The sequence below is a fragment of the Cytobacillus depressus genome (assembly GCF_008923245.1).
GTDB classification, from domain to species: domain Bacteria; phylum Bacillota; class Bacilli; order Bacillales; family Cytobacillaceae; genus Cytobacillus; species Cytobacillus depressus.
Genome location: NZ_WBOS01000002.1, coordinates 403,701 through 634,386, shown reverse-complemented (window position 1 = coordinate 634,386; position 230,686 = coordinate 403,701). Strand labels below are relative to the sequence as shown.

At 37.8% G+C, this 230,686-nt stretch carries 216 protein-coding genes, 3 pseudogenes, 1 riboswitch and 1 other annotated feature (2 of these 221 only partly in view); of the genes and pseudogenes, 12 read left to right on the top strand and 207 right to left on the bottom strand.

Annotated features, from left to right (window positions below; genetic code table 11):
- A protein-coding gene (locus F7731_RS08385) for a YneB family resolvase-like protein (RefSeq protein WP_151534307.1) crosses the window boundary here: on the bottom strand, positions 1-121 show its start. It extends 536 nt beyond the left edge of the window; the window shows 121 of its 657 coding nt (coding positions 1-121); the start codon lies at positions 119-121; its stop codon lies off the left edge, out of view.
- Between the two features lie 26 nt (positions 122-147).
- Positions 148-471, bottom strand: coding sequence for a cell division suppressor protein YneA (gene yneA / locus F7731_RS08380; protein ID WP_246197155.1), 324 nt, complete (start codon positions 469-471; stop codon positions 148-150).
- A gap of 155 nt (positions 472-626) precedes the next feature.
- Between yneA and lexA the strand changes: the two genes are divergently transcribed.
- Together lexA and F7731_RS08370 are read left to right on the top strand one after the other, a co-directional pair.
- Entirely contained in the window at positions 627-1,250 is a 624-nt protein-coding gene (gene lexA, locus F7731_RS08375; protein WP_151534305.1) for a transcriptional repressor LexA, read from the top strand.
- 223 nt (positions 1,251-1,473) lie between these two features.
- Complete coding sequence (locus tag F7731_RS08370) at positions 1,474-1,761, top strand: DUF4257 domain-containing protein (protein ID WP_151534304.1); 288 nt, start codon at positions 1,474-1,476, stop codon at positions 1,759-1,761.
- Positions 1,762-2,390: 629 nt separating this feature from the next.
- On the opposite strand, the gene F7731_RS08365 is transcribed toward F7731_RS08370, so the two are convergent.
- The gene (locus tag F7731_RS08365) at positions 2,391-2,573 is read right to left on the bottom strand and encodes a hypothetical protein (RefSeq protein ID WP_151534303.1); all 183 of its coding nucleotides are present in this window, start codon (positions 2,571-2,573) and stop codon (positions 2,391-2,393) included.
- Between the two features lie 63 nt (positions 2,574-2,636).
- On the opposite strand from F7731_RS08365, the gene F7731_RS26395 reads away from it, so the two are divergent.
- Both F7731_RS26395 and F7731_RS27050 read left to right on the top strand, forming a co-directional pair.
- A complete protein-coding gene (locus F7731_RS26395) occupies positions 2,637-2,807 on the top strand; it encodes a hypothetical protein (RefSeq protein ID WP_170289654.1) in 171 nt (56 codons plus the stop codon).
- A 128-nt stretch (positions 2,808-2,935) separates the two neighbouring features.
- Positions 2,936-3,025: riboswitch (cyclic di-GMP riboswitch) on the top strand.
- 833 nt (positions 3,026-3,858) lie between these two features.
- A complete protein-coding gene (locus F7731_RS27050; protein WP_281352236.1) occupies positions 3,859-3,993 on the top strand; it encodes a hypothetical protein in 135 nt (44 codons plus the stop codon).
- A gap of 116 nt (positions 3,994-4,109) precedes the next feature.
- Here F7731_RS27050 and glnA read toward each other — a convergent pair whose 3' ends face one another.
- From glnA to miaA, 7 genes are all read right to left on the bottom strand, one after another.
- Positions 4,110-5,444: a type I glutamate--ammonia ligase gene (glnA, locus tag F7731_RS08355; RefSeq protein ID WP_151534302.1), complete on the bottom strand. Its 1,335-nt coding sequence runs from the start codon at positions 5,442-5,444 to the stop codon at positions 4,110-4,112.
- Positions 5,445-5,475: 31 nt separating this feature from the next.
- Positions 5,476-5,874, bottom strand: a complete 399-nt coding sequence (locus F7731_RS08350) for a MerR family transcriptional regulator (RefSeq protein WP_151534301.1) — start codon at positions 5,872-5,874, stop codon at positions 5,476-5,478.
- Between the two features lie 137 nt (positions 5,875-6,011).
- Positions 6,012-7,280, bottom strand: coding sequence for a methionine gamma-lyase family protein (locus tag F7731_RS08345; protein ID WP_151534300.1), 1,269 nt, complete (start codon positions 7,278-7,280; stop codon positions 6,012-6,014).
- 13 nt (positions 7,281-7,293) lie between these two features.
- On the bottom strand, positions 7,294-8,550 hold the full coding sequence (gene hflX / locus F7731_RS08340) for a GTPase HflX (RefSeq protein WP_151534299.1): 1,257 nt from the start codon (positions 8,548-8,550) through the stop codon (positions 7,294-7,296).
- A gap of 145 nt (positions 8,551-8,695) precedes the next feature.
- Positions 8,696-9,643, bottom strand: a complete 948-nt coding sequence (gene spoVK / locus F7731_RS08335) for a stage V sporulation protein K (RefSeq protein ID WP_151534298.1) — start codon at positions 9,641-9,643, stop codon at positions 8,696-8,698.
- A 478-nt stretch (positions 9,644-10,121) separates the two neighbouring features.
- Positions 10,122-10,352, bottom strand: coding sequence for an RNA chaperone Hfq (gene hfq / locus F7731_RS08330; protein ID WP_151534297.1), 231 nt, complete (start codon positions 10,350-10,352; stop codon positions 10,122-10,124).
- 28 nt (positions 10,353-10,380) lie between these two features.
- Positions 10,381-11,340 carry a tRNA (adenosine(37)-N6)-dimethylallyltransferase MiaA gene (gene miaA / locus F7731_RS08325; RefSeq protein WP_151534296.1) on the bottom strand — a complete coding sequence of 320 codons (960 nt, stop codon included), beginning with the start codon at positions 11,338-11,340 and terminating at the stop codon, positions 10,381-10,383.
- 340 nt (positions 11,341-11,680) lie between these two features.
- Here miaA and mreBH point away from each other — a divergent pair, with 340 nt between their 5' ends.
- Both mreBH and F7731_RS26815 read left to right on the top strand, forming a co-directional pair.
- Positions 11,681-12,688: a rod-share determining protein MreBH gene (gene mreBH / locus F7731_RS08320; RefSeq protein ID WP_151534295.1), complete on the top strand. Its 1,008-nt coding sequence runs from the start codon at positions 11,681-11,683 to the stop codon at positions 12,686-12,688.
- 274 nt (positions 12,689-12,962) lie between these two features.
- Positions 12,963-13,058: pseudogene (locus F7731_RS26815) on the top strand (hypothetical protein); the annotation flags it as partial.
- A gap of 51 nt (positions 13,059-13,109) precedes the next feature.
- On the opposite strand, the gene F7731_RS26390 reads toward F7731_RS26815, so the two are convergent.
- Complete coding sequence (locus tag F7731_RS26390) at positions 13,110-13,250, bottom strand: hypothetical protein (protein ID WP_170289653.1); 141 nt, start codon at positions 13,248-13,250, stop codon at positions 13,110-13,112.
- A gap of 372 nt (positions 13,251-13,622) precedes the next feature.
- Here F7731_RS26390 and sda point away from each other — a divergent pair, with 372 nt between their 5' ends.
- Complete coding sequence (sda, locus tag F7731_RS27250) at positions 13,623-13,769, top strand: sporulation histidine kinase inhibitor Sda (RefSeq protein WP_425481986.1); 147 nt, start codon at positions 13,623-13,625, stop codon at positions 13,767-13,769.
- Positions 13,770-14,167: 398 nt separating this feature from the next.
- Here the strand turns inward: sda and mutL are convergent, their stop codons facing one another.
- Positions 14,168-16,027: a DNA mismatch repair endonuclease MutL gene (gene mutL, locus F7731_RS08310; protein ID WP_151534294.1), complete on the bottom strand. Its 1,860-nt coding sequence runs from the start codon at positions 16,025-16,027 to the stop codon at positions 14,168-14,170.
- Between the two features lie 24 nt (positions 16,028-16,051).
- The gene (gene mutS, locus F7731_RS08305) at positions 16,052-18,655 is read right to left on the bottom strand and encodes a DNA mismatch repair protein MutS (protein ID WP_212031156.1); all 2,604 of its coding nucleotides are present in this window, start codon (positions 18,653-18,655) and stop codon (positions 16,052-16,054) included.
- A gap of 343 nt (positions 18,656-18,998) precedes the next feature.
- On the opposite strand from mutS, the gene serS reads away from it, so the two are divergent.
- Positions 18,999-20,279, top strand: a complete 1,281-nt coding sequence (serS, locus tag F7731_RS08300) for a serine--tRNA ligase (protein WP_151534293.1) — start codon at positions 18,999-19,001, stop codon at positions 20,277-20,279.
- A gap of 141 nt (positions 20,280-20,420) precedes the next feature.
- A complete protein-coding gene (locus F7731_RS08295; protein WP_151534292.1) occupies positions 20,421-20,963 on the top strand; it encodes a helix-turn-helix domain-containing protein in 543 nt (180 codons plus the stop codon).
- 102 nt (positions 20,964-21,065) lie between these two features.
- Here the strand turns inward: F7731_RS08295 and folD are convergent, their stop codons facing one another.
- The 139 genes and pseudogenes from folD to F7731_RS07600 all read right to left on the bottom strand — a co-directional run bounded on the left by folD (position 21,066) and on the right by F7731_RS07600 (position 170,674).
- Positions 21,066-21,929, bottom strand: a complete 864-nt coding sequence (gene folD / locus F7731_RS08290; RefSeq protein ID WP_151534291.1) for a bifunctional methylenetetrahydrofolate dehydrogenase/methenyltetrahydrofolate cyclohydrolase FolD — start codon at positions 21,927-21,929, stop codon at positions 21,066-21,068.
- A 114-nt stretch (positions 21,930-22,043) separates the two neighbouring features.
- Positions 22,044-23,306 (bottom strand): serine hydroxymethyltransferase, encoded by a 1,263-nt coding sequence (locus F7731_RS08285; protein WP_151534290.1) that lies wholly within the window; start codon positions 23,304-23,306, stop codon positions 22,044-22,046.
- 61 nt (positions 23,307-23,367) lie between these two features.
- Positions 23,368-24,273, bottom strand: coding sequence for a formyltetrahydrofolate deformylase (purU, locus tag F7731_RS08280; RefSeq protein WP_151534289.1), 906 nt, complete (start codon positions 24,271-24,273; stop codon positions 23,368-23,370).
- A 56-nt stretch (positions 24,274-24,329) separates the two neighbouring features.
- Positions 24,330-25,690: pseudogene (gene dsdA / locus F7731_RS08275) on the bottom strand (D-serine ammonia-lyase).
- A gap of 330 nt (positions 25,691-26,020) precedes the next feature.
- The gene (locus F7731_RS08270; protein WP_151534288.1) at positions 26,021-26,824 is read right to left on the bottom strand and encodes an alpha/beta hydrolase family protein; all 804 of its coding nucleotides are present in this window, start codon (positions 26,822-26,824) and stop codon (positions 26,021-26,023) included.
- 105 nt (positions 26,825-26,929) lie between these two features.
- A complete protein-coding gene (locus F7731_RS08265; protein WP_151534287.1) occupies positions 26,930-27,763 on the bottom strand; it encodes a serine O-acetyltransferase in 834 nt (277 codons plus the stop codon).
- 143 nt (positions 27,764-27,906) lie between these two features.
- On the bottom strand, positions 27,907-29,358 hold the full coding sequence (locus F7731_RS08260; protein WP_151534286.1) for an alanine/glycine:cation symporter family protein: 1,452 nt from the start codon (positions 29,356-29,358) through the stop codon (positions 27,907-27,909).
- A 657-nt stretch (positions 29,359-30,015) separates the two neighbouring features.
- Positions 30,016-30,645, bottom strand: a complete 630-nt coding sequence (locus F7731_RS08255; RefSeq protein WP_246197154.1) for a LysE family translocator — start codon at positions 30,643-30,645, stop codon at positions 30,016-30,018.
- Between the two features lie 116 nt (positions 30,646-30,761).
- Positions 30,762-31,313, bottom strand: a complete 552-nt coding sequence (locus F7731_RS08250; protein ID WP_151534285.1) for an outer spore coat protein CotE — start codon at positions 31,311-31,313, stop codon at positions 30,762-30,764.
- Between the two features lie 230 nt (positions 31,314-31,543).
- Complete coding sequence (locus tag F7731_RS08245) at positions 31,544-31,972, bottom strand: YlbF/YmcA family competence regulator (protein WP_151534284.1); 429 nt, start codon at positions 31,970-31,972, stop codon at positions 31,544-31,546.
- A gap of 1 nt (position 31,973) precedes the next feature.
- Complete coding sequence (miaB, locus tag F7731_RS08240) at positions 31,974-33,518, bottom strand: tRNA (N6-isopentenyl adenosine(37)-C2)-methylthiotransferase MiaB (protein WP_151534283.1); 1,545 nt, start codon at positions 33,516-33,518, stop codon at positions 31,974-31,976.
- A 296-nt stretch (positions 33,519-33,814) separates the two neighbouring features.
- The gene (locus F7731_RS08235; protein WP_151534282.1) at positions 33,815-34,681 is read right to left on the bottom strand and encodes a 2-oxoacid:ferredoxin oxidoreductase subunit beta; all 867 of its coding nucleotides are present in this window, start codon (positions 34,679-34,681) and stop codon (positions 33,815-33,817) included.
- Positions 34,682-36,418: a 2-oxoacid:acceptor oxidoreductase subunit alpha gene (locus F7731_RS08230; RefSeq protein WP_151534281.1), complete on the bottom strand. Its 1,737-nt coding sequence runs from the start codon at positions 36,416-36,418 to the stop codon at positions 34,682-34,684.
- A 415-nt stretch (positions 36,419-36,833) separates the two neighbouring features.
- Positions 36,834-37,094: a stage V sporulation protein SpoVS gene (gene spoVS, locus F7731_RS08225; RefSeq protein ID WP_009791522.1), complete on the bottom strand. Its 261-nt coding sequence runs from the start codon at positions 37,092-37,094 to the stop codon at positions 36,834-36,836.
- A 228-nt stretch (positions 37,095-37,322) separates the two neighbouring features.
- Positions 37,323-38,120 (bottom strand): TIGR00282 family metallophosphoesterase, encoded by a 798-nt coding sequence (locus F7731_RS08220; RefSeq protein WP_151534280.1) that lies wholly within the window; start codon positions 38,118-38,120, stop codon positions 37,323-37,325.
- Positions 38,121-38,261: 141 nt separating this feature from the next.
- Positions 38,262-39,827: a ribonuclease Y gene (rny, locus tag F7731_RS08215; protein ID WP_151534279.1), complete on the bottom strand. Its 1,566-nt coding sequence runs from the start codon at positions 39,825-39,827 to the stop codon at positions 38,262-38,264.
- Positions 39,828-40,141: 314 nt separating this feature from the next.
- Positions 40,142-41,179 (bottom strand): recombinase RecA, encoded by a 1,038-nt coding sequence (recA, locus tag F7731_RS08210; protein WP_151534278.1) that lies wholly within the window; start codon positions 41,177-41,179, stop codon positions 40,142-40,144.
- A gap of 242 nt (positions 41,180-41,421) precedes the next feature.
- Positions 41,422-42,675, bottom strand: a complete 1,254-nt coding sequence (locus F7731_RS08205) for a competence/damage-inducible protein A (RefSeq protein WP_151534277.1) — start codon at positions 42,673-42,675, stop codon at positions 41,422-41,424.
- A gap of 40 nt (positions 42,676-42,715) precedes the next feature.
- A complete protein-coding gene (pgsA, locus tag F7731_RS08200) occupies positions 42,716-43,294 on the bottom strand; it encodes a CDP-diacylglycerol--glycerol-3-phosphate 3-phosphatidyltransferase (protein ID WP_151534276.1) in 579 nt (192 codons plus the stop codon).
- Positions 43,295-43,501: 207 nt separating this feature from the next.
- Positions 43,502-44,404: a helix-turn-helix domain-containing protein gene (locus F7731_RS08195; RefSeq protein ID WP_151534275.1), complete on the bottom strand. Its 903-nt coding sequence runs from the start codon at positions 44,402-44,404 to the stop codon at positions 43,502-43,504.
- Between the two features lie 21 nt (positions 44,405-44,425).
- Positions 44,426-45,217, bottom strand: coding sequence for a DUF3388 domain-containing protein (locus F7731_RS08190; RefSeq protein WP_151534274.1), 792 nt, complete (start codon positions 45,215-45,217; stop codon positions 44,426-44,428).
- 186 nt (positions 45,218-45,403) lie between these two features.
- Positions 45,404-45,664: a DUF3243 domain-containing protein gene (locus F7731_RS08185; RefSeq protein ID WP_151534273.1), complete on the bottom strand. Its 261-nt coding sequence runs from the start codon at positions 45,662-45,664 to the stop codon at positions 45,404-45,406.
- A gap of 104 nt (positions 45,665-45,768) precedes the next feature.
- Positions 45,769-46,491: an elongation factor P 5-aminopentanone reductase gene (gene ymfI, locus F7731_RS08180; RefSeq protein ID WP_151534272.1), complete on the bottom strand. Its 723-nt coding sequence runs from the start codon at positions 46,489-46,491 to the stop codon at positions 45,769-45,771.
- 78 nt (positions 46,492-46,569) lie between these two features.
- Entirely contained in the window at positions 46,570-47,859 is a 1,290-nt protein-coding gene (yfmH, locus tag F7731_RS08175) for an EF-P 5-aminopentanol modification-associated protein YfmH (protein WP_151534271.1), read from the bottom strand.
- Positions 47,859-49,139 carry an EF-P 5-aminopentanol modification-associated protein YfmF gene (yfmF, locus tag F7731_RS08170; protein ID WP_151534270.1) on the bottom strand — a complete coding sequence of 427 codons (1,281 nt, stop codon included), beginning with the start codon at positions 49,137-49,139 and terminating at the stop codon, positions 47,859-47,861. The genes yfmH and yfmF overlap by 1 nt, the downstream gene beginning before the upstream one ends.
- A 372-nt stretch (positions 49,140-49,511) precedes the next feature.
- Complete coding sequence (locus F7731_RS08165; RefSeq protein ID WP_151534269.1) at positions 49,512-50,471, bottom strand: ABC transporter permease; 960 nt, start codon at positions 50,469-50,471, stop codon at positions 49,512-49,514.
- Positions 50,472-51,518 (bottom strand): ABC transporter permease, encoded by a 1,047-nt coding sequence (locus F7731_RS08160; protein ID WP_151534268.1) that lies wholly within the window; start codon positions 51,516-51,518, stop codon positions 50,472-50,474.
- Complete coding sequence (locus tag F7731_RS08155; RefSeq protein WP_151534267.1) at positions 51,511-53,046, bottom strand: ABC transporter ATP-binding protein; 1,536 nt, start codon at positions 53,044-53,046, stop codon at positions 51,511-51,513. The genes F7731_RS08160 and F7731_RS08155 overlap by 8 nt, the downstream gene beginning before the upstream one ends.
- Positions 53,047-53,330: 284 nt before the next feature.
- A complete protein-coding gene (locus F7731_RS08150) occupies positions 53,331-54,440 on the bottom strand; it encodes a BMP family lipoprotein (protein WP_151534266.1) in 1,110 nt (369 codons plus the stop codon).
- A gap of 81 nt (positions 54,441-54,521) precedes the next feature.
- Positions 54,522-55,247: a GntR family transcriptional regulator gene (locus F7731_RS08145; protein WP_151534265.1), complete on the bottom strand. Its 726-nt coding sequence runs from the start codon at positions 55,245-55,247 to the stop codon at positions 54,522-54,524.
- Between the two features lie 252 nt (positions 55,248-55,499).
- Positions 55,500-57,833: a DNA translocase FtsK gene (locus F7731_RS08140; protein ID WP_151534264.1), complete on the bottom strand. Its 2,334-nt coding sequence runs from the start codon at positions 57,831-57,833 to the stop codon at positions 55,500-55,502.
- Positions 57,834-57,985: 152 nt separating this feature from the next.
- Entirely contained in the window at positions 57,986-58,198 is a 213-nt protein-coding gene (locus tag F7731_RS08135) for a YlzJ-like family protein (protein WP_151534263.1), read from the bottom strand.
- Entirely contained in the window at positions 58,195-58,944 is a 750-nt protein-coding gene (locus tag F7731_RS08130; protein ID WP_151534262.1) for a ClpP family protease, read from the bottom strand. The genes F7731_RS08135 and F7731_RS08130 overlap by 4 nt, the downstream gene beginning before the upstream one ends.
- Positions 58,945-59,095: 151 nt before the next feature.
- A complete protein-coding gene (locus F7731_RS08125; RefSeq protein ID WP_151534261.1) occupies positions 59,096-60,763 on the bottom strand; it encodes a ribonuclease J in 1,668 nt (555 codons plus the stop codon).
- A 124-nt stretch (positions 60,764-60,887) separates the two neighbouring features.
- Positions 60,888-61,754: a 4-hydroxy-tetrahydrodipicolinate synthase gene (gene dapA / locus F7731_RS08120; RefSeq protein WP_151534260.1), complete on the bottom strand. Its 867-nt coding sequence runs from the start codon at positions 61,752-61,754 to the stop codon at positions 60,888-60,890.
- A 2-nt stretch (positions 61,755-61,756) separates the two neighbouring features.
- Positions 61,757-63,019 (bottom strand): aspartate kinase, encoded by a 1,263-nt coding sequence (gene dapG / locus F7731_RS08115; RefSeq protein WP_151534259.1) that lies wholly within the window; start codon positions 63,017-63,019, stop codon positions 61,757-61,759.
- Between the two features lie 231 nt (positions 63,020-63,250).
- On the bottom strand, positions 63,251-64,300 hold the full coding sequence (gene asd / locus F7731_RS08110; RefSeq protein ID WP_151534258.1) for an aspartate-semialdehyde dehydrogenase: 1,050 nt from the start codon (positions 64,298-64,300) through the stop codon (positions 63,251-63,253).
- A gap of 159 nt (positions 64,301-64,459) precedes the next feature.
- Positions 64,460-65,059 (bottom strand): dipicolinate synthase subunit B, encoded by a 600-nt coding sequence (dpaB, locus tag F7731_RS08105; RefSeq protein WP_151534257.1) that lies wholly within the window; start codon positions 65,057-65,059, stop codon positions 64,460-64,462.
- Position 65,060: 1 nt separating this feature from the next.
- Positions 65,061-65,960, bottom strand: a complete 900-nt coding sequence (dpaA, locus tag F7731_RS08100; RefSeq protein ID WP_151534256.1) for a dipicolinic acid synthetase subunit A — start codon at positions 65,958-65,960, stop codon at positions 65,061-65,063.
- A 142-nt stretch (positions 65,961-66,102) separates the two neighbouring features.
- A complete protein-coding gene (locus tag F7731_RS08095; RefSeq protein WP_151534255.1) occupies positions 66,103-66,354 on the bottom strand; it encodes a YlmC/YmxH family sporulation protein in 252 nt (83 codons plus the stop codon).
- 106 nt (positions 66,355-66,460) lie between these two features.
- On the bottom strand, positions 66,461-67,696 hold the full coding sequence (locus tag F7731_RS08090) for a M16 family metallopeptidase (protein ID WP_151534254.1): 1,236 nt from the start codon (positions 67,694-67,696) through the stop codon (positions 66,461-66,463).
- A gap of 38 nt (positions 67,697-67,734) precedes the next feature.
- Complete coding sequence (locus F7731_RS08085; RefSeq protein WP_151534253.1) at positions 67,735-68,709, bottom strand: polysaccharide deacetylase family protein; 975 nt, start codon at positions 68,707-68,709, stop codon at positions 67,735-67,737.
- A gap of 259 nt (positions 68,710-68,968) precedes the next feature.
- Complete coding sequence (pnp, locus tag F7731_RS08080) at positions 68,969-71,089, bottom strand: polyribonucleotide nucleotidyltransferase (RefSeq protein WP_151534252.1); 2,121 nt, start codon at positions 71,087-71,089, stop codon at positions 68,969-68,971.
- 228 nt (positions 71,090-71,317) lie between these two features.
- Positions 71,318-71,587, bottom strand: a complete 270-nt coding sequence (gene rpsO, locus F7731_RS08075) for a 30S ribosomal protein S15 (RefSeq protein ID WP_151534251.1) — start codon at positions 71,585-71,587, stop codon at positions 71,318-71,320.
- A 119-nt stretch (positions 71,588-71,706) separates the two neighbouring features.
- Positions 71,707-72,657, bottom strand: coding sequence for a bifunctional riboflavin kinase/FAD synthetase (gene ribF / locus F7731_RS08070; RefSeq protein WP_151534250.1), 951 nt, complete (start codon positions 72,655-72,657; stop codon positions 71,707-71,709).
- Between the two features lie 37 nt (positions 72,658-72,694).
- Entirely contained in the window at positions 72,695-73,612 is a 918-nt protein-coding gene (truB, locus tag F7731_RS08065; protein WP_151534249.1) for a tRNA pseudouridine(55) synthase TruB, read from the bottom strand.
- Between the two features lie 59 nt (positions 73,613-73,671).
- Positions 73,672-74,037 (bottom strand): 30S ribosome-binding factor RbfA, encoded by a 366-nt coding sequence (gene rbfA / locus F7731_RS08060; protein ID WP_151534248.1) that lies wholly within the window; start codon positions 74,035-74,037, stop codon positions 73,672-73,674.
- A 16-nt stretch (positions 74,038-74,053) separates the two neighbouring features.
- Positions 74,054-74,335 (bottom strand): DUF503 domain-containing protein, encoded by a 282-nt coding sequence (locus F7731_RS08055; RefSeq protein ID WP_151534247.1) that lies wholly within the window; start codon positions 74,333-74,335, stop codon positions 74,054-74,056.
- Positions 74,332-76,563, bottom strand: coding sequence for a translation initiation factor IF-2 (infB, locus tag F7731_RS08050; protein WP_151534246.1), 2,232 nt, complete (start codon positions 76,561-76,563; stop codon positions 74,332-74,334). The genes F7731_RS08055 and infB overlap by 4 nt, the downstream gene beginning before the upstream one ends.
- 19 nt (positions 76,564-76,582) lie before the next feature.
- A complete protein-coding gene (locus F7731_RS08045; RefSeq protein ID WP_151534245.1) occupies positions 76,583-76,885 on the bottom strand; it encodes a YlxQ family RNA-binding protein in 303 nt (100 codons plus the stop codon).
- The gene (gene rnpM / locus F7731_RS08040; protein WP_151534244.1) at positions 76,882-77,166 is read right to left on the bottom strand and encodes an RNase P modulator RnpM; all 285 of its coding nucleotides are present in this window, start codon (positions 77,164-77,166) and stop codon (positions 76,882-76,884) included. Before rnpM ends, F7731_RS08045 begins: the two co-directional genes overlap by 4 nt.
- A 15-nt stretch (positions 77,167-77,181) precedes the next feature.
- Complete coding sequence (gene nusA, locus F7731_RS08035; protein ID WP_151534243.1) at positions 77,182-78,312, bottom strand: transcription termination factor NusA; 1,131 nt, start codon at positions 78,310-78,312, stop codon at positions 77,182-77,184.
- A gap of 36 nt (positions 78,313-78,348) precedes the next feature.
- Positions 78,349-78,819 carry a ribosome maturation factor RimP gene (gene rimP / locus F7731_RS08030; protein ID WP_151534242.1) on the bottom strand — a complete coding sequence of 157 codons (471 nt, stop codon included), beginning with the start codon at positions 78,817-78,819 and terminating at the stop codon, positions 78,349-78,351.
- Between the two features lie 238 nt (positions 78,820-79,057).
- Complete coding sequence (locus tag F7731_RS08025; protein WP_151534241.1) at positions 79,058-83,377, bottom strand: PolC-type DNA polymerase III; 4,320 nt, start codon at positions 83,375-83,377, stop codon at positions 79,058-79,060.
- A 345-nt stretch (positions 83,378-83,722) separates the two neighbouring features.
- Complete coding sequence (locus tag F7731_RS08020) at positions 83,723-85,426, bottom strand: proline--tRNA ligase (protein ID WP_151534240.1); 1,704 nt, start codon at positions 85,424-85,426, stop codon at positions 83,723-83,725.
- 125 nt (positions 85,427-85,551) lie between these two features.
- On the bottom strand, positions 85,552-86,814 hold the full coding sequence (gene rseP / locus F7731_RS08015; protein ID WP_151534239.1) for an RIP metalloprotease RseP: 1,263 nt from the start codon (positions 86,812-86,814) through the stop codon (positions 85,552-85,554).
- Positions 86,815-86,892: 78 nt separating this feature from the next.
- Positions 86,893-88,050, bottom strand: a complete 1,158-nt coding sequence (locus F7731_RS08010) for a 1-deoxy-D-xylulose-5-phosphate reductoisomerase (protein ID WP_151534238.1) — start codon at positions 88,048-88,050, stop codon at positions 86,893-86,895.
- A gap of 62 nt (positions 88,051-88,112) precedes the next feature.
- Positions 88,113-88,901, bottom strand: coding sequence for a phosphatidate cytidylyltransferase (locus tag F7731_RS08005; protein ID WP_151534237.1), 789 nt, complete (start codon positions 88,899-88,901; stop codon positions 88,113-88,115).
- Positions 88,902-88,921: 20 nt separating this feature from the next.
- Complete coding sequence (uppS, locus tag F7731_RS08000; protein ID WP_151534236.1) at positions 88,922-89,698, bottom strand: undecaprenyl pyrophosphate synthase; 777 nt, start codon at positions 89,696-89,698, stop codon at positions 88,922-88,924.
- 287 nt (positions 89,699-89,985) lie between these two features.
- Positions 89,986-90,543 (bottom strand): ribosome recycling factor, encoded by a 558-nt coding sequence (gene frr / locus F7731_RS07995; protein WP_151534235.1) that lies wholly within the window; start codon positions 90,541-90,543, stop codon positions 89,986-89,988.
- Positions 90,543-91,268: a UMP kinase gene (pyrH, locus tag F7731_RS07990; RefSeq protein ID WP_151534234.1), complete on the bottom strand. Its 726-nt coding sequence runs from the start codon at positions 91,266-91,268 to the stop codon at positions 90,543-90,545. The genes frr and pyrH overlap by 1 nt, the downstream gene beginning before the upstream one ends.
- A 163-nt stretch (positions 91,269-91,431) precedes the next feature.
- Entirely contained in the window at positions 91,432-92,313 is an 882-nt protein-coding gene (tsf, locus tag F7731_RS07985) for a translation elongation factor Ts (RefSeq protein WP_151534233.1), read from the bottom strand.
- 136 nt (positions 92,314-92,449) lie between these two features.
- The gene (gene rpsB, locus F7731_RS07980) at positions 92,450-93,151 is read right to left on the bottom strand and encodes a 30S ribosomal protein S2 (RefSeq protein ID WP_151534232.1); all 702 of its coding nucleotides are present in this window, start codon (positions 93,149-93,151) and stop codon (positions 92,450-92,452) included.
- A 145-nt stretch (positions 93,152-93,296) separates the two neighbouring features.
- Positions 93,297-93,875 (bottom strand): hypothetical protein, encoded by a 579-nt coding sequence (locus F7731_RS07975; protein ID WP_151534231.1) that lies wholly within the window; start codon positions 93,873-93,875, stop codon positions 93,297-93,299.
- 9 nt (positions 93,876-93,884) lie between these two features.
- Positions 93,885-94,199: a hypothetical protein gene (locus F7731_RS07970; protein WP_151534230.1), complete on the bottom strand. Its 315-nt coding sequence runs from the start codon at positions 94,197-94,199 to the stop codon at positions 93,885-93,887.
- A 43-nt stretch (positions 94,200-94,242) separates the two neighbouring features.
- Positions 94,243-95,598 carry a flagellar assembly protein A gene (locus F7731_RS07965; protein WP_151534229.1) on the bottom strand — a complete coding sequence of 452 codons (1,356 nt, stop codon included), beginning with the start codon at positions 95,596-95,598 and terminating at the stop codon, positions 94,243-94,245.
- Between the two features lie 14 nt (positions 95,599-95,612).
- Complete coding sequence (locus F7731_RS07960; RefSeq protein ID WP_151534228.1) at positions 95,613-96,371, bottom strand: FliA/WhiG family RNA polymerase sigma factor; 759 nt, start codon at positions 96,369-96,371, stop codon at positions 95,613-95,615.
- Positions 96,372-96,648: 277 nt separating this feature from the next.
- Entirely contained in the window at positions 96,649-97,146 is a 498-nt protein-coding gene (locus F7731_RS07955) for a chemotaxis protein CheD (protein ID WP_151534227.1), read from the bottom strand.
- Complete coding sequence (locus F7731_RS07950) at positions 97,139-97,777, bottom strand: chemotaxis protein CheC (RefSeq protein ID WP_151534226.1); 639 nt, start codon at positions 97,775-97,777, stop codon at positions 97,139-97,141. Before F7731_RS07950 ends, F7731_RS07955 begins: the two co-directional genes overlap by 8 nt.
- Positions 97,778-97,780: 3 nt before the next feature.
- Positions 97,781-98,251 carry a chemotaxis protein CheW gene (locus tag F7731_RS07945; RefSeq protein WP_151534225.1) on the bottom strand — a complete coding sequence of 157 codons (471 nt, stop codon included), beginning with the start codon at positions 98,249-98,251 and terminating at the stop codon, positions 97,781-97,783.
- A 40-nt stretch (positions 98,252-98,291) separates the two neighbouring features.
- Positions 98,292-100,349: a chemotaxis protein CheA gene (locus F7731_RS07940; protein WP_151534224.1), complete on the bottom strand. Its 2,058-nt coding sequence runs from the start codon at positions 100,347-100,349 to the stop codon at positions 98,292-98,294.
- Positions 100,350-100,547: 198 nt separating this feature from the next.
- Entirely contained in the window at positions 100,548-101,639 is a 1,092-nt protein-coding gene (locus F7731_RS07935; RefSeq protein ID WP_151534223.1) for a protein-glutamate methylesterase/protein-glutamine glutaminase, read from the bottom strand.
- On the bottom strand, positions 101,626-102,516 hold the full coding sequence (locus F7731_RS07930) for a MinD/ParA family protein (protein ID WP_151534222.1): 891 nt from the start codon (positions 102,514-102,516) through the stop codon (positions 101,626-101,628). Before F7731_RS07930 ends, F7731_RS07935 begins: the two co-directional genes overlap by 14 nt.
- A gap of 1 nt (position 102,517) precedes the next feature.
- Entirely contained in the window at positions 102,518-103,678 is a 1,161-nt protein-coding gene (gene flhF / locus F7731_RS07925) for a flagellar biosynthesis GTPase FlhF (RefSeq protein ID WP_151534221.1), read from the bottom strand.
- Positions 103,675-105,711 (bottom strand): flagellar biosynthesis protein FlhA, encoded by a 2,037-nt coding sequence (flhA, locus tag F7731_RS07920; protein ID WP_151534220.1) that lies wholly within the window; start codon positions 105,709-105,711, stop codon positions 103,675-103,677. The genes flhF and flhA overlap by 4 nt, the downstream gene beginning before the upstream one ends.
- Before the next feature lie 269 nt (positions 105,712-105,980).
- The gene (flhB, locus tag F7731_RS07915) at positions 105,981-107,066 is read right to left on the bottom strand and encodes a flagellar biosynthesis protein FlhB (RefSeq protein WP_151534219.1); all 1,086 of its coding nucleotides are present in this window, start codon (positions 107,064-107,066) and stop codon (positions 105,981-105,983) included.
- A gap of 3 nt (positions 107,067-107,069) precedes the next feature.
- Complete coding sequence (gene fliR, locus F7731_RS07910; protein ID WP_151534218.1) at positions 107,070-107,846, bottom strand: flagellar biosynthetic protein FliR; 777 nt, start codon at positions 107,844-107,846, stop codon at positions 107,070-107,072.
- A gap of 4 nt (positions 107,847-107,850) precedes the next feature.
- Positions 107,851-108,120 carry a flagellar biosynthesis protein FliQ gene (gene fliQ, locus F7731_RS07905; protein ID WP_151534217.1) on the bottom strand — a complete coding sequence of 90 codons (270 nt, stop codon included), beginning with the start codon at positions 108,118-108,120 and terminating at the stop codon, positions 107,851-107,853.
- Positions 108,121-108,419: 299 nt separating this feature from the next.
- Positions 108,420-109,085 (bottom strand): flagellar type III secretion system pore protein FliP, encoded by a 666-nt coding sequence (gene fliP, locus F7731_RS07900; RefSeq protein ID WP_151534216.1) that lies wholly within the window; start codon positions 109,083-109,085, stop codon positions 108,420-108,422.
- On the bottom strand, positions 109,082-109,744 hold the full coding sequence (locus F7731_RS07895; protein WP_151534215.1) for a flagellar biosynthetic protein FliO: 663 nt from the start codon (positions 109,742-109,744) through the stop codon (positions 109,082-109,084). Before F7731_RS07895 ends, fliP begins: the two co-directional genes overlap by 4 nt.
- Positions 109,745-109,771: 27 nt before the next feature.
- Positions 109,772-110,134 carry a chemotaxis protein CheY gene (gene cheY / locus F7731_RS07890; protein WP_151534214.1) on the bottom strand — a complete coding sequence of 121 codons (363 nt, stop codon included), beginning with the start codon at positions 110,132-110,134 and terminating at the stop codon, positions 109,772-109,774.
- A gap of 19 nt (positions 110,135-110,153) precedes the next feature.
- Positions 110,154-111,413, bottom strand: a complete 1,260-nt coding sequence (gene fliY, locus F7731_RS07885; RefSeq protein ID WP_151534213.1) for a flagellar motor switch phosphatase FliY — start codon at positions 111,411-111,413, stop codon at positions 110,154-110,156.
- Positions 111,400-112,401, bottom strand: coding sequence for a flagellar motor switch protein FliM (fliM, locus tag F7731_RS07880; RefSeq protein ID WP_151534212.1), 1,002 nt, complete (start codon positions 112,399-112,401; stop codon positions 111,400-111,402). The genes fliY and fliM overlap by 14 nt, the downstream gene beginning before the upstream one ends.
- A 45-nt stretch (positions 112,402-112,446) precedes the next feature.
- Positions 112,447-112,875, bottom strand: coding sequence for a flagellar basal body-associated protein FliL (gene fliL, locus F7731_RS07875; RefSeq protein ID WP_151534211.1), 429 nt, complete (start codon positions 112,873-112,875; stop codon positions 112,447-112,449).
- Positions 112,865-113,086, bottom strand: a complete 222-nt coding sequence (locus F7731_RS07870; RefSeq protein ID WP_151534210.1) for a flagellar FlbD family protein — start codon at positions 113,084-113,086, stop codon at positions 112,865-112,867. Before F7731_RS07870 ends, fliL begins: the two co-directional genes overlap by 11 nt.
- A 52-nt stretch (positions 113,087-113,138) precedes the next feature.
- Positions 113,139-114,329, bottom strand: a complete 1,191-nt coding sequence (locus F7731_RS07865; protein ID WP_151534209.1) for a flagellar hook protein FlgE — start codon at positions 114,327-114,329, stop codon at positions 113,139-113,141.
- 76 nt (positions 114,330-114,405) lie between these two features.
- Complete coding sequence (locus F7731_RS07860; RefSeq protein WP_151534208.1) at positions 114,406-114,795, bottom strand: TIGR02530 family flagellar biosynthesis protein; 390 nt, start codon at positions 114,793-114,795, stop codon at positions 114,406-114,408.
- Between the two features lie 15 nt (positions 114,796-114,810).
- Positions 114,811-115,446 (bottom strand): flagellar hook assembly protein FlgD, encoded by a 636-nt coding sequence (flgD, locus tag F7731_RS07855; RefSeq protein ID WP_151534207.1) that lies wholly within the window; start codon positions 115,444-115,446, stop codon positions 114,811-114,813.
- A gap of 12 nt (positions 115,447-115,458) precedes the next feature.
- Positions 115,459-116,712 carry a flagellar hook-length control protein FliK gene (locus F7731_RS07850; RefSeq protein WP_151534206.1) on the bottom strand — a complete coding sequence of 418 codons (1,254 nt, stop codon included), beginning with the start codon at positions 116,710-116,712 and terminating at the stop codon, positions 115,459-115,461.
- A 45-nt stretch (positions 116,713-116,757) separates the two neighbouring features.
- Positions 116,758-117,360, bottom strand: a complete 603-nt coding sequence (locus F7731_RS07845; protein WP_151534205.1) for a MotE family protein — start codon at positions 117,358-117,360, stop codon at positions 116,758-116,760.
- 8 nt (positions 117,361-117,368) lie between these two features.
- Positions 117,369-117,812 carry a flagellar export protein FliJ gene (gene fliJ / locus F7731_RS07840; protein WP_151534204.1) on the bottom strand — a complete coding sequence of 148 codons (444 nt, stop codon included), beginning with the start codon at positions 117,810-117,812 and terminating at the stop codon, positions 117,369-117,371.
- Between the two features lie 5 nt (positions 117,813-117,817).
- A complete protein-coding gene (gene fliI / locus F7731_RS07835) occupies positions 117,818-119,137 on the bottom strand; it encodes a flagellar protein export ATPase FliI (RefSeq protein WP_151534203.1) in 1,320 nt (439 codons plus the stop codon).
- Positions 119,134-119,919 carry a flagellar assembly protein FliH gene (gene fliH, locus F7731_RS07830; protein ID WP_151534202.1) on the bottom strand — a complete coding sequence of 262 codons (786 nt, stop codon included), beginning with the start codon at positions 119,917-119,919 and terminating at the stop codon, positions 119,134-119,136. Before fliH ends, fliI begins: the two co-directional genes overlap by 4 nt.
- Entirely contained in the window at positions 119,903-120,919 is a 1,017-nt protein-coding gene (gene fliG, locus F7731_RS07825) for a flagellar motor switch protein FliG (protein ID WP_151534201.1), read from the bottom strand. Before fliG ends, fliH begins: the two co-directional genes overlap by 17 nt.
- A gap of 12 nt (positions 120,920-120,931) precedes the next feature.
- Positions 120,932-122,524 (bottom strand): flagellar basal-body MS-ring/collar protein FliF, encoded by a 1,593-nt coding sequence (gene fliF, locus F7731_RS07820; RefSeq protein WP_151534200.1) that lies wholly within the window; start codon positions 122,522-122,524, stop codon positions 120,932-120,934.
- 84 nt (positions 122,525-122,608) lie between these two features.
- Positions 122,609-122,917: a flagellar hook-basal body complex protein FliE gene (fliE, locus tag F7731_RS07815; RefSeq protein ID WP_151534199.1), complete on the bottom strand. Its 309-nt coding sequence runs from the start codon at positions 122,915-122,917 to the stop codon at positions 122,609-122,611.
- 16 nt (positions 122,918-122,933) lie between these two features.
- The gene (flgC, locus tag F7731_RS07810; protein WP_151534198.1) at positions 122,934-123,392 is read right to left on the bottom strand and encodes a flagellar basal body rod protein FlgC; all 459 of its coding nucleotides are present in this window, start codon (positions 123,390-123,392) and stop codon (positions 122,934-122,936) included.
- Positions 123,393-123,394: 2 nt separating this feature from the next.
- On the bottom strand, positions 123,395-123,790 hold the full coding sequence (gene flgB / locus F7731_RS07805) for a flagellar basal body rod protein FlgB (RefSeq protein ID WP_151534197.1): 396 nt from the start codon (positions 123,788-123,790) through the stop codon (positions 123,395-123,397).
- Between the two features lie 385 nt (positions 123,791-124,175).
- Positions 124,176-124,952 carry a GTP-sensing pleiotropic transcriptional regulator CodY gene (gene codY / locus F7731_RS07800; RefSeq protein WP_151534196.1) on the bottom strand — a complete coding sequence of 259 codons (777 nt, stop codon included), beginning with the start codon at positions 124,950-124,952 and terminating at the stop codon, positions 124,176-124,178.
- Between the two features lie 105 nt (positions 124,953-125,057).
- The gene (gene hslU / locus F7731_RS07795) at positions 125,058-126,464 is read right to left on the bottom strand and encodes an ATP-dependent protease ATPase subunit HslU (protein WP_151534195.1); all 1,407 of its coding nucleotides are present in this window, start codon (positions 126,462-126,464) and stop codon (positions 125,058-125,060) included.
- An 18-nt stretch (positions 126,465-126,482) separates the two neighbouring features.
- A complete protein-coding gene (gene hslV, locus F7731_RS07790) occupies positions 126,483-127,025 on the bottom strand; it encodes an ATP-dependent protease subunit HslV (protein WP_151534194.1) in 543 nt (180 codons plus the stop codon).
- 215 nt (positions 127,026-127,240) lie between these two features.
- On the bottom strand, positions 127,241-128,143 hold the full coding sequence (gene xerC / locus F7731_RS07785) for a tyrosine recombinase XerC (protein ID WP_151534193.1): 903 nt from the start codon (positions 128,141-128,143) through the stop codon (positions 127,241-127,243).
- A 55-nt stretch (positions 128,144-128,198) separates the two neighbouring features.
- Positions 128,199-129,512, bottom strand: a complete 1,314-nt coding sequence (trmFO, locus tag F7731_RS07780; protein ID WP_151534192.1) for an FADH(2)-oxidizing methylenetetrahydrofolate--tRNA-(uracil(54)-C(5))-methyltransferase TrmFO — start codon at positions 129,510-129,512, stop codon at positions 128,199-128,201.
- Positions 129,513-129,653: 141 nt separating this feature from the next.
- Positions 129,654-131,729, bottom strand: a complete 2,076-nt coding sequence (gene topA, locus F7731_RS07775; protein ID WP_151534191.1) for a type I DNA topoisomerase — start codon at positions 131,727-131,729, stop codon at positions 129,654-129,656.
- Positions 131,730-132,024: 295 nt separating this feature from the next.
- Positions 132,025-132,894 (bottom strand): DNA-processing protein DprA, encoded by an 870-nt coding sequence (gene dprA / locus F7731_RS07770; RefSeq protein ID WP_151534190.1) that lies wholly within the window; start codon positions 132,892-132,894, stop codon positions 132,025-132,027.
- Between the two features lie 81 nt (positions 132,895-132,975).
- Positions 132,976-133,878 (bottom strand): succinate--CoA ligase subunit alpha, encoded by a 903-nt coding sequence (gene sucD / locus F7731_RS07765; RefSeq protein WP_151534189.1) that lies wholly within the window; start codon positions 133,876-133,878, stop codon positions 132,976-132,978.
- Positions 133,879-133,954: 76 nt separating this feature from the next.
- Complete coding sequence (gene sucC / locus F7731_RS07760; protein WP_151534188.1) at positions 133,955-135,115, bottom strand: ADP-forming succinate--CoA ligase subunit beta; 1,161 nt, start codon at positions 135,113-135,115, stop codon at positions 133,955-133,957.
- 97 nt (positions 135,116-135,212) lie between these two features.
- Positions 135,213-135,506, bottom strand: a complete 294-nt coding sequence (locus F7731_RS07755; RefSeq protein ID WP_151534187.1) for an EscU/YscU/HrcU family type III secretion system export apparatus switch protein — start codon at positions 135,504-135,506, stop codon at positions 135,213-135,215.
- The gene (locus F7731_RS07750; RefSeq protein ID WP_151534186.1) at positions 135,503-136,843 is read right to left on the bottom strand and encodes a hypothetical protein; all 1,341 of its coding nucleotides are present in this window, start codon (positions 136,841-136,843) and stop codon (positions 135,503-135,505) included. Before F7731_RS07750 ends, F7731_RS07755 begins: the two co-directional genes overlap by 4 nt.
- Before the next feature lie 12 nt (positions 136,844-136,855).
- The gene (locus tag F7731_RS07745) at positions 136,856-137,629 is read right to left on the bottom strand and encodes a ribonuclease HII (RefSeq protein WP_151534185.1); all 774 of its coding nucleotides are present in this window, start codon (positions 137,627-137,629) and stop codon (positions 136,856-136,858) included.
- Between the two features lie 96 nt (positions 137,630-137,725).
- Complete coding sequence (gene ylqF, locus F7731_RS07740) at positions 137,726-138,601, bottom strand: ribosome biogenesis GTPase YlqF (RefSeq protein ID WP_151534184.1); 876 nt, start codon at positions 138,599-138,601, stop codon at positions 137,726-137,728.
- A gap of 157 nt (positions 138,602-138,758) precedes the next feature.
- Positions 138,759-139,310 carry a signal peptidase I gene (gene lepB / locus F7731_RS07735; protein WP_151534183.1) on the bottom strand — a complete coding sequence of 184 codons (552 nt, stop codon included), beginning with the start codon at positions 139,308-139,310 and terminating at the stop codon, positions 138,759-138,761.
- Between the two features lie 269 nt (positions 139,311-139,579).
- Positions 139,580-139,924, bottom strand: coding sequence for a 50S ribosomal protein L19 (gene rplS / locus F7731_RS07730; protein ID WP_151534429.1), 345 nt, complete (start codon positions 139,922-139,924; stop codon positions 139,580-139,582).
- 140 nt (positions 139,925-140,064) lie between these two features.
- The gene (gene trmD / locus F7731_RS07725; RefSeq protein WP_151534182.1) at positions 140,065-140,805 is read right to left on the bottom strand and encodes a tRNA (guanosine(37)-N1)-methyltransferase TrmD; all 741 of its coding nucleotides are present in this window, start codon (positions 140,803-140,805) and stop codon (positions 140,065-140,067) included.
- Positions 140,802-141,320: a ribosome maturation factor RimM gene (gene rimM / locus F7731_RS07720; protein WP_151534181.1), complete on the bottom strand. Its 519-nt coding sequence runs from the start codon at positions 141,318-141,320 to the stop codon at positions 140,802-140,804. The genes trmD and rimM overlap by 4 nt, the downstream gene beginning before the upstream one ends.
- 12 nt (positions 141,321-141,332) lie before the next feature.
- Entirely contained in the window at positions 141,333-141,719 is a 387-nt protein-coding gene (locus F7731_RS07715; RefSeq protein ID WP_151534180.1) for a YlqD family protein, read from the bottom strand.
- 210 nt (positions 141,720-141,929) lie between these two features.
- Positions 141,930-142,160, bottom strand: a complete 231-nt coding sequence (locus F7731_RS07710) for a KH domain-containing protein (protein ID WP_151534179.1) — start codon at positions 142,158-142,160, stop codon at positions 141,930-141,932.
- A gap of 11 nt (positions 142,161-142,171) precedes the next feature.
- Positions 142,172-142,444, bottom strand: coding sequence for a 30S ribosomal protein S16 (gene rpsP, locus F7731_RS07705; RefSeq protein WP_151534178.1), 273 nt, complete (start codon positions 142,442-142,444; stop codon positions 142,172-142,174).
- A gap of 109 nt (positions 142,445-142,553) precedes the next feature.
- Positions 142,554-143,906: a signal recognition particle protein gene (ffh, locus tag F7731_RS07700; protein ID WP_151534177.1), complete on the bottom strand. Its 1,353-nt coding sequence runs from the start codon at positions 143,904-143,906 to the stop codon at positions 142,554-142,556.
- Between the two features lie 11 nt (positions 143,907-143,917).
- Entirely contained in the window at positions 143,918-144,250 is a 333-nt protein-coding gene (locus tag F7731_RS07695) for a putative DNA-binding protein (RefSeq protein WP_151534176.1), read from the bottom strand.
- Positions 144,251-144,426: 176 nt separating this feature from the next.
- Positions 144,427-147,213, bottom strand: coding sequence for a VWA domain-containing protein (locus F7731_RS07690; protein ID WP_151534175.1), 2,787 nt, complete (start codon positions 147,211-147,213; stop codon positions 144,427-144,429).
- Positions 147,204-148,970, bottom strand: coding sequence for a vWA domain-containing protein (locus tag F7731_RS07685; protein ID WP_151534174.1), 1,767 nt, complete (start codon positions 148,968-148,970; stop codon positions 147,204-147,206). Before F7731_RS07685 ends, F7731_RS07690 begins: the two co-directional genes overlap by 10 nt.
- Before the next feature lie 9 nt (positions 148,971-148,979).
- Positions 148,980-149,846 carry a DUF58 domain-containing protein gene (locus F7731_RS07680; protein WP_151534173.1) on the bottom strand — a complete coding sequence of 289 codons (867 nt, stop codon included), beginning with the start codon at positions 149,844-149,846 and terminating at the stop codon, positions 148,980-148,982.
- Entirely contained in the window at positions 149,846-150,850 is a 1,005-nt protein-coding gene (locus F7731_RS07675) for an AAA family ATPase (RefSeq protein ID WP_151534172.1), read from the bottom strand. Before F7731_RS07675 ends, F7731_RS07680 begins: the two co-directional genes overlap by 1 nt.
- A 4-nt stretch (positions 150,851-150,854) precedes the next feature.
- The gene (locus tag F7731_RS07670) at positions 150,855-152,405 is read right to left on the bottom strand and encodes a hypothetical protein (protein ID WP_151534171.1); all 1,551 of its coding nucleotides are present in this window, start codon (positions 152,403-152,405) and stop codon (positions 150,855-150,857) included.
- Positions 152,406-152,415: 10 nt separating this feature from the next.
- The gene (locus F7731_RS07665) at positions 152,416-153,261 is read right to left on the bottom strand and encodes an ABC transporter permease (protein WP_151534170.1); all 846 of its coding nucleotides are present in this window, start codon (positions 153,259-153,261) and stop codon (positions 152,416-152,418) included.
- Positions 153,258-154,193 carry an ABC transporter ATP-binding protein gene (locus F7731_RS07660; protein WP_151534169.1) on the bottom strand — a complete coding sequence of 312 codons (936 nt, stop codon included), beginning with the start codon at positions 154,191-154,193 and terminating at the stop codon, positions 153,258-153,260. Before F7731_RS07660 ends, F7731_RS07665 begins: the two co-directional genes overlap by 4 nt.
- Positions 154,190-156,571 (bottom strand): hypothetical protein, encoded by a 2,382-nt coding sequence (locus F7731_RS07655; RefSeq protein ID WP_151534168.1) that lies wholly within the window; start codon positions 156,569-156,571, stop codon positions 154,190-154,192. Before F7731_RS07655 ends, F7731_RS07660 begins: the two co-directional genes overlap by 4 nt.
- 188 nt (positions 156,572-156,759) lie before the next feature.
- The gene (gene ftsY / locus F7731_RS07650) at positions 156,760-157,752 is read right to left on the bottom strand and encodes a signal recognition particle-docking protein FtsY (RefSeq protein ID WP_151534167.1); all 993 of its coding nucleotides are present in this window, start codon (positions 157,750-157,752) and stop codon (positions 156,760-156,762) included.
- Positions 157,753-158,060: 308 nt separating this feature from the next.
- Positions 158,061-161,627 (bottom strand): chromosome segregation protein SMC, encoded by a 3,567-nt coding sequence (gene smc / locus F7731_RS07645; protein WP_151534166.1) that lies wholly within the window; start codon positions 161,625-161,627, stop codon positions 158,061-158,063.
- Positions 161,628-161,672: 45 nt separating this feature from the next.
- Positions 161,673-162,416 (bottom strand): ribonuclease III, encoded by a 744-nt coding sequence (gene rnc, locus F7731_RS07640; RefSeq protein WP_151534165.1) that lies wholly within the window; start codon positions 162,414-162,416, stop codon positions 161,673-161,675.
- A gap of 260 nt (positions 162,417-162,676) precedes the next feature.
- A complete protein-coding gene (locus F7731_RS07635; RefSeq protein ID WP_151534164.1) occupies positions 162,677-162,910 on the bottom strand; it encodes an acyl carrier protein in 234 nt (77 codons plus the stop codon).
- 106 nt (positions 162,911-163,016) lie between these two features.
- The gene (gene fabG, locus F7731_RS07630) at positions 163,017-163,760 is read right to left on the bottom strand and encodes a 3-oxoacyl-[acyl-carrier-protein] reductase (RefSeq protein WP_151534163.1); all 744 of its coding nucleotides are present in this window, start codon (positions 163,758-163,760) and stop codon (positions 163,017-163,019) included.
- Positions 163,757-164,704, bottom strand: coding sequence for an ACP S-malonyltransferase (gene fabD, locus F7731_RS07625; protein WP_151534162.1), 948 nt, complete (start codon positions 164,702-164,704; stop codon positions 163,757-163,759). The genes fabG and fabD overlap by 4 nt, the downstream gene beginning before the upstream one ends.
- 21 nt (positions 164,705-164,725) lie before the next feature.
- Complete coding sequence (gene plsX / locus F7731_RS07620; RefSeq protein WP_151534161.1) at positions 164,726-165,724, bottom strand: phosphate acyltransferase PlsX; 999 nt, start codon at positions 165,722-165,724, stop codon at positions 164,726-164,728.
- 15 nt (positions 165,725-165,739) lie between these two features.
- A complete protein-coding gene (gene fapR, locus F7731_RS07615; RefSeq protein ID WP_151534160.1) occupies positions 165,740-166,309 on the bottom strand; it encodes a transcription factor FapR in 570 nt (189 codons plus the stop codon).
- Between the two features lie 138 nt (positions 166,310-166,447).
- Complete coding sequence (recG, locus tag F7731_RS07610) at positions 166,448-168,499, bottom strand: ATP-dependent DNA helicase RecG (protein WP_151534428.1); 2,052 nt, start codon at positions 168,497-168,499, stop codon at positions 166,448-166,450.
- Between the two features lie 126 nt (positions 168,500-168,625).
- Complete coding sequence (locus F7731_RS07605; RefSeq protein WP_151534159.1) at positions 168,626-170,296, bottom strand: DAK2 domain-containing protein; 1,671 nt, start codon at positions 170,294-170,296, stop codon at positions 168,626-168,628.
- A gap of 15 nt (positions 170,297-170,311) precedes the next feature.
- Positions 170,312-170,674, bottom strand: coding sequence for an Asp23/Gls24 family envelope stress response protein (locus tag F7731_RS07600; RefSeq protein ID WP_151534158.1), 363 nt, complete (start codon positions 170,672-170,674; stop codon positions 170,312-170,314).
- A gap of 287 nt (positions 170,675-170,961) precedes the next feature.
- Here F7731_RS07600 and rpmB point away from each other — a divergent pair, with 287 nt between their 5' ends.
- Positions 170,962-171,150, top strand: a complete 189-nt coding sequence (gene rpmB / locus F7731_RS07595; RefSeq protein ID WP_151534157.1) for a 50S ribosomal protein L28 — start codon at positions 170,962-170,964, stop codon at positions 171,148-171,150.
- Between the two features lie 141 nt (positions 171,151-171,291).
- Here rpmB and spoVM read toward each other — a convergent pair whose 3' ends face one another.
- The 17 genes from spoVM to F7731_RS07510 form a co-directional block, all read right to left on the bottom strand.
- A complete protein-coding gene (spoVM, locus tag F7731_RS07590) occupies positions 171,292-171,372 on the bottom strand; it encodes a stage V sporulation protein SpoVM (protein ID WP_151534427.1) in 81 nt (26 codons plus the stop codon).
- 97 nt (positions 171,373-171,469) lie between these two features.
- On the bottom strand, positions 171,470-172,117 hold the full coding sequence (locus F7731_RS07585) for a thiamine diphosphokinase (protein ID WP_151534156.1): 648 nt from the start codon (positions 172,115-172,117) through the stop codon (positions 171,470-171,472).
- Positions 172,118-172,303: 186 nt separating this feature from the next.
- Entirely contained in the window at positions 172,304-172,954 is a 651-nt protein-coding gene (rpe, locus tag F7731_RS07580) for a ribulose-phosphate 3-epimerase (RefSeq protein ID WP_151534155.1), read from the bottom strand.
- Positions 172,955-172,956: 2 nt separating this feature from the next.
- Positions 172,957-173,838, bottom strand: coding sequence for a ribosome small subunit-dependent GTPase A (gene rsgA / locus F7731_RS07575; protein WP_151534154.1), 882 nt, complete (start codon positions 173,836-173,838; stop codon positions 172,957-172,959).
- Positions 173,839-173,889: 51 nt separating this feature from the next.
- On the bottom strand, positions 173,890-175,881 hold the full coding sequence (gene pknB, locus F7731_RS07570; RefSeq protein WP_151534153.1) for a Stk1 family PASTA domain-containing Ser/Thr kinase: 1,992 nt from the start codon (positions 175,879-175,881) through the stop codon (positions 173,890-173,892).
- Positions 175,878-176,633, bottom strand: coding sequence for a Stp1/IreP family PP2C-type Ser/Thr phosphatase (locus F7731_RS07565; protein WP_151534152.1), 756 nt, complete (start codon positions 176,631-176,633; stop codon positions 175,878-175,880). The genes pknB and F7731_RS07565 overlap by 4 nt, the downstream gene beginning before the upstream one ends.
- Positions 176,634-176,637: 4 nt before the next feature.
- Positions 176,638-177,723 carry a dual-specificity RNA methyltransferase RlmN gene (gene rlmN / locus F7731_RS07560; protein ID WP_151534151.1) on the bottom strand — a complete coding sequence of 362 codons (1,086 nt, stop codon included), beginning with the start codon at positions 177,721-177,723 and terminating at the stop codon, positions 176,638-176,640.
- A 4-nt stretch (positions 177,724-177,727) separates the two neighbouring features.
- On the bottom strand, positions 177,728-179,080 hold the full coding sequence (gene rsmB / locus F7731_RS07555; RefSeq protein WP_151534150.1) for a 16S rRNA (cytosine(967)-C(5))-methyltransferase RsmB: 1,353 nt from the start codon (positions 179,078-179,080) through the stop codon (positions 177,728-177,730).
- Positions 179,077-180,027: a methionyl-tRNA formyltransferase gene (fmt, locus tag F7731_RS07550; RefSeq protein ID WP_151534149.1), complete on the bottom strand. Its 951-nt coding sequence runs from the start codon at positions 180,025-180,027 to the stop codon at positions 179,077-179,079. Before fmt ends, rsmB begins: the two co-directional genes overlap by 4 nt.
- A complete protein-coding gene (gene def, locus F7731_RS07545) occupies positions 180,024-180,509 on the bottom strand; it encodes a peptide deformylase (protein WP_151534148.1) in 486 nt (161 codons plus the stop codon). The genes fmt and def overlap by 4 nt, the downstream gene beginning before the upstream one ends.
- A 212-nt stretch (positions 180,510-180,721) precedes the next feature.
- Positions 180,722-183,139 carry a primosomal protein N' gene (gene priA / locus F7731_RS07540; protein WP_151534147.1) on the bottom strand — a complete coding sequence of 806 codons (2,418 nt, stop codon included), beginning with the start codon at positions 183,137-183,139 and terminating at the stop codon, positions 180,722-180,724.
- On the bottom strand, positions 183,136-184,347 hold the full coding sequence (coaBC, locus tag F7731_RS07535; protein WP_151534146.1) for a bifunctional phosphopantothenoylcysteine decarboxylase/phosphopantothenate--cysteine ligase CoaBC: 1,212 nt from the start codon (positions 184,345-184,347) through the stop codon (positions 183,136-183,138). The genes priA and coaBC overlap by 4 nt, the downstream gene beginning before the upstream one ends.
- Positions 184,348-184,491: 144 nt before the next feature.
- Positions 184,492-184,713 carry a DNA-directed RNA polymerase subunit omega gene (gene rpoZ / locus F7731_RS07530; protein ID WP_151534145.1) on the bottom strand — a complete coding sequence of 74 codons (222 nt, stop codon included), beginning with the start codon at positions 184,711-184,713 and terminating at the stop codon, positions 184,492-184,494.
- A complete protein-coding gene (gene gmk, locus F7731_RS07525) occupies positions 184,714-185,328 on the bottom strand; it encodes a guanylate kinase (RefSeq protein ID WP_151534144.1) in 615 nt (204 codons plus the stop codon).
- Between the two features lie 9 nt (positions 185,329-185,337).
- Entirely contained in the window at positions 185,338-185,601 is a 264-nt protein-coding gene (gene remA, locus F7731_RS07520; RefSeq protein WP_151534143.1) for an extracellular matrix/biofilm regulator RemA, read from the bottom strand.
- A 107-nt stretch (positions 185,602-185,708) separates the two neighbouring features.
- The gene (locus F7731_RS07515; RefSeq protein WP_151534142.1) at positions 185,709-186,581 is read right to left on the bottom strand and encodes a YicC/YloC family endoribonuclease; all 873 of its coding nucleotides are present in this window, start codon (positions 186,579-186,581) and stop codon (positions 185,709-185,711) included.
- Positions 186,582-186,692: 111 nt separating this feature from the next.
- Positions 186,693-189,371: a cation-translocating P-type ATPase gene (locus tag F7731_RS07510; protein ID WP_151534141.1), complete on the bottom strand. Its 2,679-nt coding sequence runs from the start codon at positions 189,369-189,371 to the stop codon at positions 186,693-186,695.
- Positions 189,372-189,745: 374 nt separating this feature from the next.
- Here F7731_RS07510 and F7731_RS07505 point away from each other — a divergent pair, with 374 nt between their 5' ends.
- Positions 189,746-191,455: an Rqc2 family fibronectin-binding protein gene (locus F7731_RS07505; RefSeq protein ID WP_151534140.1), complete on the top strand. Its 1,710-nt coding sequence runs from the start codon at positions 189,746-189,748 to the stop codon at positions 191,453-191,455.
- A gap of 41 nt (positions 191,456-191,496) precedes the next feature.
- Here F7731_RS07505 and pyrE read toward each other — a convergent pair whose 3' ends face one another.
- The 22 genes from pyrE to spoIIGA all read right to left on the bottom strand — a co-directional run bounded on the left by pyrE (position 191,497) and on the right by spoIIGA (position 211,732).
- Positions 191,497-192,141 (bottom strand): orotate phosphoribosyltransferase, encoded by a 645-nt coding sequence (pyrE, locus tag F7731_RS07500; protein ID WP_151534139.1) that lies wholly within the window; start codon positions 192,139-192,141, stop codon positions 191,497-191,499.
- On the bottom strand, positions 192,138-192,854 hold the full coding sequence (pyrF, locus tag F7731_RS07495; protein WP_151534138.1) for an orotidine-5'-phosphate decarboxylase: 717 nt from the start codon (positions 192,852-192,854) through the stop codon (positions 192,138-192,140). The genes pyrE and pyrF overlap by 4 nt, the downstream gene beginning before the upstream one ends.
- Positions 192,847-193,767 (bottom strand): dihydroorotate dehydrogenase, encoded by a 921-nt coding sequence (locus F7731_RS07490; protein WP_151534137.1) that lies wholly within the window; start codon positions 193,765-193,767, stop codon positions 192,847-192,849. Before F7731_RS07490 ends, pyrF begins: the two co-directional genes overlap by 8 nt.
- The gene (locus F7731_RS07485) at positions 193,764-194,543 is read right to left on the bottom strand and encodes a dihydroorotate dehydrogenase electron transfer subunit (protein WP_151534136.1); all 780 of its coding nucleotides are present in this window, start codon (positions 194,541-194,543) and stop codon (positions 193,764-193,766) included. Before F7731_RS07485 ends, F7731_RS07490 begins: the two co-directional genes overlap by 4 nt.
- 40 nt (positions 194,544-194,583) lie before the next feature.
- The gene (locus F7731_RS07480; protein WP_151534135.1) at positions 194,584-195,870 is read right to left on the bottom strand and encodes a dihydroorotase; all 1,287 of its coding nucleotides are present in this window, start codon (positions 195,868-195,870) and stop codon (positions 194,584-194,586) included.
- Positions 195,833-196,774 (bottom strand): aspartate carbamoyltransferase catalytic subunit, encoded by a 942-nt coding sequence (locus tag F7731_RS07475; RefSeq protein ID WP_151534134.1) that lies wholly within the window; start codon positions 196,772-196,774, stop codon positions 195,833-195,835. The genes F7731_RS07480 and F7731_RS07475 overlap by 38 nt, the downstream gene beginning before the upstream one ends.
- Positions 196,775-196,935: 161 nt before the next feature.
- Positions 196,936-198,216: a solute carrier family 23 protein gene (locus tag F7731_RS07470; RefSeq protein ID WP_151534133.1), complete on the bottom strand. Its 1,281-nt coding sequence runs from the start codon at positions 198,214-198,216 to the stop codon at positions 196,936-196,938.
- A 185-nt stretch (positions 198,217-198,401) separates the two neighbouring features.
- A complete protein-coding gene (pyrR, locus tag F7731_RS07465; protein ID WP_151534426.1) occupies positions 198,402-198,944 on the bottom strand; it encodes a bifunctional pyr operon transcriptional regulator/uracil phosphoribosyltransferase PyrR in 543 nt (180 codons plus the stop codon).
- A gap of 197 nt (positions 198,945-199,141) precedes the next feature.
- Positions 199,142-200,047: an RluA family pseudouridine synthase gene (locus F7731_RS07460; RefSeq protein ID WP_151534132.1), complete on the bottom strand. Its 906-nt coding sequence runs from the start codon at positions 200,045-200,047 to the stop codon at positions 199,142-199,144.
- On the bottom strand, positions 200,019-200,513 hold the full coding sequence (gene lspA, locus F7731_RS07455) for a signal peptidase II (protein WP_151534131.1): 495 nt from the start codon (positions 200,511-200,513) through the stop codon (positions 200,019-200,021). The genes F7731_RS07460 and lspA overlap by 29 nt, the downstream gene beginning before the upstream one ends.
- Positions 200,514-200,590: 77 nt before the next feature.
- The gene (locus F7731_RS07450; RefSeq protein WP_151534130.1) at positions 200,591-200,878 is read right to left on the bottom strand and encodes a hypothetical protein; all 288 of its coding nucleotides are present in this window, start codon (positions 200,876-200,878) and stop codon (positions 200,591-200,593) included.
- 146 nt (positions 200,879-201,024) lie between these two features.
- Complete coding sequence (ileS, locus tag F7731_RS07445) at positions 201,025-203,796, bottom strand: isoleucine--tRNA ligase (protein WP_151534129.1); 2,772 nt, start codon at positions 203,794-203,796, stop codon at positions 201,025-201,027.
- 383 nt (positions 203,797-204,179) lie between these two features.
- Positions 204,180-204,440: a binding site (T-box leader), on the bottom strand.
- Between the two features lie 51 nt (positions 204,441-204,491).
- Positions 204,492-205,007, bottom strand: coding sequence for a DivIVA domain-containing protein (locus F7731_RS07435; RefSeq protein WP_151534127.1), 516 nt, complete (start codon positions 205,005-205,007; stop codon positions 204,492-204,494).
- Between the two features lie 107 nt (positions 205,008-205,114).
- Positions 205,115-205,888, bottom strand: a complete 774-nt coding sequence (locus F7731_RS07430) for a YlmH family RNA-binding protein (protein ID WP_151534126.1) — start codon at positions 205,886-205,888, stop codon at positions 205,115-205,117.
- A 91-nt stretch (positions 205,889-205,979) separates the two neighbouring features.
- The gene (locus F7731_RS07425) at positions 205,980-206,243 is read right to left on the bottom strand and encodes a YggT family protein (RefSeq protein WP_151534125.1); all 264 of its coding nucleotides are present in this window, start codon (positions 206,241-206,243) and stop codon (positions 205,980-205,982) included.
- 6 nt (positions 206,244-206,249) lie between these two features.
- Positions 206,250-206,696: a cell division protein SepF gene (locus F7731_RS07420; protein ID WP_151534124.1), complete on the bottom strand. Its 447-nt coding sequence runs from the start codon at positions 206,694-206,696 to the stop codon at positions 206,250-206,252.
- Between the two features lie 11 nt (positions 206,697-206,707).
- Entirely contained in the window at positions 206,708-207,385 is a 678-nt protein-coding gene (locus tag F7731_RS07415) for a YggS family pyridoxal phosphate-dependent enzyme (RefSeq protein ID WP_151534123.1), read from the bottom strand.
- Positions 207,386-207,391: 6 nt separating this feature from the next.
- Positions 207,392-208,213: a peptidoglycan editing factor PgeF gene (gene pgeF, locus F7731_RS07410; protein ID WP_151534122.1), complete on the bottom strand. Its 822-nt coding sequence runs from the start codon at positions 208,211-208,213 to the stop codon at positions 207,392-207,394.
- A 114-nt stretch (positions 208,214-208,327) separates the two neighbouring features.
- Positions 208,328-208,594, bottom strand: a complete 267-nt coding sequence (locus tag F7731_RS07405) for a YlmC/YmxH family sporulation protein (RefSeq protein WP_151534121.1) — start codon at positions 208,592-208,594, stop codon at positions 208,328-208,330.
- Positions 208,595-208,852: 258 nt separating this feature from the next.
- Entirely contained in the window at positions 208,853-209,632 is a 780-nt protein-coding gene (gene sigG / locus F7731_RS07400; RefSeq protein WP_151534120.1) for an RNA polymerase sporulation sigma factor SigG, read from the bottom strand.
- Positions 209,633-209,991: 359 nt separating this feature from the next.
- Entirely contained in the window at positions 209,992-210,711 is a 720-nt protein-coding gene (gene sigE / locus F7731_RS07395) for an RNA polymerase sporulation sigma factor SigE (protein WP_151534119.1), read from the bottom strand.
- A 76-nt stretch (positions 210,712-210,787) separates the two neighbouring features.
- Positions 210,788-211,732, bottom strand: a complete 945-nt coding sequence (spoIIGA, locus tag F7731_RS07390) for a sigma-E processing peptidase SpoIIGA (RefSeq protein WP_151534118.1) — start codon at positions 211,730-211,732, stop codon at positions 210,788-210,790.
- Between the two features lie 258 nt (positions 211,733-211,990).
- Here spoIIGA and F7731_RS07385 point away from each other — a divergent pair.
- Positions 211,991-212,355, top strand: a pseudogene (locus F7731_RS07385) (globin domain-containing protein); the annotation flags it as partial.
- A gap of 266 nt (positions 212,356-212,621) precedes the next feature.
- Here the strand turns inward: F7731_RS07385 and ftsZ are convergent.
- From ftsZ to ftsL, 16 genes are all read right to left on the bottom strand, one after another.
- On the bottom strand, positions 212,622-213,779 hold the full coding sequence (ftsZ, locus tag F7731_RS07380) for a cell division protein FtsZ (RefSeq protein WP_151534117.1): 1,158 nt from the start codon (positions 213,777-213,779) through the stop codon (positions 212,622-212,624).
- 66 nt (positions 213,780-213,845) lie between these two features.
- On the bottom strand, positions 213,846-215,138 hold the full coding sequence (ftsA, locus tag F7731_RS07375; RefSeq protein ID WP_151534116.1) for a cell division protein FtsA: 1,293 nt from the start codon (positions 215,136-215,138) through the stop codon (positions 213,846-213,848).
- Positions 215,139-215,356: 218 nt separating this feature from the next.
- Positions 215,357-215,719, bottom strand: a complete 363-nt coding sequence (locus F7731_RS07370) for a small basic family protein (protein WP_151534115.1) — start codon at positions 215,717-215,719, stop codon at positions 215,357-215,359.
- The gene (locus tag F7731_RS07365) at positions 215,719-216,453 is read right to left on the bottom strand and encodes a DUF881 domain-containing protein (RefSeq protein ID WP_151534114.1); all 735 of its coding nucleotides are present in this window, start codon (positions 216,451-216,453) and stop codon (positions 215,719-215,721) included. The genes F7731_RS07370 and F7731_RS07365 overlap by 1 nt, the downstream gene beginning before the upstream one ends.
- Before the next feature lie 65 nt (positions 216,454-216,518).
- The gene (locus F7731_RS07360) at positions 216,519-217,250 is read right to left on the bottom strand and encodes a DUF881 domain-containing protein (protein WP_151534425.1); all 732 of its coding nucleotides are present in this window, start codon (positions 217,248-217,250) and stop codon (positions 216,519-216,521) included.
- Positions 217,198-217,989 carry a cell division protein FtsQ/DivIB gene (locus tag F7731_RS07355; RefSeq protein ID WP_151534113.1) on the bottom strand — a complete coding sequence of 264 codons (792 nt, stop codon included), beginning with the start codon at positions 217,987-217,989 and terminating at the stop codon, positions 217,198-217,200. Before F7731_RS07355 ends, F7731_RS07360 begins: the two co-directional genes overlap by 53 nt.
- Before the next feature lie 300 nt (positions 217,990-218,289).
- Positions 218,290-219,198, bottom strand: coding sequence for a UDP-N-acetylmuramate dehydrogenase (gene murB, locus F7731_RS07350; RefSeq protein WP_151534112.1), 909 nt, complete (start codon positions 219,196-219,198; stop codon positions 218,290-218,292).
- A 67-nt stretch (positions 219,199-219,265) separates the two neighbouring features.
- Complete coding sequence (murG, locus tag F7731_RS07345; protein ID WP_151534111.1) at positions 219,266-220,372, bottom strand: undecaprenyldiphospho-muramoylpentapeptide beta-N-acetylglucosaminyltransferase; 1,107 nt, start codon at positions 220,370-220,372, stop codon at positions 219,266-219,268.
- Between the two features lie 299 nt (positions 220,373-220,671).
- Complete coding sequence (gene spoVE, locus F7731_RS07340; protein ID WP_151534110.1) at positions 220,672-221,775, bottom strand: stage V sporulation protein E; 1,104 nt, start codon at positions 221,773-221,775, stop codon at positions 220,672-220,674.
- 106 nt (positions 221,776-221,881) lie between these two features.
- On the bottom strand, positions 221,882-223,234 hold the full coding sequence (gene murD, locus F7731_RS07335; RefSeq protein ID WP_151534109.1) for a UDP-N-acetylmuramoyl-L-alanine--D-glutamate ligase: 1,353 nt from the start codon (positions 223,232-223,234) through the stop codon (positions 221,882-221,884).
- Positions 223,235-224,209: a phospho-N-acetylmuramoyl-pentapeptide-transferase gene (gene mraY, locus F7731_RS07330; protein WP_151534108.1), complete on the bottom strand. Its 975-nt coding sequence runs from the start codon at positions 224,207-224,209 to the stop codon at positions 223,235-223,237.
- Positions 224,206-224,664, bottom strand: a complete 459-nt coding sequence (locus F7731_RS07325; RefSeq protein ID WP_151534107.1) for a hypothetical protein — start codon at positions 224,662-224,664, stop codon at positions 224,206-224,208. Before F7731_RS07325 ends, mraY begins: the two co-directional genes overlap by 4 nt.
- Before the next feature lie 6 nt (positions 224,665-224,670).
- The gene (locus tag F7731_RS07320; RefSeq protein WP_151534106.1) at positions 224,671-226,131 is read right to left on the bottom strand and encodes a UDP-N-acetylmuramoyl-L-alanyl-D-glutamate--2,6-diaminopimelate ligase; all 1,461 of its coding nucleotides are present in this window, start codon (positions 226,129-226,131) and stop codon (positions 224,671-224,673) included.
- Positions 226,132-226,370: 239 nt separating this feature from the next.
- Positions 226,371-228,290: a stage V sporulation protein D gene (locus F7731_RS07315; RefSeq protein ID WP_151534105.1), complete on the bottom strand. Its 1,920-nt coding sequence runs from the start codon at positions 228,288-228,290 to the stop codon at positions 226,371-226,373.
- Positions 228,291-228,387: 97 nt separating this feature from the next.
- Positions 228,388-230,640: a penicillin-binding protein gene (locus F7731_RS07310; protein ID WP_151534104.1), complete on the bottom strand. Its 2,253-nt coding sequence runs from the start codon at positions 230,638-230,640 to the stop codon at positions 228,388-228,390.
- Positions 230,640-230,686: the 3' end of a cell division protein FtsL gene (gene ftsL / locus F7731_RS07305; RefSeq protein WP_151534103.1), read on the bottom strand. It continues 319 nt past the right edge of the window; only the last 47 of its 366 coding nucleotides appear in the window; its start codon lies off the right edge, out of view; it ends in the stop codon at positions 230,640-230,642. Before ftsL ends, F7731_RS07310 begins: the two co-directional genes overlap by 1 nt.

Here is a 230,686-nt window from a genome sequence, read left to right as displayed (position 1 = left end):
CCTTTATTATTTCAAAGCCGTTTTTATTAGCTAGCTCTCTTAATTCTTCTTCTTGTCTTGTAAGAGACGTTTCTTGTGCCTCTTTTGTCGTACTAACACGGCAATAAATAATTGCTTTCATATAAAATTCCCTTCTATATCATTTTACTACTGGGAACTCGCTAATTCCTTTTGACTAGTGTTCACACTATTATTTATTACAGGTATAACGAGTTCATCACCAGGAAAGATTCTTTCACCAGCTATCCCGTTATTGCTTTCCACCCATTTAATAAATTCAATTGGTGATAACTTATGCTCAGCTGAAAAGTCTTCAGCAATTTGCCACAGCGTATCACCATCATTGATTGTAATCTTCAAATACTTTTCACTTTCAGCATCTCCAAGTTGATTCATTATGATAAATACAGTAAATATACTTAAAACGAATAGAATAATAGCATATGAATGTTGTTTCCACAATTTTTTCATCATAAAACACCTCATTGAGAATATATGTTCGCTTTGATATTTTTATTATAATACGAACATTCGTTTTGTGTCAACAAATATTCGAACTTATGTTTGTACTATATTGGAAAAGGTGCTATAATTAAGGAAAGAAAATCATAAGAGGTGTAATTATGATGGCTAAATTATCAAAAAGGCAACAGGATATATTAAACTTTATAAAAGATGAAGTCAGACAAAAAGGATATCCTCCATCAGTTAGAGAAATTGGAGAAGCAGTCGGATTGGCCTCTAGCTCTACTGTACACGGCCATCTTGCTAGATTAGAAAGTAAAGGATTAATTCGCAGAGATCCTACTAAACCACGCGCGATAGAAATTTTAGAATTAGAAGGCTCTATGCAAACTCCTGATTACAAAATTATTAATGTCCCAATTGTCGGAAAAGTAACAGCAGGTCAGCCAATTACAGCGATTGAGAATGTTGAGGAATATTTCCCGCTTCCCGAGCGGCTTGTTCCAGCTGATGTACAAGTTTTTATGCTAGAGATCATGGGTGAAAGTATGATTGAAGCGGGTATTTTAGATGGAGATTATGTTATTGTTAAACAACAAAAAACAGCTAATAATGGCGATATTATCGTTGCAATGACCGAAGACGATGAGGCTACTGTCAAAAGATTTTTCAAAGAGAAGGATTATATAAAACTTCAGCCTGAAAACTCTACTATGGAACCAATTATTCTTCGTAATGTTTCAATTTTAGGAAAAGTGATCGGTGTTTATCGTCATATTCAATAATGAGTAAAAGCAAGCAGCAATAAGCTTGCTTTTTCCTTTTTTACACCTAAAAACTTAAAAAACATCATTTCTTACAAAAAATGTGAATTCTTTACTATTGAATTTTCTGAAAATTGGATATTTATACACATTCTATTATTCTCAAATTTATATAAAATGGTATTACACCCAGAATCAACCTAAGGTCGCATTAAAAATTTCGACTTTAGGAGGTGAAGTCCAAATGTATTTGAACATTTTCTTCGCTGTTTTGATTGGTGGACTTGTCGGTGTAGCTGGCCATATTAAAAAAGAAGGCAGAATTATTAAACCTAGAAAAACTAAAAAGTTTATTTACTTAGGCTTTTTGGAAGAGGTTATTTTAGGAGGACTTACTGCTGCATGTTTGGTCATATTTTCAGCACCTGATTCAGCATTAAAAGTAATTGCCCTTTCCATCATTGCCGGTTTTGGCGGTGACAGTTTGCTTAGATTTCTCGAATTGGTAAAAACCCGTCAAAAAGATGAGTAATAAAAGGATTAATTCAATACTTTTCTTCGCTTAAGAATAGCGGGGATTTTTTTTGGTTACAAGTAAATTTCATAGCATGTATTTTATCATAATAGGTTATTTTGCCTGGAATAAAAAGACTACTAGAGCATCACTCTCCTATAGACATTTATAGTCCTCCTTAGTTAACTCCTGCTTACTTTACTTCGCTTATAGCTTTGCCGATTTCTTCCCAACGTTCTTGTTATTCTTCGGTTAATTCATCCCATGTTTTGACCATGTTTTGACCCATCTTTTCATTGAATTTTCTCCTTTAGAAGTTTGTTATTTTGTTCAGCTCGTTCTGAAACTGAAGTATCACTCAATGCCTTGTCTGTGCATTCGGCACACATTCCATCAAATGAATTCCTATCAACTGTTGATTTATCTTTCAACAACAACTACATATCGCCATTTTAAATCCCCCTAAATAACTGGATGACTCTTTTGTTTAATACTTGCTATTTAGGGATATTAACAGGTATGTCAGCATAACTTTTAGATAAAACCCAAAGAAGGAGGTCATTAAGTAATGACACAACTTGAACTTTTTGTATGGACATTATCAGTAATCTTAGCAATTAGCTTTATTATTTCTTTAGTAGTAGTTTCTAGAAAACCTCGGAGTCTTCATAAAAAGAAACATAAAAATCTCTAACGCCTTGCATCGCAATGGCAGCTGGATCATGATTAATTGCTATTTCTTCAATTCCCGTACTGGCTCCGCCGCCACCAGCAAAATTATCTACAATGATTTCCCGGAATAAATCGATTTGCATCGTAATTCGAATCATAAACTATGAAAAGTCATAAACATGTTATAATCAGGAAATCATATAAAAAGGTGGTCATGTTTTATGAATATGGGATTTTTTGCAATTATACCCTTATTAATTTATTTAGCTATTATAGGCTTCTCTATTTGGTTTTGTATTAGCCTAATCAAAGCACAGAGAGAAAGAAATCAAGTGCTAAGAGAAATATCAACTAAATTAGATTATTTAAATTTTGGGAAAAAGGAAGAGTGAACGACTCTTTCTTTTTTATTAGTAAACTTAATAATTCCTTAGTTTCAAAACCTATTCATTACTTTAATTTGTAAATTTTTCATTAATGTTTTCGACATATACCACCCTTTTATAACAAAATATGCTAAATTTAATAAGGGCAAATTTTACGAAAGTAAAAGACGCAAAGCCACGGGCCTAAAACATCATTTGATTGTCATGGTAGCCGGGTTGCCAAGAATTTTTCTTGTATTTCTATCTGATATTGGATCTCTTTCTAATTTGCCTAATTCTTTATTAAGAGGGAGAAAAATGATATTTTATCCAACATTTTTTTGTAACAATACAAAAGTAAGACATGCAGTAAAAGACAAAAACCACTGTGAGTGCGGAAAAAAATATAACCCATTTGCCACATTCACCCGATATGATCTAAAAAATATAAAATTCAAACAATCTAAGGAGATTAACTGCCCTGCATGCAGATCCATCATTAAATAATTTGATGGATCTATTTATTAATCTTCAGGAAACATAATTCAAAAATAGCGTCATAAATGGTAATTCAGTAATTACTAACCTTTGTTACCATAAAACAATAATCGACAAATTACGACAAATAAAATACAATTTATTTATAATAAGAATTAGGATTGGTTAGCCATAATTCTTATTCCTTCCGCACCGACCATAATCGGTGCTTTTTTTTATCTCCAATATTGGTTGCCCTTCCTTCACAGCTCTAAAGCTTTAGATTTTAAAGAAAGCAGAGCAAATAATCCCGAAGAAATTATAGGAGATACGAAAACGTATCGTTCCAAGCGAATTATCACTATAAGTCAATCTCTTTCGAACGATGCGCACTTCCATAAGAAATACCAAAATCAAAATAAAATAGTATTGAATGATTCGATTTAAACCTAGTGCTTTGCCGCAATGATGGTAATTACATGCCGAAGTCTATCCTATTCAATTCCTTTTCAAGAATTTTTTAAAAAGCAGGATTTCCCTTTTCCCCATTCACTCATTAAGGGATACTCACGCAGTTCTACAAATAGAAGCTGGTGCGGATATGAAATACATTCAGGAGCGTTTAGGCTATGGAAGTATGCAAACTACTGCTATTGTTTATTCGCACATAAGCAAAAAGATTGAAATAGACAGAATGGATAAATTCGAGGAATACATGAAGAATGTTCTCGAATAATTTTTAAGAAATAAAATCCGGGCATTTCTCGGGCAGTTAGATTTCTTCCAACAATTTTATAAAAATGTCCGAAAAAGAAAAACCCTCAATACCAATGGTATCAAGGGTTCTACGGATTAATACATCGTCATATACTGCTCTCGCTCCCACGGATGGACTTGAGTACGGAACATTTCCCATTCAATTTCCTTTGCTTCACAAAAATGTTCAAAAATATGTCCGCCTAAAGCTGAGACAATGACTTCATTTGCTTTTAATTTATTTAATGCTTCTGATAGTGTAGATGGAAGATCATCAATTCCTTCCGCTATCCTTTCTTCTTTGCTCATCACATAAATATTGCGATCAACTGAAGCCGGCGGGACAAGTCTATCTTTGATGCCATCAAGACCTGCTTTTAATAATACGGCCATGGCAAGGTATGGGTTTGCTGCGGGATCGACACTGCGCACCTCTACACGTGTGCTCACACCTCTTGATGACGGAATTCGGACAAGTGGTGAACGATTCTGTGCAGACCAAGCAACATAGCATGGTGCTTCATAGCCTGGTACTAATCGTTTGTAAGAGTTCACAGTCGGATTTGTCACCGCTGTAAAGCCAGTTGAATGTTTAAGAATACCTGCAATAAATTGACGCGCTGTTTCACTTAGCTGCAAATCACCTATTTCATCGAAAAAGGCATTTTTCCCTTCTTTAAAAAGCGATACATTGCAATGCATCCCTGAGCCCGCCACACCAAAAAGAGGCTTTGGCATAAATGTAGCATGGAGACCATGTTTACGGGCAATCGTTTTTACTACAAGTTTAAAGGTTTGAATTTGGTCACAGGCAGTAAGGGCATCTGCATATTTGAAATCAATCTCATGCTGACCTGGAGCTACCTCATGGTGAGACGCTTCAATCTCAAAGCCCATCTCCTCTAGCTCAAGTACGATATCCCGTCGGCAATTTTCACCAAGATCTGTCGGAGCAAGGTCAAAGTATCCGCCATTATCATTTAGTTCAAGTGATGGATCTCCATTTTGATCTAATTTAAATAAGAAAAATTCCGGCTCAGGCCCAAGATTAAAATCTGTAAAGCCCATTTCTTCCATTTCTTTCAATACACGCTTTAAGTTATTTCTTGGATCGCCTTGAAATGGTGTACCATCCGCATTATGAATATCACAAATTAGGCGAGCAACCTTTCCCTTTTCCGCCGTCCAAGGAAAAACAACCCATGTATTCAGATCAGGAAATAAATACATGTCTGACTCCTCAATTCGAACAAAGCCCTCAATGGAAGAACCATCAAACATCATTTTATTGTCTAGCGCTTTTTCTAATTGACTTATTGGAATTTCAACGTTTTTAATCGTTCCTAAAATATCTGTAAATTGGAGACGAATAAATTTTACGTTTTGTTCTTCAGAAATTCTTCTAATGTCTTCTTTAGTGAATTTTGCCATTTTGGTTCCTCCTTAGTTGTTAAACTAACCGTTAATGAAAAAAGCGGTTCATATTTACTTGATTCATAGATGGTAAGTTAAATCTTCCTGCCTGCACGATTTCCTTGCGTAAATGCCTTCTAATTTCATCATTTGATAGCCTTCGTTCTGTTTTCTTATTTTTTGATAAAGTTTCAGGTCCTTGATTACTAATGGAAAAAAGCTGTTTGATCCCTGCAATATTTACGCCTTGATCAATTAAATCTTTAATTTCAAGAAGTTTATCAATATCATTTAACGAAAACATTCTGCGATTGCCATCAGTTCTAGCTGGAGAAATCAATTGGTGTTCTTCATAATACCGAATTTGTCGTGCAGTCAAATCGGTAAGCTGCATGACAGGCCCAATTGGAAAAAGCGGCATGGAACGGCGAATCTTGCTTCCAGTCACTTATTTCTCCTCCTTTTCTTATTTTCTAAAATAAATATAACCGAATGTTAGATTTCTTGTCAATATGATGTTAGGTTTCCTCACATGGATTTTCAAAAAAAAAAAAATGCAGCAAATAAGCTGCACTTTTTTGTGAATTATATTTGTATTAATCCTTTATCAATCAATCCATTTATTGCAGTACAAACTGCGATCTTTACATGGGAATAAGTCAATCCCCCCTGAACGTATGCCACATATGGCGGTCTAATTGGTCCGTCAGCGGAAAGCTCAATGCTCGCGCCCTGTACGAAAGCTCCAGCTGCCATTATGACTTCATCCTCATACCCTGGCATTGCACTTGGATAAGGGGTTACATGTGAGTTTATCGGAGCAGCATACTGAATGGCCTGACAGAAAGCGATCATTTTTTCCCGATCATCAAATTGAACAGATTGAATTAAATCTGTTCTGACCGCATTCCATTTCGGCGAGGAATTCATTCCGAGACGCTCAAGCATTGCTGCAGTAAATACAGCGCCCTTTAGCGCTTGTCCAACAATATGCGGCGCTAGAAAAAAACCTTGATACATTTCTTGCAGGCTGTATAGTGATGCACCTGCTTCTGCACCTATTCCAGGGGAAGTCATTCGATAGGAACATGCCTCTACCCATTTCTCCTTGCCCACGATATATCCCCCAGTTTTAGCAAGTCCTCCGCCGGGATTTTTAATAAGCGAGCCCGCCATTAAATCTGCCCCCACATGACAAGGTTCCTTTTCTTCAACAAACTCACCATAGCAATTGTCAACAAACACGACGACATCTGATTTAATTTCTTTAACAAATTTGATCATTTCTTTAATTTGGGCAATGGTAAAGGATGGCCTTGTTGCATAACCTTTTGACCGCTGAATGCCAATCATTTTTGTATTGGGCTTAATCGCTTTAGCTACAGCAGCAAAATCCACACTCCCATTAGACATTAAGTCGACAGTATTATATGTAATGCCGAATTCCTTTAAAGAACCAACACCATTTCCCCTAAGACCAACGATTTCTTCTAACGTGTCGTACGGTCTCCCTGTAATATAAAGTAATTCATCGCCAGGACGAAGCACTCCAAATAAGGCGATTGAAATGGCATGTGTTCCTGAAATAATTTGAGGACGGACAACGGCCGCTTCCCCACCAAATACTTCAGCATATATTTTTTCAAGCGTATCTCTGCCCATATCATCATACCCATACCCCGTTGTTGGGATAAAATGAGCGTCACTTACTCTATTATTTTGAAAGCTTTTTAAAACGCGAAATTGATTTTCATCGATTCTATTATCGATTTTCTTTAATACATCAGCAATTTGCTGCTCAATTTCATTTACAATTGGCTGCAGCATTTCCCCATTTGATAACTGTTGAAACATGATGTTCTCCTATCTATATTCTAAATTTATGCAACTGTCCTGCAATATGGTGGTTCTCTAGATAATAACCTTTACAAACATAGATTTGCTTTTCTTCATGGAAAAATAATTCCCTTAAAATCGTTTCATTTTTTAACTGTGAGAGCAGTTTTCCTTCAGAGGAAGGAATTTCAACATGATAAAAACTCATCATGTCAAGCACCATTTCTTCTATCGTACATTTTAAATGGTGGCGATCCTGTTCATCAAAGGCACTAATTTGAATAGACTTCGTGTTTGCAACGGGAACGAAATCTGGATGTTTGACATCTTTTTTATTATATACTGTAAGTTGCGGAATTTGTTCGTTTTCTAAATCCTTTAATAGATGATTTACTGTCTGTTCATGCTGATAATAATCTGGACTTGAACTATCAACAACATGAAGAATAAGATCCGCCTCATTTACTTCTTCGAGCGTTGAGCGAAAAGCAGCAATTAATGTTGTTGGCAAGTCTTGTATAAACCCGACTGTATCTGTTAGAAGTGTCGTAAAGCCGCTTGGCAAAATATGCTTTCTAGTCATCGGATCGAGCGTTGCGAATAATTGATTCTCCTCGTAAGACTCTGCCTCTGTTAATCTGTTGAATAGCGTCGACTTGCCTGCGTTCGTATAGCCAACGATCGCAATTTGAAAAGCTTTATTCTTTTTTCTTCTCTCACGATAGCGTTCGCGATGCTGGACAATTACGGAAAGCTGATTTTTAATTTCATTTATACGATTCCTAATATGCCGTCGATCTGATTCTAGCTTTGTCTCACCAGGACCTCGAGTACCGATCCCGCCTCCAAGCCTTGATAACTGTATCCCTTGCCCTGTTAAACGGGGTAATAAGTATTGCAGCTGGGCTAATTCTACTTGCAGTTTCCCCTCTTTAGAACGTGCCCTCCCGGCAAAAATATCTAAAATTAATTGTGTACGGTCAATAATTTTTGCATTTACCTCTGCAGCAAGATTGCGTACTTGACTTGGTGATAATTCATCATTAAAAATAATTAAATCCGCTTCTAATTCCTCTTGCAATGCAGTTAATTCAGACACTTTGCCTTTCCCTATATATGTAGCTGAGTGAATGCGATCACGCTTTTGTGTTAAAGTTGCTACAGCCATTCCTTTAGCAGTTTCGGTCAAAGATTCCAGCTCGTCCATCGAATAGCCAAACTGTTGATCTTTTTCATTCGTTTGACATCCAACGAGGATCACTTTCTCAAACTCACTTTTATGTACCAATCAATTTCCTACTTTCCATTAAGTACTGTTAATACACACGAAAACCACTATATCCTATCATAACAAAAATGATTATGTAACTCTAATTATGACGTGAAGTTCGACCAAAATATTAAAAGGATTCCTAAATGGGAATCCCTTCAAACTAATCTTCTTCAAAAACAAGATCATTGCTTCTTAATGTGACTAATTCATGCCGTTCATAGCTATTCTGCATTAATAATCTCATCGCTTGTGCCCTGATTGACTTTTCAATTACATTTCGTATATATCTTCCGTTTGAGAAGCTTAATGGATTTAAATGGATTTTTATCCATTGCAAATGATCACGGAGCTTTTTCTCAGCTTCATGGCTTAATGAATATTCCCGCTCCTTTAACATTCTGTCGCCAATTTCTAAAAGCTGGGTTATGGAGTAGTCTGGGAAATCAATCACGAGCGGAAAGCGTGAATGCAAACCAGGATTCAACGTAAGAAAATATTCCATTTCACGCGAGTATCCAGCTAGGATCAGAATGAATTCATGCTGACGATCTTCCATATGTTTTACAAGCGTATCAATCGCTTCCTTGCCGAAGTCTTTTTCCCCGCCCCTTCCAAGTGAATAAGCTTCGTCAATAAATAAAATCCCGCCGATTGCTTTTTTGATTAAATCTCGCGTTTTCTGTGCAGTATGGCCAATATATTCACCTACAAGGTCTGCCCTCTCAGCCTCGATTAAATGACCTTTTGATAAAACATTCATTTTTTGAAAAAGCTTGCCGATTAATCTTGCTACCGTTGTCTTACCAGTGCCAGGGTTTCCCTTAAACATCATATGAAGCGCTTGTTTTCCCGCCTTCAAGCCCACATCTTCTCTTTTTTTATTCACATATATCCAAGCGTAAATTTCTTTAATCATTCTTTTCATTTCTTCCATTCCGACAAGTGCATTTAATTCCTCTTCTATATCTTTTAAAGCTGTATGCTCTGGCGGAATCACCTTTGGGATAATTTGAGATTCAGGTGGATCTTTCGTCAAAGTTTCACGTTTTTGCGAATTTAGGACAATACTAATCTGCCCGTTGTTCTTCATTCGAATTGGCTGGTCCAAAAGCTTTCACCTCACGTTCTCAAAAACAGTATACGCCTAGAAGTTCAGATTGTGACAAAAGCCCATTTTCATTGCAAACTTTTATCGCAGATCAACGGGCTGTAAGACTCCCACACCAAGAAGATGAGAAAAAATTTCTAAACGGGAGATCCAATAGCCCGTAAAGACCCGACGATGGACAGGATGTCCGAGTCACGCGAAAACCGCAGGACAAGGAACACTACGGCAACTCTACATCGCACGACCAAAAGCAGAGCTTTTGGGAGGACGTGGCGTTTTTAAGCGTGATATGTTCAACTAACATTCTGTGGGGGATGAAGCCCCCACTGAATGAGGTTGAGCTTTATGTTGAATATATGTCTAACCTATATGTATTCAATTAATTGTAAAAGCATTCATGACGTAAAACTATCTTACAAAGCAAAAATAAAAGGGTCCTGCTTCGTTAGAAGCGGAACCCCTTGAAAACTTTTCTTTCTTATTGGTTATCCATATCAATTTGAACATTTCGCTGAGGCGCGAAAGTGGAAATAGCATGTTTATAAACAAGCTGCTGCTTTCCTTCAGACTCAAATAGGACTGTGAAGTTATCAAAGCCTTTAATTTGACCTCTTATTTGGAAACCGTTTAATAAAAACACCGTTACATTAGTATTGTCCTTACGAAGCTGATTTAAAAATTGGTCCTGAATATTAATAGATGTTTTCATCCTGTATCCTCCTCTTTTATCTCTAATACTATGTATTCGATTTTATTTGCAGCTTTCCTTCAATATGTGTTGAAATTTCCGTAAGTTTTTTTTCAAACGTACTTTGGCTGTTAACATCCGACATATCGAACCAATCCACATTCATCTTATTGCGGAACCATGTCAGTTGCCTTTTCGCATAACGCCTTGAATTTTGCTTTAATAGAGTAATTGCTTCATCTAAGGAAAGCTTGCTGTTAAAATAATCATAAAGTTCTTTATAGCCGATCGCTTGTATAGACTGGCAATCCCATACTCCTTGTTTATATAAGTTCTCCACTTCGGAAAGCAGTCCTTCTTTAATCATTAAATCGACTCGAAGATTGATTCGATGATATAATTTTTCCCTTTCCATTGTTAACCCAATTACGGCTGAATTATACATTAGCTCCGGAACTTGATGTTCTTGTATCTCATTGATTGTTTTGCCAGTACAATGATATACCTCCAACGCTCTTATTACCCGCCGGACATTATTGGGGTGAATCCTCTCCGCACTTTCAGGATCAACCTTACTTAATTCTAGATGCAAATTTTCGTTGCCTTCTTCAGCGGCCCTTTTTTCAAGCATTTGCCGAAAGTCACTATCTGAAGGGGCATCGGAAAATTGATAATCATAAATAACGGATTGTATATATAAACCGGTACCGCCAACAATCATCGGGAGTTTTCCTCTTAAGGTGATTTCAGTAATTTTCTCCCTGACAAGCTCTTGAAATTCTGCTGCAGAAAAAGGCTCTTCCGGATCCTTAATATCAATTAAATGATGAGGAATTCCCTCCATTTCAGCCTCTTTGATTTTTGCAGTACCTATATCCATCCCCTTATAAATCTGCATCGAATCGCCGCTAATGATTTCTCCATTCAAACTTTTGGCAAGCTCAATACTTAATTTTGTTTTTCCTACTGCTGTTGGACCGATTAGAATAACAAGCTTTTCTTTCTCCATCAAACTTTTCACACTGCCTTTATTCGGACTACATGTCATTGCCCTATCGTTTACTGGACTATGTTCCCTTATCGTACCATAAACCTTCAATACTTTCAGTGATTAGGCTTTATAGAATATGTGCGAATTTCAATATTTACCCATTATTCACCAACTATTCTCATCTTATTCATTATAACAGGAAAAATATACTATCAAAATTGGTGATATTTTCATCAAAGATTACAATTTCATAACGATTTTATAACAATGAATTTGTTACCCCCTAAGCCATGATAATTTAGGAGAAGAATATTTATAGATATAAATTATAGTAAAAGATTAGGTGGGAGTTATATATATGATTACATCTTCTGAATTAGGCATTGATTTAGGAACTGCCAATATTTTAGTTTATTGTAAAAATAAAGGAGTTACATTTAACGAACCTTCTGTCGTCGCCATCGATACGGACACGAAGAAAGTCTTGGCCGTAGGAAAAGAAGCAAAAGAAATGATTGGGAAAACACCAGGGAGAATTGTGGCCATTCGTCCATTAAAGGACGGTGTGATTGCCGATTATGATACGACTACTGAAATGCTGCGTTATGTAATGGCTAAAGCTAATAAAAAAGCAGGGTTTTCGTTAAGAAAGCCAAATGTAGTCATTTGTACCCCATCCGGCTCTACAAGTGTTGAAAGAAGAGCGATTCATGATGCCGTACGTCATGCTGGGGCAAAAAATGTTCATTTAATAGAAGAACCTGTTGCAGCTGCTATTGGAGCTGGCTTGCCTGTAGATGAACCGGTTGCCAATGTAGTTGTTGATATTGGCGGGGGCTCAACTGAGGTAGCCATTATTTCCTATGGAGGCGTAGTGGCATGTCACTCTATACGGGTAGGCGGAGATCGTTTGGATGATGATATTATTCAATATGTTCGTAAGGAATTCAATATGTTAATTGGAGAAAGAACAGCAGAGCAAGTAAAAATGGAGATTGGCTATGCACTAATTGACCATGATGAGATAAAAATGGAAATCCGTGGACGTGACCTTGTAACAGGATTGCCAAAAACTATTACATTATCCTCCTATAAAATTAGAGAGGCGATGAAAGAATCATTGCTTCATATACTTGAAGCTATACGTGCAACATTAGAAGAAAGTCCAGCTGAATTAAGCGGCGATATTGTAGACAGAGGGGTTATTTTATCAGGGGGCGGAGCCTTAATTAACGGCTTACAAGAATGGTTAGCAAAAGAAATCTATGTCCCAGTCCATCTAGCTCCGAATCCTCTTGAATCAGTTGCTATCGGGACTGGAAAAGCACTGAAATATATCAATAAACTGCAAACAGCTGTTAAATAACACTTTGAAATTTGCTAACAACAAAAAACCTAGCGCAAACATTAGTAATCATTTGCACTAGGTTTTTTTGTTTACATAATATAATTATCTAAAATAATGGTTGTCACATTACGAGTTCAAAAAGCAACTTTCGTACAATTTCACGAACATTTGTTTCTGTAGATTTATTACAAGTTTTATATTTTACCAATATTATTTTTCCGTATAATTTCTCATCCTAATGGAGCATTGGTGGTCATTTGTGTGGTCATCTAATGTCATGTGTTCATTTTCCTATGATACTCATATGGATTCAACATTTTCATTATTAGAAGAGTTGGTTATAGATTTAGGATTAGATGACCATATTAATTGTGTTACTTCACCAATGTAGCTACACTTCCCAAACAGTAGCAAAATCTCTTCAAAGGTATGTTTTCCTTCATAATTTTAGTCCTAGTTTCTTCTTTATCGGGATACTGTAGCAGTCATCGCATACCCCACTATTATCTAGGTACTCACGTTCATCTGTAATCTCTATGCTGCAATTCGAGCAAATCCATTTTTCAATAACCCGCTCCATTGCCTCATCTCCTTTTTTCATACATTATTCGGGAGATTTTAGCAAATTCCTGCAACACTTTGTTAATTTCTCCTAATCGCACCTCTTATTCGTCGTTAAGTAGTCCTATTAGTCCCCATCAACTCAGCAAGGTCACGATCCGATAGCTTTTGATTTGATTTATTACTGGTGGTTTTATCTTTATTCTTGATGTTTTTCATTTGCTGTTAATCTTTAGAAGAAAGATGATCAATAAATTTCATATCATTTGTGCCATTCATTCCATTATTTTCTGCCAATCTTTCAATCAACTTTTCCTCCTAATCAAATTTTTAATTAATAGTTTAGTATCATTAACAAAGGGTAATTTATAATAAATCTTTTAATAAAGGGGTGGTACTTTTGGTTTCAATAGAAATATTGTCTAATAATGATCTCTTAAATGCTTACCATCTAGCGTGTGATTTGAAGCTTTCATCATCATTCATTAGACAAATAGAAGATGAACTAATTGAAAGAAACCTATATATTTGGATATAGCTATTTATAAAATTTTATTTTTTGCTTCTCAAGAAGCTTTTTTTTTGCCTATTAATTGAACAGAACTATCAATTTGTTTAAAACTCTTCATATTTAGGATTTTTAATAAAATGTAAAAACACATTTTTCTTGTATATTTTCTCCAACATAACCTTCACAATTATTTATATATGTAAACGCTACTTTCACTGGATTCCGCATCTGCAATGCATAGAAATACAACAAGTCAAATTCATCGAACAAAATACCCTCCGACACTTCTTTGAGTTTAGGAAAATGAAAATCTGACATTTTTCGATCATATCCAACTTCTAAACCAATAGAGGGGTTTAATGTGGTCAAAATACAAAAAACCATTGAAGAATCTTATAATACCAAGGATTCTTCAATGGTTAAAATTACATCACACGCTTGAACATCTTTTCTAACTCGTAAGTAGTGTATTGGATGATAATTGGCCGGCCGTGTGGACAAGTAAAGGGGTCCGTAGTCTGTCGCAATTCATCAAGCAGGGCCCGGATCTCATCATTTCTTAAATGATGATTTGCTTTAATTGACGCTTTACAGCTCATCATAATCGCCGCTTCTTCTCTTAACTTCTTAATGTCAACCTTTTTCATCGATAGAAGCTGTTCGATCATATCCTCGATAATCTCTTGTTCTTCCCCTTTAGGGAACCATTGTGGATGCGAACGGACAATGAAGCTATTATGACCAAATGGTTCAAGGAATACACCGACTTTTTCTAATTCTTCTTTGTATTCATTAATTTTAATACAATCATCAGTAGAATAATCAAATGTCAGCGGCAGGAGTAAATCCTGTAGTTCAGCGGCTACCTGGCCTACCTTTTCTTTAAAAAACTCATATTTTATTCGTTCTTGTGCTGCATGCTGATCAATGATATACAGACCTTTTTCATTTTGGGCAAAAATATACGTTCCATGCATTTGTCCGATTGGATAAAAGGGAGGTATCCGAGAGCCTTCCTTCTGTTCTATTTGTGAATGAATAGGAGGTTCATCCATTTCCATATTTTCATTGAAAGACCATTCCTCTTCCACCTGTACGGACTTATTTTCAAAGATTTGTGTTGGCTGTACCGTAATTGCTTCAGTAGTATCTCGACTTTCCCGAACATAAGTTGGGAACTTTGGCATTTCAGACCGTTCTTCCTCAAAATTGCTTTTTGCGGGTAGATGATCTAGCTTTAAATAAGTCTGCTCCGGCTTTGGTTGACTTGCTTTTGGTTGCGTATAGCCAGCTGGAATTAACTCTTGTTCTTTAAAAGCCGCTTTAATCGTGCCGCTCATAAGCTCATATAACTCTTGCTCTTTGCTTAATCGTACTTCCATTTTAGAAGGATGGACGTTTACATCGACAAGGATTGGATCCATATCAATATTGATTAGCACAATTGGGTAGCGGCCAATTGGTAAAAGTGTATGGTACCCTTCTTGAATGGCTTTTGCTAAAGCGTAATTTTTAATGAACCTGCCATTGATCATCGTCGAAATATAATTTCTAGAGGCCCTAGTTACTTCTGGAAGAGCTGCAAATCCGCTTATTCTGAAATCAAGTGAGCTTGCTTGAATGGGAATCATTTTTTTCGCGATGTTCATCCCGTAAATAGCCGCTAAAACTTGACGGACATCACCGCTTCCATTCGTATGAAGCAGCTTGCGCTCATTATGAGTAAGACGAACAGATACTTCAGGATGTGCCAATGCTAGACGGTTGACAACATCCGTAATATTTCCAAGCTCAGTGTTGATCGTTTTCATATACTTTAAGCGTGCCGGTGTGTTAAAGAAAAGATCAGAGACAGTTAAGTCTGTCCCTTTTCTTCCCGGTGCTTTTTCTATCGTCTCGACTTTGCCTCCTTCAACAACGAGCCGAGTTCCAATTTCTCCAGTGGAGGTTTTAATTTCCACTCTAGATACAGAGGCAATACTCGGCAATGCTTCCCCGCGAAACCCGAGCGTACGGATGCGAAATAAATCATTTTCGTCCTTAATTTTACTTGTAGCGTGACGCTGAAAGGCGGTTAATACATCTTCTTCTTCGATCCCATCGCCATTGTCAATGATGCGGATTTTAGCTAAACCAGCTTCCTCTGTCTCAATTTCAATAATTGTACTTCCGGCATCAATTGAATTTTCTACTAGTTCCTTCACGACAGATGCAGGTCTCTCGACAACCTCACCAGCGGCTATTTTATTTGAAAGTGCATCATCAAGCTGGATGATTTTCCCCATAGTATCACCTCCATTATTGAAACTTTAATTTGCTCTCAGCTTTTTATGAAGCTCATAAAGTGTATTCAATGCTTGCATTGGCGTCATATCTAAAATATCAAGTGATTTCACCTTATCTAAAACATGTTTTTCTTTAAAGTTGGACGTTTTTTCTTTTACCGTCATTGGTTCATCAAAGAAGGAAAGCTGTGCATCAGAATCCACTTGCTTTTGCGGTTCCTTATTCGTTGGACTCGAAATGTGAACAGACTCTTTTTGCTCAAAGCTTGTTAAAATCTCATTTGCCCGGCTGATTAACTCTTCAGGTAGTTCGGCAAGCTCGGCAACGTGAATCCCATAGCTCTTATCAGCTGCACCTTCCTTAATCTTATGAAGAAATACAACTTTTCCATTTTGTTCAATCGCACTTACGTGAATGTTTTTTAATTTCAACAAGCTTTCTTCTAATACTGTCAATTCATGATAATGAGTCGAAAATAAAGTTTTTGCCCCAATTCGGTTATGAATATATTCAATCATTGCTTGTGCTAATGCCATTCCATCATAGGTAGAAGTCCCCCGGCCAATTTCATCAAAAAGAATAAGGCTATTTTGCGTGGCATGGACAATCGCATTTTTAGCCTCGAGCATTTCGACCATAAATGTGCTTTGGCCGGATATTAAATCATCCGCCGCCCCAATTCTTGTAAAAACTTGATCAAAAATCGGGAGATCGGCTTCTGAAGCCGGGACGTAACAGCCAATTTGCGCAAGGATGGCCGTTAAGGCAATTTGGCGCATATACGTACTTTTCCCTGACATATTCGGTCCAGTAATAAGGAACATTTCTCGGTCAACATCCATAAAACAGTCGTTCGGGACATACTCCTGAGCATTCATCACTTTTTCAACGACTGGATGACGGCCATCTTTAATAACCATTTTGCGCTCTTTCGAAAATGTTGGCTTCACATAATGCCTCGCTTCACTCACTGTTGCAAAGCATTGCAGCACGTCCAATTCACTAATGGATTTAGCTAATGCTTGCAGTCTTGGAATGAACTCCTTCACATGCTCCCGAAGAGTTGTAAATAGCTCATATTCAAGCTCTATACTCTTCTCTTCGGCTTGAAGAATAAGGGCTTCCTTCTCTTTCAAGTCTGGAGTAATGAATCTCTCGGCATTTGTTAATGTCTGTTTTCTCTCATATTGTCCATCACGTAAAAGGTGAAGATTTGCTTTAGTTACTTCAATATAATAGCCAAACACACGATTGTAGCCAATTTTAAGGGATTTGATCCCAGTCTTCTCCCGCTCCTGTTTCTCAAGCTGAGCAATCCAAGTCTTTCCATTTCGTGTGGCATCACGGAATTGATCCAATTCAGTGTGATAGCCATCCTTAATGATATTTCCATCTTTAATAGATAATGGGGGATTTTCGATAACTGCGCTATCTAATAGATCAACAATTTCTCCGCAAGTATCAAGGCGATCTGAAAGTGTCATTGCCTCTTCACTTGAAAGCTTTGTCAGTAAATCCTTTATATAAGGAATCTGCATTAAAGAACGTTTAAGCTGGATTAAATCGCGAGCATTAACATTCCCGAAGGCTACCCTCCCCGCAAGGCGCTCGAGATCATAAACCTCTTTCAGCTTTTCCCTAAGTTCCTCGCGTTCAAAGTAGGCCGTTATTAAAGTTTCTACTAGACTTTGCCGATCGATAATTTCTTGCTCATTAACTAAAGGTCGATCTACCCATTGTTTTAATAGTCTTCCACCCATTGCCGTCTGTGTTTCATCAAGCAGCCAGAGCAGCGATCCTTTTTTCCCTTTTGAGCGAATCGTTTCTGTTAGCTCTAGGTTCCGCTTGGAAAAATAATCAATTTTCATATAGTGATGGGTTTGATAAGTGGAAACCTTCTGTAGATGGTCAAGGCTCCTCTTCTGCGTCCGGTATAGATAGTTAAATAGTCTTGATATTGTTTCGCAAAATTTATCCTGATTAATGTCCTCAAGTAGATGATGATATTCACTCTTCCCGGTATTATCATCCTCAAATGAAAAAGCCATAATAGACCGCTCTTTCATTCTTTGCTGCCATTCTTCCTTAAAAGTAGAAGGAATAACCATTTCCTTTGCACCTAATAAAGAAACTTCATTTAACACTTCGTCAAAACCGGAACTAAACATCGTTACCTTCGTTTCACCTGTTGAAAGATCGCTATAAGCAAATCCAAATGTGCCATCATCAAAATCTGTAATTGATGCGATATAGTTATTTTCCTTTTCGTGAAGACCCTTACCTTCCATCATTGTTCCAGGTGTAATCAGCTGGACGACTTCTCTTCTTACAACACCCTTTGCTTGTTTCGGATCTTCTGTTTGCTCACAAATAGCTACTTTGTATCCACGCTCTATTAATTGTTCAATATATTGGGGAGCGGAATGATATGGTATACCACACATCGGAATGCGATCCTCCGATCCGCCTTCCCTGCTCGTTAAGGTAATTTCAAGCTCTTTTGAAGCCTTTATCGCGTCTTCAAAAAACATCTCATAAAAGTCACCAAGACGAAAAAATAAAAAGGCATCCATATAATCTGCCTTTACACTTAAATATTGCTGTATCATAGGCGTATAACCTGCCATAATATCCTCCAAAAATTCATTTATATCTATTGGTTCAAAACAAAAAACCTACGTTTCATTATAACATAAATTGAATCTCTCATATTCATGCCAGAAATACAAAATTTCAATATTAATGTATGAAAAACAACTTCCATTTCACTTACAAACGCTCTCAATGACGAGGTTGAATATTCCAAATTTTATTGTATAATAAATTATAGTGAACAAAAAGTTTTTATAGTGAATTACTAGAGCTTATTTTAATAAGACTCTCTTTAGTAGCACATATATAGAACTTTTTTCAGTTGTAATCTCTTATACAAGCATTTCTTTTTCAACTATATAATTAGGAGTGGATATAATGTTAGACATAAAAAGGTTAAGAAATGATTTAGATAGTGTGAAAACTGCTTTAGCTAATCGAGGAGAAAAATTAAACGAAATTGATAAATTTATTGAATTAGATGAAAAAAGAAGATCTCTAATTTTTAAGAGTGAAAATCTAAAAGAAACACGAAATAAAGTTTCAGAAAATATCGCCATTTTGAATCGAGAAAAACAAGATACTGCCGAATTAATTTCTGAAATGAAAATTGTCTCAAATCAGATTAAAGAATACGATCAAGAAATTCGAAAAGTTGAATCACAGTTAGAAACTATTATGTACTCTATACCAAACATTCCACATGAAAGTGTGCCTACAGGACTAACTGAAGAAGATAATGTACCTGTTCGTCACGTAGGAACCCTTAATAAGTTCTCGTTCGAACCTAAACCACACTGGGATATTGCCAAAGAACTCGGAATTTTAGATTTCGAATCTGCTGCTAAAGTAACAGGGAGCAGATTTGTCTTTTATAGAGGCTTAGGGGCTAAATTAGAAAGAGCATTAATTAACTTTATGATCGATTTACATATTGAGGAACATGGCTATGAAGAAGTCATTCCTCCTTATATTGTTAATCGGGAAAGTCTAATTGCTGCTGGACAGCTGCCAAAATTTGAAGAGGATTTATTTAAATTAGACGAAAAAGATTATTTCCTTATTCCGACTTCAGAGGTCCCACTAATTAATATCCATCGTGATGATATTTTATCTCTGGAGCAACTTCCAATTTATTATGTCGGACAAAGCTCTTGTTTCCGTTCAGAGGCTGGTTCAGCAGGAAGAGATACTAGAGGCTTAATAAGACAGCATCAATTTAATAAGGTTGAGTTAGTAAAGATCACTAGGCCTGAAGAATCTTATCATGAATTAGAAAAACTTACGCTTGAGGCTGAAAAAGTACTTCAGCTACTAAACTTACCTTACCGAGTACTTAATATGTGCATGGGTGACCTTGGTTTCACTGCTGCAAAAAAATATGATATAGAAGTCTGGCTGCCTAGCTATAATACCTATCGAGAAATTTCCTCATGCAGTAATTTGGAAGATTTTCAAGCTCGACGCGCAAATATCCGTTTTCGTAGAGAATTAGATGGAAAAACGGAGTTTGCCCATACACTTAACGGTTCTGGATTGGCCGTTGGACGAACTGTAGCAGCAATTTTAGAGAATTATCAGCAAGAAGACGGTAGCGTCATCATTCCAGAAATTCTACGACCATATATGAATGGACTAGAACGAATTACTAAGCAATAACCCCATTTTAGAGACGTGTTTTATTCAGCAAACTTGCTTATTCAGCTGAATCGCCCTGTAAATTATTAATTTTCTTGACTCCGCATAAATTTTTTCAATACAATTGGAGTGGTAAATACTCTCTGAAAGGGCCATGTAACGATGAATATCGGAGAAAAGTTAAAAGAAATTAGAAAAAAGCAAAAATTAACAATCGCTGATTTAGCTCAAAAAACAGGATTATCTAACGGATATTTAAGCAATGTCGAACGTAATCTAAATAGCCCAACAATTGAATCTTTGCGAAAAATTGTAGATGCTCTATCCATTTCACTTGTTGAATTGTTCCAAGATGAACATGATGGAACGGGTGTCGTGCGTAAGGATGAAAGAGTGACTATTATTAAATCAAAAGATAATTCAATTGTATATGAACTTCTTTCCCCATCACAGAATAAATCAATGGAAGCAATGCTGGTAACACTAAAACCTGGTGCTAACTCAGGAGAATTTCCTCATAGCCATGTAGGAGAAGATTTCGGCTATATAATAAAAGGGAAAATATTCTACAAGATCGGGGAAAATTCATATGTATTAGAAGAGGGTGATTCTATTTATTTTGACTCCTCGATCCCTCATTATTATAAAAATATTGGAAACGAAGATTGTATTAGTCTATGGGTAGTTACTCCACCTTCCTTTTAAAATAAATGGTAAAAAGTAAAAAACTGATTTCCTTTTAGAGGAAGTCAGTTTTTACTTTTTTGCCATCTCATAAATTCTGTCTAGTAGATAATAGTATAACTCTTAATGTATGCTTATTGCTTTTGCTCGCTGTGCAGAACGAACTGTATTGTGTAAAAGCATTGTAATCGTCATTGGTCCTACTCCTTTCGGCACGGGAGTAATATAGCTAGCCACTTTTAATGCATCCTCGAAATCTACGTCTCCGCATAACTTGCCTGTATCCAAACGATTTACACCAACATCGATTACTACTGCTCCTTCTTTTATGTAATCGGCTGTAATAAGCTTTGCTCTTCCAACTGCAACAACCAAAATGTCAGCAAGCTTTGTTAAATCCTTTAAGTTGGTTGTTCTTGAATGACAGTAAGTGACTGTAGCATTTTCGTTTAGGAATAACTGCCCTACCGGTTTCCCAACAATGTTGCTGCGTCCGATAACTACTACGTGTTTCCCATTCATATCGATTTGCTTTTCTTTAATAAGCTCAATAATTCCATGTGGAGTACATGGAAGAAATGTATCCTGCCCTGTCATCATTCGGCCAATGCTTATAGGATGAAATCCATCTATATCTTTTTCAGGAGAAATCCTCTCGATTACAAACTCTTCATGGATATGCTTTGGTAAAGGAAGTTGCACTAGAAGACCATGAATGTTTTCGTCCTGATTTATTCGGTTGATTTCCTGCAAAAGACGCTCCTCTGTAATGTTTTCGGGAAACTCAATCAATTCGAAGTGAATACCTGCTTCATTGCTTGCTTTGCCTTTTCCTGTCACATAAGAACGGGAAGCGGGATCGTTTCCAACTAGAATCACCGCTAAACCAGGCGTAATACCTTGTTCCTTTAATTTAATTACCTTTTCTTTTATTTCCTTTCGTTTTTTTTCAGCAATTTCGAATCCTTTAATGAGCTCTGCCGTCATAATTAGATCATCCTCCATAGAATGTGTCATTCTTTTGGCTTTATTTTTTTTGAACATATGGAAGGCAGCTTAGACTCTGAATCTAACCTGCCTTCTAGATTTCTATCATTTTTTTTAAATGCTTACTACATCAAATTTTTCTTTATACAATGGAAATTTACTAATTAATTCAATTGCTTCGATCTTGCAAGCTTCCAAAACCTCAACATTATGAATATTTTGAGCCACTCTGTTCATAATATCTGCAATTTGCTTAACTTCATTTTCTTTTAATCCTCTTTGAGAGATAGCTGTTGTACCAATTCGTACGCCACTCGTAATAGACGGTTTCTCTGTATCAAAAGGGATCATGTTCTTATTAACTGTAATTCCGACATAATCCAATGCATCCTGAAAATCTTTTCCCGTTATTCCTTTAGGTCGAAGATCAACCATAACAAGATGATTGTCTGTTCCTCCACTTACAATTCGGAATCCATGCTTTTCTAAGCATGTTGCTAAATGTTGAGCATTTTTAACAGTTTGAATCATCGTTTGTTTAAATTCTTCAGTAGCTGCGCGCTTTAACACAAAAGTTTTAGCAGCCATAACTTGTAAATGCATAGAGCCAATAGTTCGAGGAAATACCCCTCTATCCAGTGCTTTTGCGTGCTCTGCTTTACATAAAACCATTCCTCCACGCGGTCCACATAGTGTCTTAGTTGTTGAAGAACTTACAAAGTCTGTACACGGAACCGGACTCGGGATAATACCTGCTGCCACTAATCCAGAGACATGGGCAATATCAGCCATCGAGTAAGCGCCCACGCTTTTGGCAATGTTTCCAATTCGTTCATAATCAATTAATCGTGGATAAGAGCTGCCACCAGATACGATTAGCTTTGGTTTATGCTCTATCGCTAGTGCTTCTAATTCTTCATAATTAATTTGCTCTGTATCCTTATGAACTCCATATGAAACAAAATTATAAAATTTACTCGTTGTGCTTGCAGGGCTTCCATGTGTTAAATGTCCACCCTGGTCTAAGCGCATTGCTAGCACAGTATCTCCTGGCTTCAAGATTGCAGCATATACACTATAATTTGCTGTTGACCCTGATATTGGCTGAATATTAGCATGTTCTGCTTGGTAAAGAGCCTTACATCTTTCAACACCTAATATTTCCATTTGATCAGCAAATCCCGCTCCTGACTGAAAACGTGCTCCCGGATAGCCTTCAAGGGTTTTATTTGTAAAAACAGAACCAGATAGCTCTAACGCTTCAATTGGAGCAGTACTTTCTGATGCAATCATTTCGATATTATTCTCTTGGCGTTTAAGCTCGCCTGCGACAATATGATATAATTCTTCATCTGCTAATTTAGTTGCTTCTAACATTGCAATCACCCCAGTTAATTTTTTGTATAATAAATAAATTAATATCTTTTAGAAAATTCAATCAAAAAATAATAGTCTTATTTTCATGAACGATAACTCTATCATCAGCGTGCAAGGTAACAGCTTGAGCAAGTACACTTTTTTCCACATGACTGCCAATCACCTTTAGATCTTTTGCTCTATGACGATGACTAACACGATGCACATCCTGATGAATAATCGGTCCTGCATCAAGATCACTTGTCACGTAGTGTGCAGTTGCCCCTATGAATTTAACACCACGCTCATATGCTCTGTCATATGGTCTAGCCCCAATAAATGCTGGCAATAATGAATGATGGATATTAATTATGCGATTTTCATATTTTAAAATAAAATATGGACTTAAAATTTGCATATATCTTGAAAGGACAATAAAATCAACTTCTGCTTCTGCTAAAAGCTGAAGCTCTTTAAATTCTGCTTCCGCTTTTGTTTCAGGAGTTATTGGAATATGATAGTAAGGAATACCATAATATTCTACAGTTTCTTTCAAATCTGGATGGTTACTAATTACCAATGCGATTTCAACTGGAATTTCTTTTGTTTGTGCCCTTAATATTAGTTCCAATAAATGCTGATCCATTTTGGAAACAAAAACAGCCATACGCTTAATCTCAGTATCGGTTTTCAATTTCCAATTCATGTTGTATTTAATCGCTAGTTCTTGTAAATCAATTTTTAGTTGATTTACTGCTTTTTCGTTTGGATCCAGTTCTATTTCAAAACGAATAAAAAGCATTCCTTCGTAAGGATCAGTTGTATGTTGGTCCAACTGTGAAATGGATGCTTTATTATATACTAGGCAATTAGAAACAGCTGAAATAACGTCTAGATCCTCAGGACAAGTAATTAATAGGACTGCACGATTCTTTAATTTACTAACCCTTCTTTCTTCTAGAACTACACTGCTTCTTGCTGTGTTCATATTTCTTTCCTCCAATCACAAAATTCCAAAAATATTTAAGTGATTATTTAATAGTTTTAATTCGAAATAGATGAAATACCTAGTTCTTTGTATTTGTACAATCCTTTTTTGTAATATGAAACCCAGACATCCTCAGGCACCATGTTCCCTCCAGTGCTCCAAGCAATATGAGTAGCATTTTTTACTGATGTTTCTAAATTATGTTTTGTGATATACTGAGTTTGATATTTGAATAGCTTTACAGGTCCTAATACTCCTGACAGAGCAGAGGGCTCAAGTTTTATTTTTTCACTGTCAGCTAAAGTACTAAGTAAGACAAATAAACAATCATCTGAAACGGTATAAACACCGCTGATCAATTCATTTAGAAGTCTACCTACAAATCCTGAAGGCCTGCCTACCGCTAATCCGTCCGCTTCTGTTCGATTATCTAGCCCAAAATCCTGAACAGAAACATTATTATGCTCCTTTGTTATTAATCCTAGAAGCATACAAGGAGAATGAGTGGGTTCAGCAAAGAAGCAATGAACATTGTCCCCAAAAACAATTTTTAACCCGAATGCAATTCCCCCGGGACCGCCGCCCACACCGCATGGTAAATAGACAAATAGCGGATTACTTTCATCAATATTAATACCTTTTTCTATTAATTGCTTTTTTAACCTTAATGCTGCTACCGCATATCCTAAAAAAAGCGCTTCAGAATTTTCATCATCTATAAAATAACTTTTTGGATCAGCTAGTGATTGCTTTCTTCCTTCTTCAACGGCCATGCTATAATCATTAGCGTGCTCTACAATAACAGCACCTTTACTTCTGAGCATTTCCTTTTTCCACTGTTTAGCATCTTCTGACATATGAATTGTTACATTAAAACCTAATATTGTACTTACTATTCCTATACTCAATCCTAGATTCCCGGTTACCCACAAACAATCGAATAGTTTGAGAAAAACTCTTTAAATTCAGAATCAGCCAATTTACTGTAATCATCTTCAAGCTGCATTAACCCAGCAGTTAGGGCTAGTTCTTCAGCTATTTTCAAAACTTCATAGATTCCACCTCTGGCTTTCACTGAACCAGAAACAGCCAGAAGATTATCCTGTTTTAGTAACAAGGAGCCTTCTATACAAGTCCCATACATTCTCTCTAGCTCCATTTTCATAAAAGGAATTTCTTCCAACGGAGATTCAATAATGCCATTACTTACAGCCGTTTTGGGAAAAACTTTTGCAATAAATGGGGCAAACCTCTTTAATCTTGCTTCTGCTTCAAATATATCTTTTTCACCCAGATGCAGTTTCTGGAGAGCATATTTTGTTTCTTCATAGGCATCATTGTTCCAAAAGACCTCTTTATAACGCATTATATCTTGGATAATAGGGTATTCTTTTTTCCAATCTTCAATTAATTTCATAGCCATTACGTCACCCCTTTCACTAAAATGGAAATCACTCATTTTCTTTAAGTGGTTGTTTTATTCATTATAATGAATTAATTATTATTATAGTGGCGTTTTTAGTATTTGTCAATTCAAAAAATTCATTATAATGATATTTTTAAGTGGAATGTGCTTATTTGGAGGAATCATTTGAAGATAATAAATGTATAAAACGCAAGGGAAGCGATCTTTAAGTATTTATATTAAGAATTTTATAGTAAATAAAAAGTACCGATCTAAAATAGACCGGTACCCCAACAAATAGAATTATTTCTCCTATTATTGATTTGTTCAGTATGAAATGAACTATTGTAATGCGATAGTCTGGCTTTCATTTATGTGAAAAATATTTTTAAACCAGTCTAGTGTCTGGCTTATTAAATCATTTTCACTTTCACGTGTACCAAACAGATGACCAGCTGATCTATGAATAATCACTTGGCTTGAAGAATGCTGAAAAACTTGCTGATAAACTAAACTATTTATTAATAAAACATCTTTGTCATCTTCACCATGAATAATTAGAATCGGATTATTGTAATGATTAATACTAACAATTGGGTCAATGCTAAGTAGCTCTTTAATAAATTGAGAACCGATCTGCTCTCCTTCAAATTCGATAGGTTGCCCATTTAAACCTTTATTTACTCTCTCCTCACCAAGGATGTGAACAAAATTCCAAAAAGGATTAGAAACTGGTGCCCACATGACAATACTTGAAATCGGAGTAGGAGAATTAGATAAGGCTAGGGAGGCAATACATCCCCCTAAGCTATACCCAATTAGTCCAACATTGGTAACGCAATAATGTTCTAAATTGGTAACAAAATTTAATACATCTCCTAGATCGGCTACTTCACTGGAAATAGTAGCATCCACAAATTCACCTTCTGAATCTCCGCTTCCAAAGTAGTCAAACCGTAAAGATGCAATTCCATGATTTGCTAACTGTCTAGCCATTTTAATAAATATTCGGTGTGGTGCAGATTTAATACCTAAAAACCCATGTGCAAATACGACCATTGGTCCTGAAGAATTAGACTCAGGGACATGAAGCATCCCTACTAATGTTTTATTATTTCTATTTCTAATCACAATAGGTGTTTCCATTAAATCCCCCTTGAAATTTAGACTATAAAATCTTTAAGCTGCAAATAAGGCTGATTTAATAATTTTCAATCGTTTACTTGCCAGATGAAAAAATTAAATGCATTATTAAATAATTCGATTTTGAATTTCTGATACCACTTTACTACCTGCTGGGATACTTTTTGTAAGCCATACATTTCCTCCAACTATTGAGTCTTTCCCTACAATCGTCTCTCCACCTAATATTGTGGCTCCTGCATAAACTGTAACATTGTCTTCAATAACAGGATGTCGCCGTTTCCCATCTTTTATTATCTCTCCATTTTTATCTCTATCAAATGAGAATGCTCCAAGTGTTACACCTTGATAAATTGTAACATTATTCCTAATTACTGTTGTTTCACCAATTACAATTCCTGTACCATGGTCCATAAAAAAACTATGCCCAATTGTCGCACCTGGATGAATATCTATGCCTGTTTTACTATGAGAATGTTCTGAAATCGAACGAGCAATAAGTGAAAAGCCCATTTTATAAAATTCATGAGAGATGCGATGCACAATGATTGAAAATATTCCGGGATAGGTAAGTACTATTTCTTCATAGCTCTTTGCTGCAGGATCTTTTAGATAAGCAGCTTCCACATCTTTTAATACTTTTATACGTAATGCGGGTACTTTTTCAAGAATCTCAAATGATTTATCTTGAATTAATTCCGGGTCATCAATATATGACATTAATTGTTTAACTTGCCTTTGCAGAGTAGTCAAATTGTTTAATGTAAGAGAATTGTCTAGATTGGAATAGAAGTATTCTGGCAACAGTGTTTTTATTAAGACATCAACAAAATCTGGAACTAATGTTAGATCAATACTCGTTGGACAATTTTGAAGCTTAGTATGCCTTTGATAATTTTCGACTAAATTTTTATAAACATTCAATAATCGGTCTTGTTCCATTTATATCAACCTCATTATTAAAATCTAAACGAATTAATGAAATTATATAGAAAAGGAAGACTGTTAATGCCTCCCTTTTCTTAAAAGAAATCATTTTATTACCTTCATTAATCTTTATCAATCAAAGATTAAAAGTAATCATTTTAGGAAGCCAGCTCTTTCTCTTTTTTTATCTTTTCTTCCCAATAATCTGCATTCTTAATCCCCAATGCGACAGGGTCAAAAGTTGGATCTAACCCAAGTTTCTTTTGACGCTCATAGTCTTTTAATGCGATTAATGCTGGTTTGGCAAGAATTAATATTGCAATGACGTTGATCCAAACCATGATCCCTACTCCAACATCCCCTAATGCCCAGGCTAATGCAGCCGATTTTACAACCCCATAATATGCAATAGCTATCATAATAAACCGTAATAGATGGTAAGCCCATTTCATATCTTTACCGCGAGTTAAATAGACAAGATTTGTTTCTGCAATGTAATAGTATGCAACAAGTGTAGTGAAAGTGAAGAATAATAAGGCAACAGCCACAAATCCAGCTCCGAATCCAGGAATAACACTATCAATGGCAATTTGTGTATACGCTGGACCAACTTCGACTTCGCCTATATTATTCACAATGTAAGAGCCGTCGGTAGCTTGAGTATTGTACATACCTGTAGTCAAGATCATAAACGCTGTTGCAGCGCACACAAGTAAAGTATCAATATATACCGAAAATGCTTGAACGAAACCTTGTTTCGCAGGATGGGAAACTTCAGCTGCAGCTGAAGGATGTGCACCGCTACCTTGTCCAGCCTCGTTAGAAAAAATTCCACGTTTTACTCCCCACATTACTGCCATTCCGACTATCCCGCCAAATGCGGGTTCTAATCCAAAGGCGCTTCTGAAAATTAATGTAATGACAGCCGGTACTTCAGAAATATTTAGAACCATCATGACTAAAGCCATCAAGATGTAGCCTATTGCCATAAATGGAACAATAATTTGAGCGAAACCTGCAATTCTTTTAACTCCTCCAAAAATAATAAGACCAAATATTCCAACATAAATTGCGCCTGAAAGATAATGGTTCATTCCAAAAGCATTTTTTATCGCTACTACTGTAGTATTTGATTGAGTACCAGAAAGCAAGGCCATTCCTAACATAGAGGCAAAAGCAAATAGGACAGCAAACCATCTCCAGCCAATCCCTTTTTCAATATAGAATGATGGCCCCCCTCTATATTCACCATTTATTTTCACTTTATAAATCTGTGACAATGTGGATTCAATAAAAGCACTCGATGCACCTAAGAAAGCGATAGCACACATCCAAAAAACAGCACCGGGACCACCAAATGCAATTGCTGTAGCAACACCTGCAATATTTCCTGTCCCAACTCGCCCTCCAAGTGACATTGATAAAGCTTGGAAAGAAGATACTCCTGCCTCCGAACTTTTTCCGTCGAACATCAGTCTAATCATTTCCGGAAAATGTCTAACCTGAAGAAAGCGGGTTAAAATTGAAAATAATAATCCAACACCTAATAAGATATAAATAACAGGAGTTGCCCATAAAACTCCATTAATACTGTTAATAAAATCCTCCATAAACATCCTCCTAATAAATACTTGAAAAGTACTAAATATTAATATTAGAATCTTTTATCTCTACTAACAAAAGTGATTAGACTAATAAATAATTCATTCATTAATCTTAAAAGGAAAGAATAATTTCCTTTCAACAGTAAGAGGATTATATAGAATACATCATTGTGTACTTTACGTAATAAAACACCTCCTAATCTTCTAAAATGAGAATAATTAATCTCGTTTTAATCCACCTCCTTTCTTAAATTTATAAATTACAACAGACAATCCGAAAGGAAACGCTTACATATAAGTCTGATAAATCACTATAATGATTTTTTAATTACTATAATATTTATTATACATAAAGTTTTCTGACATACAATATCTATTTTTATAAATTTCAATAAATTATCAAAATTTATAGAATAAATATTATTCGAATATATTATTGTTGAAATTTGCCAAAAAATTAATTTCCTTAATTTCAAACGATTAAAAGAAGCAGAAAAAAGCTATGCATCTCTAATAGAAATGCATAGCTTTTAAGTTTATATTATTATTTTTCTATTCTATCGAAAAGAAGATTTGCTCCTGTATAAAGTGTATAAATAAATTCAAATATTTGAAAATACAAATTAAGTAGTTTCTTAGAAAAATCACTAGTGTTTGTACTACTTACCTTTGTTCTAAAGCTAATTTGATCCCGAAAAGAATAAGTATTCCTCCGGTTATCCCCTCAACAGTCTTTAAGGTAGATGGCTTTTTCATAAATTCGCTAATATAATTAATTAAATAAATATAAAATATAGACCAGATCATAGTCAAAAGTGTATAAGTTAAACCTAATACTAAAAATCCTAAAAAAGCATTACTGTTAGACCCAGTAAATTGTGGTAAAAACGTCAGAAAGAATACTGCCACTTTCGGATTTAGAATATCACATAGAAATCCCTGAAGAAAATATGATTTTTTTTCAAATTTGAGCATTTTATTCTTATTTTCATTGTCACTTACTGGTCTTTTTTTCATAATAAACATGATTGATTTACAACCAAGATATATCAAGTAAATTGCACCAATGTATTTTAATATCGAAAAAAAGAAAGCTGATTTAACAATTAAAGCGGATAACCCCAACACAGTAGCTAAAGTATGAATAAGAAGAGCAACAAGTGTGCCAAAAACCGTATGCAAACCCGCTTTTTTTCCTTTCGAGATGGAATTTTTCGTAACAAGAGCCGTATCTGGACCTGGCAATATGATTAACATTATGCACATCACGACAAAAATCCAATAGTTTTCCAATGATTATTCCTCCTTCAGCCACGATAAATTATTTATATTATATAACAAGTTCAAAGATTTAAAAATATATTTTTTAACAAAAGAAAAACTAGGAAGCAAAACCTCCTAGTTAATTATTATTCTTCTTCGTCACCAACTAAGAAATCGGGATTTAAATCTTCAAATTCTTCATCATCGACATCTAATCCCCATGCTTCGTCATCATCTTCACTTTCGACTTTATCCGGATGAATAGCTACACAAACCTTCGTTTCTCCGATCACTTCAACAAGGAATTCTCTTTCTACATGGACGATGATTTTGTTACCATTCGGTGAAATGACACACTCACAGCAGTTAGGCTGTTGGAGTACGCGTGCAATTACTTCGTGGTCATCTATACTGTCCGGATCACGGTATTTTAGCTTTATGACATCCTTATATTCGACACATTCTGTAACTACTTCAGTTCTTGTATTATTGTCAAAGGAATACCAAACGTTAATGTCATATGAGCCACTTATTTCGACTGTTTTCCCGACTTTTTTCGCATCGTACTTATGGTTTATGATCCAACAGCCAAGAATGCTAGTTGGATGATGTTTAGGACTAATCGTATGATTGGACTGGGTAAACTTTCGTCCTTTCGCCACGACCGCCTTGGTTATTATCTCTCTGTATTCTCCCATTGCGAGCGAACCTCCTCCTTCATTTTCATTTCATCCTATGCGGGATATTAGACTAGTGTGCGATATTTATTGATGAATGTTAGGTAAATGTATTAGCATAATTCATAGTATGCTTTTTTCGAATGAGTGTGCCCACGATGTATGAAAACAGCCGCCCAAGCGCTCAACCTGAACAATAAAAAACCCCCTATTTGAGTAAACCATTCAAATAAGGGGGTTGGATTTTTTAATTAATGATGGGAACAGCTGCTCTTATTAACTTTTGCACCTGTTTCCCCACTTAGAAGATCTCCGCCTGTAGAGGTGATGATTTCATCTGTGACTGTATTCGAGATAACGGATGCCACTATTTGAAGCAGTTCATTGACTTCGATTTGTGATTGCTTAAATTCCTGAACGACCGGAATTTCATCTAATTCGTTTTGCAGTGATTCAATTTTATCTTCAGTCTTTTTTAATGCCTCTTTTTTTCCAAAGTGCTGTAAATTAACAGCTTGCTTTTGCAGACCTTTAATATTAGTAATTGTTGCACTTACTTTTTCATTATCATGAATTTGCGCTTCAGCACTTTTAAAAAAGGCAACCTCTTCTGTCTCAGCAATCATTTGTGCAAGCTCTTTTGCACGGGCAACAATATCATCCTTCGTATACTTCACCATCTTACTCCACCTCTACCGCATCTAGTTCTTCAACCATTTCTCCGTTTAATGACCAAGTTTTAGCATCTGTGATTTTTACTTTTACAATTTGACCAATGGCAGCTTTTGGACCGATAAAGTTAACAAGCTTATTTTTTCTAGTATAGCCCGCTAACACATCCGGATTATTCTTACTTTCGCCTTCTACTAATACTTCAACCGTTTGGCCGTGATACTTCTTCATTGCTTCAGCAGAAAATTCGTTAACAACTGCATTTAGTCGCTGTAAACGTTCTTTTTTGACTTCCATCGGTACATTATCTTGCATCTTAGCTGCCGGTGTGCCCTCACGTGGAGAATATATAAATGTATAGGCTGCTTCATATCCAACTTCACGATATAATGATAGCGTCTCTTGGAACTGTTCTTCCGTTTCATTCGGATAACCAACAATAATATCCGTTGTGAAGGTTGCATTAGGGATGGCAGCTTTAATTTTTCGTACAAGCTCTAAATATTGTTCTCTCGTGTATTTACGAGCCATAATTTTCAACACTTCTGTTGAACCTGATTGAACAGGTAAGTGAATATGCTCTAAAAGATTTCCGCCTTTTGCAAGCACATCGATTAGATAATCATCAAAATCACGTGGATGGCTTGTCGTGAAACGGACACGCGGAATATCAATTTTACGAATCTCATCCATTAGATCGCCTAAACCATATTTAATATCTTCAAAGTCTTTTCCATATGCATTAACATTTTGTCCTAGCAGGGTAACTTCCTTATAGCCTTGAGCCGCTAATTGTCTTACCTCATGAATAATCTCTTCTGGCCGGCGGCTGCGCTCCTTCCCTCTTGTATAAGGGACGATGCAGTACGTACAGAACTTATCACAGCCGTACATAATATTAACCCATGCTTTAATTTTGCCTTGGCGTACTTTTGGAAGATTTTCAATAACATCTCCCTCTTTAGACCATACTTCAATGACCATTTCTTTTGACATATAAGCTTCCTGCAAAATATTAGGCAGGCGATGAATATTATGAGTTCCAAAAATCATGTCAACTTGTGTATAAGTTTTCAAGATTTTATTAACGACAGATTCCTCTTGAGACATACAGCCGCAAACACCTAAAAGAAGATCTGGCTTTTCCTTTTTTAAGTGCTTTAAATGTCCAAGCTCGCCAAATACTTTATTCTCTGCATTTTCTCGAATGGCACATGTGTTTAATAAAATGACGTTTGCATCATCTACTGTATCGGTCGGTTCATATCCAAGCCCCATAAAAATTCCAGCCATAACTTCTGTATCGTGTTCATTCATTTGGCAGCCGTATGTGCGGATATAGAACTTACGGCCTTTCCCCATACCAAGGAATTCTTCCGGAATATTAAAGTCATTATGGTATTTAACTTCTTCTTTTCCACGTTTTTTCGCATCCTTTAATGATGGCGGCGTGAAAACTGTTTCAAAATATTTACTGTAATCCTTTTCGGATTTTTTGTCCGTTGGATTGGCTGTGACTACTTGTTGTCCTTCAAGTCTTTGTTTTTCGTTCATATATAATCCCCTTTCTAAATAACTGGGTTTAAGAATTTCATTTTCATGTGATTATTTTTATTAAAAAGCTTTTTCAATGTATAGAATAAATCTATACACATTAGTATAGTATAATGCTTTTAGAGTTTGAAAACAACAGATATACTGATTTGAAGCCCATACAGCTTTGGAGATCTATTATGTAAAAAACATTTTGGTTCTGCAATTACTAATCATATATAAAGACTACTTTTTTGATGTGATTTCAATCACTTTTTTTCCAAAAAAAGAAACCCAAAATTGGGTTCCTTAGAAGCTTATATAAATTCTTGAACTAACTTATCAAAGTGAGCCTGATCTAAAGTTAGATCCGCTTGTGCTAACGGTTTCTCAGAGTAGCCTTTTAACAACTCTTGATATGATTTACGCTCAGTGTTTTGATAGATTAATCCAGTAACAAGACCATTATGCTTCATTAATGTTTGCATAGCCAATTCTCGATTAGAAGAATCATATCCTTCCATATCGCTAAGCTTCGTTAAATTCTCTTTGAACCAGTCATAAGTATTCACTTTATTATAAGTGACACATGGGCTAAACACGTTAATTAAAGAGAAGCCATCATGCTGAATACCAGCTTCAATTAAAGCTGTTAAATCTTTAAGATCCGTTGAAAAGCTTTGGGCAACAAAGGTTGCACCAGCAGTTAAAGCCATTTCCATTGGAGCAATAGCTTGTTCAATTGATCCTTCAGGAGTTGATTTTGTTTTAAAACCGGTTGCCGAACGTGGTGAAGTTTGTCCTTTTGTTAAACCATAAATTTGGTTATCCATAACAATATACGTAACATTTACATTACGGCGAATGGCGTGGATCGTGTGACCCATACCGATCGCAAATCCATCTCCATCCCCTCCAGAAGCGATAACCGTTAAATCACGGTTTCCCATTTTCACCCCTTGGGCAATAGGAAGGGCACGGCCATGAATACCATGGAAACCATAGGAATTAATGTATCCTGAAATACGCCCTGAACATCCAATACCAGATATCACTGCTAAATTTTCAGGCTCAAGCCCAACATTCGCTGCCGCACGCTGGATAGCCGCTTGTACAGAGAAGTCTCCACAGCCTGGGCACCAGTTTGGTTTAACATCGTTTCGAAAATCTTTAAATGTTGCCATTTAGAACAACTCCTTGCAATTTGTCTGAATTTCATGTGGCAAGAATGGATTTCCGTCGTATTTTAACATTTTGTGAATTTTATCTGCGTGTCCGACGTTCATCTTCATAATATTTGCCAATTGCCCAGTAGCGTTGTTTTCAACAACAGCGATCTTTTTAGCAGATTTTACGAGCGGCAGTACTTCATCAGTTGGGAACGGATGAATCAAACGAATTTGTGCATGATTTACTTTTAAACCATCCTTTTCAAGACGTCCCATTGCTTCTTCAATCACTCCGCGTGTTGAGTTAAAGCCGACAATTAATAGGTCTGCTTCCTCATGAGGAGCATTTATATGAACAGGTGTATTAAATTTGATGTTTTCAATTTTACGGAAGCGTTTATCCATTTGTGCTTTACGATTTACGGCAGATTCAGATGGCTTCCCAGTTTCATCGTGCTCTACACCAGTCACATGGTGAATACCATGCTTCATGCCAGGAATGACGCGTGGTGAAACGCCATTTTCCGTTAATTCATAGCGCTTAAAGTAATTTTTACCGTCCAATTCTGGTAATTCCCCAGTTTGCAGGTTACCGCGGCGCACTTCAACTTTATCAAATTCAAGCGGTTCCACTGTTTGCTTTCCTAATGATAATTGAAGGTCAGATAGGACGATAACTGGACATTGGTATTCTTCAGCAAGGTTAAATGCTTCTGCTGTATCATAGAATGCTTCTTGAACAGTACTTGGCGCCATGACGATCTTTGGAATTTCTCCATGAGTTCCATAAATCATCGCCATTAAGTCAGATTGTTCTTGTTTAGTTGGTAGACCTGTAGACGGACCTCCACGTTGTGTATCAACAATGACTAACGGCGTTTCAGTCATTCCAGCTAGCCCAATTGCTTCCATCTTTAGAGCTAGTCCTGGACCTGCAGACGCAGTTAAAGCACGAACACCGCCATAGTTAGCGCCAATCGCCATTGTAACAGCAGCAATTTCATCTTCTGTTTGGATCACAGCCCCGCCAAGTGGTGGAAGCTTTTTAATTAAATATTCCATAATTTCTGAAGCTGGAGTGATCGGATAAGCTGCCATGAATCGGCAACCGGCAGCAAGTGCACCTAAAGCTATGGCATCGTTTCCAATCATGAATAAACGTTTCTTGCCATCAGCCTTTTCAAGCTCCATCAATTCTGTTGTACCCTCTAGATTTTCTTTCATAAAATCAAAGCCAGCTTTAATGGCTTCCATATTTTTATCAACAACTTGTTGACCTTTTCGTCCAAAAATCTCTTGAACTACTTCTTCAAATACGTTAATATCTAAGTTCAGTACTGCGCAAGTTGCACCAACCGCAACCATGTTTTTCATTAGGGATGTTCCAAGTTCCGTTGCCAGTTCAGTAAATGGAACTGCGTACATTGCGGCATTCGTATCTTCAGGTTTAACAGGTTTGAATTTTGCATCAGCAATGATGACGCCTTTATCATGAAGTTCTTTGTAGTTTAAATCGATTGTTTCTTGGTCAAATGCAACCAAAATATCAAGATCATCTGAAATAGACCTTACTTGAGTAGTACTTACGCGAATCTTATTGTTTGTATGACCGCCTTTAATTCGCGAAGAAAAATGGCGATATCCATACAAATAGTAGCCTAAACGATTTAATGCGACTGAGAATATTTCTCCCGTACTCTCAATACCTTCCCCTTGTTGCCCTCCAACTTTCCACGAAAGTTGATTGATCATGTCTTACACCCCTTTGGTTACATTAAAAAAGTATAAAAACGAATTTTTTTAAAAGATTAGTACTCAATCAATCTCAATACTTTTCACCGTTATTTTAGCAGTTTTTACTTGATTTTGATAAGGTACTAAACGCTTTCAATTCTAGACCTAGTTTCATAAAAAAGCAACCCTTTCACACCAATTATTGGTTGAAATTTGAATATTTTAGTTTTTTAATCAATATAATAAATAGTTATGGAAATTTCACATTTGTAGATAGTCTACACACAAAAAGGACCTGTTTGCTAATTAGCAACAGGTCTTTCTTCGTTTGTTTTTCTTGGACTTGCACAGGAAGTGCTGACATCGACATTCGCCACAGGACGTGGCGGCTTTTAGTCGATGTTCCTCGCTTTGGCCGCTTCCGCTTTTCGTTCTACCTCGGCTCAACAATAAGTTTTATTGCTGTCCGCTCTTCTCCATCAATTTTAATATCTGTGAATGCCGGGATACAAATCAAATCCACTCCGCTAGGCGCGACAAATCCTCTTGCGATAGCTACTGCTTTTACCGCCTGGTTTAGTGCACCGGCACCAATCGCTTGGATCTCAGCGCCGCCTCTTTCACGCAGAACACCTGCAAGCGCACCTGCTACAGAATTGGGATTAGATTTTGCTGAAACTTTTAATATTTCCATTCCTAGCTCCTCCTTGTTTTCCCCTCCCGCATGTTCATGACCAATAATCACCTTATGAATAGTCTGGAAATGAACATATCAGGTATAGATCATTCCATTGCTACTATATTCAAGTCTTAATTCACATATTCCGGCTTGGACAAAATTATGAAATATTCCTTTTCGCATTTTTTGCAAAAAAAAAATAACTGCATCTTTTGCCATTGGACAAAAGACACAGTTATTTGTTTAAGAATAAAAAGGATGGTCAGAATTTATTAAAATCGGATTGATCTTTTTGGCTTTTCCAGTTTGATTATCTATTTCAATGAGGACTGCACTTAATTGGGTACGGCCCTCTTTGACGACTTCAAATCTTACAGGTAAGCTTGTTATAAATCTTTTTAATACAGCTTCTCTTTCAACCCCTAATATACCATCATAAGGTCCTGTCATCCCAACATCTGACATGCAGGCGGTACCATCAGGCAAAATACGATGATCAGCTGTCTGCACATGTGTATGTGTTCCAATGACTGCCGAAACTCTTCCGTCCAAATACCAGCTTAGTGCCTGCTTTTCACTTGTCGCTTCTGCGTGAAAGTCAACAAAAATAACAGAGGTTCTTTTTCTAGCCTCTTCTACTAATTCATCAGCTTTTCTAAAGGGACAGTCGATAGCCGGTAAAAACGTTCGCCCTTGCAAGCTGATAACGGCAACTTCCATTGCATTGTATTTCAAATAAACTATTCCTTTTCCGGGATTTCCTTCTGGAAAGTTTGCAGGGCGCACTAAATACTTCGCTTCATCGATAAAATCAAATATTTCTTTATTGTCCCATGAATGGTTGCCAAGCGTAACTGCCTGTGCACCTGCTTCCAAAAAGCCGCGGTAAATTTTCTCTGTAATTCCTTTTCCTCCTGCAGCATTTTCACCATTTATAATAGTAATATGAGGACGGTATTTTTCTTTAAGCTTTGGGACATATTCTTTTATCATATCCCTTCCCATCGAGCCTACTACATCCCCAATAAATAATATATTCATATAACTTTCCCTTCTTTTAACTTTTTTACAATACGTTACTTTAAGTAAGTTAACTCATACTTATTTTTCCGTTTCCATTTTGAATTTAATCAAAAATACGCCTGACCTTTGGAAAAAAATAAAGCGATGCTCAGCACCGCTTTATTTTGCGTATTCTACGGCTCGTGTTTCACGAATAACCGTTACTTTAATATGTCCAGGATAATCAAGCTCTTCTTCAATTTTCTTGCGAATATCTCTTGCTAAACGATGAGCTTCTAAATCATCAATCTGCTCTGGTTTAACGAGAATACGAATTTCTCGTCCTGCTTGGATAGCAAATGACTTTTCAACGCCATCATAAGATTCAGAAATCTCTTCAAGCTTTTCAAGTCGGCGGATATAATTCTCCAACGTTTCTCGTCTTGCTCCAGGTCTTGCGGCAGAAAGCGCATCTGCTGCAGCTACTAGAACCGCAATAATTGAAGTAGGCTCAGTGTCACCATGATGTGAAGCAATACTGTTGATTACAATTGGGTGCTCTTTATATTTTGTTGCAAGCTCAACCCCAATTTCAACATGGCTTCCTTCAACCTCATGATCGATCGCTTTCCCGATATCATGAAGTAAGCCCGCACGTCTAGCAAGGACCTCATCTTGTCCTAACTCTGCTGCTAATAAGCCTGACAGCTGTGCTACTTCCATGGAATGCTTTAATACATTCTGACCGTAGCTTGTCCGGAATTTTAGACGACCTAAAATTTTAATGAGATCCGGATGAAGTCCATGTACACCCACTTCGAAAGTCGTCTGTTCACCAATTTCCCGAATATGTTCATCGACTTCACGGCGAGCTTTATCGACCATTTCTTCAATGCGTGCAGGATGGATACGACCGTCCTGAACAAGCTTGTCTAAAGCTAAACGGGCAGTCTCGCGGCGAATTGGATCAAACCCTGATAAAATGACGGCCTCTGGTGTATCATCAATAATAAGATCAATTCCTGTTAGAGTTTCTAATGTACGGATATTTCGGCCTTCACGACCAATAATCCGCCCCTTCATTTCATCATTTGGCAGGTTTACAACTGAAACAGTTGTTTCCGCTACATGATCCGCTGCGCATCGTTGGATTGCCAGTGACAAGATATCCTTTGCCTTCTTATCGGCTTCCTCTTTCGCTCGTATTTCGCCCTCTTTAATCGTTAGAGCGACATCATGAGCCACTTCCTGCTCTACTCGCTCTAAAATGATGGACTTAGCCTCTTCACGAGTTAAGCCCGAGATGCGTTCAAGCTCGGCTTGTTGTGTTCGTACCATCTCGTCCACTTTGCTTTCCATCTCTTCAATATGCTGTTGTCTTTTGTTAAGAGAATCGTCCCTCTTCTCTAAAAGTGCTTCACGTTTATCTAACGTTTCATCTTTACGATCAAGATTTTCTTCTTTTTGCAGTAATCGATTTTCTTGTTTTTGAAGCTCATTTCTTCGATCACGAATTTCACGCTCCGCTTCTGTGCGAAGCTTGTGAATCTCATCCTTTGCTTCAAGCAAAGCTTCTTTCTTTAAAGCTTCTGCTTCCCGCTTTGAGTCCTCTAATATCTGCTCTGCAGAATCTTTGGCTCCTGCGATCTTCGCTTGAGCTATGGACCTGCTAACAAAATAGCTAACAACTGCACCGACGAATAGGCCAAGCAAACTGGAGATGATGATTGCTGGTAAATGTTCCATCATTTCACCTCCTCTTGCTATGAACTTTTGTGTTACGTTTCTAAAGTGTCGGCATGTATATTGTTTCATTCAACAAACATACAGCACAAAGGCTTTTCAACGTTTTCATTCATCATAAAATGTAAAATATACAATTTTAATTGTAAAGGTGTGGAATTTCATTGTCAAGGCTTTGTCGGTACAGCCTTTTATTAATGTGCCTTTTTACCTTCTTTAATATATGCGGGGATTTTTTTTCATTAATTATAGTTATGAATATAAAAAGCAAAGCCATATATTATAACGGCTTTGCTCTTATTTTTTTACATATAGTATTAATCGGCCAATTGAAAGTCCTCTTGCTCATCATCACTAATTACTCTGACATCATCAAGACCATAGTGTTCACGAATTTGCGATTGAATTTGTTTACGAATATCTAGATTTTCCTTTAGGAACTGCTTCGCATTTTCACGACCTTGTCCGAGACGCTCCTCATTATAGGAATACCAAGATCCGCTCTTTTGCACAATATCCAGCTCAGAACCTAAATCAATAACTTCGCCTTCTTTAGAAATCCCTTCACCATACATAATGTCCACTTCAGCCACTCGGAATGGTGGAGCAACTTTATTCTTGACTACTTTAATCTTCGTTTTATTTCCTACTATATCAGTGCCCTGCTTTAATTGTTCAGCACGCCGTACTTCAAGACGGACCGTTGAGTAGAATTTAAGAGCGCGTCCACCCGGAGTCGTTTCAGGATTTCCAAACATGACTCCGACTTTTTCACGGATCTGGTTAATAAAGATAGCAATTGTTTTTGATTTATTAATAGCGCCTGATAGTTTTCTCAATGCTTGAGACATTAATCGCGCTTGCAAGCCGACATGAGAATCGCCCATTTCCCCTTCAATTTCTGCTTTTGGTACAAGAGCAGCAACTGAGTCAATGACGAGAATATCGACTGCCCCACTACGTACAAGGGCTTCAGCAATCTCTAATGCTTGCTCTCCGGTATCAGGCTGAGAAAGTAGCAATTCATCAATATTAACTCCAAGCTTTTGTGCATAAACAGGGTCAAGAGCATGTTCCGCATCAATAAATGCCGCTTGTCCACCCGTTGCTTGTACTTCTGCAATTGCATGTAATGCCACAGTTGTCTTACCTGAGCTTTCAGGTCCATAGATTTCGATGATTCGCCCTCTAGGATAGCCGCCTACTCCAAGTGCAGCATCCAATGCTAGTGAACCACTTGGGATAGTAGATATTTGTCGGTCCGTTTGCTCCCCTAGTTTCATAATAGAGCCTTTACCAAATTGCTTTTCTATTTGTTTTAATGCCATCTCAAGTGCTGCTTGACGATCGCTCATGATACTTCCTCCTTTATTACAGCCAAAATCTATTTGTTTTTTATGTTCTCAAAACCTATCTTTACTATAACTGTTTTTCAATAGTTTGTCGAGGAAAAATTCGAACATTCATTCGTCTTTTTTCAACTCGAAATTTTACTAGAAATGATGTTTTCCCTAAGAGAAAATAGTATTTTCAAAGGGAATTAAGCCGTGATAATTAAAAATTACCCCATTGTCAGAAATTAAAAAAAGAATGCCTCTTAATGGACATTCTTAATTTTCTTTAAGCAATTTATGAGAAAATAGCAGCCATATTTTACAGTTCTAATACGTATGGCCTCACGTGTTCCCCCTAGATGCAGCTTTTGCGTCTGTACATGTTGGCCTTTTATAAAAATACTAATAAATACTGTCCCAACCGGATGTCCTTCTAGTTCATCTGGACCCGCAACACCAGTAAAACTTATCCCTATATCAGAATTCATTAAAGACGATACATTTTCAGCTAATTCGGAAGCACATTGTGCACTAACGGCTCCTTGCTCGTTAATGGTCTCTTCACGAACATGTAAAACTTTAGCTTTCGCCTCGTTCGTATAGCAAACAACGCCACCCTTTAAGTAAGCTCCAGCACCGGGTATGGCTGTAAAGGTTTGCTGAAACATTCCTCCTGTTAAGCTTTCGGCACAGCTAATCGTCAAACCTTTTTCTTTAATTATTTTCATAGCCTCATGCATAAGGGTTGTATCATCGTATCCATAAAAATATTCGCCTACACGCGAGAGGATCACTCGTTCCGTTTCATCCAATAATCGAAGCGCTGTGTCCCTTTGCTTATGCTTAGCAGTCAATCTTAACGTAACCTCACCATCTGAGGCTAGCGGCGCTATCGTCGGATTCGTTTGAGAATCGATTAAATCTTCAATTTCGGTTTCAAGTAGCGCCTCCCCGATCCCAAAAAACCTTAAAACTCGCGAAACAATTGTCTCATCTTCATTTAGCTTAGAACGCAACAGAGGATAACCATATTTTAAAAACATTGGTTCCATCTCTTTCGGAGGTCCCGGAAGAAGCATATACATATGTTTTTCGATATTTAATAGCATTCCGGGCGCCATGCCATGCTCATTCGGCAGCACGTGAGAATCTTCCAGGATGATTGCCTGCTTTTTATTGTTCTCAGTCATGGTGCGATTCGATCGTTCAAAATAGAGTGTGATTTGCTCCAGTGCCTGTTCATCCATAACAAGCTGCTTTTTTACATGAGCCGCAATCGTTTCCTTCGTTAAATCATCTTTTGTTGGACCTAATCCGCCAGTGAAAATAAGAAAATCAGAGCGTCCTTCGGCCATTTCGATTGCGGCCTTTAGGCGCTGCGGATTATCGCCAACGACTGTATGGTAAAATACATTGATTCCTAAATCAGCAAGCTGCTGTGATAAAAAACGAGCATTCGTATTCACAATTTGACCTAGCAATAACTCGGACCCAACAGCAATGATTTCTGCATTCATTCAGCCACCACCATCATTAAGTTGATTTTTACAAACCAATCTATTTAGAATTTGAAAAAACTTGTTTGTTTTTTATGAAATAATCCCAGCCAGACCAAACGGTAAAGAACATTGCAATCCAAAGAGCAATATCCGCAAACGGGATAGAAAATAATTCAAATATAATGTTATGTAAAAGCAATGCGGAAATAGCGACAATTTGTGCCCATGTTTTGATTTTACCTAACATATTTGCCGCAACGACCTCTCCGCCTTCTGCAAGGAGAAGACGCAATCCAGTTACAGCAAATTCGCGGCTAATGATAATGATAACGATCCATGATGGGGCAGAACCTAATTCAACAAGAACGATTAATGCTGCAGATACGAGCAGCTTATCCGCTAGGGGGTCAAGAAACTTCCCAAAGTTTGTTACAAGATTAAGCTTTCTAGCATAATACCCGTCCACCCAGTCAGTTGCTGAAGCAAATATGAATACTAAAGCACCGATAAGATGAGTAATAGGAAGGGTAGCTCCTAGGATTGTTACCTCTCCCCACGAAAAACCACTGAGCATAATAATCAAAAATAGCGGGATTAGGCAAATCCTTGAGATAGTAATTTTATTAGGCAGATTCATTTTTTACCTCCAATTCAATTGTGAAGCCATTTAATAATTTTGCTTGAAGATATATATTATTCCACATATTTCATCAAACAAAGTTATTTCTATATTGTATTATACTTTAATACAAATTAAGTTTTAAATTTTACTGCTTATAAATTCTTATCATTTGACTTTAACATAATTTCTTCGAAAAAGTGAAAAATAGTCATCCAAGGATGACTATTCGATGCTTGGTAAGTAGCGGATTGTAATATCCTGCCGAACAGACTTAGCTGGGTCAATGGCGAATTCTACTTTTTCATCATTCACATAAATTTCTGTTTGTGATGAATTCCCTACGATAATCTTTGCTTCTGTTTCTTTAGAAAAATCAAGCGTTTGGCTCTCTATGCCGCCTTTTTTAAGTGTTCCTTGAAAAAAAGAAGTACCTTTTCCATTTAAGATATTAACCCAGGTCTCCCCAGTTGATACTACTTTTAATTCAAACTTATCGGCGTTCTTCACTTCATAAGTCGTATTTTTGCCACTTGATTCAACAACAGATATTTCTTGCTTCGTCTCAGGCGTTTCCTCTTGAGTTTTATCATTTACTCCAGTTTCCTCATTATTTTTTGCTGGCTCTTCTTCTAATGCTTTGCCATCGTCTTTGGCAAAGCCTTCTGATTCCTCTAGATTTACTTGTTCACTGCCGCTTTTATTAGCGGGATCTAAAGCTTCATTCCCATCCCCTTTTTTCGCAACAAAATAATAAGCAACAGCGGCGGCAGCAATTAAGAACACGGCAATTAATATTTTGGGAAGAATATCAAATACCTTTGAACCATTGTTATTAAGGTTCTTTCTTGATTGTACACGCGATAGTTTTTCAGGAATATCCTCATTAATAGTAGAGGGAATTTCAGATTTATATTGTTCAAATAGTTCCTCTGGCTCAAGCCCCACCGCTTCAGCATACTGTTTAATAAATGCCCGTACATAAAATGGGCCAGGCATCAAACTATAATTGCCCTCTTCAATTCCAATCAAATACCGTTTCTGAATTTTAGTTGCTACTTGTAAATCATCTAGACTTAATTCTTTAGCCAAGCGGGCTTCTTTAAGCTTGTTACCTAGTTCTGACAATTAATAACACCTTCCAACTTACTAAAAATCAAAGCCTCCAAATTGGGATTCGGAGATCATTTTTGTTTTGTCGACAATATCATATTTTATTTCCTCTTCAGCGTCATGACGAAGCTCAATAATATAATCAAAATCATCAATCGAATACTCTGTGTTTTCGATAAAAATATCCGGATGCTCAACTACTTTTACTGCATTCATAGCCATAATTTCACGAACGAGCTGCCAATGACGTTCATTTGCACGTCTAGAAGAAACGATCCCGTCAATAATAAATAGATTATTCTCGTTATACTCATCATGAATTAGTTGATTACGAATCGTTTGTTTTAAAAGAGTTGAGGAAACGAATAACCAGCGTTTATTCGCACAGACACTTGAAGCAACGATGGATTCAGTTTTTCCGACACGCGGCATTCCTCTTATTCCTATTAGTTTGTGCCCTTCTTGCTTAAATAATTCTGCCATAAAATCAACTAATAGTCCAAGCTCATCCCGAACGAAACGGAAAGTCTTTTTATCATCGGCGTCTCTTTGGATGTATCTTCCGTGGCGAACAGCTAGGCGGTCTCTTAATTTAGGTTTTCGGAGCTTAATTAACCTTATTGTGTCCATTGTATGTAAAATTGACTCTAGGCGCGCAATCTGTTCATTGCTTTCTGCAAGAATTAACAGTCCTCTTCGACCTTCGTCAACACCATTAATTGTAACAATATTTATGGATAGCATCCCTAAAAGGGAAGAAATATCACCAAGCAAACCGGGGCGGTTCTTCTGTATTTCATACTCTAAATACCATTCTGTTTTACTCAAATTAAATACCTCCTCGGCACATTTGCTTTTTGATATTACACGATTTTTATCATATATAAAGAATGCGCATCTATATAATAAATGATTTTGTAAAAAGATGAAAGAATTAACTAGGCTAAACTTATAAAAATAAAAGGTTTTTCAATCAAAAAAAAGAGAGGAGGCTCCTCTCTTCTCAATCATCTATTATTGTTGTGTGCCGTTATTCTCAACAAGTCTAACCATTACATTCGCAATAGCCATTTGCTCATCCTTATTAGCAACTGACCATAGGTCGGAAAGAACTCGCTGCTGTTCGTTCTTCGGATCAACTTGCTTCGCTAAATAATCACCGATTTGGTAAGCAAGATGGTTAACAGTATCTTTATTCATTCCCTGCTGCTGTCCCTGATCTAGACGATCACCAAGAAATTCCTTCCATTGCTGCCAATTATCAAGTACAGACATGAATATTTTCCTCCTTTAAAAACTATGTTGTACACTGCTGTACATAGTTATTTTGTTTATTGCAATGAGAAAATATTCATCCAGTATTCCGTTCAAATACCGTATTAAGTATACCATCCGCCATTGACAGCAAGCACTTGACCAGTAATATAAGAGGATTTTTCTGATAAAAGAAAGGAAACCGAATCAGCAATATTTTCAGGGGAAGCAAGTCTTCCCATCGGAATTTCATGTTTGAGCGCTTCAAGCTCATCAAATGAAAATCCTTCGAGCATCGCTGTTTGGACTGCCCCTGGTGCAATCGCATTAACCCTAATCCCATTAAAAGCGAGCTCCTTGCTTAAAGCTTTCACAAATGATAGCTGTGCTCCTTTAACGGTAGAATAGGCAACTTCACATGCAGCCCCTGTTTGCCCCCAAATAGAAGAGATAACAATTATATTGCCGCCACTTTTAGATAATAATTTTGGCAGCAAATGGCTCGTCAGCAAAAGAGGTGTCGTAACATGAAGATTGATTAGCTTTTCGGCCATACTATCTTCAAGATCAACTAATAGACCATAATGGCTAATTCCACAATTATGTATAATGGCATCAAGAGAAAAAATATTTTTAACGACCTTTTTATAGCCATTTTTGGAAGATAAATCGGCTTGGATCGGAATATATTCACCGCCAAAAGGCTGGAGCCGCTCTAAAAGCATTTCAATGGCTTTTTTATTCTCATAGTAATGCAAATATAAATGATAGCCCTCCTCCGCTAATTTCACTGCAATCGCTTCTCCAATTCCTCCAGATGCCCCTGTAATTAATGCGTATTTTCTCATCTAATTTCACTCCATGCTTATAGCTCAAATTCATTTCAGAAAGGAAGAAAGCGCCAAAAGGGCGCTTTCTCCTTATTATTAACCTTTTGGAATCACTTGACAAACGGAAAATCGCTCTTCCGCAATAAAATCATTGGCAAGAATGTCAATATCAGCTAATTTAATTTCTTCAAGTGTCGAAACGACATCAAATAAATTCATTTCATTAAAGGCATATCTTGTAAATTGATTAGCAATGTATTCAGGAGAATTAACGGCTCGTAGAAATGCACCTATCTTTTTCTTTTTTGTCCGCTCTAAACTTTCATCTGAAAAAGTTCCCTTTTCCTTCATTTTTAATAAAATTTGTTTTAAGGATTCTGCAAGCAAGTCTGGATCCCTCGTATCCCCTCCGACCATCGCAAATCCGAATCCATTTTCCTGCGTGTAATCGTATGAAAAAGTATCATCAATTAGTCCCTGCTTATAAAGGGAGCTATAATGGTCAGAGCTTTTTCCAAACATAATATCAAGCATCACATTTAAACATAGCTCTGTCTTCAGCATTTCTCTCCCTGACTGATTAACATGTTTAGCCTTCACTCCAACTAAACATTTTGATGTTTGCACATTCATTTCTAATACTTGTTTTTTGTTCGCTACCTCTAGCGGCTCTTCCGCAAATTCTCGTTTTATTTCTGGTAATTCCTTATAATTCTTTGCAGCCTGATTATCTTTCACAAGCTTCATGATTTCATCCGGACTTACAGGTCCAATGATGAAAAGAAGCATATTGCTCGGATGGTAGAAAGTTTGATAGCATTCATAGAGCATGTCTTTCGTAATATGGGAAATCGTTTCGATTGTTCCAGCGATATCAATTTTTACAGGATGATTTTTATACATATTTTCAATTAATCCGTAATAAAGGCGCCAGTCCGGATTATCATCATACATCGTGATTTCTTGCCCAATAATTCCCTTTTCCTTTTCGACTGTTTGTTCTGTAAAATAAGGATATTGAACGAAGTCAATTAATGTTTCAAGATTTTTTACGACATTGGAAGTGCTTGAGAATAAATAAGCGGTCCTTGTGAAAGATGTAAATGCGTTCGCTGACGCCCCTTGCTTACTAAACTGTTGAAAAACATCGCCATCTTCTTTTTCAAAAAGCTTATGCTCGAGGAAATGGGCAATCCCATCTGGCACCTTCACAAACTCCGATTTCCCAGGAGGCTGGAAGTGATTATCAATGGATCCATATTTCGTCGTAAAGGTTGCATAGGTTTTATTAAAGCCTGCTTTCGGCAAAATGTACACATTAAGACCGTTGTCTAGCTTTTCAAAATATAACTCTTCTTTTAGCTGGTCAAAAGTAATTTTCTCCATTATTTCCCTTCCTCCTTTCCAGTTAAAAAGTATATCGTATCTAATGTGATTTTTTTCGCAACAGCAACAATCTCATCCTTTGTCGCATGATCCATTTTATCCATCCACTCTTGAAGTGAAACCTCTTTTTTAGAAACGACGTTATGATATAGCACTTCAACAATGCCTCTCGCTGTATCAATCGTTTCTAGAAGCTGATTTTTAATAACAGATTTCGTCTGTACAAGCTCTTCCTCGCTAAAATCGCCCTTTTTCATCGCTTCTATTTGTTCTTTAATAATCGAAACCGCTTGATCATAATTTTTATTGTCAATGCCTGTCATAACCATTAGTAGGCCTTTATGACTTTCTAATCTGCTCGCCGCATAATAGGCAAGGCTCGCCTTTTCCCTTACGTTAATAAAAAGCTTCGAATGAGAAAATCCGCCAAAAATACCGTTATAAACTTGCAAGGCAAAATAGTCATCGTCTCCATATACAATATTCGTCCGATAACCAATATTCAATTTCCCTTGCTTCACTTCTTGCCTTTCAATTACTTCAGCAACATCATTTTTATTTTCATACGCAGAGGATTGTACACTACTGGGTGTTCTCGCCTCAAATTGCAATAGTTCATGAGCAACAGCTTCTACTTCCCCTTCATCTACATCGCCGATCACATACAGATCCAATTCATCTTGAGCTAACGCCTCTTGATAATACTGATAAATACTTTCAGGTGTAATTCCATCTACAGCATCCTTTTCGCCATGAACATGAAGAGCATATGGTTCACCTTCACACATTTCTTGAACAAGGCGAAAGTTAGAATAACGCATTTTATCATCATAAACAGATTGAATTCTTTGCTTTAACGTTCTTTTTTCGTTTTCCACCGTTTCTTTATCAAATGAATTTCCTTGAACATTTGGTTTCGTTAAAACCTCTGCTAAAAATTGAAAAGCCTTCTGTAAAAGAGGGGTACTATCTGATAAAAATTTCTCATTAGCAATTTCTAATGAAAAGCTGATAATATGATACTCTCCCTTTTTAGCCAAATCGACATAAAATGTGGCTCCATAAAGCTCATCTAAATATGAACGCAGTTTACCGGTAGTTGGGTAATTAGCGCTATTGCTTTGTAATACGTATGGCAGAAGAGCCCTTTTTGTTACCGTTTCTTTATTCAGTGGCGCCTTCATTTTCCAAACTATAGTATTTGTTTTAAATTTCTCAGTTTTTACAATATGCAGCTCATAGCCATTCATTGATTTAACCGATTCTGATAAAATATCCATTTACACTATCCTCCCGATCCATTAGATTTATTATTTGCTTTACTATCATATGTAACTTCGTATAGGTTATTTTCTTCAAACTTCTCTGAATCAAATCCTATTTATAAATATAACTTGCCCATTTTCCACATTTCAAGTAATTACCACCATAGAAAAAAGACCTCTTCGAGAAAAAGAGGTCTTTGAGTCTACGTCTAGCTCCAGCGCCTACCCCGACGTACAGGACGTACTAGTGTCGACAATGCGACAGGACGTCGCGTTTTTGTCGACCACGAGGTCACAAGCCAATCCTCCCAGAAAGGTAAATGACAACCTTTCCGAGAGGCTCGGCTTGAGCTTGTCAGGGTGATCAAGGCGCTTGCGCATTTGGTTTTACCGTGATCCTTTTATATATGGAACACCAGATGCTTTTGGAGCATCGGCACGTCCAATAAATCCTGTTAAGGCAAGGATGGTTAATACATATGGGGCAATTAATAAATACACGTTTGGAATATTCTCCAAGAATGGTAAACTTGATCCGATTATACTTAAGCTTTGTGCAAATCCAAAAAATAATGCTGCACCCATTGCACCAAGCGGATGCCATTTCCCAAAAATCATCGCCGCAAGCGCCATAAATCCTTGACCGCTAATTGTTGCATGGCTGAAATCAGATGTAATCGACTGAGCATAAATTCCCCCGCCAATTCCACCTAAAGCTCCAGAAAGGATGACAGCGATATAACGAATTTTCGTTACATTAACCCCCATTGTATCAGCAGCCATTGGATGTTCGCCAACTGCACGCAATCTTAGACCAAATGGCGTTTTAAAAATGACATACCACGCGATAAAAGCAGCAATAATTGCTACGTACGAAGTGTAATACGTATTGGAGAAAAATAAATCTCCTAAAATTGGAATATCTTTTAAGACAGGAATATCAATTTTATTAAAGCCTTTTTGAATGATATCTGTTTGACCTTTTCCATAAATAAATTTAACAAGAAATAATGATGCACCAACAGCTAATAAGTTGATCGCAACCCCTGACACAACTTGATCTGCTCTAAAGGTAATGGAAGCAACAGCGTGAAATATCGCAAAAACTGCTCCTACAACCATTGCAGCCAATAATGAAACCCAAGGAGTTAATTCTCCAAATGTACTTGCAAATGTTAGGTTAAAGACGATTGCTGTGAAAGCACCAATGACCATTAATCCTTCAAGTCCAATGTTAACCACTCCTGAACGCTCAGAAAAAGTTCCGCCTAACGCTGTGAAAATAAGTGGAGCTGCCCAAAGCATTGTAGAGGGTATGACGATTGCTAAAATATCTAAGATGCCCACTTACTTCGCCCCCTTTTTACTAATGCGATCAATAAAGATACGAATCATATAGCTAGCTGCTACGAAGAAAACAATTAACGCGATAATAATATCAACAAGTTCATTCGGAACGCCTGCCTCAAGCGGCATATTTAATGCTCCTACCTTTAAAGCGCCAAAAAGTAAAGCAGCTAAAACAATTCCAATTGGACCATTTCCACCAAGCAAAGCAACGGCTATCCCATCAAATCCAACACCTGTGAAGCCGCTTTTTACTGCAGAGTATCCAAAGGTACCTAATCCCTCCATCGTACCGGCTAAACCTGCAAATGCTCCGGAAATCACCATGGATAGAACGATATTCGATTTAACATTCATACCAGCATAGTCAGAAGCATGCTGGTTTAAACCAACGGCTCTTAATTCAAAGCCGCGAGTTGTTTTTTCTAAAATAAACCACATTAAGAAAACACAAATAAGTGCAATGACGATCCCCCAGTGTAAACGGGAATAATCTGTCAAACCTTCAAGCAGAGAAGATCTTAATGATGCTGTTTCAGGAATATTCGGTGTCCGGTCACTCTTTTCAGATAGGACCGAACGAACAAAATAATTCGACACATGTAATGCAACATAGTTTAACATGATGGTTACGATAACCTCATGAACTCGAAATCTAGCTTTTAAAATACCAGGAATAAATGCCCAAAATGCACCGGCTGCTGCTCCTGCTAACACAGCTAACGGCAAATGAATGATTTTTGGCAAATCAAATGCGACTCCTACCCAAACTGCCGCTAACCAGCCAACAATCAGCTGTCCTTCTACACCAATATTAAATAATCCTGTTTTAAAGGCAAAAGCAACGGCTAATCCGGCAAGTATATAAGGTGTAGCTTGTCGGATCGTTTCTCCTGTATAGTAAATATCGCCGAACGCACCGTCCCAAAGTGCATAAAATGCCGCTCCTGCATCGTACCCAGTAACAATCATAATTATGGTCCCAACGAGCATTCCTAAAATGACAGCAAGCACGGGAACTATCATATTTTTCAAGCGATTAGACATCTGCTACTTCACCTGCTTCCTTACGGTTCGATCCAGCCATTAATAATCCTAATTCTTGTTCAGTCGTTTGTTTTGGATCAACAACTGCAACAATTTTCCCTTCATAAATAACGGCAATGCGATCGCTAACGTTTAATATTTCATCCAGTTCAAATGACAATAATAATACAGCTTTACCATTATCACGCTGCTCAATTAAACGTTTATGAATGAATTCGATGGCCCCAACGTCAAGTCCCCTTGTTGGCTGTGCTGCAATGAGTAAATCCGGATTTCGGTCAATTTCACGGCCGATAATAGCCTTTTGCTGATTTCCTCCAGAAAGCGCTCGGGCAGGTGTAAACTCACTTGGTGTCCGGACATCATATTCCTTTATTAAACTTTTTGCCTTTTTATAAATTGCTTTAAAATTCAAAACGCCATTTTTTGAAAAAGGTTTCTGGTAATACGTTTGTAAAGCAATATTTTCTCCAATTGGAAAATCGAGTACAAGACCATGCTTATGGCGATCTTCAGGGATATGGCCAACCCCTGACTCTGTTACCTTTCGAGGCTGCAAATTTCTCATTTCTTTATCATTAAGCTTTATTGAACCGCTTTCAGACTTTCTAAGCCCAGTAATTGCTTCTAGCAATTCCGTTTGTCCATTCCCGTCAACTCCGGCAATACCAAGAACTTCTCCTGCTTTGACAGAAAGATTTAAACCATCTATGGCTGGGAGTCCACGGGCATCCTTCACATGAAGGTCTTTTATAACTAGAACATCCTGTTTCGGGTGTCCCTCTTTCTTGTCCGTCTTAAAAGTTACTTCACGACCTACCATTAAACTAGCAAGCTCGTTTGGATTTGTTTCACTTACATTTACCGTACCAATTCCTACACCTTTGCGGATAACGGTAACTCGGTCACAAACCTCCATAATTTCTTTTAATTTATGTGTGATGAGGATAATTGATTTGCCCTCTTTAATTAGAGCCTTCATAATTTGAATTAATTCTTGAATCTCTTGTGGTGTTAAAACGGCTGTCGGTTCATCGAATATGAGAATTTCAGCCCCGCGATATAAAGTTTTTAGGATTTCAACCCTTTGCTGCATACCGACGGAAATATCGGCAATTTTCGCCTGCGGATCGACAGCTAGTCCATATCTTTCAGAGATTTCTCGCACGTCATTTTCCGCTTTTTTAATATCAATCTTTCCCCCGGATGTTGTTTCTTTTCCGAGAATAATATTTTCAGTGACAGTAAACGGATCAACTAGCATGAAATGCTGATGTACCATTCCGATCCCAAGATCATTCGCAATATTAGGATTCGTAATTTTGACAGGATTCCCATTCACGCGAATTTCTCCTTGTTCTGGCTGGTATAATCCGAAAAGGACATTCATTAACGTTGATTTTCCAGCACCATTTTCCCCTAGCAGTGCATGAATTTCACCTTTTTTTAGTTGCAGGGTTATGTTATCGTTCGCGACAATTCCAGGGAATTCTTTACGGATATTGAGCATTTCAATTACATATTCCATTTCTTTCACTCCTTGGTCAAAAATAAAAGGAAGATTTAGGTAGTAAGATGTCAGACCTTTACCAATAAAATGATAGTCTTAAAGATTGGGACCTTTCAGAGCATTCGCTCAAAATTTGACCCATGTAGTGAATAAAGCCATATTCAATACACTTTCTTTCAATAAAACTTTAAGTGAAATATAGACCATTCATTCTATACTTCAATTAAATTTCTATTTAAAGAGAATGTTAAAAGGAATAAGGGGCCGGTTCTAAAGACCCGCTTATTCCTTCTAATTTATTATTACTGAACTTTAAATTCTTTAAGTTCGTCTTTTGTACCAGGAACTTTAACTTCACCAAGCTTAATTTTTTCAGACCATTCTTTAACCGCTGCTTCAATATCAGCCTTTGTAGAAACTTCATCATTGATTGGTGCTAAATTTACACCTTCCTCAGCTAACCCATAAACTAAAGTTTGACCGCCTGGGAAATCTCCAGCTTTTGCCTTTTCAGAAATATCTACAACAGCGTGTTTAACACCTTTCATTGCAGATGTTAAAATCACGTTATGGTTTTTACCGCCGATATCAACGACACCTTCGCCTGATTGGTCGGAGTCAACACCAATTGCCCAAATTTCACGTGCCGGGTCTTTCTTCTTAAGGTCTTTCGCCTCTGTAAACAGTCCGTTACCAGTACCGCCAGCTGCGTGGAAAATTACGTCAATACCTGAAGAATACATTTGTGCTGCAGTTGTTTTTCCAAGCTCAGCTTTATCAAATGCTCCAGTATAGTGAACATTTACTTTAATATCTGGATTTACAGCTTGAACACCAGCTAAGAAACCGGATTCAAAACGCTCAATAACTGGAATTTCCATACCGCCGATAAAGCCGATTTTGTTTGATTTTGTAGCTTTTGCTGCAGCAACACCAGCAAGGAATGCAGCTTCTTGCTCTTTAAATAATACGCTTACAACGTTTGGCTGTTCTACTACACCATCGATAATTCCGAAGTTAGTATCCTTTTGTTGCTGAGCAATTGTATTGATATCCTCTACCATTAAGAACCCAACACCGAATACTACACTAAACCCTTCACGTGAAAGTTTGTTTAAGTTAGTTGAATAGTCTGCATCAGACTTAGATTGCAGATAGTTATATCCACCTTTACCTTCCTTAAGTCCGTTATTTTCACCGAACTCTTTAAGACCTTCCCACGCTGATTGGTTAAATGATTTATCATCTACCCCGCCTACATCTGTAACCATTGCCACAGTGAAAGCATTTTCATTTTTTTCTTCATTAGCATTATTAGCATTATTTTTTTCATCAGCTTTGCCACATGCACCTAGAATTGTTCCAGCTGCTAAAGCAAGAGATAAAGCTAAACCAAATTTACGCTTTTTCATTGTATTAACCCCCTATTAGTTAATTAATATGATAGTAGAAAATCCTTAGAGACACTATAACTTTATTTTTCCAAATCCAAACTATAACCTTTTTCTTAGGACATGGAAACTAAATTTATCAGCTCTAAAGTAATTGACTGAGTAAAGGATTGGTTCATCCGCCTCATCAAAATGCATTTGCTTTAGAACAAGCAATGCCGTTTCAGGATCACATTCTAAGATTGGAGAAACTTTTTCGTGATAGCCTAGGGGAACAATTTCAGTGATTGCATACGTAATTCTACGATTTGCCCTAGCTTCTAGATTGTTTAATAAAGATTCCTGTTCATGAAAAATCGTATCAGCAGTTATTTTCACAGGTATTTTATCAATACAATACACAACAGGCTCACCATTAGCTGTTCTTACCCGTTCGATCACGGCAATCTCCTCGTCAGCAGAACATGAAAAACGTCGAATATCCTCTTCAGTCGGCCCAATTGCTACTGAGCTTAAGAAAATTGTTCCCGGCGTCATTCCTGCATGCAAAATCATATCAGTGACACTATTCAACTGTTCAATACCTGATGTAAACAATGGCTTTGCATTCACAAATGTGCCTACACCATGCCTTCGGATGATAACGTTTTCTTCTTCGAGAATACGTAGCGCCTCTCGAAGAGTAGCACGGCTTACGCCAAGTTGCTTTGCAAGATCAAATTCAGAAGGCAGCTTTTCTTTTTCTTTATATACCCCTTCTTCGATGTCCTGCTTTAAGCGATCAATCACTTGTAAATATAAATGCCGGTTATCTGACTTAATTGACATGCAGGTTCCTCCACCCAATTTTCTAAGGAGACATCAGACATCTGATGTTCAATCTTTCCTACTAATCGAAAATACTATATCACTTTTTAGGTAATAAAGAAATAGAAATTATTAAAAAAAAAGCAAAAAACGCGTCAGTAGTAGGTAGAACCTCATCAAATTATAATTATATTAGTATAACACATTTTACGCAAAACTTATTTTCTACGCAAAAAGACTCGTTTTAGCAAAACGAGTCTTTCAGAAAAAGGTCTATGAGCTAGCTTCCTCAGATGGTTTACCTAATAAAACCACCCTTGGCTTACTTCCTTCATATGGGCCAACGATCCCTCTAGCTTCCATTTCATCTATCAATCGAGCTGCCCTCGTATATCCAATTCTAAATCTCCGCTGAAGCATAGAAACTGAAGCTGTTTGCATTTCTAAAATCAATTCAACTGCATCATCATAGAGGTCATCGGCCACTTCTCCGGTAGTTTCTGGGAGATCATCTGGAATCATTTCTTCTTGATACTGTGCTTTTTGCTGTTCAATCACAAAATTGACAATATCTTCTACCTCTTCATCTGATAAAAATGCACCTTGGATCCGGACAGGCTTTGAGGCCCCTACTGGAAGAAAGAGCATATCTCCCCTACCCAATAACTTATCGGCTCCTCCCATATCTAAAATCGTTCTTGAGTCGGTAGCAGATGACACGGCAAAGGCAATTCTAGAAGGTATATTCGCCTTGATGACACCCGTGATAACATCAACAGACGGGCGCTGTGTAGCGATAATTAAATGGATTCCAGCTGCACGGGCCATTTGTGCGAGTCGGGTAATAGCATCCTCAACATCGGAAGAAGCAACCATCATTAAATCTGCCAGCTCGTCCACAATGACGACGATATAAGGTAGCAGAGGCTGCTGACCATCTTCTTCTGCATTATGTTTTTTCACATAATCATTATATCCTTCTATATTCCTTGTACCTGTATGTGAAAATAGCTCATAACGTCTTTCCATTTCATTGACTACTTTTTTAAGAGCCTGTGATGCCTTCTTCGCATCTGTTACGACGGGAGCTAGTAAGTGAGGAACTCCATTATAAACATTCAATTCAACCATTTTCGGGTCTATCATCATTAATTTTACTTCATGAGGCTTCGCCCGCATTAATATACTTGTAATTATCCCATTGATACACACACTTTTTCCGCTTCCGGTTGCACCAGCAACTAAAAGGTGAGGCATTTTATTCAATTCAGCAAGAACCGATTCTCCAGTAATATCACGACCAAGACCGATTAATAGCTTTGCGTCTTGATTTTCATATTGTTTTGCTTCGATTACTTCTCTTAGAGAGACCATTGCAACTTCTGAATTAGGGACTTCAATGCCGATTGCTGACTTCCCAGGAATCGGGGCTTCAATCCGAATATCTTTGGCCGCAAGTGCTAAAGCTAAGTCATCATGCAAACTGACAATTTTACTTACTTTTACCCCTACATCCGGATGAACCTCATATTTTGTTACCGCTGGACCTAAATGAACTTGAGTGACTCTCGCTTTTACACCAAAGCTTTGAAAGGTCCTTTCCAATTTTGCAGCATTTGCGTGGATTAACTCATATTCCCCGCTTTGATCGGTTTGCCGTGGAAGCTTTAAAAGACTCATTGGAGGAAGTTCGTAATCCATGTTTTCAACTTCGGCAAATGATATAGGCGGTTCCAAATCACTGTCTTGTTTTTTTGTAGAACTTTTTATGCTGTCCTCTTCTACATTTTTAGTTTGCTCGTAATTGGCTCGCTCAACAAAGCTTGAAATAATCGGTTCTGGCAGTGGCGGCTCCCCCGGTTGCTCACTTGCACTATTAATTTTAATAGTCGGCTCCACTGCTTGTTCATTAGCTTGATTTATTTCCTCTCTTCTTTCTTCCCTTTTTGCTTTTTTCTCTCTTTTAGACTCTTTCCATTCTGTCATATCATTTTGAAAACCGTTCCATTGCTTTTTCGAAAAGTTCCCAATACCAACTAACAGTTTACCGACTGCCTCACCAAAGGTTTTCCCGGTTAATAAGATAAAACCAATAATGATGAGTACAAAGGCGATTATTTTCGTACCCGCTTCATCAAATAAATAATAAAATAGGGCAAATAAAACGGCTCCAATCATACCACCGCCTAAATCTGTTGTACTCGTTTCCCCATTCACTTCCATCCAAAATAACTCCCATGTGTTAGCAATAACACTCGGGTCTTGAAACTTCCCGCCATTTGATAATAGCTGAAAAAGTGTCATATGGCTTAATAGGACAAGCGAACTTACGATTAAATAAATGCCAATTAATTTTGGATTCAGGAAAAACGGTATACTCCTTTTCCACATTAAATAAACAGCAAAAATAATTAAGCCAATTAAGCTCAGCATATACCATTCTCCCATAAAAAAGCGGAAGAAAAATACGGTAGCTTTTCCAACGGCTCCAAGATTCGCCATTCCTATGGCGGCAAAAGCCAAAATGGCAAGTGCAATTAATTCAAACTGAATCGTTCTTTTCATATTTTCTTTTTTTCTCGTCTGTCGACGCTTTTTTTTGGCCATAACTATCACCTTATTTTTCTCTACATAATTATCACTTAAACAAATGTGTTGAGAATATAACATTCACAAAAATTTGTTCTTAAAGAAGAAAGCAGCCATATTTTGGCTGCCCTAAAGTTAATTCCATTATAGCACATTGCTTGAAAACACTGTTATGATAATGTAATTTTTGCACCAGGAAAACATGCTTCATTCATGAAATGTGCAGGGTCACTGCTCAAAATTCGAATCACTGTGCCTGATTGTCCTTGATCCATACTCACAAGCAAGGGAATTCCATCATAAGTTACTATTTTCTGTTTTTCGAAATCACTTGCATCTGTTTCGTATATGAGCTCCTGGGGCATCATCGTATAAAGGATCATTGAACCATTCCTTCATTCTTGTTTTTATTTACTTCAATTAGTTCATTTAGCTTCTTCATAGCTGGGCCAATTCCTCCGACACTATCAATCAGACCGCTCTCCACTGCATCTTTTCCTACTACATTTGTGCCGATATCTCTCGTTAAATTCCCTTTTGCAAACATTAGCTCTTTAAAGTATTCTTCCGAAATATTTGAATTCTTTGTGACAAAATTAATAACCCTTTCTTGCATTTTGTCTAAATATTCAAAGGTTTGCGGCACACCTATAACAAGTCCGGTCAACCTGATTGGATGAATCGTCATTGTAGCCGTTTCGGCAATAAACGAATAATTACACGACACAGCGATTGGAACTCCAATAGAATGTCCACCGCCAAGAACGATTGAAACAGTCGGCTTTGATAAAGATGCAAGCATTTCAGAAATCGCAAGACCCGCTTCAACGTCACCACCCACAGTATTTAAAATGACTAATAATCCTTCGATTTTAGAATTTTGCTCTATTGCGACAATTTGCGGAATTAAGTGTTCGTACTTTGTTGTTTTATTTTGCGGAGGAAGCTGCAGATGCCCCTCGATTTGTCCAACGATTGTTAAACAGTGAATTTTCGAATCTTGGGAAAGCTGCGGGACATTTGTTTGTCCGAGCTGCTGGATTTTTTCTATAATACCTGATGGCTGATCTTCTTTTGGCGGAGCTTGCTCTTCATTTTCATAGCTATTTTTCCTCAAATCATTGTTCATTAAATAATCCCCCTTCATGCCCATTTTCATGTGCGGTAAAACCATATGAGAATAGTATGGTCTTTGGGAGTAATTTCATTCAAGGTTCATGATTAGCAAAAGAAGAAGAAAGGATAAAAAATAGCATAGCTAAAAAGCTATGCCATTTTAATTATACTTCCATAATGATAGGAAGGATCATTGGTCTGCGCTTTGTCTTTTCAAATAAGTATTGATTCAATTCATCGCGCATATCTTGTTTTATTCCTAACCAATCGAAGGTTTCTTTTGAAATACTTTTTTCTACGATGTCACGGACTATTTTTGTTGCTTCCACGAGCAGCTCTTCTGATTCTCTTACATAAACAAAGCCTCTCGATATTATTTCAGGTCCAGCGGAAATTTTCTTTTCCTTCTTGTTTAATGTAACAACGACGAGTAATATGCCATCTTGGGAGAGTAGCCTTCTGTCTCTTAATACGATGTTTCCAACATCACCTATGCCACTTCCATCAATGAGAATATTGCCTGAAGGAATTCGGCCAGCTGGGCGAATTCGACTATCTTTTATTTCGATAACTTCCCCTTTTTCCGGAATGTAAATATGTTCATCGCTCATCCCACATTCTTTTGCCACTTTTGCGTGTGCTTTCAACATGCGAAACTCACCGTGAACAGGGATAAAGAATTTTGGATTAATAAGATTAATCATAAATTTCAATTCTTCTTGACTTCCGTGACTTGAAGTATTAAAAGCCCCTTTTCCTGAAATAACCGTTGCCCCTGCTCGGTAAAGCATGTCTATCGTTTTAAAGATGATGACTTCGCTCCCTCTTAAAGGAGTAGCGGCAAGCAGTACTGTATCCCCTTTTTGGATATTTATCTGTTTATGTGTTTGTTTGGCCATTTTTTGTAAAACTTCGACTGGTTCCCCTTGCGATCCAGTTGTTAATATCACAATTTCATCATTTGAATATTGACTTATTTCAGCAAGAGGGATAAGTAAATCTTCAGGTACAGCCAAATATCCAAGCTGAAGAGCGATTTCAAATGCAGATTGTGAAGCCCTTCCCACAACTGCCACCTTTCTTCCGCTCTCAAATGCAGCATCAAAAATATGTTGGATTCTAATTAAATCCGTGGCAAAGGATGCGGCAATAATTCTGCCTGGAGCATTATAAAAAGCATTTGTCACTTGGCTAACAACTTTTGCTTCTGATTGGGTGTATCCAGGTTTATCTGCCTCGGTACTATCAGAAAGTAAACAGAGAACTCCCTCTTCACCAATCCTTGCCATTTTCCCTATTTCTGGTTTGTAAAAGGAGGATGCGGCCTGATCAAATTTAAAATCCCCTGTATAAACAATGCTCCCTTCTGAAGTATGGATACAAATTCCAATACTATCCGGAATGCTATGGGTTGTATGAAAAAAAGATACGTCCGCAGAATCAAAATTTACTATTTCACTGGATTGGATTTCAACAAAATTTGTCGGCCCTTTATAATCCTGTTCCTTCATTTTTGCTTTGGCGAGCGCCAAAGTTAATTTCGTACCATATACGGGAACATTCATTTCTCTTAAAATGTAAGAGATAGCACCGATATGATCCTCGTGACCGTGTGATAAAAAGATTCCTTTGACCCTTTCTTTATTTTGAATTAAGTATGTAAAATCAGGGATCACTATATCAATTCCGAACATTTCATTTTCCGGTATCATTAGTCCTGAGTCTAGTACAAATATATCTCCATCTACTTCTACGAGGTACATATTTTTGCCGAACTCGCCAACCCCTCCCAGTGCAATTATCTTGATGCTCTCATTCTTTCTTATGTTCAATTTAAAAATCCTCCCACTTTTAGTTAACCCGACCTAAGATCAGTTACCAATATTATACTTGAAGAAAGAAAACACTGACAAGAAGAAAAGCCAATCAGGCTTATCTGATTGGCTTGATATTACTTTATTTAAATAAGCCGGAAAGTTTACTTCTTTCCTGTTCTGTTAAAGGAACTAACGGTAATCTGACGGAACCAATGTCTAGGCCGATTAACTGCAAGGCAGTTTTTACCGGTACAGGGCTTGGTGCGGCGAATAGCCCTTCCATAATTGGAAGGAGTGTTTGATGAAGCTTTGCAGCCTTTTCAATTTCGCCATGCATGAAGGCTTGAATCATTTCCTGCATCTCATTCCCGATTACATGAGCGGCAACAGATACTATTCCGTTCCCTCCAATTGCCATTACTGGGATAGTTAAGCTATCATCCCCACTGTATAACTGGAAAGATTCATCCGTCCCTGCAATAATTTTCGCCATTGCATTTAAGTCACCGCTTGCTTCCTTTACTGCAAAAATATTTGGAATTTCAGAAAGGCGAATAATCGTGTCTGGGGCAATATTTACAGCTGTTCTGCCTGGAACATTATAAACCATGACGGGAAGGTCAGTACTTTCGGCAATTGCTTTAAAATGTTGATAGAGTCCTTCCTGATTCGGTTTATTATAATAAGGGGCGACAACCATAATCCCATCGACACCCGCTTGCTCAGCCTTTTTCGTTAATTCAATTGATTCATAGGTGTTATTGCTGCCAGTGCCCGCAATGACTGGGATCCTTTTGTCTGCTATTTTTACGGCATGTTTAAATAGAGCAATCTTTTCTTCTTTTGATAATGTAGGTGACTCACCAGTTGTTCCTGCTATAACTAAAGAATCCGTACCATTACTGATTAAATGATTAATAAGATGAGTAGTTTTTGAAAAGTCAATATGCCCCTTTTTATCAAATGGAGTCACCATCGCTGTTGAAACCCGGCCTAATTGAATCATCATTACACTCCCTTTATTTTCCACATATCCTTATTCTTCGTTAAAGCATAATCCTTTTCTAACTGAAAGGCATCATGCAAAGCATTTACCGCTTTAGTTAAATCTTGTTGTTTGACTAGTACCCAAATAGTGGTGTGGCTATCCGCCGATTGCAAAATTCTAATCTCCTGCTCAGATAATGCAGTAACAATTTTTGATGCTACCCCAGGCACACCTTGCATACCTGCCCCCACAACGGAAACCTTTGCACAATCCTTTTCTACTTTCGGAGAATGGCCTAAATCTTCTAAAATTTGTATCGCCTTTTTTGTCATCTCTTCCGATACTGTATAGTTTACACCATTCGGATAAATGTTAATAAAATCTACACTAATCCCCTCATTAGCCATTGCTTTAAAAACTTCAGCCTGCAAATCATATTGATCCTTTTTAGCCTGAACTTTTATTTGGGTAATTTTAGAGAGATGTGCAATGCCTGTAACAATTCGTTCCCTAAAATCTATTCCTAGCCGTTCCTTGTTTATCGCTGTCACAAGGGTACCTAGACCGTCAGTATAAGTTGAACGTATTCGGATAGGAATCTTTGCCTGCATGGCAATTTCAACTGCTCGAGGATGGATGACCTTTGCTCCTTGATACGCCATATTGCACACTTCTGTATAAGTAACAATCGGCAGGGGACGGGCATTTTCTGCAATAGAGGGGTCTGCTGTCATAATTCCTTCAACATCGGTAAAGATTTCGATCCATTCAGCATTTAAAGCCGCACCTAGGGCCGAAGCGGATGTGTCACTCCCCCCTCTTCCGATTGTTGTGATGTCGCCATTTTTGGCAACGCCTTGAAATCCCGCAACAACAACAACATCCTGAACCTCTAGCTCTTTAAGTAACCTTTCACATTTCATATCAATGATTTTTGCATTTGTATGCTCATTATTTGTGAGAAATCCTGCTTGAGCACCGGTTAAAGCGGTTGACTTTATCCCATTCTCTAACAGCATATTTGTAAAAACAATACTCGAGATGATTTCTCCGCATGAGAGTAATAAATCACTTTCCCTTTTATTAATCATCAAGTTTTCTGGTTCAACGAGAGAAAGGAGTGTGTCGGTCGCGTATGGATCGCCCTTTCGCCCCATTGCAGAAACAACTATAACTAACTTAAATCCTTCAGCCCGCGCTTTTTTAATATGCTTTAAGGCAAAAGCTCTCGATTCGGCATTTCGAACCGATGTACCCCCATATTTCTGAACAATTATTTTCATAGTTACACCTCGATAAAACTCTTCATTGTAATGAGCTCAAGCCAATTGCGGCAAAATGAAGAGGTATAACGTAAAGAGCTATTAAATGTCTAGCTCTAATGTTATACCGGAATTATGCTTTACAACTTCGTGTAACGATAAGGTTAAAATATTATAATGTTCAATGCGAAATATATTAGTATGGCTTGGCTATGCTCTTATTGTAAGAAAAGAAATAATATAAAGTCCTTTTTACTTTACTAAACCAAGATTAATTAAGCTTTCTGCAATTTGCACAGAATTCCATGCTGCTCCTTTAAGAAGGTTATCGGAAACGACCCACATATGAAAACCTTTCGGATTATCTAAATCTTTACGAATACGCCCAACGAATACATCGCTCTTACCTACACAATCAGCAGGCATTGGATAGATTTGATTCTCCGGATCATCTTGCAAAACAACTCCCGGAGCATTTTTTAGTAACTCTTTAATTTCCTCTGCGCTGACGAAATCTTCCCCTATTTCAAAGTAAACAGATTCGGAGTGGCCTGTTGCTACTGGTAAACGCACACATGTTGCTGCTACTTGAAGATCAGGATGATTCATAATCTTTTTTGTTTCATTAATCATTTTCATTTCTTCAAATGTAAAGCCGTTTTCAGTGAATTTATCAATTTGCGGAATGGCATTAAAGGCAATTTGATAATGTTTTTTGTCACTTTTTACTGGTAAAATTGCCGGTTCATATGGTTCATTATTCATTATTGCTTTCGTTTGTTCGTTGAGCTCTTCGACTGCAGCTGCACCTGAACCAGATACGGCCTGATATGTCGAAACAATTACTTTATTTAAACCATATTTTTGTCGGATTGGCTCAAGAGACACGACCATTTGAATGGTTGAGCAATTTGGATTTGCAATAATCCCTTGATGCTTATGCATATCTTCTTCATTTACTTCTGGAACGATGAGTGGTACATTTTCATCCATTCGAAATGCACTCGTATTATCAACTACTACCGCTCCATGCGAAACTGCGTGTGTTGCCATTTCCTTTGATACGCCGCCACCCGCACTGAATAAAGCGATATCTACCCCTGCAAAGCTATCAGGCGTTGCTTCTTGAACAACTAATTCTTCACCTTTAAAGTGAACCTTTTTCCCTGCTGAACGTGCTGATGAGAGTAAAGTCAACTTTTCAATTGGAAAGTTCTTTTCCCCAAGCGTTTCAATCATTTGTTGCCCTACTGCTCCTGTTGCGCCTAAAACTGCTACATGAAATCCTTTGTTCTGTTCCATTTGATATGTCCCCTCTCAAAAATAAAAATTTCTAGCAAAAGATGAATTAAGAAACAAAATGAATTTTCTTATAATACCATTCATTTTAACATATTCATTCTTTAAAGTGATAAACATTTGCTAGAAAAATAGGGGACCCCGGAACCTAGGGGCCTCACTTTAGTTTTCATCCTTGAATCTTTCAACAAGAACCGGTTGGAATTGTCTCCCATTTATTGCAGCCTCAATTGTATCTGTTAAGGTAGACATCCTAGCTACCATGGAATTTGGCTTTTTCACTGGGTCATCCTGACCAAATGGAATAAAGTAAATATTCTTCGTTGCCATTAGTCTCATTAAATTTACTCCGTTTAACCCTAGTGCATCATTAGTTGAAATACCAAGGACTACAGGCTTTTGATTTCTCAATGTAGCTTTAGCCGCCATTAAAACTGGAGAATCTGTCATGGCATTTGCAAATTTACTCATTGAATTACCTGTTAATGGCGCAATGACCATACAATCTAATGGGATTTTTGGTCCAAGCGGCTCTGCCTTCACAATGGAATCAATAACTTTATTTCCTGTTAAATCTTCAATTCTTTGAACCCAATCCTCACCTTTTCCAAATCTTGTTTCTGTGCTTTTTACTGTAAATGTAACGACGGGCAGCACTTCAGCTCCTTCATTTACAAGTCTCTCTATTTCCGGGAACACCGCATCGTACGTACAATGAGATCCTGTTAATCCAAAACCGATACGCTTTCCTTTTAAACTCATTTTATCTAAACCCCTTTCGGTTATTCATATCTTCTTTGATTAGCTCGGAAAGAACGCTAGCTAATATTTTCCCAGCTGTCTTAGGAGCGACAATTCCAGGGAGGCCAGGGGCAAGTAATGCCTTCACTCCTCTTTTCTCTGCGTACCTAAAGTCAGTTCCTCCAGGCTTAGAGGCTAAATCGATAATAAGTGTATGAACAGGCATTTTGGCAATGACAGAAGCTGTAACAATTAAATAGGGGATCGTATTAATACAAATATCTATATCTTTTACTTCATCTTCTAAATCTTTTAAGTGAAAAGGTTTTAAACCCATTTCTGTAACTCTTGCAATATGTTCACTCTTTCTTGCTCCAACTTTCACATTAGCGCCTAGTGCATCAAAAGTTCTTGCAACGCTCATTCCCGTCCTGCCAAGACCTAGCACCATAATATTTGATCCATGAATGGTAATATCCGTATGCTGAATGGCCATCATTATGGTTCCTTCCACAGTCGGAATGGAGTTATAAATAGCGACATCATCACGTTCAAATAAATTGACGAGGCGTCGATTGGTTTGTTTTGTAATACTATCTAAATATGCATTACTAATACCTGAAAAAATCGTACAATGCGATGGTGTTTCTAAAAGCATTTCTTTCCGCAAAAACACCTTTTCATTTGAAAATATCGTTTCAATCTGGCCGTCAAGTCCCGTTCCGGGTACAGGTAAAAGAATCACATCTTTATTTGCAAACTCGACTTCATCGATTTTTTCTTTAACGGCTCCAGAAAAAGCATGATCTAGTTGTTCAAATCCGATTAAGGAAAGTTTGGCATCTAGCTCTGTTAATCTTCGGATAATTTCTAGTTGCCTTGCATCACCGCCTATAACAGCGATTTGTATATCTGTTAGCATGAAACCCTCACCTTCTTCTAAAGAGTGTACAGGTATTGTTTTATTTCACTACTTCAACATCCTATGTATGTTAGTTTAAATAGGTGAGTTTTCCACCCAAGCAAAAAAAAATAGATTGGCTGCGCCAATCCATTTATATTTACTAATTTGTATTTTCCTCATCAGGCATATCGAGAATAATCATATCAGATCCAATTTTTTTAATATGACTCCAAGGAACTCTTATTTCATCTCCTTGCCTTTTCAACCCAAACCATTTTAATGATGGAATAACCAATGCTTGTATTTGTCCACTTTTCTCATTAATTTCTAAATCTGTTTGACCGAGAACACCTAATCTTTCAGCCTTTTTCACATCAACAATTTCTTTACCGCTCAGTTCACTCAGCCTCATTTCCTTTCCCCCTCTCATTATAATTTATCAATGAAAGGGGGAATTTAGACTACTGAAGGCCGGATAAAAAAAACAGCCTGCTATAAGCAGACTGTTATATCAAATACTAGATGTTTTTTGGGAGCTCCCCATCCGGACTAATTAATGAAATTGAGTAGTTGTCAGAAAAAATAGAATTAGCTATGTCATCAACAGCTTGTTTAGATACAGAATCAATTTGATCAAGAATTTCATCTAAAGAGCGGTGACGTTTCAATAAAAGTTCATTTTTGCCATTTCTGCTCATTCGGCTATTTGTGCTTTCCAGGCTAAGCATAAGACTTCCTTTTAGTTGCTCTTTACTATTCGTTAGTTCTTTTTCTGTAATTCCATCATGTTTTAGTTTATTTAATGTTTCTTGCATCGTATCAAACAAGAGATTTAACTGGTTTGCGCCTGTTCCGCCATAGAGTGTAACAATCCCTGAATCTTCGTATGCTGAATGATAGGAAAAGACAGAATAAGCTAATCCCTTTTGCTCTCTTACATCTTGGAAAAGACGGCTGCTCATGCTGCCTCCAAGGATATTGTTAAGAACAATTAAATTGTACATATCTGGATGGCCAACTTGAAGTCCTTCAAAACCAATACATAAATGAGCCTGCTCAGTATCCTTCTTACGAACATTTCGATTAGCATGGAATAAAGGCTTTTGTTCAGCACCTTCATGTTTTCCGCCTTCGTATGATCCGAAATATTTTTCTACCTCACTAATAAATGTATCTGATATATTCCCAGCAATTGAAATGACTACCTTTTCAGGAGTATACATATCGTGAACATATTCTCTTAATGTATCACCATTAAAAGTATCAAGTGTTTCTTCTGATCCTAAAATTGGATAGCCTAATGGATGATTTTCATATATCGCCTTACTAAGTAAATCATGAACGATATCATCAGGTGTGTCTTCATACATTTTTATTTCTTCATAAACAACATTTTTTTCTTTATTTAATTCTTCTTCGACAAATGTAGAATTAAAAAACATATCAGCTAGAACTTCAAGCGCAAAATCTGCATGAGTATCTAAAACTTTAGCATAATAGCATGTATATTCTTTTGATGTAAAGGCATTCACCTGCCCGCCAATACTATCGAATGATTCAGCAATTTCTCGGGCAGATCGTGTTTTCGTGCCTTTAAAAAACATATGCTCTAAAAAATGTGAAATCCCATTATTCTTTAAGTTCTCATTTCTTGAACCAGTTCCAATCCAAACCCCTAAGGCTACGGAACGAACGTGGGGAATATTTTCTAATACGACTCTTACACCATTTTGACATGTATACTTCTTAATCAAATGAATTCCTCCTGTTCCTCTTGCACAGCTGCGATGATTTAGTTGTTATTGCCTTCTCCAATAGAATGAGCAATAGTCCTTTCTGAACTTAAAAGTTCGGAAACGGTACCAATCTGAAGATTTTTTTGCTTTAGCTGAATGATTAACTGGTCAAGTGATTTAGCTGTCGGATCAGTCGGGTGCATTAAAATAAGGGCACCATTATGCACTTTACTCAAAACTCGATTTAGTAATTGCTCAGGGGATGGCTTTTTCCAATCTACAGTGTCTACTGTCCACATGACGGTACCTAGCTTTTCCTCCGCGGCAATTTGTACTGTTTCGTCCCGATAACTTCCGCTCGGCGGACCAAACCATTGAACTGGCTTATCTGTAATTGCTTTAATCACTTCATTTGTTTTTCGAATTTCTTCTCTTATTTTACTAGAAGATATTGTTCCCATATTTGGATGAGTATATGAATGGTTGCCGATTTCATGTCCAGCCGACTCAATCATTTTTGCTAATTCTGGATTATTCTGTGCCCATCTTCCTTCGACGAAGAAACTTGCCGATACGTTATGTTTTTTTAGCGTAGCAAGCATATCAGGCAAATATTCATTGCCCCAAGCGACATTTATAATGAAACTGACCATCTGTTTTTCCGGATGACCTTTATAAACCGGAGATGGAGGCAAATTCCTTAATTGGATTTTAGGCTCGACTTGTTCAAAGATGAGTTTTTCTTCTTTAAATTCGCCTTCATCATGCATTTTTTTATATGATGCTTTTATATCTACTTGTAATCCATTTAGTCCAGGGATGGCTTTCCATACTCGGTCAATCTTTGCGTCCTGTGGAGGGATATAATAATCTACTGCCCTAGAAGCAATTTCTTTAAATAAAGGATCCTTTTGGTTTGTAACAGGTATATATTCAGACTTTAGCCCCGAAACATATTCGTTAGTTAAAGGATTATTGACAAAAAGAAAAGCTAAAATAAAAATCAAACTAAAATGAATCATTTTTTTCATTTCCCATGCCTCCTTCCTTAAACAATATGTTTAAGGAGGACAAGGTAGAACGCCTTTAAACTTGTATGTATATGAAAAAAGTCAGGGAGGGATTCCCCCTGACTAATCGTTTATCGCAGATTAACGGGCAGTAAGACTCCCACCTCAAAACTTAAGCTGAATCAGAGAAGTTTAGGTGGGAGATCAACTGCCCGTAAAGGCCCGATTAGTTCAACTAACATTCAGTGGAGAAAGACACCCCACTGAATGAAGTTTCACTTTATTGCTGCGCTTTTTCATTCTGCTCGCGCTGTTCACGAAGAACCGCTTTACGTGATAAATTAACACGGCCTTGTTTATCAATTTCGGTTACTTTAACGAGTAATTCGTCCCCAATCGATACAACATCTTCTACTTTGCCAACACGCTCTTCTGCTAGTTCAGAAATGTGTACAAGTCCATCTTTACCGTTAAAAATTTCGACAAATGCACCGAATTTCTCAATACGTTTTACTTTGCCAAGATACATTTGTCCAACTTCCACTTCGCGAACGATGTCTTCAATAATTTTCTTAGCTTTTTGATTCATTTCTTCATCTGTTGACGAAATGAACACTATTCCATCTTGCTCGATGTCAATTTTTACGCCAGTTTCTTCAATAATTTTATTGATTTGTTTTCCGCTTGGTCCAATAACATCGCGAATTTTATCTGGATTGATCTTTAATGTTAAGATTTTTGGAGCGTATTTAGAAAGCTCTTCTCTTGGTTGAGTGATTGTGCTTAGCATCGAATCTAAAATTTGCATACGGCCTACTTTTGCCTGCTGAAGTGCTTCTTCTAAAATGTCACGGGAAAGCCCTTCAATTTTAATATCCATTTGTAAAGCTGTAACACCTTTAGCCGTACCAGCTACTTTGAAGTCCATATCTCCTAGATGGTCTTCCATTCCTTGGATATCTGTTAAAATGGAGTAATGTTCACCTGATTGAATTAACCCCATGGCAATTCCTGCAACAGGAGCTTTGATTGGCACACCTGCATCCATCATAGCAAGTGTACTTGCACAAATACTTGCCTGTGAAGTTGATCCATTAGACTCTAACACTTCAGATACGAGGCGAACAGTATATGGAAAGTCTTTTTCGGATGGAATAACAGGCTCTAATGCACGTTCTCCTAATGCACCATGACCAATTTCACGTCGGCCAGGGCCTCTCATCGGACCAGTTTCCCCTACGCTAAAGTTCGGGAAGTTATAATGATGCATAAAGCGTTTTTCTTCTTCTATTCCTAAACCATCTAGAATTTGCACATCGCCTAGAGCGCCTAAAGTACATACACTTAATGCTTGTGTCTGTCCACGTGTGAAAAGACCGGAACCATGTGTTCTAGGCAGTATGCTTACTTCTGAAGATAATGGGCGAATGACATCTAATCCGCGGCCATCAGGACGAACCTTCTCTTCAGTAATAAGTCTACGCACTTCACCTTTAACAATTTTATCAAGTATTAATTTTACTTGTTTAAGATCGGCTTCATTGACTTCTTTTTCTTCAAATTTTGCCACAACATCATTCTTAACAGCCTTGATTGCATTTTCACGAGCATGTTTTTCCTGAACTTGTATAGCAGCAATCATTTCTTGTTCACAAAGAGCCCGAACTTCTGCTTCTAATTCTTTATCTAATTCAAATAAAGCGACTTCAAGCTTTTCTTTGCCAATTTCAGCAACAATCTCTTCTTGGAAAGCAATTAAACGTTGGATTTCCTCATGCCCGAACATGATTGCTTCTAACATCGTTTCTTCTGGCACTTCATATGCTCCAGCTTCAACCATATTAATAGCATCCTTTGTTCCAGCTACAACGAGATGAATATCACTTTTTTCTGCTTGAGCAACTGTTGGATTAATAATAAACGCACCATCAATCCGCCCAACACTAACACCAGCAATTGGTCCTCCAAAAGGGATATCTGATACACTTAATGCTAATGATGAGCCAAACATAGCTGCCATTTCTGTTGAACAATCTTGATCCACACTCATAACCATGCTGACTACTTGTACTTCATTACGGAAGCCTTCAGCAAATAATGGGCGAATCGGGCGATCAATTAAGCGGCTAGCTAAAATTGCTTTCTCACTTGGGCGGCCTTCTCTTTTAATAAATCCCCCAGGAATTTTCCCAACAGCATATAATCTTTCCTCATAATTAACTGTCAGTGGAAAGAAATCTAAGTTTTTTGGTTCTTTTGACGCCGTTGCAGTACTTAAAACTGCCGTATCTCCATAGCGGACTAACACAGCACCATTTGCTTGTTTAGCTAACTGGCCAATTTCAACTGTTAGTTTGCGGCCAGCCCAATCTATAGAATAAATATGTTTGTCTTGTCCCATATTTTGTAACCCCTCTCTACCTTTTCACATTAGAGGTTTAGCGAATTGACTTTAGAGCTTAACCCTAAACCTAAATTTATCGAAAGCATGAATGCATTTGTAGTATGAATTATGCGTATTAATAGTATGTACAGTTTTATTACATGTTAAAATGGAGCATTTATGTATGTAAACATGTGTTCTTTTTTGACTAATAAAAAAGCGGGAAAAATCCCCGCTTTTCTAAAATTATCGACGTAAACCTAATTTGTTGATTAACTCACGGTAACGTTGAACATCTTTGTTACGTAGGTAAGTTAACAGGTTACGACGTTTACCTACCATTTTCAAAAGCCCGCGACGAGAGTGGTGGTCTTTCTTATGAGTACGTAAATGATCATTTAATGTGTTAATTTCCTCTGTAAGGACAGCGATTTGAACTTCTGGAGAACCAGTATCATTCTCATGAGTTTTAAACTCGTTGATTAGTTCATTTTTACGTTCTTTAGTGATTGCCATCCGTTTCACCTCCTAAAATAATCCCCTGTTACCGAGCAAGCGTCGGTGACTCGACTTGCCAAGCAAAGGTTCTTTTGATACGTTAATAAGAATACAACTTTTTATGACAAAATGCAAGGCTAAACACTGTTTTTTTCAAAGTAAACGAGAGCTTTTTGTTTATCTTTTTCAATTTGAGCAATGAGTTCACTAATCCCAGAGAATTTTTGCTCATTTCTTAAATGCAAATGCCATTCTAGCAATACATTTTCCCCATATATTTCTTGTTCAAATTCAAAAATATGAACTTCAATGGATGGTTTTTCCGACTTTTCTTTATTAAATGTTGGCTTATAGCCTACGTTACATACCCCTTCATACCACTTATTATGTACGAGAATACGCACGCAATAAACACCCGATGGTGGTATTAAGTATTCATCTACTAGTCCAATATTTGCGGTTGGAAACCCTATTGTTCTTCCTCTTTTGTCACCATGGATCACCATACCCGTAGTGGAATAGTATCGGCCTAAGATAGGTGGGATTTCTTCCATTTTACCTTCCCGAATGAATGAACGAATAAGTGTCGAACTAACTTTCTGATTATTTGATTCTAATTTGGGCACGACAGTAAAATTAAATTTTTCTCTCGAATGAAAGGGAAGTGTTTCCATATTTCCTTTGCCCATCCTGCCATAAGTATAATCAAATCCGGCAATAACATGCTTAACATTCAGATCAATGATATATTGATCGACAAATTCTTGAGGCAAAAGGTTTGCGAATTCACGAGTAAATTGAACGATAAACAAATAATCAATGCCAAGTTTTTCAATTAACGCAATTTTATCACGGAGAGGCGTAATGTATTCAACATGCTTGACACTTCTCCCTAATACGACTGACGGATGAGGATCAAAGGTCATAACAGCACTCTTATATCCGTTCTCTTCCGCAATACGTTTTGCCTGTGATATGACTTCCTGATGGCCAAGATGAACACCGTCAAAATAGCCTAATGCCATCGCTAATGGATGATTTTCCATACTAGTAAAATCATGCGGATAACTAATTGTAATTATTTCCATGATGGTTCACCTGTTTTCTATTTCGAGCTAATGATCCTTATGTTTCGTTTCGAAGCACCTTAACTGGCTTCATTAATCCTGGCTTCTCTGGATGCTGTGCATAAATAGCTAAGACAACACCGTTCTCAGTTTCAACGGCTATAGGTCCATCTTCATTAGTTAAATAGCCAGGAATCTTTAGGACAGCACCATTTTTTACTTTCTCTGCTACTGTATCATTTATCGTATATTTGGGCAAATGAGAAATCGCGGATTCTAGTGGTTTTATTTTCTCTAAAAGATTTCCGTCTTGAAGCCTTTTTTCAATTTCTTCAAATTTCAAACAATCCTCTAAGGTGAAGTCAGCTGATTGAATTCTAACAAGCTCTGACATATGAGCTGGGTAGCCAAGCTTTTCCCCGATCATTACTGCTAATGTTCGAATATATGTCCCTTTACTGCATGAAACCCGAAATCGAAACCGAATCAAGCTCCCACTAAATATGTCCCGTTCATCAAGGAGTTCGATAGAATATATCATCACCTTTCTTGACGGTCTTTCAACAGTAATGCCCTGCCTTGCATATTCATAAAGGCGTTTTCCATTTACTTTTACAGCAGAATACATAGGCGGGGTTTGTGTAATCTCTCCCGTTAAGCTTGCAAGTACATCTAAAATTTGATCTCTTGAAAAAGTACTTGTTACTTGTTTCTCTTCTACTATTTCCCCTGACGAATCTTCAGTCGCAGTTGAAAAGCCTATCGTTACTTCTCCTTCATACGCTTTTCCTGCATCAGTAATATATTCCGCAACCTTAGTTGCTCTCCCTAGACAAATAGGCAGAACCCCTGTTACATCGGGATCAAGTGTACCGGTGTGACCAATTTTCTTCATTTTTAAGATTTTCCGTAATTTAAATACACAATCATGAGAGGTCATTCCTTTTGGTTTTAATAACGGCAATATCCCTTCCATAATATCCTCCTATTTAAAAAATGGATAGACAAAGTGTCTATCCATCATCTATAAATTCATTAATCTTCTTTATCCTTTGAACGTTCTTCATCATGGATTTTATGAAGCAATGTTTCAATACGGTTGCCATAATCAATAGATTCATCAAATTCAAAGAAGATTTCTGGAGTCTTACGTAAGCGAATTCGCTGTCCAATCTCTGAACGAATAAATCCTTTCGCTTTCGCAAGACCTTTTAACGTATTTTCTCTTTGTTCTTCATCGCCTAGAACAGAGATAAATACAGTTGCTTGTTGAAGATCTCCGGTCACTTGAACATCGGTTACTGTTACAAATCCAACACGTGGGTCTTTGATTTTTCGGCCGATGATGTCACCAAGTTCTTTCTTCATTTGTTCTCCAACTTTATTTGCACGAAGGCTCATTTCATTCACCTCTTCATTAAAGCCACTCTACATCTGTAATTGCCCGTTCGATTTCTGGAAACGAATCAATAAATTTAAGGGCATTTTGTAATTCTTGCTCCGTTGATACACGTGAGGAAGAAACTGCTACGATAGCAATCTTTGTCCTCTGCCATGCATCTTGATATTCTACCTCTGAGACAGAAACATTAAATTTCTGCTTTAACCTGGTAAGAATTCTTTGCAAAACAGCTCGTTTTTCTTTTAAAGAATGCGTGTCGTATATAATACATTCACAAGCTGCAAGCCCAATGATCATTTACGCTCAACTTCCTGCATAACGAAGGCTTCAATTACATCTCCTTCTTTAACATCATTGTAGTTTTTAATAGTAATACCACATTCATATCCTTGGCTTACCTCTTTAGCATCATCTTTAAAACGTCTTAAGGCATCTACTTCACCTTCAAAAATAACAATGCCATCACGAATTAAGCGAACACCGCTATCTCGAGTAATTTTTCCATCTGTTACATAAGAACCAGCAATTGTTCCAACCTTGGATACTTTGAAAGTTTGACGAACTTCAGCCTGACCGATAATTTTTTCTTCAAATTCAGGATCAAGCATACCTTTCATAGCCAGTTCGATTTCTTCAATTACTTTGTAAATAACGCGATGCAGACGAATATCTACACCTTCAGCATCTGCCGCACGCTTTGCGTTATTATCAGGGCGTACATTAAATCCGATAACAAATGCATTAAATGCTGCAGCAAGTGTAATATCTGATTCATTAATAGCTCCAGCGCCAGTGTGAAGAATACGAACATTTACACCTTCAACATCAATTTTTTGCAATGCTGTTGTAAGTGCTTCTGCAGTACCTTGAACATCTGCCTTTACAACAACATTTAGCTCCTTCATTTCGCCTTGCTTCATATGTTCAAACAAATTATCTAAGCTGATTTTTGTTTTTTCGCTGCGCTGTGCTTGAAGAGCTTGCTGAGCACGAGACTCTCCGATTTGGCGAGCTGACTTCTCATCAGATAGAACGACAAAGCGATCCCCAGCTTGTGGTACATCATTAAGGCCAGTAATTTCAACAGGTGTTGATGGTTCAGCATGTTTCACTCGGCGTCCTAAATCATTGACCATTGCACGGACACGGCCAAATGTATTTCCAACAACAATTGGGTCACCAACTTTTAATGTTCCGTTTTGGACTAGAAGTGTTGCAACTGACCCGCGGCCTTTATCTAATTGCGCCTCAATCACTGTCCCAACGGCATTACGATTAGGATTAGCCTTGTATTCTTCTACTTCACTCACAAGAAGAATCATTTCAAGAAGATTGTCAATGCCTTCTCCTTTAATAGCTGAAATTGGAACAAAAATTGTATCGCCGCCCCAAGCTTCTGGAATTAAACCATATTCCGTTAGCTCCTGCATAACACGATCTGGGTTTGCGGACTCTTTATCCATTTTATTCACAGCAACAATAATCGGTACTTCCGCAGCTTTTGCATGGTTGATTGCTTCAATCGTTTGTGGCATTACACCATCATCAGCAGCAACGACAAGAATTGTAATATCCGTAATTTTTGCTCCACGGGCACGCATTGTCGTAAAGGCTGCGTGTCCAGGAGTATCTAAGAATGTAATTTTCTTACCGTTTTCTTCTACTTGATACGCACCAATATGCTGAGTAATTCCGCCTGCTTCTCCAGCAGTTACTTTTGTATTCCGAATCGAATCCAAAGTTGTTGTTTTTCCGTGGTCAACATGCCCCATGATCGTTACAACTGCCGGACGCTCATCTAATTCCGCCGCTTCATCATCCGTGAAATAAACTTCTAAATCAGTCACATCGATTTGGATTTCTTCTTCCACTTCAACTCCATAATCACCAGCAATTAATTCAATGGCATCTTTATCTAACACTTGATTAATTGTTGCCATTACACCAAGCATAAATAACTTTTTAATGATTTCCGAAGGTTCACGATGCAGTTTTTTCGCAAGTTCTGCAACTGTTAAAGAATCGCTGAAAGTAATTTTTGCTGGAAGTTCCTTTACTTTTTTAACCGCTTGCGGGGCTTGCGCCTGGTGACTGTTTTTTCCTTTTTGATTGTTTCTATTTCTATTGTTGCTGTTATTGTTATTGTTTTTATTTTTATTCTTGTTAAACACCTTGTTATCTTTCTGCTGGTTTTCTTGAGAGTGCTTCTTTCCTTCACCTTGCTTAGGTGCAGGTTTTACTTTCTCTTTTCCAGCAAAATCCTCAGAATTAGCATTTTTCGTAGCTTTAGGTTTAACAGGATCTTGATTCGTTTTTTGCTGTGATTGTCCAGCCGGCTTATTCTGCTTTTGGGGCTGTTTTTCTTCTTTCTTGCCGTATAATCCGTCCAATTTCTGTACGGCGGAAGCTTCGATAGTTGTCATATGATTGGAAACCTCTATATTCATTTCTTTTAATTTTGTAATAACGTCTTTACTTGATACATTTTGTTTTTTTGCATATTCGTAAACGCGCATTTTACTCATACATTCACCCCCGCTAGTATTAATCGAGCAACGACTTCAGTTTTTTTGCAAATCCATCATCTAAAACAGCAACAACAACCCTAGCGTCTTTCCCTATAGCCTGACCAAGGATTTCCCTGCTTTCAACAAGCTTATATGGAATTTGATAGGATTTACATTTATCAGTTACTTTTTTAGTCGTGTTAACAGAAGCGTCTGCTGATAGCAATATGAGCTTCGCTTTACCGTTTCTAATTTCTTTGATAGTAAGCTCTTCACCCGAAGTAATTTTCCGTGCTCGATTCGCTAAGCCAAGCAATGACATCCATTGATTTGAATTCATTTGGATAGTCGTTTCTCCTTCTCTATAAGCTCTAAAAGCTCATTATATATAGAATCATCTATTGTAACATCTAGATGGCTTGCTAATATATTTTTCTTTTTGGCTAATGAAACAGCCTCAATATCTTTAGAAAGGTAGGCACCCCGGCCAGATTTTTTACCTGTCGGATCAACCAATACTTCCCCTTCCTTCGAGCGAACGATGCGAACGAGTTCTTTTTTCGGTTTCATTTCACCGGTTGCGATACACTTCCGCATAGGAACTTTTTTACGGTTGTTCACAATCATTCACCCCTATTAATCCAAATCATCTTGGAAATCAAGATTTTCGTCATCTTCAAAATCGTTTATATCGTGAGTTAATAATGTTTCTTCTCGTGGATATATTCCCGATTCTCTCGCTTCAGATTCGGATTTAATATCAATTTTCCACCCTGTTAGCTTTGCAGCTAATCTTGCATTTTGTCCGCGCTTTCCAATTGCTAAAGATAGCTGATAATCCGGAACGATAACAGTTGTAGCTTTATCATTTTCGTTTACGATAACATCAAGGACTTTAGAAGGACTTAAAGCATTAGCAACGAAAACAATTGGATCTGGAGACCATTTTACAATATCAATTTTTTCACCTTTTAGTTCATTTACAACCGCTTGGACACGTGTTCCTTTCGGTCCGACACATGAACCAACTGGATCGACTTCTTCATTATCTGAATGTACGGATATTTTCGATCGATCTCCCGCTTCCCGAGCAACGGATTTAATTTCCACTGTGCCATCGTAAATTTCTGGAACTTCAATTTCAAACAATCTTTTTAGCAGTCCTGGATGAGTTCTAGAAACAAAGATTTGTGGTCCTTTAGTTGTCTTTTCGACCTTTGTTATGAAGACCTTTATACGGTCATGCGCCTTATATTGCTCATTTGGCATTTGTTCATTTGTTGGTAGAATCGCTTCAATTTTTCCGAGACTCACATAAATAAACTTTGAATCTTGACGCTGAACAATTCCCGTCATAATATCTTCTTCACGGTCGATAAATTCGGTGTAGATGATCCCTCTTTCAGCTTCACGAACACGCTGAGTAACAACCTGTTTTGCTGTTTGAGCGGCAATTCGTCCAAAGTCTTTTGGAGTCACTTCTAGTTCGACAATGTCTTCTACTTGAAAATTCGGATTAATTCTTTGTGCATCTTCTATAGAAATTTCTAATCTTGGGTCAAAAACTTCTTCTACCACATCTTTTCGTGCAAATACTCTCATTGTTCCGTTGCCAAGATTTAAATCAATCCGAACATTTTGTGCTTGGTTAAAGTTTCTGCGATAGGCAGATACTAGAGCGGCTTCAATGGCATCAATAATAACATCACGTGAAATGCCTTTTTCCTTTTCAAGTAATGTAAGAGCATCCAATAATTCGCTGCTCATGTGAATCTTTCCCCCTTTTTAATGAAAAGCGCAAACCTATGAAAAAACAACAGCTAAACGAGCATTAGCTACTTTTTCATATGGAATATCAATACTTTTCTTTCTTGTTTTTATTGTGATTTCAACTGTGACCGTTTGACCATTAAACTTAGTTAGAATTCCTTCGAAAGTTTTATCACCATCAATAGGCTCATATGTTTTGATAAACACATTTTTGCCAACTGCTTTCTCAAAGTCCTTGTCATTTTTAAGAGGGCGCTCAGCTCCAGGTGATGAAACTTCTAAGAAATAGTTATAAGGAATAGGATCTGCCTCGTCCAGCTTGTCACTTAATTTCTCACTAACTAGACCGCATTCCTCAATATCAATCCCATTTTCCTTATCAATAAATACACGGAGGAACCAATCTCTTCCTTCCTTCACGTATTCAATGTCAACTAATTCTAAATTAAGCTCATCTAATATGGGTGTGACTAATTTTCCAACTGTATCAGCCACTTTGCTCATAGTATCCCTCCTTTTACAAACTCGCTCCAAAAGTGTGATTTGCAAATGTTTTTTATAAAAGTTGTAACTAAAAATAACGTATACAACACGAAAGAGTGGGTTGCCCCACTCTTCTTTGACGAGAGTTATTAATAGTATTTCCATTTAGACTATACCATAACCATTTTTTTTATGCAAATGGAATAGCTTCCATGTCAAGTGATTTACTCAATGTTTTATCCCTTTTCATGCTTGTTTCCTAAAATAGTGAAAGCTGATTTTGTTCGGGAAGCGAGCCTAAGCAACCATGGTTATCTAAATACTCGATAATCGTTTTTGATAATTTTCCACGCTGCTGAAGATCTTCCTTAGACAGGAATTCTCCTTCCTTTCTAGCCTTTACGATATTAAAAGCCGCATTCGTCCCTAGTCCCGGGATTGAGTTGAAAGGCGGAATAAGAGAATTTCCATCGATGATAAATTCATTTGCACTAGAACGGTATAGATCTACCTTTTGGAAACTAAATCCGCGTTCAGACATTTCCAGCGCCAATTCCATAACTGTTAAAAGGTTCTTTTCTTTATTCGAAGCATCAAGACCTTTAGCATTTATCTCTTCAATAAGTGCTCGAATGGCTTGAGAGCCTTTTACCATTGCATCAACATCAAAATCTTCTGCACGAACAGTAAAATACGCTGCGTAATACAAAAGCGGATTATGCACTTTAAAATATGCGATCCTTACGGCCATTAAGACATAGGCGGAAGCATGGGCTTTAGGGAACATATATTTTATCTTTTTACAAGAATCAATATACCATTCTGGTACTTCATTTTTCCGCATTTCCTCTTCCATTTCATCGCTGAGTCCTTTTCCTTTACGAACAGATTCCATGATTTTAAAGGCAAACGCAGGATCTAGTCCTTGGTAAATTAAATACACCATAATATCGTCACGGCAGCCTATAACTTCACTCAGTGTACAAATTTTATTATGAATAAGTTCTTGTGCATTCCCAAGCCAAACATCGGTTCCGTGCGAAAGTCCAGAAATTTGCACTAGCTCAGAGAAAGTAGTTGGCTTTGTATCTTCAAGCATTTGTCGGACAAATCTCGTACCAAACTCTGGAATACCAAGTGTCCCTGTTTTACACATAATTTGTTCCGGTGTAACACCGAGTGATTCAGTGCCGCTAAATATTTTCATTACTTCAGGATCATCAGTTGGTATCGTTTTCGGATCAATACCGCTTAAGTCTTGAAGCATACGAATAACGGTGGGATCATCGTGACCAAGTATATCAAGCTTCAATAAATTATCGTGAATGGAATGGAAATCGAAATGAGTTGTTTTCCATTCAGAATTTCTGTCATCTGCCGGAAATTGAATCGGCGAAAAATCGTAAATATCCATGTAATCAGGAACAACAATAATTCCGCCTGGATGCTGACCAGTCGTTCTTTTTACTCCTGTACAGCCTGAGGCCAATCTTTCGACTTCTGCACCTCTTAATTGGAGATTATGATCTTGCTGGTAAGCTTTCACATAGCCGAACGCTGTTTTATCGGCAACCGTTCCGATTGTACCTGCGCGATACACATAATCTTCTCCGAATAATTCTTTCGTATAATTATGGGCACGCGGCTGATATTCTCCCGAGAAGTTTAAGTCGATATCGGGAACTTTGTCTCCTTTAAACCCTAGGAAGGTTTCAAAGGGGATATCATGTCCATCTTTTATATACGTCGCTCCACAGTTTGGACAATCTTTATCAGGCAAGTCAAAGCCAGAACCGACCGATCCATCATTAAAGAATTCAGAATGCTTACAATCAGGGCATACATAATGTGGCGGCAGCGGATTAACTTCGGTAATCTCTGTCATCGTTGCGACAAATGATGATCCTACCGAACCACGAGACCCTACTAAATAGCCATCGTCTAATGACCTTTTCACTAGTTTATGAGAAATAAGATAAATGACAGCAAAACCGTGTCCGATAATGCTTTTCAACTCTTTTTCTATTCGGGCTTCAACAATTTCAGGTAAATTCTCACCATAAATCTTTCTGGCCATCGCATAGCTCATATTACGCATCTCATCATCTGCGCCTTCAATTTTTGGTGTATATAGATCATCTTTTATCGGTTTAATCACGTCGATCATGTCGGCAATTTTATTCGTATTTGTTACAACGATCTCTTTCGCCTTTTCACTTCCAAGGAATGAAAAAGCGTCAAGCATTTCATTTGTTGTTCGGAAATGAACATCTGGAAGCTTATGGCGATTTAGCGGATTAGCCCCGCCTTGAGAGCTGATAAGAATTTTACGATAGATTTTATCAATTGGATTTAAATAATGAACATTCCCTGTTGCAACAACTGGCAGCTCAAGCTTATCACCCAAATGAACGATATTCCCAATGATTTCTTCAAGGGCTTTCTCATTTTTAACTAGCTCAAGTTCTATTAAATGGGCATAAACTTCTTTTGGATGAACTTCTAAATAATCGTAGAATGCTGCAATATCTTCCACTTCTTCAGGTGACTTTTGCATCATCCCTACAAAAACTTCACCTTTATCACAGCCGGATCCAACAAGTATTCCTTCCCGATATTTCTGCAGTTGGGATCTTGGAATTCGTGGAACACGGTAAAAGTAATGTAAATGTGAAATAGAAACAAGCTTAAATAAATTCTTTAAGCCAGCTTCAGTTTGTGCCAGCAGTGTACAATGTTGAGGCCGTGCTCTTTGATAAGCATTCCCTTCACCCATGTGATCATTAAACTGATCGTGATATTCAATCTCCTTATCAGCCGCGTCCTTTAACATTTTCAATAGCAGATAGCCGGTTGCTTCCGCATCATAAATGGCTCTATGATGCTGTGTTAGCTCGACATCAAACTTTTTCGCTAATGTATTTAAGCGGTGATTTTTCATTTCGGGATAAAGGAAACGCGCTAATTCTAGCGTATCAATAACAGGATTTTCAGCTTTACCTAGACCGATTTTTTTATAGCCGACATTTAAAAATCCCATATCAAAGGAAGCATTATGGGCAACGAGAATTGAATCTCCTGTCCAATCATAAAATTTCTGCAAAACCTCATCTACTTCAGGAGCATTTTCCACTAAATCATCTGTGATACCCGTTAAGTTTATCGTCGTTGCAGACAGCGGATGGTGCGGATTGGCGAAGGATTCGAAACGGTCAATTATTTCACCGTTATGAATTTTTACTCCGGCAAGCTCAATAATTGTATCGTACACTGCTGATAAACCTGTAGTCTCAACGTCAAATACTACATAAGTATCTTCAGTCAGCTTGCGTTTCGCACTATTGTAAGCAATCGGTACACCATCATCAACTAAATTTACTTCTACACCGTACAATATTTTAATATCATTCTTTTTTCCCGCACTAAAGGCCTCTGGAAAGGATTGAGCAACTGCGTGATCGGTTACTGCTATAGCTCGATGCCCCCATTTCTTTGCCTGCCCGATTAATGTACCAACCGATGTGACGGCATCCATTTGACTCATCGGTGTATGAAGATGGAGCTCTACCCGTTTTTCGTCTTTTTGTGCTGTATCTTGCCTCCCAATCGGCTTAATTTCATTAATGTCGTTTCCAATCATAACGAGGTCCCGGACAAAGGTGTCGTTTTGAATACTGCCTCGCACCTTAAGCCACATACCCTTTTGGACATGCTGGAATAGCGCTGCATCTTCCTTATCACGGGAGAACATTTTGACCATAATCGAGCTTGAGTAGTCTGTTATTTTAAAGGTTAGTAATGTTCGGCCACTGCGAAGCTCTCTCGTTTCAGCAGCAAAAACATAACCTTCAATTGCAACCCGGCGCTCTTCATCGACAATATCAATGAGCTTTCTGAAATCAGCGTCATCTTTAATCGTTAAACCGATCATTAACGGACCTTGAACAGTAACTCCATTATTAGATTCTGCTTCCGCTTCCTTCTTCTGCATTTCAATCATTGCTTGAATGCCACGCTCTTGATCTTCCTTCTGTTTTGCTTCTAAAAACCTTTGATACTCATCATTTGCGGCCTCAGAAGAGATTTCAGTATCTATTGATAAAATCGGAAAGCCTAATGTTTCATATACACGAGAAATGACATCAGCATATTTTCTTTTTAGTGAAAGCCCTTCTGTATCGTTCCTCACACTTATTACTACTTTATTTCCTTGTACAGTTGGAATTTGTTCATTTAAAAGCTTTATTAACGGCGGAGCCATACCTTCCAATTCCTGAATACAATATGTCCAATAATCTTTAATCAATTGGGTTTCAAAAACTTTATTTCTAACTTCAATCGAGTAAGAAGTTTTGGCAATATGGGAAAACACTTTAGCAAGCTGTGTGGAAAAAAGGTTAAAGATATCAATAGGCAGAATTTGTTCAAATTCAAAATGAAAGTGCCATGTTTTCTCCTTTTTACCGATTACCACTTTTTTGATTTCTGCTTGGTTAAAATGCTGCACGATTGAATCATCTGTTAACTGCAGCTGTTGGAGCAAGAGTTGGAATCTCTCTTTCGTACCTAGGGCTTCCATTGACCTCTCTCCCATCTATTAATTTTCATTATAAAAAATAGCGTTCCAGTTGATTTCCGCTACAGGCACTCGCTTTTCCCGCAGGAGTCTCGTGCCTTCCGCTCCAATCAACAACAAAATAGCAATATCAACAATCTCAAAAAATAAAATCTTTAGTTAGAATAAGTTTATATCAATAAATTCTTTTTAGTAAAATCATATACAGACGAAGACTATTATAACATGAACTTTTCTTTATGTGGTTTGTATGTATGCAAAGGTATTACTTTCTATGCGAACAAGAATTTGTTATGTTTGAATAAAAAACGGACTCCTTTTAATCGGAATCCGTTTTTCATTAACTTTTTAAAGAGACGCTAAAAGCTGGGATAAACAATCGCCTAATTGGTCTTTATGAACCTCTTGCATTTCACCAGTTTTTCTAACCTTTACCTCAACTAATCCTTCAGTGGCTTTTTTACCTACAGTGATGCGAATTGGCAAGCCAATAAGATCTGAATCAGCAAATTTTACTCCTGGTCTTTCTTGCCTATCATCCATTAAGACATCATAGCCATTAGTCTTTAATTCAGCATATAACTCATTAGCAACTGCTGCTTGAGTATCATCTTTCATATTGACAGGGATTAAATGAATGTCGAATGGTGAAACGGAAACTGGCCAGATTATCCCGTTTTCATCATGAAATTGTTCGACGACGGATGCCATCGTGCGCGAAACACCAATGCCGTAGCAACCCATAATCATCGGCTGGCTCTTTCCATTCTCATCTAAATAGGTTGCTCCCATTGCTTCACTATAACGGGTCCCTAATTTAAATACATGGCCAACTTCAATTCCTTTTGCAAAAAGAATGGAGCCTTGTCCATCTGGTGAAGGATCTCCTACTTGAATAAAGCGAAGATCAGAATATTGGCTAACCTTGAAATCACGATCCGGATTAACATTAACGAAATGATAATCTTCCTCGTTAGCCCCACATACAGCATTCACTAGTCCTTCGACAGCAAAGTCAGCCACTATTTCAACATCAGCAAGATTTACCGGTCCAAGAGATCCAACTGAACATCCTAAGTATTCTTTCGTCTCCTCAATTCCTGCAAGCTCGACATTTGTTGCATTATATAGATTCTTTAATTTAATATCATTAACTTCATGGTCACCGCGTACTAAAACTAAAACGTATTTTTCATCCACTTTAAATAACAGAGATTTAATGCATTCTTTAGCTGTTACTTGCAGGAAGGTTGAAACTTCATCGATTGTTTTCTGATTAGTAGTTAAGACTTTTTCCAATTCTTGCAGCTTTTCAGTACTCTTCTCATACTTCGCGGTAACTGGAGCCATTTCAATATTCGCAGCATAGCTGGACGTATCAGAATAAGCAATTGTATCTTCACCAACTTCTGATAATACCATGAATTCATGAGTATCTTTCCCACCCATGGCACCAGAATCAGCAATAACAGCTCTGAAGTTCAACCCACAGCGGGAAAATATATTTGCATAGGCCAGATAAATCCTGTCATATGTATCATCAAGACTATCTTTTGAAGCATGGAAGGAATAAGCATCCTTCATTATAAATTCACGGCCACGCAATATGCCAAATCGTGGACGCTGTTCATCCCGGAATTTTGTTTGGATTTGGTATAAAGCTAAAGGTAATTTCTTGTAGGATTTCACTTCATCTCGCACTAAACTTGTTATGACTTCTTCATGAGTCGGTCCTAACACGAAATCACGATTATGCCTGTCCTTCATTCTCATTAATTCTGGTCCGTATGAACCCCATCTTCCAGATTCCTGCCATAATTCAGCAGCTGTCATTGCTGGCATTAATAGTTCAACTGCTCCTGCATTGTCCAATTCTTCTCGGACAATCGCTTCAATATTTCTTAATACTTTCTGAGCAAGGGGCAGATAGCTATAAATCCCACTTGCATTTTGGCGAATAAATCCCGCTCTTAGTAATAATTGATGACTTTTAATTTCCGCATCAGCTGGAGTTTCTTTTAGTGTTGGAATAAGTGTCATGCTTTGTTTCAATTTAAGTGCACCCCTAAATATTAATAATAAAAGAAAGGGCCAACCTCTAATCATATGCGAGAAGCAGGTCTTTTGACCGCTTTTCAATATAAAGAGATTGTGACCCTAGATACTAAGATTATTCATTATAAGAAAAATCTTTGAATATCGTTCCAAGTTACAACTAGCATTAATAACATTAATAACGCAAACCCAATAAAATGGACCATTCCTTCTTTGTGGCGATCAATTGGCTTTCCTCTAACTGCCTCAACAGCAAAGAACATCAATCTCCCTCCATCAAGTGCAGGAATTGGCAATAAATTCATGATACCAAGGTTTATACTCAAAATACCGGCCCATTTCATTAAATAGAAAATCCCTGATTTAGCAACAGTATCAGTTGAAACGTAAATTCCGACTGGACCGGATAATGCATCAATCGAGAATTGTCCTGTTATTAGTTTGCCGAGCATTACAAAAATTTCTTTAGTCCAATTATAAGTTTCTAAAGCTCCATTAGTTAGCGCTTTTATTGGCGATTTTGCCATTGGACTAAAAACACCGATGATGCCAATTTTTTCACCATCTGCTTCTTGCACTTTCGGTGTGACAGGAATATTCATTTCTTCACCGCTTCGATCTAGTGAAAATTGCAGCTCTTTATTTGGATTTTTACGAATGATCTCTACAACATCCGACCAGCTAGAGATTTCAGCCCCGTTGATGCTATGAATGATATCCCCTTCTTCTAGCCCCGCTTCAGCTGCTGCCCCGTCAGGAGTCAACTTACCAAGCTCGGGAGCATTTGTCGGAATCCCCTGTAGGAAGCCGATCAAGACAAAGATTACAAAGGCTAGAATAAAATTCATCATTGGCCCGGCAAAAATCGCCATTGTTCTTTGACCAAGCGTTTTAGAAGCAAACTGTCTATCATACGGAGCAATGAGAGTTTCTATTCCATTCTCAACAAGAACGGCACTTGGGCTAATGGAAAATGAATGAATCTTCTCTTCCTCTTCTCCTTCAAGATAGCCTTTAATAAATAACTTATGCTCAATATCCGCTTCTTCTACTTCAATGACTCTAGCATCAGGGAACTTTTCCTTTTGATTCAAAATAATTTTGGATACTTGATTTGACTCATTAAATAATAAGCCAACTCTAAATCCAGGTTTAATTTCAATCATTTCAGGATCTTCGCCAGCCATTCGAACAAAGCCGCCAATTGGTAAAAGTCTGATCGTATAAACAGTTTCTCCCTTTTTATGAGAAAAAACTTTTGGACCGAAGCCAATGGCGAATTCGCGGCATAGAATACCCGCTCTTTTGGCAAATACAAAATGCCCTAATTCATGAAAAAATACGAGAGCCCCAAAAATGATAATAAAGGCAATAACTGTACTCAAAATATACCCACCTTTTTTAAAAAGATAATAAGCTATTATCTTCCGGAGTTTAAAAGCTATCTAAGCAGTATCACCTGATCAAGGTGCTTCTGCTTTTAGTAATGAGTAAACATAATTTCTTGTTTCCGCATCAACTTCTTGTATGTCAGAAAGGCTAGGATTTGAGATATTAATATGATTACTCAATGCTTTCTCAATCAAGTCTTCTATTTGTAAGAAAGACACTTTCCCATCTAAAAAGGCAGCAACCGCCGCTTCATTTGCAGCGTTTAGAACAGTTGGCATTGTTCCCCCCGTTCTTCCAGCATCATAAGCAAATTTTAAGCATCGGAAACGGTCCAAGTCCATCTTTTGAAAATGAAGCTTTCCGACTTCTGCTAAGTTTAGCCGATTAGCTGAGTTTAGCGGAAGTCTATCTGGATAAGTTAATGCATACTGAATTGGAACTCTCATATCAGGTGTTCCAAGCTGGGCAATGACACTGCTATCATGAAATTCAATCATCGAATGAATAATGCTTTCCTTATGGAGCAATACTTCAATTTTGTCATAATCAATTGAAAATAGCCAATGTGCCTCAATAACTTCAAGCCCCTTATTCATCATTGTCGCCGAATCAATCGTAATTTTTGCACCCATTGACCAATTCGGATGATTTAGAGCTTCTTGAACGGTAACATTTTCAAGTTCTTTTCTAGTGCGGTCTCTAAAACTGCCCCCAGAAGCAGTTAAGATGAGCTTATCGATATTTTTATCCTTCTCACCTTGTAATGCCTGAAAAATGGCTGAGTGCTCACTATCAACTGGTAAAAGCGTAACACTATTTTTATTTGCCGCTTCCATAACGAGATGTCCAGCTGTTACAAGTGTTTCTTTATTGGCAATTGCAATCATTTTTTTTGCCTCTATTGCTTGAAGAGTAGGCATTAATCCAATACTTCCAGTTACCGCATTCACAAGAACTTCTGCTTTATGATAAACGGCTACTTCTGACAAGCCGTCATTTCCATATGTAAAAGTAATATGAGGGAACTCCGATTTTAAAATTTGTGCTGTCGATTTATCAGATGTAGAGACAAGCTCAGGACGAAATTCATTAATAATTTTCCTAGTAAGATCGATGTTTTTCCCTACTGCCATCGCTACTAGATGAAATTCGGCAGGATGCTCCCTAATTATATCTAAAGTTTGGGTCCCGATTGAACCTGTGGCACCCATTAAACTAATTTTTTTCACAAACTCAACTCCTGTTGGATAAAGCGGGGAATAAAAAACGTAAGCTTTAATAGTAAATCAAATTAAACTAAATAAAAATAATGTAATAATGGCCATACAAATAGCAAGCTGTCAAAACGATCTAATATGCCACCATGTCCAGGCATAATATTACCCGAATCTTTCACATCATAATGACGCTTCAATGCAGACTCAACGAGATCGCCAATTTGTCCAAATACGGAAAGGACAATCGTTATGATGGCTAACTGCCAAAAAGTTGCATTAATATTTGTAAATAGAATGAATAAGACTGCCACAATAAGAGCACAAACAACTCCACCTATTGAGCCTTCAATTGTTTTATTAGGGCTTATCTCAGGCCATAGCTTGTTCTTTCCCATTGCACGTCCAATAAAATAGGCTCCAGAATCAGTTGCCCAAATAATAAATAATGAATAGAAAATATAGACTAATCCTGATTCACGAGTCTCAATAAAGAAATAAAAGCCAATACCTACATAAAGAGTAGCTAATATGGAAAAGGCTACATCATCAAAAGTAAATCCGTTTTTTGTTGCAACTGTATAAGTCAAAAAGATTAACACGGCAAGTAAAACAAATTCAATTTTTGAATAGCGCAGTACGTCAAGTACATCTTGTAAATGTTTAGGTAATAGAATGACCCAAAGCAATAATAATGAAATAAGCCCCGGTACTGAAAAGAGCTTTAATTTGCGCATTTTTAAAACTTCATAGAGCGCAATGGATGCCATTGCATAGGCAAGAATAACAACGGGCATCCCTCCATATATTATGATGGGCAAAAATATTGCACCAAAGATTGCTGCTGTTATAATTCTTTGCTTCATCTAAGTTTTTCACACCTTTTTTATACTCCTCCAAACCGTCTTTGCCGGTTTTGGAAAACCTCAATTGCTTCAATGAAATGCTCCTCACTAAAGTCAGGCCACAGAACATCCGTAAACCAGAACTCTGTGTAAGCAAGCTGCCAAAGCATAAAATTGCTTAAACGTATTTCACCGCTTGTACGAATTAATAGATCTGGGTCGGTCAGATCTTTCGTCATTAAATATTTTGAAAAAACTTCTTCATTTATATCATTTTCATCTATTATACCACTATTACAATCTTTTAAGACAAGTTTGATTCCTTCAATAATTTCTGCTCTGCTTCCATAATTGAGGGCAAAATTCAATGTAAGCCCCGTATTCCCCTTCGTGTCTTCCATAGCTTTCTCAATAGCTTTCCTAGTATGGTTAGGAAGCATTTCTTTATAGCCCATCATTTGAACTTGCACATTTTCTTCAACTAACTCTGGTAAAAATGATCCTAGAAATTCCTCAGGCAGCTTCATTAAAAAATCCACTTCCATTTTAGGTCTTTTCCAATTTTCAGTTGAAAATGCATATAAAGTCAAAGTTTTTATTCCAAGTTCATTGGCTAGCCTAGTAATTTTCCGAACGACTTTCATTCCTTCATGATGCCCCGCCACACGCGGAAGCGCTCTTTTCTTCGCCCATCTTCCATTGCCATCCATAATAATTGCTACATGGGAAGGAACTTGGAGCTCTTGAATTCTCAAGATTCTCTCTCGGAGTTCGTTAGAACTATTCTGATTCCTCCATAGTTTCATTTTATTTAACATAAGATTGCTCCTTTAAGATAGGTTTGCTTACCTCCGAAAAGAAAACTTGCCGATTAAAAAATTTGAAAAGGACAAGACAGAGTTCATTTTTCCGCATGATATTATCATACCAAAAATAAAGAAAGTTATCTCTATAAAAGGGTATGTATTGATGAGTAAAATAAGAATATGCTTATATGTAAATGTTTTTGTTATTAATCAAAAATATAAAGATTGAAAAAACCCCCTAGTGATAGAGGGTAATTATTTTATCGTTTATGATATCCTAGAAAAATTTTAGCGCTAGATTACACTTCTAGTACTTCTTTTTCCTTATCTTTTGTAATTGTATCAATTTTAGCAATTTGCTCATCTGTCAATTTCTGAATGTCATCAGAATAGCCGCGTAAATCGTCTTCCGTGATCTCACCATTTTTCTCAAGCTTCTTTAAATCATCGTTTGCATCACGGCGAACATTTCGAATTGCAATTTTTGCTTCTTCTGATTCCTTTTTAACTTGTTTTACAAGTTCTTTACGGCGTTCTTCTGTAAGTTGAGGAATGGAAAGTCTAATAATATTTCCATCGTTTGATGGGGTTAAGCCGATATCAGATTTAAGAATGGCTTTTTCAATATCACTTAGAATTGATTTATCATAAGGCTGAATCACTAGTAAACGTGCTTCAGGAACAGAAACTCCTGCTAATTGGTTAATTGGTGTAGGAGCCCCGTAATAATCTACAGTAATGCGATCGAGTAATGATGCATTTGCTCTCCCAGCACGAATTGATGCAAGTTCACGTGTATATGCTTGGATCGCTTTTGTCATTTTTTCATTTGCATTGGTTAAAACTTGTTTTGGCATTATTTTTTCCCCCTGACAATTGTTCCGATATTTTCGCCCATAACTGCACGATTAATATTTCCTGGCTCCATAATAGAAAATACAATTAAAGGAATATCATTATCCATACATAAAGAAGAGGCTGTCGAATCCATTACAGCTAGGCCTTCTTTTAATACGTCTAAATAAGAAAGCTCTTCGTATTTCTTTGCATTTTTATCAATTTGCGGATCAGCAGAGTACACACCATCGACATTATTCTTCGCCATTAATATAACTTCTGCTTCAATTTCCGCTGCACGTAATGCCGCAGTCGTATCTGTTGAGAAATATGGGTTACCTGTTCCAGCAGCAAAAATAACAACACGCTGTTTTTCTAAGTGGCGTATAGCTTTTCTGCGAATATACGGCTCTGCCACTTGTCTCATTTCGATTGAGGTTTGAACCCTTGTCTCTATACCAAGCTGCTCAAGGCTGTCCTGCAATGCCAATGAGTTCATTACGGTTGCAAGCATACCCATATAATCGGCATTTGCTCTGTCCATCCCCATTTCTTCCCCAATTTTACCACGCCAAATATTGCCTCCGCCGACAACAACAGCTACCTCTACTCCTAATTCTGCTAAATCTTTAACTTGAGCAGCAACTGATTTAATGACGGCAGGATTAATTCCAAAGCCTTGTTCACCTGCTAAAGCTTCTCCACTTAATTTTAAGACGACGCGTTTATATTTTGGGTTATTCATAAGGACCTCCAATATGTAAAAATGAAAAGCATAAGCGCCATAAGAACCATCAAAGAGCAGTTTGTTCCTGCGATGATTACTCTAAGGCGCTAAAGCTAAACAAACTTTGAAAAATAGGGAACACAATGTGTTCCCTGATCAAAAACTATTCAATGATAGTTTATTATTTCTTCACTTGACTCATAACTTCTTCTGCGAAATTATCTTCGCGCTTCTCAAGGCCTTCTCCAACTTCGTAACGTACGAATTCACGGATCTTTCCACCTTTAGATTCTACAAATTTGCCAACTTTTTGATCAGGATTTTTTACGAACGCTTGATCATTTACACAAACTTCTTCAAAATACTTACTTAAACGGCCTTCAACCATTTTTGCAACGATATTTTCTGGTTTACCTTCGTTAAGCGCTTGTTGTGTTAAAACTTGACGCTCACGTTCTACTTCATCAGCAGATACTTCGTCACGTGAAACGTATTTTGGATTTAGAGCAGCAATATGCATTGAAACATCTTTTGCAGCTTCTTCATCAGTAGTTCCTTCAAGAACTGAAAGAACACCAATACGGCCACCCATATGCAAGTATGCACCGAATGCATCGCTATCCGTTTTTGTTTTCACTTCAAAACGGCGAAGAGTGATTTTTTCTCCAATTTTTGCAATTGCAGAGTTAATATGCGTTTCAACAGTTGCACCATTATCCATAGTTTGTCCAATAGCTTCTTCTACTGAAGCAGGCTTTTTAGCAATTAAATGATCTGCTAATTCTTTAACAAGAACTTGGAATCCTTCGTTTTTTGCAACGAAATCTGTTTCAGAGTTTACTTCTAGGATAACAGCTTCATTTCCTTCAACCTTAATAGTTGTAAGACCTTCAGCTGCAATACGGTCACCTTTTTTAGCCGCTTTTGCAATCCCTTTTTCACGAAGGAAGTCAATTGCTTGATCCATATCACCATTTGTTTCTTGAAGTGCTTTTTTGCAGTCCATCATACCTGCGCCTGTTTTTTCACGTAGTTCTTTAACCATTTGTGCAGTAATAGCCATTATGAAAATCCTCCTTAATAAGGTATGTATTTATATTTTTACCTATATTTCTACTTACAAACAGCTCTAGGCCATTTCTTTAAAAAAAGGTGATAAAGGGTGCGCCCTCTAATCACCTTTTTAAATTTCGCCTTAATTAGGCAGTTGTAACCTCTTCACCTTGTTTTGCTTCAAGGATTGCGTCAGCCATTTTTGCAGTTAATAGTTTAACAGCGCGAATAGCATCATCATTTGCTGGAATTACAACATCAATTTCATCCGGATCACAGTTTGTATCAACGATACCAACGATTGGAATGTTTAATTTATGTGCTTCTGCTACAGCAATGCGCTCTTTACGAGGGTCAATGATAAATAGAGCATCTGGAAGAGTCTTCATATCTTTGATTCCGCCTAAGAATTTTTCTAAGCGCTCTTGCTCTTTTTTCAATTGAACTACTTCTTTCTTAGGAAGCACTTCAAAAGTTCCATCTTCAGACATTCTTTCGATATCTTTTAAACGTGTAATACGTTTTTGAATTGTTTCGAAGTTAGTTAAAGTACCACCTAACCAGCGTTGGTTAACATAGTACATTCCAGAGCGAATTGCTTCTTCTTTTACAGAATCTTGAGCTTGTTTTTTTGTACCAACGAAAAGGATTGTACCGCCGTTACCAGCAAGCTCTTTAACGAATTTATAAGCTTCTTCTACCTTCTTAACTGTTTTTTGAAGGTCGATGATGTAGATACCGTTACGCTCAGTGAAAATATATTTTTTCATCTTAGGGTTCCAACGGCGTGTTTGGTGTCCAAAGTGTACACCAGCTTCAAGCAATTGTTTCATTGAAATAACTGACATTGATTTTTCCTCCTAATGGTTTGATTTCCTCCGCTTATTTCATTTTCAATCGGGAACTGATCATTTCAGCACCATCCGACCAAATCAATAAGCGTGTGTTTTAACACCATTGGTTAATATAGCATAAAGAAGTTGATGTTTCAAGCTAATCCTTGCTTTTTTGATTAAATTTCAGCAAAAGCTCAATTTCTGTTTTCCCTTTATTCAGTTTTTGAGCGATTCCTGTCTCATTTAATCCTTGCTTTTTTAAAAAAAGAACTTCATTTAGAAGAGAATATTCCGTGGAATTCTCCTTTTCAAGCTTAGGCATTTCAATTTCATCTAACGGGTGGAGATGATCCATTTCCGAATGTAAGACAGAAGTGTCAGCACTCTGTTTATATGCTTTTACCGCTTTATTTACATTTGCCTTCCCCACGCGGTTTTGAAGCGGAAAATCGTTTTCGTTAGAATCATTCCTTTTCTGTTCATTAATTTCCATCTTTATTGGCTTTTGCTTGGGAATATCAGTGTTTTTAACTTTATTCATTCGGTTAATAAAGTCTTCATTTTCTTCCTTCATTTGAATGAGATATGAGGAAATCATATCTTCCATTTCCTGTAACATCTTTTCTTGCTTCTTCTCAGCCTGTAGAAAGCGATTTTGCCGCAGAAATAATATAATAATAGAAAAAAGGGCAAGAATATTTAAAAACAAACTCAATATTATAAAAAAAGTGGTCATAACATCCCTCTATCCACTGTAATCAATCACATTTCCTTTATAAGGATGCATCTCCTTATTGACATCGTTCCTTTTCTTCTTTTTTGGAGGATGATTTCCATCATAATTGGAAGATCGATCACTTCCATCTTCATTCGTAAACTTTACATTCGCTTTATGCTCATTTTTAATAACGGAATCCCGCTTCTTTTTTTCCTCTTTATAGGTACTTTCATTGGCAAAGTCTTGAATATTTTGTCCTCGTTGCTGCAATTGCTCCTGAATTTTGCCTACCTCCACAGTTCTTGGTAAGGCAACTTGCATTTCAATCGATTTCAAACTCATTAGCCCCTCACTCTTTTCTGTTTAGCTTATTAAAAAGTATCTATTAAATAGGTTTAGAGATGATTTCTCCGTCTTGCAGAAAATAGCGAGCTTTTGATTGCTTATGCTGCAGCTTTAATGCATATTTGCCAAATTGGAATGAAGTATTTGGATAAATCGATTCATAAATATAGATGGACAATTGCTCAGCTTCTTTTTTCACTTCCTCAAGCTGCCACAGCTCTTCATTAATTAGAGAAAGCTGCTTTTCAATATGTTGTTTTGTAGATCGTTGCTTTAATATAGTAATTCTTTGTTTAGGAGTTAGGCTACCTGACTTTTTGGCAACTTCGTTCAACTTCTTCTCAATATTAATTAATTTACTTATGTTATCAGTTAATTCCGCCTTTTCTATCTTTAACGCTTGCTCTTTTTCTACTAATGACAGATCTATAGTCATTTGCATGTCTGTTTTAGTAAACAATTGGTTACCGACTTCTTTAACATGAATCTCTTTATGAGCAATAAGAATACCGCCAATTATTATGGCTTTACTGCATTGAATGCTAGAGCCAGCTTGAACTCTGCTATGTAAGATAGAAGATTCAACGATGACATCCTGTTTAGCGTTTACAATAGCCTGATTTAAATAGGTTGCTTGTATATTACCTTCTGCTGTTAAAACCCCTTTATTCCCGCCAGACACTCCGCCAGAAATAATAATGTTTCCCCCTGCAATAATATTAGCTGCTTCCACTAAGCCAAAGATTCTAACATCTCCGCCAGCTCTTATTTTATACCCGTTTGGAACATTTCCATTAATAATGACATTTCCAATAAAATCAATATTGCCTGTTTTTAAATCCAAATCTCCGTTCACTTCAAATATTGGATTTACAGATATAAAGTGATTGGTAAGGCTTAATTGTCCCTCTAATGTTGAATAAAAACTTGTTCCACTCAATATCGTATTCTTACTCGGTTTTATTTTAAGAGGTTTGCCGTTTTTTGCAGGTATTTTGTTTCCAAGCACATCCATTCCGTCTGTACCAGGGGTGGACGGTACAATGGATGCGAGCAGTTGACCAGTTGAAACAGATGGAATTTGCAGGACATTTCGAAAATTAAATTTTTCGCGGCTTTCTTTCTTAGAACTCCGTATTTCATTAAGTAAATATGCATCCATTCCGTCTTTTGGTTGTATGCCTTCTGCAATAGTTGTAGGATAATTTATGGAGTTTGGATTTTCACAAATTTTTAATAAAATGTCATTTTTGATGCCAACGGAAACCTTTTCATTTGAAAGAAGCTGCAAAACATCCTGCATCTCAATGGAAAAGCTATTCTCAATTTTTGCTATCAGATCAAGCTTTGCGGTTAGACGATCCTTAGTTATGATAATACGAAAATGCTTTTCCATATTGCTTCCTCCTCTTATAGTACCTTTATTAATGCATTCCTTAACTTAAAAATAGCTTTTGAATGAATTTGTGATATTCTGGAAGTTGAAAGGCTCATAACTTGACCAATCTCTGTTAAGGTTAATTCATCTTTATAAAATAAGCTAATAACGAGCTGTTCTTTTTCATTTAATAATGAAATCATTTCTCCGAGCTCCCGGATCATTTCATCTTTTAGAATTTTGGCTTCCGGAATGTCGGCCTTATCATCTTTAATCATATGAGTATGGCCTTCATCCTCTTTGTCATTTAGCTTTTCATCTATTGATAGAATATTGGCGAAGAAATGTTCATTGCTAACAGATTGCACCTCTTCAACACTCATATTTAGTTCGGTGGCAATCTCTTCGATCGTTGCATTTCTCATTAACCGTTGCTCCAGCTTTTCCATCGTTGCTTCGATTTTCTTTGCCTTTTCTCTCGTATTACGCGGGAGCCAGTCTTCTTTTCTTAATCCGTCTAAAATAGCACCACGAATTCGAAATGAAGCATATGTATCAAACTTTAAATCCCGATTTGGATCGAATTTTTCCAAGGCATCATAAAGACCTAACATTCCAAGGCTACGTAAATCATCCCGTGAAACATTTTTGGGAAGATTTACGGAAATCCTTTGGACGTGGTAACTCACAAGCGGCAAATACTTTTTCACAAGAAAATCTCCAGCTTGACCATCTCGTGAGTTGACCCAACTTTGCCAATATCTATGCTCTTCTGTCGTTTGCATCGCCATGGTCATCCTCCTCAAATCAATTCTATAAACGATTAAAAATAACCTTTACTTGTCGAAAGCTCAGGCTGTAAATCAAGAAGGAAAAAACAGCCCTCTCATTTTAAGAGATTCTGATTATCGCAGATTAACGGGCAGTAAGACCCCCACTTCAATGATTCAAGCAAAAACAATGAAGAATGAGTGGGGATGGGGCCGACTAAAAATGCCACGTCCTGTGGCAACGTCGGCACTAGCACGTCCTGTGCGTCGAAAAACCCCCACTGATTGAAGTTTCACTTTATATTTCCTGAACTCCCTTATTCACTGTACGGATACTTAAAATACATGTACGTGGATCAAATTCTATCGTTCTTCCATTATTGCCACCGACATCTTCGGCAATGATGCTAATTTTAAAGGCAGATAAAGCTGATTTAACTGCCTCTACATTTCTTGGACCGATTCGCATAATGTCACTTCCTGAAGAAAATTGGAACATTTGTGCCCCGCCGGCAATTTTCGCTTTTAATGAATAAGCCTTTGCTCCATTCGCAATTAATTTGGCAACGAGATCTTTAATAGCTGTATCCGCATACTTTGCGATATTAATATTCCCAGCCTTCGCCAACGTCGAATCAGGAAGCATTATGTGAGCAAGCCCTGCAATTTCCCGCTGCTGATCATAAATAACAACACCTACACACGAACCGAGCCCTGACGTCCGTATCGTATGCGGGGCTTTTACTATATTTAAATCTGCAATTCCAACCTTTATCACTTCTTTACATTCAATCATATTGTGGAACTCCTAATGATTGAAAAATTGTTTGAAATGAATCTGGGTCAGGCAGCAGGAAAAAGTGACCCATAACCGCTTCCTTATTTTCGACTTCATCATTCAGTGCCGTATTTATGACAATGGCATAATCACTTACATGTGACAATTCAAGTAATCCATAGCTCATAATTGCGCCTGCCATATCAATACTTAGTGCAGGAACAGAAGGATATAATGATAAATTCGTAAAATCTGAAAGAGAAGATAAATAAGATCCAGATAAAATATTTCCCAGCTCCTGATAAGCTGATAATGCGATTTCGTTATGTGGCAAGGTATCAAAACTAAAGCTGTCATCGCCTATCATTTCCCTAATGAATTGGGAGGCTTGCTGAATAGGAAGCACAAAAATCATGCTGCCAGGGGCGTCTCCTTCAATTCTAAGAAATACCCCAGCGACAACATGATCAGCCCCACCCATCATATTCATCATTTCATCAAATGAAACAATGCGGACGTCCGGAACTTGCATATCAATTTTTTTATTTAATAATTTTGACAGTGACGTAGCAGCATGGCCGGCCCCGATATTGCCGATTTCTTTCAATACATCGAGGTGCATGGATGAAATTTTTTCAATAAAGCTCATATATTACCCTTCAGTTCCTAGCATATTTATAGATTCTTCACAGTTTAAAATCTTCTCTAGGTCAACGAGTATTAATAAACGGCTTCCTACCTTTGCAACTCCATTAATAAACTCAACCTCCGACACTCCAACTACTTCCGGAGGCGGTTCAATTGAATGAACTGGAATATCTATAACATCATTCGCTAAATCCACTATGAAACCAACCTCTAAATCATTAAATCCAGCAATAATTACTCTTGTACTATCTGAATAGCTTATTTCCTCAAGTCCAAATCTGCTTCGCAAGTCAATAATTGGCGTAATGACCCCACGAAGATTTATGACCCCTTTAATAAATTTGGCAGTTCGAGGCACTCTTGTTATATGATCAACTTTTTCAATGGAACGGACTTGATTTACTGGGATGGCATACTCCTTGTCTATTAGCTGAAAAACAATTAATTTAATATTAGCAGCAACCGCTTCTGTCATACCAATCTCCTTCCTTCAATCTATTGAGTTTGTGAAAAATTCACTTAATTAATGAATTACAATCTACAATTAATGCAACCTGGCCATCACCGAGAATAGTTGCTCCAGAAATAGCAAAGACATTTGTTAAGTAGTTTCCTAGTGATTTCAAGACAACCTCCTGCTGCCCAATAAAGGAGTCGACAACAAGGCCAGCTACTTTATCCCCTTTTCTTACGAGAACTACTGAATAGAATTCATCCTTTTCTTCAATTACAGGGACTTCAAAAATTTCCTTCAAAAATAAAAGAGGGACAACTTTTCCTCTGAAATCAATGACTCTTTGATTATGAGCATTTAAAACTTCAGATTTCTTCACAATCGCTGTTTCAATGATTGAAGATAGAGGGATCGCAAACTTTTCATTTTGAATTTCAGTAAGCATGACTGAGATGATGGATAATGTTAGTGGTAGCTGGATTGAAAAAACTGAACCTTTTCCAAATGTTGAATCAATTGAGATGGTCCCGCCTAACGATTCAATCGTACTTTTTACAACATCAAGACCAACTCCGCGTCCGGATACATCAGAAATTTTGTCAGCTGTTGAGAAACCAGATGCCAGTATTAACTCATAAACTTGTTTATCACTCATTGTGGAAGCAGCTTGTGGAGAAACAATTCCATTTTTAATTGCTTTTGCAAGAACTTTCTCACGATTTATACCCGCGCCATCATCTTCTAATTCAATAAAGACATGGTTGCCGCTATGATAAGCTTTTAAAATGACTGTGCCTTCTTCATTCTTCCCATTTGCTTTTCTAACTTCAGGCGTTTCCACACCATGATCTAGAGCATTTCTAATTAAGTGAACGAGAGGATCGCCAATTTCATCAATAACCGTTCGATCTAATTCTGTTTCCGCGCCGATAATTTCAAGATTAATTTTTTTATCTAAGTCCCTTGCTAGTTGACGAACCATACGTGGGAAGCGATTAAACACTGTCTCAACAGGCACCATCCGCATATTTAAAATAATATTTTGTAAATCACCTGAAATTCTAGTCATCCGTTCGACTGTTTCATGAAGCTCTTGATTATTTAAGTCTCGGGAAATTTGCTCAAGTCTCCCACGGTCAATAACCAATTCTTCAAATAAATTCATTAAAATATCAAGTCTTTCAATATTTACCCGAATCGTCTTGCTGCTCGTATTTTTAGAGGATGAAGATGATGAACTTTCTTTCTTTTCTTCTTGCTTTGCAGTATTACTTTGTTTTTGTATATCTTTTTGAATACCTGCAGTTTCCTCATTATTACTATGTACCACTACATCTATTTCAGAATGACGAAGGAACTCTAGTGATAAAACATTTACAGTCACCTTCTCAATTTCGGAAACCCTCATTACTTTCTTATGTATATCTTCTTTAGTCTCTTTTGAAATGATCGTAACGGTAAATTCATTATCAAATTGTTCTTCCTCTAATTGCTCGACCGATGGATTAGCTTTAATTACTTCACCGATTTTTTCTAAAATTTCAAACACCATAAATACTCTTGCCGCCTTGAGTAAACAATCATCCCTTAAACTAACCGTAATTTCGAATGATTCAAATCCTTGCTCCTTAGATTGCTGCATGACTGTCATTTCAAATTCATCGTAAACATTTTTTACTGCTGGCGGCTCGTCAGTAACTGTAACAGCTGTTTCGGATTTTGCAATTTGACTAATTTTTTCGCCTTTTTCTATTATTAGTAGCTTTTCAACGACATCAGATACGTCCCTTTTTCCATCCCCGCCAGCAGCAATCGATTGCACCATCGCCTCTAAATCATCAACTGCTAAGAAAACGACGTCAAGAATCTCTGGGTTGAACGTAATTTTATGATTACGAATGGCGTCAAGTACATTTTCCATTTGATGAGTTAGTTTTGCTAAATCTTCATAGCCCATCGTAGCCGACATTCCTTTGAGTGTATGAGCAGAGCGAAAAATTTCATTCACAATATTTATATCATCTGGGTTTTTCTCTAGCTCAAGCAGCTGTTCATTACATGCCTGTAAATGCTCTTTACTTTCTTCAATAAATACTTCTAAATACTGATTCATATCCATTAGCTTTCACCCCTCAATAATCAAATTCGCCTTGGCGTATTTGTGCCCAGATTTACCTGAGCTCGCTCGATAAATTCCCCTGAAAAATCAAAAGGCTCGCCAGAGGCTTAACTTTATTCAGCCTTTCGCTTACTCTACTAGATTGAGATGCCCGATTACTTCCTTTCGCGCCATGTAGGGTGACACCGCTGAATAAAGTTAAAGGAATTTCAAAATAGTATTTGCAATTTTATCAACAGTTTGTATTTCGTCTACTAAATTTGTTGCTATAGCCGCTTTAGGCATCCCGAAAACAATTGATGTTTCTTCTGATTCAGCAATGGCAGCAGTCTTTCCAGTATTTTTTAATGCAATAAGGCCTTTCTTCCCATCTGAACCCATACCCGTCATAATAACTGCTACCTTTTTGTATTCCGTTATCTCACTAAGAGATTCAAAGAGGACATCAACAGAAGGCCGATGTCCATATATCGCCTCTGTTTGATCTAATTGGATCATAAGATTGCTGCCAGATTCCTTTACTTTTAAATGAAATCCGCCTGGAGCAATATAGGCAGTTCCTTTTTGAACAATTTCTCCGCAAGTGGCTTCCTTAACCGAAATATGACAAACAGAATTTAAACGATTAGCAAGCGATTTTGTAAAGCCAGCTGGCATATGCTGAACGATTAAAATTCCAGCGTCAATATTTTCTGGCAATGTTGTTAGGACCTTTTGTAATGCTCTTGGTCCTCCTGTGGAAGTCCCTATGCAAATTATTTTCTTCTTATTATTTTCCTTTTTCGGCGAAACTAGATTTATAGTTTCAATCGGTTCTATTTTACTATATCTTTCTTCCTGTTTAATAGGTGTATTTCTATTTGTTTCTAAATTTATCAAATGTTTCTTACTTACTTTACTTGCCGAAATTACTTTTTCGACTAATTCTTCTTTAATTTTATGTAAATCAAGTGAAATTGCACCTGATGGCTTGGCAATAAAATCAAAGGCTCCATATTGAATGGCTGTTAACGTATTTTCAGCACCCGAACCCGTCGTACTAGAAAGCATTATCACCGGGACTGGATGCTCATGCATGATTTGCTTCAAAGCATCCAACCCATTTAATATAGGCATTTCAATATCCATCGTTACAACATCTGGATTTAATTCCTTTACTTTCTTTAATCCGTCCTCGCCATTCCGCGCTGTTGCAACAACAGTAATTTCGGGATTTTCAGATAGAAAGTCAGAAATAAGCTTTCTCATAAAGGCCGAATCATCCACCACAAGCACATTAATTTTCCTCATGGTGTTCCCCCTTCCTTTCAAATAAAAATCGCTTAAGATTCGAAATAAATGGAAAACCATTTGCTGCCTTTTTCTCATTAAAATGCTTGTTTCTATATCGCTCGACCTGTGTGAGAATTGATTTTGATGCTTGAGATCTTTCATTATATAAAATAAATGGGATTTGCCTTCTAACAGCCTGTTGGATGGATCGGTCATCTGGTATCATCCCAAGATAAAACGATTCCCTGCCAAGAAAGCTCTGCAAAACCTTCGATATTCGTTTGAATGTTTGCTGCCCATCTTTTTCATCTTGCACACGATTAATGACAAGATAGAATGGGATAGACGAGTCTACTAAATGAATATGTTTCAATGTCGAATAAGCATCTGTAATTGCAGTAGGTTCTGGGGTCGTAATGCAAACAATTTCTTGAACAGACAGAATAAATTTAATAGATTCATTCGTTATCCCTGCCCCCATATCGAAAATCACATAGTCATATTCAATAAATAAAGTTGAAAGATCCTCTGTAAATGCTTCAATTATTCGCTCATCTAGATGAACTAAATCGGAAAGCCCGGACCCACCTGCAATATAGCGAAGCCCTTCCGGACCATTCATGATGATATCTTTTAATGAAACATTTCTATCAAAATAATCAACGATTGAATACTCGGATGATTTCCCCATTAAAATATCAAGATTACCCATCCCTAAATCCATGTCAAAGAGAAGAACGGAAAAGCCTTTTTTAGACAAGGCAATCGAAAAATTCAAGGAAAAGTTCGATTTTCCAACTCCTCCTTTCCCACTAACAACTGCTAAAGTTCTTGGAGTCTTCCTTGATCCAGCTGTTCTTAATCGTTTTCGTAAAGCTTCTGCTTGGTCTTTCATTTCATTCGACTCCAATAATCATTTTGGCTATAAAATCTGGTTTGAATTCAATCATGTCGTCAGGAACATTTTGACCATTCGTCATATAGGCAGCACCTTTGTTGAATTTTATGATCAAATTATACATCGCTCCATAGCTGGACGTTTCATCCGCTTTCGTAAAAATAAATTTATCAATATTAATGATAGAAAACTGTTTATATATCTCTTCCATATCTCGCTGTTTCGATGTCAATGAAAGGACTAAAAAAGTTTCGATATCATGATCAAAATCAATAACATTTTTTAAATCCTCAACATATTGCTGATTTCTAAAATTTCTGCCGGCCGTATCGATTAAAACGAGATCATAATCGCGGAAGGTTTCAGCAGCTTTTTTAAAATCATCAATTGTATAGCACACTTCCATTGGGACATTTAATATTTTTGCATACGTTTTTAGTTGTTCGATAGCGGCAATTCTATACGTATCTGTTGTTATAAAAGCAAGCTTCTTTTTATGATTGATCACACATTCAGCTGCTATTTTTGCAAGAGTTGTCGTTTTTCCGACCCCTGTTGGACCAACAACATTTATATATTTCTTCTTAAAGGATATCCCTCCAAAAGGAATAGTAGATATGTGGTCTTTCATTGCTTTTATTAACCATGAATGCACTTCATCAATTGAGGCATTTGCCCCACTCACATACCACTTTTCTAAAAGAGAGGTTAATAATGAACTTTGAATTGCTTCTTCGATTTCATGATTCATTAATAATTGCTGCATAAGCTTTAATTGATCAGGATAATGAGGACCTTGTCCCGAGTTGGTATTGGACATTGTAAGCAGCTTTTCTTTTAGATCTTTTAATTCGGCCTTCAATTTATCGTTTTGACTTTGCTTCTCATATGTCGTATGATCGATAACCAATTTTTCTCGGTGATCAATTCGGTTTACTTCATGTATTGGAAGCTTTTGTTTCGTCATTGGTTTTTGTAGGATGGCTGCCCCGTGATCCACCGCTGCGATGACTTCAATATTTCGTTTTTTAAAAAGGCCAAGAAATCCACCTGATTGGACTTCTCGCGAATTTAATATAACGGCATCACTTCCAAGCTCTACACGTATTTGTTTCATTGCTTCAGCCATGGAAGAGGCAGTATATTTTTTTACCTTCAATCTAAATTCACCACCCCAACACTCTGTACTTCAACGTTTGCTTCAAGCTCATTATATGAAAGAATCGGTATTTGCGGAAAATACCTCTCAGTTAATTGACGGACATACATTCTAACTGCTGGGGAACATAAAACGATTGGCGTTTGTTCGATTAACGATAATTGCTCCACCTGTGAGGCGATAGATTCCAATATATTTTGTGAATCTGTTGGATCAATTGATAAATAATTGCCATGTTCTGTTTGCTGGATCCCGTCAGCAATTAATTTCTCCACTTTCCCAGAAAGTGTGACAACTTTTAACGAATCATTCGCTTGTGAAAATTGATTGGTAATTTGCCGCGCTAACGATTGACGGACATATTCCGTCAGTAAATCTGTGTCACTTGTCACCTTGCCGAAATCTGCTAATGTTTCAAAAATAATTGGTAGGTTTCGAATAGAAACATTTTCTTTTAATAGTTTTGCTAATACTTTTTGTACCTCACCGACTGAAAGCGGATTTGGCGTGACTTCTTCCACTAATATTGGATAACTTTCATTGAGATGGTCAATTAGCTGTTTCGTTTCTTGACGTCCTATTAGGTCATAGGCATTCGCTTTAATTACTTCTGTTATATGGGTAGAAACGACTGAGGGCGGATCAACAACTGTATAGCCAAATATTTCAGCTTGTTCCTTCATGTCCTCTGTGATCCATTTAGCTGGTAGCCCAAATGAAGGTTCAATCGTGTCAATGCCTTCAATTGAATCATCTTCTATACCAGGGCTCATAGCTAAATAGTGATCTAACAACAGCTCTCCTCTTGCCATTTCATTACCTTTTATTTTTAGTCTGTATTCATTAGGCTGAAGCTGAATATTATCTCTTATTCTTACAACCGGTATGACTAACCCTAGCTCAATCGCTAGCTGTCTGCGAATCATCACGATCCGGTCAAGAAGATCACCGCCTTGATTAGCATCGGCTAAAGGAATTAGACCATACCCAAATTCAAATTCAATCGGGTCAACATTCAATAAGCTCACGACATTTTCAGGGCTTTTCATCTCGCCTGCATCTAGTTCCTCATCGATTTCTTGAAGCTGCTCTTTTTCATTTTCAGGGGTACGGTTTATCATATATCCTCCCAAACAAAGTAGCGCAGCAATTGGAATCGTAAGTAAATCATTTATAGGGGTAAATAGCCCTAATAAAAATATAGTTGCCCCTGTTACATATAGCATTTTTGGAAAAGCAAATAATTGAGTTGTAATATCTTTTCCAAGATTCCCATCAGACGCTGCCCTTGTTACTACGATACCCGTTGCAGTTGAAATAAGAAGGGCGGGAATTTGGCTGACTAGACCATCCCCAACTGTTAAAAGTGAAAATTTTGAGGCAGAATCAGCTACCGACAATCCCAGCTGCATCACACCAATCACAATCCCAAAAATCAGGTTAATTAAGACAATAATGATTCCTGCAATTGCATCCCCTTTAACGAATTTACTTGCTCCATCCATTGAACCGTAAAAATCCGCTTCTCGACTCACCTTTTCACGACGTGTACGAGCTTCCTGCTCGGAAATCATTCCAGCATTTAAATCTGCATCAATACTCATCTGTTTCCCAGGCATCGCATCAAGGGTAAACCTCGCAGCTACCTCAGAAACACGTTCAGCTCCCTTTGTAATGACAATAAATTGAATAATAACCAATATTAAAAACACAACGAGTCCGACAACAATATTTCCACCGACAACGAAGGTACCAAAAGTATGTACTACTCCGCCCGCATCACCAGTTGAAAGGATCGAACGTGTTGTCGAAACATTTAATCCTAAACGGAATAATGTCAGTAATAACAATAACGATGGAAAAATCGAAAATTGAAGTGGCTCACTCATATTCATTGTCGTCAGTAAGACAATGAGAGCCAATGTAATATTAATTAAAATTAGTATACTTAGAAGCCACGATGGAAAAGGGATAATAAGCATCGCTACAATTAAAATGACAGCTATTAATACGGATAAATCTCTTCCTGACATATGTTTCTCTCCTAAACGAAAAGCGCAAGCGCCTTGATCACCCCCGACAAGCACAAGACGAGCCGCACGGAAAGGTGAACTTTCCATTCTGGGAGGATCGACTTGTGACCTCGAGGTCGACAAAAACGCGACGTCCTCCCAAAAGTTCCACTTTTGGTCGTGCGATGTGTCGCTGACGAAGCTTTCCTTGTCCTGTCGCATTGTCGACACTAGTACCTCCTGTACGTCGGGGGTAGGCGCTGGAGCTAGACATCTCTACTTGAAAAGAGCTAAATTTTCTTCTTTATTCTATAAACATGGGCTAGAATTTCGGCGACTGCTTTGAAAAACTCTTCTGGAATCGCATCGCCAATTTCTGCCTGACTATATAAAGCTCTCGCAAGAGGCCGGTTTTCAATCGTTATAATATCTTGTTCTTTCGCAATCAATTTTATCTTTTGTGCGACAAAATCGACCCCTTTGGCAACGACATATGGTGCGTCCAATTTTGTCTCATCATACTTTAAAGCAACGGCAAAATGAGTGGGGTTTGTAATGACAACATCTGCATTCGGAACTTCCTGCATCATTCTTCTCATCGCCATTTCCCGTTGTTTCTGTTTAATCTTTGATTTGATTAAAGGATCGCCTTCAATGTTTTTATGTTCATCTTTAATATCCTGTTTTGACATTCGAATGTTTTTTTCGAAATCATATTTTTGATATAAAAAATCTAATAACGATAAAAATAATAATGCCCCAGATGCAAACAATCCCATTTGTACAGTTAGGCTGCCTAACGTAACTAATGCAGTTCCAACCGACTTTTGCGATAAAACAAGAATCTCATCAATCCGGCTCCATAAGACCGCGAAAGTTACAATCCCGACAAAGCCAATTTTTAAAATCGATTTAAATAACTCAACGATCGCTCTCATCGAAAATATTCGCTTAAATCCTTTAATGGGATTTAATTTTTCCAATTTTGGCTGAATTACTTCTGTCGAAAATAAAAAGCCGACTTGCATATAATTTGCGGCTATTCCCGCGATCATTGCCACTAGCATGATGGGGCCTAAAAATAAGACAACTTCCTTTAAAATGGCTAAAAAAAGTGTTTGAACATTTGCTTCTGACAATTCCATTAGCATAAATTGATTAAAAGTATGGGTCATTATATTAAAAACAATATCTATTAAATATGGACCACCGAATAAAAGAAATAAAAAAACACTAATTAAGACGACTGCTGTATTAACATCCTGACTTTTGGCAACTTGTCCTTTTTTTCTAGAATCCTGTCTTTTTTTTGGGGTTGCTTTTTCCGTTTTTTCACCAGCGAACAATTGCAAATCCAATATAATTAATTGTTTCATACGTTAAGTTCCCCCAATAATCTCCATTAGACCACGCATCGCGCCTAACATTGTTTCGAATAATTGGGAAACGGCCATCAGCAAAATACTCATTACCGCAATAATGACAATGAAGCTCACTCCAATTTTTATTGGGAGTCCCACAACAAAAACATTTAACTGCGGAACTGTTCGGGCTATGATGCCTAAAGCTATATCCACTAAAAATAAACTTCCAACTACTGGGATTGCCATTTGAAAGGCGATAATAAACATAGAATTAAATACCTTTATTACATATTCCGCCATATTCTCACTCCCAAACGGAACCCACGCCTGTTCAAGAGGAATGAATTGATAGCTATAAAAAACGCCGTCTAATAAAAGATGATGACCATTTACCATTAATAAGAAAAATAAACTAATTGTATATAGATATTGTCCCATCAACGGGCTTTGTGCACCCGTTTGCGGATCAATGACGTTAGCAATCGCAAAACCCATCTGAAAATCGATAAACCCTCCAGCTATCTGAATAGCTGATAAGATTAAATACGCAATAAAGCCAATCATCAGACCAACGAGAGCTTCTTTCAATATTAATAAAAAATAGAGACTATCAACTTCCATTAATGGTGTATCGATTGTAAAGACCATAATCATGGCCATAAAAAATCCTAAGCCTATTTTTACCGGCGTTGGAATGGACCGATATGAAAAAAGGGGCATCATCAGAAAAAAAGACGTTACCCTTACGAATATTAGTAAAAAAGCTGGGAAAGCCGGTAAGAAATCTACCATAATATCATCCTACAAACCTAGTTAAATTCGAAAAAATTTCTCCTGCATATGAAAGCATGTGACTTAGCATCCAAGGCCCAAAGAAAACGAGGCCAGCTAAGACTGCAACGATTTTGGGAACAAACGCCAATGTTTGTTCCTGAATTTGTGTTGTTGCTTGAAATATACTAACGATTAAACCTACAACAAGTGCAAGGAGTAAAAGCGGTCCACATATTAATAAAACCGTTATTATTCCTTGCTTTGCTATCGTAATTACCAATTCTGGTGTCATATGTTAATTCACCTGCTTATAAGTGTGTGTTCAAAAAGGAGGACAAAAAGAGCCGAGAAGTTCAAGGAAGCGTAGCCTTCGAGCACCGGAACGCTAGCTGGTCGCTTCGGAGCATTCTCCTCGCACGAAGAAAAAGCGTTCTTCTTTTTCGAGGATATGCTTTTAATACGTGAGAAGCGGAGAAGCAAGCTGACGCCGAAATTCGACAGCTCATTGAATAATCTTCTCGAATAGACATCGCACGAAGAAAAAGTGCTTTTCTTTTTCGAGGAATTTTCCCCGGACTTTTTGAACATCCTCTAAAAGCTTTGTAAGAGAGATCTCACTACAAGGTACCAGCCATCAACAAGCACAAATAATAATATTTTAAAAGGTAATGAAATCATTACTGGGGGCAGCATCATCATCCCCATTGACATAAGGACACTTGCTACAACCATGTCAATGACAAGAAAAGGTATAAATATCATGAATCCAATTTGGAAAGCTGTTTTTATTTCACTTATCGCAAATGCTGGAACGAGTGCAGTTAAAGGGATAGCCTCAATCGATTGCGGTGGTTCAGCTTTTGCATAATCTAGGAATAATGCTAAATCCTTTTGTCTCGTATGTGCACTCATGAACTCTTTAAATGGGATAGCCGCTTTTTCGTATGCTTGTTCAAGATTGATTTCATCATTAAAAAGTGGCGTCAGTGCTTCCTCATTTACTTGCTGAAAGGTTGGTGCCATGATAAAAAATGAAAGAAATAAAGATAATCCGATTATGACTTGATTTGGAGGCATTTGCTGTGTTGCAAGCGCCGTTCTGACAAAGGAGAGAACAATTACAATTCTAGTAAAGCAGGTCATTAAGATGAGAATACTTGGCGCCAATGATAAAACGGTGAGCATTAAGATTAGCTTCACAGATGTTGAAACATTGGCAGGCGAACTGTTGTTAAAAAACTCCATAAATTCATTCATTGCTCGTCTGACCCTTTCTTCTCCATTTCTTTATATAATTGCTTTCTTCCTTTTGAAATGTCTTCTAATTGCTGTTTAAGTAAACTCTGAAATTGATTCCCTTTTCTCTCAGGGTGAACATTCTTTCTTCTTTGAAGCACCTTTGTCATAATATCGCTTGGATCTACAAGTTGCTCTATTTTGTCGTTATATTCTGAAATAAGGTGATTATACTCCTCCGGGTCTTCAATTTCTTTCAATAGCTGAATATTCTCACCGACGCCTACAACTAATATTCGATTCCCAACTTTTATTAATTGAACGGAACGATTTGTTCCTAGTGCAGTACCACCTAAGTTCTCAACAAGCTGAGAGCTTTTATACATTTTATTTTTTTTATTTATAAATTTTAGCAAGAAGTATAAAAGCGCTACGACAAAGATTGTTGCAAAAATCATTTTTATAAAATCCCATGCTGTCAAACCAACATTGACTGTTTCAGCTGATTTAGATTTTTTTGTTTCTTGTGTTTGGGGTAGCTGTTGTTGTTTGCATAACTCTGGATGTTCTATACAATCTTTCACACTATTAACTTGCTCTGCATAGGCTTGTCCTTTAAAGCCTAGCAGAGCAATGCAAATAATCACAAAAGAAAGAATTGTCCGCTTTACATATAGCAATTTATTGCACCTTCTAATGAGAATTTATTAGCCTAATGTTTTCCCAATCGCTTCTAGAACACGATCCGCTTGGAATGGTTTAACGATAAAGTCTTTTGCTCCGGCCTGGATGGCATCAATAACCATCGCTTGTTGTCCCATGGCAGAGCACATAATAACTTTTGCATTTGGATTCATTTTTTTAATTTCTTTAAGAGCGGAAATCCCATCCATTTCAGGCATTGTAATATCCATCGTCACTAAATCTGGTTGTGTTTCTTTATATTTTTCAACCGCCTGGGCTCCGTCCGCTGCCTCCGCCACAACCTCGTAGCCATTTTTTGAAAGAATATCTTTAATCATCATTCGCATGAATGCAGCATCATCTACAATTAAAATTTTATGGGCCATTTTAATAACCTCCGTACTTTTATTTAAGTTTTTTAATGCGGTCACTTTGACTAATAATGTCTGTAACTCTTACTCCGAAGTTTTCGTCAATCACTACTACTTCGCCTTGCGCAATTAGGCGATTGTTTACAAGAATATCAACAGGCTCACCCGCGAGTTTATCCAGCTCAATAATAGACCCAGTTGATAGTTCAAGTATTTCTTTCACAGACCGTTTCGTACGCCCTAGCTCAACCGTAACTTGTAACGGAATATCTAGCAGCATATTTAAATTTTTTGATTCAGACTCCTGAAGTGAATATGGTTCAAAATTCGAAAATACTGCAGGTTGTACAGTCGGCTGTGCGCCGCCAGGCATTGTTGAGCCAAAATGCTGTGGTCCCTGATGACTCATATTTTGCGGTGGCGGATAATAAGCTTGTTGAGCTGTTTGGGCTAAAACCATTTCCCTTTCTGGATATGAGTGGGACATTTGATCATATTCCTGTGACATTGAATTTGCAGGTATAGGCTGTTTATCCGCCATTGCTGCAAAGTGATCTTGCCCGGCAGAGATAGTTTCTACTTTATTATTAATTTCTTCAGTTGTTTCGCTTGGATTTAACAATTCATTGACGAGACTTTTGGCAAACTGAAGCGGCAAAAGCTGCATAATATTTGAATCGATTAATTCACCAATTTTTAAGCGGAAGGAAATTTTCACGAGAATATCCTCACCTGGAATTCGATCAGTTCCTTCACCTTGTGAAACATTTAAGATATCAATCGTTGGTGGAGAGATATCGACTCTTTTACTAAAAATAGTGGACATAGATGTTGCCGCTGATCCCATCATTTGATTCATTGCTTCCTGGACAGCACTTAACTGAATTTCTCCCATTAGGTCAGCAGGATTTTCTCCATCTCCTCCAAGCATAAGATCAGCAATAATGGCAGCATCTGATTGTTTAATTACAAGTAAATTGCTTCCTGAAAATCCTTCTGTATAACTAACTTGAATCGCAACATATGGATGCGGGAATTCCTCCTGCAGTCTTTTTTGCTGGATTATTAAAACAGATGGTGTAGTAATTTCTACCTTTTGATTAAGTAAGGTAGACAATGCCGTTGCAGAGCTTCCAAATGAAATGTTTCCGACCTCTCCTAAAGCATCCTGCTCCATTAAAGATAAGTAATCTTCAACGTTTAGATTATCATCTATTAATTCAAGATCATCATCGTCTCCCCCACGTAATAGAGCATCGATTTCATCTTGTGAAAGCATATCATCGCTCATCATCGTCATCTCCCCCTTTCACAGTGTCTAAAATTTGAATAGCAAGCTTTTTGTTTACTTTGCCTGGCTGTCCGATAAATTTTGGTATGTCACCAACCTTGATTAGCAGAGGCTGCTCAATCAGCCTATTTAGTTCAATGACATCGCCAATATCTAGCATAAGAAAATCTTGAATGCTAATTTCGGACGTACCAAGTTCCCCTATTATCGGAACTTCTGCTTGCTGAATATGCTTTTCTAATCTTTCTAATTCCTCTGGAACTCTTTCTTTTTTTTCCGTTTGCATCCAATAATGGACTGATAACTTTGGAATGATTGGCTCTAGAACGACATGTGGAATACAAATATTCATCATGCCGCTCGTTTCTCCAATTGTTGTATTTAATGAGATCACAACAACTGTTTCATTCGGCGAAACCATTTGCAAAAATTGCGGATTTACTTCAAAATCCATTAACTCTGGATCAATTTCTTCAATCGTACTCCATGCTTCCATATAATTTTCGAATGCACGTTCAAAAGTAGCTGACATGATCTTTGTTTCAATCTCTGTTAAATTATCAACTTTATTAATACTTGAGCCTTTCCCGCCCATCATCCGATCTAATAAGGCATATGCGATGTTCGGGTTAACTTCCATTAGGATTCTTCCATCCAATGGAGGCACCTCAAAAACATTTAAAATCGTCATTTTCGGGATTGATCGTATAAATTCTTCATAAGGAATTTGATCCGCTGATGCAACCGTTATTTGCACATAAGTTCTCAATTGAGCTGAAAAGAAGGTTGTCAGCAGCCGAGCAAAGTTCTCGTGTATTCTCGTTAAACTTCTAATTTGATCCTTTGAAAATCGAAGAGCCCTTTTAAAATCATAAACCTTTACCTTTTTCTCAGTCTGCTCTTTTTTCAGTTCGTCTGCATCCATTTCTCCAGTTGATAATGCAGAAAGAAGAGCATCTATTTCGCTCTGTGATAGAACTTCTGCCGACATGAAATCTCACCTCCGTTTATTGACTATTTATTTTAATATTGAATTCTATTGGAGGAGATTTTCAGTAATATATACTTTTTCTATCTTGCCTTTATGTAAAATCTGATTTATTTTCGCTTTTAAATCCTCTTTTAATTGGCTTTGGCCGTCTTTTCCTTGAATATCTTCAGCTTTCATTTCGGATAATTCTTGGATAATAATATCTTTCACTTGAAAATCTCTTTTTTCTAATTCCTCTTTTGTTTTTTTGCTATCCGTTTGGATTTTAAATGAAATACGAATAAAATCATTGCTTGCTAAATTAGTAGTAATTTGTGGAACATCCAATGATGCCTTTAAAACTTCATCAATTGTTGGCTCTTTTGTTCCCGATTGATCATTCAGCTGTTTGACGATAATAACGGCAACAGCACCAACAAGGGTGATGGCAACAAGCAAAATTAACATAATCATGATTAGCTTATTATTCTTCATTCTCTCTTTCTCCCATTTGCTGTTGCCCGAGAAGGCTGACAGATTGATAGAATTCCTTTACGAGCTTACAAACAAAATCCTCTGTTTCCTTCACAACATATTTCCGCCCATTTGTTAAGGAGATTGTCGTATCCGGAAATGATTCTACTGTTTCGATAAACACTGCATTTAGTGTAAAAGGCTTGCCATTTAGCCGAGTTACCTTAATCAAGTTATTTTCAGGGCCTTAAGTTTAATCGTTTAAGGCCCTGTCCCTCCCTTGCCTATCGTTTTAGGTTAACTAATTCTTGTAAAATTTCGTCTGATGTTGTGATAATTCTTGTGTTTGCTTGGAAACCGCGTTGGGCGGTGATCATTTCTGTGAACTCTTCGGAAAGGTCGACGTTGGACATTTCAAGAGTACCTGGTGCGATTGTCCCTCTTCCGTCTCCGGGAACATTAATACTTGGAGTTCCCGAATTTATTGTTGCTTGGAATAAATTATTACCAGCTTTCAATAATCCTGAAGTATTACTAAACTTCGCCAACGCTATAATACCTTGACTTCTAATCAAACCATTTGAATAAACACCATTTACTTCGCCTGTAGGACCAATACTAAAGCTTTCTAATTTCCCTAATAAATTTCCATTAGGACTTGCTTGGGCTGTAATAGAATCGCCCTCTTGTTTCAAATTCTCCACATTTATATTGACAGTCCCTGTTGGAAGTCCAAGCGTTGTCAAATCAAGAGGATTGCTTGTATATGGTGGTGTATTACCTGCAGTATAAGTTAATGGAATAACTTGTGCTCCTACAGGCGGGTTTGCCATTTGGTTTGAAAAATGAATTTCCCAAGCCCCACTGTTCTCAACATATTGGTAATCTAATGTATGTTCAACACCACTAGAATCTACAACCTTCATTTGCTGCACATCACTTGTTGCACCAGCTAAAACATCTACCGGATTAGGCAGACTACCTTCCAACTTTATTTCATCTGTTGCCAATGGAGGTAGGGTTGCATTCACATTTACCTTAATATCTTCAAGTAAACCTTTATTATAAGACTGTACTTTTAGACCATCTGCATTTACAAGAGTTCCATTATCATCTAAATAAAAATTTCCAGCTCTTGTATAAAATGTTTGTTGACCATCTTTAACAACAAAGTAACCATCTCCATCAATTCCTAAATCAAGAGTACGATTAGTTGTTTGTAAACTAGACCCTGTATGAATGGTATCAATAGTTGCTAATGTAGACCCGAGACCGACCTGCATTGGGTTTGTTCCTCCACGATTTTCAGTCGCAGCACTAGCACCTGCTACCATTTGGTTCATCGTGTCTTTAAACGTCACACGCCCCTTCTTAAACCCCGCTGTATTTACGTTAGCGATATTATTGCCGATAACATCAAGCTTCGTCTGAAAGTTTTTCATTCCACTAATTCCTGAATACATTGAACGTAGCATTTAAAAATTGCTCCTTTCGTATGTAGCTGCTTCATTCATTCCGCAGCGTAGGCTTCCTTACGAAGGTCCAGCCTTATTATTGATCTAGTAAAATCGTGCCATTAATATTCGTAAAGATTTGTGTTCGGGCTTCCTCTCGATCCATGGCTGTGATCACTGTATTGTTTTTTGCACTGACAATTAATGCAGCATTTTTAAGTAATACAAGTGATTCATTTACACCCTTTTGTCTGGCTTCGAGAACCTTATCTGCAATTTGCTTCCAATGAGCTTCATTAATATGTATACCTCTTTGCTGTATCCGCTCCTGCGCATGTTTACTCACAACTAATTTTCCATTTGGCTGCAATGCCGTTTGCAGATGCGTAGCAAATTTATGATTATTTTGTATCTGTTGTTTTAATGGTCTAACCTTAGGGTTTATGACGGCTTTTGATTGAAGCGGATGAAACATCATTTTATCCATTCAATCACCTTCTCATTATTCTATTTTTGTTATTTGTGATGCCGTAATTGTTGTCCGATCATCATCTAATTGATAAAGGACTTTTCCGTCCTTGAATGAAACAGACTTGACAATCGCCACTTTTTCCGTTTTGTCGGCTAGGTATGTAATTGACCGACCAATCATCATACTTGCTTGAACCATTGCATTTTCTTTAGAAGTTTCATTTATTTGCGAAATATTGCCCGGTTCTAGCTTCGTGCCGTCTTCTAAAATAAACAGCACATTATTATCCTTAAATTGAATAGATGCTACTTTTCCCGTACCTTCTTCAATTTTTGGAGCTTGTCCAAACTCCTTTGAATCAGATATTTTATGCCATGTAATTTCTCTGCCGACAAATTGATTGTAGGCGATTAATTGACTTTCCTCTTGGACCTTCACAAATTTCTCCATTGTTTTTCCCATATTTGTAATCTGCTCTAAAGTCGAGAAAGTGGCCATTTGTGCGATAAAGTCTTTATCCTGCATTGGGTTCATTGGATCCTGGTTTTGCAGCTGAACCATTAAGATTTTCAAGAAATCATCTTTTCCTAAAATATCCGATCCTGTTTTCCGTTGTTCTTTTTGATAGCTTGATAGCATTAAAGTTGAATCAATCGTATTTGTCATTTAATATCACACCTAAGCTTCTGTATTAAGAAGTGCTTCTTCGAACGAATGGGTAAAATCAGCAGAGTTTTTTTCTTGCTGTTCCTCCCTCTCCTGCTGCCTTTCCTGACCTTGATGCTGCTCACGATTTAAGTTGCGTTCCTGTTGGGCTAATGCTTGGGAAATCTCAATTCTTTCCACCTGTATGTTTTGTGTTTGGAATGCTTGTTTTAAACCGTTCAAGTGAGATTCCATCATTTCCTTGGCGTTTGATGTTGATGTCAGAATACGTGCAATAATGGTTGCATCCTTTTGTATTAATTCGACTCTTAATGATCCGAGATGCTCTGGATTTAACTTAATGAACAGCCTTTGCGTCCCACCACTTTTCATGAATTGACTTTTAGAGAGAATCGCTTCAAATTGCTCATAAAGTTGCTCAGCTGAAACAGCCCTGCCGGAACTAGATAATAAAGATAGCTGTTCAGGTTTGGTAAATTGCTGAAATTGGATAAATCCTTGATGATGAATAGGTTCTGTCTTATTTAACGATTTCGCAATATGTTCCCCTAACTTTTCAGTACCTGCTAATTGATTTCCCTTCAATTCGGCTGCAAGGTCGCGAAAAGTTTTCTTAGCGAATTCTCCTCGATCAAATGTACTCGAACCATCTAATGCCCTTTCAAGCTGTTCATTCATGTTTCTCATAAATTCTTTCAGCTTTAATTGATTTGGCAATGAGTCATGTTGTGCTGATAATAATTCAAAAAGCTTAATAGCTTTCATTGCATTTCTAAAATCTGCATTCGGTTCAATATTCATATATTGCTTTTGAACAGCAGTAATTGATTGAAATAAGGAAAGAACCATTTCTAATGAGATAGCATTTGGATCATCTTCGCTAACGTTTTCTGGTATATCATTTTGCTTACTCTTATCAAAGTTAAGATAAAATGTGTTGAGTAGCTGAAAAAGCTCTTCGTGGGATACATTTAATTGTCCAGCAATAAGATTAATCATGTCAGCATCACTTTTTGCGGACTCGTTTAAAAGCTCCATCCCATTATCTAAGTCGAAAATATTATTTATTTGCAAAAATTGCCGTAATTCATACAGCTCATTATTCGATAATTCTTTCGAAGCTTCACTTTTAACCATTACATTTTGAAGACTCGCTCCACTCCCCATGGAACCTGATATTAAGGAAGCAAATCCATTTGCACTTTTTTTATTCAGAGCGGAATTTCCAACTTTTGAAACAATCGAATTAATTACTCCTACCTGCATATTTTCACCCCCTTTCTATTCGGCTGCTTAAAAATAGGAGCCAATTTATTGACCCGCTTCATCACTTGTTGTTAACAGCTCCGTATATCGAGCTGCATCCTCTGGCGCCATTTTTTCCATGATTGCAGCTAGGGTGTCAGACTTAATGCTTGATAAAATTCTGAGCGCTTCTTCTTCACCCATTTGCGATAAAATTGGAGCAGCTTTTTTTGCCGAAATGGTTTCATAAGTTTTGATTATGTCCTTGAAGGCGCGTTTATTTTCTTCTTTCATTGCTGTTAATTCGATAATTTCCCCTTCTAGCCGTTCCATCTCTAATTGAATTTGCGTAATTTCCTCGTCTTTACTCTCTAATTGCGATTCAAGCTTCGTTATTTTCGCTTCTCTGTCTTTTATCTCCGCTTCTAAATCAATCATTTTTGATTCGAGAACTTCGATTGATTTCGGATTTTCTTCATTAGACATAGAAGAAACAAACGGAACTTTTTGCCCGTATTCCTTTGCCACTTCAAAAATATTCACCCCTAGAATGGTCATCACAATAAGAACTACTGTAATAGCAAATAACAGCGGAATAAGAATAATATATATGAAGCCTTGGAACCTAGAAGTTTTTTGCGCATCTTTTTCTTCTATTGCTTTGTCCACTTTACCACCTAATTTCCCCGATTCATAAAATGCTGGATCGAGATGTCATCCATTTGCCTGCCCTCAAGCAGCCTTACGTTTTCAGCATAATTTGACAAGTCTTTTTCTTTAATCTTTTCATATTTTTTAACTTCAACATTTTTCTCCAAAAACTTTTCCTGTTGAAAATTCATATGACTTCGAGCATTAATTACAATTTGCTGATAATGCTCAATTGTTTTTTCTAATTGATGAATGAAATGCTGATGATGTCTAATTTCTTGAACAGCTAGCCCATTTACTAGTCTTGAAGATTGATAAGCTTCTAAATCCTCTTTTTTTTTAAGGAGTTCATATAATTTTTCAGCAGCCGTTTCAAATCTTTTCACCGATTGGTTATAAATATTAAAGGCTTCATCCTTTTCTCGCTCTTTAATCGAGAGGATTTTTTCAAATTTGAATTGGTATTGCATGAAAATTAATCTCCTTTCCCGACAAGATTAAATAATTGGTCAATACTTTCCTGAAAGGAAACCTTTTCATGTGTTCCTTGTTTTAAGAAAGAAATAATACTCGGATAAAGCCTCACTGCTTCGTCAATTTCAGCAGAAGAGCCTCTTTTATAGGCACCAATATTAATTAAATCCTCAGCATTCATATATGTGCTCAATGCTTCCCTTAATTTTTCTGCAGCTCTAATATGTTCATGAGGAACAATATTGTTCATAACCCGGCTCACGCTTTTTAAAACATTTACTGCGGGATATTGACCTTTATTTGCAAGTGAACGGTCAAGAACAAAGTGGCCGTCTAAAATCCCGCGAACGGTATCTGCAATTGGCTCATTCATATCATCACCATCGACTAAAACGGTGTAAAAGGCGGTAATAGATCCTTTTTCGTTTGTGCCAGTTCTCTCAAGCAGCTTCGGCAAAATGGCGAAGACAGAAGGTGTATATCCTTTCGTTGTCGGCGGCTCACCGATCGCAAGCCCTACTTCCCTTTGTGCCATTGCTACCCTTGTGACCGAATCCATCATCAACATGACGTTTAAGCCTTTATCCCTGAAGTATTCGGCAATGGCTGTCGCTGTATACGCACCTTTAATTCTCATTAATGCCGGTTGATCTGATGTAGCTACGACAACAATTGAACGGCTCAAGCCTTCAGGACCTAGGTCCCGTTCAATAAATTCACGGACCTCTCTTCCACGCTCACCGATTAGTGCTATGACATTTAAATCTGCCTTTGTATTCCTTGCAACCATCCCTAGCAAAGTACTTTTTCCAACACCGCTTCCGGCAAATATGCCGACCCTCTGCCCATTGCCGACTGTCAATAAACTATCAATCATCCGAACTCCTACTTCGATTGAAGAAGAAATAGGAGGTCTTTGCATTGGATTCGGCGGGTCTTGCTCAGTAGGTACGGATGAAAGTCCTTTTGGCAAGGAGCTTCCATCAAGCGGAAGACCAGTAGAATCAATAACTGAACCAATTAATTGGGTACCTACTTTGATCTCTAATGGCCTAGCTGTTGCCTCCACTAGACTACCTGGTGAAATGTCATTCAATGCCGTATATGGCATTAAGATCACTTCTTCATTTTTGAAACCAACTACTTCTGCAGGAATTGTCCTTTTTCGCTTATGACCAACATGAATATAGCAAACATCACCAATTGAGCTTTCAGGCGGTCCCTGTGATTCGATCATCAACCCAACGACTCTTTTAACCCGGCCATATCGTTTAAATGAATCTATTTGATCAAGTTGTTTAATGACTTGGGGAAGAATCATTGCTGCTCACCTTCTAGTAATTCATTTAGCTTTTGTTTGACTTCGTCGAGCTGACTATCTACGCTTGCATCAATTCTTCCATTGACAGATTCGATTATGCAGCTTGATTCTGTCAATTCGTCATCTGGATAAATAAATAAATCTACTTCCTTTGGAAAAAGCGTCTTCAGTTCATATTTATTAGCAAGTAGAAAATCATAATGAAGAGGATGTATGTGCAGCTGGATTTCTTCATGTTCTCTCGCTTCTTTTAATGCTCGTTTGACAATGGATAAGAAATCTTCTTCATTATCTATAATCATTTTTCCGATAATTTTTTGTGCGACCTTCATGCCGATTTCCAAAATTTCTTTCTCTGAAGATTCTACATGCGTTCGATAATCTTTTTTTGCCGATTCGACAATCGCTTGAGCAGACTGGATGATCTCATGATATTCTAAGTAACCGTTCTGTCGCCCGTCTTCAAGCCCAGCATTATATCCCGCTTCTTTTGCGTGAAGTGTAATTTGTTCTTTTTCTGCTTCAAACGATTGCAGCTTTTCTTCTAATTGCTGACGCAGTAATTCAGCTTCTTGCCTAGCATTGTTTATTAAGGCATCAGCTTCCAATCTCGCATTTTCTATTATTTCTTCTGCCTGAACATCCAAATTAATGGCTGGGCTCTCAATTTCATCCTCTTCTGTAAACGGCTTAAAAACTTTGATTGAGATAATTTTTTTGTCACTTTGTAATTGACCATCTGAAAAGGTGAGCCCCTTAATTAATCTAGACAATGATATCATCTCCCCCGCCTCGAGCGACGACGATCTCTCCTGCCTCTTCTAAACGTCGAATGATAGCTACAATTCTTGATTGCGCTTCTTCTACATCACGAAGTCTGACTGGACCCATATATTCCATTTCATCTTTAAATGTTTCAACCATACGTTTTGACATATTCTTAAAGATGATCTCCTTAACTTCATCACTAGAAACCTTGAGTGAAAGCATAAGATCTTCATTTTCACAATCACGAATCACACGCTGAATCGCACGATTATCAAGAGTAACAATATCCTCGAACACAAACATTCTTTTCTTAATTTCTTCTGCAAGCTCTGGATCTTGTATTTCTAATGCATCCAAAATTGTTCTCTCTGTTGATCGGTCTACTCCATTTAAAACATCCACAACTGCTTCAATACCGCCAGTTTGTGTATAATCTTGGGTAACAGTTGCTGAAAGCTTTCTTTCCAGTATTTGTTCCACTTCATTAATAATTTCAGGAGCTGTACTGTCCATGACAGCAATCCTTTTCGCAATATCTGCCTGCATTTCTTGAGGGAGCTCAGATAAGATTTGTCCTGCTTGAGCTGCGTCCAAGTAAGATAAGATTAATGCAATCGTTTGCGGATGCTCATTTTGGATAAAATTCAATATTTGTGCCGGATCCGCTTTTCTGGCAAAATCAAATGGCCTTACTTGCAGAGAAGAAGTTAGTCTGTTAATGATAACGGCTGCTTGCTCATTCCCGAGCGCTTTTTCAAGTACAGTTTTTGCGTACCCTATCCCTCCTTGAGAGATATAATCCTGCGCTAAAGCAATATTATGAAACTCTTCTAGAACCTCTTCTTTAGCAAGTGAGTCTACTTTTTTAACTCCAGAAATTTCTAGTGTTAATTTTTCAATTTCTTCCTCACTTAAATGTTTATAAACAGAAGAAGCAACATCAGGTCCTAATGAGATAAGAAGTATGGCTGCCTTTTGTTTACCAGATAGCCCTTTTTGTTCTTTTTTTGCCACTCTCCATACCTCCTAATCTTCAGCAATCCAAGTACGTAATAGTTTTGCGAAATCCTCTGGTTTTTCTTTTGCCATTTTTTCAAGCTGTTTTTTACGCATCGTACTTTCCGTTTCCTGTGTTTCATTAACATCTGGAACATGAATGATTTCCTCAGCTTCCAGCATGAGTTCCTCTTCTTCCTTCTGCTTTCTTTTTGCTCTCATAAATAAGAAGATTAATAGAACTATAATTGCTAGGAGAACTCCGCCAACAATATAAGCCCAGAAAGGCAATACTTGTTTAACATCAGTTGCGAATTCTTCTTTTCCATCAAATGGCTGTACTGAAACAACGATTTTGTCGTTGATCGCTGCTTCTGTTAAATCAGCTCCTGCTTTTTTATCGATTGTTGTACGAACGATTGTAGCCAGGATTCTTGTAATATCATCCACTCTCTCCTGTGGAAGTGAATTCGGGTCGTCCTTTTGGGGCGGTTCAACCATTACCTGGATTCCTAGATCTCTTACTTTATATGGACTCTCAACGATTTCTTTGCGAATTTTATTAACTTCATTGTTAATCGTTTCTTCTATTTTCTCGTAATCGCCATTTGCACCGCTTCCTTCTAAGTAAGAGGAACCCGGTACATCTGCAGGGTCTTCAGCGGCGGCAAGACCACCAGCTTGATCGGCACTTCCAGTAAAAGTTTCTGTGATTTTTTGTGCGCTTATCGCAATCCCCTTCATATTTTCTTCATCAACTGGTTCTACACGATTTTCTTCCCTGTTCTCTTGAGTAAAATCAATATCAGCTGTTACTGATACAACAACTTTATCTCGCCCCATTAAAGTGCTAAGCATACCCTGAACTTGACGCTGAACATCTCGCTCAATTTGCTTTTTAATATCATGCTGTTCGGCGAAAATCGAGCCTGGTGTAGAATTTTGCTGATTTTTCAAGTCAAAGTACTCAAAAAATTGGTTCGTAATGACGATATTATCAGTAGGTAAATTAGGTATACTTTTTGAAACTAAATGATAAAGTGCCTGAATTTGCGACTGCTCAAATTGATAACCAGGCTTTGTATTAAGAACAATTGAAGCAGAGGCCTCTTCGGAAGGGTCCTTTACGAAGATTCCTTTATCAGGAATGTTTATCATTACCTTTGCGTCCTTTATCCCATCAATGCCTTTAATTAAATTAGCTAACTCTGTTTGCATTGCATCTAGCTTGATCATATTGAATTCATTTTCTGTTGTGCCTAAGCTAGCATTTTGGGAAAAATACGAATAATCCACATTACCTGATTTAGGCAACCCTTCAGCAGCAAGCTCAACTAATAATGTATCTACCATTTCTTCTGGTACTTTAATCGTCGTTCCACCATTAGCAATTTCAGATTTAATGCCTCTTCCATCTAAACTCTCTTTAATTGTCCCTGTTTCAGATGGTGAAAGATTGCTATATAGCGGCACTAAATTAGTTCTTCCTGATAAATAGGACAGGCTTGCAACAACGATAATAAATAACAGTACTGAACCAAAAAGCAAAACTCTCTGCTTCCTTGTTCGGGTTTGTAAAAATTCTTGTGTTTTTTCTTTATATTTAAGGAACACTTCTTTCATTCTTATCCCCCGGTTACTCTGTCTCTTTCTTTGGCAGCTAATAACCGCAAATCGGTAGTTTTTAGCTTTAATCCATATTTTTCACTACACTTGCATTCTCATCGTTTCTTGATATGCTTCAATCACTTTATTGCGAATTTCAAGTGTAGCCTGCAGGGTAATGCTTGCTTTTTGGGAGGCTATCATAACTTGATGCAAGTCAACATTTTCGCCTCTTACAAGCTTTTCTGTCATTATGTCTGATTGATTTTGAAGTTCATTAACATTTTCAATAGATTTTTTTAATACGGACGCAAAATTCTTTTGTGCTTCGTATGGTGTATATGTATGAGTCTTTTTTGTTTCCAGCGGTTTTAAAAATTGGTTAACAGCAGATAGTCCCATATTACTCATTACTTTAATAACTCCTTTATTTTCCGATTTCCAATGCTTTCATCATCATACTTTTTGTTGCATTAAAAACCGTCACATTCGCTTCATATGATCGAGTCGCACTTATGAGGTCTACCATTTCTTTTAGCGGATCAACATTTGGGAGTTCAACATAGCCATCTACGTTCGCATCAGGGTGCTCTGGATCATATACAAGTTTAAATGGTGTTTGATCTTCAACTATTCTCGTTACTATTACACCATTTCCGGCAGATGAAGTGTCCGATCGGTTCATTGCCTTGTTAAGAAAATTAGCAAATTGCCCTTCTTTCGGTTCAAGGACAACCGATTTACGACGATATGGCTGCCATTCACCATTTACTAATTTAGCTCTCGTTGATTCAACATTAGCCATATTTGACGAAATAACATCCATCCTAAGCCGCTGTGCTGTTAAAGCGGAAGCAGTGTTGTTCATACTATGAAATATTGTCATGCTTACTTCCCTCCTCGAATAACAGTTTGTAGGCTAGAAAACTTCCCGCTCACTCGCTCAATTAGGGCGTTGTAATAAATTTGATTACCTGCTAAATCTGTCATTTCTTTATCCATATCCACGCTATTCCCATTATGGTTATAGGATACATTTTTCCTAGTAACGATTCCCGCACTTATAGTTTGCCTTTCCTTAAAGTTATAGTGCCGATAATCCGTTCGATTAGCATGTATCGATTGTTCAACTGCCTCGTGCAAAGAGTCCTTAAAGCTAACATCCTTTGCTTTATAGCCGGGCGTTGCTTCATTCGCAATATTTTGCGAAATAACCTTTTGCTTAAGAGAAGAATAATTTAGACCATTTTCTAGCGTTGTTATTGTACTTGAAAATAACTTCATTAAAGGCACCCCATTAACACAAAGATCTAATTGGTATTCTTATGAGTATTTTGTAGAATTTTGAAGAAAAAGAACATTATATGTCGCTTACCTTTTATTGTAATGAAAATGAAATAATATGTCTATGATACTTAGGATACTTTTAACATGACCTTCTTCCCATTTTTAATTATAAAATGGAAAACTTTTCAGGAAAACACGAATTCATTATTAATAATTACAAATTTCCGAACTAAATTTAAATAACCGAGCAACTTATAGGTATAAAGACCTTGTCTTTTCGACATCTAAAATAATTTTTCATTTCATGAGATTTTAATATTTGTCATTAAAACATAACAAAACCCCCTTCTTTATCATAAGAAGGGGGTCAAAAAAGGAATTATTAAGATTTTAATTTTTCAAGCTCTACTAAAAACTTGTCATTTAGAACTTTAATATAAGTACCTTTCATACCTAATGATCTAGATTCGATTACGCCGGCACTTTCTAATTTTCTTAAAGCATTTACGATAACTGATCTTGTAATTCCCACACGATCTGCAATTTTTGAAGCTACTAATAATCCTTCAGTACCATTTAATTCTTCAAAAATATGTTCAATTGCTTCTAATTCACTGTATGAAAGTGAACTAATTGCCATTTGTACAACAGCTTTGCTGCGGGCTTCTTCTTCAATTTCCTCTGATTTTTCACGTAAAATTTCCATCCCAACAACAGTAGCTCCGTATTCAGCTAAAATAAGATCATCGTCATGGAATTGTCCATCAAGTCTTGCAAGAATTAATGTGCCAAGGCGCTCGCCTCCGCCGTTAATAGGAACAATTGTTGTTAATCCTGTTTTGAAAAGGTCTTTATTTTCCACTGGGAATGCAGAATATTCACTATCAACATCTAAATTAGGTGATGTTTCATGAACGTTAAACAGATTATTTGTATACTCTTCTGGGAATTGGCGATCAGCAAGCATTTGCTTCATTCGATCATTTTCAATTTGCTGGTTTACACCAAATCCTAATAATTTCCCACGACGGCTTACAACGAAAATATTAGCAGTAATAACTTCACTTAAAGTCTCTGCCATTTCTTTAAAGTTAACCGGTCTTCCTGCAGCTCTTTGCAGCATCGCATTAATTTTTCTTGTTCTTGATAATAAATCCATTAAATTTTCCTCCAATTTGCTTAAACAATAAAGCCTTATTCTTTTTTTATCATGAACATAATAGTCTTATTTGTCCATCTGTTCATAAAAGTTTTTACAAAACAATTACAATATAAACTGACTTAAATCTTTATTTCGGGATATTGCCCCTAATTTCTCCTCAACATATTGCGGAGTAATCGCAATTTTTTCCATCGTGATATCAGGAGCTTCAAACGATAGGTCTTCAAGCAGCTTTTCCATAATCGTATGAAGGCGGCGCGCTCCTATGTCATCAGTATTTTGATTCACCTCAAAAGCAAATTCAGCGATCCTACGAATAGCATCGTCAGAAAATTCAATTTGTATACCTTCAGTTTCCAATAATGCTTGATATTGTTTAATAAGTGCATTATCAGGCTCTACTAAGATATTAAAGAAATCCTCAACTGTCAACTTTGTAAGCTCCACACGGATTGGAAAGCGCCCTTGTAATTCAGGAATTAAATCTGAAGGTTTTGCCATATGAAAGGCTCCAGCCGCAATAAATAGGACATGATCCGTTTTGACAGTGCCATATTTAGTTACGACAGTCGATCCTTCGACGACAGGCAGGATATCCCGCTGCACACCCTCGCGTGATACATCCGCGGAGGATCCGCTATTATTGCGGCTTGCAATCTTATCTATCTCATCAATAAAGATAATCCCAGACTGCTCAGCGCGGAAAACAGCTTCCTGCGTTACTTCATCCATATCTATTAATTTTTGTGCCTCTTCATTTGTTAATACCTTTCTTGCTTCACTTACAGTTAGCTTTCTTTTTTTACGGCGTTTTGGCATTAATCCGCTTAGAGCATCCTGCATATTCATCCCCATCTGCTCCATGCCAGAACCTTGAAGCATATCGAACATGGATGGAGGCTGCTCCTCTAACTCAACTGTAATATATTCATTTTCAAGCTCTCCTAAAGCAAGTCTCTCTTTCATCACTTTTCGTTTTGCTTGAATATTCATATCTTCTGAAGCTGTCTGGTCTTGGTCTGATTGATCATTCCCGCCACCGAAAAGCATTTCAAGAGGATTTTTATAATTAACAGTCTTTTTATTCGAAGGTACTAAAAAGTCTGCGATAATACGGTTAGCATTTTCTTCGGCACGTTCCTTTACATTTGCCATTTTTTCTTCTTTTACTAACCTTACAGACGTTTCAACAAGATCTCTAACCATTGATTCAACATCTCTGCCGACATAGCCGACTTCAGTAAATTTCGTTGCCTCAACCTTTATAAAAGGTGCTCCAACTAATTTCGCAATGCGGCGCGCAATTTCCGTTTTCCCTACACCTGTTGGACCAATCATTAATATGTTTTTAGGACTGATTTCATCACGAAGCTTTTCATCGAGCTTGCCGCGGCGGTACCTATTTCTAAGAGCAACAGCTACTGCCTTTTTCGCTTCTTTTTGGCCAATAATAAATTGATCTAATCTCTCTACGATTTGACGGGGTGTTAAATTCGTTCCCTTTACCATCGATCAAAACCCCTTCCCTTAAAGTTCTTCCACAACTATATTGTGATTAGTGTAGACACATATTTCCGCTGCCATTTCAAGTGAGGCTTTAGCAATTTCCTTCGCAGAAAGATGATCACCAGCATAGCGTTTTAATGATCTTCCCGCAGCCAAAGCATAATGTCCACCTGAACCAATAGCCAAAATTCCATCATCTGGCTCTATTACTTCACCAGTTCCCGAAATAAGAAGCATACTTTCTGTATTCATGACAATTAGCATCGCTTCTAGTTTACGCAGAACTTTGTCACTTCTCCATTGCTTTGCAAGTTCCACGGCAGCACGCTGCAAATTCCCATTATACTCTTCAAGTTTTCCTTCAAACATTTCAAATAAAGTAAATGCATCAGCAACTGAGCCTGCAAAACCGGCAATCACTTTACCATTAAACAGCTTTCGAACTTTTCGTGCAGTGTGTTTCATCACGACTGCATTCCCAAAGGTAACCTGACCATCTCCAGCCATTGCACAATTTCCTTTATGCTGGACAGCAAAAATAGTTGTTGCGTGGAATTGAGACATATCTTCACTCCTCTAATAGCCGTTAATATATTAGTGAAACTTCATTCAGTAGGGGGCTTTTACCCCTTACTGAATGATAGTTGAACTTATCGGGCATTAACTGGCAGTTAGATTTCCCGCCAAGTGTCTTTGTTTTCCCTAACTCTTGAAGTGGAGTCTTACAGCCAGTTAATCTGCGATAAACTATGCCATAATCGATAACCTTATTGCATATTCTATGCTCTCGGATGATGGGCTAAATATGATTTTCTTAAATAATCATTTGTAACGTGTGTATATACTTGTGTCGATGATAAAAAGGCATGACCTAACAACTCTTGGACCGTCCTCATATCAGCACCATTTGCAAGCAAATGTGTGGCAAATGTATGCCTTAGCATATGCGGATGGATTTTGCCATTTAAAGATGATTGATCAATATGCTTATTGAGAATATACCTTATCCCTCTAGGTGTTAATGGTTTTCCGCGGGCATTCAAAAATAAATAATCATTAGGCGCTTCCTTTGTCAGTAAGCTATTTCGACCATTTTCTATGTAGAATGCAATCGCATCATGTGCATAACTTCCAAACGGAATATACCTTTGCTTATTTCCCTTCCCATGAACTAGGACGGTTGAAAGGTACATGTCAAGGTCCTTTAATCGAATTTGACAGCATTCACTTACACGCATCCCTGTAGCGTATAGGAGCTCTAATAATGCTTTATTTCTCTGCCCTAATATAGTTTCCGTTTCACACGCATTAAATAACTTCTCTAATTCTTCCTCATAAAAAAATTCCGGAAGCTTTTTTTCAAGCTTTGGAATGGAGGCAAGTGCAAAAGGATTTTCTTTAACCATTTTTTCTCTAACCAAAAATTTATAAAAACTTCGCAAAGAAGAAATTTTGCGTGCTACTGATTTTCTGGCAAATTGTCTTTCGTAAAGTTTCGTCAAATAAATACGGACATCCGAATAATTTACATCGTCTATTTTCCCAATCGCCTGTTCAGACATGAACATAAAGAATTCGTTAATATCATATTGATAATGCTCAATTGTATATTGTGAATAATTTTTTTCAATTTGTAAATATTCAACAAACATCTTTAACGAATTGTTCACATATGGATCCATTCAATTCACCTCACAAGGGCTTCTAAATAGTATCATATTTTAGAAGCCCTTGCAATTAAATTCCCTTATTTTTCACAAAGTTCTGAATTGTCTCTAATGCACGATTAGCATGTTCCTCATTCCGTTCTTTTTTGCCCTTTATTTTTACAGGCAAATCTGGAAGCAATCCAAAGTTGGCATTCATTGGCTGAAAGTTCTTTTCATTGGCGGCTGTTATATATCTTGCCATACTTCCGATGACTGTCTCATAAGGAAATTCAAGAAGTTCTTCTCCATTCACTAAGCGAGCGGCATTGATTCCGGCAATTAATCCGCTTGCAGCTGATTCAACATATCCTTCAACTCCGGTCATTTGTCCTGCAAAGAATAAATCATCGCGGTTGATGAATTGATATGATGACTTTAATACTTTTGGTGAATTAATGAATGTATTGCGGTGCATTACACCATAACGAACAATTTCTGCATTCTCTAAACCGGGAATTAATTGAATGACTTCTTTTTGCGGTCCCCATTTCAGATGTGTCTGAAAACCAACAATGTTGTAGAGTGTTCCAGCTGCATCATCTTGTCTAAGCTGAACAACCGCATACGGTCTTTTCCCCGTTTTCGGATCCTCTAAACCAACTGGCTTCATTGGTCCGAACAGCATTGTTTTCTTTCCTCTTGTGCCCATCACTTCAATTGGCATACAGCCTTCAAAGAAGATTTCTTTTTCGAATTCTTTTAGTGGAACGGTTTCTGCTGAAATTAAGGCTTCGTAAAATGTATTAAACTCTTCTTCCGTCATTGGACAGTTTAAGTAGGCCGCTTCCCCTTTATCATAACGTGACTTTAAATAAACTTTGTCCATATTAATCGAATCTTTCTCAATAATTGGCGCAGCAGCGTCGTAAAAATATAAATATTCTTCACCTGATAATTCTTTAAGCTTCGCAGAAAGGGATGCACTCGTTAATGGGCCAGTTGCAATGATTGTCGGTCCTTCAGGAATATCGGTTACCTCTCCATGTATTACAGTCACATTCGGATGATTCTTCACATTTTCTGTAACACGTGCCGCGAATTCATGTCGATCTACTGCTAAAGCTCCGCCTGCTGGAACAGCAGAAGCATCGGCAGATTCAATGATAATAGAATTTAATATTCTCATTTCTTCTTTTAAAACCCCGACAGCGTTTGTCAGTGTATTGGCACGCAAGGAATTACTGCAAACTAGTTCAGCGAATTGATCTGTATGATGGGCAGGTGTTTGTTTCACCGGGCGCATTTCATATAAATTGACCTTTATTCCTCTATTAGCAAGCTGCCAGGCAGCTTCGCTTCCGGCTAAACCAGCACCAATTACATTTACTGTTAATTCTTTCATTTCCAAACCTCCACGTCCTAAAAACATAGCTCTATTACTTTACACCTAATCGTTATCAATTTGCAATTATAGTATTCATAAAATCGTAAATTTAATAAAAATCTTTATTCCATTAGAAAAGAGTGAGCAGTTAGCTCACCCTTAACTTTGCTTTTCTTCCTTGTAGTCACACTCGATACATTGTACTTGGATACCTTTTTTCAGCTTCTTTTCGATGAGAAGGTTTTCACATTTCGGACAATTCCTCGGCAATGGCTTATCCCAAGAAATAAAGTCACATTCAGGAAAACGGTCACACCCGTAAAAAATCCGCCGTTTTTTACTTTTTCTTTCTATTATATTTCCTTCATTACACTTTGGACATTTTACACCAATCTCTTTAACAATCGGTTTCGTATTCCGGCAATCTGGGAAATTGCTGCAAGCCATAAACTTGCCAAACCGGCCCATTTTAAATACCATTTCATGGCCGCATAGTTCACAATCTTCGCCTGCGGGCTCATCCTTGATTTCTACTTCTTGCATTTCCTTTTCTGCCTTTTCAAGATGCTTTTCAAATTCACTGTAGAAATTGTCGATAATCTGTACCCAATTCACTTTTCCCTCTTCAATATAGTCGAGGTCTTTTTCCATCTTCGCAGTGAATTCTACGTCCAGAATATCTGGGAAGAACTCTAGTATCAACTCGAGTACAATTTCTCCAAGCTCAGTAGGTACGAACCTTTTATTATCTAACGCAACATAGCCGCGCTTTTGAATCGTATCCAATGTTGGCGCAAATGTAGATGGACGTCCAATTCCCCGTTCTTCAAGTGTTTTAACGAGGCGGGCTTCAGTGTATCTTGGAGGTGGCTGCGTGAAATGCTGTTTAGGTTCAATATCTTTTTTCAGCACCTCATCACCTTCATTAAGATCTGGAAGCATTTTATCTTTTTCATCTGTTTCGTCGTCCGTGCCTTCCACGTATACCTTCATGAAACCAGGAAATTTCACTTTTGATCCTGTCGCTCTAAAGATAACATCGCCGTTTTTTAAGTCAACGCTCATCGTGTCCATGATTGCTGAAGCCATCTGACTAGCAACAAAGCGCTCCCATATTAGCCTGTAAAGCCGTAGCTGGTCTCTGGATAGAAATTCTTTTAAGCTTGCTGGCTCTTTCATTACGCTTGTTGGACGTATTGCTTCATGGGCATCTTGCGTATTAGCTTTCTTTTTTTCTTTCTTTTTTTCCGCTTGGATATATTCGATGCCATATGAATCTGCAATAAATTGTGATGCCTCAGCAGTTGCCGTGTCAGAAATACGGGTAGAGTCAGTTCTCATATAAGTAATGAGACCAACTGTTCCTTCTTTTCCTAAATCAATCCCTTCATACAGCTGCTGAGCAAGCATCATCGTCTTTTTCGCACGGAAGTTTAATTTCCTTGCCGCCTCTTGCTGGAGTGATGATGTAGTAAACGGGGCCGCCGGATTTCTTCTTCGTTCTTTTTTCGTAACAGAGGCTACTTTAAATTTATTTCCATTCATTTTGCTTAAAATATTCTCTACCTCTTCTTTTGAGGTTAATTCTACTTTTTCATTCCCAACACCATAAAAAGCGGCTTCAAAGCTGTTATTTCCTTTTAAGAACTCGCCTTCAATGGACCAATACTCTTCAGGAACAAAGGCTTTAATCTCTTTTTCCCTATCAATGATAAGCCGAACGGCTACTGATTGCACCCTGCCAGCACTTAAACCCTTTTTCACTTTTTTCCAAAGTAATGGGCTTATATTATATCCAACTAGTCGGTCAAGCATCCTTCTTGCTTGCTGGGCATCGACAAGATCCATATTGATCGGTCTCGGATGTTTAAAAGACTCTTTAATTGCATCTTTAGTAATTTCATTAAACACAACCCTACAATCAGATGTGATATCCATATTGAGGCTATGTGCTAAATGCCAAGCAATCGCCTCCCCTTCACGATCGGGGTCAGCTGCGAGATATATTTTCTTTGCCTTTTTTGCGGCAGTCTTTAATTCTTTAAGCACAGGGCCTTTCCCGCGAATCGTTATATATTTAGGCTCATATTGGTTTTCTATATCAACACCCATTTGACTTTTCGGCAAATCTCTTACATGCCCCATGGAAGCTTTCACTTTATATTTTTTTCCAAGATAACGCTCAATCGTCTTCGCCTTTGCTGGCGATTCAACGATCACTAAAAACTCTGACATCAATAGTCCTCCTTGAGAGGGGATTTTATTTAGGTATTATTGTATATCTCTTTCTTCTTTGTCAAATAAAATTACCCTTTTAAAACGTTTTCATTTTTTATCTATTATTTAAATATGGAAATTTCCATTCTTAAATTCGAACATCTGTTGCAAAATGTATAACAGTTCTAAAATAATTTCAAGCCTTTTGACGAATTTCAACAAAAATAGTTCATTTTTTCTATGATAATTATTTTTTCGAATAATTTGTTTTTTAGAATTATACAACAAAATTAACAAAATAATACATAATATTTTAATATATCAGCTCTTCTAAAATATCATCAGGAGAATTGACAAGTTTTGCTCCTTGCTGGATCAGCTCATTTGGCCCAATCGAATACGGACTAAACATATTTCCTGGGAGCGCAAAAACTTCCCTTCCTTCTTGGACAGCATAGTTCGCTGTAATTAATGAACCGCTTTTACTCTTCGCTTGTACAATAAATGTTCCTCTGCATATTCCGCTAATAATCCGATTTCTCATTGGAAATTGCCATCTGGTAGGTCTAGTATTCGGGGGATTTTCTGAAATAATTAAATGATTTTTCATCATTTCTATCGCAAGTTTTTTGTTCATTTGAGGGTAAATGTGGTAAATGCCACCTGCAATGACACCGATTGTTTTTCCGTCTAAACGAATCGCTGTTTGATGTGCTGCTGTATCAATTCCTGATGCTAGTCCGCTCACGATAACTACTTTTTTTTCGATTAATTGAGGGAAAAAGTAATTGATGGCATTTTCGCCATACTCTGTATGCTGCCTAGACCCAACAACAGCCAAATGCAAATGATTATTCAATAATGACAAGTCACCTTTAGCATAAAGAATCCATGGTGGCTGATACGTTTCCTTTAATAATTTTGGATACTCTTGATCAAAAATAGTTATGATTTTAATTCCGTTTAATTTGTATTGGCGAATTTGCTCGTGGATATGTTCAGAATGAAGATCTTGGAGAATGGAGTACGTCGTGGTATTTGATTGACGAAGAGATAAATCATTAGCGTTAAGTTCGTAAAGCTTCTTTAGTTCAGGATCGTTTTTCAAAATTCTAAAAATTGTTTTCCACCCTATCCCTTTGCAATGATGCAGGAGAGTTAATTTCAACTTAAAATTATCCATTTAAATCCTCCTAAAAAGTTTTTCATGCAGAATAGCCCCCCTAAAAAGGGGGGTCTATTCAAATAATATCTACTATTCTTATTAATGAGTTTTACACTTTTCATAAAGGCCTTTTTCTTTAATGACCTTAATTAATGTTTCACCCATTACAGCTGGTGTCTCAGCTACTTCGATTCCGCATTCGTTCATGACGCGGATTTTTTCGTCAGCTGTACCTTTACCGCCAGAAATGATTGCGCCCGCATGACCCATACGCTTTCCTGGAGGTGCTGTACGGCCGCCAATAAAGCCAACAACAGGCTTTGTCATGTTAGCTTTTACCCATTCAGCAGCTTCTTCTTCTGCTGTACCGCCAATTTCACCGATCATAATGACTGCGTAAGTCTCGGGGTCTTCATTAAATGCCTTTAAAACATCGATAAAGTTTGTTCCGTTCACAGGGTCTCCACCGATACCTACAGCTGTAGATTGACCGATTCCTGCTTGTGATAATTGATGAACTGCTTCATATGTTAACGTACCTGAGCGTGAAACAACGCCTACATGGCCTTTTGTATGGATATAGCCAGGCATAATACCAATTTTGCACTCATCTGGAGTAATAACACCCGGACAGTTCGGACCAACTAGACGAGTTTTCTTACCTTCCATAAAGCGTTTAACCTTTACCATATCTAATACTGGAATATGCTCAGTAATACAAATCACAAGGTCTAACTCGGCATCAACTGCCTCTAAAATTGCATCTGCTGCAAACGGGGCAGGAACATAAATAACAGAAGCATTGGCGCCAGTTGCCTTAACCGCTTCAGATACAGTGTTAAATACTGGTACTCCTTCTACTTCCATTCCGCCTTTACCAGGAGTAGTTCCAGCAACAATTTTTGTACCATATTCTAACATCTGTTTTGTATGGAATAGGGCCGTTGATCCTGTAATCCCTTGAACAATTACTTTTGTATCTTTATTAATAAATACACTCACGATTATTCCCCTTTCTGGTTTTCACGTATGCCTATAGATCATATAATGATCGTTTTCGGCCGGCACACTTTTATATTTACCCCACTAATGAAACGATTTTTTGTGCACCGTCAGCCATAGATTCAGCTGCAATAATTTCAATGTCAGATTCAGCAAGAATTTTCTTACCTAACTCTACATTCGTACCTTCTAGACGAACGACTAATGGTACGCTTAATCCAACTTGCTTTGCAGCCTCTACTACACCTGTTGCGATGACATCACATTTCATTATTCCGCCGAAGATATTTACAAAAATACCTTTTACGCTTTGATCAGAAAGGATGATTTTAAATGCTTCAGTAACTTTCTCTGCGGTAGCACCGCCGCCAACATCAAGGAAGTTAGCGGGATCTCCGCCATAATGCTTAACGATGTCCATCGTAGCCATCGCTAAACCAGCACCATTTACCATACAGCCAATATTTCCATCTAATGAAATATAGCTTAAATCATATTTGGATGCTTCGATTTCTTTTGGATCCTCTTCATCAAGATCACGATATTCTAATATATCTTTTTGACGATAAATCGCATTGCTATCAAAATTTAATTTCGCATCAAGAGCCATAACTTTTCCGTCACCAGTAATAACTAGCGGATTAATTTCCGCAATAGAGCAGTCTTTTTCAACATAAGCAGTATATAGGCCCATCATGAACTTAACTGCTTGTCCGATAAGTTCTTTCGGGATATTAATGTTAAAAGCGATACGGCGAGCTTGGAAAGCTGTTAAACCGATCACTGGATCAACTTCTTCTTTAAAGATTTTTTCAGGCGTCTTTTCCGCTACTTCTTCAATTTCAGTACCGCCTTCTTCAGATGCCATTAAAACGACACGTGAAGTTGCACGGTCTAAAACTAAACCAATATAGTATTCTTTCTTAATGTCACAGCCTTCTTCAATTAGCAAACGCTTCACTTCTTTACCCTCTGGACCCGTTTGATGGGTAACAAGTGTTTTACCTAAAATTTCGCTTGCATATGTACGAACTTCATCTAAATTTTTCGCGACTTTTACACCGCCAGCTTTACCGCGCCCCCCTGCATGAATTTGTGCCTTAACTACACAAACTTCTGTGCCTAATTTTTTTGCGGCTTCCACTGCTTCTTCCACTGTAAAAGCAACTATTCCGTTTGGAACTGATACCCCATATTGACTGAGGACCTCTTTTCCTTGGTACTCATGTATATTCATTTCCATCCTCCTCGAAAAGCTTTTCATAAAAGTAGACTGCGATTCCATTTTATATAATGACACAAACCTTGTCCACCTTTATTCAGAAATATTATTGCTATTTAAAATTTATTTTTCCCGCTTCTTGATCAGCCTTATAAATAAACGCAAAAACCTCTGCTACTGCCTCATAAAGTTCTTCGGGAATTTGCTCATTTATATTCAGCTTTCCTAATAGCTCTAAAAGGCTTGGATCCTCTTGAACGGGTATATCATGCTCCTTTGCTTTAGCGAGTATATTTTCAGCGATTAATCCTTTTCCTTTAGCAGAAACATAGGGAGCATCCAAACCGTTTTTATCGTATGTTAAAGCTACAGCTTCTTTGCGGATAGTTTTACCTTCATTTTTCATATTCGAAAATCGACCCCATTATAGTAAATTGGCGGTTTTAGGTTTGGCAAAGCCCCATTATTTCCTTCCTCCAAATGATTCTTCACTGCTGGCTTTTCGAATTGGACAGATGTTAAGTGATAATCGAGTTTCTTCAAGTTTTTCTTTAATTCATGAACATATTGATTTGTCATATTTTTTAAATCTTCTCTAACGTTGATGATGGAAATCGAAATCACCCGATTTTGGACATGTAAATCAACGATTGTTTCTTTCAAATGCTCTAAAGTTAAATAAAATAAAATCCGGCAATAATCCGGATCAATTTTACCATCTTTCGTTCTTTTCCCGCTCCATTGCATTGTTACATCTGTATTCCGATTCCAAAAAGACAAAGGGATTTGAAAAATCAATTGCTGTAACGGACCCGATTCCTGTGAGAGGACTTGGAACCCAGTTATTTTGTTTAATAATCTTTCTGAAGCCTCTTCTATAGGACTCGAAGGTTCTTCACTTAATAAGCGCATTAAGAGCGGTTTAAGAGCATTAGAATTTTTCTCATCTCCACTTTGCCAACCATTTAATAATTGAATTGCTTCATTTTCATACGAAAATCCAATTGTTGAAATTAAGTTTCTAATTACATGTTTCGTTATGCTTGAATCTTCCAAAATCTTATTTTGTACAGCGACCGAATCATCCACACTCTTAAATAACTTTAGCCCGTCAATGAGATTAATTATGCGATTAGCCGTATGAGATTCAGGTTGATTTTTTAATAGAGTCTGCAATTTGCTTAACATTTCCGAAAAGGCTTCGTCCTCTGTAATCGTATATAAAGCATTCAACACATTTTTCGTCAGCGGCAATTGCCGCGACATTGCTAACTCGATTACTTTTAGACCTTCTGTTAATGTTTTGTCTTTTAACCATTCAACTGATAATTGCAGAGACTCTTTCGTTATTGGAAGCTGTTTTGCCAACAAAAATTTTATTAATGAAACATGATCTTTTGACACTGGGAGAGAAAGCTCCTTTAACAGGCTTTTTGTATTTGATCGGCTCCCTAACCCTATCATGCCGTCGTTACGATTCTGGGGTCCCTTTGTATCTAACAGCTTTAAATGCACTTGGCCTTCACCCGGCTGAACTTGAAACCAGTAACGTTGATTCACAGATAATGGTGTTTCAATACGGGCAATCATTTTATTAGACCCGATTAAAACTTCGGCATTATTATTTGGAAAATGCTTTATCACTTTTCCGCTAATGATTTGCCCCGGCTTTAATGCCAAGGCTAAATTGTCTATTAAACTTTCTTGCTTTAATAAGGCTTGAATGATGTTCAGAGGCTGCAAATCATCACCTTCTTACTTAGCAATATATTCCTTCACAGGGGCAAAGCTTTTTCGATGATGAGGAGTAATGCCACTTACTTGAATGGCTGATAAATGCTCTTTCGTCCCATACCCCATATTTTTACAAAATCCATATGCCGGGTATTGTTCTCCTAAAGCGATCATCATCCGGTCACGGGTCACTTTTGCTACGATCGAAGCAGCAGCAATTGACACACTTCTTGCATCCCCCTTAATAATTGATTCCTGGGGATATGGCGTGTTGAGTGCGACCGCATCAATTAGAAGGTAATCAGGATTCATCTTCAAACCATTGATCGCTGTCAGCATTGCTTTTTTAGCTGCTTCATAAATATTTATCTGATCAATTTCTTTAACTTCAATGATACCAATATTGTAGGCTAATGCTTTGTTGATAATCACGTCATAATATTCATCACGTTTTTGAACTGATAGTTTTTTCGAATCATCCAGTCCCGGCAAATAAAAATCTGAAGGCAATATGACAGCAGCAGCTACAACAGGCCCAGCTAACGGACCTCTACCAACCTCATCTACACCTGCAATCAATTTAAAACCTTCTGAGCGATATTTTTCTTCAAAAAATGTCATTTCGATATGTTTTTCATATGCTTTTTCTTCAAGGTCTAACTTGCTATGCCACTTTTTTAAAAGAAGCTGAACACCTTTTCGCTCATCATTGGGCAATGATTTAATAAAATCACTGTTCCGGTCGGTTTCATTTGCCAATCGTTCCTCAATTTCCCGTATTTTTAGTTTTTCCATGGTGTACTCCCCTAGTATCTATAGTGTTCATATCGGCTTCTCGAGAAAAAACTAAAGCCCTCTTAAAAGGAGGGCAATTAGTGTCTTTATTTGATATTAATCTTCGATAGTTGTGTCTATTAACAAATCTTGTGGACGTTCAAGTGAGATTGGCCCCCATTTTTCTGAACGAAATTCCCTAATCACAAGCTCTGTCACTTTATCATAGTCAATTTCTCCGCCACCCATTAAGCAGCCACGCAATTTGCCAATTTTATTAAACAATTCCACAATATCTTCGGGAATGAATTCAAGCTTATAACGATCCTTCATTCTCTCTGGGTAATTTTCCTCAAAAAACTTAAGAGCATAAATTGCAATATCCTGTAGATTTAAAATTGTGTCTTTAATTGCCCCTGTAAGAGCCAGCTTTAAGCCGACCTCTTGATCTTCAAATTTTGGCCATAGAATACCTGGCGTATCAAGGAGTTCTAGTTCTTTCCCAACTTTTATCCATTGCTGGGCTTTTGTCACCCCAGGCGTATTGCCCGTTTTGGCGATATTCTTTTTAGCTAGTCGATTGATTAACGTAGACTTCCCTGCATTTGGGATGCCGACAATCATCGCACGAATAGCACGAGGCTTCACACCTCTCGCCCTCATTCTGTCAAACTTCTCTTTCAAAATCTCTTGCGCAGCTGCTACGATTTCTTTCATGCCTTGTCCTGCTTGCGAATTAATAGCAATGGCTTTCATTTTGTGGTCTTGAAAATATTTAATCCATTGTTTTGTTACTTCCTTATCAGTCATATCCGCTTTATTTAAAAGGATAATTCTCGGCTTATGCTGAATAATTTCGTCAATCATTGGATTGCGTGAAGAATAAGGGATTCTTGCATCGACTAGTTCAAATATAATATCGACTAGCTTAAGCTTTTCTGTTACTTCTCTTCGGGCTTTTGCCATATGCCCTGGAAACCATTGGATTGTCATTGATACTCAATTCCTTCTTATATTATCAGATACGCCTCTGCGTATCTGCGCCCAGATTTACCTGAGCTCGCTCGATAAATTCCTCTAAAAAGTCGAAAGGCTCGCCGGAGTCTTTAACTTTAAATTTAGCCGGGATCGGCTGAATAAAGTTAAAATTCTATTTTACGATCCGGATGTCTTCGATTGGCCAATAAATAATACCTGTGCTGCCTAGCACTTTCTCCAACGGCACTGCTCCGATATGACGGCTATCTTTACTGTATCTCCGGTTATCACCCATAACGAAAAGATGACCTTCAGGTACAGTATCCTGGCCGATCTTTTCTTTAAGAGTAAACGGTTCTGTAAGCGGACCATCAATAATTTGTTGCTTATATTGATCTAAATATGGTTCATCATATGCTTTCCCATTCACGTAAAGGATATCATCCTTGTATTCAATTCGATCCCCAGGTAGACCGATTACTCTCTTTATGTAATCTTTATTCTCTGGAGCATGGAATACTATTATATCAAATCGTTCAGGCTTGCCAATTTTATAGCTGAATTTATTTACGATCATCCGATCTTGGTCATGCAGTGTGGGCATCATTGATAAGCCGTCTACAACAATAGGCGCAAATAGAAAATAGCGTATTACTGCTGCCAGCAAAACGGCAATCACTAAAGCTTTAGACCATTCCCATAATTCATTTTTCTTCTTCGTCATAAATTTCCCCACCAATCTTAAGTAAAAAGTCAAAGTCTGTTCATTTGAAGAACATTTTTCCATCCGCTTTTTTATTGTACAAAATTTCATATCCTTCTTTATAGATAAAATCTAATTATAATTTTATTATTTAACATTTATGTAATATTATTAAACGAAAGAAAGAAGTTATTATAATTTTATGTAGTATTAGTGCAAATGTGGAGAACGCTTATTTATGTAGTAAGAAAAAGGAGCTTGTGATCACAAGCTCCTTTCTTTTACACTGATTATCGAATTTCTTTAATACGAGCTTTTTTACCACGTAGGTTACGTAGGTAGTAAAGTTTCGCACGGCGTACTTTACCGCGGCGAAGAACTTCAAGCTTCGCAATCTTTGGTGTGTGAACAGGGAATGTACGCTCTACGCCTACACCGTAAGAAATCTTACGAACTGTAAAAGTTTCGCTGATTCCACCACCACGACGCTTAATCACGACTCCTTCGTAAACCTGAATACGCTCACGAGTACCCTCAACAATACTTACGTGTACACGTACAGTATCACCAGGACGGAACGCAGGAACATCCGTACGAAGTTGTTCTTGTGTGATTTCTTCGATTAATTTATGCATCGTTTTCAACTCCTTCCAACAGATGCTCATGCACATCTAGTCTTTCCATTGCAGCGGAACATCTTTATAAGACAAAAACTGAATAAGTCCAGCCTAAGTCACAAAAAGTATTTTATCATAATTAAAGTATAACTTCAATGCTATTTCTGATCATTTTTTATTTCTTCGAGCCATTTTTTCTGCATATCTGTTAATTGGATATGGTCGAATAAGTCAGGTCTGCGTAAAAATGTTCTTCTTAAAGACTCTTTCGTTCTCCATTCATCAATTAACTTATGATTGCCGGAAATAAGAACATCTGGCACTTTCATTCCCCTGAAATCTGCCGGCCGTGTATAATGAGGATGCTCAAGAAGCCCTGTACTAAATGAATCCCTCAGGTGAGATTCCTCACTGCCAAGCACACCTGGGAGAAGTCGGACTACACTATCGACAACTACCATAGCTCCAAGCTCTCCTCCCGTTAAGACAAAGTCGCCGATCGAAATTTCGTCGGTTACAACATGCTCTCGAATCCTTTCATCATACCCTTCATAATGTCCGCACACAAAAATCAGATGATCTAATTTAGCTAGCTCTTCAGCTTTTTTCTGCGTGTATCTTTCGCCTTGTGGACAAAGGAGGATCACTCTTGGTGACGTTTGTCCCTTTTCACGCAAATCTGCAACTGCATCAAAAATCGGCTGTGGCTTTAGGACCATTCCAGCGCCTCCGCCATATGGATAATCATCTACCGTTTGATGCTTATTGTCAGCATAATCTCTGAAGTTAACGACATTATATTCAACTGCCTGATTTTCAGCCGCTTTTTTTAAAATCGATTGGCCAAATACTCCTGAGAACATATCAGGAAAGAGTGTAAGTATATCAATTTTCATCATGATAATAGACCTTCAATCGGGTCAATCTTAATGAGCTTGTCTTTAATATTTACTTCTTTCACGACATCTTCAATATATGGGATTAATATTTCCTTGCTGCCATTTCCCTTTATTACCCATACGTCATTTGCCCCAGGCGAAAGAATTTCACGAATTTCGCCAATTTCCTCACCTGCTAAAGTAGTTACCGTACAGCCGATAATTTCATGGTAATAATACTCATCTTCTTCTAAGGCGCCAAGCTGACTTTCAGACACTTTTAATATTCCGCCCTTCATGTTTTCAACTTGATTAATATTATCATGACCTTCGAAGGTAACTAAATCGAAATTTTTATGTGTTCGATGTGATTTTACTGTTAATTCAATAGGTGTATTTGATTGAGGCATAAATAAAAATAATTTATTTCCGGACTTATATCGTTTATCTGCAAAGTCAGTCTTTGAAATAATTCTTACTTCCCCTCTAATTCCGTGGGTATTGACGATTTTTCCTACATTAAACCATTTTTCCAAATTTCTTCACCTCTACCTTATATCCTCTACAATTCCATCCTTTATGATAATTGTTCTCCCGTTTTGAATATCATCCCAGCGGTCGCCTATTTCAATTTCAACGATTGCATTTACTTCTTTTTCTTTTAGCTCGCTTCCTAGCGGTAGTATATGTAATTGTTCAATTTGAAAATCGATAAGCTTTATTTTTTCCTTACGGCTTTGAATTTCTTTTTCATAATGCTTCTTTACGCTTGCTTGTGGGAGTTTTTTTGCTCGCTCTTGTTTTTTCATTTCGAATCGAAGCTGATCACACTCTTTTTGCAACAGGAGCTTACTTCTATGATATTTATTTAAAAGTTCACTTTTACTCGTTTCCGTAAGAACTTGTTTGACCACGACAGATTGAAGTATTTTCATCTATATTGCCTCCCTAGGCTTTAATCGTGAAGAGTTCTAATGAAGTGACTGAAAAATATGTAATAAGAAGGCTCTAATCAACTACTAACAAGCCTTTTTAATAACAATAATCTTCCTAGAAAACAGCTAATTGGAAAAAAGGAGGGGACCTAAAGGGACCCCTCCTTTTTGATGTTTCGTATAATCAGGTTGATATACTCTTGAAAAGCATTACTCACTGATTTCTAAGAAAACTTTCTTCTGCTGTGATGATCCTGCTGCATAGACAACAGTTCGTATTGCTTTCGCAACGCGCCCTTGCTTCCCAATTACTTTCCCCATGTCATTCTTGTTGACAGAAAGCTGATAGGTTACGCGGTTTTCTTCATCAAGTACATTCACATGTACTTCTTCCGGAAAATCCACAAGGGGCTTAACAATCGTTTCGATAAGCTCTTTCATCTTGTTAGAAATTACTTACCGTTTTTTGCGTTATGGAATTTTTCCATAATGCCTTGTTTTGAGAATAGGTTACGAACTGTATCAGATGGTTTCGCACCAGTTTGAAGCCATTTAAGAGCTAACTCTTCATTGATATCAACGATAGCTGGCTCAGCAACCGGATTGTAAGTTCCTACTGTTTCAATGAAACGTCCATCACGTGGTGAACGAGAATCAGCTACTACGATACGATAGAAAGGAGTTTTCTTTGCTCCCATACGTTTTAAACGAATTTTTACTGCCATTATTAAAGCACCTCCGAATAGTTTCACACAAGATAGTATAATATCAGATTCCTAAATAGTTTGTAAAGGTTTTTTTCTTTACAGTATAGAAAAAACTTTCTAATTGGGTTTAAAAAGGATTAAACGGAAACTTAAATCCGCCTTTTTTCTTACCTTTTTGCTGCATGCCTGTCATTTGCTTCATCATTTTCTTCATATCTTCGAATTGCTTAAGCAAGCGGTTTACTTCAGGAACGGTTCTTCCGCTCCCCTTCGCAATCCGTCTTCTGCGGCTTGCATTGATCGTCTCTGGATGAATCTTTTCATCCTTAGTCATAGATTGAATAATCGCTTCGACATGCTTAATTTGCTTTTCATCAATTTGTAGATTATTCAATCCTTTGATTTTATTAGCACCAGGCATCATCTTCAGGAGATCCTCTAACGGTCCCATTTGGCGAACTTGGCCTAATTGATCAAGAAAATCGTCAAATGTGAAATTAGCTGTACGGAATTTTTCCTGCAGCTCTTTTGCTTTCTCTTCATCCACATTTGCCTGGGCTTTTTCAATGAGGGTAAGAACATCCCCCATGCCTAAAATTCTTGATGCCATTCTTTCAGGGTGAAACGGCTCAATAGCGTCCATTTTTTCACCAAGACCAACAAATTTAATCGGGGTATTCGTGACAGACCGGATCGATAAAGCCGCTCCACCGCGAGTATCACCGTCAAGCTTTGTCAAAACGACACCTGTTAATCCAAGCAGCTCATTAAAGCTTTGTGCCACATTAACAGCGTCCTGACCTGTCATTGCATCAACGACAAGAAAAATTTCATCTGGATTGGACAACTCTTTAATTTGTTTGAGCTCATCCATTAACGCTTCATCTACGTGTAAACGTCCAGCTGTATCAATCAAGACATAGTCATGATGATCTTCCTTTGCCTTTGCAATAGCTTGCTTGGCGATTTCAACAGGACTTACCTTGTCTCCTAATGAAAAAACAGGCATACTTAGCTGTTTGCCAAGTGTTTCGAGCTGTTTAATTGCCGCCGGACGATAAATATCTGCCGCAACTAGTAATGGATTTCGGTTGTATTTCTTCCGAAGCAAGTTCGCCAGCTTCCCTGTTGTTGTCGTTTTCCCTGCACCTTGTAATCCAACCATCATAATGACAGTCGGCGGACGGTTAGCAACGGCAATTTTACTTTGCTCGCCACCCATTAGTTCAGTCAATTCTTCTTTAACAACTTTTACAACCTGCTGTCCAGGTGTTAAACTCTTTATTACTTCTTGGCCAACAGCACGTTCACTTACTTTTTTGACAAACTCTTTTACGACCTTAAAGTTAACGTCTGCTTCTAATAATGCAAGACGTACATCTCGCATCATTTCTTTGACATCCGCTTCATTTACTTTCCCCTTGCCGCGGATCTTCTGGATTGTATTCTGCAGTCGGTCGGCTAAACCTTCAAATGCCATGTTGCCGCCTCCTAATCTAATTTCTCAAGTTCAGCAATCATTGAAAGCATGACATTATTCAACTCAGGATTATCTTTCAACAAATCCTTCATACTAGCAATAAGCTTGCTTCGCTCTTGAAATTTTTGAAGTAATAACAGCTTTTCTTCATACTCTTCAAGCATTGCTTCCGTGCGCTTAATATTATCGTACACGGCTTGTCGGCTAACATCATACTCGTCCGCAATCTCTCCAAGTGAATAATCATCCAAGTAATAAAGGGACATATAGCTTCGCTGTTTAGGAGTCAACAACGATTGATAAAAATCATATAGATAATTCATTCTCGTTGTCTTTTCTAACATCCCTACTCCCCCTTGTTAAGTGAAAAGCCTTTACATACACAGTTTACCTAGGACGATAGAATATGTCAAGAAAATATCTTTACAAACTAAGAAAGCATAGGTCGGAAGAAAGAAATCGGCTTGAGGGCCGATTTCTTTCTCTGAGACTTCATTCTAAATAAGTAACTTTCCATCATTTATTTCTTGCGATTTTTAGCTTCAAGCAGTCTTTTCATTCTTTCAGCACGTTCTTCTTGTGTAACTTGTTCCTCTTTTCTTTTCTTCACCTTATTACTCTTGGCCGCGTTACGATCCCTTTTGACTTTAGTGATTTTAGCTTCTTCAAGTTGGCTCTCCGGCTTTTGCGGAGCAGAATCTGTTTGTTGCATGGCTAATAGCTGCTCAATTCTATGTGCACCTTCCAGCGTTCTTTCACGCTTCGGTAGCTCCTTCTTTAAAGAATGGCCGATTAATGCAATAAGCCCAAAGCGCCGTATTGCAATCTCTAGAAAAAACAGAAGAAAAGCTGCTAATATTAACCATTGGCTAATCGGCTGAGTTCGATATGTTTTCGTTTGCAAAGGACGGAAAGCTTCCTTTTCAGCCGCCAATGCTTTTCCACCAGTCTTGTTCGCTAAATCCTTTAATAGATTTTCATTCGGTCCATGTAATAAATATTCGTTAGAATACGGAATGGTAAACCCTGTTTGATATGTCTGAATATCACCATTTTGATCCGTTTGCTTGACGCTCAGAAAGAACATTCCCGCTTGATTTGGCAAAGAAATCTCATATTTACCCGGTGCCACAAGCTTTGAATTTGTGTTTATTAACTCCCCGCTCTCCGAAACTAGCGAAGCTTCAATCGGCAAGGATTGGTTTCTTGAGGACTCAAGCGTGAGCTTCGGAACTCCATCTTCCTTTGATAAAGCAATCTTGTACGGTTCACTTTCAAACTGGGGAAGGGTTTTAGTTACCATGTAATTGATGAAGGACGGCCAGTTTTCCCAGCGGGCAAAATCTCCTGACCATTTCCCCGAAAAATCAGAAGTAAAGGCAATCGTAGACCCGAGTCCATATTGCCATTCAGCAAGAATCGGATCTTCCTTTTCACTCATCATTGGAATTTGCGCCCGCTGCTTCGGTGTGGTGGCAATATATGCGTTCATTTTAGGCACACCTGATTGGAACATTTTTAACCAATCAGTAAAGGGCCGAATATGTGGAAAAAATGGATTATCCTCGATATAGGTTCTAGTCGCCATCACGGTTTCTCTTGAGAGAATACTAGGAATGACGGATGAATCAGTCACATCATAAAACCGCCCTGACCCCATGTCCGCTAACTCTTCTAATAGTCCGCGATCTGCATCACTGCCAAGGGCAACCGTTGATAACGTAATATTTTTCTCCTTCCCTCTTTCAATTAAACCTTCATAATCTCCACCTGGAGCTTGCCCGTCCGTCAATAAAATAATATGTTTTCTTTGCAGCTTTAAATCTTCCAGTTCTTGAAAGGCTAATTCAAGCGACGAATAAATTTCGGTTCCGCCGCCCGGTGTGACAGATCGAATCTTATCTGCCGCTTCTTTCTTATCTTTCAGAGGCTTTGTTTCGACAATGACCCATGGTCGATCATCAAACGCAATAAAGCCAAGCGTATCATCCTCACGCAATAATTCAACAGATCTTGCAGCTGCTTCTTTAGCAAGCTCAAGCTTTGACCCCGCCATACTGCCGGAGCGGTCCATAACGATGACTAGCCCAAGAGACGGCATTTCCTGTTTACCCTTAATATCCATCTCTACCGGCAAAAGCTTTTCGATGGGTGTTTTAAAATAGCCTCCAAGCCCAAAGCTTTCTTCTCCTCCAGCCATTACAAAGCCCGTTCCGAATTCCTTCACTGCCTTTTCAATCATATTCATTTGATTTTCCGACATGACGGTTGCAGGAACATTATTAAAAATGATTGATTGATATTGAAGATAGCTCGAAAGGACAGTTGGCAGCTTTTCAGGCGGGATCGTTTCCACTTCAACACCTGTATTAGCTAAAATGGATGATAAACTGCCTGCATCTTTGCCTTGAACAATAAGGACTTTCGGTGTCCCTTTTATATTCGTTACAGCATGCAAAATATTATTTTCTATGAATGTATCATCTTCGGCAGTTATTTCACCCTTATAAACAGAAAGACCAGATGTATCAACTTTATGAGAAAAAGTATAAACATTCTTTCCATCCTTCACATCAACGATTTCCTTCAAGATTTCTTTATTGTTCACTGATAGCCTTATATGAGCTTTTTTATGGGCATTGCTTTGAATGATAAAGGAAATAAGCGCCTCTTCTCCTTTATAAAGTGAAGGAGGAACATGCATTTCAGATAACGACATATCCTCACCGACTTGATTTTTTAATAGAACATAATCAAGTTCAATGTTTCGATTTTTTAAAAGGTTAGCTGCCTCTCCACTATTTCCTATCGTTTCATTGCCGTCAGAAAGAAGGACAATTCGCCCGCTAGAATTTCTCGGAATTAATGAAGAAGCAAAATGAATGCCCGCCTCAATATTTGTTTCTTTATTACTGATCTTTCCATTAAATTGTGGGATCGTATTATTCTTACTTCCTTTACTTTGTTCAAGTAATACATCCTCACCGAATGTGACAATAGCATACGTATCTTCTTTTTGCTTATAATTAACACTTTTTTCAATCCATTCTAACACTTCATTCTCAGAATGATTTACACTTGCGGACTGATCAGCAAGAAAGATAATGGTTTCCCCTTTTGCCGGAAGTAAAATTTGTGGAATGGTTAATGCTAAAATCAGTAAAGTAAAAATAACTAGTCTGATTCCTGCTAACCAATAGGCTTCAAGAATACTAAGCTGCTTTTTCTTTTTAATAAATCGGAAGACGAGTATCGCAGCAGGGATCCATAACCATAATAGAATGGGAAATGCAAACTCTATGCCCACTTTCGATATACCTCCCACTCCATAACGATAAATCCAAAGGCCAACAAGGCAAGCCAAAACCATAATTTGTCGTTCGGACTTTGCTTCTTGCCCTTTTCTTGATCAGTTTGCTCATTTAATGTGAAAGCTGGCTCTGTCTTTGGATGTTTTTCCCGTTCATCAAGCAAGACGGAAAAATAAGAGATCGTATTGCCCGATACAGCCTGATAAGTACCAGGTTCATACGGCGCTTTAAAGCTTTCCTTTGTCAAATCAATAGAATATAAGTTTTTATCTTGCTGATTAAAAATCTCCCAGTGGCGGTTCCCTTCATTCGTATTAAGCCATTTTTCTTCTCCAGGTTCGAAATAGCCAAGAAAATTGGATTGTAATGAAAGCCATTGGTATGCATTATATAAGAAGATTGGAAAGCTGGGCTGCAAAGGCCAGTCAGAATCAGCGAGCGAAAAGTTTACAATTATTATTGGCACTCCATTAACTTGACCTTTCTGGATTAATGGAATGTCTCCGCTGTTTAATACCGTTTCCCATTCACCAGCAATCGCTTTCGATGCTTCATTTATATAAATCTTTCTATAATCAACATATTGCAATAAACGATCTTCTTTAGCTGTGAATGACTCTGACAGTTTCACTTTGTCATTATTCGTATTAAAAAAAATGGCTGGCTGACCTAGTAAATTACTAAAAGAATTTCCTTCAGCTAAAAGGATTCCCTTCATATTTAATTGATCAGTTTTTTCATTATCAGTTTGAAGCACATCTGCTCCAATTGTTTGAAAGCCTTTGACTGCAAAAGAGCTTACTTTTCCTACTGAATAAACCTTTGGATTAGCATCCGAAAATATAGAGGTTAATTGATTATCAGCTGAATAACCATCATCATTAACAATCAAAGCTTCATAATATGGCTTCTCTGGCAATGACGGAATTTGAACAACTAATTGCTGTTCTCCCTCAATGACAAACTTCTCCTCAAACAGTATCTCTCCATCACTTTTGACCGAAAAATCTATCTCTTTTTTAGCGGAGGCTTGGTTTTCGATTAAAGCAACACCCATTATTTCCCCATCAATAGGTGCCACTCCGAATGACAGCAGCGAAATATTGTCTAAGTCTTCACCAATATTATGAACGACAACATATTGATCTTCCAATGCCTCTAAAACTTGTGATTTAGATACTTGATCTGAAAAAATATGAATAGACGTTTCTTTCCCAGATGAGAGTGAGGCTGCTAAATTCATTGCTTCATCGATATGTTCATGCTCATATGTTAATTTCAAGCCATTCACGAGCTTACGAACAGCAGTCATATCCCTTTCTTCATTCAAAAGGATTTCGGGCTTTTTCCCTGCTTTAATTAGCGTAACCTCCTGATCATCCAACTGATCGACGAGATGAAGTATTTCCTTCTTTGCCATTTCAAAGCGAGTACTATTATCAAGCGTTGCAGACATGGTAGCTGAAGGATCAATAACGATGATGATATGATCACCTTTTATCGCATTCTCAAACCAATATGGACGAACAAGGGCTAACATTAATAATAATAGGGCTACAATCTGCAGCCAAAATAAGAGATTTTGCTGCAGTTTTTTTAACCAAGGGGAAGCCTGCCATTCATTTAATACTTGCTCCCAAAGATAATTAGAGGAGACTGTCTTTTCCATATATTGCTTTCGGAAAAAGTAAAATAAAATGACGGCAGCGATAAAAATACTTAATAGAAAAAACGCCGGACTCAAAAATTGCATTGCCTCACCTCAGTTAATTAACCCTTTCCCAGATAAATCATGAAATAAAACCGATTGAACATCGCGGGATTCTTTCGCAAACACATACTGTCCGCCAAAGCGCCTACAAATGGTTTCTAATTGACGATTATGCTCTGTAAGACGTTTTTCATATTCTGTGATGATAGATGGACTGATGCTAACATTAACGATTGAATCTGTCTCACTATCGACTAGTTTCACGTCCCCTGAATAGCTCGGGTGTGCTTCTTCAGTGGCAAGCACTTGAATAAACCATACCTCTTGCTTAAATGCGGCCAATTTTTTTAGCACCGTTTCCATTTCATTTAACGGCTCCAGTCCATCGGTAATAATAATGGACAGCTGCTGTTTCCTCTCTGCCGTCTTGCTTAAGTTTTTTATAAACTCTCCAGCCTTTTCAGGTTGATTAAGCTGCATAATTTCTACGAATGTTCTTCGGCTGTACACAGAGCCTTTCCTTTTAATAGGCTGAACTCCCGATGATGATATTGCCGAAAAAAACAACCGGTCCTCACTATTTAAAACAATATAGCTTAGCGCTGCAGCGATCGTTCTCGCCAATTCCCATTTTTTGTTGACTTTTTTCATAGACGAAGTAGCATCAAGATATATCGCGATGGAAAGCTCCTGCTCATCTAAAAACCTTTTTATATAATGCTTTTGCGTTCTCCCATATACATTCCAATCTATTTGCCTAACATCATCACCAGGCTGGTAAAGCCGAAAATCGGAAAATTCCTGTGAAGAGCCAAACCGATTGGATTGCCGAGAGCCTTTATGAAAACCTCTTTTTCTCGTCTTAACATTGAGTCTCTTTTTCTGTAATTTAGATAGAAGAGCTTGCTGATTATTCATTAGCCTCTTGCTCCCTGTCCAAGGTGGTCTAATATATGTTCGATAATCTGATCAGCGGTAATGCCATTCGCTTCCCCTTCAAAGTTTAAAATGAGGCGATGTCTTAAAACTGGTTTGGCAACTTGTTTCATATCACTCATTGAGACATGATATCTCCCAAGCGACAATGCTCTAGCTTTTGCCATGCTGATTAAGCTTTGAAGACCACGGGGACCGCTACCATATTGAACAAACTGCTTAACCATTTCTGTTGAATCGTCCCCATCAGGATGTGTCGCTGAAATTAGGCTTACGGCAAAATCAATCATGTCATTGGAAACTAATATTTCTTTCGTCAGCTGTTGGAGGGCAATTACGTCCTGAAGCTGCGCCACTTTCTCTAGTTGAATCGTTTGCGTTCCTGTCGTCCGCATGACAATTTCTTTTAACTCTTCTTTAGATGGATAATGAACATGGATTTTACATATAAAGCGATCCGTTTGTGCCTCCGGAAGCGGATAAGTTCCTTCCATATCAATTGGGTTTTGCGTCGCTAATACAAAAAACGGACTTTCCATCTGGTTTGTCTTGCCCATAATCGTGACCGTTTTTTCTCCCATCGCTTCCAGAAGAGCACTTTGTGTTTTTGGAGTTGCCCTGTTTATTTCATCAGCTAAAATAATATTGGCAAACAATGGCCCTTTATGAAAAATAAAATTTTGCCGCCCCGTTTCATCTGGCTGAAGGAGCATCGTTCCTGTAATATCTGATGGCATAATATCCGGAGTAAACTGAATGCGCGAAAATTTTAGATCAAGACATTCAGATATTGTTTTGATTAGCATCGTTTTCCCTAATCCAGGCAACCCTTCCAAAAGAACATGGCCACCCGAAAATATACTCCATAATACTTGGTCAATCACTTCATTTTGACCGACAATAAAAGATTGAATTTCATCTTTCACTTTTGCAATTGTTTCAGAAGCCACGATAAATTGCTGCTTCTTATCTGTCATTGCTGACATGTCTTCACTCCTCATTCGGATCGATAGTTGTAAAGTAATTTTTCACGATTTCCTCTAAATCAGCTGGAAGCTTGTAGCGATCCGTACTCTGTCTGTACGCTTTTTCATAAGCTTCAAAAACCTCGCTATATGGTCTAATAGATCCTTTTAGGACTGGACCGGGACCTTCCGTTTGGTGAACAGGGCTTCCTTCCCCTAGTTGACCGGTATCTGTCTCAATATTTGTTTGTCCTTCAATCGGCTCAGGAATTGTTAAAAACTCTCTAGCTCCTTGCCCTTTGCCGGCTCCCGGGCCGCCAGCACCTGAACCAGCTCCAGAGCCTGAGCCACTTCCGGAACCTATACCGTTTCCATTTCCTCCTGCACTTCCTTGCCCGCTCCCTGAACCGTTTCCGCCAGATGTGTTTTGATTATTTTGATTTGGTGACTGTCCATTGCTATTTTGTCCGCCTTGCTTGTTGCCAGAAGTATTTCCTTGATTTGATTGGCTTTGTGTGCTGAAGGCGAGCTGACCGGAGGGCATTCCGTTTGCGGCCATTTGATTTTGCATCGATAAGCCGACTTTTTGCAAAGCTCCCTGTGCTGCGGCAAGCTGTGCAAGAAACTCCTCTGAATTTAGTGCACTTTCAATTTGTTCCATTAATTTAGCAAGCTCCTCTTCAGACAGTTGGCCCTCATTCTCGGTTAATTGACTAAGGGCTTGCTTCTGTTCCTCGCTAAGCTCATTCCATTTTTCATTTAACTTAGATAATTCCTTTTCAATTGCAGCTAAATTTTTCTGATTAAGCATTTTTTCTAAATCTGATATGCCATTATTTTTTAATTGAGTCTTCCAATTTTCCAGTGCCGTTTGTTTTTCCTTTTCCCTCAGTGCCTTTAATTCCAATTCTTTTTTCTGTTTAGCTAACTCTTTTAAAGCTTCTTCAGCTGATTTCATTTCGCCAAGTTTATCTTTTGCCTCTTGAAGTGCCTTTTTCACTTCAGGATCTTTTTCTTTTTTTATTTCTTCCTTTAATTTCTTCTTTGTTTCGGCTACTAGCTTAATTTCCTTTTCTTTCTGCTTTGCCAATTGGATGTTTTCATTCGGGAACATCCATAGAAAACATGCTCCCACTGTGAGCGTAAGAAATAATAGAAGCCATTTCGGATAAAAATAATTCTTTTTTCTTTTATAAACGATATTACTTGATTTTTTCATATGCACGAGTGCATCAGAAAGCTGAAGAGATGCAATAATTCCTTCGGCATTTAAAAAGCTGTAAGCAGTCATGACCCGATCATCAGGGACGTACTTGTTGTATATCACTGCCGCACCATGCATAGTCGGACGATTCATCCAAATGCGAATGATAGTAATGACAAATAAAACTAAAATTAGTGTGATGAAATAGTAGTTAATAAACGGAATCACTATCAATCTGGCAAGCAAAAGCAATGCAAGTGACAGAGCTCCCGCAAATAATAGCAAGAGCTGAATTTCCTTCATAACCAATTGGAAAAGTAATTGATTTTGAACAGGCTTTAACAGACGGGCAAATTGTTTGCGTTCTTCCATTGCATATCCCTTATCCTTTTTTCATATTTGGACGAAGCTTTTTAATACTGATGAAAACAGCGCCGATAATTATAACCGTATAAGAAATTAAATAGGAAATCCAAAGCGGTATATTAATCCCTGAGTTTGTAGCGATTTCCTTCGTAAATTCCGGTTCGAACGTACTTAGAAGAATGATGGGCGGATTAAGCATTGCCATAAAGTAAACGAACGGATTTGACGATGGCGTTCCTGAATACCCATACCGCATAGCCAATTGCATAAAAATTAGGGTCAAAAACGCTGTCCCACCGGCCATAAATAACGTCACACCATAGGAAGTTACCATGGAAACAATCGTTTTTCTAATAAGAGTAGAAAACATCACACCGACACTGCCAAAGGCAATCATCGTGAAAATATAAAAAGAAATAGTTGTTAAAACTTGCCCCGGTGAAATCCCACCGAATAAAAAAACAAAGCTGTAAAGAGGCAAGCTCGCAATGATTAATAAAAGCAAATAGGAAATTGATGATATAAGCTTACTCAAAATAATGCTTGCTGAACTTTGAGTAGTTGTCAGCATAATATTCAATGTTTGCCTTTCACGCTCGCTGCTAATGACACCTGCCGTCAAACCAGGTGTTATAAACAAGATAAGAGCGAGCTGCAAAAAAGAAAGCATAATAAATATGGAGCGGCTTTGAGCCGGCTTAAAAAATCCTTGTGTATTCGACAAAGACTCAATAAAGACAAAACCGACTATAATAATCCCAATAGCAAGCAAATAAAAGAGAATGCCTAGGAAGCTTTTGAAAGAACGAAAGCGCAGCTTAAACTCTTTATTTAGAACAGGGTTCGTTATGATATTTTTCATGACAGCTCTACCCCCTTCGTTATTTCCATAAATACATCTTCAAGATTTGACTCAATTTCAGAAAAACTTGAAATAGCGATGTTGTTGAGTATCGCTTTTTTCAATAACTCCGATTGCTCAAGATCCGAGCCCCTAAATATAAATTGTAAGGCGTTTTCCTCTTCGCCCTTAGTTAATTTTGAAACATTTAGGTCATCTTCAAAAAATGCAATAGCTTTACTGAAATCTCCATGAGCTTTTACAATGATTAGCTTCTCACCTTTTAAACGCGCTTGGATTTCCGAAACCGAGCCTTCAGCGATGAGCCGGCCTTGGTCAATGATGCCAAGCGTATCGCACATTTCAGCCAGCTCAGGGAGAATATGAGAGGAGATTAAAATTGTTTTCCCCATATTCTTCAACTCTTTTAATATTTCCCTCATTTCCACACGTGCTCTCGGATCTAAACCTGAAGCAGGTTCGTCAAGAATTAATACCTCAGGATCGTGGATTAAGCTCCTAGCTAGACATAATCGCTGTTTCATCCCTCTAGATAATAAATCTACATATGAATCCTGTTTATGCGATAAGTTCACGAGATCAAGCAATTGCGGGATGAGTTTTTCCCTTTCATATGCTGGAATCCCATAGCTGGCGCCGTAGAAATGTAAATATTCAACTGTTTTTAGCTGATCATATACACCGAAGAAATCTGGCATATAACCAAGCTGTCTTCTTACCTTTTTCGGTTCCTTTTGGACATTAAAGCCATTAATATACGCTGTTCCGGAAGTTGGAGCCAGCAATGTAGCCAAAATGGAAAAGGTTGTTGATTTTCCCGCCCCATTTTGTCCGACAAATCCGAACACTGTTCCTTTTTCAATTTGCAAACTAAGTGAGTTTAACGCTGTGAAATTCCCGTATTTTTTTGTTAATTCGATTATTTCAATCACGGTGCCACTTCCCCTTTAATAGTGATCGCCGGTAATTGAACATATGGATCACTTTTAGCATTTTTTATCAATTTTAGTTTTATTTCGCCTGCTTTAGATAAGTATTGCTGAACATCACTGTCGTTATTAAGTCTAAGACTGCGTTTATCTGCTTCTATTGGCAGCCACTCACTCGAAGCTGTATTAAAAACAGAATATTGAATTGATGGATGATTCGTCCTAATTAATATTTCATTTACTTTTATCGAATGCTGCACTAGTTCCTTTGGCAGCTGGACAATATATTCATATTCTCCGTCATCAATAGTGGTTTCCTTATTAGTCCCATTCACCATTTTTTCAAAAATCTGCCCTTTTATAACGTTTAGATGAGAAACTAGCATTTCATCTCTAATTGTTATAGCTCCGGCAAATTGCTGTTCGGCTTCAAATGAATCTAAAATAAGATTGATCGTATCCCGTTTTTCCTTTTTCCCAACGATTTGTACGTCTACAACCGCATCCGTTGTAAATCCTCCAATGACTGGTTTATTTTCAGTCCCGTTCGTAAAAATAAAATTTGATGCCGCATATTCTAATCTTTCTCGTTTCATTTTATTGAGATCTGTATTTTGATAGTTTGGACCACCATAATTATACGGTTTAGTTAACAAAGAATTTTTCGTTTGCTTGTTAACTTGGATCGTTTCTCCTTTCTTAATTGGACCAAGTTTTATTTTTTCATTGCCAGACCATATAAAAATTTCTTCAAAATCATAGGCAAATCCATTGTAAATCGTTCCCGTTATTTGGTTGCTTTTTACCTTGAGATCAGCAGTAAAACTTCCATCTGTCACTTGGTTTGCCTTTCCAAAAATAGTTTTAGATGACCAATAGCCCACTTCTGGAAAAACAATATTAATATTTTTGCGCTTATCTTCATAAATTGCCCCTCTTAACGGATCATAGCTGCTCATATTTTGCGTGCTTGTTATTGCATTGAATTGTTCTTTTGGGACCGATAAAGTATAAGTACCGCTTTTATTCGATAAAAGTGTGGCTGCTTGTATACCTGTTAATTGATGATCGTTTACTTGATAAACGCCCAATTGATTCAGCTGCGGCTTAGCAATCCGGTCTTTTGCCCCGATTCCAAAAACGATAGCCGCCATTAAAATAGCTACCGTTGGGATAATCCACCAAGAATGCTCCCTTTTATCCATTTTTCTCAAAACAAAATAAAGAACTGGTACAATAATAATGATATAACCGCCTAATATTCCGATAAGCTGTCCGATAGAGAAACTACTCGCAGGGAAAAATTCATTTACATCCGCAAGCTCCCAATAAAGCGTGTCATAGAAATTAGGCCCATAGTTACTGTTGGTATTATTCGTCTTTTCGGCTTCATTCATAAACTTCGCGAACCATGTACTATAACCCTTCCAAGATGAAAGCGGTTCATCACCTAAAGAGAATCCTGTTTGTAAAATCGTTCCTTCTCCAACTCTTTTCTTTGCTGTAATATTTACTGAATCACTTTCATCGATTGCCATTGCATTTTTATTTAGTGGGCCGGTAAATATTTGTATTTCATTAAATCCGGGATTTTTTTCACTTTCTGCTTGGAGCAAAAATTTAACTGGAACCGTTAACTCATTATCCATTTTCATTGGCAATAATGAATATAGTTGTCCATATGATTGGCTTCCATTTGGAGCCCCTCCTGCAATGAGGATTCCTCCGCCCTCAACCCATTTTACGATTGCATCCTGCTGTTCCCCATTTAATTGTGACAGCGGATATTCATCAATCAGTAAATAATCAATCATTTCCAAACCTAATGCCTGCTTTGGAAGCTGTTCCTTTTTTAGCTCGATCATTTGCATTTGAGTGAAAGGGAGTATTCTTAACTCTTTTAAACGGTCAAAATTCTCACTTAACACCCCAATTACATCTTCATTCAAATCAATGTATTTCGGTTTGATTTTATCTTCGCCAGCAAAATTGACTTTTTTTCCGTTTCTCCAATCTCCTTTATAAAGATGAATGGAAGGAAGATTCTGATTGGCGGAAGGATGATCGTCCGTTAAACCTGGTGAAGAAACTTGGTATGATTTCGTCGTATTTGCAGGTAAATCTACATTGATTGACATGGTACCGCCTGTATTCCAAGAAGGATGAAAATTTAGCAATAAATCCCCCGTAAATGCTTCTCCTTTGTTTTCAATATGAAGAGTCAAAGGAAAACCTTTCCCCATTTTTAGTTTTCCGTTATAGCCTGCATCTAGTTTTATGTAAATGTTCTCTGCATTTGCTTTAGCAGAAGGAAGAAAGATGCCGATTGTAAAAAAGAAACAAATAATAATCCCGATAGCTAACCTCATATTTTTGTACATTAAATCTCCCCCAGCAAATTAATTCTAATTAATAGACGAATAAAAATGAGGAAAGTTTTCTAAAAATGAAAAATTTCCCCGTCCAAACATTAGTTATTTTAGTGTAATTTTACACCAATATTGAATGTTGTCAATTAAAATAATAATAAAAAAACAGCTGAACATTCATTTCAGCTGTTTTTTCATTATTATTCAACTTCTTCTTTTTCTACTAGATCGGCAAATAGACCATATACGTATTGCTCAGCATTAAATTCCTGTAGATCATCCATTTTTTCTCCAAGGCCAACAAACTTAACCGGAATATCTAGTTCATTCCTAATAGCAAGAACAATCCCACCTTTAGCCGTTCCGTCAAGCTTTGTTAACACGATTCCGCTTACATTCGTTGCTTCCTTAAATGTCTTTGCCTGAATCATTGCATTTTGTCCAGTTGTTGCATCAAGTACAAGAAGAACTTCATGCGGTGCACCCGGAACTTCACGTTCGATCACACGTTTGACCTTTTCAAGCTCATTCATAAGATTTACTTTGTTTTGCAGACGGCCTGCTGTATCACAGATTAATATATCTGCTTGTCGTGATTTTGCAGCACGAATCGCATCAAACATAACAGCAGCTGGGTCAGATCCTTCCCCTTGTTTAATGACATCAACACCGACTCTTTCTCCCCAAACTTCCAGCTGCTCAATGGCCCCAGCTCTAAACGTATCCCCCGCTGCTAGGAGCACCTTTTTGCCTTCGTTTTTGAATTTATGTGCAAGCTTTCCTATAGTCGTTGTTTTTCCGACACCATTTACACCAACAAAGAGGATTACTGTTAAGGAGTCTGCTTGAATATTTAGTTCTGATGAAGCATTGCCTCCAGCTTCATAAATTTCCACTAGTTTTTCAGAAATGACACTTTGTACTTCTCGAGGCTCTTGAATATTTTTTCTCTTCACCTCTAATTTCAACTCATCAACAAGCTTCATTACTGTATCAAAGCCAACATCTGCCTGAATTAAAATTTCCTCTAGCTCTTCAAAGAAATCCTCATCCACTTTGCGGTATCTGGCCACTAGATTGTTTACTTTATTGGAAAAGTTATCCCTCGTTTTTGCAAGACCGTCTTTAAACTTTTCTGTAGCACTATCTGTTTGTTTCGTAATTTTTTCTTTTAATTTTTTAAAAAAGCTCATTCTCGTCACTTCCCTTTTTCATTATTTCAATATGTATGAGAAGCTGACCGGTAAAGTCAGCTTCCGATATTCACTTATCGCAGATTAACGGGCTGTAAGACTCCCACTTCAAGTGGAGATCCAACAGCCCGTAAAGGCCCGACGTCGGACAGGATGTCCTAGTCATGCGAATGCCACAGGACAAGGAACACTACGGCAGCTATACATCGCACGACCAAAAGCGGAGCTTTTGGGAGGATCTGGCGCTATGAGCGTGATTCTACTAACATACAGTGAGGAAAAAACACTCCACTGGATGAAGTTTCACTTTATTGTGTAATTAATTCTTTCGTTTCTTCAAAACGAACTGATACTAATTTAGAAACACCTGATTCTTCCATCGTTACTCCATATAATACATCGGCTTCCTCCATCGTTCCTTTACGATGAGTAATAACGATAAATTGTGTTTCAGTGCTAAATCGCTTTAAATATTGACTAAAACGGGTGACATTGGCTTCATCTAAGGCCGCTTCCACTTCATCAAGTATACAGAATGGCACAGGACGGACCTTCAAAATCGAGAAGAGAAGTGCTATAGCTGTAAGAGCTCTTTCCCCGCCTGATAAAAGTCCAAGGTTTTGCAGTTTTTTCCCTGGAGGCTGAGCAACGATTTCGACACCTGTATTCAATAAATCATTTGGATCGGTAAGCTTTAAATCTGCTCTGCCCCCTCCGAATAATGATTGGAATACAGCCTCAAAATGGAAGCGAATGCCTTCAAAGGTTTGCTGAAAACGTTTCTTCATTTCCGTATCCATTTCATCAATAATTTGGAATAAAGTATCCTTTGCTTCCTGCAAATCATTTTTTTGCTCTAATAGGAATTCATAACGCTCTGAAACCCGTTCATATTCCTCAATCGCACCGAGGTTTACTGTTCCCAGCTCATCAATGGCTAATTTAATGAGCTTTACTTTTTTCCTTGCTTCTTCTACATCGATAGTTAGTGGATATTCTTCCTTTGCGGCTTCAAAGCTCAATAAATACTCTTCCCGCAAATGACTTAATCGGGTTTCAAGTTCCACATCTAAACGATTTAGCTTTACTTCTTCATCTTTTAACGCCTCAACCATGCCTTTATGCTGGCGTTTTAGCTCTTTCGTTTCAAGCTCTAAATCCTCTAAGACTGTTTGAAGCTTCATACGCTCTTCTCTTCTTGAAGAAATTAAATTGATCGTTGCTGTTTTATCATGGAGCTTCTTTTTAGCCGCTTCTTCTAATTGCTGCTCGCCTGAAAAATTATTCGTCATTTCTGAGGATAGAAGCTCTAAATCCTCTTTAAAAATGTGTAGTTTCTCGTTAATTTCAGCAAGCTCTTTGACTATGGCATCATATTTATCTTTCGCATGATTATACTGTTCACTTTTCGCAGCAAAGCTCACTTTTAGCTCGTTAATTTCACCTAAAAGAACTTCTTTTGAAGTATTTTGCTGATTTTTCTGCTCTGTTAATTGTTTAATCTCTTCATCAAATGCAACAACTTGTGACTGAAAGTCATTAAGCAAAGCTTGTAGGTCTAACTTTCTTTTTAAAAGTCTTTCTTTATCTTCTGTGAATTGCGCTTTATCAATATCATAAAGAGATAGTCTTTCATTCAAGCTTTTTTCCTCGAACTCTAATTCACGAAAATCGCTTTTGATGGACTGTTCCTTTAATCTAAGTTCCTCACCTGTCATTCTATGCTCATCAATTTTCGATTCAAGCTTTTGAATATCCGCTTTAAGCATTTTCACCTGTGATTCTAACCCGGCTGTTTTCGACTCCATATCTGCAATTCTTATTTTTAATTCTTCGAGCTCCCCTTTTCTGCTCAAGATCGAAGTCGATTTCTGTTTTAACGCTCCTCCCGTCATAGAGCCCCCAGGATTCACAATATCGCCATCTAACGTAACGAGTCTAACACGATATTGGAGAAGCTTGGCGATTTCGTTCGCTCCTTTTAAGTCTTTTGCAATGACAACATTTCCGAGTAAGCTTTCCATTGGTTCCTTATATTTCGCATGAAATTGAATTAATTTCGCTGCTTCACCAACAAATGAAGGATGCTCCTGAATAGAATGAATCTGTGCCGCACTCAAACTTTTTCCTTTAATTACATTTAACGGCAAGAAGGTCGCGCGCCCGAAATTATTCTGCTTTAAATATTGAATTGCACTTCTTCCGTCTTGCTCTGTTTGCACGATAATATGCTGCATTGCGCCGCCTAAAGCCGTTTCAATCGCTGTTTCAAATGATTTAGGAACTTGGATTAATTCAGCGACCGCACCTTCAATTCCATGGAGCTTTCCGCCACGGGCTTTTAGTACTTCTTTAACACCTTGGAAAAATCCTGAATAATCATCTTCCATTTCTTCAAGCATTTCCTGACGCGATTTCGCCTTTTGTAAATATTGATAAGCTTGATAGAGAGTCGTTTCCTGCTTCTGATAATTCCCTTTTGAGATTTCAAGGGTTTTTTGCTCATCACGGAATCCTTTTACTTGATCATCCAATTCTTTTTGCACAGAAATTAGTTCAGCTTCAACCTTTACCTTCTTTTCAAGAATGCTTTTCCTTTTTTCAATAAAATTACTATTTTCCTGCTCAAGCCGGCCATTTCTTATATCAATTTGACTTAACTGCTGTTCAATATTTTGCAGTTCGTTTTTGGTTGCCGCCTGTTTACTTAATAATTCGATATAATCACTTTTCAACGATTCAATCTTTTCTTCCGTGCTTTCATTAAACCGCTTTAATTGATCATGTTGTTGTTTTAATTCGTTTTGGAGCTGTTTCGCTTCTAATGCAAGATTCTCATATAAAGAAGATTGTGTTTCCTTTCGAGTTGTCAATTCTTGCTCTTTATTGATAAATTCCTCAAGATTTTTTTGCAACTGATCTTTATTTAAGGAAGCATTTTTCTTTCTTTCCTTCAATACTTCTTTTCTGCCCTCAAGCTTCTCAAGTTCTTCACTAGCATGAAGGAGAACATTTTGCAAATCGCTAATCGATTCATCAAGGGCAAGTGCATGATCCCTTAATTCTTCAATTTTCGCTTCTTTACGCTGAAGATTCGCTGAATGCTTTAATTCATTTTCTTTATGCATGTCTAGATTTTTAGATAGCTGTTCCCAGTTCGCATGTAAATCTTCAATTTCATAAACTGTTAATGCCACTTCAATTTTTTCGAGCTCTTCCTTTTTTTCTAAATAGTCCTTCGCAATGGATGCTTGGATCTTTAAAGGTTCAACCTGGCTCTCCAGTTCGTAGACAATATCATTAACGCGATTTAAATTATCCTTCGTTTCAGTTAGCTTAACTTCTGCCTTCTTTTTTCTGTTTTTATATTTCAGGACACCGGCTGCCTCTTCAAAGATCGTTCTCCGTTCTTCAGCCTTACTATTTAAGATTTCTTCTACTCGGCCTTGACTAATAATTGAAAAGGCTTCTCTTCCTAATCCAGAGTCCATAAATAAATCTACAATATCTTTCAGCCTGCAGGCCTGTTTATTAATTAAATATTCACTTTCACCAGATCGATATACCCGGCGAGTAACGCTGACTTCGTTATAATCAATTGGCAAGCGCTGATCTTCATTATCAAGTGTTAACGTAACTTCTGCAAAGTTTAGCGGTTTACGCGAATCACTGCCAGAGAAGATAATATCCTCCATTTTGGCGCCGCGTAATGATTTCGCTGATTGTTCACCTAAAACCCAGCGAACTGCATCAGTAATATTGCTTTTTCCGCTTCCATTCGGACCTACAACAGCAGTGACACCTGGTACGAAATCAACCATGATTCTTTCCGCAAACGATTTAAAGCCAACTACATCTAACCGTTTTAAAAACAACTGCTGCTCCCCCTAATCGTATATGTTTCAATCTATGTTGTCATTCTAGTTCATTTTGCCTTTTAAAAATTCAAGTGCCATTTGCGCGGCATGCTGTTCTGCTTCCTTTTTTGAGCGGCCTGTACCTGTCCCTAATTCTTTACCGTTCATAGATACTCTTGAGACAAATTCCCGATTATGAGCCGGTCCTTTTTCTAGTAATATTTTATATTCAATTAAGCCAATTCCATCACGTTGAATCAATTCTTGAAGCTGACTTTTGTAATCCATAACATGGGCAAATTTCCCTGCATCGATCTTAGGAAATACAATTTTTTCTAAAAAGGAAATAACTGTGTCAAGTCCTTTATCTAAATAAAGCGCGCCAATAAATGATTCAAAAACATCCGCAAGCAATGCCGGTCTTTCCCTGCCTCCAGTCATTTCTTCACCTTTACCTAAAAGAACAAGATCACCAAAGGATAATTCGTGAGCAAAAGAAACTAAAGAAGGCTCACAAACAATCGCAGCCCGTAATTTAGTTAATTCTCCTTCACTCATTAATGGATATTTAAGAAATAAAAATTGAGAAACAGTCAGCTCAAGGACGGCATCTCCTAAAAATTCAAGTCTTTCATTATCTTCATTCGGTTTTCTACGATGTTCATTCACATAAGAAGAATGAGTAAATGCTTGTTTAAGCAATTTTTCATTTTGAAATTCTACGCCAATCTTTTTCTGAAATTCTTTAAAGCGTTTATCTATTGTGCGAAATCCTTTTTTATCTCTGTCTTTTCCTACACTGTGCATAATTGACTCACCTTTTATAAGTTATATAACGAATTTTTTATATACTAAATACCTAGTTTACTGAAAAAAATCACAAGATGCAAAAAGCTAATAAAGCCCCGTTATGAAACGGAGCTTTAGAGTAGTACCGTATTTTCTGTCCGTAACTACCTAATAGGCTATCAAGTAACAACGGACAAAAAATACAGAAAATATCATTTTCAGAAAGGCCCACTGGGGGCCCACTGAAAAAAGGATTGTTTAAAAGTTCATCTGATGAATTATTGCTTTGCACTTATGTAGTTAACAGCGTCACCAACGGTTGCAATCTTTTCAGCGTCATCATCAGAGATTTCCAAATCAAACTCATCTTCTAATTCCATTACTAGTTCTACTACATCAAGGGAATCAGCACCAAGATCATCTTTGAAAGAAGCTTCTAGCTTTACTTCAGATTCTTCCACACCAAGGCGGTCAACGATAATCTTTGTTACTCTTTCTAATACTTCTGCCATGCTTGTTCACCTCCCCTCAAGATATTATAAATTATTTTAAAGAAATAATAAATGTTCTGATGAACAATTTTTATTTCAATTGTATTTCAACCAAATAATTAATGCTTTACATGACCATTCCGCCATCTACATGAAGGGTCTGGCCCGTCATGTAACGGCTATCTTCTGATGCTAGAAAGACAACAACATTTGCGATATCCGCTGGCTCACCGAAGCGCGCTAATGGAATTTGTTTTAACATCTGCTCTTTCACATCTTCAGGAAGCTTTTCAGTCATGTCTGTCGTAATAAAACCTGGCGCTACAGCATTAACTGTAATTCCGCGAGTAGACAATTCCTTCGCCGATGTTTTTGTTAATCCAATAACTCCTGCTTTTGCTGCCACGTAGTTTGCTTGTCCAGGATTTCCACTCACACCGACAATGGATGAAATATTAATAATCCGCCCGTTTCTTTGCTTCATCATTTGTCTTGTTACAGCTTTCGTACAAAGGAAGACACCTTTAAGATTTATATTCATTACATCATCCCATTCGTCTTCCTTCATTCTCATTAATAGATTATCTCTCGTAATTCCAGCATTATTAACAAGAATATCAAGTTTACCAAATGAGTCAACTGTTTCTTTCACCATATTAGCAACTGACTCACTGTTAGATACATCACATTTGATCGCAATGGCGTTTCGTCCCATTTCTTTTATTTCGGCAACGACTTGATTCGCTCTTTCTTCACTTCCCGAATAGTTAACAGCAATATCGGCCCCTTGTCTCGCTAATTCTAGCGCAATTTCTCGGCCAATGCCTCGTGACGCCCCTGTTACGAGGGCTATTTTTCCTTCTAGCTTCATTGTACTTCCTCCTTTAAGGACTCGATCACTGCTGTGCTAGTCTCTTGGTCTGAAACAGCAAAAATACGCACGTTTTTATTGATTTTCTTTACAAGTCCAGATAAAACCTTTCCTGGGCCAATTTCAATAAAAGTATCAACACCTAAATCAATCATTTTTTGCACAGAATCTTCCCATAGCACAGGGGAGTAAAGCTGTTCGATTAATTTTTCCTTAATATTTTCTGCTAATGTAATTTCGTCAGCTGTTACATTGGCAATGACTGGGATTTGTGCATTTTTCACTTCAATTTCATCAAGGATTCCTTTAAAATTTTCTGCCGCTGGCTTCATTAATTCTGAATGAAAAGGACCGCTTACAACAAGTGGCATGACACGCTTAGCACCAGCTTCTTTCGCTTTTGCCGACGCAATTTCCACGCCTTTGCGCGTACCAGAAATAACGATTTGACCCGGACAGTTCAAATTGGCAAGCTGGACTGAATTCCCCTCGTTTGTCACCTCATCTGTAACAGCTCTTAGGATATCTCGGTCTAATCCTAAAACGGCAGCCATTGTGCCTTCCCCATTTGGAACAGCCTCTTCCATATATTCGCCTCTTTTTCGAACAGCATAAACACCGTCTTCAAATGAGATCGCTCCAGAAGCGACAAGAGCTGTATATTCTCCAAGGCTATGTCCTGCAACGTAATCAGGCTGAATACCCGATTGCTTGAAAAACTCTAACACTGCGATACTTGTTGTCAGCAACGCTGGCTGTGCATTCGTTGTTAACGTCAGTTCTTCTTGCGGTCCTTCAAAGATAAGCTTTGAAAGAGGATAATTTAATTTTTCATCCGCTTTGCTAAAATAAGATTTTACTTTTGAATCCGTTTCGGCAAGAGTCAGTCCCATTCCAACGGTTTGCGATCCTTGACCTGGAAAAATAAATGCAATTTTGCCCATAGCAATTCTCCTTTTTTCACTTCATTTTACTTGCGTAGTTTCCTTTTCAACGACTTCCTTTATCGTTTGCGAAACATTATGCATAACCATATTCCGTGTTTGTCTAACAGCATTATAAATAGCATTGGCATCTGATGAGCCGTGTGCTTTAATGACTGGTGCTTTTAATCCGAAAAGACCAGCGCCGCCATATTCCGAATAATCCATTTTAGCTTTTAATTGGACAAGATCTGGCTTTAAAACAGCGGCAGCCATTTTGCTTTTGAAGCTGCTCGTTAATGCTGATTTTAACATTTTAAAAACAGACAGAGCTGTGCCTTCGATCGATTTCAAAACCATATTGCCTGTGAAACCATCTGTTACGACAACATCTGCTACGCCATCGAGCAAATCACGTGCCTCAACGTTTCCCACGAAATTTACATTGGCGTTTTGGAGTAACGCAAATGCATGTTTCGTAAGCTCATTGCCCTTTTTCTCTTCAGTTCCTATGTTAAGTAGGCCTACTCTAGGATTGGGAATGCCGCGAACCTTTTCGGCATAAATAGAACCCATAATGGCATATTGTAATAGATGCTCAGGCTTTGCATCAACATTGGCACCCACATCTAGTAGAATGAATCCTTCTCCGTCAAGTGTTGGCAGCGTCGGGGACAAGGCTGGTCTTTCAATGCCCTCTATCCGTCCTACGACAAAAAGTCCGGCCGCCATTAATGCCCCTGTATTACCAGCCGAAATACACGCATCTGCTTTTCCATCAGAAACAAGCTGAGCTGCGAGTACCATAGAAGCATTCTTCTTTCTCCGTATTGCTCGAGCTGGTTCATCAGTCGGCAAGATCACTTCATCCGTATGTAAAATTTCAATCCGTTCCTGATTCGTTAAATATTCTTTAATTTTTGTTTCATTACCGACAAGGGTAATTTGTATGTCATTAAATTCAGCAGCAGCTTTCATAGCTCCAAGTACGATTTCTTTAGGAGCATGATCGCCCCCCATTGCATCTATCGCTATTTTCATGCTGGTATTCATCCTTTATTGTATTTTGTGGGAACGATACATATCAAATTCCCCTTTAAAAACTAATTCATTGTTCACATAGCTTGAAACGAGTACTAATGTTCTGCCACTTTCAGAGTCAATGCTCACAACCTTTGCTTTTGCAATCACTCTTTCCTTATGTTTCACAGAACGAGTGAATTGAATATTCGCTTTAGCTGTCAAGGCAAGCTCATCATTTATTAATGCTACCGCAAGCGAATTCGCTTGTGCAAATAAATGATGGCCCCGAGCAATTTTATTCCGCTTGAAAACATGCTCTTCTTTAATATCTAAAATAGAAATGGCTGTTTTGTCTAGTTCTATATCAATAATTTCACCGATAATTTCATCAATTGGCAAGGAGCGCACTTCGTCATCAAATCTTTTTTCAGCTACATGCTTGATCCGTTCACGTAATTCAGGGATCGATAATTCTAGCCTATCCAAACGAATGGTTTGGACACTTACAGAGAATTTCTCTGCTAGCTCCTCATCCGTAACAAAAGGGTTGTCCTTTATCGTTTGCGTTAATAACGCCTGCCGCTCTTTTTTACTTCTTCGCATCATCTACACCGCCCCAGATATTAAGACTAGGTACTAATAGTAGTATATGATTAGGAACTCGAGATTGCAAGCATAAAAGTGGAGGCGACTGCTCTGAACAAAGGAAAAAGCTTTGGCACAGTAACTGTACCAAAGCCCTTAATCAAGTTTTTCGCCTTCTAATACCCCGGAATCCCTTAAATACTCTCTTAACATGAGAAACTCTGGCGCTTCCCAAAATTGCTCCATTTGAATCAATTGTGCTGTATCGTTTCTAGCAGTCTCTAATGCACGATAATCATGTACCATATCTGCGACTTTGAATTCCGGAAGTCCACTTTGTTTTTTGCCAAAGAAGTCGCCTGGTCCTCTAAGCTCAAGATCCTTCTCACTTAAGACAAATCCGTCATTCGTTTCAGTCATAATTTTCATCCGTTCTTTTCCTACCTCAGATTTCGGGTCGGCAAGAAGAATACAGTAGGATTGATCACTGCCACGCCCCACTCGCCCTCGGAGCTGGTGAAGCTGAGCTAAACCAAAGCGCTCTGCATCATATATGACCATCATCGTTGCATTTGGAACATTCACTCCAACCTCAACGACTGTCGTTGAAACGAGCACTTGGAGCTTATTATTGCTAAACTCCTTCATGACTGTATCTTTTTCGTCCGAATGTAATCTCCCATGCATTAAGCCGACTTGATAGCGGCCATTAAAATAGTGAGTTAATTGGGCATGAACATCGATCGCATTCTGAACATCAAGCTTATCTGATTCCTCGATAAGAGGACAGATCACATAAGCCTGATGGCCCGCATGCAGTTCTTTTTCTACAAACCCGAGAACACGATCAAGCATATCAGGCTTTGCCCAATACGTTTCAATTGCTTTTCTTCCCGCAGGCATTTCATCAATAACAGAAACATCCATTTCGCCAAAAACGGTAATGGCTAATGTTCGAGGAATAGGAGTAGCAGTCATGAATAAAACGTCTGGGCTTTCACCTTTCTCTCTTAAAACTCTGCGCTGTTCAACTCCGAAGCGATGCTGTTCATCTGTAATGACAAGCCCAAGTTTTTGAAATTCCACTTCATCCTGAATTAAAGCATGTGTCCCAATGATGACGTCAATTTCCCCATTTTTTAAGAGCTGCAATATTTCCTTCCGTCTTTTTCCTTTTACCGAGCTCGTTAAAAGCTCACACTTTATTTGAAAAGGATCCAGCATTAGTTTTAAGGATTCTGCATGCTGTTCCGCCAAAATTTCCGTCGGCACCATTAAAGCACCTTGAAAACCTGCAGTTCTACTTGCATACAAAGCAATCGAAGCAACAGCTGTTTTCCCTGAGCCGACATCACCTTGCAAAAGCCGATTCATTCGATATGGTGACTTCATATCAGAAAGTATTTCATTTACGACTCTCTTTTGGGCATTCGTCAATGAAAAAGGTAAGGACTGAATAAATGTTTTTAGCTTTTCAAGGTTATATAGCTGACCGATGCCTTTCGACTGTTCTCTCTCAATCTTTCTCAAAGCTTGCATTTTTAATTGAAAATAGAAGAATTCCTCATACACAAACCTTCGTCTCGCTTGCTTAAGTTCATTTTGATCGGTTGGAAAATGCATAATATGCAACGCAGTTCTTCTATTCATAAGCTTATATTTTGTTAAAGATACATCTGGTAAAGTTTCTTGGATTTCGGCTCCAAATTGAGAAAAAGCGAGATTAATAAATCGTCTTAAGCCTTTGACAGTGATTTTCCCCTTAATGCCATATACAGGCTCAAAATCCTTGCTTTTTGTATAAGAACCTATCTTTACTTCACTTGCTGTAATCGTTTGACGATGCTGATCCCATTTTCCCGTTACCGTAACTGTATCGTTTATAGCGATTTTATTTTTTAAATAAGGCTGATTAAACAAAACTACTTGAATGAGATATCTCCCAACAAGAATTCTTAAAGTCAATCTTGAACGCTTTCTTCCATAATACATAAGAGAAGGTTCACTATGTACCTTCCCCTCCACTGTGACCCGCTCTTCATGCTTAACCTCTGCTAAATCTTTCAAGCGATAGTCCTCATAGCGATACGGGAAATATCCTAATAAATCCGTGACACTTCTAATATTCATTTCTGTCAAAGCTTCAGCCGTTTCTTCTCCTATCCCTTTAATAGCCGTAACTGGAAGGGATTTTAGTTGATTTAATATATTTTTTTGATTTGACAAAGAGTTCACCTCCAGCGAGCCAAAAAAGAAGGGGCCCCCTCATGGCCCCCTCCTTTTCATTGTTTCGATGTATTAAGTTCACACAATATAAGAGGTTGCGATTACATTTTATTCGATAGCGAAAATGAATGCATATAATGGTTGTTTCCCATCATGCAATTCAATCTCAACATCTTCAAATTCAGCTTCTACAAAACTAACGATTGCTTCAACATCTTCTTCAGAAGCATCTTCACCTTTTAGTATCGTTAAAATTTCTGAATCAGCATCAAGCATGTTTGCAAGAAGATCTTTAGCTGCCTGGACTTTATCTTTATTTTTTACGATGATTTTACTCTCAGCAATGCCCATGAAATCGTCTTTTTCGATTTCAAGGCCATCAATGCTCGTATCACGAACAGCAAATGTGATTTGACCTGTTTTTACATGCTGAAGAGCTTCTGTCATGCCTTCTTTATTTTGATCAATGCCAGCACTTGGGTTAAAAGCAAGTAAGGCAGACATTCCTTGAGGAACTGTTTTTGAAGGAATCACGACAACTTCAAAATCAGTTACTTCTGCTGCTTGCTCCGCTGCCATAATAATATTTTTGTTATTTGGGAGGATAAATACTTTTTTGGCATTTACCTCTTCGATCGCCTTCACAATATCTTCCGTGCTCGGATTCATTGTTTGACCGCCCTCAATAACAGCATTTGCGCCAATGCTGCGGAAAAGGTCAACAATTCCTTCCCCCATGGAGACTGTTACAATTCCATATTCTTTTAACTCTTTTGCCGCTGATTTTGCAGGTTCAGCAGTTCCTTCAATTAAATTAGTATGCTGCTGGCGCATATTTTCAATTTTCATATTAATAAGGCTGCCATAGCGCTGGCCATATGTTAAGCATTCGCCTGGCTGTTCGGAATGTATATGGACTTTCACAAGTTCATCATCGGCAATTACTAATAATGAGTCGCCAAATTTGCTTAAGTCCATTCTAAAAGCCTCTTCAGAAAATGGTTTTTTTGCAAGCTTGTCCGCTTCGAATTTCACCATAAATTCCGTGCAATATCCAAATTCGATATCTTCCGTATTCATAAAGCTATGTATATTTTTGTGATGCTCTGCACTAATTAAGTCTTCCATTTTCGCAAGAGCAACAGGAGAATCAGGGAGCTTTTCCCCTTTAAGTTCAGCTAAAAATCCTTCATATACAAATACAAGACCTTGACCGCCACTATCGACCACCCCAACTTCTTTTAAGACAGGCAGCAAGTCAGGAGTACGATTTAATGACGCCTTTGCTTCTTTTACTACAGCTTCCATTAGTGCAATAAGATTAGACTCATTTGCTGCAACTTGAACTGCTTTCTTGGCAGAATCCTTCGCTACTGTTAAAATCGTCCCTTCGACAGGCTTCATAACTGCTTTATAAGCTGTTTCTACACCACTTTGAAGGGCTACAGCAAATTCCATGCTATTTATTTCGGCTCTTTGTTCGATTGCTTTGGAGAACCCGCGGAATAGCTGAGATAAAATAACACCAGAATTTCCGCGTGCTCCCATTAGCAAGCCTTTAGAAAGCGATACGCCGACTTTTCCAATATGACTTTGAATATTGCTCTTTACTTCCTTCGCGCCTGACGTCATAGACAAATTCATATTTGTCCCTGTATCACCATCAGGAACAGGGAAAACGTTTAATGAATCTACATAATTGGCGTTAGCGGATAAATAATTTGCTCCGGCAATAACCATTTCTGCAAAACGATTCCCATCTATTGCTTTAATTGACACAAGTCTTCCTCCTCACTACGGGTTCGACACACGAACCCCTTGAACGTAAATATTTACCGAGTCCGTGCTAAGTCCAACAGTTTTATCTAGGATGTATTTTACTTTTGATTGCACGTTGTGAGCAATCTCGGATATTTTCGTTCCATAGCTAACAATAATATACATATCAATTTGTACATCGTCTTGTTCCTGGCGAACAATGACACCGCGAGTAAAATTCTCTTTCCGTAAAATATCTGTTAAACCGTCTTTTAATTGGTTTTTGGAGGCCATGCCAACTATTCCATAGCAATCAACTGCTGCACCGCCAGCTATTGTTGCGATAACTTCATTCGAGATATCAATTTGACCGAATTTCGTTTTTAATTCGATGGACAATTTTATTCCCCCCTTGGAAATTCTCCCTTTCTAAAAAACATTTTACTATATACAAATACATTTTGAAAGCGCTACTCCTCCCCATTATTTTAGCTTAATAGTCATAAGTATATGTCAAGGATTTTTTCTTGCCAGACACCTATTGCAATATCAAGGGTTGTATGATAAATTATTAAAGTATCTTTTAATGCCTAGATTCTTTTAGACATTAAATTAAAAATGGTCATCTAACATGGCAATGAAAGCATGAAAAATAGCTTCAGGTTATGTGTAAGGAGGGAAATAATATGCCACGCAAATGTGTAATCACTGGTAGAAAAACAACTACAGGTAATGCACGTTCCCATGCGATGAACGCTAACAAGCGTACATGGGGTGCAAACCTTCAAAAAGTACGTATTCTTGTAGACGGTAAGCCAAAACGTGTTTGGGTATCTACAAGAGCGCTTAAATCCGGTAAGGTTGAACGCGTTTAACTAAAAAAAGCTTCGGCGACTTAGTTAACTTCTAGGCGCCAAAGCTAAACAAAAAATGAGACATCCGAAATTTAGGATGTCTTTTTTTAATCCAATAAAGCACCTTTAATTAGGTGCTCCTTCATTTCACTTACTTGTTATTTAGTCTTTCTTGAAGGTTCCTAACATTGCACGTACGAGCCCACCTAAAAACCTTGGCAGTTTAATTGTATAAAATCTCATATCACGCGTCCCTCCTCACGATCTTACACAGACATCTTATCCTTCACCATTATCATCTTATTCAAATAAAAAAGATAAGTACTAATAATTTTTCATCTTAATCATTACTTCTTACAACCATTATTATGCCTTTCGAAAATGAAAAATTCCCATTATCGCTAATAAGTTCATTACTAATACATAGCGTTGAACCCATTGGAATATGCTTATCTTTTAATGGATACTTAAACCCTTTAAGCGTAAGATCACTGACTTCAAGGGTAATTGGAAGGAACGAAACATATTTAAGTTCTTGAGTTTTCTTAATTGAATACGTACCAGGTCCTTTCACGAAGACAATATTTCGCTGATCAATCATTTCAATTTGAATATCCTTTTTATGCAAAGTCGGGTTAATGAGAAGCTGGATGTTGGCAAAAAAATGGTCCAGTCTTCCGCCAGTTGCACCAAATATCCGAATCAATTTTGGGTTTTGGTCAATGGCCCAGTTTAAAGCTAACTCCATATCTGTCTCATCTTTTTCTGGCCTATACTGCCTTATTTTGCGTGTGTTTTCCTCAATCACTGCCATTTCCGTCTGCGATACAGAGTCAAAATCACCAAAGGCAATCGCTGGTAGGATGCCCTTCGTTATAAGTGTAAAAACTCCTCGATCCACCCCCACCCAAATATTATCATCATGATTAAACTTATTTAAATTTGGCAGCAACTCAACTGGTCCGCCTCCAAGAATATTAATATTCATAGTAACCACCTATTTTAAATTAGAAAAGCGTAAGCGCCTTGGTCACCCCCGACAAGCACAAGACGATTGGCCCTGAAAGGTGTACTTTACCTTTCTGGGCCAATTGGCTTGTGACCTCGTGGGGGTAGGCGCTGAAGCTAGACAAAAGGCTGACCCTTTTGAAATGAGTCAGCCCTTTTTAGATAATTAAAGATTTCCTTTTATTGCGGCAATTGCTTTTCCGCGATCTTTTTCATTATACACAGCAGAGCCTGCAACAAGCACATTTGCACCTGCTTCGATACAAAGCTTGGCTGTTTCAACATTTACGCCGCCATCTACTTCAATTTCAATATTTAATCCTTTTTCATCTGCCATTTTTTTGACTGCGGAAATCTTCGGCAGGACAGATGATATGAACTTTTGTCCACCGAAGCCCGGATTCACCGTCATAAGAAGGACCATATCTACATCTTCAATAATATGTTCAATGGCACTTACCGGAGTTGCCGGATTAAGAACTACTCCAGCCTTAATGCCAAATGATTTAATATAATGAACTGTTCGGTGCAAATGACGGCATGCTTCTACGTGAACCGTTATATAATCGGCACCGGCTTTAACAAATGCCTCAATATATTGATCGGGATTCTCAATCATTAAATGAACATCTAAAGGAAGATCTGTAACCGGTCTGATTGCCTCGACGATAAGTGGACCAATTGTAATATTAGGGACAAAATGCCCATCCATCACATCGACATGAATATAATCGGCTCCTCCTCTTTCAACATCTTTTATTTCCTCACCCAGTTTAGAAAAATCGGCTGATAATATCGAAGGTGCTACTTTCACCATTGCTAGTACCTCGGCTTTCTCTCTTTAATTTCCTGTAAAAAAGTAATATAATGCTCATACCTATAAACAGGTATTTCTTTATTCTCAGTTGCTAGTTTTACCGCACATTTTGGCTCAGCTAAATGGAGACAGCCTCTAAATTTACATTCCTCGCTTTTTTGTTGAATCTCGGGAAAACAGAAATTTAAATCTTCCATCTCAATATCGGTAAATTCAAGTGAGCTAAAGCCAGGCGTATCTGCAACAAGTCCGTCGCCCACTTTTATTAGCTCAACATGTCTTGTCGTATGCTTGCCTCTACCTAAATGTGTAGAAATATCATTTGTCCGCAATTCTAAATCCGGTCTTAATACATTTAGCAGTGATGATTTTCCGACCCCTGATTGTCCGGCAAACACTGAGATTTCGCCTTCTAAAAATGGATACAAATCTTTAATCCCTTCCTCCGTTTCCGAAGAAGTTAATAGGACTTCATAGCCTGCTTGTCGATAATCATTTGCATATGATTGTATATCATCATATTGTTCACTATTCGTTAAGTCCATTTTCGTAATACAAATAATTGGTTTTATTTGATTATATTCCACCAATACGAGAAACCGGTCTAAAAGTGCTGTACTAAAGCTTGGCTCAACTGCCGAAAATACAAGGATGGACTGATCTACATTTGCGATCGGCGGTCTGATAAGCTCATTTTTTCGCTCTTTTACTTCTAAAATATAGCCTTCTTTATCATTTTCTGCTTGAAATACAACCTCGTCACCGACTAGAGGAGTCACTTTATTCTTGCGAAACACTCCTCGTCCACGGCATTGCACAGTTTCATTTCCGCTTAAAACATAATAAAAACCGCTTAATGCCTTTATGATTTTGCCCTCAGGCATAGCCACACTCCTTGCCTTTATTTTATAGTTTACACGATCCTTACTTAATGATTATTCAAATGGAACTGCCTGCTGATCAAAGATCCTACCATCTCTTATAATCTGGTATATAGCATGCTCACCATGTGCAATCATTAATTCAAACCGGAACGTCTTATTTTCCGTAATATAATCGATGATTTCAGGATCATCAATTACATGATTCATGTCCTGAATATAAATTTGAACCTCCTGTGGCTGACCTTCTTCCGCAGGTTCATATGGAACCATGACTTCTATCATCTTAGTCTTCGGAGGAATGGCCTTTTTCCCTTTTGAAAGCACTACCTTTACATTACTTCCTTTTGAAACTTCCGATCCCGGAGCAGGGTCTTGGGAAATTACATGCCCTTCTAACACATTATCTGAATAATCCTCTGATGTGATAATATTCAAACCAGTTGATTCTTCATACTCCTGTAATGCTTTTTTGTTATACTCCCTTAAATCCTTTAATTTAATTGGTGCTGGCCCTTTACTTACGGTAAATATGAGTTCCTCCTCTTCTGGAACAACTGATTCTCCTTCTAAGAGGTTTTGTTTTGTTATCGTACCAGCAGGATTACTCTCGTCATATTCATCATTTTTCGTAATAAATTTAAAGTTTTCGCGATCTAATAATCGTACAACCTCATCATATGGACGGCCTGTATAGTCTGCTAATTCAAACTTTTCTTTTCCTAAGCTTTCATAAATATCAATGGATGTGCCTTTCTTCACGGCTTTTCCAGCCTTTGGCTCAGTTTTAATGACTAGCCCTTCAGCAATTTCTTCATCGTTTATGCGGTTGGTTACATTAATTTTGAACCCAGCTGATTCTAATTCAGCTTTGGCCTTTTCAATTTCTTCTCCGGTTAAATCAGGAACTGTAACATCTTTTGTTGATAATAACCCTGGCAGAACAAAGACCACAAGTATTGCTAATATAAGAAGACCAAAAAAAGTAGAAATTAAAACGATTGGCCATTTTTTTCGCTTTTTCTTTTCCTTCTTTTTCTTTTCTTTCTTTTTCTTATCCTGCTTTTTCGGATTGACCTCTCCGATATTATTTACGGGTTTTGATTCTTTACCATGGACAACAGTCTCATCATGGCTCGGATATGAAGCTTCATCTGTAATAATTGGAATCGCCTTCGTTGCATCATTATCAATTGGAATATTAAACTTTGCTTCATCTAAGCGATCTGGATCTAAAGATGAGCTTAAATCTTCTTCCATTTCTTCAACTGTTTCAAAACGGTTAAACGGATCTTTTGCTGTTGCCTTTAAAACAATGTTTTCCACACTTTGCGGTATGGATGGATTCCATCTTCTTAATGATGGTGTTTCAGATTGCAGATGCTTTAATGCAATTGAGATGGCAGATTCCCCTGAAAATGGCAGTCTCCCCGTTAACATTTCAAACATCACAATGCCGAGGGAATAAATATCAGACTTGTGATTAGCCATGCCGCCCCTTGCCTGTTCCGGCGACAAATAATGAACCGATCCCATTACTGAGTTTGTTTGTGTAATACTAGTTGCACTTAAAGCCATAGCAATGCCAAAATCGGTGATTTTTACATTTCCATGCCTGTCTATTAATATATTTTGGGGCTTAATATCCCGGTGAACGATATGATTTTGATGAGCATGTGCTATAGCTGATGTGAGCTGCTTCATGATCTCAATTACTTTTTCCACTCGAACCGGACTGTTTTGCTGTATGTATTGCTTTAATGTTTGTCCATCGACATATTCCATGACAATATAATAAAGTGAATCTTCTTCCCCTACATCATAAATACTAACAATATTCGGATGAGCTAGACTAGTTGCTGATTGGGCCTCTCGGTGAAAACGACGAATAAATTCTTCATCATTTGCAAAATCGAGACGAAGCATTTTAACAGCTACATCGCGATCAAGAATCATATCATGGGCTAAATACACATTAGCCATTCCGCCCCCGCCGATGATTTCAAGAATTTTATACCTTCCGCTTATTCTTTTTCCAATCATCATGAGGTTTCACCAGACTCACTATCCAAAAACTCAACAATGACTAACGTAATGTTATCTTCCCCGCCAAGATTATTGGCTGAATCTATTAACGAAACAGCTTTTTCTTCTAAACTTTGCTTGCTTTTTAGAGTTTGGATCATCTCTTTTTCTGTCACTTTATTAGAAAGGCCATCCGAACATAACAAGAGGAGATCTTCCTCTTCAAACATAATTGTCTTAATATCTATTTTCACTGTTTTTTCAGTTCCGAGTGCTCTTAAAACAACATTTTTCATCGGATGATGTTCAGCATCTTCTTTGGAAATTTGACCAGAACGGACTAGTTCATTTACGAGTGAATGATCGTCTGTTAATTGCTGAAAACCGGTATCGTTCATTATATAACAGCGGCTATCACCAATATTGGCAATCGTTGCAAAATGATTCGTGCAAATAGCGGCGACAAGTGTTGTCCCCATGCCTTCACATTCAGAGCTTTTTTGTGCATGCTCGTAAATCTCTGTATTTCCTTTTTCAATACTTACTTTCAGCCATTCTTCAGCCTCGTCAGCCGTTGAAATTACAGTTGTGTCTCCCCATAGCTTCTGCAAATTAGTCAAAGCCATTTCACTTGCAACATCCCCAGCACGATGACCGCCCATGCCATCTGCTACGATGGCAAGGCGTTGACCGCTTTGGTTAAGAAAAAAACCGCCGCTATCTTCATTATGCTGACGAACTCTGCCTCGGTCTGTCTTAAAAACAGCCTTCATCTCGTCACCTCGTCTCCTCTTTTCGCTCCTTCGCACGAAGTTGTCCACATGCTGCATCAATATCATGACCTTGCTCTCTGCGAATCGTAACGTTTACACCTTGATTTTTTAATGTTTTTTCAAAATTAAAAATTTGTTCCTTCGGAGTTCTTACATAGTCTCTTTCTGGGACGTAGTTTACGGGAATTAAGTTGACATGACACTTTATTCCTTTAACTAATCTTGCTAGCTCTTCTGCATGCTCGACTTGGTCATTTACCCCACCAAATAGTCCATACTCAAAGCTTACACGTCTGCCCGTTTTATTCACATAATACCGAATCGCTTCCATTAAATCCGGCAATTTATATGCCCGGTTAATTGGCATAAGTCGGCTTCTAAGCTCCGAATTCGGTGCATGAAGGGAAAGGGCAAAATTGATTTGCATATTTTCATCGGCAAATTTATAAATTTTTGGAATGATCCCGCTTGTGGAAACGGTAATATGACGGGCACCAATATTTAATCCTTTATCATGATTAACTATTTTCAAAAACGATAGCATTTGGTCATAATTATCAAATGGCTCGCCAATTCCCATAATAACGATGGAGCTGACGCGTTCTTCTGTTTCATCTAGTGCCTGCTGTACTTTTACGACTTGAGCAACAATTTCTCCTGCCTCTAGATTACGCTTTAATCCGCCTAAAGTGGAAGCGCAGAATGTACAGCCAATTCGACATCCAACTTGAGTCGTAACACAAACAGAATTCCCGTAATCATGTCTCATAAGAACTGTTTCAATCGAATAACCATCATGCAGTTCAAATAGAAACTTGATTGTGCCGTCTGACGATTCCTGTTGAATGATTGTTTTCAATGTTGTTAAAGTAAAAGAATTCGCTAATCTTTCGCGTAATCCTTTTGATAAATTCGACATTTCATCAAAGGATGTCACTCGTTTCGTATAAAGCCAATCAAAGATTTGCTCCGCACGAAACGCCTTTTCATTGTTTTCTTTTAACCAGTCTTTCAACTCATGAAGCTGTACAGAATAAATGGACGGCTTTTGTTCTATGTTTATTTCCTTGTTAGTAGTTGCTTGTTCCAATATATTAAACCTTCTTTCTTAGACAGGCGATAAAAAACCCATCCGATCCAAAATCTTGCGGCAAAATTTGAAGCTGAAATCCTGTAATGAGCGGGCGGATCGCTTCAGGCATCCGCTCCTTCATTAGAAAATCACCTTCGAAGTCCGCATTTTCTTTTAAAAATGATGAGACGACATGTTGATTTTCTTCCATGTCAACCGTACAAGTACTATAAACTAGATTACCACCTTTTTTCAATAAAGGGGCAACAGCTTGTAATAAGTTTCTCTGCACATTTGCCAGATGATTAATATCTTCTTCCTTTTTTGTATATTTCATATCTGGCTTCCTTCTCATGACGCCAAGGCCTGAACATGGTGCATCTAATAAAATATGATCAAATGATTCTTTAGAAAATTGCTCCTGAACTTTTCTGCTGTCAAGAGCCGCTGCTTCTATATTTGTTAATGCTAATCTGTTCGCATTTTCCTTAATAAGCTTTACTTTATGTTCATGCAAATCAAGAGAAATGACCTGACCTGTTTTTGCAAGCTTTTCTGCAATATGGGTAGATTTCCCGCCTGGTGCTGCACACGCATCAAGTATCTTATCATTTTCGGCAATATTTAATGCATAGGCAACAAGCATAGAACTTTCATCTTGAATCGTTATCAGTCCAGCCTTAAAGGCTTTAGAATTGGCTAGGTTTCCACGGTAACACTTGATTGCTTCCTTTATGACAGGACTTTGTTCAACTTGAAACCCTTCTTCTTCTAAAAAGCCCAAGCATTCTTCCGTTGTCGTCTTCGTCAGGTTAACTCTTGCAGTTTGTAGCGGTGCTGTTAAATTAAGCTCGCACATTTGCTTTGTCTTTTCAAATCCTAGTTGGTCTGCCCATCTTTGAACGAGCCAAACCGGATGACTTGTTTCAGTAGCTAGTCTTTCCAATGGATCGGCAATTTCTTCAAATGATGGTACCCCTTCTCTTTGGATGCTGCGCAAAATGCCATTCACCATACCTGAAATTCCTTTATGACCGCGCTTTTTGGCAATTTCAACAGCCTCATAAATGGCAGCCCGGTCTGGAATTTTATCTAAATAGATCATTTGGTAAAGTGTGAGCCGCAATAACTGTATGACCCAGCTCTCAATCTTTTTCTTCCCCTTTAGGAAGGGAGCCATAAAGAAATCAAGACTCATTTTTCTTTGTAACGTTCCATAAGTCAATTCTGTCAACAAACCAATATCTTTAGCATCAATTTTATTTTTATTAATAAAATTGTTGAGAAGCAAATTGCTGTAAGACTGATTTTTTTCAATCATTTCTAATAAGTCCATTGCCGTTTCTCGAACGTTCTTCTTTATTTCCTTTTTCATTGCTCAACTCCTAAACGTTCTCCAACCGTTACTTGAGACCCAGCTCCGCGTAAAAATTGCTGAGCAGTCATTTTTTTCTTTCCAGCAGGCTGCAGCTCGATAATCTTAATGGCTGTGTCATTGCCTGTAGCGACGACAAGAGCTTCATCCTCTATTTTTATGATGGTACCTGGAGCCTCGTTTGCATCAATATTTACCTTTTCCGTCCACCAAATTTTTATAACTGATCCGTTCAAGCTTGTATATGCGACAGGCCAAGGGTTTAATCCACGTACATGGTTGTAGATCTCTTCACCTGTTTTCGACCAATCAATTTTTTCCTGTTCACGTTTGATGTTTGAAGCAAAAGTTGCGCTTAAGTCATCTTGAGGAATCGGCTGCAATTCCCCATTCAGCAGTTTCGGCAAAGTATCTGATAATAGCTTAGAACCAGCCTCACTTAGTTTATCATGCAAAGTGCCAACCGTGTCTGTTTCTGTAATCGGGACTTCCACTTGAGTAAGGATGTCACCGGCATCAAGCTTTTCAACCATATACATGATTGTAATGCCTGTCACTTTCTTACCTTGAATGATTGAATAATGAATCGGCGCGCCGCCTCTTAATTCAGGCAATAGTGAGGCATGAACATTTATGCAGCCAAATTTAGGAGCGTCCAATAGCTCCTTAGGTAAGATTTGACCGAATGCGGCTGTCACGATTAAATCAGGATTTAAAGCCAATATTTGATCAAGATCTGCTCTCTGGCGAATTTTTTCCGGCTGATAAACAGGAATTCCGTGTTTTTCCGCTTCTACTTTTACAGGAGGTGGTGTTAACACCCGTTTTCTTCCTACTGGGCGGTCCGGCTGTGTCACAACGCCAATGACCTCATATCCATCCTTAATGATTTGCTGCAAGACTAGAACGGAGAAATCCGGTGTCCCCATAAAAACAATTTTCGTCATTCGACACCCTCTCCTTCCAACTCAGCTTCTTCTAAATATCTCGATACTTTAGAGGTAAATAAAATCCCTTCAAGATGGTCGATTTCATGTAAAATCGCTCTCGCTAAGAAGTCTTCCGCTTCTAATGTGTAAAATCTCCCTTTTCGGTCTTGAGCCTTGATTTTTACATAAAAAGGTCTGCTTACTTCCCCATATAAATCAGGAAAGCTTAAGCATCCTTCTGGTCCTAACTGTTCACCTTTTGTTTCTAGAATTTCAGGATTAATCATTTCAATTGTGCCACTATCATCGTCAATATCGACAATAGCAATTTGCTGATCAAGGCCAATCTGTGGTGCTGCAAGACCAACACCGTCAAACTCAATCATTGTATCGTACATATCGTTTAATACTTTTACAAGCTTTTTATCAAAAATCTTCACTTGTTTACACTTTACTTCTAATATTTCAGAAGGATAAGTGACTATTTTTCTGACTGACAATCTAGTTCCTCCAATGACTACTTATTCATCTATTTTCAACCAATTTTATTTGGTTCATAACTTTAGATGTAGATTTTCCTTCGTTCAGCTCCAGCGCCTACCCCCTCGAGGTCACAAGCCAATCCTCCCAGAAAGGTAATAAAACACCTTTCCCGTGAGGCTCGTCTTGTGCTTGTCGGGGGTGAGCAAGGCGCTTGCGCATTTGTCCCTCGTTACATAAGAATAAATGGATTCACATCAACCGAGATTTGCAATCCCCCTGAATTCATTTCCTGTTGATAGTGGTCTAACATTTTTTTCAAGGCATGACCTAGACCTGGTTCCCGTTTGTATTTTATCAAACATTGATATCTATATCTATTATTAATCCGAGGTATCGGAGAAGCAACTGGTCCTAAACAAATTGCTTCCCTAGATAGCTTGGACTGAATATAGGTGGTAATTTTCTCTGTTACAGATACTGCCTTCATTAATTCCTCATGACTAACCGTTACTAAGGAAATAAAGTAAAATGGCGGATATTTGTGAAGCTTTCTTACCATCATTTCCTGTTCATAAAATCGTCGATAATCCTGATCACCCGCAAGCTCGACACTATAATGCTCAGGAGTGTATGTTTGGATAACAACTTCTCCTTCAAGCTCATGTCTGCCAGCCCGGCCGCTTACTTGGGTTAACAATTGAAATGTTTTCTCTGACGATCGGAAATCTGGCAGATGAAGCATCGTGTCAGCTGATAACACGCCGACTAGAGTGATATTTGGAAAATCCAGTCCTTTTGCAATCATTTGTGTACCGAGCAAAATATCAGCATGGCCTTCCTGGAATTGATCAAGCAGTCTTTCATGTGCACCCTTTCGACTCGTCGTATCAACATCCATCCGAATGACTCTTGATTCAGGCAGGATTTTTGCCAGTTCTTCTTCAACCTTTTGTGTACCTGTACCAAAATAACGGATATGCTCACTTTGGCATTCAGGGCAATGCCCGGGAACATGTGCCTCATATCCGCAATAATGGCATTTCATCTGCTGATTAAACCGATGATACGTAAGAGAAATATCGCAATTTGGACAGTTAACTACATACCCGCAATCTCTGCACATGACAAAGGAAGAATGCCCTCTCTTGTTTAGAAACAACACAATCTGTTCTTTCTTTTCCAAACGGTCCTTTATTTTTTCAAGCAACATTCGCGAAAACATGGAACGGTTGCCTTCTCTCAGCTCCTCCCTCATGTCAATGATCTTCACTGCAGGAAGTGCTTGGTTGTTCATTCTTTTCGGCATTGATAAAAGTTGATATACCCCTTTTTGCGCTCGTGCAAATGATTCAAGAGCAGGGGTTGCACTGCCTAAAATAACGGGACATCGATGAGTGGCTGCTCTCTGTATTGCCACATCACGGGCATGATATTTTGGATTTTCCTCTTGTTTATAGCTTGTCTCATGCTCTTCATCGATAATAATAATGCCCAAATTTTGAAAAGGGGCAAATATCGCTGAGCGCGCTCCGACGACAACTTTAACTTCCTGTCGTTGAATTTTTCGCCATTCATCATATTTTTCACCAATTGAAAGACCGCTATGAAGGACGGCTACTTGGTCGCCAAATCTTCCTTTAAATCTTTTCACCATTTGCGGAGTTAAAGATATTTCAGGAACAAGTACAATTGCCTCTCTTCCTTTTTCTAATACCTTTTGAATGGATTGCAGATAGACTTCTGTTTTTCCACTTCCTGTAACTCCATATAATAAAAAATTAGCATGTTCATGTCCCTGAATAGAAGCAAGTATTGGCTTGATCGCATTTTCTTGATCCGCAGTAAGAGGAAGCGGATTCGATTTTGTAAATGTTCTATCCTCATATGGATCACGATATACTTCTATTTCTTTTTGCAATAGAATTCCCTTTTTCATTAATCCATTTATGACGGAGGAAGTAACCCCTAGTTTAGCCAAAAGTTCATGTACATCGATAGGCTCATTTCCATATTGAATAAAAAAATCTAATACTTTCTGTTGTTTAATTGCTTGAGCCGTTAAGCCCGCTTTCTCTGAAATAAGCTCATCTCTACTTATTTTTGTAAAAACCACTTTGCGCTTTTTCTTTTTCACTCGTTCTTTCACTTCGTATATAATCTCGACATTCCCTTTTGTTACTTCTTTTTGTAAAACAGACAAGAATCCCTTTTCAACAGCTTCCTGCCACAAGATATGATCGCGATTTGCGAAAATCCCTTGAATATCGTCAAAAAGTTTCTCAAGGTTAGCCGCCTTAGTTATGCGAAGTTTTTTTTCATATTTCGCCTTTAAAGCAGCAGGGAGCATAACTTGATAAGCCGAAATTTTATAACAAAGTGTTGTTTCTGTTAACCAATCCCCTAGGGCAAGAAGGTCCTGATTTAATACAGGTGTTAGATCCATTGGCTCGATAATTTTTTTTAATTGCTTAAAGGCTGATTCGCCCTTAATTGCTGTGACGAATCCTTGGATTTTTCTTGGACCAAAAGGGACGATGACTCTCATACCAATTTGAATCACACCTAAGAGATGCTCAGGTATTAAATAATCAAACGTCTTGTCGATTTGCCTTGCGGGTACATCAACAATTACGCTGGCAATATTCATTTCTGCTCATTCCTTAATAAGTTAGAAGCTTCCTCAATTATTTTGGCAGCGACTGCCTGCTTTGACATTAGCGGCAGCTCAATAGAAGAACCGTCACGTTTGAATAATGTCACAATATTTGTGTCAGTACCAAAGCCAGCTCCTTCTGCTTTTACGTTATTAGCTACAATCATATCCGCATTTTTTTTCTTCAGTTTTGCTTGAGCATAATCAGCAATGTGATCTGTCTCTGCAGCAAATCCGATTAAAATTTGCTGTTTTTTTGCTTTGCCGAGCTCTAAGAGAATATCCTTCGTTCGTTCAAGCTCTAATACTTCTTCACCGGGCTTTTTTTTCACTTTATGATCATAGGCAATTTTTGGACGGTAATCAGCTACCGCTGCTGTTTTAATAACAAGATTTGCATTTGGATACTCAGCCATGACTGCCTCATACATTTCCTCTGCACTTTCTATACGAATGAGCTGAACACCCATCGGTGCCGGCAATGAAACAGGGCCAGAAATGAGTACAACCTCCGCACCTGCTTGTACAGCTTCTTCTGCGATTGCATATCCCATTTTTCCTGAGGAATGGTTCGTAATATATCTGACAGGGTCAATTTTTTCTCTAGTTGGTCCGGCTGTAATGATGATTTTATATCCAGAAAGATTTGGTTGGGTTAATTTTTGAAAATGAGTAATAATCATTTCTGTTATTGTCTCTGGCTCTTCCAATCTGCCTTTTCCTACATACCCACAGGCAAGATAGCCTTCTCCAGGTTCAACAAATTGATAGCCAAATGAGCGCAAAGTTTCCATGTTTTTCTTAACCGCCGGATGATGATACATATGAACATTCATGGCGGGGGCTACCCATACAGGTGCGGTCGCCGCAAGAAGGGTTGTTGTAATCATATTATCTGCAATGCCATTTGCCAATTTTCCGATTGTATTAGCTGTCGCAGGAGCAACTAAGATTAAATCAGCCCAATCTGCGAGATCAATATGAGCAATCACCTTCGAGTCTTTTTCATCAAATGTATCTGTATAGACATCATTTCGTGATAATGCTTGAAATGTTAGGGGTGTAACAAATTTTTGTGCAGATTCACTTAATATTACTTTTACATCTGCACCTGCTTGTGTAAGTTTACTAGTTAAAGCCGCTGCCTTATAGACAGCGATGCCGCCTGTTACACATAAAAGAATCTTTTTTCCGCCTAGCATCATTCGACCTCCACTCTTGTCACTGAAATTCTATCTTTATTATGCAAGAAGAACTAGTTTTTTTCATCTTTAAATAACAATCTACACTGTTTACCGAGTCAAAAATAAAAATAACAACCTTGTTAAAGGTTGTTATTTGATGTCTTATTCGTAAGCTTCGTCCTTTTGCTTTTTAGCAAGTCTGTAATGAAGCTCATCCGCATTGATTTCCTCTAATGCTTTGCCGACATTTTTGTGTGAAACATACTTACTAAGCTGAGGCTTAGCATCGACTTGAAGCATACGGGCACGTTTAGCAGCGACCGATACAAGTGAATATTTTGAATCAATTTTTGTCATTAAAGAATCAATAGAAGGATAAAGCATTTATTCTACCTCCAGCATTTTAATATATCGTGGTTCAACTCGTTCTCTACGGCAATGTTCAGCTACGACAATCGCTTTAATTCTTTCACAAGCCCGCTCGATTTCGTCATTTTCCACGACATAATCGTATAAATTCATCATTTCAATTTCTTCTTTTGCTACAGTCATCCGGTTTAGGATGACATCTTCCGTTTCCGTCCCTCTTGTCACAATTCTATTTTTCAATTCGGAAAGACTGGGCGGAGCGAGGAAAATAAATAACCCATCTGGAAATTTCTTTCGCACTTGACGAGCACCTTGGACCTCAATTTCCAGAAAGACATCCTTGCCTTCTTCAAGAGTTTCTCTCACATAATCAACAGGAGTACCATAATAATTCCCTACAAATTCAGCATACTCCAAAAGCTTTTCTTCCTTAATTAAAGCTTCGAATTCCTCACGTGATTTGAAAAAATAGTCTACTCCATTTACCTCACCTTCTCTAGGAGCTCTAGTCGTCATGGAAATAGAATATTCAAATGCAGTATCAGGATGTGAAAATATTTCTTTTCTAACGGTCCCTTTTCCAACACCAGAAGGGCCGGATAAAACAATTAATAAACCTTTTTCCTTCATTATTTAATCTTACCCTTCATCAATAGTTTCATCTCTGTCATCTAAACGGTGTGCAACAGTTTCTGGCTGTACTGCCGAAAGAATGACATGGTCACTGTCCATGACAATGACTGCCCTCGTCCGTCTGCCGTATGTTGCATCAATTAAAGATCCGCGATCACGAGCATCTTGAATAATTCTTTTTATTGGGGCAGATTCGGGGCTAACAATAGAGATTATTCGGTTGGCAGATACAATATTGCCAAAACCGATATTTATTAATTTTATAGCCATTTGGTTCCTCCAAGTATCAGTTATATATTTTGGCCCCGGGAGCCTTATTCTAAACGAGGATGTTCAAAAAGTCTTGTCCTCTTTTTTGAACACACACTAAAAAGTAGTTATTCAATATTCTGTACTTGTTCTTTCATTTTTTCAAGCAAACTTTTCATTTCTACTACATGGGCAGCAATGGACGAATCATTTGCTTTCGAACCTATTGTATTGACTTCTCTGTTCATTTCTTGAAGAATGAAGTCTAGTTTTCTGCCAATCGGTTCATTCGCTGACAGCGTTTGTGCAAATTGATTCATATGGCTATCTAAACGGATCAATTCTTCGTTAATATCAATCTTATCAGCGAAAATGGCTACTTCTGTCAAAAGTTTAATTTCATCAAAATGCCCATTCGTAAATTCTAACATTCGTTTAGACAATTTTTCTTTATATTGTTGTACGACGATTGGTGCATATTCTTTTAGCTTTATTACATGCTGATTGATTTTGCTCAGATTTGAAGTTAAATCCTTTTCAAGCTCTGCTCCCTCCAACCTTCGCATTTGCAATAATTGAATACACGCCGCTTCAACAGCCATTAGCAATATGTTTTCGAGATTTTCATTTGTAGCTTCTTTTTCAATGATTGATATAAGCTCTTCTCTCGCTAAATCCTGAAAGGTCATTTCGTTTTTAATCTCGTATTTATCTTTAATCGCCGTTATATTCTTTACATATTCGTCTAAAAGTGTCCAGTCTATTTCAACATGCCGATTAACAAGATTTTGTCCTTCAATAGAAATAAAAACTTCTGCACGTCCTCTTTGGACATATTTATTTACTTTTTTCTTTATTTTATCTTCCAAGTATAGAAGCTGTTTCGGCATTCTTATTTGGCATTCAGCAAACCGATGATTAACCGATTTAATTTCGACTATTGCAGCTAGGGAACCATCTTCCTTTTTTCCTCTGCCAAAGCCAGTCATACTTACGACCATATCAAACACGTCCTATTTACTACAATTAGTTCGTATTTTACCATAAATAAAGAAAAATGTATGTAAAAAAGGTAATAGAATGCTCTATTACCTTTTGCATTATAACATATTTTATTTTCTTTTTCTTGCCAAAAATGAACCGGCCAATAAAAAAGTTGGTACTGCAGCTAGTCCTGCAATCATAAACCAGTCATTCGCTTTTACTGGAACTGTATGAAAAATCGGCTGTAAAGGCGGATAGTAGATGACAACAAACAGTAATAGTAAGGAAGAAAGAACTGCCCAAACTAAAAATTTATTCCCAAATGGATTTCTCGCAAAAACAGATTTCTCACTGCGGCAATCAAATACATGGATAAGCTGAGCAATTACTAATGTAGAAAATGCAATTGTTTGTGCATATTCAAGCTCATCGGGATTTTCATTATAAACAATGATGAAGGCTATTAGAGTAACGACCCCAATTAAAAAGCCTCGAGAGATCACTTTCCAGCCCAACCCTCTTGCGAAAACCCCTTCTCTTGGATTTCTTGGCTTTCTCTTCATCACGTCATCCTCAGGCTGGTCAAGTCCTAAAGCCATGGCAGGCAAGCCATCTGTAACTAGATTGACCCAAAGGATTTGAATAGGTACTAATGGAAGCGGGTAGCCAAGCAGCATCGCAAATAACATAACAAGAATTTCCCCGACATTGGATGCAAGTAAATAGCGGACGAACTTCCTAATGTTCTCATAAATATTTCTACCTTCTTTGATCGCTGCTTTAATTGTAGCGAAGTTATCATCTAGGAGGATTAATGCCGATGCTTCCTTCGCCACATCTGTTCCTGTAATCCCCATCGCCACCCCGATATCGGCAGCTTTAATCGCTGGGGCATCATTTACCCCGTCTCCTGTCATGGCAACGATATGGCCTTTGTTTTGCAAAGCTTTGACAATTTTTAATTTATGTTCTGGCGAGACACGGGCAAAGACGGACACATCTTCAACCACTTCTTCCAGTTCTTGAACATCCATTTCCGAAAGGGCTTTCCCATCCAGCACTTTAGAGTTTTTCGTTAAAATGCCAAGCTGAGTAGCAATGGCTTTTGCAGTAATGACATGATCACCTGTAATCATGACAGTCTTTATCCCTGCATCTCTGCACTCCTTCACAGCTCCCTTTACTTCCGGTCTTGGAGGATCGATCATCCCTTGAAGTCCAATAAAAATTAAATCCTTCTCAGCTTCATCTTCATGTAAAATTACAGTTTTTGCTGGGATTTCTTTATAGCCGATGGCTATCGTTCTTAAAGCTTGTGATGCTAAACCTTCTATCGCATCTTGGATTTTAGCAGTCACATCACGGGACATAAATTGACGGCGGCCTTCCCAAAGAACACTACCTGATACGGATGCCAATACATCTGGTGCCCCTTTTGTAACAATAAATTGCTTTCCATTGTGGTCCTTCACAACAATACTCATCATTTTCCGAGAAGAATCAAATGGGAATTCTTTAATAATTTGATATTGCCCCAATAATGTATTGCGGTTGTACCCTGCCTTCATTGCTGCTACAAGTAAGGCACCTTCTGTCGGATCGCCATCTATGATAAATTCTTTATTTTTTTGCTTAATTTCCGCATGATTACAAAGCATGCCGAACATAAGTAATTGCTGGAGAGGCTTCTCACTCTTTACTTGTATTTGCTTCCCAGCTTGATAGAATTTTCCTTGCGGTTCGTAGCCAACTCCATCGACTGTCCAAACATCGCCGCCGCTCCATAAATGAGTAACGGTCATTTTATTTTGTGTCATTGTCCCTGTTTTATCGGAACAGATAACAGAAGCACATCCAAGCGTTTCAACTGCAGGCAGCTTTCTAACGATCGCCTTCTGCTTAATCATTCTTTGGACACCTAGCGATAAGGCAACCGTAACGATAGCCGGGAGACCTTCTGGTATAGCTGCAACAGCTAATGAAACACCAGCAAGGAACATCGTGTATAGATCATGTCCTTGTAAAACACCGACAGCAACTACTAAAATAGTTAACAGCAATGCTACTGTAATTAAGATTTTTCCAAGCTGCTCCAGTCTTCGTTGCAATGGGGTTGTCATGGACTCAGCCTTTTGCAGCAGATCAGCAATTTGACCCATTGCTGTTTTCATCCCGATGGCAACGACAAGCCCGACTCCGCTTCCTCTTGTAACTAATGTGCCCATAAACGCCATGTTTTCCATGTCACCGATGCCAGGATTAGCCGTTTTTATCGAGCCAGTTGTTTTCGAAACAGGCAAGGATTCTCCGGTCAGTGCCGACTCTTCCACTTCAAGACTATTGGATTCTATTATTCTAACATCGGCACCAATTCTGTCGCCGCTTGAAAATTTAATGATATCCCCAACTACAGCTTCCTTTGAAAGAACTTTTACCCATTCTCTATTTCTTAGCACACTCACTTGTGGTGCGGAAAGTTCTTTTAAGGCAGCTAATGATTTTTCCGCTTTTCTTTCCTGAAAAAATCCAAGCAGTCCATTTATGATCACTATCGCAATAATGGCAACAGCATCTATGTATTCGCCAAGCAGTCCAGAAATAAGCGTTGCCGCTAATAATACTAAAACCATGAAATCTTTAAATTGGCTAAAAAACAAGAGTACGGCAGACTGTTTTTCTCCTTCTTCCAGTTCGTTATAACCAAATTGTTTTCTTCGTTTTTTTACATCGTCGTCAGTTAAACCGGCTGTCGAATTAGAATTAAGTGCCTGTTCAACTTCTGTTTCATTCATTTCATGAAATTTCATACGGACATCACGCTTCCTCCTTATTGTCTAGCTGCGGCTCCTAGCCCCACGTACAGGACGTACTAGTGTCAACAATGCGACAGGACGTCGCGTTTTTGTTGACCTCGAGGTCATAAGTCAATCTCCCATGAAGGTTAAAGTACAACCTTCATGAAAGATTGCCTTATGCTTGTCGGGGCTGTACAGTCGCCTCGCTTTTCTAACCTTGTAAAAAAGCCCGTGCTTGTACAAACTAGCGAAAACAGTCTTTTCAAAGAAAGCTTATTCAGCCTTGGGCAAAAAAATGCTAGAATATTTATAGATGATTGCGAAATGCGGAAATGTTAATTACGCAAGCGATTAAACACAATATATTAAGTAAAGGATGTTCCAATATGTCATTTGACGGATTATTTTCGCGGGCCATGACTGAAGAGCTGACCCGTGAATTAAAAGGCGGCAGGATTAATAAAATCCATCAGCCTTATAAAAATGAAATTATTCTAATCATACGAGCAAATGGAAAAAATCATAAGTTGCTCTTGTCTGCTCACCCTAGTAATGCAAGGGTGCAGCTGACAAATGAAGCATATGATAACCCTTCTGAGCCTCCAATGTTTTGTATGCTATTAAGAAAACATTTAGAAGGTTATTTTCTGGAAGAAATAAAGCAGGTTGGTACGGATCGGATTATTATTTTTGAAGTTAAAGGGCGAAACGAAATCGGGGATACATCCTATAAACAGCTTATCGTTGAGATTATGGGTAGACATAGCAATATAACATTAGTCGATAAAGCGAGAAATATGATTCTAGATAGTATTAAGCATGTTTCCTTTGCCGTAAACACACATCGAGCCATTTTACCTGGCCAGGAATACATATTGCCGCCAAGTCAAAATAAATTAAATCCTTTTGATGCAGACGAAACTGCCGTATTAAGACAATTGGATTTTAATAGCGGTAAGCTAGATAAGCAGCTTGTTTCAGCCTTCGCAGGGATATCACCGCTTCTCGCTAAAGAAGCTATCTTTCAGGCAGGAATAGCTAATCGAGCCACCTTACCAAAAGCTTTTTTATCGATCTTGCAAAAAGTAAAGGAGCATGACATACAGCCAGCTATTACGATTAGTGAAGCGAAGGAGAATTTTTATCTGTTTCCATTGCATTATTTGCAAGGTGAGGCTAGAGAGTTTCACAGCTTAAGTGCACTGCTTGATCGCTTTTATTTTGGCAAAGCTGAACGTGACCGTGTGAAACAGCAGGCGCACGGCCTTGAACGATTTATTATTAATGAAAAAGAAAAAAATGAAAAGAAGATTGAAAAGCTTTTAACTACTTTAAAGGATGCGGAAAATGCAGACATTCATCAGCTTTATGGCGAGCTGATAACAGCAAATATATATGCCATTCAAAAAGGGATGAAGGAAATTGAGGTCATCAATTATTACGATGAACATGGAGAAACGGTGACGATTCCTTTAGAGCCGCAAAAAACACCATCGGAAAATGCACAGAAGTTTTTTACAAAATATCAGAAGGCAAAAAATTCGATTAGCATCGTAAAGGAACAAATCGAGATAGCTAAAAAAGAGCTAGCGTATTTTGAGAACTTACTGCAGCAGGTTGAGTCGGCGTCACCTAAAGATATTGAGGAGATCCGTGAAGAGCTTATTGAAGGAAACTATCTAAAAGATAAGCAGAAGCGAAAAAATAAAAAAACTCAAAATGCGAAGCCGGTTCTCGATCGCTACACCTCAACAGACGGAACGGAAATTTTAGTCGGAAAAAATAATAAACAAAATGATTACTTAACTAATAAACTTGCTGGCAGAGATGAAATCTGGCTGCATACAAAAGATATCCCTGGGTCCCACGTCGTCATTCGCAGTAAAGAACCTTCAGAAAAGACAATTCTTGAGGCTGCTGGGCTCGCCGCCTATTTCAGTAAAGCACGGAATTCAAGCTCCGTTCCTGTAGATTTCACCCAAATTAGACATGTCAAAAAGCCAAGCGGAGCAAAGCCGGGATTCGTCATTTATGATCATCAACAAACAGTGTACGTTACACCTGATGAGGATGCTGTTCTAGCTAGGAAAAACTAAACATATAAAAGGCAAGCGCTAGCGCTTGCCTTTTGTATGCCTTACCGTATAACTTCAGTTGAATGTGATCCCCAAGCGACAGGGTCTTTTCTCCACTCAGCTAGCGTTACCATATCTTCAGCTTGAATATAGCCTTTTTCTTTTGCTATTTCAGATAATGTTTCGAAATCGGTCAAAGTATAAGCTGTAATACCGGCATTTTCAAGGAGCTCTTTTCCTTTTTGCAGCTGATACGTAAAAATTGCTACTACTCCTAATACGTCACATCCAGCCTTTCTTAATGCTTCAACAGCCGTAATGACGCTGCCTCCTGTTGAAATTAAGTCTTCAATGACGACTACCTTTTGACCTGCCTCTGCTTTACCCTCAATTTGATTTCCTTGTCCATGACCCTTTGGCTTTGAACGAACATAGCACATTGGGAGATCAAGCAAATCACTAACCCATGCTGCATGCGGAATACCTGCTGTAGCCGTACCGGCAATAAGCTCAGCTTCAGGAAATTTTGTTAAAATCATTTCCCGAAGCCCATTCGCAATTTCTTTACGCACAGAAGGGTATGATAATGTTAGGCGATTATCACAATATATCGGAGCACGTAAACCGGATGACCACGTAAAAGGTTCGTTAGGCTTTAAGGCGACTGCCTTTATTTCTAGTAAGCTTTCTGCAATTTGGCGCTTCATTGAGATACACCCTCCCATGTTTGTTTGAACAGTAAATATTTTTCTAACGGATTTTTTGATTGTGTAATTGAACGGCCAACAACAATTGCCGAAACTCCTTCAGACTTTGCAAACTCTGGTGTGGCGACTCGTTTTTGATCCTGTACATCATCTGTTTGTAAACGAATACCAGGAGCAACTGTCAAAAATGATTGCCCAAGCAACTGACTTATTGGTTTAGCCTCGTACGTCGAGCATACAACTCCATCCAGTTTTGCTCTTTTCGCTAATGTTGCATAATGAAGAACGGACTCTTCTAACGAAACATGGATGAGCTGTTCCTTTTTCATTTGCTCCTCCGACGTGCTAGTTAATTGAGTAACAGCGATACAAGCTGGTCTTACCTGACCGCTTTGAGTTCCCGCATCTAATCCTTCCAGAGCGGCCTCCATCATTTCTTTTCCACCAGCAGCTTGGACATTCACAAGATCACATCCTAGTCGAGCAAGACCTTTCATGGCACTTTTTACAGTATTAGGAATATCATGAAGCTTTAAATCTAGGAAAATATCATGTCCTTGATTCTTTAATTCATGAACAATGCTCGGACCTTCCTGATAAAAGAGCTCCATGCCAATTTTCAAAAATAGTTTTTCCTCACCGAAAGCCTCCAGGAATTGAAAAACTTCATTTTTTTCGGCAAAATCTAACGCAATAATGAGTGATTTATCCACGTTTATTCCAGCTCCTTCCGATGCACTCTGATATATGTTCAAAGCCTAAGCTATTCATAAGCTCCAGCAATTCTTCAATGATAGTTGGGCAAATAAAGGGATCTACGAAATTGGCTGTTCCAATAGCTACAGCCCTTGCCCCTGCATAATAAAATTCAAGGACATCTGCAGCTGATTGGACGCCACCCATACCAATGATTGGCAGAGAAACGTGCTGGCTCACCTCATGAATCATACGAATAGCTACAGGCTTAATCGCAGGACCAGATAAGCCGCCAGTTTGATTAGCTAAAATTGGTTTTCCAGTCTTAAGATCAAGTCTCATGCCAATTAATGTATTGATCATCGTTAAACCATCAGCCCCGCCGTCTTCAATCGCTTTTGCCATCTCAACAATATTTGTTACATTAGGCGAAAGCTTTACATAAACAGGGACTGCCGAAACTTCCTTCACTTTTTTCGTTAAACTTTTTGCTACTTCAGGGATTGTTCCAAAAGCAATTCCACCTGTCTTTACATTCGGACAGGAAATATTCAATTCAAGAGCATGTACATTTGGAGCCTGCGAAATTTCCTTTGCAACTGCAATATAATCTTCTTCCAATGATCCTGCAACATTTGCAATAATCGGAACATCGAATTGCGAAAGCCACGTAAGCTCCTCATTTAATACCTTGTCTAAACCGGGATTTTGCAAGCCAATTGCATTAAGCATACCTGATGACGTTTCAGCCACACGCGGTGTTGGGTTTCCAAATCGTGGCTCCAAGGTTGTTGCCTTAATCATTATCGCACCTAACAAGTTTAAATCATAAAGCTCACTAAACTCTCTGCCAAACCCAAAACAGCCTGATGCCGGCATGATTGGATTCTTCAGTTCTAAACCTGGCAAGCTTATTTGTAATGATTTCATAGGACAACCTCCCCTGCTTTAAAAACCGGCCCATCACTGCAAACCTTTTTATAACTATATCCTGTTGGATCATCACCTGTATGGCATACACATGCGAAGCAGGCCCCAATTCCGCAGCCCATGCGTTCCTCTAATGAAAGATAAACTTTTTTATGAGGATAGGCTTGTTCAAGTGCTCTTAACATCGGGGTCGGACCACAAGAAAAAAGAATATCAAAATCTAGTTTTTCATCTTCAATGACATTCGTTACGAAGCCTTTTTTTCCGTAGCTGCCATCTACTGTCGCAATATATGTTTCACCTAGTTCTGAAAACTTTTCATGATAAAAAACGACATTCGAAGATTGAAAGCCAAGAACATGGATGACTTTAACTCCCCTTTTTACAAGCTGCTTAGATAATTCATATAAAGGAGGAACCCCAATACCACCTCCAACTAAAAGAGCAGTATCGCCAAGATTTGCCTCTGCTAATGGGAAGCCATTACCTAAAGGTCCTAGAACATCAATGATTTCATCGGTTGTCTTCTTGGACAAAATATTAGTACCCTTCCCATCTGCACGGTAAATCATTGTGAACTCTTTTCGTTGTTGATCTATCGCCGCGATACTAATAGGCCGTCTTAATAGAGGATCAAGCTGATCTGATACCTTCAAGTGAACAAATTGTCCAGGTTCATTCATTTCACAGGCAAGCTCCCCCTTTAGAGTGAGCTCAAAAATCTGATCTGCAATTTTCTCTTGGGAAACAATTTGACATAATTCTTTTTTCTTCATGCGAATACCACCTTTTGGACTTTTCCATGCCTCGTTGTTTTTAAACTGTGACACTACTTTTTTTCCAGGCAATTTCCCCATTAACCATTGTTAATACTGGCCAGCCTTTACAATCCCAGCCCCCAAATGGCGTATTCCGGCCTTTTGATAAAAATTGCTCAGGATCGATTTTTTCTGTATGATTTAAATCTAGTAATACGATATCCGCTTCTGCTCCAACTGCAATTTTTCCAGTTGAGAGGCCGAACGTTTCAGCCGGCTTTATCGTTAAGAAATCAATTAATTGTTTTAATGTGAATACTCCTTTTTCAACGCAATGAGTATAAAGGAGCGGGAACGCGGTTTCTAATCCGACAATTCCGAATGGAGCCAGCTTCATGCCGGCAGCCTTTTCTTCTGCCGTATGCGGAGCATGATCAGTTGCAATGAAATCAATCGTTCCATCTAGAAGTCCTTCAATTAAAGCTTCTTTATCTGCGGCTCCTCTTAAAGGAGGATTCATTTTATAATTGGTATCTAATCCTGGAATATCTCTCTCACATAAAAGCAGGTGATGGGGCGTTACTTCTGCAGTTACTTTAATACCCGCCTTTTTAGCATCTCTTACAACTCGAACCGATTCCTTTGTGCTAATATGGCACACATGATAATGACAGTTGGCTGCTTCAGAAAGCAAAACGTCCCTCGCTATATGTACAGATTCACATACAGAAGGAATTCCATTCAAGCCATGCTTTTTTGAAAACTCTCCTTCATGAACTGATCCTTTATTAATAAGTGTATTTTCTTCACAATGCGCGACAATTGCCATATTGATTTCTGCTGCTTTTTTCATAGCAGCAAGCATCATAGCAGCTGATTGAACACCGACACCGTCATCCGTAAAAGCGAAGGCTCCGGCTTCTTTAAGTGCAGCAAAATCAGTTAGCTCCTCACCAATTTCGCGGATCGTTATCGAGGCGTATGGAAGGACACGAACAGCCGCTGTCTCTTCAATACGTTTGTTTATCTTCTCTAGCTGCTCTTTAGAATCTGGGACAGGTCTCGTATTTGGCATAGCAGCTACTGTAGTAAATCCGCCTTTAGCTGCTGACATTGTACCCGTCGCAATCGTTTCCTTCTTTTCTCCGCCGGGTTCACGAAGATGAACATGTAAATCAATAAATCCCGGAGCTATTAGTAAGTCCGAAGCATCAATGACTTCCTTTGCTTTTTTTGTAATCCCTTCACTAATTTCAACTATCTTTCCAGCCTCTATTAAAATATCTCTTTTAATGAATTTTCCTTCATTAGTTAGCAACTGCCCATTCTTTATAAGTGTTGACATCTTTTCCGCCCCTTTCAGATTGTTCAAGTGCCCTTTTTAGGACCGCCATTCTTACATAAACACCGTTTGTCATTTGCTTAAATATTCTAGAACGTTCACATTCTACTAAACAATCAGCAATCTCAACATTCCGATTGATTGGAGCCGGATGCATAATAATACTCCCTGGCTTCATTGTTCTTTCTCTTTCCACAGTCAATCCAAAAGCTTGATGATATTCCTCTGCTGTCCGATCATTTTTTACTTCATGGCGTTCATGCTGAATTCTTAAGAGCATGACAACATCTGAAGTTGCTACTGCTGTATCAATATCTTCAAAGCGTACTCCATTTTCAAGTATTTCATCATCAAACCACTCTTCTGGTCCGGAAAATACAACTTCTGCACCAAGTCTCACTAATGTATCGGCATTCGATCTTGCAACTCGGCTATGTCTGATATCACCAATTATTGCGACTTTTAATCCGTTAAAGCCCCCAAATTCTTGTTTGATCGTTAATAAATCAAGCAAGGATTGTGTAGGATGATGTCCACATCCGTCACCAGCGTTAATTATGGCCACATCGGTTTTTCCTTCAAGCTCGTCAAAATAACGATCTTCACTATGGCGAATAATGACTGCATTTGCTCCAATCGCTTCAAGCGTTTTAACTGTGTCATAAAGAGTTTCGCCTTTTTGCACACTTGATGTACTTACTTCAAATGGAATCGTATCTATTCCTAATCTTCTTTCCGCCACTTCAAAGCTGCATTTCGTCCTTGTGCTATTTTCAAAAAATAGATTGGCAACAAACAGATTTTTCTTAAGGGACCAAGTACCCCCGTCTAAGAAGTATTGCGCGTCTTCAAGAATTTCATTAATTTCACTAATCGTTAATTCTGTTGTCGTAAGTAAATTTTTCATTTTCATATCCTCCTTTTTCTTCTAAAAAACACCCTGACTTATTATTGTCAGGGTGCTGAAGAGTTGAAGAGACATTTTGGGCACAAGGAGACTAGCCCCGCAACCGAATCACTTCAACACCCTTACAAATCTCTCTGGACTTACTTAAAAGGCGTTATATATTATGCTACTTCAGAAATATTTTCCTTTACCGGCTCCCGGCCAGGTAAAATCAAGTTTAATACTACTCCGAAAATTGCTGCTAGTGCCATTCCTTGAATCTGTAATGGGCCAATATCGATATGTGCTCCACCAATGCCGATGACTAGAATGACTGAGGCGATGACTAGATTTCGCTTTTCACCGAAATCTACCTTACTGTCAACAAGCATTCTTAAACCAGATGATGCGATGATTCCAAATAAGAGGATGGATACTCCACCCATAACTGGTGTCGGAATGGAGCTGATTAGTGCTGAGATTTTTCCGATAAAACCGAATATAATGGCGATGACAGCCGCTCCGGCTAACACATATACACTGTAAATTCTCGTTATTGCCAGTACACCAATGTTTTCGCCGTAAGTTGTTTTTGGCGGCCCTCCCATGATAGCGGAGATCATTGTAGCTGTTCCATCTCCTAAAAGCGAACGATGGAGTCCAGGGTCTTTAATATAATCTTTGTTTACAACCTTTCCTAAGACGAGCTGATGACCAATATGCTCTGAGATTGTGACTATGGCGACTGGAATCATTAAGAGCATCAGATCTAAGGTAATTTTCAAATCATAGTGAGCGAAAGGGAAAACAAAATCAGGGATTTCAATCCAGTTAGCCTCTCGTACTCCGGTAAAATCGACAATTCCTACTGCCAAGGCATAAAGATAACCAATGATGATACCTGCTAATATCGGGATCATACTTAATATTCCTTTAAAGTAAATTGAGAAGATGATCGTTACAGCTAACGTGACAAGTGCGACTGAAAAGTGCAGTACACTGTATTCGCTTGTGACCGGATCATTCATTGCCATTCCTACGGCTGTTCCCGACAATGCTAATCCGATTACCATTATGACCGGTCCGACAACGATTGGCGGTAGAAGATTCATCAGCCAGCGATAGCCGGCTTTTTTTATGATTAATGCAACGATTCCGTATAAAAGCCCGACCATAAAGCTGCCAATCATCATGGCGCCGATTCCACCAGTACTACCTGCTACAGTGAGTGGTATGATGTACGCGAATGACGAGCCTAAATATGCAGGAACTTTCCATTTAGTGATAAAAAGAAAAGCTAGTGTTCCAAATCCGCTTGAAATTAAGGCGATGGCAGGACTTAAATCGACTAAGTATGGAACTAATACTGTTGCACCGAACATGGCGAATAAATGCTGTAAGCTTAATGTTAACCAATGCGATGGTGATGGTACATCCTTTATGTCTAATACTGGCTTATTCATATTATCCCCCTCCTACTGGATCTGTGTTTAATATTTTTGCTCTATTTATCAATCACAATTCCCCATAAAAAAACCCTCTTTTGCTCTATTGGCACAAAGAGGGTATAAGTATACAGTGATAGACTGTAAACTTTAAGTTACTCCCCCTTTGTCAGCCTCTCTGGACTGCTTTTAAAAAGGGCTATTTAATTATCGAAAATACTTACTTGCTCTGCTACATCGACTTCCTTTAATTCAACAACAATTCTTTCTGAGCTTGATGTGGGAATATTCTTACCGACAAAGTCCGCTCTAATTGGTAACTCACGATGTCCGCGGTCTACAAGAACTGCCAGCTGAATGGATGATGGTCTACCAATATCCATTAACGCATCTAAAGCAGCTCTAACCGTTCTTCCTGTGTAAAGCACATCATCGATGAGGATGACCTTTTGGTTGTTAATATCTTGAGGGATATCTGATCCTTTAACTAGCGGTTCTTGATTATTTGTTACTTTTGTTAAATCATCCCGATAAAGTGTGATATCGAGCTCTCCGACTGCAACCTTTGTTCCTTCAATTTGTTCAATTCTTTCCGCAAGGCGATTTGCTAAATAAATGCCTCTCGTACGGATACCGACAAGAACACAGCCTTCAATTCCTTTATTTTTTTCAATAATTTCGTGAGCAATCCTTGTTAATGCTCTCCTGATTGCTTGTTCATCTAAAACAATTGCTTTCTGTGAAATGTTAACCACCCTCTTTACAGATTAAACAAAAAACTCTCTCACCGTTATGGCGAGAGAGTATGGAAGTACATTAAGTAATCAAGACATGCATAAATGCCTCGAATCTTATCCGCTTCCTTCTCAGCCTCACGGGACTGTTATTAAAGGACTTATTTAACTATTGTCATTTTATTGCACATAAAGGCATATGTCAATCATTATTTTTTCAGCTGTTCGATAAGCTTCTCGAAATAATCAGGTAATGGAGCTTCAAATTCTAAATATTCCCCAGACCTTGGATGTATAAAGCCTAGTACTCCTGCATGTAACGCCTGACCGCCAATGTCTAATGTCTTTCTCGGTCCATATTTCGGATCGCCTGCAAGGGGATAGCCAATGTATTTCATATGAACCCGAATTTGATGAGTCCTTCCTGTTTCTAACTGACATTCAACGAGTGTGAAATCTTGGAAACGGTCTAGAACTTGAAAATGAGTAACGGCTTTTTTTCCATTATCAGAGACAGCCATACTTTGGCGATCCTTTTGATCACGAGCAATAGGTGCATCAATTGTACCGTAATCATGGGGGATGACACCATGAACAATCGCTTTATATTTTCGCGTTACAGATTTTTCTACGAGCTGATTAACAAGACTTTCATGGGCAAGGTCATTTTTCGCAACCATTAATAGCCCAGACGTATCTTTATCAATGCGGTGAACAATACCAGGTCTCATTACTCCATTAATGCCAGATAAATCTTTGCAATGTGCCATCAATCCATTTACAAGTGTTCCTGTTAAATGGCCTGGAGCTGGATGAACGACCATTCCTTTCGGCTTGTTAACAACTAAAACATCCTGATCTTCATAATAAATTTCCAAGTCCATTTCTTCCGAAACAACATTTAATTCCTCTGGTTCTGGAATTTGAATAGTGATTTGATCATTGAAACTGCATTTATAGTTCGTTTTAATTTTCTGACCGTTGACGAGCACATGCTCATCCTTAATCCATTGTTGAACTTGTGTTCTCGACCACTCTTGATTCAAAGCAGTAAGAATTTTATCGATTCTTTCACCCGCCTGCTCCTCAGGAATGATGTGTTCCATTTTCTCCATGCGTTTTCTCCTTTTTCATTGCTCTCTCTTCTAAAAGCATTTGTATCATAAGCATCGCCACACCGATTACTAGGGCAGAATCAGCAATATTAAAGACAGGGAAATCATAGCCAAAAATATAAGTATTAATAAAATCAACGACTTCCTGATGAAGAACCCGGTCAATAAAATTACCAATTGCTCCTCCGAGCATGAATCCTAATGCGACGCCTAATAGCCATTTTCCTTTAGCTGCTTTTCGAATATAGTAAATAATTCCAACGATAACGATTAATGTTATGATGTAAAATAGCCACATTTGCCCTTCTAAAATTCCCCAAGCTGCACCTCTATTACGATGCGATGTAATATATAGAAAATTCTTAATTACTTCGACGCTTTCACCGAGCTGAAAATTTTTAACGATAAGCCATTTCGTAAATTGATCAAGTGCAATAATTAATAAGGCTATTATGTAGAAAACCACAAAGGCAACCCCCATATTTTCATTATTTACCTTTGCATTTTAGCACATTCTTTTAAAAAAACACAGTTTTCTCTTCTTTAATGAAACAATCCCTTGCGAAAAAAACGATCTATCTCTCCATAATCATTTAAAGATTTAATTGTTGGTACCATATTTAAAAGCTCTTCAGGGATCGGTTCACCTGAAATTTCGCATTTTCCAAAAAGGCCTAATTCAATTTTATTTAATGTGTCTTCTACATCTAATAATTCTTCCTTTATAATCGGCTTTATGAGCGGGGAGGCATGTTCCTCCTCCAATCTTTCGATAAGTTCCTTTCGCGTTTTACGGAGTTCTGAATAAAGGGTTTCTGCTTTTACATCCATTTATGCTCCTCCGTTCTTCTTATTTATAGCTATTATTTCCGCGAGCTGTTATTAAAATCGGTGTAAGTTTTTACATTGAGTACAACAATTAACAAAGGGTCAGACCCCGCAAATTTTTTGCGTGATCTGACCCTTTTATATAAAAATTAAACTAAATGACTGTAATTGCTTTTTACCACATCTGCACATCTAGGACATAATGTTGGATATTCCTCCACTTGCCCAACTTCAGGTGTGACAATCCAGCAGCGGTCACAAGTTTCCCCATCTGCTTTAGATACTACAATAGCAGTATTTTCAAACTTATGGGCATGATCAGGTGCGTCTTCAAGTTTTCCTGCAACTTCAAAGCCAGAGACGATGAAAAGCTGCTTAACACTTTCATCAATAGAGTCAAGCTGGGCTTTTGCCTTTTCATCGACGAACATCGTCACTTTCGCAGTTAATGATTTTCCAATTACTTTTTCATTACGAGCCTCTTCAAGAGCCTTTAATACATCATCACGAAGCTTCATAAATGATGTCCATTTTTCCTCAAGCCCTTTAGCATTCGGCAGCTCTTTAAATTCAGGCATATCTGTAAGCTGTACACTTTCTTCCGCTACAAACGGGATAAAGCTCCAAACTTCATCAGCTGTATGAGAAAGAATAGGTGCAACTAGTTTTGTTAAGGAAATTAAGCATTCGTATAGAACGGTTTGAATCGCACGGCGATCTTGGTGATCATTTCCTTCAATATACAGAATATCCTTAGCAAAATCGAGATAGAAGGCACTTAAATCAAGTGTACAGAAATTGTTAACAGCATGGTAAATACCGGAAAACTCGTAATTATCATAAGCATTACGAACAGTTTTAATTAACTTATTTAATTTTACGAGCATGAATTGGTCGACTTCACGCAAGTTTTCAAACTCGATCGCATTCGTATTTGGATCAAAATCAGACAGATTTCCAAGTAAGAAGCGGAATGTGTTTCTAATTTTGCGATAAACTTCAGTCACTTGTTTTAAAATTGCATCGGACACACGAACGTCTGCCTGATAATCAACTGATGACACCCAAAGTCTCAAAATGTCAGCACCTAATTGATTCATTACTTTTGCAGGGATGACGACGTTACCGATTGATTTACTCATCTTTCGTCCTTCTCCATCTAAAACAAAGCCATGACTTAAAACTCCTTTGTATGGCGCTTTGCCAGTTACAGCAACAGCTGTGGAAAGAGATGAGTTAAACCAGCCGCGATATTGGTCAGATCCTTCTAAATAAAGGTCAGCTGGTCTTTGCAGGTCATCACGCTCTAATAAAACTGCCTGGTGGGATGACCCAGAGTCAAACCAAACGTCCATAATATCTGTTTCTTTCGTAAACTTTCCATTCGGACTCTCTGAATGAGTAAATCCTTCAGGCAGTAAGTCTTTTGCTTCTCTTTCAAACCAGATGTTTGATCCATGTTCACGGAATAAATTAGATACATGATCAATTGTTTGGTCGGTAATAATAGGTTCACCATTTTCTGCATAAAATACCGGAATTGGCACGCCCCATGCACGCTGACGGGAAATACACCAATCTCCGCGGTCACGCACCATATTAAATAAACGCGTTTCACCCCATGCAGGGACAAATTTCGTTTCATTAATCGCATTCAATAGCTCTTGTCGGAAATCTTTAATAGACGCAAACCATTGAGCTGTCGCACGATAAATAACCGGCTTTTTCGTTCTCCAATCATGCGGATAAGAGTGAGTAATGAATGTTAGCTTTAATAATGCACCAGCTGCTTCTAATTTTTCTGTAATTGGTTTATTTGCTTCATCATAAAATAACCCTTCGAAGCCTTCTGCTTCCTTCGTCATGTAACCGCGGTCATCAACAGGACATAGAACATCTAATCCGTATTTCTGTCCAACATAGAAGTCGTCTTCCCCATGACCAGGGGCGGTATGAACACATCCAGTACCTGCATCAATCGTTACATGCTCACCTAAAACAACAAGTGAATCACGTTCGTATAATGGATGAACTGCGATAATATTTTCAAGCTCTGAGCCTTGAACAGTTTTGACAACTTGAGGATTTTCCCATCCAGCTTCTTTTGCAACAGCAGCTAATAGATCTTCGGCGACAACAAATTTTTTGCCTGCTTCGTGGGCGACAACATATGTTAGTTCAGGGTGTACAGCAATCGCAAGGTTTGCTGGAATTGTCCACGGTGTCGTCGTCCAAATAACGATTTGTGTGTCAGCATCTAATACACTTTTACCATCCTTTACTTTAAAACCAACGTAAATAGATGGGGAACGCTTATCTTTATATTCGATTTCAGCTTCTGCAAGTGCTGATTCAGATGATGGAGACCAATAAACTGGCTTTAAGCCTTTGTAAATATAGCCTTTTTTCGCCATTTCACCAAAGACTTTAATTTGTTGTGCTTCATACTCAGGCTTTAAAGTGATATATGGATTTTCCCAATCTCCTCTAACACCTAAGCGTTTAAACTGACTGCGCTGACTATCGATTTGTTCATATGCATACTCTTCGCAAAGCTTTCTAAACTCTGCAACTGTCATTTCCTTACGTTTGACACCTTTATTTGTTAGGGCCTGCTCAATCGGCAAACCGTGAGTATCCCAGCCAGGAACATATGGAGCGTTATAACCGCTCATTGCCTTATGACGGACGATGAAATCCTTTAAAATTTTATTTAACGCATGCCCAATATGAATGTCGCCATTTGCATATGGAGGACCATCATGTAATACAAACATTGGACGGTCTTTCGTACGTTCTTGAACTTTTTCATAAATATTCATTTCTTCCCATTTAGCCTGGATTTCCGGCTCACGATTAGGCAAATTTCCACGCATTGGAAAATCTGTTTTTGGCATTAATAAAGTATCTTTGTAATCCATTTTCATTTTCCTCCTGTAACTTTCACTAGCTCCATGTTTACCATTTTTGAATGTATTAAAACAAGGTTCTTTTCGCATATATTGTTATTTTAAGCCTTCGAAGTCTGCCCGTTGATTTCCGCTGCGGGCACTTGCTTTCCGCGGGGAGGGACGAGAGCCTCCTCGGCGTTACCGCCTGCGGGGTCTCCCGCTTCCCTCTATTTCCCGCAGGACATTGAATTAACATCCTTGAATGAACATCGCACGACAAAATGCGTATGCATTTTGGAGGAGTCAAGTGCCCTCCGCTCCAATCAACTCAGATAGTTAAATTAAAATTACACTCATAAAGCAACAAACTATACTAAAACAGCCTAAAACAACAAAAAAACCCTCTCATCCCAAAAAGGGACGAGAAGGTTTTGGATTCCCGCGGTACCACCCTTGTAGATAGAAAAGAAGACACATTCTATCCGCTTAACATTCTTAACGTGAATAACTCGCCTTTATCTAATAATCCAATAGGAGGTTCAATAAGGGAACTCAAGGGTGATCTTCCAAATTTCCGCTTATCCAGGCTTTCACCTTCCCTGGTCGCTAACATTGCATAGCTGCTTTGATAATAAGCTTATGAAAATTTGTACTGTCCCTGTCACAGTTTAATTATCTTAATTTACATTCTTTTTAAAGATTATATGCGATTAGTGATGCATTCGTCAAGCAAAGGAATCCTCTTCTTGAGCGGATTTTAATTCTGTAGCATCAAGTTTATATTCTAGCAAATGATCCCAATCATCATTATTTAATAAATCTAACTGAGCTTCAACGAGCATTTTAAAGCGAGTTCTGAACACTTTCGATTGCTTTTTCAATTCTTCGATTTCAAGTGCAATTTTTCTTGCTTTAGATAATGACTCATTGACAATGCGGTCGGCATTTTTTTCAGCTTCTTTAATAATTAGTTTTGCTTCTTTATGTGCATTCCTTTTTACTTCTTCAGCTGCTTCTTGTGCAACAACGATTGATTTATTTAATGTCTCTTCAATTGTTGTAAAATGGCCAATTTTTTCATTTTGGTCATTTAGTCTTTCTTCTAATTCCTTTTTTTCACGAATAAGAATTTCATAATCTTTGATTACTTGGTCAAGGAATTCATTTACTTCATCTTCATCATAACCTCGAAATCCTTTGCTGAATTCCTTATTATGAATATCTAACGGTGTTAATGGCATCTTGGCCACCTCCCAATTTAAATCTTTATCCATATGTACATATTTAATAATACAATCTATAAAAAATTAATTCGACAACTTGCATCAAATTCCTTCATTTTTACTAATTATTTTTGTCTTCCAGCAGTAATTTTCCATTTTTCTTTTTTTGTTTTGCCCTCTAGTGCCAACATTTTTACTCGTCCATACCCTCGAACAGAAATAATGTCGCTTTCTCTTACTTCAAATGCCGGGTTTTCGATTAATGTCCAATTCACTTTCACTTGGCCATGTTGGATGAGGGTTTGAGACTTCTGTCTAGAAATATTATAAATGGCTGAAACAACTGTGTCTAAACGAAGTGAGGAAGCTGTAACTGACACTTCTAGCCAGCTTTCATTTAATTGAATTGCTTGATCCAAGTTTTGTGTTATTAAAGTTACACTAGCTTTGCCAATGGACTCTATTTGCGAAGAAATGTATGATTCAATTTCCTTCGCAACAAAAAACTGAATTCTGTCATCAGAAAGGATAATATCGCCAAATTTTGCCCGCTTCAAACCAAGTGACATAAGGGTGCCGAGCACCTGGGGATGTTCAAGTGTAATGAATTTTTTGGCATATTCCACTTCAAACAGTGTTAGTTGAAAGTCCCCTTCCTCCCATTGAAAATAATTAGGAAAAAGCAATGCTCGCTTCCGTTCAGCCGAAGGTATCCCACCAAATAACTCCAGCTTCACTTCATGATGACTACCTACTATCTGCTTAACGATTTCCTGTTCCCTCGGGTCAAGGAAATCAGTTAATTTAGGGGCATACGTGTTTTCAACAGACTGTTTCCAGTTTAAAACTTGATCAATAAAATCTTTTTCTTCAGGACGAAAATGCTGGTAAATCGACATTTTACTTTTCCCCTTTTGTATACTTCAGAGATGACCTTTTAATAACAGTATTAAAGAAAAAGGGCCTTAAATAGGCCATTTTTTCTGGAAATTATGCCATCCAAAGGAATAATTGATGTAATCCCCCTGTTGCAAATCTTAGTACTAAAATAGCAACGATTGGTGAAATATCAATCATTCCAAGCGGTGGAATGATCCTTCTAAATGGTTCTAAATACGGCTCACAAATTCTTGCTAAAAATTGCCCAATCCCTGTCTCGCGGGCATTAGGAAACCAAGACATTAAAATATAAATTATTAATGCCCAAGAATAAAGGGAAATTAATGATGTTAAAAAATTAAATAATAGATACATTAAAAATTACCACCTCGGATTTTCGTATTCATGATCTTGCATAATTTGTGAAATATTACCTGAAACTTCAATATTATCAGGAGTGCATAAGAATATGTCGGTGCCGACTTTTTGAATATCTCCGCCAATTGCATAAACTGTACCGCTTAAAAAGTCAACAATTCTTTTTGCTTGATCTCGATCAATTCTTTGTAAATTGACAACTACCGCTCTTCTATTTTTTAATTGATCGGCAATTTCTTGAGCTTCTGCATAAACTCGCGGTTCGATTAAAACAACTTTTGAAGACTTTTGCACACTTTGCAAACTTACAATATTATTTTTCTGAGCAGGCTGTTTTTGCGATTGAGGTTGTTTTTGTGGTTCTGTTGCTTCTTCATGATATTCTTCTTCTCGATCGTCAAATTCATCATCTAAGAAGAAAAATGTTTTGAATTTCGATTTAATGCTCATAAATTAACCTCCTATTCGTCATTTCCTACTAAAGCAGTGCCTATGCGAATCATTGTTGCCCCTTCTTCAATGGCGATTGCAAAATCATTTGACATGCCCATCGATAGCTCATTGCATGGTGCATGATCCATTCTCAGCTGTTGAATTTCTGTCTGCAGCCCTTTAAGCTTCTGAAAGCATGATCGTAAAATAGATTCCTCTTCAGTAAATGGAGCCATCGTCATTAACCCACATACAAGTATATTCGGATACTTCTCCAATTGAGTAATAAAATCCCTTACTTCATGAAGCTGGATTCCTTGTTTCGATTCCTCACCTGAAACATTAACTTGAACAAAGCAATTAATTTGTTTATTTGCACGTTTATCGATTTCTTCTGCAAGCGATAATCGATCAAGCGAGTGAATATAATCCACTTTATCAATGATATTTTTCACCTTTCTTGTTTGCAGTGTACCGATAAAGTGCCACACCGGCTTGTCCTTTAGGAAATTCCATTTTTCTAAAAGGCCATCATCTCTATTTTCACCTAAATGAACGATGCCGGCATTTATTGCCTCTTCTGCCCGTTCATTTGAAACATACTTTGTTACTGCGATGATTTTGATCTCTTGGGCTTTTCGATTAGCCCTTTCACATGCTTCGTTTATCGCTTGCTGAATTGTTTTAAGATTTTCAGTAACTTTCATTTAAAACTATAAATCCTCCTTCCAGCCAATAAAACTCATCATTCTTCCCGTTTTCCCTTTATCTCTGCGATGGGAGAAGAAATGTTCACTTTGACAGCTGGTGCATAAATTTGACACTTTAATATTTTTATCTTGGACCCCAGATTTTAAAAGAATATGCCGATTTAATTGCTTTAAGTCAAGCTGAAACTGATTCTCCGCTATTTGCTTATAAAATTTCTCATCGGATTCATTTAAGTTTTTGTCGATTAATGAAATCACTCTGCCATCAACGATATAACATTGCTGACAAATAGATGGCCCAATAACCACATGAATGCCTTCCATGTCCATGCCTTCATTTTTAAACACGACAACCATTTCTTTAGCAATTCCATTAACGGTTCCTTTCCATCCAGCATGGGAAGTTCCAATAGCCCCGGTCTCTTCGTGGCAAAAATAAAGTGGCACACAGTCGGCATAACATAATGTTAATAATAAACCTTTATCTATCGTAAAAAAACCATCAGTTGCTTTGAATGCATCCTGATAATCTATTGACCCTTTTCCACCACTAGATTTCATAACCTTTTCAATGTGTATTTCATGTGTTTGTTCTGCTGCCACCCACGTATGAAGAGGAAAACTTACACATTTTGCAATATGTTCACGATTTTGTCTAACAGATTCTTGTTTATCATTTACGTGGAGTCCGAGATTCATGGAGGAAAAGTCATTTTCACTAAAGCCTCCATTCTTAGTTGTAAAACCAGCCACTAAGCCTGGAAACTTCTCAGCCCATTCCTGAATGACGAAATACTCGTTTTTTTTCAAAATAAATGGTTCCATTTAACAAACCTCAATTACGTCTTTTTTACAGTATTGACAAGACGGATCACACATTTTTAATTTTACTATAGTTTACCATACACAACGCACTCTTCACAGTTAAAAAGGCATATTTTACTCTTCCTCGACATCTTTCATCAAGTTTTCATTTTGAAAACGAACTAAAATAACATCTTCCCCAACTTTCAAAATATTTTTCCATGGGATTATAATATCTTCCTCCCTGCCGAAAAAGCCTAAAACTTTTCCTGATCCGCCTATAATGATCGCATTGATATTCCCAGTTTGAACATTAATATCAATATCCCCAATATTGCCAAGTTTTTTTCCATTTGCCACATTAATGACGTCTTTCAATTGAAACTCTGAAATTTTTATCATTTCCCCACCCCGTTCAAATTCCTTTTACTTAAATATATGATTCACCTTTATAAATTATCGTTAAAGAAATAAGAAAAGCTTTGGCACTGGAGCTAGATAAAGAAAACTCGCTGATTGGCTAGCCTTGGAAAGGCGAAGACAGAGGCGTAGTTGCACTTACACTTAATTCCTAAAATTGGCAACTGCGTCGAATTAACTTCTTCGCTGACAATTTATACTTTCTTAACGTGCAAAAGAATAAGCTGCCAATTTGGCAGCTTAGCTTTGAATATTTTTATTCATTTGTTTAATGGCAGCTTTTTCAAGTCTTGAAACTTGTGCTTGGGATATACCAATTTCCTCGGCAACCTCCATTTGTGTTTTTCCTTGAAAAAAGCGCTTTCTTAAAATTAGCTTCTCGCGGTCGTTCAATCTCCTCATGCCTTCCTTTAAGGCAATTTCTTCAATCCATTGAATATCTTTATTTTTTTCATCGCTCAATTGGTCCATCACATAAATTGGATCTCCACCATCATTATAAATCGGTTCAAATAAGGAGACAGGGTCTTGAATTGCATCTAACGCAAACACAATTTCCTCATGCGGCACATCAAGCTCCTTGGCTATTTCTGCTGCCGTAGGTTCCCTTGATGTTTTACTCATTAGACGCTCGCGAACTTGCAAGGCTTTATAAGCGATGTCCCGTAAAGACCTTGAGACCCGAATTGGATTATTATCACGCAAATATCTTCTAATTTCGCCGATAATCATTGGAACAGCGTAAGTGGAAAACTTAACGTTTTGACTTAAATCAAAATTATCAATAGACTTCATTAGACCGATACAGCCGACCTGGAATAGGTCATCAACAAATTCACCCCTATTATTAAAGCGCTGGATAACACTAAGAACTAGGCGTAAATTTCCATTGACGAGTTTTTCCCGTGCGGTTATATCCCCCATATGCATTTGCTTGAAGAGTTCTCTCATTTCTTCGTTTTTTAAAACTGGAAGCTTTGATGTATCGACACCGCAAATTTCTACTTTATTTCGAGTCAATTCTTTTCCCTCCTCACAGGAGCTGCTGTACAAAAAACAGTATTTCCTTGAGGAGGAAAAATATGCACGGCGATAATTTGCCATTTTCACAAATATAGGAAAAAAACTGATTGCTTCAAGCTTTAAAACATGATTTTTCCGAAAAAATAATTTTGTAAAATAATTTTTTCGAATCAAATACGCCTTGGCGTATTTGCGCCCTATACTTACGAACTCGCTCGAAAATTCCCTTTAAATATCGTGGCATCCGCCGAAGGCTTTAACTTTATTCAGCAGGGTTTAGAACCCCCACTAATTTGGATCCTCTTATTGCACTCATCCCACTGCTTATTGAAGCGGAGGAGTTCTGCTGAATAAAGTTAAACCATTTTATTAAATTCCTTTTTAAGTCTTTTAATGATTCGCTTCTCTAATCTTGAAATATAAGATTGGGAAATACCGAGCATATCTGCAACATCCTTTTGTGTTTTTTCTTCCCCGGTTCCTAACCCGAATCGAAGCTCCATAATTTGCTTTTCTCTATCAGATAGCTGATGCAATGCCTTTGATAATAGTTTTTTATCGACATTTGCTTCAAGATCCTTTGTAATGATATCTTCTTCCGTTCCTAGCACATCTGAAAGAAGCAATTCATTCCCATCCCAATCAATATTTAACGGTTCGTCAAAGCTCACCTCTGAACGAATTTTATTATTACGCCTTAAATACATTAATATTTCATTTTCAATACATCTTGAGGCATATGTAGCGAGCTTGATCTTCTTTTCCGGATTAAACGTATTGACAGCTTTAATTAGCCCAATTGTCCCAATGCTAATGAGATCTTCAATATTAATGCCGGTATTTTCAAATTTCCTCGCGATATAAACAACGAGCCTTAAATTCCTTTCAATTAATATCGACCTTGCTGCTTTATCACCATTCGGAAGTTTTTCTAATAATATTTCCTCTTCTTCTTTACTAAGAGGAGGAGGCAGCGCTTCGCTTCCACCAATATAAAATACTTCGTCCGTTTTCAATCCAAGTTTCATTAATAATTTGTACCAATAGTACGATAAGCGAAGTTTTAAGCGTTTCATAAGACATCCTCCCCCTAAAAGTTTTCATTTTGTCACTTATCAACAACACCGCTCCATTCTAATGATGAATAAGTTTTTATGCATGCTTTATAAAATTGGCCGGATGAACCTTTTTCGTCGAGGTCAGCATCTTGGGATGAACAATGCATTGAAATTTGTCATCAGCGGAAAGCTGCTGCAATGAAAATGAGATAAGACTTCTTTCCACTTTTATGAATTCATTCTCTTTTTCTAATATAACGGCATCCGGTTTTACTGCAATAATTAGCTGGTGTTCTTGTCCAACGACTTTACAAGGAACAATCCTCAATTTACTATCCCATTCCGACGGTGCCAACTCTTCTCCTAAAATGACTTTTTCGGGATTTTGTGCGATTTTTACTAAAGCCTCGGGAAATTCGGTTTCTCTATTTTTTATTGATACAAACATAATAGGCATTTTTGAAATGGGATCATAAAGCTGGTTTCCACTATCAATTAAGCCCTTAAACATATAGGTTTTATTATTCATAGAAATAATGACGTTCAATAAAGAATCATACTGAATTTTTGTCATTTCAATTTCTTCCATATGGCGTTTAGAAAAATGCCAGGCTATTGGAAATCCAAGGAGAACAAATAACCAGCTAATCGGATCCCCAAAGCCTTTCACACTGGCCAACATAAGCGAGGAAGAAATCTGAAGGTCAAATTTAACAAAATAATGAGCCCCTATGAGCATTCCGCCAATTAGAAAAGTCGTACAATAAAAGGTCAATAACCCGCTTATAAAATAACGAAGCCTTTTATAGCCAAATACCATTAATACCATAAAAATTGAAAATAATAATTTAGTTAATGGATGTGCTGAATAAGTATTCAACGGCGTCAATGATAATAGGATAATGACGGAGCCAATAAGCCCTCCACATATTATCCTCCATAGACGTATATCCCGTTTCAAGATGATGGCGGTTAAGTATAGGAGGAGACTATCAAATAAAAAATTTAAAATCCATATAATATCTACATAAACCTCCAATCATTTTCCTCCTTACAGATTGGTAGGAACAACGGTGACTATTAATCTGTTAAATGAAGTATAGCGTACTGCTTATCAGAAAGTGTGTCACTTTCTGTAATGAAAGTAGGGGAAATTTTCACTATTCTTTGTAGTTTTTGTCATTATTTATCATTATTCTGACATGTCCATTTTATGACAAATGTGATTTAAATCACATTAGCAACTTTTACAATAAACTATAATTATAGTGAAAATAGCTAAAAGGAGATATGCTTAATGTTAGAACAAAAAAACATTGAAATTATTAAAAGCACTGTACCAGTATTAGAACAGCATGGAGAAGCAATTACTAAGAAATTCTATGAATTAATGTTTAGCAATCATCCGGAGTTATTAAATATTTTTAATCATGCGAATCAAAAACAAGGCCGCCAGCAGAAGGCGCTAGCAAATACGGTATATGCTGCAGCCAAATATATCGATCAGCTGGAAGCAATCATTCCTGTAGTCACGCAAATTGCCCATAAGCACCGTTCATTAGGGTTTTACCAGAACATTATCCGATTGTCGGAAAGCATTTGCTTTTAGCAATTAAAGCCGTTTTAGGTGAGGCTGCCACAGATGAGATCATTGGAGCTTGGATCAAAAAGAAGGATATATTACAGCTGATTGGCTAAATCAACTTATTAGTAATAAAGATGTATTGTCTATATGTGCGGCCCTGTAGTATTTATGCAAGCAATGTATGGAGCATTATTGGAGGCAGGATTCAAAAAAGAAAACATCCGTTATGAATTCTTTGGTCCGGCTATGGAATTAAAAGAGCCACAATCTGTTTAATCAACAATAAAAATAAAGGCATGTCCCTAATTAATGAGGACATGCCTTTTATTTGTAATACATTTTATTATCTTCTACGATTACGATTTCTTAAAAATGTCGGAATATCTAAAGCATCTTCAGGTTGCTGAGTATAGTTGTTGCGAACTGGTTCATGAGAAACTTCTTCTCTTTTCGGTTCACGTTTAACTGTATTTACGACAGGCTTCGGCTGTCCATATGTTGTTGTTGTTGTTGTAGGTCTAGCAGCAGCTGGCTTTGTTTGAGGAATATCTTCATTAAACCCAGTTGCAATGACTGTAACAATAATTTCATCATTTAGACTTTCATTAATAACAGAACCGAAAATCATATTTACATCTTGGTCAGATGCCGATGCAACAATATCAGCAGCCTCTTGAACCTCATATAGACTTAAATTTGAGCTGCCTGTAATGTTCATTAGAACACCTTGGGCTCCATCGATTGATTTCTCTAGTAGTGGAGAAGAAATAGCTTTTTTCGCCGCTTCTGCTGCACGATTATCACCAGCAGCAACACCAATACCCATAAGTGCTGATCCCTTATTGGACATAATTGTTTTAACATCGGCAAAGTCTAGGTTAATAAGACCCGGTGTCGCTATTAAATCCGAGATCCCTTGTACACCTTGTCGTAGAACATTATCTGCCTCACGGAATGCTTCAAGCATTGGTGTACTTTTATCAACAATTTCAAGAAGTCGATCATTAGGAATTACAATTAAAGTATCAACCGCTTCCTTCATTGAAGCAATTCCGCCAAAAGCTTGCGTAGAACGTTTTCGTCCCTCAAAGGTAAATGGACGCGTTACTACACCTACAGTTAAAGCCCCTAAATCTTTAGCAATTTGGGCAATTACCGGAGCCGCACCAGTACCAGTTCCGCCACCCATTCCTGCAGTAACGAATACCATATCTGCGCCTTTTAACGCTTCTTCAATTTGTTCTTTACTTTCTTCTGCGGCTTTTTTTCCTACCTCAGGATTTGCACCCGCTCCAAGTCCACGGGTAAGCTTTCCTCCGATTTGCATCTTTACTTCTGCCTTTGACAGGTTTAGTGCCTGGGCATCCGTGTTCACGGCAATAAATTCTACACCTTGTACACCATGTTCAATCATTCGGTTAACCGCGTTATTACCGCCGCCGCCAACGCCAATGACTTTTATCGTTGCTAATGAATCTAAATTAGTATCAAATTCCAACATGACAAATCCTCCTAATTCGTCGATATCCCAGAGAACACTCTTTTTCAATTAGCGAATTGTGAATCGCTATTCGAAAAAGTATCCGAGGAACTTCTTCACTCTTGATGTAATTTTTTCTTCCGGTTGTTTTTCCGGCTTTTTTGGTTGCGATTGTTTTGGAACGCGCTTTTCTTTCACTTCTTGTATTTGCTCAGGACCCGCTCCACTCATTGCCATTTTACGGCCTTGAATTTTTGCGTTTTTATAGGCAAATTTAATTAGTCCGACGGCAGTCGTAAATTGCGGCTCTCTTACACCAATATAATCTGGACTGGCGATTCTGACCCGATTTTGAAAAACGACTTGGGCTAATTCTAATATTCCTTGAGTATTAGCAACTCCACCTGTTAGAACATAGCCTCCAGGTAAATCTTGAGTGCCAAGCCTCTTAACCTCGTTTTGGATGAGTTCAAAAATTTCTTCCATACGTGCCTCGACAATATCCGAGATTTCCAGCTGATTAAATTGCTGATGCTGGTCACTGCCAATAATCGGGACGCTGAATACCTCTTCCTCAGATGCATGATCATAAAAAGCATATCCATACTTTGTTTTTATCTTTTCCGCATCCTCTGTCGAAGTGCGAAGACCTATTGATAAATCCTTAGTAATATGATCTCCTCCAATCGGGAGAACACTTGTAGCCTTTAAATTGCCATTTTCAAAAACCGCGATTGTTGTTGAGCCACCGCCAATATCTACAAGAGCTACACCAAGATTTTTTTCATCCTTCGATAAGGCGTAAGCACCAGCAGCTAATGGCTGCAGCGTAATATCAATAATTTCTAGCCCTGCACGTTCAACACAACGTAATGAATTATGTAAAATGGTCTTAGATCCGGTAATAATGGTGCCTTCCATTTCAAGACGTACTCCAATCATTCCTCTCGGGTCGCTTATTTCAGCTAATCCATCAACGATAAACTGTTTCGGAATGACATCGATAATATCTCTTTCCGGGGGAATCGATACTACCTGGGCTGCATCAATAACCCTTGCCACATCATCATCTGTAATTTCTCTATTCTCACTTGAAACAGCTACTACGCCATGGCAGGGCTGAAGCATTACATGATTGCCGGAAATCCCAACAATTACACTTGTAATCTCCATCCCTATCATTCTCTCAGCCTGTTCAATTGCCTTTCTAATTGAATGAACAGTTTCGTCTATATCTACGATGGCTCCCTTTTTTAAACCTTCAGATTGTACACTGCCGACACCAATAATATTTAAAGAGTCATTGACCATTTCCCCAATAATTACTTTTACGCTGGATGTACCGATGTCAAGACTTACGTATATTTCATTGTTGTTCATTCTGTGGCACCTCCTTTTGCTTTTTCCACTTTTTATTGAGCACTTGGCTTAATATTATTTATAAACATTTAAAGTCTGCTCTCAATTTTGAATTGAGATAGTAACAATTCATTATTCTTAATTCGTGAATTTTTGTTACCGATGCATCCATATTAATTTATTTTCATAATGTTATTACTAAATAATTCGTCAAAACTATTAATTTCCCTTTATAAAATTTAATTTTTTTCTGTTTTTTCGCGGCTAAAAGACCATTTTGTCAGTAAAATTCTTCTAATCACCGCAATATTCTGGAACAACCTTACACCAAACGCAAAAACTGCTGCTAAATACAAGTCTACACCAAGATGGACACCTAGAAAAGCCAAAGATGCTGCAAGTAGAATATTAAAAAAGAAACCCGAAACAAATACTCTTTCATCATAAATATTTTGGAGCTGTGCGCGTATTCCCCCGAATAATGTATCTAAGGCAGCAAGGACGGCGATGGATAAATAATTTGAATATTCGTCTGGAATTTTAAATTCCGTTAGAAGACCAAGAATAACACCAATAATTAACCCTAGAACCGGAAGCCACATTATGATTTGCCTCCTTTGTCAGAGTTTACAGGCTCCATATCCCTTATTCGAATTGTATTTTCATAGGCAGGTATCGTAATCATCCCCGTTGGCTCCATTACTTTGACTCGTAAATTATCAATAAAAAACTCATCAGTGGATTTAGAAACCTGCATTCTTTTAAAAAGCTTATCTGCTGCCTTAGAGTTTTCAGCAATTACTTTAATTTCGATCGGCAATCGATTTAATGAATGACCGTCAATTTTTGTTTCCCCGTTTATATCTCTTATGACCGTCGTATTAATTAACCTTTGGTTGTCGATTGAGATGTACTTGGCATCATACATATTCAGTTCATTGACAAGTCTTTTCAATAAATCAGGAGAAACGCTTGAAATAGGTGTTCCAATTAATAGTTCTTCGTAAACGGGCTCGATCATTAATATGATTCCGTTTCCCGTAACCTCTGTTAGCCCCGCTTCTGCTTTTAGCTCCTCAAGTGTTTCCCGCAAAAGCTTTTCTTTGCTTTCTTTAAGTTCTGTTTCATACTTAGCGATCTTTTCTTCATTGGAACGCACTTCACTAATTAGTTTACCTTGAAGCTCATTTTCCTTCATAATATCTTCTCTTATTTGCCAAGTATCACGAGTGTCTCGCACAACTGGCTCCTTTACCGTTCGAAATTGAATAGCAACCATAAAACCAATGACAATTGTTATTAATGTAAAAGTGATGTTTTTTTTGAATTTGTCCACCTTTTTCCACCTTACTTTCCTTACTCTTATAAATTGTGGACGATTTTGGGAAAATAGGCTAATGATTAGCTTCCTAATAAAGGTTCCATCATGATCTCAGCTTTTTTTTCAAGTGTGAACTGGATATTCTCATTAACTAATGAGTCCTTAACCCCTCCCGTTAAATTCAGTGCAGAGGCTAATACATCTGTATCCCCGATAGCACTAATAACGAATGGCGCAGGATGCTGGTAGCCGTCAATTTCTATAACGGGTCCGTTACATAGAATATAGGAGTTATGGGATAGCCTTTGTCCGTTGATGGCAATGGCTTGCGCACCAGATATATATAACTCATTAATAACTTTAAACACATGATGCTCATGAACAATGTAATTATTAACATTCACTTCATTAGGGTTATAATCACCATCTGAAAGTGTGACTTCCACACCTTGCCCTTTTACTTTAACTTTACCTAAATACATGCGATATTTTTCGGCATCTTCAGCCAAGTTAAAGTAAACTTGAGCTTCTTGAGACATTTCCTTCTCAATCTCACGGACTCTTTCTTGTTTTTCATACACTTCCTTTTGTAATGCACGATTTTTTTCTTCTAGTCCAACTAATTGATTACGAAGTTCTATATCTCTTTCCCACTGTTTTCCAGTTATTGCTGCTTTTTCAGCATCACTTTGCGTTAAATGATATGAAAAAGCGATGATGTATCCTAAAACAAGAAAAACTAAAGAAAATACAACATGGTTACCCGTTACCTTCAGCTTCTTCCTCAAACTGTTCAGCTCCCTCTTCTTCATAAGCTTTAAAATAAGAGCCGACTTCCAAATCAATAACTCCTTTTTTATCAGGATTTAATTGGCTAATAATAGAAGGATAATGCGACATTTTTGCAGAAAAACTTTTGACCGTTGCACTAACCTCAAATCCATCATTCATGTACAGCGTCAAATGATATGGGTCTGTTTTTTTCGGTGAATGATGGATTTCCGAAATAGAATTCAAAACCATTTCCGGGAGCTTTTCTAGCTCTTTAATCATTTTATTTAATTCATTTCCTTCAGAAAACCCAATTAGAATAGGAGCAATAGCGGGGATCTCTGCCGTTTTCCCTTGTTGTAAAATTCCCCCATTTTCAAGAACTGGCAAATAGCTTTTCCCTTTCATAATATAGGCAATTCGTTTGTATTCATTTATTTCAATTTCTACGGTATTCGGCAATATTGTTTTTACCTTTGCAGATTTTATCTCTGGAAGCTTTTCTAGTTTTTCTTTAATCACCTTTTCTTCAACTTTCCAAATATTCATTTTTTCGGAAAGCGCTGATAGAGCAATTAATTCCTCAGAATTGTATGTAAAGTTCCCCTTAATTGCTATATTTTTCACATGACTTAATGGTGATTGGAAATAAATGATAAATGAAATAAGCGTGAAAAATAAAAGCAGCAAAAAAACAAGTCTTCTATTAGCTTTTTTTCGCCTTTGTTGTTTAAGTTTCGGAATTCGATCCTCAATAGAAACAACCTTCCCTTTTTCCATTTCATTCACCTCATTTAAAAAGCTCCAATGTTAAAAATTTCACTAATAAAAGGGAGCTTGTCCCATCTCCCACTCTATTCTCATTTTATTTTTCATCTAAAAATCGATAAAAACAACGGCATGAATAGACATGCCGTCATTCATTATTATGAGTTAATGCAGAATTGAAGGTCATCTGAGCAATCACTGCATACATCTCACATTTATTATGAAAAGTGCTAATTATTGTCTTTTTTATGGACCATAGTCCTAGAGAATAATTATAACACAAACCACAAAGTATTTAAGTTGTATTTCCTATTACTTTCGACCGATTATTTCCACTTCAGTTTCTATTTTAATAGTATATTTGTCATAAATAGTATCTTTTATATGCTGAATGAGTGCCAATACATCTGCAGCTTTTGCGTTTCCAGTATTGACTATGAAGTTTCCATGCATATCTGATACTTTAGCTCCGCCAATTGAAAAGCCTTTTAGGCCAGCATCTTCAATAAGACGCCCTGCATAATTCGGAAGCGGATTCCTAAAGATACTGCCAGCACAAGGGAAATTCCATGGCTGCGTTTCTTTCCGATACTCTTTATTTTTTTGCATCTCAGCAAAAATAATATCTTTGTCACCAGCTTGCAATTGAAATGCGGCTTCGATCACAATTCCAGGACGTTTATTCTGCAAAACAGAAGTCCTATAAGAGAATTCCATTTCCTCTTTTGAGAGCCACTCCACTTTTCCATCTGCAAATAGAATATGGGCTTTCTTTAAAATGTTGGAGATATCCGATCCGTGAGCACCGGCATTCATATAAACTGCTCCACCGACTGATCCCGGTATACCACTTGCAAACTCGAGACCCGATAGTCCCTTTCTGCTTATTTGTGTTGAAAGACTAACGAGTGAATAGCCTCCACCAACTAATAGTTCCGATCCGTTTAATTCCATATGAGCGAGACCTGCGCCAAGCTTTATAACCGCACCCGCTATGCCTGAGTCGGAAATTAATAAGTTGGAACCTCTGCCAATAGCAGTCCATTCTACTTGATATTCATGTAAAATCTCGATCGTTTTAATAATATTTTCAACGGATGAAGGCTCAATAAACAAATCAGCCGGACCGCCTATTTTCATCGTTGTATGGTTCGCTAACGGTTCATTTTCTTTTATTTTTCCAATATTTGCTTCTCGAAGTTTGTTCATCAATTCGTTCATATAAACCTCCCTTTCTCATCTGAAATGAAGAATTGATCTAATATATTATGCAATTAAAATAATTGGGCTACTTGCTCCCTATTGAATTTACAAGTTTTTCCATTAAATGATAAAGCCTATTTGCTGCATCAGGGATGCCTAACTTTTTCGCTGCTTTTTTCATTTCATTTAATTTCAAATCATCCATTAATATTTGATCCATATGCTCAATTAATTTTTTACCTGTCAGTTCTTTTTCTAATAAAAGCTCCGCCGCACCGTGATCGCTTAATGAACGGGCATTTTTTTCTTGATGGTTGTTCGTTACATATGGACTCGGGATTAAAATGCTCGGTATCCCAAGAGATGTCAGTTCAGCCAATGTAGTTGCACCAGCTCTTGCAATCGTTAAATCGGTTCCGGCTAAAATTTCCGGCATATTGTGAATAAAGGGCTTTATGATGACATTTTCGGGATTTCCAATTAACTCCACTTCTTTTTGAACTTCCTCAAAATGAACATCCCCTGTTACATACAATACTTGATATGGCTTCCTGCCTAGTTCAGTTAAGGATTTTAAAACTGCTTCATTTATCGGTCTGGCCCCCCTGCTCCCGCCAACGATTAAAACAACTGGTAAATTAGTTTTTAAGCCGACAGATAGCCTTCCTTTAATTCCATCGTTACCAAGCACTTCAGAAGCTCGGGGATTCCCTGTTAATACAACCTTTTCTTGCGGAAAAAACTTTTTCGCTTCATCAAAACAGACAGCAATCTTATCTACATATTTGCTTAGGAATTTATTCGTTAATCCTGGGACACTATTTTGTTCATGGATAATCGTCGGAATTCCGAGCTTTGCTGCCGCATAAACGACCGGTCCGCACACATACCCGCCCGTTCCAATGACAACGTCTGCTTTAAAATCCTTTAGCATTTTTTTACTATCTCTGACACCTTTAAAAAAACGCAAGATTGTTTTTACATTTTCAATTGAAATCTTTCTTTTAAACCCTGTAATATGTATTGATTTAAATGGAATATTTTCTCTCGTTACAAGTTTACTTTCTAATCCTTTTTCCGTTCCAATATATAAAAACTCTGCATCCTTCGTATCCTTTTGAATTTCTCGAATAAGCGCTAAAGCCGGATAGATATGACCTCCAGTTCCGCCGCCGCTAACTACTATTTTCATGTTCTCACCTCAAGCAGAGTGTTTTCATTTTTTATATTCATACATGAGATTTTCCCATACACTAAACCCTATTCTACTATATAAAAACCCAAGTTTAGAACGAGTGAGCATAATGACATGTAATTGTAATAAAAATTTGTTGATTATATTCATTTTTATCTCTTCGTAACATTTTTAATGGGTATACTTACCTGTTGAATTCCACTCAAATCAACAACAAATAAACAATTCAACAATTTTATTTAACACAACCTATTTTTAAAACAAAAAGAAACCCTGGCAAGCAGGGTCAAAAAAAGTTAGTATCGGGAATATCTGCTTATATTTAATAATACCCCAATTGCTATAAGCATTAGTGTTAAAGACGATCCTCCGTAGCTTAGGAATGGAAGGGTAATTCCTGTGACTGGCATAAGTCCGATAACAACACCGATATTGATCATCACTTGAATGGCTATCATCGCAATAATTCCGACGGCCAAGAAACTGCCAAATAAATCTGGAGCTCCGATGGCAATTCTTATGCCTCTCCATAATAAAAGAGAAAATAATAAAATTACGAAGGATCCGCCAATAAATCCAAGCTCTTCTGAAAGAATGGCAAATATGAAGTCTGTTTGTGGTTCAGGCAAATAGAAAAATTTCTGTCTGCTTTGACCAAGCCCTAGTCCGAATAAGCCACCGGGTCCAATTGCATATAGTGACTGGATAATTTGGAAGCCGCTTCCTAAAGGATCTTCCCACGGATCTAAAAAAGAGGTAATTCGTTTAATCCGATAAGGAGCAGATAACACTAATGCAACAAATCCTGTTAATCCTAGCAAACCTAAACCAATAAAATGGCTAATTCTTCCGCCTGCGATAAATATCATGACAAGACAAGTACCGACCATGACGGTCCCTGTTCCAAGATCCGGTTGCAGCATAATTAATCCAAAGGCTAGGAATACAATACCTAATGCCGGCACGAGCCCTTTCGTAAAGGAGGTAATTAGCTTTTGCCGATCAGATAAAAATTTAGCAAGGAAAGCAATCATCGCCAGCTTCATAAATTCAGAAGGCTGAATCGAAAATGCACCTACTCCAATCCAGCTTCTAGATCCATTCCGAACATTTCCGATTCCTGGAATAAGTACTAAAAGTAATAAGACAAAACAGATAATCACGATTATTTTTGCCGAAGATCTCCATGTCCAATAGTCGACATTCATAATAAAAATCATCGCAATAATTCCCACGACTGCAAAGAGCAATTGCCGCTTAGCAAAGAAAAATGAATCATTAAATTTATAGTCTGCCCATATTGCGCTTGCACTATATACCATCGTTAAACCGACTGCAAGCAATGTTAGCGTAACAATAAGTAAAATTAAATCGGGAGTCGTTCTTTTTGTTGGTAACACGAAAACACCTCGAATGCAAGTTTTAGGGCTTATAAAAGAACATATAACCTGCACTTCTTCCGCTGGATGACTCCCGTGATGTTAATTAACTAAAGCGAACAAGCCCTCACTTAAGCATATGCACCGCTTGTATAAAAATGTCTCCCCTAACCTCAAAAGTTTTGTATTGATCCCAGCTTGCACAAGCTGGTGACAATAAAATGACATCACCTTGCTCAGATAACTGATAGGCTAAAGGAACGGCTTTTTCCACATTATCGACATGCTTAATCGTTTTTATTCCTGCCTGTACAGCTGCCCGTTCAATTTTTGGAGCAGTCTGCCCAAATGTAACAACTGCCTTTACGTTTTTAAAATACGGAATTAATTCGTCAAATTCATTCCCGCGGTCCAATCCGCCCGCAAGAAGAACAATAGGTTCTTCAAAGGCAGAAATGGCATTTTGAGTAGCCAAAATATTCGTTGCCTTCGAATCATTATAAAATTTCCTTCCATCATGCTCCAGTATGAACTGCAGTCGATGCTTGACACCATTAAATGTATGAAGCACCTGATATATCGCCTCATTATCTACAGATGATAATTTGGCAGCCGCAACGGCGGAAAGAATATTTTCTAAGTTATGCATTCCTGGCAAAGCAATATCCTTTGTTTCCATGATTTTTTCATCATTAAAATAAATCCAGCCATTGTTTATATATGCACCGGCATCTAGAATTTTTTTAGTGGAAAAAGGGATTATTTTTGCATTAGATCCAGCAGCAACCTTCATCACATCATCTTGATCAGCATTAACAACAAAAAATTCATGTTCTGTTTGATTTTTAGTAATATTTGCTTTCGCTTGAACATAATCTTTTCTTGTTCCATGATAATCAAGATGGGCATCGTATAAATTTGTTAAGATTGCAATTTTTGGATTAAATTCGCCAATTCCCATCAATTGAAACGAAGAAAGCTCGATGACAATTGTATTTTCATTTGATGCCTCTTGTGCCACCTCGGATGCAACTGTTCCTATATTCCCCGCAATTAATGGCAGCTTTTGCCCCGCTTTTAACATCTCATAAACGAGCGTAGTTGTCGTCGTTTTCCCATTTGTTCCTGTAATTGCAATAAAAGGAGCTTCTGAAATCAGATAAGCAAGCTCCACTTCAGTAATAACAGGAATGCCTCTTTCAAGTGCCCCTTTTACCAATGGATTAGTATATGGAATCCCTGGGTTTTTTACGATTAATTCAAATCCCTCTTCAAGAAGTCCTAGAGGGTGCTCCCCGCAAATCACAGTAATCCCCTTTTCAAGAAGATGCTGTGCTTCGAGATTTTCAGAAAGAGGCTTGAAATCATTGACAGTCACAAATGCACCAAGTTTATGTAAAAGAGATGCCGCAGCAACCCCGCTTTTTGCCAATCCTAATACTAATATTTTTTTATGACGAAAGTGATTGATCTGTTTCAATTACATCCACACCTCAATATAAATTCCAAGAATTGCGCATAATAAACCTACCGCCCAAAAAGTTACGACGACTCTCCACTCTGACCAACCGGCCAATTCATAGTGATGATGCAAAGGACTCATTCTAAAAATCCTTTTCCCTGTTGTTTTAAATGAAATAACTTGTAAAATAACCGATAACGTTTCAATAACAAACACGCCGCCTATGATTATTAAAATGATTTCAAGCTTCGTTAAAATTGCAATGGCAGCAATTGCTCCACCTAATGCTAGTGATCCGGTATCACCCATAAATACTTTGGCAGGATGAGCATTAAAAACTAAAAATCCAAGAACTGCACCGGCTACAGCGACAGCGAAAATCGCAATTTCAAATTGTGATAAACTCCATGCCAAAACAGCAAATGCGCCAAAGGCAATGGCAGTAGTACCAGATGATAGCCCATCAAGCCCATCTGTAATGTTCACCGCATTGGAAAATCCAACTAGCCAAAAAATGATAAATAATACATACATCCATCCTAAATCATAGGAAAGATTTGTTAACGGTATATGAATGACTGTTGAAAAATCATTTTGCTGTAAAACAAAATAAAAAATAACCGAGATGATGATTTGTCCTAATAGCTTTTGCTTTGATGTCAATCCAAGGTTTCTCTTCATAGCAACTTTAATAAAGTCATCAAGAAAACCAAGCAGCCCAAACCCTATTGTTACTAATAATAGCAAATAAGTTTTTATCGTTGGTTCGGAGAATTTTCCAGTCATCACAAGTGTCGTTATAACAACAGAAAAAAGGATCATAATTCCGCCCATTGTAGGTGTACCAGTTTTCTTTAAATGGGATTTTGGCCCTTCCTCTCTAATGCTTTGCCCAAATTTTAATCTTCTTAAGAAGGGAATAAAAATGGGAGAAAGTAATACTGTGACTAAGAAACCCATTAATATCGTAAAAAATATAACTCTCTCCATCATTTTGCTCCCTCCTTTCCATCTTGGAGCTGCTTAATCTCACGTATTTTTTCAAGTTTCAATGCAATATCATATGTAGCATCGTTTTCTTTAAGAATAATGTCATTAGAAAAAAGGAAATTAGTTCCATCTTTCTTTACTAAATGATTTTTTGAAATTTTTTCTATATATAATTCCATCATGTCCTTTAAGCCTTTCAATAAGTCATTTGTTAAAAATATTGGAAAATGATTAGGTGTATATCGCGGAATTTCCTTCCCCTCTTGCCACAGAACAGCGACTGCTCCATTTTCAATCGCAGTTTTCAATTCACCAGATTCTTCCCCGATAGGAATAAACACTCCTCTATACTGCTGCATATTAGAATTGGTCGTGACCGTATGAAAAAGAAGATGTGGATCCTTTATTCCTATTACTTTCGGAAATAGATTCGCTAAATCATTATATGTTAAAAACATTATTTATTATCGCTCCTCTATTGCCTCTTTTGCGACTAAACGGTCATCAAAATCGAAAACCTGATTTCCAATGAGCTGATATGTTTCATGTCCTTTACCAGCAATTAAAATAACATCCCCTTCAGCCGCATTGTTAACAGCATAGTATATTGCTCCTTTTCTATTGGCAATTACTTTATATTTCTGGCCTTTTACGCCTTCTTCCATATCATGCAAAATATCAAGCAAATCTTCACTTCGCGGATTATCAGATGTGAATATAGCATCTGTACTAAATCGGCATGCAATTTGAGCCATAAGGGGTCTTTTTGAACGGTCTCGGTCACCGCCACAGCCTACAATCACAAAGACACGCTCTTTCGCAAATTCCCCAACAGTCTTTAGGGCATTTTCCAAGCTGTCTGGTGTATGAGCGTAATCTACAATGACAGAGAAATCCTGGCCTGCATTAACTGTCTCAAACCTCCCTGAAACACCTTTAACTCCTTCAATAGACTGAATAATATTTTCGATTGGTACTCCAAATGCGATTCCTGCTCCAATCGCAGCCAGTGCATTATAGACATTAAATTTGCCAAGTAGTTTAATTGAGACTTTATACAGTCCATATGGGCATTGCAATTCAAAAGCTGTTCCTGCCGCTGTCATTTGAATATTCATTGCCCGTAAGTCTGCTGGCTTATCAATCCCATACGTCAAAACATGGGCAGCAGTTGCTTTAATATAATAATCAGTTACTTCATCGTCAATATTAAGGACAGCAAATTTTGGAGGGTTTTGCCCGTATGCACTGCCAAGCTGCGAAAATAAAAGACTTTTTGCATTTCGATATTCTTCCATTGATTTATGATAATCAAGGTGATCTTGAGTCAAGTTTGTAAATACGGCTAGGTCAAAATCACAGCCATGAATTCTGCCTTCATCTAGAGCATGTGAGGAGACCTCCATGACAGTTGACTGAACACCTTCATTGACCATTTGATTGAAAACTCGCTGTAATGTAAGAGAATCTGGGGTTGTATTTTTGACTTCTGATTTTTTATCACCGATTTTTGTGTACATTGTACCGATTAGCCCTGTTTTCTTGCCAAAGTCGGAAAGAACTTTTTCAATTAAATGGCTTGTTGTCGTTTTCCCATTCGTCCCGGTAATTCCAATTAAGTGAAACTTCTTACTTGGCTGATGATAAAATGAATCTGCTAAAATCGCCATAGCACGCCTAGAATTTCGCACAACAATGACCGGAATTGGAAGTTGCATTTCTTTTTCAGAAATAATGGCAGCTGCCCCATTTTGAACAGCTGACCCGGCAAAATTATGGCCATCAACAGTAAAGCCTTTTATACAAATAAACAAGCTGCCGCTTTGGACTTTCCGACTGTCATTTTCGATTGAAGAGATGTCTGGATTTTCCCCGCTATATGCCATGTACGGCTGCAAATTATGCAATAGCGTATGTAACTTCATTTCGTCATCCCCTTACATTCAACTTAACATACATACGACTTAAAGCAATTTTAAACAGCCAAAATTCATAACGATTTTCATTTTACATGAAAAATTGAGTTTTAGCTATTTGTTTTTAAAAATGAGGTAACGCCTTAATTGGGGCAAAGATAAATACAGAAATTCAGAGGGCTCTATCGCTGTCGCCTAAAGATGAATAAGGGCGGCGTCATAGGAGCCGCCCTCTAAAAATGAAGTATTTATTCTTCTTTATCAAAGTAAAGTCTAATCGTAGAACCCTCTTTTAGCTTTATACCCGGTTCGGGTGTTTGCTTAACGACTATATTTCCTTCTCCACTTGCATCAATCTTTAAATTAATGAATAACTCGCCAAGCTCTTTCTTCGTAATTCCGACTAAATCTGGCACTTCAACCATTGGGGCATCTGGCCATTTAATTTCCTTCTCAATTTGGCCTTTTCTAGGTTTAACTCCTATGGCGCGTAAGCTATCGCCTATAATATTCCCAGCAATAGGCGCCGAAACTACACCTCCAAATTGCAAAGTGCCCTTCGGATTATCTACGGCAACATAGACAATTATTTGCGGATCATCTGCTGGAGCAAATCCTATGAAAGAAACAATATGGTTATTTTCAAGATATCTTCCGCCTTGTGCCTTTTGGGCTGTTCCTGTTTTTCCGCCGACACGGTAACCATCAATAAATGCTTTACCCCCAGATCCTTGAGCCACTACACTTTCGAGAGCGTATCTAATTTGATCTGATGTTTCCTTTGATATGACTTTCTTTTTGGCTGTCGGGGTTTTTCTCATAACAACTTCGCCTGTTCTTGGATCAATCAATTCCTTTGCCACATAAGGGGTGTACAATGTTCCACCATTTATTGCGGCAGAAACGGCAGCTACTTGTTGTATCGGTGTTACAGATACCCCCTGTCCAAATGCAGTCGTCGCTTGTTCAACAGGTCCAACCCGGTCTAATTTGAATAATATTCCGGTTCCCTCTCCTTGAAGGTCGATTCCTGTTTTCTGTCCAAAGCCAAAATCTCTAATATATTTGAATAAAGTTTCTTTTCCTAACCGTTCCCCCAGTTCAACGAAGCCAGGGTTACAGGAGTTTTGCACGACTTCAAGGAATGACTGACTGCCATGACCGCCTTTTTTCCAACATCTTAATCTTGCCCCGCCAACTGTCACATAGCCAGGGTCATGAAAATGATCTTTCTCCAAGTTTACCTTACCTTCTTCTAAGGCAGCAGCTAGTGTAATAATCTTAAATGTAGACCCTGGTTCAAATGTACTCCAAATCGGTAAATTTCGGTTATAGATTTCAGGAGCGACATTCCTAAAGTTTGCCGGATCAAAGTTTGGTCTGCTTGACATAGCTAAAATTTCGCCATTATTCGGATTCATAGCAATAGCAATAATCCCATCAGGATTATATGTTGCCTGAGCAATATCTAGTTCACGCTCCATAATCGTTTGCACTTTAGAATCAATAGTAAGCTTTAAATCCAATCCATCCTCAGGCGGGTCATAATCATCTGCCATATCATTCATTCGCCGGCCTTTTGCATCGGCATAAAACTTGACTGAGCCTTTTTTTCCTTTTAATTCCTTATCATAAAAAAGTTCTAATCCCATCAGTCCTTGATTGTCGATCCCAGCAAAACCGAGCACATGGGATAAATAATTACCGAATGGATTATGTCTTTTTGAATCTTCACCAAGATACACACCATCAATATTCAGTGCTCTTATTTCTTTTGCCTTTTCGTGGGAAATTTTTCTGCCCTCTTTTACCTTTACATCTTTCTCATTTTTAGTAATTTGGGCAAATATTTTTTCTTTAGATGCATTGAGAACAGCTGCCAGTTTTTCAGCAGCATCATTCGGATCCTTAATTTGCCGTGGAACTACATAAATTGTCGGCGCACTGATATTTGTTGCAAGCTCCACACCATTCCGGTCGGTAATTTTCCCTCTTTCCGGTTCAAAGGTAATATCACGGCTCCATAATTCCTTTGCCCCGCCTGTTAAAGCTTCGCCTAAATAGAATTGGACATATCCGAGTCGAATATCAATAATGAAGAATATTAATATCCCAGCAATTAAAGCGATCGTTAGCCTTTTTCGAACTGTTACATTGGAAACACGCATGAACGGACGAACCTCCTTAGATTATGGCTCGTTCCAAATATATGCTTGTACCCTTTAAAAAAGAATTAAAAGACAAGGGAATATGAAGTATTGCGGTTTAATCTCTTACCTCGATCGTTTCTTCCTCTACAGATTCTTCCTCTACAGATTCTTCTTCATCGTCTTTTTTGTATTTCTCTTTAGGCAGTTCCAGTTCTACGATTAAATATTCACCTTCCGAAAATAAAGTACCAGGTTTCATATTTTGCTTCTTCACATATCCATTGCCGACGGAATTTAATTGTAAATTACCCAACTTGGCAATCTTCATGACATCCCGTAATGACCAACCAAGCATATCCGGGATAAATAAGTCTCCATCGGTTCGAAGGATTACCTTTTCTCCAGAAAGCAAAGTTGCTCCATCTTCAGGCAACTGCTGGATAATCTTACTTCCATTTCCGATAACGACTGGCTCCATTCCTTTCTCGCTTAATTGTTTAATCGCCTCTTCAGTTGATACGCTAGTAACGTTTGGAATCGTTTCAGAATGGGCTTTATTCTGAATTACCGGATCAATATTCAAGTATTGCAAGCTGCTTTTCATAACTGGATTAAAAACTTCTGCGACAGGCACAGAACCACTCGTATAGATGTCAATTTCCGGTTGCTGCACGGCAACATAAACGATTAATTTTGGATCATCTTTAGGTGCCATTCCTAAAAATGAAAATACATAATTTTGACGGCCAGTTAAATAACCGCCTGTCGGTTTTGGAATTTGCGCTGTGCCCGTTTTCCCAGCAACCTCATAGCCTTCAATATTATAATAATTGAACCCTGTACCTTTAGGCGAAGAAACGACTGTCCCTAAAATATCCCGCACTTGCTTTGCTGTATTGGCTGAAATAGGTTTTCCGACAACATTTGGTTTTGTCTTTTTAACAACTTCATCTACTTTATTCGGATCGACAACTTTGCTAATAATATGCGGCTGCATCATATTTCCACCATTTGCGATCGCTGTAGCCGCTTGAATTTGCTGAATCGGTGTAATAGCGGTACCTTGTCCAAATCCTGTCGTAATTTTTTCTAATGGCCAATTATAGACGATTTTTCCGCCTGTTTCATTTGGCAATTCAATCCCTGTTGGATGGTCAAAACCAAACTTTGTTAAATACTTTTCATAGGCATCATAGCCTAGTTTTTCTTTTACTAGTTTGGCAAAAGCTACGTTGGACGAACGTTGAACTCCCTCTAAATAGGAAATCGTTCCCCAACCACGTCCTTCATTCCAATCGCGAACTCTAGATTTTTTATCCACAGCATATTGACCTGAGTGAAATGTATCATTCAGATTAAAGACGCCTTCTTCAATTGCAGCTCCTAAAGTGAAGATCTTCATTGTCGAGCCTGGTTCAAAAGAGTTTTCGATGACTTCATTATGCCATGTTTCATTGATGCCTTCTTTCGTAATCGGATGGAACGAAGGTCTTTGGCCCATCGCAAGAATTTCTCCTGTTTTCGGATCGGCTACAACAGCCATAATTTTCTTCGGTTTGTATTGGCTTGCCACCTTATTCATTGAATCCTCTAGAAAGGTTTGGATTTTTTTATCGATCGTTAAATAAACATCTTGACCATTCGCCGCAGGGGTCACATGCTCCTCACTGTTAGATAAAAGGTACCCCCATATATCACTTTCATATTTCACCTTTCCGTTTTTCCCAGTCAAAATATCATTAAGGCTTTGCTCCAATCCAAGCTTCCCAACTGTTTCTGTTTTGTTTTGCCCAATTTCTTTCTTTTCAACATAGCCGACTAAATGGGAAGCAAAAACCCCATTTGGATAAAATCTCTTTGTGTCTTTACTAAAAGTGATGCCAGGCAGCTTCAATTCCTCAATTTTTCGTTTCTTTTGGTTTGATATATCACGTCCAGCTTTTCCGAATTCAACTTGGGAATAATTCTCATTGGTTTTTGGGTTGATCTTCGTTAATATTCTATAAATTTCTGATTCTTTCATATCAATAACCTTTGCAAGTTCCCTTGCAGTTTTTTCGGGATCCACTACATGCCGTGGCTTATTCTTATTTGATGTCATTTTTTCATCTAAAATGGCAATCAGCTTGTAGGAATTCGTATCTGTCGCGATGACTTCTCCATTACGATCAAAAATCGTTCCCCGTTTTGCTTCAATTGTTTTTTCTTTTTCATATTTTTGCTGTGCCTCCGCGGCAAGAACATGTCCGCGAATTTCACCTGTAATCTGGATGGAGATAAAGCGGTAAACTAAGACAAAAAAGAGCAGGCCAAATATTACAAATAATATCGCTGCTCCAAAGTTAATATTCGGCTGTTTTTTTAGCATTAATCTTGCACAACCTTAACATTATTTTCATTTAATTTTAGGCCAA

Coding starts and splice junctions, on each gene's coding strand:
- yneA (WP_246197155.1), bottom strand. CDS start 471: ATGAAAAAATTGTGGAAACAACATTCATATGCTATTATTCTATTCGTT.
- lexA (WP_151534305.1), top strand. CDS start 627: ATGGCTAAATTATCAAAAAGGCAACAGGATATATTAAACTTTATAAAA.
- F7731_RS08370 (WP_151534304.1), top strand. CDS start 1,474: ATGTATTTGAACATTTTCTTCGCTGTTTTGATTGGTGGACTTGTCGGT.
- F7731_RS08365 (WP_151534303.1), bottom strand. CDS start 2,573: ATGATTCGAATTACGATGCAAATCGATTTATTCCGGGAAATCATTGTA.
- F7731_RS26395 (WP_170289654.1), top strand. CDS start 2,637: ATGAATATGGGATTTTTTGCAATTATACCCTTATTAATTTATTTAGCT.
- F7731_RS27050 (WP_281352236.1), top strand. CDS start 3,859: ATGAAATACATTCAGGAGCGTTTAGGCTATGGAAGTATGCAAACTACT.
- glnA (WP_151534302.1), bottom strand. CDS start 5,444: ATGGCAAAATTCACTAAAGAAGACATTAGAAGAATTTCTGAAGAACAA.
- F7731_RS08345 (WP_151534300.1), bottom strand. CDS start 7,280: ATGTTTCAACAGTTATCAAATGGGGAAATGCTGCAGCCAATTGTAAAT.
- hfq (WP_151534297.1), bottom strand. CDS start 10,352: ATGAAAACATCTATTAATATTCAGGACCAATTTTTAAATCAGCTTCGT.
- miaA (WP_151534296.1), bottom strand. CDS start 11,340: ATGGAGAAAGAAAAGCTTGTTATTCTAATCGGTCCAACAGCAGTAGGA.
- mreBH (WP_151534295.1), top strand. CDS start 11,681: ATGATTACATCTTCTGAATTAGGCATTGATTTAGGAACTGCCAATATT.
- F7731_RS26390 (WP_170289653.1), bottom strand. CDS start 13,250: ATGGAGCGGGTTATTGAAAAATGGATTTGCTCGAATTGCAGCATAGAG.
- mutL (WP_151534294.1), bottom strand. CDS start 16,027: ATGGGGAAAATCATCCAGCTTGATGATGCACTTTCAAATAAAATAGCC.
- mutS (WP_212031156.1), bottom strand. CDS start 18,655: ATGGCAGGTTATACGCCTATGATACAGCAATATTTAAGTGTAAAGGCA.
- serS (WP_151534293.1), top strand. CDS start 18,999: ATGTTAGACATAAAAAGGTTAAGAAATGATTTAGATAGTGTGAAAACT.
- F7731_RS08295 (WP_151534292.1), top strand. CDS start 20,421: ATGAATATCGGAGAAAAGTTAAAAGAAATTAGAAAAAAGCAAAAATTA.
- folD (WP_151534291.1), bottom strand. CDS start 21,929: ATGACGGCAGAGCTCATTAAAGGATTCGAAATTGCTGAAAAAAAACGA.
- F7731_RS08285 (WP_151534290.1), bottom strand. CDS start 23,306: ATGTTAGAAGCAACTAAATTAGCAGATGAAGAATTATATCATATTGTC.
- purU (WP_151534289.1), bottom strand. CDS start 24,273: ATGAACACAGCAAGAAGCAGTGTAGTTCTAGAAGAAAGAAGGGTTAGT.
- F7731_RS08270 (WP_151534288.1), bottom strand. CDS start 26,824: ATGGAAACACCTATTGTGATTAGAAATAGAAATAATAAAACATTAGTA.
- F7731_RS08265 (WP_151534287.1), bottom strand. CDS start 27,763: ATGGAACAAGACCGATTATTGAATGTTTATAAAAATTTAGTCGAAAAT.
- F7731_RS08260 (WP_151534286.1), bottom strand. CDS start 29,358: ATGGAGGATTTTATTAACAGTATTAATGGAGTTTTATGGGCAACTCCT.
- F7731_RS08250 (WP_151534285.1), bottom strand. CDS start 31,313: ATGGGAGAATACAGAGAGATAATAACCAAGGCGGTCGTGGCGAAAGGA.
- F7731_RS08245 (WP_151534284.1), bottom strand. CDS start 31,972: ATGGTGAAGTATACGAAGGATGATATTGTTGCCCGTGCAAAAGAGCTT.
- miaB (WP_151534283.1), bottom strand. CDS start 33,518: ATGAACGAAAAACAAAGACTTGAAGGACAACAAGTAGTCACAGCCAAT.
- F7731_RS08235 (WP_151534282.1), bottom strand. CDS start 34,681: ATGGCAACATTTAAAGATTTTCGAAACGATGTTAAACCAAACTGGTGC.
- F7731_RS08230 (WP_151534281.1), bottom strand. CDS start 36,418: ATGATCAATCAACTTTCGTGGAAAGTTGGAGGGCAACAAGGGGAAGGT.
- spoVS (WP_009791522.1), bottom strand. CDS start 37,094: ATGGAAATATTAAAAGTTTCAGCAAAATCTAATCCCAATTCTGTAGCA.
- F7731_RS08220 (WP_151534280.1), bottom strand. CDS start 38,120: ATGAATATATTATTTATTGGGGATGTAGTAGGCTCGATGGGAAGGGAT.
- rny (WP_151534279.1), bottom strand. CDS start 39,827: ATGGAACATTTACCAGCAATCATCATCTCCAGTTTGCTTGGCCTATTC.
- recA (WP_151534278.1), bottom strand. CDS start 41,179: ATGAGCGATCGTCAAGCAGCACTTGAGATGGCATTAAAACAAATAGAA.
- F7731_RS08205 (WP_151534277.1), bottom strand. CDS start 42,675: ATGAATGCAGAAATCATTGCTGTTGGGTCCGAGTTATTGCTAGGTCAA.
- pgsA (WP_151534276.1), bottom strand. CDS start 43,294: ATGAATCTGCCTAATAAAATTACTATCTCAAGGATTTGCCTAATCCCG.
- F7731_RS08185 (WP_151534273.1), bottom strand. CDS start 45,664: ATGTCTGTACTTGATAATTGGCAGCAATGGAAGGAATTTCTTGGTGAT.
- ymfI (WP_151534272.1), bottom strand. CDS start 46,491: ATGAGAAAATACGCATTAATTACAGGGGCATCTGGAGGAATTGGAGAA.
- yfmH (WP_151534271.1), bottom strand. CDS start 47,859: ATGGAGAAAATTACTTTTGACCAGCTAAAAGAAGAGTTATATTTTGAA.
- yfmF (WP_151534270.1), bottom strand. CDS start 49,139: ATGGATATTTTATCAGAATCGGTTAAATCAATGAATGGCTATGAGCTG.
- F7731_RS08160 (WP_151534268.1), bottom strand. CDS start 51,518: ATGTCTAATCGCTTGAAAAATATGATAGTTCCCGTGCTTGCTGTCATT.
- F7731_RS08155 (WP_151534267.1), bottom strand. CDS start 53,046: ATGGAATATGTAATTGAAATGCTCAATATCCGTAAAGAATTCCCTGGA.
- F7731_RS08150 (WP_151534266.1), bottom strand. CDS start 54,440: ATGAAAAAGCGTAAATTTGGTTTAGCTTTATCTCTTGCTTTAGCAGCT.
- F7731_RS08145 (WP_151534265.1), bottom strand. CDS start 55,247: ATGTCAATTAAGTCAGATAACCGGCATTTATATTTACAAGTGATTGAT.
- F7731_RS08140 (WP_151534264.1), bottom strand. CDS start 57,833: ATGGCCAAAAAAAAGCGTCGACAGACGAGAAAAAAAGAAAATATGAAA.
- F7731_RS08135 (WP_151534263.1), bottom strand. CDS start 58,198: ATGATCCTTTATACGATGATGCCCCAGGAGCTCATATACGAAACAGAT.
- F7731_RS08130 (WP_151534262.1), bottom strand. CDS start 58,944: ATGAACAATGATTTGAGGAAAAATAGCTATGAAAATGAAGAGCAAGCT.
- dapA (WP_151534260.1), bottom strand. CDS start 61,754: ATGATTCAATTAGGCCGGGTTTCAACAGCGATGGTGACTCCATTTGAT.
- dapG (WP_151534259.1), bottom strand. CDS start 63,019: ATGAAAATAATTGTTCAGAAATATGGGGGTACATCGGTTCGAAATGCC.
- asd (WP_151534258.1), bottom strand. CDS start 64,300: ATGGAACAGAACAAAGGATTTCATGTAGCAGTTTTAGGCGCAACAGGA.
- dpaB (WP_151534257.1), bottom strand. CDS start 65,059: ATGAGTTTAAAAGGAAAGCGTATCGGTTTTGGATTAACAGGATCTCAT.
- dpaA (WP_151534256.1), bottom strand. CDS start 65,960: ATGCTAACAGATATACAAATCGCTGTTATAGGCGGTGATGCAAGGCAA.
- F7731_RS08095 (WP_151534255.1), bottom strand. CDS start 66,354: ATGAGGCTGAGTGAACTGAGCGGTAAAGAAATTGTTGATGTGAAAAAG.
- F7731_RS08085 (WP_151534253.1), bottom strand. CDS start 68,709: ATGAAAAAAATGATTCATTTTAGTTTGATTTTTATTTTAGCTTTTCTT.
- pnp (WP_151534252.1), bottom strand. CDS start 71,089: ATGGGACAAGACAAACATATTTATTCTATAGATTGGGCTGGCCGCAAA.
- rpsO (WP_151534251.1), bottom strand. CDS start 71,587: ATGGCAATCACTAAAGAACGTAAAAATGAACTAATCAACGAGTTTAAA.
- ribF (WP_151534250.1), bottom strand. CDS start 72,657: ATGGAAATAATTACAATTAGTTATCCGCATGATTTTACTAGTATGGAA.
- truB (WP_151534249.1), bottom strand. CDS start 73,612: ATGGAAGGGATATTGCCGTTATTAAAACCAAAAGGAATGACCTCTCAT.
- rbfA (WP_151534248.1), bottom strand. CDS start 74,037: ATGAGCCTTCGTGCAAATAAAGTTGGAGAACAAATGAAGAAAGAACTT.
- F7731_RS08055 (WP_151534247.1), bottom strand. CDS start 74,335: ATGATCATTGGGCTTGCAGCTTGTGAATGTATTATATACGACACGCAT.
- infB (WP_151534246.1), bottom strand. CDS start 76,563: ATGAGTAAAATGCGCGTTTACGAATATGCAAAAAAACAAAATGTATCA.
- F7731_RS08045 (WP_151534245.1), bottom strand. CDS start 76,885: ATGAATTCAAATCAATGGATGTCATTGCTTGGCTTAGCGAATCGAGCA.
- nusA (WP_151534243.1), bottom strand. CDS start 78,312: ATGAGCAGCGAATTATTGGATGCTCTTACATTACTTGAAAAGGAAAAA.
- rimP (WP_151534242.1), bottom strand. CDS start 78,819: ATGAGCAAAGTGGCTGATACAGTTGGAAAATTAGTCACACCCATATTA.
- F7731_RS08025 (WP_151534241.1), bottom strand. CDS start 83,377: ATGGAAGCCCTAGGTACGAAAGAGAGATTCCAACTCTTGCTCCAACAG.
- F7731_RS08005 (WP_151534237.1), bottom strand. CDS start 88,901: ATGAAGCAAAGAATTATAACAGCAGCAATCTTTGGTGCAATATTTTTG.
- uppS (WP_151534236.1), bottom strand. CDS start 89,698: ATGTTAAATAAAATGAAACTATGGAGGAATCAGAATAGTTCTAACGAA.
- frr (WP_151534235.1), bottom strand. CDS start 90,543: ATGCCAAAACAAGTTTTAACCAATGCAAATGAAAAAATGACAAAAGCG.
- pyrH (WP_151534234.1), bottom strand. CDS start 91,268: ATGAATAACCCAAAATATAAACGCGTCGTCTTAAAATTAAGTGGAGAA.
- tsf (WP_151534233.1), bottom strand. CDS start 92,313: ATGGCTATTACTGCACAAATGGTTAAAGAACTACGTGAAAAAACAGGC.
- rpsB (WP_151534232.1), bottom strand. CDS start 93,151: ATGTCAGTTATTTCAATGAAACAATTGCTTGAAGCTGGTGTACACTTT.
- F7731_RS07975 (WP_151534231.1), bottom strand. CDS start 93,875: ATGACCACTTTTTTTATAATATTGAGTTTGTTTTTAAATATTCTTGCC.
- F7731_RS07970 (WP_151534230.1), bottom strand. CDS start 94,199: ATGAGTTTGAAATCGATTGAAATGCAAGTTGCCTTACCAAGAACTGTG.
- F7731_RS07965 (WP_151534229.1), bottom strand. CDS start 95,598: ATGGAAAAGCATTTTCGTATTATCATAACTAAGGATCGTCTAACCGCA.
- F7731_RS07960 (WP_151534228.1), bottom strand. CDS start 96,371: ATGGCGATGCAAACGACAGAAGAGCATAGATATTGGCAAAGTTGGGTC.
- F7731_RS07955 (WP_151534227.1), bottom strand. CDS start 97,146: ATGATTGAATGTAAAGAAGTGATAAAGGTTGGAATTGCAGATTTAAAT.
- F7731_RS07950 (WP_151534226.1), bottom strand. CDS start 97,777: ATGAGCTTTATTGAAAAAATTTCATCCATGCACCTCGATGTATTGAAA.
- F7731_RS07945 (WP_151534225.1), bottom strand. CDS start 98,251: ATGACAGAAGCGGTTGCTGCTAATATTAAATTAATTGTTTTTCAGCTA.
- F7731_RS07940 (WP_151534224.1), bottom strand. CDS start 100,349: ATGGATATGAATCAGTATTTAGAAGTATTTATTGAAGAAAGTAAAGAG.
- F7731_RS07935 (WP_151534223.1), bottom strand. CDS start 101,639: ATGAGGAAAATTAATGTGCTTGTGGTGGATGATTCGGCCTTTATGAGA.
- F7731_RS07930 (WP_151534222.1), bottom strand. CDS start 102,516: ATGAAAGACCAAGCAGAAGCTTTACGAAAACGATTAAGAACAGCTGGA.
- flhA (WP_151534220.1), bottom strand. CDS start 105,711: ATGTCAGGAAGAGATTTATCCGTATTAATAGCTGTCATTTTAATTGTA.
- flhB (WP_151534219.1), bottom strand. CDS start 107,066: ATGAAACAATTAATTATATTGGATTTGCAATTGTTCGCTGGTGAAAAA.
- fliR (WP_151534218.1), bottom strand. CDS start 107,846: ATGGTAGATTTCTTACCGGCTTTCCCAGCTTTTTTACTAATATTCGTA.
- fliQ (WP_151534217.1), bottom strand. CDS start 108,120: ATGACACCAGAATTGGTAATTACGATAGCAAAGCAAGGAATAATAACG.
- fliP (WP_151534216.1), bottom strand. CDS start 109,085: ATGAATGAATTTATGGAGTTTTTTAACAACAGTTCGCCTGCCAATGTT.
- cheY (WP_151534214.1), bottom strand. CDS start 110,134: ATGGCCCATAAAATTTTAATTGTAGATGATGCTGCATTCATGCGAATG.
- fliY (WP_151534213.1), bottom strand. CDS start 111,413: ATGATGAGCGATGATATGCTTTCACAAGATGAAATCGATGCTCTATTA.
- fliM (WP_151534212.1), bottom strand. CDS start 112,401: ATGTCGGCAGAAGTTCTATCACAGAGCGAAATAGATGCTCTTCTTTCT.
- fliL (WP_151534211.1), bottom strand. CDS start 112,875: ATGAAGAATAATAAGCTAATCATGATTATGTTAATTTTGCTTGTTGCC.
- F7731_RS07865 (WP_151534209.1), bottom strand. CDS start 114,329: ATGCTACGTTCAATGTATTCAGGAATTAGTGGAATGAAAAACTTTCAG.
- F7731_RS07860 (WP_151534208.1), bottom strand. CDS start 114,795: ATGGATAAAATGATGTTTCATCCGCTTCAATCAAAAGCCGTCATAAAC.
- flgD (WP_151534207.1), bottom strand. CDS start 115,446: ATGACAAATACGATTGATTCAACTTTAATGCTATCAAGCTATCAAAAA.
- F7731_RS07850 (WP_151534206.1), bottom strand. CDS start 116,712: ATGCAGGTAGGAGTAATTAATTCGATTGTTTCAAAAGTTGGAAATTCC.
- fliJ (WP_151534204.1), bottom strand. CDS start 117,812: ATGCAATACCAATTCAAATTTGAAAAAATCCTCTCGATTAAAGAGCGA.
- fliI (WP_151534203.1), bottom strand. CDS start 119,137: ATGATTCTTCCCCAAGTCATTAAACAACTTGATCAAATAGATTCATTT.
- fliH (WP_151534202.1), bottom strand. CDS start 119,919: ATGATATCATTGTCTAGATTAATTAAGGGGCTCACCTTTTCAGATGGT.
- fliF (WP_151534200.1), bottom strand. CDS start 122,524: ATGAAAGAAGTGTTCCTTAAATATAAAGAAAAAACACAAGAATTTTTA.
- fliE (WP_151534199.1), bottom strand. CDS start 122,917: ATGAGTAATATGGGACTATCTGCTGTTAACCAATTTTTAAAACCGCTG.
- flgC (WP_151534198.1), bottom strand. CDS start 123,392: ATGACAATATTTCATAGTATGAACAACACTGCTTCCGCTTTAACAGCA.
- flgB (WP_151534197.1), bottom strand. CDS start 123,790: ATGAAGTTATTTTCAAGTACAATAACAACGCTAGAAAATGGTCTAAAT.
- codY (WP_151534196.1), bottom strand. CDS start 124,952: ATGGATTTATTATCAAGAACAAGAAAAATTAATGCGATGCTGCAAAGA.
- hslU (WP_151534195.1), bottom strand. CDS start 126,464: ATGGTAAAGGGAACGAATTTAACACCCCGTCAAATCGTAGAGAGATTA.
- hslV (WP_151534194.1), bottom strand. CDS start 127,025: ATGTCTCAATTCCACGCAACAACTATTTTTGCTGTCCAGCATAAAGGA.
- xerC (WP_151534193.1), bottom strand. CDS start 128,143: ATGGATCCATATGTGAACAATTCGTTAAAGATGTTTGTTGAATATTTA.
- trmFO (WP_151534192.1), bottom strand. CDS start 129,512: ATGAAAGAATTAACAGTAAATGTAATTGGTGCTGGTTTAGCCGGAAGC.
- topA (WP_151534191.1), bottom strand. CDS start 131,729: ATGTCAGAGTTTTTAGTGATCGTTGAATCGCCAGCAAAGGCGAAGACG.
- dprA (WP_151534190.1), bottom strand. CDS start 132,894: ATGGATAATTTTAAGTTGAAATTAACTCTCCTGCATCATTGCAAAGGG.
- sucC (WP_151534188.1), bottom strand. CDS start 135,115: ATGAATATACATGAGTACCAAGGAAAAGAGGTCCTCAGTCAATATGGG.
- F7731_RS07755 (WP_151534187.1), bottom strand. CDS start 135,506: ATGAAAAATGAAGGTAAAACTATCCGCAAAGAAGCTGTAGCTTTAACA.
- F7731_RS07745 (WP_151534185.1), bottom strand. CDS start 137,629: ATGGAAAAACTAAAAATACGGGAAATTGAGGAACGATTGGCAAATGAA.
- ylqF (WP_151534184.1), bottom strand. CDS start 138,601: ATGACAATCCAATGGTTTCCAGGGCATATGGCAAAAGCCCGAAGAGAA.
- lepB (WP_151534183.1), bottom strand. CDS start 139,310: ATGACGAAGAAGAAAAATGAATTATGGGAATGGTCTAAAGCTTTAGTG.
- rplS (WP_151534429.1), bottom strand. CDS start 139,924: ATGCATAAATTAATCGAAGAAATCACACAAGAACAACTTCGTACGGAT.
- trmD (WP_151534182.1), bottom strand. CDS start 140,805: ATGATGAAAATTGATATACTTACACTCTTTCCTGATATGTTCTCAGGA.
- F7731_RS07715 (WP_151534180.1), bottom strand. CDS start 141,719: ATGAAAATACTTCAATCTGTCGTGGTCAAACAAGTTCTTACGGAAACG.
- F7731_RS07710 (WP_151534179.1), bottom strand. CDS start 142,160: ATGAAAGAGCTTATCGAAACGATTGTTAAGCCCCTTGTGGATTTTCCG.
- rpsP (WP_151534178.1), bottom strand. CDS start 142,444: ATGGCAGTAAAAATTCGTTTAAAACGTATGGGAGCAAAGAAAACTCCT.
- ffh (WP_151534177.1), bottom strand. CDS start 143,906: ATGGCATTTGAAGGTTTAGCCGACCGACTGCAGAATACAATCCAGAAG.
- F7731_RS07695 (WP_151534176.1), bottom strand. CDS start 144,250: ATGTTAGAAAAGACAACGAGAATGAATTATCTATATGATTTTTATCAA.
- F7731_RS07685 (WP_151534174.1), bottom strand. CDS start 148,970: ATGCAATTTTTGAGTCCGGCGTTTTTTCTATTAAGTATTTTTATCGCT.
- F7731_RS07680 (WP_151534173.1), bottom strand. CDS start 149,846: ATGAATAATCAGCAAGCTCTTCTATCTAAATTACAGAAAAAGAGACTC.
- F7731_RS07675 (WP_151534172.1), bottom strand. CDS start 150,850: ATGTCAGCAATGACAGATAAGAAGCAGCAATTTATCGTGGCTTCTGAA.
- F7731_RS07670 (WP_151534171.1), bottom strand. CDS start 152,405: ATGGAAGAACGCAAACAATTTGCCCGTCTGTTAAAGCCTGTTCAAAAT.
- F7731_RS07665 (WP_151534170.1), bottom strand. CDS start 153,261: ATGAAAAATATCATAACGAACCCTGTTCTAAATAAAGAGTTTAAGCTG.
- F7731_RS07655 (WP_151534168.1), bottom strand. CDS start 156,571: ATGTACAAAAATATGAGGTTAGCTATCGGGATTATTATTTGTTTCTTT.
- ftsY (WP_151534167.1), bottom strand. CDS start 157,752: ATGAGCTTTTTTAAAAAATTAAAAGAAAAAATTACGAAACAAACAGAT.
- rnc (WP_151534165.1), bottom strand. CDS start 162,416: ATGCACAGTGTAGGAAAAGACAGAGATAAAAAAGGATTTCGCACAATA.
- F7731_RS07635 (WP_151534164.1), bottom strand. CDS start 162,910: ATGGCAGAAGTATTAGAAAGAGTAACAAAGATTATCGTTGACCGCCTT.
- fabG (WP_151534163.1), bottom strand. CDS start 163,760: ATGAAGCTAGAAGGAAAAATAGCCCTCGTAACAGGGGCGTCACGAGGC.
- fabD (WP_151534162.1), bottom strand. CDS start 164,704: ATGGGCAAAATTGCATTTATTTTTCCAGGTCAAGGATCGCAAACCGTT.
- plsX (WP_151534161.1), bottom strand. CDS start 165,724: ATGAAAATAGCGATAGATGCAATGGGGGGCGATCATGCTCCTAAAGAA.
- fapR (WP_151534160.1), bottom strand. CDS start 166,309: ATGCGAAGAAGTAAAAAAGAGCGGCAGGCGTTATTAACGCAAACGATA.
- rpmB (WP_151534157.1), top strand. CDS start 170,962: ATGCCACGCAAATGTGTAATCACTGGTAGAAAAACAACTACAGGTAAT.
- spoVM (WP_151534427.1), bottom strand. CDS start 171,372: ATGAGATTTTATACAATTAAACTGCCAAGGTTTTTAGGTGGGCTCGTA.
- F7731_RS07585 (WP_151534156.1), bottom strand. CDS start 172,117: ATGAATATTAATATTCTTGGAGGCGGACCAGTTGAGTTGCTGCCAAAT.
- rpe (WP_151534155.1), bottom strand. CDS start 172,954: ATGGTGAAAGTAGCACCTTCGATATTATCAGCCGATTTTTCTAAACTG.
- rsgA (WP_151534154.1), bottom strand. CDS start 173,838: ATGCCTGAGGGCAAAATCATAAAGGCATTAAGCGGTTTTTATTATGTT.
- pknB (WP_151534153.1), bottom strand. CDS start 175,881: ATGATGATTGGAAAAAGAATAAGCGGAAGGTATAAAATTCTTGAAATC.
- F7731_RS07565 (WP_151534152.1), bottom strand. CDS start 176,633: ATGAAGGCTGTTTTTAAGACAGACCGAGGCAGAGTTCGTCAGCATAAT.
- rsmB (WP_151534150.1), bottom strand. CDS start 179,080: ATGAAAAAGGAAATAAAGAAGAACGTTCGAGAAACGGCAATGGACTTA.
- fmt (WP_151534149.1), bottom strand. CDS start 180,027: ATGACGAAAATTGTTTTTATGGGGACACCGGATTTCTCCGTTCTAGTC.
- priA (WP_151534147.1), bottom strand. CDS start 183,139: ATGAATATTGCCAGCGTAATTGTTGATGTACCCGCAAGGCAAATCGAC.
- coaBC (WP_151534146.1), bottom strand. CDS start 184,347: ATGCTAGGCGGAAAAAAGATTCTTTTATGTGTAACAGGCGGCATCGCT.
- rpoZ (WP_151534145.1), bottom strand. CDS start 184,713: ATGCTTTATCCTTCTATTGATTCTTTAATGACAAAAATTGATTCAAAA.
- gmk (WP_151534144.1), bottom strand. CDS start 185,328: ATGAAGGAAAAAGGTTTATTAATTGTTTTATCCGGCCCTTCTGGTGTT.
- remA (WP_151534143.1), bottom strand. CDS start 185,601: ATGGCTATAAAATTAATAAATATCGGTTTTGGCAATATTGTATCTGCC.
- F7731_RS07515 (WP_151534142.1), bottom strand. CDS start 186,581: ATGGTCGTAAGTATGACTGGCTTTGGCAGAGGAAAAAAGGAAGATGGT.
- F7731_RS07510 (WP_151534141.1), bottom strand. CDS start 189,371: ATGAAATTTCATGAAATGAATGAAACAGAAGTTGAACAGGCACTTAAT.
- F7731_RS07505 (WP_151534140.1), top strand. CDS start 189,746: ATGTCATTTGACGGATTATTTTCGCGGGCCATGACTGAAGAGCTGACC.
- pyrE (WP_151534139.1), bottom strand. CDS start 192,141: ATGAAGCGCCAAATTGCAGAAAGCTTACTAGAAATAAAGGCAGTCGCC.
- F7731_RS07490 (WP_151534137.1), bottom strand. CDS start 193,767: ATGAAATCATTACAAATAAGCTTGCCAGGTTTAGAACTGAAGAATCCA.
- F7731_RS07485 (WP_151534136.1), bottom strand. CDS start 194,543: ATGAAGAAAAAAGAATTATGTCAAATTGTTTCCCAAGAGAAAATTGCA.
- F7731_RS07480 (WP_151534135.1), bottom strand. CDS start 195,870: ATGTCAACACTTATAAAGAATGGGCAGTTGCTAACTAATGAAGGAAAA.
- F7731_RS07475 (WP_151534134.1), bottom strand. CDS start 196,774: ATGAAAAATTTACTTACGACAACAGAATTAACGATTAGTGAAATTAAT.
- F7731_RS07470 (WP_151534133.1), bottom strand. CDS start 198,216: ATGAATAAGCCAGTATTAGACATAAAGGATGTACCATCACCATCGCAT.
- F7731_RS07460 (WP_151534132.1), bottom strand. CDS start 200,047: ATGGAGAAAATGGAACACATCATTCCTGAGGAGCAGGCGGGTGAAAGA.
- F7731_RS07450 (WP_151534130.1), bottom strand. CDS start 200,878: ATGGATGTAAAAGCAGAAACCCTTTATTCAGAACTCCGTAAAACGCGA.
- ileS (WP_151534129.1), bottom strand. CDS start 203,796: ATGGATTACAAAGATACTTTATTAATGCCAAAAACAGATTTTCCAATG.
- F7731_RS07435 (WP_151534127.1), bottom strand. CDS start 205,007: ATGCCATTAACACCGTTAGATATTCATAATAAGGAATTCAGCAAAGGA.
- F7731_RS07430 (WP_151534126.1), bottom strand. CDS start 205,888: ATGTCGATTTACCAGCATTTTCGTCCTGAAGAAAAAGATTTTATTGAT.
- F7731_RS07425 (WP_151534125.1), bottom strand. CDS start 206,243: ATGTATCTATTATTTAATTTTTTAACATCATTAATTTCCCTTTATTCT.
- F7731_RS07420 (WP_151534124.1), bottom strand. CDS start 206,696: ATGAGCATTAAATCGAAATTCAAAACATTTTTCTTCTTAGATGATGAA.
- F7731_RS07415 (WP_151534123.1), bottom strand. CDS start 207,385: ATGAAAGTTACTGAAAATCTTAAAACAATTCAGCAAGCGATAAACGAA.
- pgeF (WP_151534122.1), bottom strand. CDS start 208,213: ATGGAACCATTTATTTTGAAAAAAAACGAGTATTTCGTCATTCAGGAA.
- F7731_RS07405 (WP_151534121.1), bottom strand. CDS start 208,594: ATGATAAAAATTTCAGAGTTTCAATTGAAAGACGTCATTAATGTGGCA.
- sigE (WP_151534119.1), bottom strand. CDS start 210,711: ATGAAACGCTTAAAACTTCGCTTATCGTACTATTGGTACAAATTATTA.
- ftsZ (WP_151534117.1), bottom strand. CDS start 213,779: ATGTTGGAATTTGATACTAATTTAGATTCATTAGCAACGATAAAAGTC.
- ftsA (WP_151534116.1), bottom strand. CDS start 215,138: ATGAACAACAATGAAATATACGTAAGTCTTGACATCGGTACATCCAGC.
- F7731_RS07370 (WP_151534115.1), bottom strand. CDS start 215,719: ATGTGGCTTCCGGTTCTAGGGTTAATTATTGGTGTTATTCTTGGTCTT.
- F7731_RS07360 (WP_151534425.1), bottom strand. CDS start 217,250: ATGAAGAAGAGGGAGCTGAACAGTTTGAGGAAGAAGCTGAAGGTAACG.
- F7731_RS07355 (WP_151534113.1), bottom strand. CDS start 217,989: ATGGAAAAAGGGAAGGTTGTTTCTATTGAGGATCGAATTCCGAAACTT.
- murB (WP_151534112.1), bottom strand. CDS start 219,198: ATGAACGAATTGATGAACAAACTTCGAGAAGCAAATATTGGAAAAATA.
- murG (WP_151534111.1), bottom strand. CDS start 220,372: ATGAAAATAGTAGTTAGCGGCGGCGGAACTGGAGGTCATATCTATCCG.
- mraY (WP_151534108.1), bottom strand. CDS start 224,209: ATGATGGAGAGAGTTATATTTTTTACGATATTAATGGGTTTCTTAGTC.
- F7731_RS07325 (WP_151534107.1), bottom strand. CDS start 224,664: ATGTTTTTAACATATAATGATTTAGCGAATCTATTTCCGAAAGTAATA.
- F7731_RS07320 (WP_151534106.1), bottom strand. CDS start 226,131: ATGAAGTTACATACGCTATTGCATAATTTGCAGCCGTACATGGCATAT.
- F7731_RS07315 (WP_151534105.1), bottom strand. CDS start 228,290: ATGCGTGTTTCCAATGTAACAGTTCGAAAAAGGCTAACGATCGCTTTA.
- F7731_RS07310 (WP_151534104.1), bottom strand. CDS start 230,640: ATGCTAAAAAAACAGCCGAATATTAACTTTGGAGCAGCGATATTATTT.